The 230,686-nt window shown below is 60.1% G+C and carries 203 protein-coding genes, 1 tRNA gene, 1 other RNA gene and 1 pseudogene (1 of these 206 running past the window's edge); 92 read left to right on the forward strand and 114 right to left on the reverse strand.

All coding sequences use genetic code 11. The features are described from left to right. From fliN to A7317_RS20905, 30 genes are all read right to left on the reverse strand, one after another. A protein-coding gene (fliN, locus tag A7317_RS20760; protein WP_024076704.1) for a flagellar motor switch protein FliN crosses the window boundary here: on the reverse strand, positions 1-243 show its 5' portion. It extends 225 nt beyond the left edge of the window; the window shows 243 of its 468 coding nt (coding positions 1-243); the start codon lies at positions 241-243; the stop codon falls past the left edge of the window. Between the two features lie 56 nt (positions 244-299). Beyond that, positions 300-1,268 (reverse strand): flagellar motor switch protein FliM, encoded by a 969-nt coding sequence (gene fliM, locus A7317_RS20765; protein WP_024076705.1) that lies wholly within the window; start codon positions 1,266-1,268, stop codon positions 300-302. Between the two features lie 9 nt (positions 1,269-1,277). After that, positions 1,278-1,784: a flagellar basal body-associated protein FliL gene (fliL, locus tag A7317_RS20770; RefSeq protein ID WP_024076706.1), complete on the reverse strand. Its 507-nt coding sequence runs from the start codon at positions 1,782-1,784 to the stop codon at positions 1,278-1,280. A gap of 223 nt (positions 1,785-2,007) precedes the next feature. After that, complete coding sequence (locus A7317_RS20775) at positions 2,008-3,399, reverse strand: flagellar hook-length control protein FliK (RefSeq protein ID WP_069076744.1); 1,392 nt, start codon at positions 3,397-3,399, stop codon at positions 2,008-2,010. Between the two features lie 118 nt (positions 3,400-3,517). Beyond that, positions 3,518-3,862 carry an Hpt domain-containing protein gene (locus A7317_RS20780; protein WP_024076708.1) on the reverse strand — a complete coding sequence of 115 codons (345 nt, stop codon included), beginning with the start codon at positions 3,860-3,862 and terminating at the stop codon, positions 3,518-3,520. A gap of 30 nt (positions 3,863-3,892) precedes the next feature. Next, positions 3,893-5,611 carry an ATP-binding SpoIIE family protein phosphatase gene (locus A7317_RS20785; protein WP_069076745.1) on the reverse strand — a complete coding sequence of 573 codons (1,719 nt, stop codon included), beginning with the start codon at positions 5,609-5,611 and terminating at the stop codon, positions 3,893-3,895. Then, positions 5,608-5,913 carry an STAS domain-containing protein gene (locus tag A7317_RS20790; protein ID WP_024076710.1) on the reverse strand — a complete coding sequence of 102 codons (306 nt, stop codon included), beginning with the start codon at positions 5,911-5,913 and terminating at the stop codon, positions 5,608-5,610. The genes A7317_RS20785 and A7317_RS20790 overlap by 4 nt, the downstream gene beginning before the upstream one ends. A 108-nt stretch (positions 5,914-6,021) precedes the next feature. Continuing rightward, positions 6,022-6,471: a flagellar export protein FliJ gene (gene fliJ / locus A7317_RS20795; protein WP_024076711.1), complete on the reverse strand. Its 450-nt coding sequence runs from the start codon at positions 6,469-6,471 to the stop codon at positions 6,022-6,024. 3 nt (positions 6,472-6,474) lie between these two features. Then, positions 6,475-7,833, reverse strand: a complete 1,359-nt coding sequence (gene fliI, locus A7317_RS20800; protein WP_024076712.1) for a flagellar protein export ATPase FliI — start codon at positions 7,831-7,833, stop codon at positions 6,475-6,477. Then, positions 7,823-8,587, reverse strand: coding sequence for a flagellar assembly protein FliH (gene fliH / locus A7317_RS20805; RefSeq protein WP_024076713.1), 765 nt, complete (start codon positions 8,585-8,587; stop codon positions 7,823-7,825). The genes fliI and fliH overlap by 11 nt, the downstream gene beginning before the upstream one ends. A 10-nt stretch (positions 8,588-8,597) precedes the next feature. Beyond that, positions 8,598-9,617 carry a flagellar motor switch protein FliG gene (gene fliG, locus A7317_RS20810; protein WP_010563975.1) on the reverse strand — a complete coding sequence of 340 codons (1,020 nt, stop codon included), beginning with the start codon at positions 9,615-9,617 and terminating at the stop codon, positions 8,598-8,600. Then, on the reverse strand, positions 9,610-11,388 hold the full coding sequence (gene fliF, locus A7317_RS20815; RefSeq protein ID WP_024076714.1) for a flagellar basal-body MS-ring/collar protein FliF: 1,779 nt from the start codon (positions 11,386-11,388) through the stop codon (positions 9,610-9,612). Before fliF ends, fliG begins: the two co-directional genes overlap by 8 nt. A gap of 16 nt (positions 11,389-11,404) precedes the next feature. After that, positions 11,405-11,734, reverse strand: a complete 330-nt coding sequence (gene fliE / locus A7317_RS20820) for a flagellar hook-basal body complex protein FliE (RefSeq protein ID WP_024076715.1) — start codon at positions 11,732-11,734, stop codon at positions 11,405-11,407. A gap of 128 nt (positions 11,735-11,862) precedes the next feature. Next, positions 11,863-13,239, reverse strand: coding sequence for a sigma-54-dependent transcriptional regulator (locus A7317_RS20825; RefSeq protein WP_024076716.1), 1,377 nt, complete (start codon positions 13,237-13,239; stop codon positions 11,863-11,865). 6 nt (positions 13,240-13,245) lie between these two features. Further along, on the reverse strand, positions 13,246-14,457 hold the full coding sequence (locus A7317_RS20830; RefSeq protein ID WP_069077440.1) for a sensor histidine kinase: 1,212 nt from the start codon (positions 14,455-14,457) through the stop codon (positions 13,246-13,248). Between the two features lie 110 nt (positions 14,458-14,567). Further along, entirely contained in the window at positions 14,568-16,043 is a 1,476-nt protein-coding gene (locus tag A7317_RS20835; protein WP_024076718.1) for a sigma-54 dependent transcriptional regulator, read from the reverse strand. Between the two features lie 168 nt (positions 16,044-16,211). Beyond that, on the reverse strand, positions 16,212-16,508 hold the full coding sequence (gene fliT, locus A7317_RS20840) for a flagellar protein FliT (RefSeq protein WP_024076719.1): 297 nt from the start codon (positions 16,506-16,508) through the stop codon (positions 16,212-16,214). Between the two features lie 25 nt (positions 16,509-16,533). Continuing rightward, positions 16,534-16,938, reverse strand: coding sequence for a flagellar export chaperone FliS (gene fliS, locus A7317_RS20845; protein ID WP_024076720.1), 405 nt, complete (start codon positions 16,936-16,938; stop codon positions 16,534-16,536). Positions 16,939-17,077: 139 nt separating this feature from the next. Continuing rightward, positions 17,078-18,487 carry a flagellar filament capping protein FliD gene (gene fliD, locus A7317_RS20850; RefSeq protein ID WP_024076721.1) on the reverse strand — a complete coding sequence of 470 codons (1,410 nt, stop codon included), beginning with the start codon at positions 18,485-18,487 and terminating at the stop codon, positions 17,078-17,080. An 81-nt stretch (positions 18,488-18,568) separates the two neighbouring features. Further along, positions 18,569-18,919, reverse strand: coding sequence for a flagellar protein FlaG (locus tag A7317_RS20855; RefSeq protein WP_024076722.1), 351 nt, complete (start codon positions 18,917-18,919; stop codon positions 18,569-18,571). A 74-nt stretch (positions 18,920-18,993) separates the two neighbouring features. Beyond that, a complete protein-coding gene (locus A7317_RS20860) occupies positions 18,994-20,409 on the reverse strand; it encodes a flagellin (protein ID WP_024076723.1) in 1,416 nt (471 codons plus the stop codon). A 274-nt stretch (positions 20,410-20,683) separates the two neighbouring features. Then, the gene (locus tag A7317_RS20865) at positions 20,684-21,613 is read right to left on the reverse strand and encodes a ketoacyl-ACP synthase III (RefSeq protein WP_024076724.1); all 930 of its coding nucleotides are present in this window, start codon (positions 21,611-21,613) and stop codon (positions 20,684-20,686) included. Positions 21,614-21,890: 277 nt separating this feature from the next. Beyond that, on the reverse strand, positions 21,891-23,492 hold the full coding sequence (locus A7317_RS20870; protein WP_024076725.1) for a flagellar hook-associated protein 3: 1,602 nt from the start codon (positions 23,490-23,492) through the stop codon (positions 21,891-21,893). Between the two features lie 14 nt (positions 23,493-23,506). Next, on the reverse strand, positions 23,507-25,552 hold the full coding sequence (gene flgK, locus A7317_RS20875) for a flagellar hook-associated protein FlgK (RefSeq protein ID WP_024076726.1): 2,046 nt from the start codon (positions 25,550-25,552) through the stop codon (positions 23,507-23,509). Between the two features lie 13 nt (positions 25,553-25,565). Further along, positions 25,566-26,831, reverse strand: a complete 1,266-nt coding sequence (flgJ, locus tag A7317_RS20880) for a flagellar assembly peptidoglycan hydrolase FlgJ (RefSeq protein WP_069076746.1) — start codon at positions 26,829-26,831, stop codon at positions 25,566-25,568. 4 nt (positions 26,832-26,835) lie between these two features. Further along, entirely contained in the window at positions 26,836-27,924 is a 1,089-nt protein-coding gene (locus tag A7317_RS20885; RefSeq protein ID WP_162163609.1) for a flagellar basal body P-ring protein FlgI, read from the reverse strand. Between the two features lie 27 nt (positions 27,925-27,951). Continuing rightward, positions 27,952-28,647 carry a flagellar basal body L-ring protein FlgH gene (flgH, locus tag A7317_RS20890; protein ID WP_024076729.1) on the reverse strand — a complete coding sequence of 232 codons (696 nt, stop codon included), beginning with the start codon at positions 28,645-28,647 and terminating at the stop codon, positions 27,952-27,954. 53 nt (positions 28,648-28,700) lie between these two features. Beyond that, entirely contained in the window at positions 28,701-29,486 is a 786-nt protein-coding gene (flgG, locus tag A7317_RS20895) for a flagellar basal-body rod protein FlgG (protein WP_024076730.1), read from the reverse strand. Between the two features lie 66 nt (positions 29,487-29,552). After that, positions 29,553-30,293, reverse strand: coding sequence for a flagellar basal body rod protein FlgF (locus A7317_RS20900; RefSeq protein WP_024076731.1), 741 nt, complete (start codon positions 30,291-30,293; stop codon positions 29,553-29,555). Between the two features lie 228 nt (positions 30,294-30,521). Continuing rightward, positions 30,522-32,084 (reverse strand): sigma-54-dependent transcriptional regulator, encoded by a 1,563-nt coding sequence (locus A7317_RS20905; protein WP_069076747.1) that lies wholly within the window; start codon positions 32,082-32,084, stop codon positions 30,522-30,524. 257 nt (positions 32,085-32,341) lie between these two features. Here A7317_RS20905 and phhA point away from each other — a divergent pair, with 257 nt between their 5' ends. From phhA to A7317_RS20920, 3 genes are all read left to right on the forward strand, one after another. Beyond that, positions 32,342-33,133: a phenylalanine 4-monooxygenase gene (gene phhA, locus A7317_RS20910; RefSeq protein ID WP_024076733.1), complete on the forward strand. Its 792-nt coding sequence runs from the start codon at positions 32,342-32,344 to the stop codon at positions 33,131-33,133. 103 nt (positions 33,134-33,236) lie between these two features. After that, a complete protein-coding gene (locus A7317_RS20915) occupies positions 33,237-33,593 on the forward strand; it encodes a 4a-hydroxytetrahydrobiopterin dehydratase (protein ID WP_069076748.1) in 357 nt (118 codons plus the stop codon). Further along, a complete protein-coding gene (locus tag A7317_RS20920; RefSeq protein WP_024076735.1) occupies positions 33,593-34,786 on the forward strand; it encodes an amino acid aminotransferase in 1,194 nt (397 codons plus the stop codon). Before A7317_RS20915 ends, A7317_RS20920 begins: the two co-directional genes overlap by 1 nt. A gap of 136 nt (positions 34,787-34,922) precedes the next feature. On the opposite strand, the gene A7317_RS20925 is transcribed toward A7317_RS20920, so the two are convergent. Continuing rightward, a complete protein-coding gene (locus tag A7317_RS20925) occupies positions 34,923-35,732 on the reverse strand; it encodes a UDP-2,3-diacylglucosamine diphosphatase (RefSeq protein WP_024076736.1) in 810 nt (269 codons plus the stop codon). 137 nt (positions 35,733-35,869) lie between these two features. Here A7317_RS20925 and A7317_RS20930 point away from each other — a divergent pair, with 137 nt between their 5' ends. From A7317_RS20930 to A7317_RS20940, 3 genes are all read left to right on the forward strand, one after another. Next, on the forward strand, positions 35,870-36,637 hold the full coding sequence (locus tag A7317_RS20930; RefSeq protein WP_069076749.1) for an AraC family transcriptional regulator: 768 nt from the start codon (positions 35,870-35,872) through the stop codon (positions 36,635-36,637). Between the two features lie 82 nt (positions 36,638-36,719). Next, positions 36,720-37,604, forward strand: coding sequence for a DMT family transporter (locus A7317_RS20935; RefSeq protein ID WP_024076738.1), 885 nt, complete (start codon positions 36,720-36,722; stop codon positions 37,602-37,604). Positions 37,605-37,733: 129 nt separating this feature from the next. After that, positions 37,734-38,015 (forward strand): hypothetical protein, encoded by a 282-nt coding sequence (locus A7317_RS20940; RefSeq protein ID WP_069076750.1) that lies wholly within the window; start codon positions 37,734-37,736, stop codon positions 38,013-38,015. 41 nt (positions 38,016-38,056) lie between these two features. Here A7317_RS20940 and A7317_RS20945 read toward each other — a convergent pair whose 3' ends face one another. Next, positions 38,057-38,344 (reverse strand): SelT/SelW/SelH family protein, encoded by a 288-nt coding sequence (locus A7317_RS20945; RefSeq protein WP_024076741.1) that lies wholly within the window; start codon positions 38,342-38,344, stop codon positions 38,057-38,059. An 84-nt stretch (positions 38,345-38,428) separates the two neighbouring features. Here A7317_RS20945 and A7317_RS20950 point away from each other — a divergent pair, with 84 nt between their 5' ends. Together A7317_RS20950 and A7317_RS20955 are read left to right on the forward strand one after the other, a co-directional pair. Further along, entirely contained in the window at positions 38,429-40,618 is a 2,190-nt protein-coding gene (locus tag A7317_RS20950) for a patatin-like phospholipase family protein (RefSeq protein ID WP_069076751.1), read from the forward strand. Between the two features lie 265 nt (positions 40,619-40,883). Then, positions 40,884-41,687 carry an IclR family transcriptional regulator gene (locus A7317_RS20955; RefSeq protein ID WP_069076752.1) on the forward strand — a complete coding sequence of 268 codons (804 nt, stop codon included), beginning with the start codon at positions 40,884-40,886 and terminating at the stop codon, positions 41,685-41,687. On the opposite strand, the gene A7317_RS20960 is transcribed toward A7317_RS20955, so the two are convergent. Continuing rightward, positions 41,688-42,740: an NAD(P)-dependent alcohol dehydrogenase gene (locus A7317_RS20960; RefSeq protein ID WP_024076937.1), complete on the reverse strand. Its 1,053-nt coding sequence runs from the start codon at positions 42,738-42,740 to the stop codon at positions 41,688-41,690. Positions 42,741-42,922: 182 nt separating this feature from the next. On the opposite strand from A7317_RS20960, the gene A7317_RS20965 reads away from it, so the two are divergent. Then, a complete protein-coding gene (locus A7317_RS20965; protein WP_024076936.1) occupies positions 42,923-43,816 on the forward strand; it encodes an AraC family transcriptional regulator in 894 nt (297 codons plus the stop codon). 108 nt (positions 43,817-43,924) lie between these two features. On the opposite strand, the gene A7317_RS20970 is transcribed toward A7317_RS20965, so the two are convergent. Beyond that, a complete protein-coding gene (locus A7317_RS20970) occupies positions 43,925-45,589 on the reverse strand; it encodes an electron transfer flavoprotein-ubiquinone oxidoreductase (protein ID WP_024076935.1) in 1,665 nt (554 codons plus the stop codon). Positions 45,590-46,122: 533 nt separating this feature from the next. Between A7317_RS20970 and A7317_RS20975 the strand changes: the two genes are divergently transcribed. From A7317_RS20975 to A7317_RS21040, 15 genes are all read left to right on the forward strand, one after another. Then, positions 46,123-46,872 carry an electron transfer flavoprotein subunit beta/FixA family protein gene (locus A7317_RS20975; protein WP_024076934.1) on the forward strand — a complete coding sequence of 250 codons (750 nt, stop codon included), beginning with the start codon at positions 46,123-46,125 and terminating at the stop codon, positions 46,870-46,872. Positions 46,873-46,874: 2 nt separating this feature from the next. Then, positions 46,875-47,804, forward strand: a complete 930-nt coding sequence (locus A7317_RS20980) for an electron transfer flavoprotein subunit alpha/FixB family protein (protein ID WP_024076933.1) — start codon at positions 46,875-46,877, stop codon at positions 47,802-47,804. A 189-nt stretch (positions 47,805-47,993) separates the two neighbouring features. Continuing rightward, positions 47,994-48,809: a substrate-binding periplasmic protein gene (locus tag A7317_RS20985; protein WP_069076753.1), complete on the forward strand. Its 816-nt coding sequence runs from the start codon at positions 47,994-47,996 to the stop codon at positions 48,807-48,809. A gap of 9 nt (positions 48,810-48,818) precedes the next feature. After that, positions 48,819-49,181, forward strand: a complete 363-nt coding sequence (locus A7317_RS20990; protein WP_024076931.1) for a DUF4398 domain-containing protein — start codon at positions 48,819-48,821, stop codon at positions 49,179-49,181. Beyond that, a complete protein-coding gene (locus A7317_RS20995; RefSeq protein WP_024076930.1) occupies positions 49,178-49,993 on the forward strand; it encodes an OmpA family protein in 816 nt (271 codons plus the stop codon). Before A7317_RS20990 ends, A7317_RS20995 begins: the two co-directional genes overlap by 4 nt. Before the next feature lie 251 nt (positions 49,994-50,244). Continuing rightward, entirely contained in the window at positions 50,245-51,684 is a 1,440-nt protein-coding gene (locus tag A7317_RS21000) for a PLP-dependent aminotransferase family protein (protein WP_024076929.1), read from the forward strand. Between the two features lie 103 nt (positions 51,685-51,787). Further along, positions 51,788-52,279 carry a translation initiation factor 2 gene (locus A7317_RS21005; protein ID WP_069076754.1) on the forward strand — a complete coding sequence of 164 codons (492 nt, stop codon included), beginning with the start codon at positions 51,788-51,790 and terminating at the stop codon, positions 52,277-52,279. A 161-nt stretch (positions 52,280-52,440) separates the two neighbouring features. Beyond that, positions 52,441-52,695, forward strand: a complete 255-nt coding sequence (locus A7317_RS21010) for a YkgJ family cysteine cluster protein (RefSeq protein WP_024076927.1) — start codon at positions 52,441-52,443, stop codon at positions 52,693-52,695. 40 nt (positions 52,696-52,735) lie between these two features. Beyond that, the gene (locus tag A7317_RS21015) at positions 52,736-53,341 is read left to right on the forward strand and encodes an START domain-containing protein (RefSeq protein ID WP_024076926.1); all 606 of its coding nucleotides are present in this window, start codon (positions 52,736-52,738) and stop codon (positions 53,339-53,341) included. 103 nt (positions 53,342-53,444) lie between these two features. Continuing rightward, complete coding sequence (locus A7317_RS21020; RefSeq protein ID WP_041161285.1) at positions 53,445-53,681, forward strand: hypothetical protein; 237 nt, start codon at positions 53,445-53,447, stop codon at positions 53,679-53,681. Between the two features lie 230 nt (positions 53,682-53,911). Then, positions 53,912-54,253: a ribonuclease E inhibitor RraB gene (locus A7317_RS21025; protein ID WP_015885395.1), complete on the forward strand. Its 342-nt coding sequence runs from the start codon at positions 53,912-53,914 to the stop codon at positions 54,251-54,253. Between the two features lie 24 nt (positions 54,254-54,277). Further along, on the forward strand, positions 54,278-54,613 hold the full coding sequence (locus tag A7317_RS30720) for a hypothetical protein (protein WP_144113513.1): 336 nt from the start codon (positions 54,278-54,280) through the stop codon (positions 54,611-54,613). A gap of 70 nt (positions 54,614-54,683) precedes the next feature. Then, positions 54,684-56,093, forward strand: coding sequence for a circularly permuted type 2 ATP-grasp protein (locus A7317_RS21030; protein ID WP_024076924.1), 1,410 nt, complete (start codon positions 54,684-54,686; stop codon positions 56,091-56,093). Between the two features lie 4 nt (positions 56,094-56,097). Further along, complete coding sequence (locus tag A7317_RS21035) at positions 56,098-57,048, forward strand: alpha-E domain-containing protein (protein ID WP_010563770.1); 951 nt, start codon at positions 56,098-56,100, stop codon at positions 57,046-57,048. Continuing rightward, on the forward strand, positions 57,045-57,848 hold the full coding sequence (locus tag A7317_RS21040) for a transglutaminase family protein (protein ID WP_024076923.1): 804 nt from the start codon (positions 57,045-57,047) through the stop codon (positions 57,846-57,848). Before A7317_RS21035 ends, A7317_RS21040 begins: the two co-directional genes overlap by 4 nt. Positions 57,849-58,111: 263 nt before the next feature. Here A7317_RS21040 and A7317_RS21045 read toward each other — a convergent pair whose 3' ends face one another. After that, the gene (locus A7317_RS21045; protein WP_024076922.1) at positions 58,112-58,918 is read right to left on the reverse strand and encodes a c-type cytochrome; all 807 of its coding nucleotides are present in this window, start codon (positions 58,916-58,918) and stop codon (positions 58,112-58,114) included. A 637-nt stretch (positions 58,919-59,555) separates the two neighbouring features. Here A7317_RS21045 and A7317_RS21050 point away from each other — a divergent pair. The 3 genes from A7317_RS21050 (at position 59,556) to A7317_RS21060 (ending at position 63,856) form a co-directional block, all read left to right on the forward strand. After that, the gene (locus A7317_RS21050) at positions 59,556-60,761 is read left to right on the forward strand and encodes an acetyl-CoA C-acetyltransferase (protein ID WP_024076920.1); all 1,206 of its coding nucleotides are present in this window, start codon (positions 59,556-59,558) and stop codon (positions 60,759-60,761) included. 15 nt (positions 60,762-60,776) lie between these two features. After that, entirely contained in the window at positions 60,777-62,924 is a 2,148-nt protein-coding gene (locus A7317_RS21055) for a 3-hydroxyacyl-CoA dehydrogenase NAD-binding domain-containing protein (protein WP_024076919.1), read from the forward strand. 188 nt (positions 62,925-63,112) lie between these two features. Then, positions 63,113-63,856: an amidotransferase gene (locus tag A7317_RS21060; RefSeq protein ID WP_024076918.1), complete on the forward strand. Its 744-nt coding sequence runs from the start codon at positions 63,113-63,115 to the stop codon at positions 63,854-63,856. Here the strand turns inward: A7317_RS21060 and A7317_RS21065 are convergent. From A7317_RS21065 to A7317_RS21075, 3 genes are all read right to left on the reverse strand, one after another. Further along, positions 63,834-64,805 carry a magnesium and cobalt transport protein CorA gene (locus A7317_RS21065; RefSeq protein WP_041161284.1) on the reverse strand — a complete coding sequence of 324 codons (972 nt, stop codon included), beginning with the start codon at positions 64,803-64,805 and terminating at the stop codon, positions 63,834-63,836. The two genes, A7317_RS21060 and A7317_RS21065, sit on opposite strands and share 23 nt — an antisense overlap. 42 nt (positions 64,806-64,847) lie before the next feature. After that, complete coding sequence (locus A7317_RS21070; protein WP_024076916.1) at positions 64,848-65,594, reverse strand: lysophospholipid acyltransferase family protein; 747 nt, start codon at positions 65,592-65,594, stop codon at positions 64,848-64,850. A 213-nt stretch (positions 65,595-65,807) separates the two neighbouring features. Continuing rightward, positions 65,808-66,500 (reverse strand): crotonase/enoyl-CoA hydratase family protein, encoded by a 693-nt coding sequence (locus A7317_RS21075; protein ID WP_024076915.1) that lies wholly within the window; start codon positions 66,498-66,500, stop codon positions 65,808-65,810. A gap of 319 nt (positions 66,501-66,819) precedes the next feature. Here A7317_RS21075 and A7317_RS21080 point away from each other — a divergent pair. Beyond that, positions 66,820-66,909 (forward strand) — tRNA-Ser (locus A7317_RS21080). A gap of 149 nt (positions 66,910-67,058) precedes the next feature. Here the strand turns inward: A7317_RS21080 and A7317_RS21085 are convergent. The 6 genes from A7317_RS21085 to A7317_RS21110 all read right to left on the reverse strand — a co-directional run bounded on the left by A7317_RS21085 (position 67,059) and on the right by A7317_RS21110 (position 71,571). Beyond that, positions 67,059-68,099 carry a DMT family transporter gene (locus tag A7317_RS21085; RefSeq protein ID WP_024076913.1) on the reverse strand — a complete coding sequence of 347 codons (1,041 nt, stop codon included), beginning with the start codon at positions 68,097-68,099 and terminating at the stop codon, positions 67,059-67,061. Positions 68,100-68,176: 77 nt separating this feature from the next. Then, positions 68,177-68,512 carry a hypothetical protein gene (locus tag A7317_RS21090; protein ID WP_024076912.1) on the reverse strand — a complete coding sequence of 112 codons (336 nt, stop codon included), beginning with the start codon at positions 68,510-68,512 and terminating at the stop codon, positions 68,177-68,179. A 91-nt stretch (positions 68,513-68,603) separates the two neighbouring features. Continuing rightward, positions 68,604-68,957 (reverse strand): gamma-glutamylcyclotransferase family protein, encoded by a 354-nt coding sequence (locus A7317_RS21095; RefSeq protein ID WP_024076911.1) that lies wholly within the window; start codon positions 68,955-68,957, stop codon positions 68,604-68,606. A 17-nt stretch (positions 68,958-68,974) separates the two neighbouring features. Beyond that, positions 68,975-69,634 (reverse strand): M24 family metallopeptidase, encoded by a 660-nt coding sequence (locus tag A7317_RS21100; protein ID WP_069076755.1) that lies wholly within the window; start codon positions 69,632-69,634, stop codon positions 68,975-68,977. Between the two features lie 419 nt (positions 69,635-70,053). After that, positions 70,054-70,632 (reverse strand): DUF4337 domain-containing protein, encoded by a 579-nt coding sequence (locus tag A7317_RS21105; protein ID WP_024076909.1) that lies wholly within the window; start codon positions 70,630-70,632, stop codon positions 70,054-70,056. Between the two features lie 54 nt (positions 70,633-70,686). After that, positions 70,687-71,571, reverse strand: a complete 885-nt coding sequence (locus A7317_RS21110) for a LysR family transcriptional regulator (RefSeq protein ID WP_069076756.1) — start codon at positions 71,569-71,571, stop codon at positions 70,687-70,689. A 93-nt stretch (positions 71,572-71,664) separates the two neighbouring features. Between A7317_RS21110 and A7317_RS21115 the strand changes: the two genes are divergently transcribed. After that, the gene (locus A7317_RS21115; protein WP_069076757.1) at positions 71,665-72,660 is read left to right on the forward strand and encodes an NAD-dependent epimerase/dehydratase family protein; all 996 of its coding nucleotides are present in this window, start codon (positions 71,665-71,667) and stop codon (positions 72,658-72,660) included. Here A7317_RS21115 and A7317_RS21120 read toward each other — a convergent pair. After that, a complete protein-coding gene (locus A7317_RS21120; RefSeq protein WP_024076906.1) occupies positions 72,620-72,976 on the reverse strand; it encodes a DUF2784 domain-containing protein in 357 nt (118 codons plus the stop codon). The two genes, A7317_RS21115 and A7317_RS21120, sit on opposite strands and share 41 nt — an antisense overlap. 109 nt (positions 72,977-73,085) lie before the next feature. Here A7317_RS21120 and A7317_RS21125 point away from each other — a divergent pair, with 109 nt between their 5' ends. Next, positions 73,086-73,772, forward strand: a complete 687-nt coding sequence (locus A7317_RS21125) for an HAD-IA family hydrolase (protein WP_024076905.1) — start codon at positions 73,086-73,088, stop codon at positions 73,770-73,772. A 383-nt stretch (positions 73,773-74,155) separates the two neighbouring features. Here the strand turns inward: A7317_RS21125 and A7317_RS21130 are convergent, their stop codons facing one another. Then, positions 74,156-74,902 carry a 3-oxoacyl-ACP reductase family protein gene (locus A7317_RS21130; RefSeq protein WP_024076904.1) on the reverse strand — a complete coding sequence of 249 codons (747 nt, stop codon included), beginning with the start codon at positions 74,900-74,902 and terminating at the stop codon, positions 74,156-74,158. Between the two features lie 125 nt (positions 74,903-75,027). Here A7317_RS21130 and A7317_RS21135 point away from each other — a divergent pair, with 125 nt between their 5' ends. Beyond that, positions 75,028-75,951 carry a LysR family transcriptional regulator gene (locus tag A7317_RS21135; protein ID WP_069076758.1) on the forward strand — a complete coding sequence of 308 codons (924 nt, stop codon included), beginning with the start codon at positions 75,028-75,030 and terminating at the stop codon, positions 75,949-75,951. A 31-nt stretch (positions 75,952-75,982) separates the two neighbouring features. On the opposite strand, the gene A7317_RS21140 is transcribed toward A7317_RS21135, so the two are convergent. From A7317_RS21140 to A7317_RS21150, 3 genes are all read right to left on the reverse strand, one after another. Continuing rightward, positions 75,983-76,711, reverse strand: a complete 729-nt coding sequence (locus A7317_RS21140; RefSeq protein ID WP_024076902.1) for an aspartate/glutamate racemase family protein — start codon at positions 76,709-76,711, stop codon at positions 75,983-75,985. Between the two features lie 13 nt (positions 76,712-76,724). Next, the gene (locus tag A7317_RS21145) at positions 76,725-78,254 is read right to left on the reverse strand and encodes an NCS1 family nucleobase:cation symporter-1 (protein ID WP_024076901.1); all 1,530 of its coding nucleotides are present in this window, start codon (positions 78,252-78,254) and stop codon (positions 76,725-76,727) included. A gap of 470 nt (positions 78,255-78,724) precedes the next feature. Next, positions 78,725-79,459 (reverse strand): phosphoadenylyl-sulfate reductase, encoded by a 735-nt coding sequence (locus tag A7317_RS21150; RefSeq protein WP_024076900.1) that lies wholly within the window; start codon positions 79,457-79,459, stop codon positions 78,725-78,727. 152 nt (positions 79,460-79,611) lie between these two features. Here A7317_RS21150 and thrH point away from each other — a divergent pair, with 152 nt between their 5' ends. Next, positions 79,612-80,229 (forward strand): bifunctional phosphoserine phosphatase/homoserine phosphotransferase ThrH, encoded by a 618-nt coding sequence (gene thrH / locus A7317_RS21155; RefSeq protein WP_024076899.1) that lies wholly within the window; start codon positions 79,612-79,614, stop codon positions 80,227-80,229. A 50-nt stretch (positions 80,230-80,279) separates the two neighbouring features. On the opposite strand, the gene A7317_RS21160 is transcribed toward thrH, so the two are convergent. The 6 genes from A7317_RS21160 to A7317_RS21185 form a co-directional block, all read right to left on the reverse strand. Next, a complete protein-coding gene (locus A7317_RS21160) occupies positions 80,280-80,636 on the reverse strand; it encodes a helix-turn-helix domain-containing protein (RefSeq protein WP_069077441.1) in 357 nt (118 codons plus the stop codon). Then, positions 80,636-80,938 (reverse strand): type II toxin-antitoxin system HigB family toxin, encoded by a 303-nt coding sequence (locus A7317_RS21165; RefSeq protein ID WP_024076897.1) that lies wholly within the window; start codon positions 80,936-80,938, stop codon positions 80,636-80,638. The genes A7317_RS21160 and A7317_RS21165 overlap by 1 nt, the downstream gene beginning before the upstream one ends. Positions 80,939-81,167: 229 nt before the next feature. After that, on the reverse strand, positions 81,168-82,511 hold the full coding sequence (gene pabB, locus A7317_RS21170; RefSeq protein WP_024076896.1) for an aminodeoxychorismate synthase component I: 1,344 nt from the start codon (positions 82,509-82,511) through the stop codon (positions 81,168-81,170). Between the two features lie 100 nt (positions 82,512-82,611). Further along, positions 82,612-83,598, reverse strand: a complete 987-nt coding sequence (locus A7317_RS21175; protein ID WP_024076895.1) for an alpha-L-glutamate ligase-like protein — start codon at positions 83,596-83,598, stop codon at positions 82,612-82,614. Next, on the reverse strand, positions 83,598-85,130 hold the full coding sequence (locus tag A7317_RS21180; RefSeq protein ID WP_069076759.1) for an inactive transglutaminase family protein: 1,533 nt from the start codon (positions 85,128-85,130) through the stop codon (positions 83,598-83,600). Before A7317_RS21180 ends, A7317_RS21175 begins: the two co-directional genes overlap by 1 nt. Before the next feature lie 5 nt (positions 85,131-85,135). Then, on the reverse strand, positions 85,136-85,681 hold the full coding sequence (locus A7317_RS21185; RefSeq protein WP_024076893.1) for an ATP-dependent zinc protease: 546 nt from the start codon (positions 85,679-85,681) through the stop codon (positions 85,136-85,138). A gap of 272 nt (positions 85,682-85,953) precedes the next feature. On the opposite strand from A7317_RS21185, the gene A7317_RS21190 reads away from it, so the two are divergent. The 6 genes from A7317_RS21190 (at position 85,954) to prpD (ending at position 94,465) form a co-directional block, all read left to right on the forward strand. Next, positions 85,954-86,676 (forward strand): GntR family transcriptional regulator, encoded by a 723-nt coding sequence (locus A7317_RS21190; RefSeq protein ID WP_024076892.1) that lies wholly within the window; start codon positions 85,954-85,956, stop codon positions 86,674-86,676. Then, positions 86,673-87,566 (forward strand): methylisocitrate lyase, encoded by an 894-nt coding sequence (prpB, locus tag A7317_RS21195; RefSeq protein ID WP_024076891.1) that lies wholly within the window; start codon positions 86,673-86,675, stop codon positions 87,564-87,566. The genes A7317_RS21190 and prpB overlap by 4 nt, the downstream gene beginning before the upstream one ends. 52 nt (positions 87,567-87,618) lie before the next feature. Next, a complete protein-coding gene (gene prpC / locus A7317_RS21200) occupies positions 87,619-88,746 on the forward strand; it encodes a bifunctional 2-methylcitrate synthase/citrate synthase (RefSeq protein WP_024076890.1) in 1,128 nt (375 codons plus the stop codon). A gap of 169 nt (positions 88,747-88,915) precedes the next feature. Beyond that, positions 88,916-91,510 (forward strand): Fe/S-dependent 2-methylisocitrate dehydratase AcnD, encoded by a 2,595-nt coding sequence (gene acnD, locus A7317_RS21205; RefSeq protein WP_024076889.1) that lies wholly within the window; start codon positions 88,916-88,918, stop codon positions 91,508-91,510. An 11-nt stretch (positions 91,511-91,521) separates the two neighbouring features. Beyond that, positions 91,522-92,712, forward strand: coding sequence for a 2-methylaconitate cis-trans isomerase PrpF (prpF, locus tag A7317_RS21210; protein WP_069076760.1), 1,191 nt, complete (start codon positions 91,522-91,524; stop codon positions 92,710-92,712). 268 nt (positions 92,713-92,980) lie between these two features. After that, complete coding sequence (gene prpD / locus A7317_RS21215) at positions 92,981-94,465, forward strand: 2-methylcitrate dehydratase (RefSeq protein ID WP_024076887.1); 1,485 nt, start codon at positions 92,981-92,983, stop codon at positions 94,463-94,465. A 165-nt stretch (positions 94,466-94,630) separates the two neighbouring features. Here the strand turns inward: prpD and A7317_RS21220 are convergent, their stop codons facing one another. The 7 genes from A7317_RS21220 to A7317_RS21250 form a co-directional block, all read right to left on the reverse strand. Continuing rightward, complete coding sequence (locus A7317_RS21220; RefSeq protein ID WP_041161281.1) at positions 94,631-95,953, reverse strand: AAA-associated domain-containing protein; 1,323 nt, start codon at positions 95,951-95,953, stop codon at positions 94,631-94,633. A gap of 14 nt (positions 95,954-95,967) precedes the next feature. Then, complete coding sequence (locus tag A7317_RS21225) at positions 95,968-97,713, reverse strand: ABC transporter permease (protein WP_069076761.1); 1,746 nt, start codon at positions 97,711-97,713, stop codon at positions 95,968-95,970. A 226-nt stretch (positions 97,714-97,939) separates the two neighbouring features. After that, positions 97,940-98,668 carry an alanyl-tRNA editing protein gene (locus A7317_RS21230; protein ID WP_069076762.1) on the reverse strand — a complete coding sequence of 243 codons (729 nt, stop codon included), beginning with the start codon at positions 98,666-98,668 and terminating at the stop codon, positions 97,940-97,942. A gap of 2 nt (positions 98,669-98,670) precedes the next feature. Then, positions 98,671-99,663 (reverse strand): serine O-acetyltransferase, encoded by a 993-nt coding sequence (locus A7317_RS21235; protein ID WP_024076883.1) that lies wholly within the window; start codon positions 99,661-99,663, stop codon positions 98,671-98,673. A 37-nt stretch (positions 99,664-99,700) separates the two neighbouring features. Then, a complete protein-coding gene (locus A7317_RS21240; protein ID WP_024076882.1) occupies positions 99,701-100,615 on the reverse strand; it encodes a PLP-dependent cysteine synthase family protein in 915 nt (304 codons plus the stop codon). A 24-nt stretch (positions 100,616-100,639) separates the two neighbouring features. After that, a complete protein-coding gene (gene moeB / locus A7317_RS21245; RefSeq protein WP_024076881.1) occupies positions 100,640-102,502 on the reverse strand; it encodes a molybdopterin-synthase adenylyltransferase MoeB in 1,863 nt (620 codons plus the stop codon). Positions 102,503-102,537: 35 nt separating this feature from the next. Continuing rightward, complete coding sequence (locus A7317_RS21250; RefSeq protein ID WP_162163613.1) at positions 102,538-103,431, reverse strand: DMT family transporter; 894 nt, start codon at positions 103,429-103,431, stop codon at positions 102,538-102,540. Between the two features lie 160 nt (positions 103,432-103,591). On the opposite strand from A7317_RS21250, the gene A7317_RS21255 reads away from it, so the two are divergent. Next, positions 103,592-105,016: a PLP-dependent aminotransferase family protein gene (locus tag A7317_RS21255; protein WP_069076763.1), complete on the forward strand. Its 1,425-nt coding sequence runs from the start codon at positions 103,592-103,594 to the stop codon at positions 105,014-105,016. Between the two features lie 205 nt (positions 105,017-105,221). On the opposite strand, the gene ppsR is transcribed toward A7317_RS21255, so the two are convergent. After that, a complete protein-coding gene (gene ppsR / locus A7317_RS21260) occupies positions 105,222-106,040 on the reverse strand; it encodes a pyruvate, water dikinase regulatory protein (protein WP_024076878.1) in 819 nt (272 codons plus the stop codon). A 178-nt stretch (positions 106,041-106,218) separates the two neighbouring features. Between ppsR and ppsA the strand changes: the two genes are divergently transcribed. The 8 genes from ppsA to A7317_RS21300 all read left to right on the forward strand — a co-directional run bounded on the left by ppsA (position 106,219) and on the right by A7317_RS21300 (position 114,315). Then, entirely contained in the window at positions 106,219-108,594 is a 2,376-nt protein-coding gene (ppsA, locus tag A7317_RS21265) for a phosphoenolpyruvate synthase (protein ID WP_024076877.1), read from the forward strand. 105 nt (positions 108,595-108,699) lie between these two features. Beyond that, complete coding sequence (locus A7317_RS21270) at positions 108,700-109,689, forward strand: alpha/beta fold hydrolase (protein WP_024076876.1); 990 nt, start codon at positions 108,700-108,702, stop codon at positions 109,687-109,689. Positions 109,690-109,878: 189 nt separating this feature from the next. Beyond that, entirely contained in the window at positions 109,879-110,370 is a 492-nt protein-coding gene (gene rraA / locus A7317_RS21275) for a ribonuclease E activity regulator RraA (RefSeq protein ID WP_024076875.1), read from the forward strand. Between the two features lie 24 nt (positions 110,371-110,394). Further along, positions 110,395-111,390 carry a zinc transporter ZntB gene (locus A7317_RS21280; RefSeq protein ID WP_024076874.1) on the forward strand — a complete coding sequence of 332 codons (996 nt, stop codon included), beginning with the start codon at positions 110,395-110,397 and terminating at the stop codon, positions 111,388-111,390. Positions 111,391-111,476: 86 nt separating this feature from the next. Beyond that, entirely contained in the window at positions 111,477-111,722 is a 246-nt protein-coding gene (locus A7317_RS21285; RefSeq protein ID WP_005790375.1) for a hypothetical protein, read from the forward strand. A gap of 2 nt (positions 111,723-111,724) precedes the next feature. Beyond that, positions 111,725-112,549 carry a mechanosensitive ion channel family protein gene (locus A7317_RS21290; protein WP_003175519.1) on the forward strand — a complete coding sequence of 275 codons (825 nt, stop codon included), beginning with the start codon at positions 111,725-111,727 and terminating at the stop codon, positions 112,547-112,549. Between the two features lie 87 nt (positions 112,550-112,636). After that, on the forward strand, positions 112,637-113,227 hold the full coding sequence (gene sigX, locus A7317_RS21295) for an RNA polymerase sigma factor SigX (RefSeq protein WP_017845210.1): 591 nt from the start codon (positions 112,637-112,639) through the stop codon (positions 113,225-113,227). 107 nt (positions 113,228-113,334) lie between these two features. After that, a complete protein-coding gene (locus tag A7317_RS21300; protein ID WP_024076873.1) occupies positions 113,335-114,315 on the forward strand; it encodes an OmpA family protein in 981 nt (326 codons plus the stop codon). A 64-nt stretch (positions 114,316-114,379) separates the two neighbouring features. Here the strand turns inward: A7317_RS21300 and cobA are convergent, their stop codons facing one another. The 8 genes from cobA to A7317_RS21340 all read right to left on the reverse strand — a co-directional run bounded on the left by cobA (position 114,380) and on the right by A7317_RS21340 (position 125,812). Continuing rightward, a complete protein-coding gene (cobA, locus tag A7317_RS21305) occupies positions 114,380-115,123 on the reverse strand; it encodes a uroporphyrinogen-III C-methyltransferase (RefSeq protein ID WP_024076872.1) in 744 nt (247 codons plus the stop codon). A 10-nt stretch (positions 115,124-115,133) separates the two neighbouring features. Further along, positions 115,134-117,842 (reverse strand): nitrate reductase, encoded by a 2,709-nt coding sequence (locus A7317_RS21310; protein ID WP_024076871.1) that lies wholly within the window; start codon positions 117,840-117,842, stop codon positions 115,134-115,136. Continuing rightward, positions 117,842-118,159 carry a nitrite reductase small subunit NirD gene (nirD, locus tag A7317_RS21315; RefSeq protein ID WP_024076870.1) on the reverse strand — a complete coding sequence of 106 codons (318 nt, stop codon included), beginning with the start codon at positions 118,157-118,159 and terminating at the stop codon, positions 117,842-117,844. Before nirD ends, A7317_RS21310 begins: the two co-directional genes overlap by 1 nt. After that, a complete protein-coding gene (nirB, locus tag A7317_RS21320) occupies positions 118,156-120,609 on the reverse strand; it encodes a nitrite reductase large subunit NirB (RefSeq protein ID WP_024076869.1) in 2,454 nt (817 codons plus the stop codon). Before nirB ends, nirD begins: the two co-directional genes overlap by 4 nt. A 298-nt stretch (positions 120,610-120,907) precedes the next feature. Next, positions 120,908-122,575: a bifunctional protein-serine/threonine kinase/phosphatase gene (locus A7317_RS21325; protein ID WP_069077442.1), complete on the reverse strand. Its 1,668-nt coding sequence runs from the start codon at positions 122,573-122,575 to the stop codon at positions 120,908-120,910. Next, positions 122,575-123,786 carry a nitrate/nitrite transporter gene (locus tag A7317_RS21330; protein ID WP_041160996.1) on the reverse strand — a complete coding sequence of 404 codons (1,212 nt, stop codon included), beginning with the start codon at positions 123,784-123,786 and terminating at the stop codon, positions 122,575-122,577. Before A7317_RS21330 ends, A7317_RS21325 begins: the two co-directional genes overlap by 1 nt. Positions 123,787-123,996: 210 nt before the next feature. Continuing rightward, positions 123,997-124,572: an ANTAR domain-containing response regulator gene (locus A7317_RS21335; RefSeq protein WP_024076866.1), complete on the reverse strand. Its 576-nt coding sequence runs from the start codon at positions 124,570-124,572 to the stop codon at positions 123,997-123,999. A gap of 13 nt (positions 124,573-124,585) precedes the next feature. Further along, entirely contained in the window at positions 124,586-125,812 is a 1,227-nt protein-coding gene (locus A7317_RS21340; RefSeq protein WP_069076764.1) for a CmpA/NrtA family ABC transporter substrate-binding protein, read from the reverse strand. A 247-nt stretch (positions 125,813-126,059) separates the two neighbouring features. Here A7317_RS21340 and sctC point away from each other — a divergent pair, with 247 nt between their 5' ends. The 4 genes from sctC (at position 126,060) to A7317_RS21360 (ending at position 129,757) form a co-directional block, all read left to right on the forward strand. After that, positions 126,060-127,619, forward strand: a complete 1,560-nt coding sequence (gene sctC / locus A7317_RS21345) for a type III secretion system outer membrane ring subunit SctC (RefSeq protein WP_411736770.1) — start codon at positions 126,060-126,062, stop codon at positions 127,617-127,619. A gap of 167 nt (positions 127,620-127,786) precedes the next feature. Next, positions 127,787-128,191, forward strand: coding sequence for a winged helix-turn-helix domain-containing protein (locus A7317_RS21350; protein WP_024076863.1), 405 nt, complete (start codon positions 127,787-127,789; stop codon positions 128,189-128,191). Continuing rightward, entirely contained in the window at positions 128,184-128,645 is a 462-nt protein-coding gene (locus A7317_RS21355; protein ID WP_024076862.1) for a transglycosylase SLT domain-containing protein, read from the forward strand. Before A7317_RS21350 ends, A7317_RS21355 begins: the two co-directional genes overlap by 8 nt. Positions 128,646-128,731: 86 nt before the next feature. After that, a complete protein-coding gene (locus A7317_RS21360; protein ID WP_069076766.1) occupies positions 128,732-129,757 on the forward strand; it encodes a quinone-dependent dihydroorotate dehydrogenase in 1,026 nt (341 codons plus the stop codon). Between the two features lie 122 nt (positions 129,758-129,879). On the opposite strand, the gene rmf is transcribed toward A7317_RS21360, so the two are convergent. Then, a complete protein-coding gene (gene rmf, locus A7317_RS30200; protein ID WP_002553055.1) occupies positions 129,880-130,095 on the reverse strand; it encodes a ribosome modulation factor in 216 nt (71 codons plus the stop codon). A 530-nt stretch (positions 130,096-130,625) separates the two neighbouring features. Between rmf and rlmKL the strand changes: the two genes are divergently transcribed. Both rlmKL and A7317_RS21370 read left to right on the forward strand, forming a co-directional pair. Beyond that, the gene (rlmKL, locus tag A7317_RS21365; protein WP_024076860.1) at positions 130,626-132,896 is read left to right on the forward strand and encodes a bifunctional 23S rRNA (guanine(2069)-N(7))-methyltransferase RlmK/23S rRNA (guanine(2445)-N(2))-methyltransferase RlmL; all 2,271 of its coding nucleotides are present in this window, start codon (positions 130,626-130,628) and stop codon (positions 132,894-132,896) included. Positions 132,897-133,037: 141 nt separating this feature from the next. Then, a complete protein-coding gene (locus A7317_RS21370) occupies positions 133,038-135,422 on the forward strand; it encodes a diguanylate cyclase (RefSeq protein ID WP_069076767.1) in 2,385 nt (794 codons plus the stop codon). A 64-nt stretch (positions 135,423-135,486) separates the two neighbouring features. Here the strand turns inward: A7317_RS21370 and dacB are convergent, their stop codons facing one another. Continuing rightward, positions 135,487-136,947: a D-alanyl-D-alanine carboxypeptidase/D-alanyl-D-alanine-endopeptidase gene (gene dacB, locus A7317_RS21375; RefSeq protein WP_024076858.1), complete on the reverse strand. Its 1,461-nt coding sequence runs from the start codon at positions 136,945-136,947 to the stop codon at positions 135,487-135,489. Between the two features lie 236 nt (positions 136,948-137,183). Here dacB and A7317_RS21380 point away from each other — a divergent pair, with 236 nt between their 5' ends. Continuing rightward, the gene (locus tag A7317_RS21380) at positions 137,184-137,528 is read left to right on the forward strand and encodes a YggL family protein (protein WP_003193255.1); all 345 of its coding nucleotides are present in this window, start codon (positions 137,184-137,186) and stop codon (positions 137,526-137,528) included. 36 nt (positions 137,529-137,564) lie between these two features. On the opposite strand, the gene A7317_RS21385 is transcribed toward A7317_RS21380, so the two are convergent. Then, positions 137,565-138,755 (reverse strand): benzoate/H(+) symporter BenE family transporter, encoded by a 1,191-nt coding sequence (locus tag A7317_RS21385; protein WP_024076857.1) that lies wholly within the window; start codon positions 138,753-138,755, stop codon positions 137,565-137,567. 360 nt (positions 138,756-139,115) lie between these two features. Between A7317_RS21385 and A7317_RS21390 the strand changes: the two genes are divergently transcribed. Continuing rightward, on the forward strand, positions 139,116-139,880 hold the full coding sequence (locus A7317_RS21390; protein WP_024076856.1) for a GntR family transcriptional regulator: 765 nt from the start codon (positions 139,116-139,118) through the stop codon (positions 139,878-139,880). Between the two features lie 80 nt (positions 139,881-139,960). Here A7317_RS21390 and guaD read toward each other — a convergent pair whose 3' ends face one another. The 4 genes from guaD to xdhA all read right to left on the reverse strand — a co-directional run bounded on the left by guaD (position 139,961) and on the right by xdhA (position 146,073). Next, the gene (gene guaD, locus A7317_RS21395) at positions 139,961-141,265 is read right to left on the reverse strand and encodes a guanine deaminase (protein ID WP_069076768.1); all 1,305 of its coding nucleotides are present in this window, start codon (positions 141,263-141,265) and stop codon (positions 139,961-139,963) included. Between the two features lie 7 nt (positions 141,266-141,272). Then, on the reverse strand, positions 141,273-142,115 hold the full coding sequence (xdhC, locus tag A7317_RS21400) for a xanthine dehydrogenase accessory protein XdhC (RefSeq protein WP_069076769.1): 843 nt from the start codon (positions 142,113-142,115) through the stop codon (positions 141,273-141,275). Between the two features lie 117 nt (positions 142,116-142,232). Then, on the reverse strand, positions 142,233-144,632 hold the full coding sequence (xdhB, locus tag A7317_RS21405) for a xanthine dehydrogenase molybdopterin binding subunit (RefSeq protein WP_024076853.1): 2,400 nt from the start codon (positions 144,630-144,632) through the stop codon (positions 142,233-142,235). Further along, a complete protein-coding gene (gene xdhA, locus A7317_RS21410; RefSeq protein ID WP_069076770.1) occupies positions 144,625-146,073 on the reverse strand; it encodes a xanthine dehydrogenase small subunit in 1,449 nt (482 codons plus the stop codon). Before xdhA ends, xdhB begins: the two co-directional genes overlap by 8 nt. Before the next feature lie 281 nt (positions 146,074-146,354). Here xdhA and A7317_RS21415 point away from each other — a divergent pair, with 281 nt between their 5' ends. The 6 genes from A7317_RS21415 (at position 146,355) to ffs (ending at position 155,944) form a co-directional block, all read left to right on the forward strand. Next, the gene (locus A7317_RS21415; RefSeq protein WP_024076851.1) at positions 146,355-147,014 is read left to right on the forward strand and encodes a GntR family transcriptional regulator; all 660 of its coding nucleotides are present in this window, start codon (positions 146,355-146,357) and stop codon (positions 147,012-147,014) included. Between the two features lie 2 nt (positions 147,015-147,016). After that, positions 147,017-150,505: a chromosome segregation protein SMC gene (gene smc / locus A7317_RS21420; protein WP_069076771.1), complete on the forward strand. Its 3,489-nt coding sequence runs from the start codon at positions 147,017-147,019 to the stop codon at positions 150,503-150,505. 259 nt (positions 150,506-150,764) lie between these two features. Beyond that, the gene (gene zipA, locus A7317_RS21425) at positions 150,765-151,628 is read left to right on the forward strand and encodes a cell division protein ZipA (RefSeq protein ID WP_024076849.1); all 864 of its coding nucleotides are present in this window, start codon (positions 150,765-150,767) and stop codon (positions 151,626-151,628) included. An 86-nt stretch (positions 151,629-151,714) separates the two neighbouring features. Further along, entirely contained in the window at positions 151,715-154,081 is a 2,367-nt protein-coding gene (gene ligA / locus A7317_RS21430) for an NAD-dependent DNA ligase LigA (protein ID WP_069076772.1), read from the forward strand. Between the two features lie 363 nt (positions 154,082-154,444). Then, positions 154,445-155,611, forward strand: a complete 1,167-nt coding sequence (locus tag A7317_RS21435) for a zinc-binding metallopeptidase family protein (protein ID WP_024076847.1) — start codon at positions 154,445-154,447, stop codon at positions 155,609-155,611. 236 nt (positions 155,612-155,847) lie between these two features. Next, an RNA gene (ffs, locus tag A7317_RS21440) (signal recognition particle sRNA small type) lies at positions 155,848-155,944 on the forward strand. 105 nt (positions 155,945-156,049) lie between these two features. Here the strand turns inward: ffs and A7317_RS21445 are convergent. Then, a complete protein-coding gene (locus A7317_RS21445) occupies positions 156,050-156,616 on the reverse strand; it encodes a hypothetical protein (protein ID WP_024076846.1) in 567 nt (188 codons plus the stop codon). A 258-nt stretch (positions 156,617-156,874) separates the two neighbouring features. On the opposite strand from A7317_RS21445, the gene A7317_RS21450 reads away from it, so the two are divergent. Together A7317_RS21450 and A7317_RS21455 are read left to right on the forward strand one after the other, a co-directional pair. After that, positions 156,875-157,921: an N-acetylmuramidase family protein gene (locus A7317_RS21450; RefSeq protein ID WP_024076845.1), complete on the forward strand. Its 1,047-nt coding sequence runs from the start codon at positions 156,875-156,877 to the stop codon at positions 157,919-157,921. Between the two features lies 1 nt (position 157,922). Continuing rightward, positions 157,923-158,510 (forward strand): hypothetical protein, encoded by a 588-nt coding sequence (locus tag A7317_RS21455; protein ID WP_069076773.1) that lies wholly within the window; start codon positions 157,923-157,925, stop codon positions 158,508-158,510. Positions 158,511-158,568: 58 nt separating this feature from the next. Here the strand turns inward: A7317_RS21455 and A7317_RS21460 are convergent, their stop codons facing one another. Next, complete coding sequence (locus A7317_RS21460) at positions 158,569-159,471, reverse strand: DUF2167 domain-containing protein (protein ID WP_069076774.1); 903 nt, start codon at positions 159,469-159,471, stop codon at positions 158,569-158,571. Positions 159,472-159,532: 61 nt separating this feature from the next. Beyond that, positions 159,533-160,396: a LysR family transcriptional regulator gene (locus A7317_RS21465; RefSeq protein WP_069076775.1), complete on the reverse strand. Its 864-nt coding sequence runs from the start codon at positions 160,394-160,396 to the stop codon at positions 159,533-159,535. A 102-nt stretch (positions 160,397-160,498) separates the two neighbouring features. Here A7317_RS21465 and A7317_RS21470 point away from each other — a divergent pair, with 102 nt between their 5' ends. After that, positions 160,499-161,458, forward strand: a complete 960-nt coding sequence (locus A7317_RS21470) for a DMT family transporter (protein ID WP_069076776.1) — start codon at positions 160,499-160,501, stop codon at positions 161,456-161,458. On the opposite strand, the gene A7317_RS21475 is transcribed toward A7317_RS21470, so the two are convergent. Further along, positions 161,372-161,743, reverse strand: coding sequence for a VOC family protein (locus A7317_RS21475; protein ID WP_069076777.1), 372 nt, complete (start codon positions 161,741-161,743; stop codon positions 161,372-161,374). The genes A7317_RS21470 and A7317_RS21475 overlap by 87 nt on opposite strands. 255 nt (positions 161,744-161,998) lie before the next feature. On the opposite strand from A7317_RS21475, the gene dnaX reads away from it, so the two are divergent. The 5 genes from dnaX (at position 161,999) to A7317_RS21500 (ending at position 167,602) form a co-directional block, all read left to right on the forward strand. Next, on the forward strand, positions 161,999-164,053 hold the full coding sequence (gene dnaX / locus A7317_RS21480; protein ID WP_069076778.1) for a DNA polymerase III subunit gamma/tau: 2,055 nt from the start codon (positions 161,999-162,001) through the stop codon (positions 164,051-164,053). Between the two features lie 43 nt (positions 164,054-164,096). Continuing rightward, positions 164,097-164,435: a YbaB/EbfC family nucleoid-associated protein gene (locus A7317_RS21485; protein ID WP_017527493.1), complete on the forward strand. Its 339-nt coding sequence runs from the start codon at positions 164,097-164,099 to the stop codon at positions 164,433-164,435. Positions 164,436-164,567: 132 nt separating this feature from the next. Continuing rightward, positions 164,568-165,602, forward strand: coding sequence for an NADP-dependent oxidoreductase (locus A7317_RS21490; RefSeq protein WP_069076779.1), 1,035 nt, complete (start codon positions 164,568-164,570; stop codon positions 165,600-165,602). Positions 165,603-165,668: 66 nt separating this feature from the next. Then, positions 165,669-166,271, forward strand: a complete 603-nt coding sequence (gene recR / locus A7317_RS21495) for a recombination mediator RecR (protein ID WP_017845247.1) — start codon at positions 165,669-165,671, stop codon at positions 166,269-166,271. Positions 166,272-166,453: 182 nt separating this feature from the next. Next, entirely contained in the window at positions 166,454-167,602 is a 1,149-nt protein-coding gene (locus A7317_RS21500; protein ID WP_024076837.1) for an acyl-CoA dehydrogenase family protein, read from the forward strand. A gap of 43 nt (positions 167,603-167,645) precedes the next feature. Here the strand turns inward: A7317_RS21500 and A7317_RS21505 are convergent, their stop codons facing one another. Together A7317_RS21505 and fnr are read right to left on the reverse strand one after the other, a co-directional pair. Further along, complete coding sequence (locus A7317_RS21505; RefSeq protein WP_024076836.1) at positions 167,646-168,194, reverse strand: adenine phosphoribosyltransferase; 549 nt, start codon at positions 168,192-168,194, stop codon at positions 167,646-167,648. 95 nt (positions 168,195-168,289) lie between these two features. Continuing rightward, the gene (gene fnr, locus A7317_RS21510) at positions 168,290-169,024 is read right to left on the reverse strand and encodes a fumarate/nitrate reduction transcriptional regulator Fnr (RefSeq protein ID WP_016979302.1); all 735 of its coding nucleotides are present in this window, start codon (positions 169,022-169,024) and stop codon (positions 168,290-168,292) included. Between the two features lie 155 nt (positions 169,025-169,179). Between fnr and A7317_RS21515 the strand changes: the two genes are divergently transcribed. Beyond that, positions 169,180-169,677, forward strand: coding sequence for a hypothetical protein (locus A7317_RS21515; protein WP_024076835.1), 498 nt, complete (start codon positions 169,180-169,182; stop codon positions 169,675-169,677). A gap of 7 nt (positions 169,678-169,684) precedes the next feature. Here A7317_RS21515 and hemN read toward each other — a convergent pair whose 3' ends face one another. The 14 genes from hemN to ccoN (A7317_RS21585) form a co-directional block, all read right to left on the reverse strand. After that, entirely contained in the window at positions 169,685-171,067 is a 1,383-nt protein-coding gene (hemN, locus tag A7317_RS21520) for an oxygen-independent coproporphyrinogen III oxidase (RefSeq protein ID WP_069076780.1), read from the reverse strand. 103 nt (positions 171,068-171,170) lie between these two features. Next, on the reverse strand, positions 171,171-171,854 hold the full coding sequence (locus tag A7317_RS21525; protein ID WP_024076833.1) for a sulfite exporter TauE/SafE family protein: 684 nt from the start codon (positions 171,852-171,854) through the stop codon (positions 171,171-171,173). Beyond that, positions 171,847-172,065 carry a cbb3-type cytochrome oxidase assembly protein CcoS gene (ccoS, locus tag A7317_RS21530; RefSeq protein ID WP_024076832.1) on the reverse strand — a complete coding sequence of 73 codons (219 nt, stop codon included), beginning with the start codon at positions 172,063-172,065 and terminating at the stop codon, positions 171,847-171,849. Before ccoS ends, A7317_RS21525 begins: the two co-directional genes overlap by 8 nt. Positions 172,066-172,087: 22 nt before the next feature. Further along, the gene (locus A7317_RS21535) at positions 172,088-174,538 is read right to left on the reverse strand and encodes a heavy metal translocating P-type ATPase (RefSeq protein ID WP_069076781.1); all 2,451 of its coding nucleotides are present in this window, start codon (positions 174,536-174,538) and stop codon (positions 172,088-172,090) included. A gap of 114 nt (positions 174,539-174,652) precedes the next feature. After that, the gene (locus tag A7317_RS21540; RefSeq protein ID WP_024076830.1) at positions 174,653-175,192 is read right to left on the reverse strand and encodes a FixH family protein; all 540 of its coding nucleotides are present in this window, start codon (positions 175,190-175,192) and stop codon (positions 174,653-174,655) included. A gap of 32 nt (positions 175,193-175,224) precedes the next feature. Then, positions 175,225-176,640 (reverse strand): cytochrome c oxidase accessory protein CcoG, encoded by a 1,416-nt coding sequence (gene ccoG, locus A7317_RS21545; RefSeq protein ID WP_024076829.1) that lies wholly within the window; start codon positions 176,638-176,640, stop codon positions 175,225-175,227. 351 nt (positions 176,641-176,991) lie between these two features. Continuing rightward, positions 176,992-177,969, reverse strand: a complete 978-nt coding sequence (ccoP, locus tag A7317_RS21550) for a cytochrome-c oxidase, cbb3-type subunit III (protein ID WP_024076828.1) — start codon at positions 177,967-177,969, stop codon at positions 176,992-176,994. Then, the gene (locus A7317_RS21555) at positions 177,966-178,151 is read right to left on the reverse strand and encodes a CcoQ/FixQ family Cbb3-type cytochrome c oxidase assembly chaperone (protein ID WP_003193169.1); all 186 of its coding nucleotides are present in this window, start codon (positions 178,149-178,151) and stop codon (positions 177,966-177,968) included. Before A7317_RS21555 ends, ccoP (A7317_RS21550) begins: the two co-directional genes overlap by 4 nt. A gap of 6 nt (positions 178,152-178,157) precedes the next feature. After that, on the reverse strand, positions 178,158-178,766 hold the full coding sequence (ccoO, locus tag A7317_RS21560; protein ID WP_003193167.1) for a cytochrome-c oxidase, cbb3-type subunit II: 609 nt from the start codon (positions 178,764-178,766) through the stop codon (positions 178,158-178,160). Continuing rightward, a complete protein-coding gene (ccoN, locus tag A7317_RS21565; protein ID WP_024076827.1) occupies positions 178,766-180,208 on the reverse strand; it encodes a cytochrome-c oxidase, cbb3-type subunit I in 1,443 nt (480 codons plus the stop codon). Before ccoN (A7317_RS21565) ends, ccoO (A7317_RS21560) begins: the two co-directional genes overlap by 1 nt. Positions 180,209-180,680: 472 nt before the next feature. Beyond that, entirely contained in the window at positions 180,681-181,628 is a 948-nt protein-coding gene (gene ccoP / locus A7317_RS21570; protein ID WP_024076826.1) for a cytochrome-c oxidase, cbb3-type subunit III, read from the reverse strand. Then, on the reverse strand, positions 181,625-181,825 hold the full coding sequence (locus A7317_RS21575) for a cbb3-type cytochrome oxidase subunit 3 (protein WP_024076825.1): 201 nt from the start codon (positions 181,823-181,825) through the stop codon (positions 181,625-181,627). Before A7317_RS21575 ends, ccoP (A7317_RS21570) begins: the two co-directional genes overlap by 4 nt. Positions 181,826-181,828: 3 nt before the next feature. Further along, positions 181,829-182,437, reverse strand: a complete 609-nt coding sequence (gene ccoO, locus A7317_RS21580; RefSeq protein ID WP_017735321.1) for a cytochrome-c oxidase, cbb3-type subunit II — start codon at positions 182,435-182,437, stop codon at positions 181,829-181,831. Positions 182,438-182,447: 10 nt separating this feature from the next. Then, positions 182,448-183,872 carry a cytochrome-c oxidase, cbb3-type subunit I gene (gene ccoN, locus A7317_RS21585; protein WP_024076824.1) on the reverse strand — a complete coding sequence of 475 codons (1,425 nt, stop codon included), beginning with the start codon at positions 183,870-183,872 and terminating at the stop codon, positions 182,448-182,450. A gap of 79 nt (positions 183,873-183,951) precedes the next feature. On the opposite strand from ccoN (A7317_RS21585), the gene A7317_RS21590 reads away from it, so the two are divergent. After that, complete coding sequence (locus tag A7317_RS21590; protein ID WP_069076782.1) at positions 183,952-184,644, forward strand: alpha/beta family hydrolase; 693 nt, start codon at positions 183,952-183,954, stop codon at positions 184,642-184,644. 93 nt (positions 184,645-184,737) lie between these two features. On the opposite strand, the gene A7317_RS21595 is transcribed toward A7317_RS21590, so the two are convergent. Further along, positions 184,738-186,303: a methyl-accepting chemotaxis protein gene (locus tag A7317_RS21595; protein ID WP_069076783.1), complete on the reverse strand. Its 1,566-nt coding sequence runs from the start codon at positions 186,301-186,303 to the stop codon at positions 184,738-184,740. A gap of 103 nt (positions 186,304-186,406) precedes the next feature. Then, positions 186,407-187,198, reverse strand: a complete 792-nt coding sequence (locus A7317_RS21600) for a CPBP family intramembrane glutamic endopeptidase (RefSeq protein ID WP_069076784.1) — start codon at positions 187,196-187,198, stop codon at positions 186,407-186,409. Between the two features lie 419 nt (positions 187,199-187,617). Between A7317_RS21600 and A7317_RS21605 the strand changes: the two genes are divergently transcribed. After that, entirely contained in the window at positions 187,618-188,478 is an 861-nt protein-coding gene (locus A7317_RS21605; RefSeq protein ID WP_024076820.1) for a DMT family transporter, read from the forward strand. 58 nt (positions 188,479-188,536) lie between these two features. Here A7317_RS21605 and A7317_RS21610 read toward each other — a convergent pair whose 3' ends face one another. After that, complete coding sequence (locus tag A7317_RS21610; RefSeq protein ID WP_069076785.1) at positions 188,537-189,943, reverse strand: FAD/NAD(P)-binding protein; 1,407 nt, start codon at positions 189,941-189,943, stop codon at positions 188,537-188,539. A 695-nt stretch (positions 189,944-190,638) separates the two neighbouring features. On the opposite strand from A7317_RS21610, the gene A7317_RS21615 reads away from it, so the two are divergent. From A7317_RS21615 to cysC, 8 genes are all read left to right on the forward strand, one after another. Continuing rightward, complete coding sequence (locus tag A7317_RS21615; RefSeq protein WP_069076786.1) at positions 190,639-191,538, forward strand: glycosyltransferase family 2 protein; 900 nt, start codon at positions 190,639-190,641, stop codon at positions 191,536-191,538. Between the two features lie 213 nt (positions 191,539-191,751). Then, complete coding sequence (locus A7317_RS21620; RefSeq protein ID WP_069076787.1) at positions 191,752-193,383, forward strand: hypothetical protein; 1,632 nt, start codon at positions 191,752-191,754, stop codon at positions 193,381-193,383. A 64-nt stretch (positions 193,384-193,447) separates the two neighbouring features. Then, complete coding sequence (locus tag A7317_RS30910) at positions 193,448-195,097, forward strand: glycosyltransferase (protein WP_172831356.1); 1,650 nt, start codon at positions 193,448-193,450, stop codon at positions 195,095-195,097. Next, on the forward strand, positions 195,094-196,362 hold the full coding sequence (locus A7317_RS21630) for a glycosyl transferase (RefSeq protein WP_069076788.1): 1,269 nt from the start codon (positions 195,094-195,096) through the stop codon (positions 196,360-196,362). The genes A7317_RS30910 and A7317_RS21630 overlap by 4 nt, the downstream gene beginning before the upstream one ends. Before the next feature lie 28 nt (positions 196,363-196,390). Continuing rightward, the gene (locus tag A7317_RS21635; protein ID WP_069076789.1) at positions 196,391-197,890 is read left to right on the forward strand and encodes a hypothetical protein; all 1,500 of its coding nucleotides are present in this window, start codon (positions 196,391-196,393) and stop codon (positions 197,888-197,890) included. A gap of 237 nt (positions 197,891-198,127) precedes the next feature. Beyond that, positions 198,128-198,967 (forward strand): ABC transporter permease, encoded by an 840-nt coding sequence (locus tag A7317_RS21640; RefSeq protein WP_069076790.1) that lies wholly within the window; start codon positions 198,128-198,130, stop codon positions 198,965-198,967. Next, positions 198,957-200,321: an ABC transporter ATP-binding protein gene (locus A7317_RS21645; protein ID WP_069076791.1), complete on the forward strand. Its 1,365-nt coding sequence runs from the start codon at positions 198,957-198,959 to the stop codon at positions 200,319-200,321. Before A7317_RS21640 ends, A7317_RS21645 begins: the two co-directional genes overlap by 11 nt. Positions 200,322-200,356: 35 nt before the next feature. Beyond that, entirely contained in the window at positions 200,357-200,950 is a 594-nt protein-coding gene (cysC, locus tag A7317_RS21650) for an adenylyl-sulfate kinase (RefSeq protein ID WP_069076792.1), read from the forward strand. A gap of 17 nt (positions 200,951-200,967) precedes the next feature. Here the strand turns inward: cysC and A7317_RS21655 are convergent, their stop codons facing one another. The 4 genes from A7317_RS21655 to A7317_RS21665 form a co-directional block, all read right to left on the reverse strand. Then, on the reverse strand, positions 200,968-201,306 hold the full coding sequence (locus A7317_RS21655; RefSeq protein WP_069076793.1) for an EamA family transporter: 339 nt from the start codon (positions 201,304-201,306) through the stop codon (positions 200,968-200,970). Next, the gene (locus A7317_RS21660) at positions 201,303-202,301 is read right to left on the reverse strand and encodes a glycosyltransferase family 2 protein (RefSeq protein WP_069076794.1); all 999 of its coding nucleotides are present in this window, start codon (positions 202,299-202,301) and stop codon (positions 201,303-201,305) included. The genes A7317_RS21655 and A7317_RS21660 overlap by 4 nt, the downstream gene beginning before the upstream one ends. A gap of 649 nt (positions 202,302-202,950) precedes the next feature. Further along, positions 202,951-203,721: a PIG-L deacetylase family protein gene (locus A7317_RS30205; RefSeq protein WP_081329235.1), complete on the reverse strand. Its 771-nt coding sequence runs from the start codon at positions 203,719-203,721 to the stop codon at positions 202,951-202,953. 17 nt (positions 203,722-203,738) lie between these two features. Continuing rightward, positions 203,739-204,491, reverse strand: coding sequence for a hypothetical protein (locus A7317_RS21665; protein WP_069077444.1), 753 nt, complete (start codon positions 204,489-204,491; stop codon positions 203,739-203,741). A 460-nt stretch (positions 204,492-204,951) separates the two neighbouring features. On the opposite strand from A7317_RS21665, the gene A7317_RS21670 reads away from it, so the two are divergent. The 4 genes and pseudogenes from A7317_RS21670 to A7317_RS21690 all read left to right on the forward strand — a co-directional run bounded on the left by A7317_RS21670 (position 204,952) and on the right by A7317_RS21690 (position 209,309). Then, positions 204,952-206,388 carry an MBOAT family O-acyltransferase gene (locus tag A7317_RS21670; RefSeq protein ID WP_069076795.1) on the forward strand — a complete coding sequence of 479 codons (1,437 nt, stop codon included), beginning with the start codon at positions 204,952-204,954 and terminating at the stop codon, positions 206,386-206,388. A gap of 9 nt (positions 206,389-206,397) precedes the next feature. Beyond that, positions 206,398-207,570 carry an alginate O-acetyltransferase AlgX-related protein gene (locus A7317_RS21675; RefSeq protein ID WP_081329236.1) on the forward strand — a complete coding sequence of 391 codons (1,173 nt, stop codon included), beginning with the start codon at positions 206,398-206,400 and terminating at the stop codon, positions 207,568-207,570. 237 nt (positions 207,571-207,807) lie between these two features. Beyond that, positions 207,808-209,010: pseudogene (gene tnpC, locus A7317_RS30210) on the forward strand (IS66 family transposase). A gap of 110 nt (positions 209,011-209,120) precedes the next feature. Next, on the forward strand, positions 209,121-209,309 hold the full coding sequence (locus tag A7317_RS21690; protein WP_069077445.1) for a DUF6429 family protein: 189 nt from the start codon (positions 209,121-209,123) through the stop codon (positions 209,307-209,309). 162 nt (positions 209,310-209,471) lie between these two features. Here A7317_RS21690 and A7317_RS21695 read toward each other — a convergent pair whose 3' ends face one another. The 3 genes from A7317_RS21695 to A7317_RS21705 form a co-directional block, all read right to left on the reverse strand. After that, positions 209,472-210,218, reverse strand: a complete 747-nt coding sequence (locus A7317_RS21695; RefSeq protein ID WP_069076799.1) for a class I SAM-dependent methyltransferase — start codon at positions 210,216-210,218, stop codon at positions 209,472-209,474. Between the two features lie 172 nt (positions 210,219-210,390). After that, on the reverse strand, positions 210,391-211,275 hold the full coding sequence (locus A7317_RS21700; protein WP_069076800.1) for a DMT family transporter: 885 nt from the start codon (positions 211,273-211,275) through the stop codon (positions 210,391-210,393). 52 nt (positions 211,276-211,327) lie between these two features. Further along, entirely contained in the window at positions 211,328-212,953 is a 1,626-nt protein-coding gene (locus A7317_RS21705; protein WP_069076801.1) for a methyl-accepting chemotaxis protein, read from the reverse strand. Between the two features lie 402 nt (positions 212,954-213,355). Here A7317_RS21705 and aceK point away from each other — a divergent pair, with 402 nt between their 5' ends. The 5 genes from aceK to A7317_RS21730 all read left to right on the forward strand — a co-directional run bounded on the left by aceK (position 213,356) and on the right by A7317_RS21730 (position 221,503). Beyond that, positions 213,356-215,077, forward strand: coding sequence for a bifunctional isocitrate dehydrogenase kinase/phosphatase (gene aceK, locus A7317_RS21710; protein WP_024076817.1), 1,722 nt, complete (start codon positions 213,356-213,358; stop codon positions 215,075-215,077). A 70-nt stretch (positions 215,078-215,147) separates the two neighbouring features. Beyond that, on the forward strand, positions 215,148-219,059 hold the full coding sequence (gene hrpA / locus A7317_RS21715; protein ID WP_069076802.1) for an ATP-dependent RNA helicase HrpA: 3,912 nt from the start codon (positions 215,148-215,150) through the stop codon (positions 219,057-219,059). Between the two features lie 350 nt (positions 219,060-219,409). After that, on the forward strand, positions 219,410-220,531 hold the full coding sequence (locus A7317_RS21720) for a beta-ketoacyl-ACP synthase III (RefSeq protein ID WP_024076815.1): 1,122 nt from the start codon (positions 219,410-219,412) through the stop codon (positions 220,529-220,531). A gap of 127 nt (positions 220,532-220,658) precedes the next feature. Continuing rightward, positions 220,659-221,273 (forward strand): RNA polymerase sigma factor, encoded by a 615-nt coding sequence (locus A7317_RS21725; protein WP_069076803.1) that lies wholly within the window; start codon positions 220,659-220,661, stop codon positions 221,271-221,273. After that, complete coding sequence (locus tag A7317_RS21730; protein ID WP_024076813.1) at positions 221,267-221,503, forward strand: anti-sigma factor family protein; 237 nt, start codon at positions 221,267-221,269, stop codon at positions 221,501-221,503. The genes A7317_RS21725 and A7317_RS21730 overlap by 7 nt, the downstream gene beginning before the upstream one ends. 120 nt (positions 221,504-221,623) lie before the next feature. Here the strand turns inward: A7317_RS21730 and A7317_RS21735 are convergent, their stop codons facing one another. Next, positions 221,624-222,946 (reverse strand): putative porin, encoded by a 1,323-nt coding sequence (locus tag A7317_RS21735; RefSeq protein WP_024076812.1) that lies wholly within the window; start codon positions 222,944-222,946, stop codon positions 221,624-221,626. Positions 222,947-223,229: 283 nt separating this feature from the next. On the opposite strand from A7317_RS21735, the gene A7317_RS21740 reads away from it, so the two are divergent. Then, positions 223,230-224,354 (forward strand): GNAT family N-acetyltransferase, encoded by a 1,125-nt coding sequence (locus A7317_RS21740; protein WP_024076811.1) that lies wholly within the window; start codon positions 223,230-223,232, stop codon positions 224,352-224,354. Positions 224,355-224,366: 12 nt separating this feature from the next. Here the strand turns inward: A7317_RS21740 and aqpZ are convergent, their stop codons facing one another. The 5 genes from aqpZ to A7317_RS21765 form a co-directional block, all read right to left on the reverse strand. Further along, on the reverse strand, positions 224,367-225,068 hold the full coding sequence (aqpZ, locus tag A7317_RS21745) for an aquaporin Z (protein ID WP_024076810.1): 702 nt from the start codon (positions 225,066-225,068) through the stop codon (positions 224,367-224,369). 188 nt (positions 225,069-225,256) lie between these two features. Beyond that, positions 225,257-227,089, reverse strand: coding sequence for an ABC transporter ATP-binding protein (locus A7317_RS21750; protein WP_024076809.1), 1,833 nt, complete (start codon positions 227,087-227,089; stop codon positions 225,257-225,259). A gap of 83 nt (positions 227,090-227,172) precedes the next feature. Beyond that, the gene (locus tag A7317_RS21755; protein WP_003210708.1) at positions 227,173-227,736 is read right to left on the reverse strand and encodes a peptidylprolyl isomerase A; all 564 of its coding nucleotides are present in this window, start codon (positions 227,734-227,736) and stop codon (positions 227,173-227,175) included. A gap of 3 nt (positions 227,737-227,739) precedes the next feature. Continuing rightward, positions 227,740-228,543: an alpha/beta fold hydrolase gene (locus A7317_RS21760; protein ID WP_069076804.1), complete on the reverse strand. Its 804-nt coding sequence runs from the start codon at positions 228,541-228,543 to the stop codon at positions 227,740-227,742. Between the two features lie 14 nt (positions 228,544-228,557). Further along, a complete protein-coding gene (locus A7317_RS21765; RefSeq protein WP_024076807.1) occupies positions 228,558-229,481 on the reverse strand; it encodes a LysR family transcriptional regulator in 924 nt (307 codons plus the stop codon). A 49-nt stretch (positions 229,482-229,530) separates the two neighbouring features. Between A7317_RS21765 and A7317_RS21770 the strand changes: the two genes are divergently transcribed. Continuing rightward, complete coding sequence (locus tag A7317_RS21770; protein ID WP_024076806.1) at positions 229,531-229,845, forward strand: 3-phosphoglycerate kinase; 315 nt, start codon at positions 229,531-229,533, stop codon at positions 229,843-229,845. A gap of 151 nt (positions 229,846-229,996) precedes the next feature. Beyond that, complete coding sequence (locus A7317_RS21775) at positions 229,997-230,596, forward strand: FMN-dependent NADH-azoreductase (protein WP_069076805.1); 600 nt, start codon at positions 229,997-229,999, stop codon at positions 230,594-230,596. Positions 230,597-230,686 lie beyond the last annotated feature (90 nt).

Genomic DNA, 230,686 nt, shown 5'->3' on the forward strand with positions numbered 1-230,686 from the left:
CACCGGGATATCGAGAATCACATCCAGGTTCGGGCCATCGAGGGTCACCGGCTCGTTGTTCTTCGGCACGCTGCCGAACTCTTCCATCGGCAGGCGCTTGCCGGCCGGCGCGGTGGCGGCGTCAGCGGCCAGCAATGCGTCGATATCGTCCTGGCCGACATCACCGGTTTCTTCCAGGGCCGCGGCCCATTCGTCGGCCAGGGCCTGGTCTTCGGCGGAAGTGCTTTCGTGTTCGGTAGCCATTACATGTCCTCGGCGGAGCAAACATTCATAAATGGGGGTGCATCAATCGGGGTGGCTCAGCGACGGTTGATCGCCTCGACCACTTGCAGCGCCAGGTTGCCCTTGTGGGAACCGAGCTTGACCTTGAACGACGGCACGCCATTGGCGCGCATGATCATTTCTTCCGGCAATTCCACTGGAATCACATCGCCTGGCTGCATGTGCAAAATATCGCGCAAGCGCAACTGGCGACGGGCCACGGTGGCGCTCAGGGGAACGTCGACGTCGAGCAGGTCTTCGCGCAGGGCCTTGACCCAGCGTTCGTCCTGGTCGTCCAGGTCGGACTGGAAACCGGCGTCGAGCATTTCGCGCACCGGCTCGATCATCGAGTACGGCATGGTCACGTGCAGGTCGCCGCCGCCGCCATCGAGTTCGATGTGGAAGGTGGAAACCACAATGGCTTCGCTGGGGCCGACGATGTTGGCCATGGCTGGGTTCACTTCCGAGTTGATGTACTCGAAATTGACTTCCATGATCGCCTGCCAGGCTTCCTTCAAGTCGATGAAGGCTTGCTCCAGCACCATGCGCACCACCCGCAGTTCGGTCGGGGTGAATTCACGGCCTTCGATCTTGGCGTGACGGCCGTCGCCGCCGAAGAAGTTGTCCACCAGCTTGAACACCAGCTTGGCGTCGAGGATGAACAGCGCGGTGCCGCGCAACGGCTTGATCTTGACCAGGTTGAGGCTGGTGGGCACGTACAGCGAATGCACGTATTCACCGAACTTCATCACCTGCACGCCACCTACCGCCACGTCCGCCGAGCGGCGCAGCATGTTGAACATGCTGATCCGTGTGTAGCGGGCAAAACGTTCGTTGATCATCTCCAGGGTCGGCATGCGTCCACGGACGATGCGATCCTGGCTGGTCAGGTCATAACTTTTGACGCTGCCGGGCTCGGCAGCCGTTTCGGTCTGTACCAGACCATCGTCCACGCCATGCAACAGCGCATCGATTTCATCCTGGGACAGCAGGTCTTGCACGGCCATGTCGTGATCCTACTGCAATACGAAATTAGTAAAGAGCGCCTGCTCGATCACCACTTTGCCGAGCTCCTTCTGGGCCACTTCCTGCACGCTGGCGGTGACCTTCTGGCGCAGCATTTCCTGGCCCACCGGGGTGGCCAGAGCGTCGAAGCTCTGCCCGGAGAACAGCATGACCAGGTTGTTGCGGATCACGGGCATGTGCACCTTGAGGGCATCCAGGTCGGCCTGGTTGCGCGCCAGCAAGGTGATGCTCACCTGCAGGTAGCGTTGACGGCCGTTCTGGTTGAAGTTGGCGACAAAGGCCGGAAGCATCGGCTCGAAGATTGCCGGTTGCTTGACGTTACTGGCGGTTTCGGCGGCGGGTGCCGGTTTGCTTGCACTGCTGTGCATGATGTACCAGGTGCCGCCCACAGAGGCGCCAATGGCCAGGAGCAGGCCCAGGACAATCACCAGGATAAGCTTGAGCTTGCCCTTACCCTTGCCTGCGGGTGCTGTTGCTGCGTCGTCGCTCTTCGCCATGCCAATAATCCGTCACTATTCGGGGATTCATAGATCTTCGGAAAGGCAAGAGCAAGTGTTATGCCAGAGTTGTCTGGCTGGACGCAGACGAGGGAACACCACAAATCAAGTGTGGGAGGGGGCTTGCCCCCGATAGCGGTGTATCAGTCAACTGATGGATGAACTGACACACCCTCATCGGGGGTAAGCCCCCTCCCACATTTTGTCCTATGCCAGACTTACATCAGGCGTAGTAATCGACGGCGCTGGAGCCGACCACGGTCTGGGTCACCGGCGCGACGGCCGCGGCCACCTCGGCGTGATCCGTCAAGTCACCGCCGTCACCCCGGCCGCCGCTGCCGCTCACGCCGCGCGCCTGGTTCTGCTGCTGTTGTTCCTGGCCCTGGCCCTGCCAGCCACGGGACTGGTCGGACACGTTGACGTCCACCTGGCCCATGCCCTGCTGGGCAAACATCTCCCGCAGACGGCCGGACTGGCTTTCCAGCGCCTCACGCACCACGGCGTGACCACTCATGAACGTCACCTGGGCCTGCTGGTCCGCCGTCATGTTGACCTTGATATCCAGGCGCCCCAGCTCAGCCGGCTGCAACTGGATTTCCGCCGACTTGAGGTTGGCGCTGGACAGGTACATCACGCGGTTGACCACTTCTTCTGTCCAGCCGCTCTGATGCATGGCCAACGGTGCGTTGGCCACCGGCGGCAAGGCGTTGGCGGTTTTCGGCGTGGCGGCCTGGGTCAGTGCGGCCAGGCGGTTGGCAAAATCATCGACACGCGTATCGCTGCTGGCGTTCTTCAGGTCCTTGAGGCCGCCTTCGATGAGCCCGCTGAAGGCTTTGTCGCCCCCCTGGTCGGTGCTGTCCTTGGTGGCTTGCTGGTCGACCATATTGGCCATGCCAGCGGCAAAGCTCTGTGCAGCGGTCGGTTGATCCTGAGTCGTAGTCGGTGCGGTTTTCGCCGGTGTCTGGCTGCTGGCCGACACATGACCGCCCTGCTCCATCGCCAGGCGCACGGCCGGCATGGCGTCGAGGGGGTCGGCTTCGGGGTCGAAAGCCGGTGGCTGGGGCTGATCGGTGGCGGCGACGGGTGCGGCGACCACGGGCTGGGCCTTGTCATCCTTGGCAGCGGCAACAGGCGCCGGCGCCGGCGTTTCCACCGGCGCCAGTACCGGTACCGGCACCACAACCGGGGTGACCGTGGCAATCAAGGCCGGGTCGACCACCGGGTCGACTGGAGGCTGCTGCGCCAGTGTCGGATCAGTGGGCTTGTCGCCGTCACTGCTCGCGCTGTCACTGGACTTGGCCGGTACGCTGGCAGGCAAGGAATTGCCGCTATCGGCAACCGCTGGCGTGCTGGCGGCAGGTTTGTCGTTGTTGGCGGCAGGCTTATCGTTGTTCGCGACCGGTTTGGCGCTGTTGTCGGAAGGCTTGTCCCGCGTGGATTTTGGCGCGTTATCGTCGGCCTTGACCGTCGGTTTCGACGCCTGGCTGGCGAACACTTGAGCGAAGCCAGGGCCCTTGTCCCGTGGGTCCGCAGCCACTGCCGGTGGATTGGCGGCGGGCGCTTGAGCCTTGGCCGCAGGGGCAGCCTGTAGGAGCGAATTAGGGGCGACTGGCATAGGTAAAGGTCTCCACTGCATGGGGATCGGAGATGCAGTAAAAGACATACAGCAAGAGTCGGGCCAGGTTTGCAAAGGACGCCTTGATCGTTCCCCTCACCCAGGGCAACAACGCTCATCACATCTGAAAACGCTGGCGCTCCGACTCATACAGCGGCTTGACCAGCGCAAACTCATGATCGATCTGGTCGACCAAGGCCCCCAGGTCCGCCGCGGCCTCGACGGACTCGGCCTCCAGCCGCTGGCACAACTGCGCCAAGCGTACCGCCCCCAGGTTGCCGCTGCTGCCCTTGAAGCTGTGGGCAATGCGCCCCAATGCCTTGGCATCATCGCGGGCCTTGCGCAAAGCTTCGACGCGCTTTTGCGAATCGTCAAGAAAGGTATCGAGCAGCTTGGGATAGTCGCCTTCCATGATTTCCTGCAAACCCGACAACACGTCTGGGTCCAGATGAACCTCAACCACTTGTTCGCTCCTTGATCAAGAATCGGCGGATTATGCCAGAGCCTCCCAGGAAAACTCCACGCAGACACTGCGCCCGCCATCGGACCAGCCTATCGCGCTGCTCAACTGGCGCACCAGACTCAGGCCACGGCCAGACAGACGGTCGAAATCCAGCGGCCGCGCCAGCACCTGCTCCACATCGAACCCAGGGCCACTGTCTTCGACGCGCAGGGTCATCTTGCCCCCCGCGGCGGTGGGCGAAACTTGCACGTGCACACGCACGTAGCCGCTGTTGAGGTGCGCCAAGCGCTCATTGCGCTGGCGATAATACTGCGCAAACCCATGGGCATCGCGCTTGAGCCGCGAGTCCAGGCCCAGCACGCCGTGCTCCAGGGCGTTGGAATACAGCTCGGCCATCACCGTGTAAAGCGCCCCGCTCCGCTCCCGCAGGCCGTGGATCTCCAGCAACAGTTGCAGCAGATAGGGCAAGGGGTTGTAGCGCTTGAGGGTCTCGGCGCGAAATTCAAAACTCACCGACCAGTCCAGCGGGCACGATTGGCCGCTGTCGGCATATAACAGCCCCGTCGCACGCAACGGCGGATCCGCTTGCAGGGTAATTTCCACCAGGCTGACGTCGTCCCGCGCCTCTCCGCGAAACGCCGCCAACGCCTGCTCGATGTCTTCGAACAGCCGCTCGGGCTCGCGATTGGACGCGAACACCTGCTGCAATCGCTCGACACCGAACAACTGTTCATTGGCATCGGCGGTATCCAGCACGCCATCCGACAACAGAAACACGCGGTCGCCCAGGGCCATGGGCCAGACTTCAGTGCGATCATCAAACGCCTGCGCTGACAGCACCCCCAGCGGCAAATGCCGGGACAGCAGTGGCGTGCGCCGCCCAGTGGCGATGTCGTGCACATAGCCTTCGGGCATGCCGCCGTTCCACACCTCCACCGCCCGCCGCTGCGTGCTCAGGCACAACAGGGTGGCGCAGCAGAACATGTCCACCGGCAGGATGCGTTTGAGCTTGGCGTTCATCTCGCGCAGGATCTGCGCCAGGCCGTAGCCCTTGGCGGTCATGCCATAAAACACCTCGGCCAACGGCATGGCGCCCACCGCCGCCGGCAAGCCATGGCCGGTAAAGTCGCCGAGCAGCACATGCATATCACCCGACGGCGTATACGCCGCCAGCAGCAGGTCACCGTTGAACAGCGCGTAAGGCGATTGCAGGTAGCGAATATTCGGGGCGGCATTGATGCAGCCGGAATGGGCGACTTTATCGAACACCGCCTTGGCCACCCGCTGCTCGTGCAACAGGTACTCGTGGTGCCTGGCGATCAAGTCGCGCTGCTGCAACACCGTGGCTTGCAGGCGGCGCAGGCGGTCCATGGCGTTGATCTTGGCCGACAGGATCAACGGGTTGTAAGGCTTGGGCAGGAAGTCGTCGCCGCCCGCATCCAGGCACTGGGCCAGGGCTTCGCTCTGGCGCAGGGAAGTGAGGAAGATGATGGGCACCAGTGCTTCGCCGGCCAGCTGCTTGATCCGGCGCGCCGCTTCAAAGCCATCCATCACCGGCATCAGTGCATCCATCAACACCAACTGCGGGCGGTCGCGGTTAAACACCGCGACCGCTTCCTCACCATTGCTGGCCGTGAGGACTTGATGGCCCTGGCGCCGAATGATGGTCGACAGCAGCAGCAGGTCGGCGGCGCTGTCCTCGGCGATCAGGATAGTCAGCGCCTCGAGGACGGGGGCCAGGACGCTCAACTGATATCGAACAGTTTGTCGAAATTGGAAATGGCGAGGATCTTGCGCACATCGGAGTTGATGTTGATCACCTGGACTTCCGCGTCGTCGCCGCCGGCATGGTCCCTGAGCAGCAGGAGCATGCCCAGTGCCGAGCTGTCCATGTAGGTGGTGTCTTTCAGGTCGACCACATACAGCTCAGGCACCTTGTAGAAACGCTCATAGGCGTCACGAAACACCTGATGGCTGCCGAAATCGAACCGGCCCTTGATAGCGATCGTCAACTTCTTCCCATCCAGGGATACTTCTGACATGACTGACATACGACTGCTTCCTTGTCATTGGCATAGACACAAGGTGTAGCAGGTGAACCGGATGTGGGCAACATTGCCAATCAAATGTAGGAGGGGGCTTGCGCCCGATGGCGACCGTCAGAATGGTGATTGGCGGGGAAGACGCTGGGACAACTCATCGAGCAGCTTCTGCTCGCGCTTGTCTTCAATGGCCCGCGCTTCATCGATATAGCGCTGCACCAGCTTGCGCAACCCTTCTACCCGGGCATAGGCCGCTTGCCAGCTCTCGCGGGCCTTGTCGAGGTTGTTCTGGTGCCAGGCCAGGCTCTGGCGCTGCTGGCCGACGGCGGTTTCAAGCTGGTTGAGAAAGCCCTGGTAGCCCATCAGCCACTGCCCGGACACGCCCTTGGTGCCGCGCTCGATCCACTGCTGCTGGTACTCGCCGCGAAAGCGCTCCAAGTCGCCCAGTTTGCTTTCCGCCAGGCGCACCTGGCCCTGGAAGTAACCCAGGCGCTGCACGGCGGTTTTCTCGGCTTTTTCAGCCATCTCCACCACCGGGGCCAGACGTGACGAGCGACTACTGGCCATGGCTTAGCCGCCTGGCGCGGGGGCGAAGATGGATTGCAGGTGCGCTTCGCTTTCGCCCATGCTGATGTTGTCGTTGAGGCCCTGGCGCAGGTAGGTCACCAACTGCGGCTGCAGGGCGATCGCCAGGTCGGTCTCACGATCGCCGCCGGCCACGTAGGCGCCGACGCTGATCAAATCACGGCTCTGTTGATAGCGCGACCACAGTTGCTTGAACTGCTGGGCGCGCGCCATATGCTCCGGCGTGACCACCGACGGCATCACCCGGCTGATCGACGCTTCGATATCGATGGCCGGGTAGTGCCCCTCTTCCGCCAGGCGCCGCGACAGCACGATGTGGCCGTCAAGCACGCCCCGCGCCGAGTCGGCAATCGGGTCCTGCTGGTCATCGCCTTCGGACAATACGGTGTAGAACGCGGTGATTGAGCCCCCGCCCGCTTCGGCGTTACCGGCGCGCTCCACCAGCTTGGGCAGCTTGGCGAACACCGACGGCGGATACCCCTTGGTGGCCGGCGGCTCGCCGATGGCCAGGGCGATTTCCCGCTGGGCCTGGGCGAAACGTGTCAGCGAATCCATCAGCAACAGGACATTCTTGCCCTTGTCGCGAAAATACTCGGCGATGCGCGTGCAGTACATGGCGGCGCGCAAACGCATCAGCGGCGCATCGTCCGCAGGCGAGGCGACCACCACTGAGCGCTTGAGGCCCTCTTCACCGAGGCTGTGCTCGATGAACTCCTTCACTTCCCGGCCCCGCTCGCCGATCAACCCCACCACGATGATGTCGGCCTCGGTAAAGCGGGTCATCATGCCGAGCAACACCGATTTACCCACGCCGGTACCGGCGAACAGACCCAGGCGCTGGCCGCGACCGACCGTCAATAAACCGTTGATGCTGCGAATGCCCACGTCAAGCGGCTGGCTGATGGGGTTGCGGTTGAGCGGGTTGATGGTGGGGCCATCCATCGGCACCCAGTCCTCGGCTTTCATGCCGCCCTTGCCGTCCAGCGCGCGACCGGCACCGTCGAGCACGCGGCCGAGCATGCTCATGCCCATGGGCAGGCGACCGGTATCGGCCAGCGGCACCACGCGGGCGCCGGGGGCAATGCCCGCCAGGCTGCCGACGGGCATGAGGAAAATCTTGTTGCCGGAGAAGCCCATCACTTCAGCTTCGACCTGCACCGGGTGGTAGCTGTCGTCGTTGATCACCAGGCAGCGGCTACCCATGGCGGCCCGCAGGCCCTCGGCTTCGAGGGTCAGGCCGACCATGCGCAACAGGCGCCCTTCAAGGATCGGTTGGCCGGGCAACTCGGTGGCCTCGGCATAACCGCCGAGGCGCTTGGCGAAGCTGGTGCGATCAAGGCGCATCGGAGGCGTCCAGCTCAACACTCAGGTCAGGCTCGGCCGGGTGCAGGGCTTGTTCGTGGAGTTGATCGAAGAGCTTGGCCATGATCTGGCTGATGCGGGTTTCCACCGTGGCATCGATGCGGCTGTGCTCGGTCTCGACACGGCAACCACCGGGCAGCAACGCCGCATCTTCGACGATGCGCCAGGTTTCTTCGTGGCGCTCGCGCAGGGCTTTGACCTGCTCGAAATCCTGCGGGTTGATGTACAGCCGCACATTGCCGACGCCCAGGGGCAGCAGCTTGAGGGCTTCGCGCATCACACCCTCGATCTGGCTGGAGTCCAGCGCCAGCTCGCGCTGGATCACCTGGCGGGCGATGTGCTGCACCAGGCCGACCATGGCTTTTTCGATCTGCGAATCCTGCTCGGCGATGGGGTCGAACAGGCTGCCCATCAGGCGTTCCAGGCTGGTCAACTTGACGCTCAACGCGGCCTCGGCTTCCTGGCGCACCTTGAGGGTGGTGCTGCGAAAGCCGTCTTTTTCGCCGGCGGCAAAGCCTTCGTTGTAGGCTTCCTGGCGGATGCTTTCCAACTCTTCCAGGGTCAGCGGCTGGACTTCCTCCAGCGGCACTTCTTCCATTTCCGCCGGCAGTTCCTCGACCGGTTCAGGCTCGGGTTCCGGCACGTGCGGGTCGAAGCTGGGCAACGACCAGATGTCGAACCCGCCCACGTCCCGCGCGCGAATCAGATCGCTGGGCGTCTCATCTTTGCTCGACATGTGGGGCGCCTTAGATCATTTCTTCGCCGCCCTTCCCGCCGAGAACAATTTCTCCGGCTTCGGCCATACGGCGGGCAATCGTGAGGATTTCCTTCTGGGCGGTTTCCACGTCGCTGACGCGCACCGGGCCCTTGGCTTCCAGGTCGTCGCGCAACAGTTCGGAGGCGCGCTTGGACATGTTCTTGAAAATCTTCTCCTTGACGCCTTCGTCCGAGCCCTTGAGGGCCAGCACCAGCACGTCGGAGGAGACTTCACGCAGCAACGCCTGGATGCCACGGTCGTCGACATCGGAGAGGTTGTTGAACACAAACATGAGGTCTTCGATCTGGCCGGACAGGGTGTCGTCGATCTCGCGGATCGAGTCCATCAACTGGCCTTCGACCGAGCTATCGAGGAAGTTCATGATGTCGGCCGCGCGCTTGATACCACCCAGGGTAGTGCGCGAGGCATTGGAGTTGCCCGAGAACTGCTTCTCGAGAATCGTGTTGAGTTCTTTCAGCGCCGCTGGCTGCACGGTATTCAACGACGACACGCGCAGGATGATGTCCAGCCGGACCTTGTGGTCAAAATGGCCAAGCACTTCACCGGCCTGGTCCGGGTCGAGGTACGCCACCACGATCGCCTGGATCTGCGGGTGCTCGTAGCGGATCACGTCAGCCACGGCGCGCGGTTCCATCCACTTGAGGCTGTCGAGGCCGCTGGTGTTGCCGCCCAGCAGGATGCGGTCGATCAGGCCGTTGGCCTTGTCTTCGCCCAGGGCCGAGGTGAGCATCTTGCGGATGTAGCTGTCGGAGCCGACGCCCAGGCTGGTCTGGTCGCCGACGATCTCGACAAACTCGCTCATCACCTGTTCGACTTGCTCACGGTGCACATTGCGCATCTGCGCCATGGCCACGCCCACGCGCTGAACCTCTTTGGGCCCCATGTGACGCAACACTTGGGCGGCGTCGGTTTCACCCAGGGACAGCAGCAGGACTGCGGCTTTGTCGACCTTGGTGAGCTTGGCAACGGCGGCTCGATTATCACTCATCTGCGTTAATCCACTCTTTCACGACCTGGGCCACACGGCCCGGGTCTTCTGCCACCAGACTCTTGATTGCGTTCAACTGAGCGTCATAGCCTTCGCTCGGGCTAGGCAACAGGATGCTTTGCGGGCCGCCGAGGCTGACACGGTCGTTGGCCAGTTCACCGTCCAAGCCGCCCATGCCACCCAACTCGACGTCGCTGCCACCGAAGGCGGCCAGTTGTTTCTTGCCATGGCCGGTGATGTTGTTGAGCACCGGACGCAGCACACCGAACACCAGCACCAGGATGAACAGCACACCCAACACTTGCTTGACGATGTCCCAGAACCACGGCTGGGTGTAGAACGCCGGGTCGGCGATGACTTCGCCGCGCTCGGCAGAGAACGGCATGTTGATCACGCTGACGCTGTCACCCCGGCTGGCGTCGAAACCGACAGCGTCCTGCACCAGGCGAGTGAAGCGCGCCAATTCGTCGGCGCTCCACGGCGCGCGAGTCACAGCACCGTCAGCGGCGTTGACCTTGACCTGGTCATCCACGACCACCGACACCGACAGGCGATTGATCCGGCCCTGCTGTTGCTTGGTGTGGCTGATGGAGCGGTCGAGTTCGAAGTTCTTGGTGGACTGGTTACGCTTGTCCGCCGGGTAAGGCGCGAGCATTGGCTGGCCGGTGGCCGGGTCCATGATCTGTTGGCCATTGGCGTCCAGCAGTGGCTGGCCTGGAGCGATGGCGCCCGCGGTCGCCGCAGCGCCGCCCGTGGTTTGCGGCGCCGAGGCCGGCGACGGCGGTTGGTTGCTCAGGGCCCCCGGCACACCTTGCGGGCCATTGCTGGCGGTGCGTTGTTCGCTGGTGGACTGCTCGCTGCGCAGGGCCGGCTGGTCCGGGTTGAACTGCTCGGAGGTCGACTCGACGGCACTGAAGTCCACATCGGCCGACACTTCAGCCTTGTAGCGGTCGTTGCCCAGCACCGGCTGCAGAATATTGTGCACGCGCTGGGTGAGCATGCTCTCCATGCGGCGGCTGTAGTCAAACTGCTTGCCGGCCTGGGTCAGCGCGGAGTTTTCCGCCATGTCGGACAGCAGGTTGCCCTTCTGGTCCACCACGGTGATCTGCGACTTGCTCAATTCGGGAACGCTGGTGGCCACCAGGTTGATGATCGCCAGCACCTGGCCAGGCTCCAGGGAGCGGCCGGAGAACAGCTCGACCAACACCGAGGCACTGGGCTTGCGTTCGTCACGCACGAACACCGAGCTCTTCGGGATCGCCAGGTGCACGCGGGCACCCTTGACGTTATTCAGGCTGGAGATGGTACGCGCCAGCTCGCCTTCCAGGCCACGACGGTAGCGGGTGGCCTCCATGAACTGGCTGGTCCCCAGGCCCTGGTCCTTGTCGAGGATTTCAAAACCGATATTGCTGTCGGACGGGGTCACGCCGGCGGCGGCCAGCTTCATGCGCGCACGGGCCACGTCATCGGACTTGACCAGCAAGGCGCCGGAGTTGGGCTCGACGGTGTAGGCGATGTCGGCGGCGGCCAGGGTTTCCATGATCTGCTTGGAATCCATGCCGGCCAGGCTGCCATACAGCGGACGGTAATCAGGTTGCTGCGACCACAACACCACGGCAAAACCAATCGCCACGCTGGCTGCTAGGCCGACCATCAGGCCCACCTGACGCAACATGGTCATCTCGGAGAGGTTTTCCAGGAACGACAGGCCAAACAGCGGCGGTTTGCCGTCTGCCTTGGCGGGTACGTTGTCCACGACTGCTTCTGCCATGACTTAAATCTCGTCCTTAAACCGGCATCTGCATGATGTCTTGATAGGCTTGCACCAGCTTGTTACGGACCTGGGTCAACGCCTGGAACGAAACGCTGGCCTTTTGCGAGGCGACCATCACATCGGTGAGGTCCACGCCGCTCTTGCCGATCTCGAACGCGGTGGCCAACTGGTTGGAGGCTTGCTGGGTATCGCTGACTTTATTGATTGCCTTGCCGAGCATATCGGCGAAACTGCTTTGGCCCAATTCCGGCGCTGGCGCGACGGATTTCGGCTGAGCCATGGCATCCATTTGCATGGAGCGCATATCCAACATCAACCGATTGAACTCAATACCCTGGCTCATGACCTTCTCTCCGACAACCCGCAATTTTTTGACACTACGCAGCGATTACTGGGGAGGTAGCAACAAGGGTGCCAGCTCTGTAGCAACTCGTAAGAAAAGGCGACAAACCTTGTCAGTCTCGTTACGGATCAGGTGGCAAAAAGATACGCTTCCACGTCCATACCAGCATCGCGCATCTGCGCCAGCTTGTAGCGCAGGGTGCGCGGGCTGATGCCCAGGCGTTCGGCAGCCTCCTTGCGACGGCCGCGCTCGGCACGCAGGGTGTCGATGATCATCTGGAATTCGCGGCGCCGCAGGTCGTCACCCAGGGCACCGGCAGACTCGGCTTCGGCGACGACCGGAGCGGGCGCCAGGCTCGGCAGCGGCGCGGCGCCACTGCCCATGGCCAGGCAGAAATCCTGAGGCTGGATCAAGCCGCCCTGCTGCAAAATCAGCGCGCGCTGGATTGCGTTGTCCAATTCCCGCACGTTGCCGGGCCATGGGTAGCTGATCAAGCAGGCCTGGGCATCGGCCGACAGCCGCGCCTGGGCGTGCTTCATTTTTTTGACGTGGTTGTTCAGCAGCCGCTCGGCCAGCGGGAGGATGTCTGCCGGGCGTTCGCGCAACGGGCGCCAGGCCAGGGGGAACACCGAAAGCCGATAGAACAAGTCCTCACGAAAACGCCCTGCCGCCACTTCGCCCGCGAGGTCGCGGTTGGTCGTGGCGATCACACGGATATCCAGCTGGATCGGCTTGCGTGCGCCGACCCGCTCCACTTCACGCTCCTGCAACACCCGCAGCAACTTGGCTTGCAGGCCCAGGGGCATTTCGGAAATTTCGTCGAGCAGGAGGGTGCCGCCGTCGGCTTGCTCGAACTTGCCGGGCTGGGCCGCGATGGCGCCGGTGAACGAGCCTTTTTCATGGCCGAACAGCGTCGCTTCGAGCATGTTGTCGGGGATCGCGGCGCAGTTGATGGCGATAAACGGTTGCTTGGCGCGGCTGGATTGCTGGTGGATATAGCGCGCCAGTACCTCCTTGCCGGTGCCGGACTCGCCGGAAATCAACACCGTGGAGTCACTGCGCGCCACACGGGCCGCCAGCTCCAGCAATTGGGCACTGGCCGGCTCGAAGGCAATCGGACCTTCGCCGTCGGTGGCCGGGATCACACCCAGGGCATGCCGAGCGACCAGTTCGATCAGCGCCTTGGGTTCGAATGGTTTGACCAGGTAGTCCGCCGCCCCTTGGCGCATGGCGTCCACCGCCCGCTCCACCGCGCCATGGGCGGTCATCAGCAACACAGGCAACTGCGGCTGACGCGCACGCAGCAGGCCGAGCAACTGGTGGCCATCCATGCCAGGCATGTTCACGTCGCTGACCACCAGGCTGAAGGACTCCTGCTCGACGGCCTCCAAGGCGTCCTCGGCAGAACCGACCGCCCGGTAGTCATGGCCCGCCAACAGCAGCGTGTCAGCCAATGCCTCACGCAGGGCGCGATCGTCTTCCACCAATAAAACCTTGATAGCCATTGCTCTTTACTCCGCGCTTGCCGCGCTGACGAACAGCGGCAAGGTCATCAATGCACAGGTGCCGCGCCCCAGGTGGGAACGCAGCTGCAATTCTCCCTGATGAGCCCGCGCCACTGCCTTGACCACGGTCAGGCCGAGGCCCGTGCCGTTGGTCTTGGTGGTGAAAAAAGGTTCACCCAGGCGCCGCAGCACCGCCGGCTCGATGCCACTGCCGCTGTCGCTGATGCACAGGCGCAGGGTTTGCCCGCGCGTATACAAGTGCACCTTGAGCCGTGCGCCGGGGCCGCTGGCCTGGGTGGCGTTTTCGATCAGGTTGAGCAAGGCGCCCACCAGGGTGTCGCGGTTGCACAGCAACTCGCCGAGGTGGCTGTCGCACTGCCAGCGCACATTGGCTTCCTGGATATGGGTGGCTGCCGCCGCCTGCAACGACTGCATCAACCCCGACGGCGTGATGCGGTCGGTCAGCGGCAATTCGCCGCGGGCAAACACCAGCATGTCGCGCACCTGGTGCTCCAGTTCATGCAAGCGTTCCTTGAGGCGCCCGGCAAAACGCTGCTGGGTGGCGGCGGGCAATTGCTCATCAGTCAAATGGCTGGCGTAGATCAACGCGGCCGACAACGGCGTACGGATCTGATGCGCCAAAGAAGCGACCATCCGCCCCAGGGACGACAACCGCTCATGCCGCGCCAACTGGTCTTGCAGGTGACGGGTTTCAGTCAGGTCGTTGAGCAGCACCAGCTGGCCGGGCTCGGCGTCCAGGGAGCGGGTGGCAATGGACAGGCGGCGCCCGTCCTTGAGGGAGATTTCATGACCGTCGTCTTCGCGCGGCGCGAAGCAGCGGGTGATCACTTCACGCCACAACTCGCCCTCCAGCGGCAGGCCGAGCATGTCGCAGGCGGCCGGGTTGGCTTCGCGCACGCGACCCTGGTCGTCAATGACGATCACGCCGCCGGGCAACAGGTCGAGCAGGTTTTGCAGACGGTTGGCCAGGCGCTCTTTCTCGGCCAGCTCTTCCATGCGCTGGGCACTGACCACGGCCAGCTCACCCTTGAGCTCGGAGACCCGAGCCTCCAGCAGGCTGTAGGAATCAGTCAGTTGGCTGGACATCTGGTTGAACAGCGAAAACGCCTGCTCCAGGCCCTGGCGGCTCTGTTGCTCTACAGACGGGACAAGTCCCTGGAGATCAGGGACCGAAGTTAGTTGGGCGGCGTGGGGCATCATGCTCTCTCGCTTGGCTGACCGTCAGTTAAACGGAACGTTGCGAGGGCTGTAGCAATACCCGTGCCTAAAAAAAACCACCTATAAAACAGTGGCTTGAAAAACAGGCGTCAATCATCTGCCTGTTCATCACCTTCTCGACGACTCATACCGTACTTGCGCATCTTCTCCACCAGGGTGGTTCGGCGGATGCGCAGGCGCTCGGCGGCACGGGCGACGATGCCGTTGGCGTCGTCGAGGGCCTGCTGGATCAACCCTTGTTCCAGGTTGCCCAGGTAGTCCTTCAGGTCCAGGCCTTCCGGCGGCAACATGGCGGTAGCACCGAAGTCCGGGGTATGCCCGTTGATGGCGACCCGTTCTTCCAGGTCACTGCGCAGGCTGTCCACCAACTGCTCGTCTTCATCGTCGACGTAACGGAATTTTTTCGGCAGCTCGACCACGCCGATCACACCGTAGGGGTGCATGATCGCCATGCGCTCCACCAGGTTGGCCAGTTCGCGGACGTTGCCCGGCCAGCCGTGGCGGCACAGCGACATGATCGCGGCGGAGTTGAAGCGAATCGAGCCGCGCTTTTCGTGCTCCATGCGCGAGATCAGCTCGTTCATCAGCAACGGGATGTCTTCCACGCGCTCACGCAACGGGGCCATCTCGATCGGGAAGACGTTGAGGCGGTAGTACAAGTCTTCGCGGAAGCTGCCGACCTCGATCATGCTTTCGAGGTTCTTGTGGGTGGCCGCGATGATGCGCACGTCCACGCTCTGGGTCTTGTTGCTGCCAACGCGCTCGAAGGTGCGTTCTTGCAGCACGCGCAGCAGCTTGACCTGCATCGGCAGTGGCATGTCGCCGATTTCGTCAAGGAACAGGGTGCCGCCGTTGGCCAGTTCGAAACGCCCGGCACGGCTGGTGATAGCCCCGGTAAAGGCGCCCTTCTCATGGCCGAACAGTTCGCTTTCGAGCAGCTCTGCAGGAATTGCCCCGCAGTTGACCGGCACGAATGGCCCGTCGCGGCGCTTGGAGTGATAGTGCAGGTTGCGCGCGACCACTTCCTTGCCGGTGCCGGACTCGCCGAGGATCAGCACGCTGGCGTCGGTATCGGCCACTTGCTGCATCATCTGGCGCACGTGCTGGATCGCACGGCTGGTGCCGACGAGGCTGCGGAACAGGTTGGGCTCACGGTGGCGACCGCGTTCGCGGGCCTGGTCGTACATCTCGCGATAGACCTGGGCGCGGTGCAGGGAATCGAGCAATTTGCTATAGCTGGGCGGCATTTCCAGGGTGGAAAGTACACGGCGGCGCTGGTCTTCCGGCAGGTCGACAGAAGAAATATCGCCCATTAGCAACACCGGAAGGAACTCATCCCAGGTTGACAGTGTCTTTAACAAGCCCAGAACTGCACCAGGAGCGTTTACCGTCCCGATCAGCACACAAATGACTTCACGGCTCGATGACAATGAGCTGACCACCTGCTGCCAATCGTGGCTACCGCAGGGCAGATTTTCTTCGCCAAGAAAATTCAAAATCACCGCCAGGTCGCGGCGACGGACGCTATCGTCATCAATCAGCAGAATTTTGGTTTCACGCCACATGCAATAGCAACTTCCCTAGTAAACGCTCTGCCCCAGAGTGAGGGCAATCTAGACGCTTGTAAGACTTCTTACTTACTAGACGTCTGAAATCTGAAAACAGCACTAGTTAAGTCAAAAATGCTGGCACAGTCAAATATATGACGCGCCGTTCGGATTAACTGCGCCCGTTCAACCGAACAGATGGTAAACCTTTGACGCCTTTTTCGCTTGGTTGATCTGCGACATCTCTTCGAAAATCGCCTGGCGTTCGCCGGTCGTCACTTCCAGCAACTGCTGATAAACCGCGAGCAGGCTCTCCAGTTTCTCTCGCAACGCATCCTCGTCCACCGGCGCTTCGCTCAGCACCTCCTCGATCACACTGCGACAGCCCATATCCAGTTCGCCGATGGCGTCCCAGTTACGTTCGGCCAGCGCGTCGATCAAGGCGTCGCGGGTTTCATCAATGCGTTGCAGTGCTTGGCTCATGACGAGTTCCTCAAGGCCGATGGCCTTATTGTGCGGCACCCTGCGGTGCGGCAATGGCATCCCAGCCTTCTTTTACGGTAATCAGCAGACGAGCGACTTCGTCGATCATCTCGGCATCGTTGTGCAGGTTGGCCTGCATCAAGCGGTTGGTCATGTACACATACAGACCTTCCAGTTGCTGGACGTATTCCTTGTTGTCGCTTTTTTCCGCATCGAGGCCATCACGCAGGCCGATCAGGATGTCGGTGGCCTTACCCAGCATCAGGCCCTTCTGAGCGATATCGCCACGCGCCAGCGCCCCCTTGGCTTGCGCCATGCGGTCCAGGCCGCCTTCCATCAGCATCTGCACCAGGCGATGCGGGCTGGCTTCGGAGATCTGGGCATGGGAATTGACCTTCTGGTATTGGCGAAGGGCTCTCATGGGATTCATTTTCTACCTCGTGACAGGCAACAGCTGGAAGGATTGCAGTAACCATTATGTCGACCGGGTCGCAAAAAACTTTAACCCGGCGGCTCTACAAAGAACAAAGCCCAGGTCAACGGACCCGGGCTTTTTCAGGCGCAGTCAATCAACTGCTGCTGCTTTTTGAGCCACTGATTGCATTGAGCGTACCGAGAATACTGGTGCTCTGCTGACGCAACTGCGCTACCAGCGTATCCATGGCGGTGTACTTGCGGGTCAAGGCGTCCTGCATGGTGGTGAGACGGTCATCCAGATCGGTCTGCTGCTTGGTCAGGTCTTTCAGGCTGTCGGCCAACGAGGTGGTACGCGTGGCCAGAATCCCGGTGCTCGGCTTGGCATACGCGTCGGTAGCGGCCGTCAGGCGCGCCAGCAAGCCAGTCTTGCCGCTGAAGATACTGTTGATGTCAGCGGCATTGGTCAGCACCGCCTTATCCCACTGCTTGCTATCGATGCTCAGCGCGCCGGTATCCTGATCGGTTGTGACACCGAACTGCGCCAGGGACTTCAAGGTGCCGTTCCCCGAAAGCGCGTTGAACTCGTTGCGGATCGCCGACTGCAAGGTGCGCATGGTCGAGTCGCCGGTCAGGGTCGCGGCGATGGAGTTACCCGCGGCGTCCTTGGTGACCTTGGTCTCGGCGTTCATGGCCTTGAGCAGGGCGTTATAGCTGTCGACAAAGCCCTTGACCCCGGACTTCAGCGCGGTGGCGCTGGTAGTGACCGAGATGGTCATGGCGGTACGAAGCGGGTTGGTTGTATTCGGATCGTTGGCCGTGACCGTAGGCGACAGCGACAGCAACTTGATGCTTACCCCACTCACCGCATCCGTGATGCTGTTGGACTTGGACTCCGCCGCAATGCCATCGATGGTGTACTTGGCGTTCTGAGGCGCGCTGACTACCGTGTAGCCAGTATCAATCCCAGAGTTGCCCGACATCGTCAGGTCCGAACCGACCCCGCTATTGGTGGAGGTCAGGATCAGACGCGAACCGGTGGAGTCGGTGAGGATGTTGGCACTCAGGCCGGCGGTGCCGAACGTGGAGTTGATCGAATCACGCACCTGTTGCAGTGTCGCGCCTGCCGGCACACTCAAATCAAAGTTCTTGCCCGACTGCGTGATTGTCAGCGTTGTCGCCGTGGTGCCGGCGTTGACGACTGTCGACTGGCCACCGGCAAACGTTTTGGTCGATAGCTTCGAAGGCATGGCCAGCTGGTTGACGATCAGCGAGAAGCTGCCGTTCGCCGCACCTTGGTTGGCCGTCATGGTGGCGACCTTTTCATCCGAAGAGGTACCGGTCAAGCCACTGAAGCTGTTGTCGGTGCCCATGCTGGTCAGCGCACCACGGAAGGCGTCCAGGGCAGCCTGGATCTTGCCGATCGACGACAGCTGGGTAGTTGCCTTTTGCGATTGGGTATTGATCTGCGACTGTTTCGGCGCTCGCTCGGCATCTACCAGGGACTTTACAATTGCCTGGGTATCGAAGCCCGACCCCACGCCAGTAATCGTTGTACCCGCCATCATCTTTCTCCTTTTACGGTGGCTGCCGTTATCTTGACGAACAACACTTCAAGCCGTAACAGCAACAAGTTTCATGCCAGCTCAAGCCTTGTCGTCAAACAACACGTGACTGGCGCTGGACAGACTTTGCGCCAGCTTCAAGGCCGTTTCCGAGGGGATCTGGCGGATCACTTCACCGGTGTCGGTGGCAATGACCTTGACCACAACCCTATGGGTGGAAGCGTCAATGGAAAAATCCAGATTGCGCTGGGCCGCTTGTACGAATTCTTTAATATCGGTGACCGCTTTTTCCAGATCGTCCTTTTGGGACTTACCGGTGGCTGGCGCGGCCGGCTCAACCTTAGTCTTATCTTTGTCAGCAACCACAGGTGCCACAGTGCCTTGAGGGGCCTGTAGCGGATAAGACAAGTTCAGTTTTACATTCATGTCCATGCCCAATCTCCTCTGATTGGAAAAGACGAAAGGGCACGTAAACGCGCCCTCCCGTCATTTACCCAGCGCTGTAATTACTGAAGCAGCTTCAGTACAGCGGATGGCAGTTGGTTAGCCTGCGACAGGATCGCGGTGGAAGCCGACTGCAGGGTTTGCTGCTTGGTCAGTTCAGCGGCTTCGGAAGCGAAGTCGACGTCCTGAACAGTACTACGGGCAGACGTGGTGTTTTTCTGAATGTTGGTCAGGTTATCCACAGTGCTGGTCAGACGGTTCTGAACCGCACCCAGGCCCGAACGGGAGCTGGAGATGGTAGCGATAGCCTGGTCGATTACGGACACTGCGTTCTGGGCCTTGGTGGCGTCAGTCACGTCAGTCTGCGAAACCGTAACCTTGGCCGAAGCAGCCGAAGTAGCGGCGCCGAAGAGACCGGTCACACCAGCACCTTCCAGGGAGTAACCCTTGGAGGAGTTCATGTTCACAGCACCGGTAGCGATGATGCCGTCAGCCAGGGCAGTGGCAGTACCGTAGGCACCGGAACCGTCTTTGGTCGCAACAGTGATGGTACCGGCAGCGGTCGAAGCGCTGAAGGCCAGGTTTTCACCGGTGTCGGATTTAACCGACAGAGTGCCTTTGGATTCATCGTAGTTAACGCTGATACCCAGTTTGGCGGAGTTGGACTTCAGTTGCTCAGCCAAGCTGCCGGTATCGGTTACGCCGATGAACGTGGTGGCTTGGCCGCCAACGGTCATGGTGAACGAAGCCGGAGCAGCAGCAGCACCCGCGCCGACAACGAACTGAGCTTCAGTGCTGGCAGTAGCGCTCAGGCCACCGACGGCGCCATTCAGTTGGGCAGCGATGGTTTTAGCGGAAGCAGCGGCAGCTACGGTTACGTTGGTAGTCTGACCGTTACCAGTCACAGCGATTGCGCCACCAGCAACACCAGCACCAGGGGTGATGCCCAGGCTGTTGATCTGCTGCGAACCGATGTTGTTGGCAGCAACGTTGTCCAGGCTTACGTTGATGGTTTCGTTAGCGTTGGCGCCAACCTGGATAGCTTTGGTACCGTAAGAGCCGTCCAGCAGTTTCTGGCCACCGAAAGTAGTGGTTTGCGAGATACGGGTCAGTTCCGAAGTCAGAGCCTGGTATTCGTCGTTGTTCGACTTACGGTCGTCGGTGCTCAGGGAGCCAGTAGCCGAAGACAGAGCCAGGGTACGCATTTTTTGCAGAATGTCGGTCGAAGCCTGCATTGCGCCTTCAGCGGTTTGCGCGATGGAGATACCATCGTTAGCGTTCTTCACTGCTTGACCCAGGCCATTGATTTGGCTAGTCATGCGAGTAGCAATACCCAAGCCGGCAGCGTCGTCTTTAGCGCTGTTGATACGCAGGCCGGAAGACAGGCGCTGCATGGAAGTGGCCAGGGCGCCGCCAGCTTTGTTCAGGTTGCCCTGGGTAGTGATCGAAGCAATGTTGGTGTTTACTGTTAAAGCCATGACGAAATCCTCGTTGGATGGATACTGCGGCTTCCGGCCCTGGCAACCGCCGGGTGTGGCCTGAGAACCTACGTAATAGTTATCGTCGTGGTAGGCGGTTGCTTGAGCCTTTTTTTTATTTTTTTTACTGGCCTCGTGCCATCCCTTGTAATTCAAGGCTTTAGGCTGACTTTTCCCACCGGATTTTCTGGTTTTTTTGGCGCCAAATAAAAAACGCCGATGATCTTTCGATCATCGGCGTTTGCTTTTGCGGCGAACTCAGTCTACCGACGCGTCACGGACGATGCAGAATCGCCGAGCCCCACGACAGGCCCACGCCAAAACCGCTGATGGCCACGCGCTTCCAGGTAGCGTCCATCACGTGCTTCTCCAGCAGCAATGGAATACTCGACGACACGGTGTTACCGGTCTCGACCATATCCTTGATGAACTTGTCCACCGGGGCATCCTCGAAACGCCGCGCCACGGCATCGACAATCGCCGCACTGCCCTGGTGAATGCAGAACGCATCGATGTCGTCGGCCTTGAGCTGCGACTCATCGAGCAGCTCATGCAGGTGTGCCGGCACCTTGAGCAATGCGAAGTTGAACACCTGGCGGCCGTTCATGAAGAACACGCCATCACTGACCTTCAGGTGCGGCGCGCCGGAACCGTCGGTGCCGAACTTCGCCTTGCCCAGCAACCACGACGCGTCTTCGCCCATCCACGTGGCAGTGGCGGCATCGCCGAACAGCATGGTGGTGTTGCGATCTTCCGGGTCGACAATCTTGGAGTACGGATCGGCCGTGACCAGCAGGCCGTTTTTCAGGCCGGTGGCTTCCATGAAGCCTTTCATTGCGTAGATACCGTAGACGTAGCCCGAGCAGCCCAGGGAAATATCGAAGGCCGCCACGTGGGTCGGCAGGCCCAGCTTGTCCTGGACGATGGCGGCGGTGTGGGGCAAACCCTCTTCGTCGCCGTTCTGGGTGACGACGATCAGTGCGTCGATGGACTCGCGCTTCAAATCCGGGTTGTTGGCAAACAAAGCGTTGACCGCCTCGACACACAGGTCGGAGGTTTCCTGCGCAGCTTCCTTGCGCGGCAGAAACGCCGACCCGATCTTGCCAATGATGAACTCTTCATCCTTGGCGAATTTGGCACCCTGGGCGTAGTTATCGATCCCGTCTGCCGGCACGTAACTGGCGATGCTTTTTATGCCAATCATTGTGGCTTCCCAATACTAAATAGCTGGAGAACACCCCTCGGACGACGCCTGGAGTGCTGGACAATAAAGGGGATAACCCCATAAAAATCTCGCTGAAAGCCGCCCCGCAAGGACCCTGTGACGACTTATCCTTTTCACACGATACAGTGAAGATGCGCTTTATGACTCACAGGTCACTCAATTGTGTGTGCTTTGTGCAAAACCTTCAAACAATTAAACCCCAGAAACGAAAACGGCCCGCCCTGTTTCCAGAGCGGGCCGCTTGGCTAGACGCCGCTTACATCTTGTTGAACAGGCTCAACTGGGAGATTTTGACGAACGCCAATTGCGAGGCCTGCAACATGGTTTGCTGCAGCGTCAGATTGATCGCCGCCTCGCCCATATCGATGTTGGCCAGGTCACTCATGGTGCTGGTGTTGGCCAGGCCGATACTGGTGTTTTCGTCAGACTGGATGTCCAGGGCGTTGCCCCGCGCACCGATGGAACCCCGCACGTTGGTGATCTGCGACATTGAATTGGCCAGGTTGGCGATGGAAGCATCCAACACGTCCTTGAGCTTGACGGTCGCCGCCGGATTGCCGTCGGCGGGCAGCTCCAGCGCCTTGCGCAATTGGCCAAGGGTGTCCAGCGCATTCTGGGTTTTCTGGGTATTGGCCCCCACGGAAAACTGATCGCCCGCTTGCGGCGTCCCGCCGCTGATGTCAAAGGTCACCCCGGCCGCGGTCAAGGTTGTCCCGCCGCCGGTATCACCGGTGGCAATGGGCCTGCTATTGGCGGTGTAGGGCTGGGTATACATCTCATAGGCGGTGGCGCTGGTGAACTTGATCAGCGCCCCGCTGTTGGTCGGGAACGTGCTGGCATAGCCCGCCTGGCTGGACACGGTGGCATTGTTCAATTGTGCCGTGGACGCGTTGCTCGGCGTGCGCGAGATACTGAAGGTATCCGGCTTGGCTTCCAGGCTGAACGAACGATCCTTGACCAGCGCATCGGAGTTGGCGCCCGGAGCAACGTCGCCGAGGTTCATGGTGATGTCGAACTTCACCCCACGCAGCGCCACGCTGGTGCTGCCTTCCTTGGTGGCGTCGAAGGTACCGTTGCCGGCAATCTCCGAAGTCACGTCAGTGCCGTTCTTATCGGACACCTTGTATTGAGTACTGCTGGTAAAGGTCAGCTTGTACGGCTCGCCGTCGGCGAACTTACTGGCGTAGTCGGAGCTCGACGTCACCAGCCCGGCCGACAGCGCAACCTTGTTGTCATTGACCGTCGGCGGCACCGTCTGGGGCACAGGTGCAAGCCACGTGGCCTGGGTGCGACTGGAGTTGGCAGCGCCCTCCAGAACCGTCTTGCCGGTATCGCCAGCGTTGACCGTCAACGTATTCGACACTTGCAGGCTCAGCGGTGTTTCGTCGCCCTGATAGCTGTAGGTGCCATCATTGTTACGGCTGTAGGGCGGGGTCTGGGTCTTGGAACCGGAAAACAGGTAGTTGCCGGAAGAGTCCTTGCTGTTGAGCAAGCCCAGGACCTGATCCTCGATCGCCCCCACTTCACTGGCAACCGAGCGACGGTCGGCGTCGCTCAACGAACCACCGGCACGCAGGGCCAACTGAGTGGCGCGCTGCAAGGCATCGTTGATCGCGCCGAGCACGCTTTCTTCGTTGGTCAGGGAGTTTTTCAGGCTGGTGATATTGCCGTTGAACTGGCCCAGCATGTCTTTCTGCTGTTGCAGCAACAGCAAGCGCGCGGCGGCGACCGGATCATCCCCGGCGGTTTGCACACGCACACCGGAACTGGCCTGGTCTTGAGCCTTCACCACGCTGGAATAGTTGTCCGAATACTTGGCGGAACTGGTTTCGAAATATTGAGCAGTAGAAATACGCATCGTCCCAGACTCCCTTAAAGACTATTGATCAATGTACTGAAGGTTTCTTGCGCAGCCTTGATGATCTGCGACGACGCCGTGTAGTACTGCTGGAACTTGATCATGTCGCCCGCTTCCTCATCCAGGTTGACCTGGGACACCGAGTTGCGCGCGTCCTGGTTGGCCTTGAGCAATGCGCCGGTTGCCGTGGTGTCGGTAATGGCCGAAGCGGCCTTGGCACCCACGGTCGAGACCAGGCGGCTGTTGGCCGTCACCAGGCTCACACCACCGCCACTGCCATCGGCCAGGCCGACCGAGGCCTTGGTTTGCAGGTCCAGCAATGCCAGGGCATTGCGGTTATCCGAGCGGCCCGCGGCGTTGAACGAGAACGAGGTGCTGTCACCGTCGGCAGGCGAGCCGCCGACCGTAGTATCGAAACTGAAGCTCTGTGCCGGGGTGAGCAAGGTCCCGCTGGCATCGCGCATCGGTACGGCGACCGTAATCTTGTTGCCTTGGCCTGGAACGATGGTGCCGGTACCAATCGGGTTACCCTGGGCATCGTTGAGCGTGTACGGCTGAGTGCCGTCGGTGGCCGGCTTGCCGAATACCATCTTGACCGGCATCGAGTGTTCAATCCCGGTACGCAGCTGAGCGGTCGCCGCGCCGCCATCGATGTCGATCGGCACCGTCAGGCTCGGCGGGGTAAAGGTGCCAGTGCCCTGGTTGGTCTTGCTGCCCTCGCCCAGCAAAGGCCCGGCGAATGCGATTTTATTGGCGTCGGTCAGTTGGGTACCGATACCGGTGGCACCGTTGGCGGTCGGGCTGACCTTGAAGGTGTCACCCGCGGCCACCGGGCCTTTGCCGTCCAGGGCCAGGGTAAAACCATCAATCACCGGCGGCGGCGTGGTGGTGGTGTCAAACGCGCCCATGGCCTTGCCGTCGGAACGCGTCACCGTGTAGTTATTGCCACTGCTGAAGGTGACTTTATAGTCGTAGGTCGACAGCTTGCTGGTGTCGCTGATGCTGACATTCAGGTTACCGGAACCGGCGCTGTTTCCCGCCGCGCCTTGGCTGCGCTGCGAGATGGCGACAGCGCTGTTGACGTCCTTGAACAGGGACACGCCGAAGTCGCCGTTCAAATCCAGGCCTTGGCCGAGCTGGCTGTTGACGGTATCGGCGGTGGCAATGGCGATACGCCCCAAATCATTGATGGCCGGCATCAAGGCGTCACTGCGATAACGCAACAGGCCACCGATGCTACCGCCACTGAGCACATTGCCCAGGTCGATCGAGGTTCCGCCACCCGCATTGAGCTGGATGGTGTACTGGCTCGGGTCGTTTTGGCTCGGCACTGCCGAAATGGTGCTGGACTGGTCGCCCAACACCAGGGACTGCCCGGTGCCGGTACTGACGCTGAATATCCCGTTCTTTTCGCTGGCGGTGACCCCCACCAACTCATTGAGCGAACGTACCGCTTCGTTACGCGCATCCAGCAGGTTGGCCGGCGCCGTGGTGGTTGAGCCTTGGGCCTGGGTGATCTGCTTGTTGAGCGAGGCGATCGACGAGGTCAATTGGTTGACCTGATCGCTCATGGTGCCCAACTGGCCGTTGATCGATTCTTTCTGCTGGTTGAGCTGGCCGGAGATCGCGTTGAAACGGTTGCTCAGGGTCTGGGCGCTGGTCAACAGCACTTGTCGGGCAGAAACGTCGCTGGGGTTGGACGCGGCGGTCTGCACGGCGGAGAAGAACGCCCCCAGCACCGAGGACATGCCGGTGGTCTTGTCCGACAAGGTCTTGTCGATGGCGCTCGCCTGGCTCGAATAGGCCTTGGCATCGTTATTGAGTGCCGTGCTGTTCTGGTAAGCCGCGTCCAGGAATTCGTTATATACCCGGCGCACATCGGCCAGGGTGGTGCCGCTACCGATGTATACGCCGCCGTAGGGGTTCGACGCGTTCGCGTTCTGGGTGGTCTGCTGACGCGAATAGCCCGAGGTGTTGGCGTTGGCGATGTTGTTACTCAAGACCGACAACGATCCTTGAGCGGCGTTAAGCCCCGACATCCCGATATTGAGCAAACTCATGGTGGTTCAGACCTTATAAATGAGTGGTCGCGCCCGCGGCAGCGTAATTCTGGTAACTGTCCATCGTTTTGGCGATCTGCGAAATCTTGCTGGCATAGGCCGGGTCGGTTGCGTATCCGGCTTTTTGCAACTCGCGTACAAACTGTTCGGGGTTATCGGCCGATTTCACAACTTCTTTATAGCGATCATTGCTTTGCAGCAACGTCACCAGGTCATGGAAGCTGTCCTGGTAGGAGTCGTAGGAACGGAACTGCGCCGTCTCCTTGACCATCGCCCCATCACGAAACTCGCTGGTGATCGCGCGGGCCTGGCCGCCCTGCCAACTCTTGCCGGCCTTGATGCCGAACAGGTTGTGGCTGCTGCTGCCGTCCTCGGCGCGCATCACCGATTTGCCCCAGCCGGTTTCCAGGGCGGCCTGGGCCACCAAGTACTTTGGATCGACGCCGATACGTGCTGCCGCGGCCTTGGCCATCGGCAACATGGTGGCGACGAATTCATCCTGGGAACTGAAGGCTTTCTTCGCCGGCGCCAACGGTGGCTGGGCCACGGCGCGACCGTAGACCTGCATGCGTCCGCTCGGTACGGCAAACGTGCGCGCGGTGCTGTTGACCACGCTGTCGTCGGCGGCACTGTTACGCAGCGGTGCGTTTTTAGCATCGATCGCGACCGGCGCGGTCGGCACGATGCCAGCGAGCAGGCGGTCGGTCAGCTTGCTTGGCAGGGCAATACGACGCTGGTTCATCAGCGCCATATCGTGGGCGTGGGCGCTGGCGCCCTCGGGCACCGCCACGCGGTACGCCCACAGCGGACGCTGGCCATTGGAGCGACCCAGCGGGCCATCGGCCTTGGTGCCAGCGGCGATTTCCGTCGGCACATCGACCTTCTTCGCCGCGTCTGCCGCCGCCGGCCCCTGCAAGGTGGCCGCCTGGGCGTCCACCGGTTTGTTCTTCTGCATCTGGCGCATCAGCACGTCGGCCAGGCCGATACCGCCACCTTCGCGGGACATGGAGACCGCCAACTGCTGGTCGTACATTTCCTGGTATTGCTTGGCGGCCGGAGTGTTCAGCGGGTTGTCCTTGCCCAGGGCCTCGGTGGCCGAGCGCATGGACTTGAGCATCTCGCTCAAGAACAACGACTCGAACTCCTGCGCCACCTTGCGCATGTTGCCTTCGCTGTTCTTGTCAGCACCGACCTTGAGCTGGTTAAGCCGGTTCAGGTCGGAGTAAGAGCCCGAGTCCGCCGTGCTGGTCAGCCCGCTTTTGCGCATATCCATGGCCATGGCCTCAGATCACGATCAGGTCGGCTTGCAAGGCGCCGGCCTGTTTCAAAGCTTCGAGGATCGCCATCAAGTCGCCGGGCGCTGCGCCCACCTGGTTCACCGCGCGGACAATCTCATCCAGGGTCGTACCAGGGCCGAACTTGAACATCGGCTTGGCTTCTTGCTGAGCGTTGACACGGGAGCGCGGCACCACGGCGGTCTGGCCGTTGGACAGCGGCCCAGGCTGGCTGACGATCGGGTCTTCGGTGATGGTCACGGTCAGGCTGCCGTGGGTCACGGCCGCTGGCGAAACCTTGACGTTCTGGCCGATCACAATCGTACCGGTACGCGAGTTGATGATGACCTTGGCCACGGCCTGGCCGGGGTCGACCTCAAGGTTTTCCAGGATCGACAGGTAGTCGACGCGCTGGCTCGGATCGAGCGGCGCAGTGACACGAATCGAACCGCCATCGATCGCCTGGGCGACGCCAGGGCCAAGCATGTCGTTGATCTTGTCGACCACGCGCTTGGCGGTGGTGAAGTCGGAGCGGTTGAGGTTCAAGGTCAGGCTGTTGCCTTGGTTGAAACCACTGGGCACGGTGCGCTCAACCGTGGCGCCGCCGGGGATGCGACCGGCCGATGGCACGTTCACCGTAATCTTCGAACCATCACGCCCCTCGGCGTCGAAACCGCCAACCACCAGGTTGCCCTGGGCGATGGCGTAGACGTTGCCGTCGATACCCTTGAGGGGGGTCATCAGCAAGGTGCCGCCCCGCAGGCTTTTCGAGTTACCAATGGACGACACGGTAATGTCCACCACCTGGCCTGGCTTGGAGAACGCTGGCAAGTCGGCGCTGATCGACACCGCCGCGACGTTTTTCAACTGCACGTTGCCCGAACCCGCCGGCACCTTGATGCCGAACTGCGAGAGCATGTTGTTGAAGGTCTGCAAGGTGAATGGGGTCTGGGTGGTCTGGTCACCCGTACCATTGAGCCCCACCACCAGGCCGTAGCCGATCAACTGGTTGGAACGCACGCCGGAAATGCTGGCGATGTCTTTCAGGCGCTCGGCCTGGGCGACTGCGCTCAGGCATAACAACAGTGCCGCTGCCATCAGCTGTTTGACGTTCAAAGTGGCCACCTAGAAAGGGAACAGCGGGCTAAGGAAGAAACGGTCGAACCAGCCCGGCTGACTCGCATCAGCAAACGAACCCGTACCCGAGTAGGTAATGCGCGCATCGGCAATCCGTGTCGACGGCACGGTGTTGTCGGTGGAAATATCATCGGCGCGGACCATGCCGGCAATGCGCACCAGCTCGTCGCCGGTGTTGAGGGTCATCCACTTTTCACCGCGTACTGCGATGATGCCGTTGGGCAATACATCGGCCACGGTCACGGTGATCGAACCGGTCAGGCTGTTGCCCTGCCCCGCCGAACTCTTGCCGTTGGTGGCGCGGTCACCGCTGTAGCCTGCGCTCAGGCTCAAGTCACCGCTGCCCAGGGGGTTATTGGTGTTCGGTACAGCACCAAACAACGAAGTCAGGCCAATGCCGGTCTTGCTGGTCTTGCCCACCTGCGAGTTGGCATTCTTGCTGGCCGTGGTCTTCTCGTTGAGGGTGATGGTGATGATGTCACCGACCCGGAACGCCTTGCGGTCGCTGTACAGGTTCTGTTCGAAACCGGCCTGGTAGATCGAGCCATTGTTGGCCGCAGCCGGCAGCGGCGTGCGTGGCAACACCGGCGCGTAGTACGGGTCATTGGGTTTTGGCGTCGGGGCGACACAGCCCGCGAGCACGGCAATCCCACTCAATGCCAGAACGGAAACATAGCGATTCATGACCCTAACCTCACGGTGTTGCAGGCGCTCTCAGGAGCGCCCCATAGACTTGATTACAGATTCTGCGTAACGAACGAAAGCATCTGGTCAGCGGTGGAAATCACCTTGGAGTTCATCTCGTAGGCGCGCTGAGTGGTGATCATGTTGACCATCTCTTCAACCGTGCTGACGTTGGAGGTTTCCAGGGTGCTTTGCAGCGTGGTGCCGAAACCGTTCAGGCCAGGGGTGCCGATTTGCGGCGCGCCGCTGGAGGCGGTTTCCAGGAACAGGTTGTTACCAATGGCTTGCAGGCCGGCCGGGTTGATGAAGTCGGCGGTTTGCAGGTTGCCGATCACTTGCGACGCCGGGTTACCCGCCACCGTAATGGACACGGTGCCGTCGTTACCGACGGTGAACGTTTGGGCGTTGGCGGGCACGACAATCGCCGGTTCCAGGGCAAAACCGTTGGCGGTGACGACCTGGCCATTGGCGTCCAGGTGGAACGTGCCGTCTCGGGTGTAGGTGGTGGTGCCGTCCGGCTGCAGGATCTGGAAAAACCCTTTGCCGTTGATCGCCATGTCCAGCGGCTGGCCGGTTTGCTGCAAGTTACCGGCGCTGAAGTTCTTTTGGGTGCCGACGATCTGCACACCGGTACCCAGTTGCAGGCCCGACGGCAGTTCGCTGTCCTGGGTCGACTGGGCGCCAGGCTGCTTCTTGATCTGGTAGAGCAGGTCCTGGAACTCGGCGCGATCACGCTTGAAGCCCGTGGTCGACACGTTTGCCAGGTTGTTGGAAATGGTGGTCAGGTTGGTGTCCTGGGCGGACAGGCCTGTTTTGGCAACCCATAGAGCCGGAAGCATGCTGTTCTCCTTCGTGCGCCTGTTTGTTGGCGCTGTGCTGCAAAATTAGTGTGGGTGATGCCGCTATCAGCTCATCGCCAGAACGCGGGTCATGGCCTGGTCGTCTTCTTTGGCGCTGTTCATCATCTTGATGTGCAGCTCGAATTGCTTGGAAAGCGCCAGCACCGCAGTCATTTCTTCCACCGCGTTGACGTTGCTCGCTTGCAGGAAGCCCGAGGTCAGCTTGACGCTCGCATCGGCCTGGGCCGGCTGGCCATCCTTGGTGTGGATGGTGCCGTCGAGGCCTTTGGTCATGTTCTTGAGGTCCGGCTGGACCAGCTTGATGCGGTCCACTTCCGCCATCACCCGTGGGCCTTCGCCCATGGCGCGGATGCTGACGGTGCCGTCGGCGCCCACTTCGATTTTCTGCTGGGGCGGCACGGCAATCGGGCCACCGTTGCCCATGATCGGCATACCGTTGCCGGCCCGCAGCACGCCCAGCGCATCCACATTCATGCTGGCGCTGCGCACGTAGGCTTCGCCACCGTCAGGCGTTTGCACCGCCATCCAGCCGTCACCGCTGACCGCCACATCCAGGTCACGACCGGTTTCGATCATGGCGCCCGGCGAGAAGTCGGTGGCTGGCCGCTCGGTCATGGCAAAGGCCCGCGCCGGAAAGCTGTCACCGAACACCGGCATCGAACGGGCCTGCTCCAGGTCACGCTGGAAGCCGTTGGTGGAAATGTTCGCCAGATTGTTGGCATGGGCCTTCTGCGCCAGAGCATTCTGGCTGGCGCCGGTCATTGCCACATAAAGGTACTTGTCCACGCTCTATCCTCTTTCTGACGGACGCTTGCCGCCCACCGCTGTACTGATGAGGCTTAAGCAATTTGCGAACCAACTTTTGAAAAGCGGGAGAAGTGCAGGCGGGGCGGGGGTTTGGCGGCGGGCGTGAATAAATGACGTCCCGGCGGGAGTCGAAAAAACGGCGGACTTATGCCGCTTACGGCAACGCCACGGATTAAATGTGGGAGGGGTTGCCCCCTCCCACACGGGTTATTTGTCGACCTTGAGGATTTCGTAATCGCGCAATTTATTGGCGATGGTGGTGTGAGACACGCCCAAGCGCTTACCCAGCAGTCGACTGCTAGGGTGCTCGGCGTACAGGCTTTCCAGCACTGCCTTCTCGAAGCGTCCGACGATCGCCTCCAAACCACCCTCCAGCGAGAAATCGCCAAGCGGCTGACGCACGCCATAGTCCGGCAGCCGGATATGCTCGGCCTTGACCGTGCCGCCGTCGCACAACGACACCGCCTGGAACAACACGTTTTCCAACTGCCGCACGTTACCTGGCCAGTGGTAGTGGCTCAGGCGCTCCATCGCGGCGGGCGCCAGCTTGGGCAGCGGGCAGCCGATCTGGCGGCTGGCCTGGTCGAGAAAGTGCTCCACCAACGGCGCCAGGCCATCAAGGCATTCACGCAACGGTGGGATATGCAGGGACAGCACGTTGAGGCGATGGTAGAGATCCTGGCGGAATTCACCACGGGCGCACAGCTCGGACAAATCCACCTGGGTGGCGCAGATCACCCGCACATCCAGGTACACCTCTTCATCGCTGCCGACACGCCGAAAGCAGCCGTCCTGCAAAAAGCGCAGCAATTTCACCTGCAAGCGCGCGCTCATTTCCCCGACACCATCGAGAAACAGCGTACCGCCCGCTGTCAGTTCCAGCAGCCCGAGCTTGCCTTCGGCCCGCGCGCCTTCAAAAGCGCCTGGGCCATAGCCAAACAGCTCGGTCTCGGCCATCGATTCAGGCAGGCCGGCGCAGTTGAGCGCCATCAACGGCGACTGCCCGCGTGGGCTGGCCAGGTGACAGGCACGCGCCAGCAACTCTTTACCCGTGCCGGTTTCGCCTTCTATTAATAGCGGCGCATCCAGCGGTGCCATGCGCCGCGCTTCGCGGACCACGGCAGCCATGACCTTGGAGCTTTGGAAGATACTGTCGAAGCCACGCAACTCTTGCTTGCGCACGTTGTAGATGCGCTCACCGACGCGATCGGCGCGATGCAGGGTCAACACGGCGCCCGCCATCGCTTCGCTGTCATCGTGCTCGGAGGATTGCAGCGGCGCGATATCCGCCAGGAACACGTCACCCTTGACCTTGACCCGCAGGCCATTGATCCGCGACTTGCTGGCGCGCACCAGTTCCGGCAAATCGAAATCCTCGGCATAGCGCGACAGCGGAATCCCCGGCACCTCGTCCACCCGCACGCCAAGCAACTGCGCCGCGGCACGGTTGGCGGCAACGATGGAGCCGCCCATGTCGATGGACAACACCGGAAACTCCAGGGCACCAAGCAGCGCATTGAGCTCCATATGCCGGCGCTCGCTGGGCATCAGCCCTACCCTCTTTACGCCAAACACCCCGGCAATCGCCTCGAACTGCGGACGCAATGCCTGGAACTGCATGTTCACCAGGTTCGGGCAGTACAGGTAGATGGCATTGCCGTGCTCGCCACCGACCTCGCCCTTGGCGACGTTGACGCCGTACTCCACCAGCAGGTTGAGGATGTCCCGCAGGATGCCGATGCGGTTCTGGCAATGCACTTTGATACGCATGGAAAGGCTCGAAAGGTCGGTAGGCGCTGCGTCTTTTTGTCGCTGGGCGCAGATAGTCGTCAAGATTATGTGACAGTCGCCGCGCTTTTCACAGCGTGGTGACGCCAGAATACCCAGGGTCGTAACGAAAATTTTACGAAAAACGGTAATTTTTCCTACGAACACACCTGAGCGGCAGGTGGAATCGCGCCCCAGTCGGGGTATCAATAGGGTCATCGCAGGACATAACAAGAACGAATGCCTAGCAGGAGAGCCGTATGAAGCAGACGCACTACGTGGCCCGCGAGCCCGATGCGCAAGGTTTTATCCACTACCCGCCGGAAGAACACGCGGTGTGGAACACTCTGATCACCCGTCAATTGAAAGTGATCGAGGGTCGCGCCTGCCAGGAATACCTGGACGGCATCGACAAGCTCGGCCTGCCCCTGGACCGCATTCCACAGTTGAGCGAAATCAACCAGGTGCTGGCCGACACCACGGGCTGGCAAGTTGCCCGGGTACCGGCGCTGATCCCCTTCCAGACCTTTTTCGAATTGCTCGCCAACAAGCAGTTTCCCGTGGCGACCTTTATTCGCACCCGCGAAGAACTGGACTACCTGCAAGAGCCGGATATTTTCCATGAGATCTTTGGTCACTGCCCGCTGCTGACCAACCCCTGGTTCGCCGAATTCACCCACACCTACGGCAAGCTCGGCCTGGCAGCCACCAAGGAGCAACGGGTGTACCTCGCGCGCCTCTACTGGATGACCATCGAGTTCGGCCTGGTGGATACCCCTGAAGGTCGGCGCATCTACGGTGGTGGCATTCTGTCGTCGCCCAAAGAGACGGTGTACAGCCTGTCGTCCGAGCCTGAGCACCAAGCCTTCGACCCACTGGAGGCAATGCGCACGCCGTATCGTATCGATATCCTGCAACCGCTGTACTTTGTCCTGCCCAACCTCAAGCGCCTGTTCGAAGTCGCGCAGGAAGACATCATGGGCATGGTTGAGCGCGGTATGCAGTTAGGCTTGCACGCCCCGAAATTTCCGCCAAAACCCAAAGCAGCGTGAACCTCAGGTTTTGCGGCCAGGTGAGTCTGTTCCCTGGCCCCGCGTTGCTTTAGGGTAACGCCACTGACGACCGTTTCCAGACACTCGAATTCAGGACACCCCCATGACTACCTTGAACCAAGCCCACTGCGAAGCCTGCCGTGCCGATGCTCCACAAGTCAGCGATGAAGAACTGCCGGCGCTGCTCAAGCAGATTCCCGACTGGAATATCGAAGTACGCGATGGCGTGATGCAACTGGAAAAGGTCTTCCTGTTCAAGAACTTCAAGTTCGCCCTGGCCTTTACCAACGCCATGGGTGAAATCTCCGAAGCCGAAGGCCATCACCCAGGCCTGCTCACCGAATGGGGCAAAGTCACCGTGACCTGGTGGAGCCACTCCATCAAGGGCCTGCACCGCAACGACTTCATCATGGCCGCGCGTACCGACGAAGTGGCCAAGAACGCCGAGGGCCGCAAGTAATGCATTTCGATGCCATTGGTCGCGTGCCCGGCGACCCGATTCTCGGGCTGATGGACCTGTACGCCCAAGACTCCAACCCGAACAAGTTCGACCTCGGCGTGGGCGTGTACAAGGACGACCAGGGCCTGACGCCGATTCCCCATTCGGTGAAACGCGCGGAACAGCGCCTGGTCGACACCCAGACCACCAAGACCTATATCGGCGGCCACGGCAATGCGGCCTTTGGCACATTGATCAGTGAGCTGGTACTGGGCACCGACTCGGCGCTGCTGCGCGAAGGCCGTGCCGGCGCCACCCAGACCCCAGGCGGCACCGGCGCCCTGCGCCTGAGCGCCGACTTTATCGCCCACAGCCTGCCCGGCCGTGGCGTATGGCTGAGCAACCCGACCTGGCCGATCCACGAAACCATCTTCGCCAAGGCCGGGCTCAAGGTCAGCCATTACCCTTACGTGGGGGCGGACAACCGGCTGGATGTGGCGGCAATGCTCGCCACCCTGTCCACCGTGCCCGAGGGCGATGTGGTGTTGCTGCACGCCTGCTGCCATAACCCGACCGGCTTCGACCTGTCCCAGGCGGACTGGCGCCAGGTGCTGGAGATCGTGCGCGAGCGCCGGTTGCTGCCGTTGATCGATTTTGCCTACCAGGGCTTCGGCGACGGCCTGGAACAGGACGCCTGGGCGGTACGGCTAATGGCGACCGAGTTGCCAGAGGTGCTGGTCACCAGTTCCTGTTCGAAGAACTTCGGCCTGTACAGTGACCGTGTCGGCGCGTTGATTGTGTGTGCGGCGGATGCCGAGAAGCTGACCGACGTGCGCAGCCAGTTAGCGAACATCGCCCGTAACCTGTGGTCGACCCCACCGGATCATGGGGCGGCGGTGGTCGCGACCATCCTCGGCGATGCCGAGCTGAAGACGCTGTGGAGCGGCGAAGTCGAAGCCATGCGTTCACGCATCGCGCAGTTGCGTTGCGGACTGGTGGAGGCGTTGGCGCCTCACGGTTTGTCGGAGCGGTTCGCGCACATCGGCGCACAACGCGGGATGTTTTCCTACACCGGTTTGAGTGCCGAGCAGGTGAAGCAACTGCGCGAGAAGCACAGCGTGTATATGGTCAGTTCGGGGCGGGCTAACGTGGCGGGTATTGACGCGACACGCCTGACGCTCCTGGCCGAAGCCATTGCCGACGTCTCCAACTGAAGAAACACAAAACCAATTGTAGGAGCGAGCTTGCTCGCGAAGAACTCATAAGCACCGCGCCTATTCAGGCTGCACGCGTTATCGTTGACGTTTTTCGCGAGCAAGCTCGCTCCCACATCTGGACTGTGGTTGGCCTTCAGTTGGTGATCATCTCGGCCTTGAGCTGTGCCTCTTTGGCCTGCGCATCGGCCAACCGATACAACTCGATATGCCCATCCCAGTGTTCGATCAACGCCGTGCACGACTCCACCCAATCCCCGCAGTTGAGGTAATCGACCTCACCCACCTTGCGAATTTCCGCGTGATGGATATGCCCGCACACCACGCCGTGCAGTTCACGCTTGGTCACTTCATGGGCGATGGCTTCTTCAAAGTCGCTGATAAAGCTCACGGCGGTTTTCACCTTGTGCTTCAGGTACGCTGACAGCGACCAGTAGCCGTAGCCATACCGCGCGCGCCAATGATTGAGCCAACGGTTCAACGTCAGCGTGAACTCGTAGGCCGAGTCGCCGAGGAACGCCAGCCAACGGTGATAGCGGGTGATCACATCGAACTGGTCGCCATGGATCACCAGCAAGTGCCGGCCATCGGCGGTGACATGCACGGCCTCGTCCACCAGTTGGATGTTGCCCAGGATCAGCGTGGAATAGCGACGCAGGAACTCATCGTGGTTGCCGGTGACGTAGATCACCTCGGTGCCGCGCTTGGCCATGGTCAGCAAGCGGCGGATCACGTTGGTGTGGGCCTGGGGCCAATACATGCCGCCACGCAGCTTCCAGCCGTCGATGATATCGCCGACCAGGTAGACCTTGTCGGCATGGTACCCCTTGAGAAACTGCGACAGGTGTTCGGCCTGGCAATCCCGGGTGCCCAGGTGCACATCGGAAATCCACAGGGTACGCACGCGCTGCTTACGGCTGGGCGGGGTGAACTCGGCACTGGTCATGGGCATCCCTCGACGCTGTTTTTGCGAGCTTGCGCCCAGGCGGTGAATAGCCCATGACAGCTGTGCGTCAGTCTGATGACAGCGCCCACCGAGGGCGAAGCGTTGTAGACTGGCGCCCTGCTGCCCAGGAGACCGCGATGCAACCGTCCCTCACGCTCCGCCACTACCTCGAAGCGCCCATTGCCCACAGCCATGACCACGCGCAGCTGGTGTTCGGCCTGTCCGGCCATTTGGACCTGGAAGTCGATGGCCGTGGCAGCCAGGTGCATGAGAGCAGTGTGATGGTGCTGCCCTTCTCTGCGCATCACGCCTGCGGCAGCCGCGATGGCAGCCGCTGCCTGGTGCTCGACGTGCCCACCGAACACTGGGTGCTGCAATCGTTGGGCGAGCATGCCGATGCCAGCCGCCGCCTGCTCGATCAACCGGCCCGCCTGACCCTGGATACCCGGCAACACCAGTTGGTGCAATGGCTGGCGCACAGCCCGGTGAGTGACCCGCTGATCGCCCAGCAAGGCGCGGTGTTGCTACTCGCCAGCCTCAATCATCCGCAGGCGCCCCTCACGCCGGGCCGGCGCCTGCCCTACGCCGCGTTCAATGCCCATATCGAGCGGCACGCCGCCCATCCCCTGCAGGTCGCTGACCTGGCGCGCATCGCCGACCTCTCGGTGGCGCGCCTGCATGCGCGATTCATGGCCGAGTGCGGGCAGACGCCCATGGACTATATCCGCAGCCGTCGCCTGCACAGGGCACTGGGCCTGCTGCGCGACACCCCGCTGCCCATCGGCGAGATCGCCGCACGCGTCGGCTATGCCTCGCAGAGTGCGTTTGCCGCGGCAATGTTGCGTGAGTTCGGCGCCTCCCCCGGCGCCTTGCGGCGTTCGGTGCACACGCGAGTCCTGCGCTAAAAATCGCGAGCCGCACGACAGACACCCACACCGTCCACCCTCTAGACTGCGATCCTGTCACCCCGTTGGTTCAAGGATCGCAATGACTCCCCGTTCAGCCCTCGGCGCCCTGCATATCGGCGCACTGATGTTTGGCCTCACCGGCGTATTCGGCAAGCTGGCGGCCGCCTCGCCGGCCATCATCGTGTTCGGCCGCGCCGCGTTTGCGGTGTTGGCCCTGGCGGTCTTCGCGCGCTTCGCCAGCAACGCCCCCTGGAAGACGTTGCAAATGCGCGACTGGCGCCGGCTGCTGGTCAGTGGCGTGTTGCTGGCCGCACATTGGGTGACGTTCTTCATGGCGGTCAAGGTTGCTGGCGTCGCGGTGGCAACCCTGGGGTTTACCGCATTCCCGGCGTTCACCGTGATCCTCGAGGGCCTGATCTTCCGCGAGCGGATCCGCGCCAATGAAGTGCTGCTGGTCGCGCTGGTGACCGTCGGCCTGGTGCTGGTCACGCCAGACTTCAACCTCGCCAGCGAAGCCACGGGCGGCCTGCTGTGGGGGATTGTCTCGGGGCTGCTGTTTTCCTTGCTGTCGCTGAACAACCGCGCCAGCTCCGGACGGATTCCGGCGGTACAGGCGGCGCTGTGCCAGAACGTGGTGGTCGCCGTGTGCCTGTTGCCCGTGGCGGCACCAGGGCTGGCGGATGTGCGGGCCATGGACTGGCTGTGGATCGGGCTGCTTGGGGTGTTCTGTACCGGGTTGGCCCACAGCCTGTTTGTCGCCAGCCTCGCGGTGATCAAGGCGCGCACCGCCTCGGTGGTGTTCGCCATGGAACCGGTCTATGGCATCACGGTGGCGTGGCTGCTGTTCGCCGAAACCCCGACCTTGCGCATGCTGCTGGGCGGCGCGCTGATCATTGTCGCCATCGTCCTCTCCGGCCTGATGGGCAGTGCCAGCCAGGCCAAACAGCCGGCAGCGACGGCCTGATCTATACTTTGCCCATCCGCAACAGTCTGTCGTCGTTCAACGGATTAAAGACTCCTCGACGACAGCCATGCCCTTTGAAGTTGCTGCAAGCGAGTGGTCACGCCATTAACGCTATGCAGGAGCTGCATCATGGAAACACTCATCAGCTTGCTGGTTCAGATCATCAGCGGTGCCGTCGGCGGTAATCTGGCCGGCATGACCAAGCAGAGCCTGGGCACCGGGCTCAATACCCTTCTTGGCGGAGTCGGCGGCCTGATGCTGGGCCAGTTGGCCTCCGTACTGACGGGCACCTCCGGTGGCGAAGCACTGGATGTGGCGGCGGTCGGCAGCAATATTGTCGGCGGTGGCATCGGTGGCCTGGTGCTGACGTGGATCGTGGGCTTCATCAAGAACCAGATGGCTGCCAAGTAGGCACGCGGCAGTGGGTCACTATCCTGCCAGGACGGTGACCCTTACTGCGTACGATCGTTGTGCCCCAGGTCACGCTGCGGGTCGATCTGGTCGCGCACACGCTGCTTGAGTACCTTGGCCTCCGGGAAGCCGCCATCGGCCTTGCGCTCCCAGATCTGCACGCCGTCGCAGGTGATGCGAAACGCCCCTCCCGTGGCGGGCGCCAGCGACACTTTGCCCAGGTCATCGGCAAAGGTGCTCAGCAGCTCCTGGGCCAGCCATGCGGCGCGAAGCAGCCATTGGCACTGGGTGCAGTAGGTGATGACGATTTCGGGTTTGCTGACGGACATAACTTGACAGGTTCCTGGCGTAACGGGCTCGGAGGGTCGAGTGGCTATAATACCGGCCTTTATCGCCCAGCCTCGAGATTCATGATGCGCCGCCTGCTGTCCTGCCTGTTCCTGTGCCTTCTCCCCCTCCTCGCCCACGCCGCCGACGCGCCGCGCCCGAAAATCGGCCTGGTACTGTCCGGTGGCGCCGCGCGCGGCCTGGCCCATATCGGCGTGCTCAAGGCCCTGGAGGAACAGGGGATTCATATCGATGCGATTGCGGGTACCAGCATGGGGGCGGTGATCGGTGGGCTGTATGCGTCGGGTTACAAGATCGACGAACTGGAAAAACTGGCACTGGGCATCGACTGGCAGCAAGCCCTCTCCGACGCGCCGCCTCGCGAGGATGTGCCGTTCCGGCGCAAGCAGGATGACCGGGACTTCCTGGTCAAGCAGAAGCTCAGTTTCCGCGATGACGGCAGCCTGGGCCTGCCCCTCGGGGTGATCCAGGGACAGAACCTGGCGCTGCTGCTGGAAAGCATGTTTGCCCACACCAGTAACATCCGCAATTTCGACAAGCTCCCCATCCCGTTCCGCGCCGTAGCCACGGACATCACCACTGGCGAAAAAGTGGTGTTCCGCAAGGGCCACCTGCCCCAGGTGATCCGCGCCAGCATGTCGATCCCGGCCGTATTCGCCCCGGTCGAGTTGGATGGCCGGCTGCTGGTGGACGGCGGCATGACCGACAACATCCCCCTGGACGTGGCGCGGGAGATGGGTGTCGACATCGCCATCGTGGTCGACATCGGCACGCCGCTGCGCTCGCGCAAGCAACTGGCCACGGTGGTGGATGTGCTCAACCAGTCCATCACCCTGATGACCCGACGTAACTCCGAAGAACAACTCAAGGCCCTGCACCCCAAGGATGTGCTGATCCAACCACCACTGGCCGCCTACGGCGTGACGGACTTCGGCCGCGCCAAGGACATGATCGACGCCGGCTACCGCGCCACCCGCGCCCTCGACGTGCGCCTGGCCCACCTGCGCCCTGCCGAACCGATCGACCCGGAACTGGTCGCTGCGCGCACTCCGGGCGAACGCACGCCGGTGATCACCGCCATCACGGTGGAGAACGACTCGAAAGTCAGCGACGACGTGATCCGCTACTACATCCGCCAACCCCTGGGTGAGCCGCTGAACCTGGGCCGCCTGCAAACGGACATGGGCACCTTGTACGGCCTGGACTACTTCGAGCAGGTGCAATACCGCGTGGTCAAGAAAGGCCACGACAATACCCTGGTGATCAGCGCGCGCGGCAAACGCAGCGGCACCGATTACCTGCGCCTGGGCCTGAACCTATCGGACGACATGCGCGGCGACAGCGCTTTCAACCTCGGCGCCAGCTACCGTATGAACGGCATCAACCGCCTCGGCGCAGAATGGCTGACGCGGGTGCAGATCGGCGACCGGCAGGAACTGTACAGCGAGTTCTACCAGCCGATGGACACCGGTTCACGTTACTTCGTCGCCCCCTATCTGAGTGCCCAGGCGCAGAACGTCGAGCTGATCCTGGACAACGACCCCATCTCCGAATACCGCCTGGAACGCTATGGTTTCGGGTTGAATGTCGGGCGGCAGATCGGCAACAGCGGTGAGATCCGCTTCGGTGTCGGCGAGGCCTGGGGCAAGGCCGATGTGCGCATCGGCGACCGAGACCTGCCGAGCGTGAGCTTCAGCGAAGGCTTCTATGAGTTGAAGTACTCCTTCGACTCCCTCGACAACGTGTACTTCCCGCACAGCGGTGAAGACATCGGCCTGGCATTCCGGGAATTCGAGCCGGGGCTGGGCTCGGACCAGCGGTACCGGCAATGGGAATTCAAGCTGGACAAGGCCATGAGCAGCGGCCCCGACACCCTGGTGCTGGGCGGGCGCTACGGGCGGACCCTGGATAACTCGGATGTGGTGATTTCCAGCTTTCTGCTCGGCGGGGCGCGGCAATTGTCGGGCTTTCGCCAGGATGCGATTTCGGGGCAGAACATCAGCTTGATGCGGGCGGTGTACTACCGCCGCCTGACGCCGCGCTCATACCTGCCACTGGATTTCCCGCTATACCTGGGCGCCTCCCTGGAACGGGGCCGGGCGTGGAACAACGACAATGAATTCGACAGCGGCTATATCAATGCCGCGAGTATTTTCCTCGGGTTTGATACGCCATTGGGGCCACTGAACTTCAGCTATGGGTTCAATGATGATAGTCAGCAGGCGGTTTACTTGAACCTGGGGCAGACGTTCTGACGCATCAACCGCAGGAGCCGGCGTGTTGTGGCGAGGGTACACACTCACTCCTGTCTCTTATACACATCTCCGAGCCCACGAGACTACGCGTGTTTCCTGAATCAACGCGGCGCCTGTGAGTTCTTCGCGAGCAAGCTCGCTCCTACAAAAAAGCCTTAACTGAACGGCATTCGGGCAAGTCCCCTACCACACTTGGATCGACGCTGTGTTCGCGTTCAGCATTTGCCATAATGGCGCCGTTTTCGTACTTCCCAATAGGCCCGATATGCAGGAAACCGCCCACACCCCCGTCAAAGACGCCGCCCCCACCGGCACCCAGACCCTGCTGCGTGGCCTGGGCGTCGTGCAAGCGGTGGCCGCGGGTGCACGGGATCTCAAGGAGATCGCCAAGCGCATCGGCACCACCCGCAGCACCACGCACCGCCTGGCCAGTTGCCTGGTGGACGAGCGTTACCTGCGCGTGGTGCCGCAAGTGGGTTACCTGCTGGGGCCGAAGCTGATCGAGCTGGGGTTCCAGGCGCGCGAAGAGTTGCCGTTGGTCAGCCTGGCCGTGCCTTACCTGGACGAACTGTCGGCCCTCACCGGTGACACCATTCACTTGGCCATCCGTGAAGACGACGACGTGCTCTACCTGCACAAGAACCCTGGCCGCTACGGCCCGGAAATGCGCTCGCGGGTGGGCCATCGCATGCCGTTGGCGCGGACCGGGGTCGGCAAGGCGATGTTGCTGGATGACACCGCCGAGGAGTGGCAGCGCCTGTACCAGGCCAGTTTTCCGCAGGGCGGCAAGAGCCAGCAGTGGCCGCAGCACCCGGAGCAATCCTGGGCGCAGTTCGAGCAGCGCATGCGTGAATACGTGGCGGGAGGGTATGCGTTCGATCTGGAAGACAACGAACCGTCGATCCGTTGCGTGGCGGCACCGGTGCGCGATGCCAGCCGGCGTATTGTCGCCGGCATCAGCATCGCCAGTACCGTGCCCTACATGCCACTGGAGAAAATGGCCGAGCTGATCCCTGTGATCAAACAGGTCGCAGCCCGGCTGTCTGCGGAGTTGGGCGCGAAAGCCTGATCAGGCTTTCAGGGTCGCCATGTCGATGACAAAGCGGTACTTCACGTCACCGGCGATCATGCGGGTGTAGGCCTCGTTGATCTGGCGGATATCGAGCATTTCGATGTCGCAGGTAATGCCATGCTCGGCGCAGAAATCCAGGACTTCCTGGGTTTCGGCAATGCCACCGATCAGCGAGCCGGCCAGGACTTTACGACCCAGCACCAGCTTGGCGGCGTTGACGGGCGGATCTACCGGCTCGATCAAGCCGACCAGGATGTGCACGCCGTCAAAGCGCAGTACATCCAGGTAGGGGTTGAGGTCGTGTTGCACCGGAATGGTGTCCAGCAGGAAGTCGAAGTGCCCGGCGGCGGCTTTCATCTGTGCGGCGTCGGTGGACACGATCACATGGTCGGCGCCCTGGCGACGGCCTTCTTCGGCCTTGCTCGCGGAGCGGGTGAACAGGGTCACCTCCGCGCCCATGGCCTTGGCGAACTTGATGCCCATGTGGCCCAACCCCCCCATGCCGAGGATGCCGACTTTATCGCCGGCCTTCACGCCGTAGTGCTTGAGTGGTGAATAGGTGGTGATACCGGCACAGAGAATCGGTGCGGCGCTGGCCAGGTCGAGCTTGGCCGGGATCTTCACCACGAAATGTTCGCTGACCACGATGCTGTCGGAGTAGCCACCCATGGTGTTGCTGCCATCGACCCGATCCGGGGTGGCATAGGTCATGGTCGGGCCTTCGAGGCAGTATTGCTCCAGGTCCGCCTGGCACGCGTCGCAGTGGCGGCACGAATCGACCATGCAACCGACGCCGACCAGGTCGCCGACTTTATGCGCGGTGACGCTGGTGCCGACGGCGGTGACTTTGCCGACAATCTCATGGCCCGGCATCAGCGGGTAGACGGCAATGCCCCATTCGTTGCGGGCCTGGTGGATGTCGGAATGGCATACGCCACAGTAGAGAATCTCGATTGCCACGTCATCGGCGCGCGGGCTGCGGCGTTCAAATGACATGGGGGCGAGGGGAGTGGTGGCCGATTGGGCGGCATAACCGATGGCGGTATACATGGAGAAAACCTCGCAGAAGCAGTGACAGATGAGGCGGGCCATTCTCCGCGCCACCCCCAGGTGCGGCCATGGCGATTGCTCCGAGTCTCATGCCTATTCCTCCGGGAGTGCCCCGGGTTTGGATCTATGTGTCCCCAGACCTGCGATGATGTTCCCATCCCTTTTTCGCGAAGTTTTTTGCCATGTTGTTGACCCGCCATCTCGACGCCAATGCCACGCTGGTTTCCTTGATTGAGGGGCTGACGTCCTGCGACGGTTTTTCCCCGACCCACCTGCCTGGTGTGCAAGTGCTGCGCGCCAGTTGCGATGTGGCACGTGGCCCGCAGATCTATGAGCCGAGCCTGATGTTCGTGGCCCAAGGCAGCAAGGTCGCCTACCTGGGCCCGCGCACCCTGGAGTACGGCGCCGGGCATTACCTGATCCAGGCGATGCCGGTGCCGTTCGAGTGCGAGACCTTCGCCCTGGCGCCCGGTGCGCCGTTGCTGGGTGTGACGGTGGGGATTGACCGGGTGGTGCTGGGGGAGTTGGTGATGGCCATGGGCATGCAGGCCGGTCCGCCGCCGACGGCGCAGACCTTGGAGTCGATGAGTTCGGTGGTGCTCGACGATGCGATGCGCGGCTGCGTCGAACGGCTGTTGCAGTGCCTGCATGATCCGCTGGAGAGCCGGATCATGGGGCCGGCGCGGGTGCGGGAATTATTGTTCACCGCACTGCGCGGGCCACAGGCCGATGTGCTGCGCGCGTTGGTGGAACAGCAGGGGCAATTTTCGCGAATCGCCACCTCGTTGAATCACCTGCATGCCCATTTCGCCGAGCCACTGAATATCGAGACGCTGGCGGGGTATGCGCACATGAGCGCGTCGACGTTTCATGAGCATTTCAAACGTTGCACGCTGTTGTCGCCGGTGCAGTACCTCAAGCGCTTGCGCTTGCTCAAGGCCCAGCAATTATTGCTGGTGGAAGGCATGGGGGTGGCGCAGGCGGCGCATAGCGTGGGGTATCAAAGTACGTCGCAGTTCAGCCGCGAGTACAAACGCTACTTCGAGCGCAACCCCGGCGAAGAGCGGGCTGCATAGTCATGTCAGGCAACAGCACAATCCAACTGTGGGAAGGGGGCCACCCCTCCTACAGTTGATCGAGTTTGATTCCATAAAAAAGGCTCCCGTTTGGGAGCCTCGTTTGGCTTACATATTCGGGTAAGTCGGCCCGCCCGAGCCTTCCGGCGTGACCCAGGTGATGTTCTGCGAAGGATCCTTGATGTCACAGGTCTTGCAGTGCACGCAGTTCTGGGCGTTGATCTGGAAGCGCTTCTCGCCATCTTCCTTGGTCACGACTTCATACACGCCAGCCGGGCAGTAGCGTTGCGCCGGTTCATCGTAGAGCGGCAGGTTGGTGCCGAGCGGGATGCTGGGGTCTTTGAGCTTCAAGTGGCACGGCTGTTCTTCTTCGTGGTTGGTACCGGAGATGAACACCGAGCTCAGCTTGTCGAAGCTCAACTTGCCGTCGGGCTTGGGGTAGTCGATCTTCTGGCAGTCCTTGGCCAGCTTGAGGCACGCATAGTCGGGCTTGGTGTCGTGCAGGGTGAACGGCATCTTGCCACCCAGGATGTTCTGGTCGAACCAGTTGAAGCCGGCGCCGATGATCGGGCCGAACTTGTGCATCGCCGGGCCGAAGTTGCGGCTGGCGAACAGTTCTTCGTAGAGCCAGCTGGCCTTGAAGCTGTCGACGTAGTTGGTCAGTTCGTCGCCGCCTTCGGATTCGGCAAACAGGCGTTCGGCCACGGCGTCGGCAGCGAGCATGCCGGACTTCATCGCGGTGTGGCTGCCCTTGATCTTGGCCACGTTCATGGTACCCAGGTCGCAACCGATGAGAGCGCCGCCCTTGAACACCATTTTTGGCAACGAGTTGATGCCGCCTTTGGCCAGGGCGCGGGCGCCGTAGCTGATGCGCTTGCCGCCTTCGAGGTACTGGGCCAGCACCGGGTGGTGCTTGAGGCGCTGGAACTCATCGAACGGCGACAGGAAGGTGTTGCTGTAGGACAGATCGACGATCAGGCCCACAACGACCTGGTTGTTTTCCAGGTGATAGAGGAACGAGCCACCGGTGTTCTCGTTGCTCATGATGTCCAGCGGCCAACCGGCGGTGTGCACCACCAGGCCAGGCTGATGTTTGGCCGGGTCGATTTCCCAGATTTCCTTGAGGCCGATGCCGTAGTGCTGGGCGTCGGCGTCGCTGTCCAGCTTGAAGCGCTGGATCAGTTGCTTGCCGATATGGCCGCGGCAGCCTTCGGCGAACAGTGTGTATTTGCCGCGCAGTTCCATGCCTGGGGTGTAGACGCCTTCTTTGGGATGGCCTTCGCGGTCGACGCCGAGGTCGCCGGTGATGATGCCGCGCACCACACCGTTTTCGTCGAACAGCGCTTCCTGGGCGGCGAAGCCTGGGTAGACTTCCACGCCAAGGTTCTCGGCCTGCTGGGCCAGCCAACGGCACAGGTTGCCCAGGGAGATAATATAGTTGCCTTCGTTGTGCATGGTCTTGGGCACAAAGAAGTCAGGCACCTTGGTCGAGGTGTCGGCGCTGCGCAGTACATAGATGTCATCGCGCACCACCGGGGTGTTGAGCGGGGCGCCGAGTGCTTTCCAGTCCGGGAACAGTTCGTTCAGGGCGCGGGGTTCGAACACGGCGCCGGAGAGGATATGAGCGCCGACTTCGGAGCCTTTTTCGACCACGCAGACGCTGATTTCCTTACCGGCTTCGGCGGCCTTCTGCTTCAGTCGGCAGGCGGCGGACAGGCCCGCCGGGCCAGCGCCGACGATGACCACGTCGAATTCCATGTATTCGCGTTCCACAGGCTATCTCCTACTCAAGGCTCAACAGGCTTTTTTTCTAATGGGTGGAGGTTAGGTGTCATAACCGTCATCGCTGCTTTAAACAGCAGGGTATGACCCACCTTTCTCTCTAGGTGGCGCATTATATCTACACCACTCCCAGCGTCCAATACAAACGTTTGTTTGAATTGCTTGGAGGCTAGGTAAATCAAAGCAACGCGGCTTATGACTGACCATTTTGCCGTATTGACCAGAATAGGTGTTCCGGTCAATATACGGTCGGTTTTGCGCTTAGCGTAGGCAGACTGTAGGTTTCAAGAGCACGTCCAAAAGCAGGGCGAAGGCAAAACGGGTGACGCGCGTGCAAAAGATGGCGCGCAGTTTACACGCCGCGAGAAAGAATGACCTCCCAGTCACCACTGACGAACGGTCATCACTGGCCTGTCGCGGTGTCATTCGCCGACGTTTTTGGAGGTGCCCTTGTGTGCCGATGAGCATCAACCGCCAGGTTCGCCTAGGCGACTTTCTTTTCACCGGAGAGTAACGAGGAATCCATGAAGGTTCTTGTAGCTGTCAAACGCGTTGTCGATTACAACGTGAAAGTTCGCGTCAAGGCGGACAATTCCGGCGTCGACCTCGCTAACGTCAAGATGTCGATGAACCCTTTCTGCGAAATCGCTGTGGAAGAAGCTGTACGCCTGAAAGAGAAAGGCGTTGCGACTGAAATCGTCGTGGTTTCCATCGGCCCGACCACTGCTCAAGAGCAGCTGCGTACCGCCCTGGCACTGGGTGCCGACCGCGCCATCCTGGTTGAGTCCGCTGAAGAGCTGACCTCCCTGGCCGTGGCCAAGTTGCTCAAGGCCGTTGTCGATAAGGAACAGCCTCAACTGGTGATCCTTGGCAAACAGGCCATCGACAGCGACAACAACCAGACTGGCCAGATGCTGGCTGCGCTGACCGGTTACGGCCAGGGCACCTTCGCCTCCAAAGTCGAAGTGAGCGGCGACAGCGTGGCTGTCACCCGCGAAATCGACGGCGGCGCGCAGACAGTTTCGTTGAAACTGCCGGCCATCGTCACCACCGACCTGCGTTTGAACGAGCCGCGCTACGCGTCCCTGCCGAACATCATGAAAGCCAAGAAGAAGCCTCTCGAAGTGCTGACTCCGGATGCTTTGGGCGTTTCCACTGCCTCCACCAACAAGACCGTCAAAGTCGAAGCGCCGGCTGCACGCAGCGCGGGTATCAAGGTCAAGTCGGTGGCTGAACTGGTCGAGAAACTGAAAAACGAAGCGAAGGTAATCTAACAATGACTATCTTGGTAATCGCTGAACACGACAACAAGGTGCTGGCTCCGGCCACCCTGAACACCGTGGCTGCTGCCGCAAAAATCGGTGGCGACATTCACGTGCTGGTTGCAGGCCTTGGCGCTGGCGCCGTGGCTGAAGCCGCTGCGAAAATCGCTGGCGTGAGCAAAGTCTTGCTGGCTGACAACGCCGCCTACGCGCACCAGTTGCCTGAAAACGTTGCCCCTCTGGTCGCAGAGCTGGGTGCCGGCTACAGCCACATCCTGGCCGCCGCCACCTCCAACGGCAAAAACATCCTGCCGCGCGTTGCTGCGCAGTTGGACGTTGACCAGATCTCCGAGATCATCTCGGTTGAAAGCGCCGACACCTTCAAGCGCCCGATCTACGCCGGTAACGCCATCGCAACCGTACAGTCCAACGCTTCGGTCAAGGTCATCACCGTGCGCGCCACCGGCTTCGACCCAGTGGCTGCCGAAGGTGGTTCGGCTGCCGTTGAAGCCGTCGCCGCTGCCCACGACGCTGGCACTTCCAGCTTTGTTGGCGAAGAGCTGGCCAAGTCGGATCGCCCTGAGCTGACCGCTGCCAAGATCGTCGTATCGGGCGGGCGTGGCATGCAGAACGGTGACAACTTCAAGCACCTGTACGCCCTGGCCGACAAGCTGGGCGCGGCGGTCGGCGCTTCCCGTGCAGCCGTCGACGCAGGTTTCGTACCCAACGACATGCAGGTCGGCCAGACCGGCAAGATCGTTGCGCCACAGCTGTACATCGCCGTCGGTATCTCCGGCGCGATCCAGCACTTGGCCGGTATGAAAGACTCCAAAGTGATCGTTGCGATCAACAAGGACGAAGAAGCACCGATCTTCCAAGTGGCCGATTACGGCCTGGTGGCGGACTTGTTCGAAGCCGTACCTGAGTTGGAGAAGCTGGTCTAATCCAGCCGCTTCACTTATAAAGAGCCCGGTCTTTGGACCGGGCTTTTTTTTTGAATACCCCAAAATACTGTAGGAGCGAGCTTGCTCGCGAAAAACTCACAGGCACCGCGTTCATCCAGAATGTGCGCCATCGTTAACGTTTTTCGCGAGCAAGCTCGCTCCTACAATAATCCTACGGAGAACCTCGCCATGGAACTGCGCCCCTGGGCCGTACTGCTGGGCTTCACGCTGCTGCCAGGCCTGGCGCTTGCCGCCGGTAAATGCGAGCGCCTGGTGATCACCGGCAGCCCGGATGCGCCGCCTTTGCTCTGGCGCGATCCCCAGGACCCCACGCACCTGATCGGTGCCACCGCCGATGTGCTGCAACAGGTGGCCAAGGACCTCGGGCTGAAAATCGACCTGCTCTACGGCGGCAAGCGCTCCATGGCCCTGGATGAAGTGCGCAGCGGGCGCATGGACCTCCTCGCCGATGCCCCGTTGAACCTGGGTGAGCTGGACAACCTCGATTACATCCACCCGGCGCTGGTGCAGACCGATTACCTGGTCTGGACCCGCAAAGACTCAAAGCTGGCCTATACCACCGCGGCCGACCTGCACGGTCACCAGGGTGCAGTGTCGGAACGGGCACGATTGAGCCGCGACTTTGAAACCTTCGCCAGCCAGCAACTGAGCCTGCAACGCATGCCCACGTTGACCCCGGCGTTCCAGAAACTGCTGTTAGGGGAGGTGGACTATGTGTTGGCCGGACGCTACTCGGGCATGGCCATGGCCCAGACCTTGGGCATGAGCAATGACCTGGTCGCTCGCGACGTTCCCGTCGACCAGCCCGGTCTGTACCTGGCGATTTCCCACAACTCGGCCTGCAATGATCCGTGGCTGCGCGGACAGCTGGCTAAAAAGATGACAGAATTGTCCGGGTCTGGTGTGACGCAAGCTGCGCTACAGCGCAACCTCGAGCGCTGGAAAGCGCAATTGCAACAACCCGTCGGCACCCCAACACAGTAGGGATTTCCAGTGATTTTTCGACCTCTTTTAGCGGCCCTCGCCGTCGTTGCTCTGGCGGGATGTGCAGCCGATCCTGCGCCGAATGAACAAATACGCCTCACCCAGCAAGCGTTGGAACAAGCCAACGCCGTGGGTGCCAACACCGATGAATCGCCCGAACTGAAACTGGCCGAAGACAAATTCGCCCAGGCCAAGGCCGATATGGCCGACCAATCCTACAAGGACGCGCGCATGCAGGCCGAACAGGCCGAGCTGGATGCGCGCCTCGCCGAAGCACACGTGCTGACCCGCAAGAGCCAGGAACAACTCAACGTGCTCAATACCCGCATCACCCGCTTGCGCAAGCAATTGCAGTTGGGAGAAGCCCAATGAGCCCGATGATCCGTGGTTTGAGCTGTGTATTGCTGCTGGGCAGCGCGGCGCTGGGCGGCTGTGCCAGCCACCCGAATGGCGAACTGGCCCTGCAACAGGCGGGCAGCGATTTCCAGAAGGTCAAGGAAGACGCGAATGTGCTGCGCTTTGCGCCCAAAGACGTGATCCGCGCCGGTGAATCCCTCGCCCGTGCCGATCGCCTGTCCAGCTATTGGGGCAGCGGTGCCGACGTGGTGCATTACGCTTATCTTAGCCAACGCTATAGCGCGATCGCCCGCGAACACACCGAGCAGGCGCTCAACCAGGAGCGCGGCGCCAAGCTTGAACTGGAACGCCAGCGCTTGCAGCTGGCCCTGCGTGAAAGCAAGTTGATCAGCGTGCAGCAACAGGGCAAATGGCTCGAAGAACAGATCGCCAGCCTGGCCACCACCCAGACCGATCGGGGCCTGGTGATGACCCTGGGGGATGTGTTGTTCGACACCGGTGAAGCAGAGCTGAAAAACTCGGCCAACCGCACGGTGTTGAAGATCGTGCAGTTCCTGCAACTGAACCCCAAGCGCGTGGTGCGCATCGAGGGTTACACCGACAGCACGGGCGGCGAGCAGGAAAACCTCAAACTGTCCCGCGACCGCGCGCAATCGGTGGCGGACGTGCTGGTCGACCTGGGCATCGACGAAAAACGCATCCAGGTCGAAGGCTACGGCGATCAGTACCCGGTGGAAGCCAACGCTTCCGAGCGAGGCCGCGCGCAGAACCGTCGGGTGGAAATCGTGTTCTCCGACGCCAAAGGCCAGTTGGGCGCCGCTCGCTGAAGCGTTGCGCCGTTCAAAAATGTGGGAGGGGGCTTGCCCCGATGACGGCGTGTCAGTCAGCGAAACTGTTGACTGAACCCCCGTCATCGGGAGTAAGCCCCCTCCCATATTTGTTTGGGGTACACCCTCACAGTTTTTGCTGTCACTGCGGTCCGCGCTCGACTATTGTGGCAACTGTCCCCGTACACTTCTAAACTGTGCCGGTATGTTTCACACAAAAATAAAATACCCGTGAAATCGAGTGCTGCGTCATGACCAATCTGTTGCTTTACCAACGTATCGCCCAGCAACTGGCTGAGGATATCCGGCGCGGTGTCTATCAGCCGGGCGAGCGCGTGCCTTCGGTGCGCAAGATGAGCTCCCAGTTGAATGTCAGCCACGCCACGGTGTTGCAGGCCTACGCCAACCTGGAAGACCAGGGGTTGATCCGCGCGCGCCCGCAGTCCGGGTATTACGTGCACCAGACGCCCGCGCTCACGGCGCCGACGCCGGATATCGCGCGGGTCGAGCGCCCGGGGCTGGTCACCCGTAGCAGCATCATCCAGCAGGTGTTGGTGGAGTCACGTCGCGAAGGCGTCTTCCCGCTGGGCGCCGCCGTGCCGAGTGTCGATTACCTGCCAGTGCGCGCGCTGCACCAGCAGTTGGCCAAGGTCACGCGCTTCCAGAGCCCTCGCGCGTTCAGCTATATGTTCAGCCCTGGTTTCGAACCGTTGCGTCGCCAGGTGGCGATCCGCATGCGCGATGCCGGCGTGGTGGTCGACCCGTCCGAAGTGGTGATCACCCACGGTTGCGTCGACGCGTTGCAGATGTCGTTGCGCGTGTTGACCCGTCCAGGCGACCTGATCGCCGCCGAATCGCCGACCTATTACGGCTTGTTGCAACTGGCCGACCTGCTCGGCCTCAAGGTTATCGAGATCCCCAGCGACCCGGCCACTGGCATGAGCCTGGAAGCCCTGCAACTGGCAGCCAACCAATGGTCGATCAAGGCCCTGGTGCTGACCACGCGCCTGAGCAACCCCCTGGGCGGCACCATGCCTGAGGAACGACAGAAACAGTTGCTGCGCCTGGCCTCGGATTTCGATATCCAGATCGTCGAGGACGATATCTACGGCGAGCTGATGTTCGAATTGGGGCGCACCAAGGCCCTGAAAGCCTATGACCGTCTGGATCGGGTGATCTACTGCTCGAGTTTTTCCAAGACCTTGTCCCCCGGTGTGCGCATCGGTTGGATGATCGCCGGCAAATACCAGCAGGAAATCCAGCGCCTGCAGATGTTCAGCACCCATTCGGCATGCAGTGTCACCCAGATGGGCGTCGCCGCGTACCTGGAGAACGGTGGCTACGACCGGCACCTTCGCTACATCCGTCAGGAATACCGCAAGAACCTCAGCGCTTTCCAGCTGGCGGTCCAGCAGTATTTCCCCGAAGGCACGCAGATGACCCGGCCTAACGGCGGTTTTATCCTGTGGGTCAGTTTGCCCGGGCGGGTCAATACCCAGGAACTGCATGTACGTGCCCTGCAACAGGGCATCAGCATCGCCCCGGGGCTGATCTTCAGTAACACCGAACAGTTCAACCACTGTATTCGCTTGAACTGCGGCACGCCGTGGAACCGTGAGGCAGAGCGCGCACTGATGACCCTGGGGATGTTGGCCAGCCAGTTGTGCCAGGAAACCGCAGCCGGTTTTTAGGCGCCCAAATGGGGCGGTACCGATCGCCGGCTGATCACCGCGCTTGTCATGCCGCGCACAACAAGCGAGCATATGGCCCTCTGCCGTTAATGCTGTTGGCGATATGACCTCTATTTTTCGTGCCGTTTTGGTGATTAGCCTCTTAAGCCTTGGCAACGTCGGCACTGTACTGGCGGCGACCCCTGTGCCGGGAGCCGCACCCGCAGTCAGCACCGAGCAGAAGACCCCTGCGAAAAAGCCGGCACCTGCGAAAAAAACCGCGCAGACCAAGAAGAAAGCGGCCACGACGAAAAAACGTGCGCCGGTCTCGAGCAAGTCCAAGTCGGCTCGCGAAGTGGCTCAGACCCAATTGCCACCGGCACAGTTGGACTTGTCCTTACCCTCGGACATGGTCAGGCACTTGCAGCCCATTGGCACCATGGCCCAGCCGAGGAACGTGCCTCTGCTGCCGCCGATGTTTGGCGAAAAGCCATCCGATAACAGTGCGTTCCAGATCAACGGCCGCTTGCTCAGCAATGAGATGAGGCTGCAACTGCGCAACGAAGAGCGCCGCGAAGTCGAAGGCGCCGCGCTGGATTTCGAGTTCAAGCAGTAGACTTTCCGTCAAAGGTGACTTCGTCACTCGACCATCTGTCGCAGACTGGTCGGTCACTTTTGTTTTCTGCGAAAAACCCCTGTTAGACCATTTTAAAACGGCTGTTTAAGGGCGTAATCTAGCCCGGCCATCCCTATTGAGTCGTCGAGGACCTGCTGGTCATGAAATGCCGTGAAGGCTGTGGCGCCTGTTGCATCGCCCCCTCCATCAGTTCACCGCTGCCAGGAATGCCCCACGGCAAACCCGCGGGCGAACGCTGCCTGCACCTGTCGGTCGAACAGCTATGCCTGCTGTTCGGCCGACCGGAGCGGCCGGCGGTGTGCAGTGATTTCAAGGCGGATATCGAGGTCTGCGGCACCGACCAGGCCGATGCGATCCGGTTGATCGGCTGGTGGGAGCAGATGACGGCGGCTTGATGGGCTTTACTATCGGAACTTCAACAATAAGGAATACACAATGGGTTCGCTGAAACGAATGGCTGTGTTGTGCGGTTTTACGGTGTTGTTTGCTGCTACTGCTCAAGCTGAGGATTGGCAGGTCGCCAAGGACGAAGACGGCATCAAGGTGTCGCTGAGCGAAATTGCCGGCTCCAAGTACAAGGCGTATCGCGGTGTGACCGTAGTCAAGGCGCCGGTGGCCAAGATCGTGGCATTGCAGGAAGACGTGGCTGGCGCCTGCAAATGGATTCATGAGTGCAAATCGCAAAAACTGCTCAAGAAGGAAGGCGACAAGAGCTGGACCTATACCCAGTTCAAGGCACCGTTCCCGGTGACCGACCGCGATTCCATTCTGGAAATCACCACCTCCACGGCCGCCGACGGTAGCGTGACCCGCAAGCTGCTGGAAGTGCCCACCTACCAGCCGGAAGTGAAGGGCTACGTACGCGTCGCCCAGGTGGAAGGCTACTGGAAGCTGGTGCCCAAAAACGCCAATGAAACCGAAGTCACCTACCAGGTGCACACCGAGCCAGGCGGCAGCGTGCCTTCGTGGCTGGCCAACAAGTTCGTGGTCGACGCCCCGTTCAACACCTTGAAAGCCCTCAAGGAACGCGCTGAGCAGTAAGCGCAGTTGATCCGGTGCCTCCGACCTTGAGTGGAACGTTTGCCAGGCCCTCAAGGTCCAGATAGAGGTAAGCCCACACATGGGTTTTATCGAGGAGGCACCGATGCAAAAGTGGCAGATTACTTTCGTTGATGATCACGGCGTGCAGTCCGTGGAGCAGTTCACCTGCGAACAGAAGCCCAGCCTCGAAGACGCTGCGCACATGATTCGTAACAAGCTGGTGCCAGTGGCTGCCGAATTGAACCTCAATGACCTGGAAGGTCGTAAACCCGAGCCCACGGTCAAGATCCTCAAAGACCAGAACAGTATCCAGATCCTCGACATCTCTCCTGCTGTCTGAACATTTCCTGTATGCCTTTCAAGCGCCTCTGGTGGAGGTGATAGCTTCGCGCTACTCTGCAAGCGAGATCAGCGAATGAATCGCTAAGGTCTGGTCTTGTCAGCTACATGCTTGTTTTCCAGCGGTGATGTCATTGCCCCAGGTGATGTGATTGCCGTAGCCCCGCGCCAGTAGGGCGCGGGCTTGGGGAAGCACGGAAAGTCTATCCATCGGTCTGAGGAGGACGTTTCATGAGCACAGCCTATCAAGAAGACATCAGCACCAACGTTCTGCGCCGTATGAAAGAAGGCGGGTTCGATTTTTCACGGTTCCACCCCATCGAGTTCTACGCCATTTTCCCGGATGAGGAGCGGGCGCGCAGGGCTGCGGGTGAATTTCGTGGCGAATCGCTGAATGCCCAGGTCAGCGCGCGCGACGATGGTGCCTGGTACTTGGAACTGAGCAAGATCATGTTTGCAACCTACGACGGCATAGGAGACTTCGAGCAGGACTTTGAGGCGGTGGTCGAGCCCTTGGGCGGGATCATCGAGGGATGGGGGGTCAAGCAGGAGGTGCGTGGCTTACCCATGTAAATTTTCATCATGTAGTCAGGTTTTATGAGCAGCGAAGTGTATCGGCTGACCTTTTGGGTCGGCCGATTTTGTTTGGGCGCCAATAAAACTATTCGGAACTTGCGCGTGTTTTTTGGGCACCAAAAAAAAGCCACCCGAGCAAGGTGGCCTAAAGGGAAGAGCGGTTCGCTGACGTGGCAGGACGCATCCTGTTCAGCCGATGGGGACGATTATCCGCAGGCTTGGCCGGGCAGTGAAATCAACTCTGGCTATGCTGTTGATAGTCAAAGCCCGCCTTGTGATGAAGCAATGGGCATGACGCCGGGCGTTCTGCGCACCAGGAAGGTGCGACATGGCGCTTCTATTAATTCAACGGCTTGATTTATAAGTGTTTATGCCGCTGGCACGGGCCTTGCGATGGTTCTTGCGTCCGGGTGACAAGGAGTTCGGCATGATCCGCACTTATTACGACGAAATGTACGATGGGGCAGGGCAGGTCCGCCCTCACTACCGCGAGTTCGCCCGTTGGTTGGCTGAAACCCCTGCTGAACTGCTGGCGCAGCGCCGGCGCGAAGCCGATTTGCTGTTTCACCGCGCCGGGATCACGTTCACCCTCTATGGGGACGAGCAGGGGACCGAGCGCCTGATCCCCTTCGACACCATTCCCCGCAGTATTCCCGCCAGTGAATGGCGGATTGTCGAACGTGGCTGTATTCAACGGGTCAAGGCGCTGAACATGTTTCTCGCCGACCTGTATCACGATCAACGCATCATCAAGGCCGGGATTATTCCCGCCGAACAAGTGCTGGCCAACGAGCAATACCAATTGGCCATGCAGGGCCTGGACCTGCATCGCGATCTGTATTCCCACATCTCTGGGGTCGACCTCGTACGCGATGGTGACGGCACCTACTACGTGCTTGAAGACAACCTGCGTACACCGAGCGGTGTCAGCTACATGCTCGAAGACCGCAAGATGATGATGCGCCTGTTCCCTGAACTGTTCGCCGCCCAGCGCATTGCGCCAATCGATCACTACCCCAACTTGCTGCTCGACACCCTGAAAAGCTCCAGCCCCCTGGATAACCCCAGTGTGGTGGTACTGACGCCTGGGCGCTTCAACAGCGCATTCTTCGAACATGCTTTCTTAGCCCGGGAAATGGGGGTGGAGCTGGTGGAGGGCGCCGACCTGTTCGTGCGCGATGACCGCGTGTTCATGCGCACCACCGACGGGCCCAAGGCGGTAGACGTGATCTATCGACGCCTCGATGATGCATTTCTCGACCCGCTGGCTTTCAACCCGGACTCCATGCTCGGCGTGCCCGGCCTGCTGGCGGCCTATCGTTCCGGCAATGTGGTGCTGGCGAATGCTATCGGCACCGGGGTAGCGGATGACAAGTCGGTGTACCCCTTCGTCACCGAGATGATCCGTTTTTACCTGGATGAAGAACCGATCCTGAAGAACGTTCCGACCTTTCAATGCCGCAAGCCCGACGAACTGTCCCACGTGCTGGCCAACCTGCCGGACCTGGTGGTCAAGGAAACCCAAGGCTCCGGCGGTTACGGCATGCTTGTCGGCCCGGCGTCCACGGCGGCGGAAATCGAAGCCTTCCGCGCGCGCATCAAGGCCAAGCCCCACGCCTATATCGCGCAACCGACCCTGTGTTTATCCACCTGCCCGACGTTTGTCGAAAACGGCATTGCGCCGCGCCATATCGACCTGCGCCCCTTCGTGCTCTCCGGCAAGGAGACCCGCGTAGTGCCCGGTGGCCTGACCCGCGTGGCCCTGCGCGAAGGGTCGCTGGTGGTCAATTCGTCCCAGGGCGGCGGCACCAAAGACACCTGGGTGGTTGAGGACTGATGCCATGTTGAGTAGAACTGCCTCGGATTTGTACTGGATGTCGCGCTACCTGGAGCGCGCGGAAAACCTCGCGCGCATGCTCGATGTCAGCTATTCGTTGTCGCTGATGCCCCAGGACGGGCGCGGCGACGGCTTGCATGAGTTGGCCATGCCGTTGTTGATCACCGGCACCTTGGACGATTACCACGAACGCCACGGCGAATTACACGCCGAGCGCCTGTTGCACTTCTTTGCCCTGGACGCCGCCAACCCGGCGAGCATCTACAGCTGCCTGGGCGCCGCGCGGGCCAGTGCCCATGCGGTGCGTGGGCGCATTACCGCCGACATGTGGGAAAACATCAACGCCACCTGGCTGGATATTCGCGATATCGCCCAGCAGGGCTTGAGCCGTTACGGCATGAGCCGGTTTTGTGAATGGGTCAAGGAGCGTTCCCATCTGTTCCGGGGCGCGACCTACGGCACCATCATGCGCAACGACGCTTTTCGCTTTATCCGGTTGGGCACCTTTATCGAACGCGCCGACAACACCCTGCGCCTGCTGGATGCGCGCTATGAAATGGCCGGCGACCAGGCCGAAGCAGTCACCGATGGCACGGCCCACGCGTACTACCAGTGGAGTGCCTTGCTGCGCGCATTGTCGTCGTTCGAGGCCTATACCGAGATCTACCGGGACGCCCCCGGCGCGCGCCAAGTGGCGGAGTTGTTGCTGCTGCGCGCCGATGTGCCGCGTTCACTGCGGGCCTGCAGCGAAGAGATCGACCAGATCCTTGCCAGCCTGCCCGGCCTCAATGGTCGCCCGGCCCAGCGGTTGGCCGCGGAGATGGACGCGCGCCTGCGCTTTACCGCCATCGATGAAATCCTCGAGGAAGGCCTGCACGCCTGGCTGACCGACTTTATCCCCTTGGTTCGCCAGTTGGGCGACGCCATCTACAGTTCTTACCTGGAGGCGGCATGAGACTCTCCATCAGTCACGAAACCACTTACCACTATGACGACCAGGTTCGCGCGAGCATCCAGTACCTGCGCCTTACGCCCCACGATAGCGAGCGCCAGCACGTACTCAGCTGGCAATTGGAATTGCCACGCCCGGTGCGTGCCCAGGTCGACCCGTTCGGCAATATCCTGCATGTGCTGACCCTGGACGAACCCCACGATGCCATCATCATTGGCGCCCGTGGCCAGGTGGATATCGACGAACTGCGCGAGGCCGAGCACGAAAGCCAATCGGCCTTTCCGTTCCTGCGCAGTACCCGCCTGACCGAACCCGACGACGCCCTGCGCCGCTTTGCCGAACAGCACTGCCACCAGCGTCGCGACCGCACGGCGCTGATCGACCTGATGCATGCGCTCAACCAGTCGATGGTCTATACGCCGGGCGCCACCGAAGTTGACACCAGCGCCGCCCAGGCCTTCGCGGGCCGGGCGGGCGTGTGCCAGGATCACACCCACGCGTTCCTGGCCTGCGCACGCAGCCTGGGGATTCCGGCGCGGTATGTGTCGGGGTATCTGTACACCGAAGACAGCACCCACCTGGCCAGCCACGCCTGGGCCGAAGCCTGGCTGGATGACGCCTGGTACAGCTTTGACGTGACCAACCAATTGGCCCGCCCCGAACGGCATTTGAAACTGGCCGTGGGCCTGGACTACCTCGACGCCTGCCCAGTGCGCGGCATGCGCCGTGGCGGTGGGCATGAGCAGATGCATGCCAAGGTGAGCGTGGCGCCGACGCCGGTGATCTCAGTCCAGCAGCAGTAGTCCGCTTCCACCGGTCTACCTCCTGTGGCGAGCAGGTTTGCCGTGGCAAGCAGGCACGTTGTGGCAAGTGGGCACGTTGTGGCGAGCGGGCTTGCCCCGCGTTGGGCTGCGAAGCAGCCCCAATAAAGCAGAATGCGGTGTATCAGATATGGCCGGGGTGGCTGGTTTTAGGGCTGCTGCGCAGCCCAACGCGGGGCAAGCCCGCTCGCCACAACAAGCTTGCTTGTCACAGCACATCCGCTGCCACAGAGATTAGGGTGGATTCAGGGTTGTTGCTTGCGCCCGGCCATATGCTTCAAATACCCCACCAGCAACGCCAGCTCGTTATCCGGCAACACACTGACGGCGAACGCTGGCATCTTTGCCTGCGGCCAGCGCCTCAGGCTCTGCGGGTCGCGGATATAGCGCTTGAGGAAATCGCCGCTGAAATACTCGGTGGGGTTGTAGGGGATATTCAGGTCCGGCCCTACCTGCGCATCGCCGCCACCATTGAGGCGGTGACAGGCCAGGCAGTTTTTCTGGAACAGCGCAAAGCCCTGGTTCACCGGGTCATCGGCCGCCAGTTTCGGGTCGGGTAACAGCGCAGGGAAGCGCTCGGCCACGGTCTTCAATTGCTTGATCGCGGAAACCTGGAACGGCCACTGTTCCGGGCTGATAGGCCCGGCCTGCGGGTCGGTCCACACCAGGTAAAACGGCCCGGCGCTGGGTTTGCCGTCGGCCAGCGCGGGCCATGGGTGAGCGGGGTCTTCCACCGCGAGCCAGGCGCGGGCGCCGCTTTTTTGCAACAACGGCGCGGCCGTCAGTTCAGCGGCGAATCCATCAAGGGCAACGGCTTGCAGATGGTTTTCCGGCTTGAGGCCCGGTAGGAGCGCCGCCAGCGGCACTGCGCGATAGGTCATGTTGCGTTTGTAGGACACGTCATCAACGATCTGCACCGTCTGCGCCTCGGGAAGCTTGAGCAGCTCGGCGGTCTGCCAGGTCCTGCTGGCGTGGTCCAGTTCAATGGTCAGTTGCGCGGCCGAGGCGGGCAGGGCCAGGAGCAGCGCGAGGAAGGCTAGCGACGGTTTCAAGAGAGAGGTCCGGACGAAAGGGGGATGGAACCTACGATAGCGCAAATGCGCACGCAAAACGGCAGCTCCTGGCAGGACCGCTATAAGCAATGTCCCGACAGGTGCTGCCAAAAACTGCAATCCTGATGTACAGAATGGGGCATGTGATTCGTCAGCCAATAACCTTGGTGAGGTTGGGCAGGATCAGAATCAGTGTGGTGGCGAACAGAATAAGTCCCGCCTGACGTACTTTCGTGTGCTTGAACATGGCTGACTGCCTTTTGTTGTTATTCCTGAGCGTCAAATGCGTGCCGGTGTAGGTCAGTATCGCAACGTGACGTGTCGCTTTTCTTACAGTTGCTCCAGCAAAACCCGGCAGCAACGTCTTACTGATTGAACCTTAGAGCCCTCGTTCTGCATGGCTTAGATCCATTTCATATCAGCTAATCGCAATTACTGATTAAAACGCTATGAGGCCTATCGCCATCTTGGCGCCAATGCCTTGGCTAGACCGCTAAAACGATTAATCAGGCGAATCCTGTAGCTCCCTACCGTTCGTCCGAGCGTGGGGGTCAAAACCTATGAGCGCATCCGTCATTGAAACCGTGTCAATCGGGCCTAAGGTAAGGGCACTACTGCGCAATGGTTCGAGGACGTCATGACCCAAGCTTTGATCTTTGATGCGATACGCACGCCCCGTGGCAAAGGCAAGGCCGAGGGTGCCCTGTACAGTGTCAAGCCGGTGAACCTGGTGGCGGGGTTACTCAAGGCGCTGGCCCGGCGCAGTGACCTCGACACGCATCAGGTCGATGACATCGTCCTCGGTTGCGTCACCCCGGTGGGCGACCAGGGCGCCGACATCGCCAAGACCGCCGCGCTCGTGGCCGACTGGGACATCAGCGTCGCCGGCGTGCAAATCAACCGCTTCTGCGCCTCGGGCCTGGAGGCGGTGAACCTCGGCGCGATGAAAGTGCGTTCCGGCTTTGAAGACCTGGTGGTGGTCGGCGGCGTCGAGTCCATGTCCCGCGTGCCCATGGGCAGTGACGGCGGCGCCTGGGTGCTCGACCCGCACACCAATATGCACTGTCACTTCACGCCCCAAGGCATTGGCGCGGATTTGATCGCCACCCTGGAAGGTTTCAGCCGTGAGGATGTCGACGCCTTCGCCCTGCACTCCCAGCAGAAAGCGGCCAGGGCGCGCGCAGACGGTTCCTTCAACAAATCGCTGATCGCGGTGCAGGACCAGAACGGCATTGTGTTGCTGGACCATGACGAGTTTATCCGTGGCGACTCCACCCTCGAGGGGCTGGGCAAACTCAAGCCCAGTTTCGAAATGATCGGGCAGATGGGGTTTGATGCCACCGCACTGCGGGTCTACAGCCACGTGGAGCGCATCCACCATGTGCACACCCCGGGCAACAGCTCCGGCATTGTCGACGGCGCCGCCTTGATGTTGATCGGTTCCGAGGCCAAGGGCCGTGAACTGGGCCTGCGGCCGCGGGCGCGCATCGTGGCGACGGCGGTCACCAGCACCGACCCGACGATCATGCTGACCGGCCCTGCACCGGCCACGCGCAAGGCCTTGGCCAAGGCAGGTTTGCGGGTCGAGGACATCGACCTGTTTGAGGTCAATGAAGCCTTCGCTTCGGTGGTGCTCAAGTTCATCAAGGACATGCGCATCGACGCCGCCCGGGTCAATGTCAACGGCGGGTCTATCGCCATGGGCCACCCGCTGGGCGCCACCGGCTGCGCGATCCTCGGCACCCTGCTCGACGAGCTGGAGGTGCGCCAGCAGCGTTACGGCCTGGCCACTCTGTGTGTCGGCGGTGGCATGGGCATCGCCACCATTATCGAACGCCTCTGAGCCCAAGGAATTGTCATGACCCAAGCTATCCGATACGAAAAAGGCCAGGACCAGATCGCGGTGCTCACCCTCGATATGCCCGGCCAGAGCGCCAACACCATGAACGCCGTGTACCGTGAGGCCATGGCAGCCACCGTTGCGCGCCTGGAAGCGGAAAAGCACACGCTTGCCGGCGTGATCGTCACGTCGGCGAAGAAGACATTCTTCGCCGGTGGCGACCTCAATGAACTGATCAAGGTCGACAAGGCCCACGCCAAGGATTTCTACGACAGCGTGCTGGTGTTGAAGGCGCAACTGCGCCGTCTGGAAACCCTCGGCAAACCCGTGGTGGCCGCGATCAACGGCGCGGCCCTTGGCGGTGGCTGGGAGATCTGCCTGGCCTGCCATCATCGGGTCGCGCTGGATAACCCGTCGGTGCAACTGGGGCTGCCGGAAGTCACCCTGGGCCTGTTGCCGGGCGGCGGCGGGGTGGTGCGCATGGTGCGCATGCTGGGGTTGGAAAAGGCCCTGCCGTATTTGCTCGAAGGCAAGAAAGTGCGGCCGCAACAGGCGCTGCAAGCCGGCTTGATCGATGAACTGGCGGCGGATCTCGATGAGCTGCTGGCCAAGTCCCGCGCCTGGATTCTCGCCAACCCTGAGGCGAAACAGCCTTGGGACACCAAGACTTTCCAGATCCCTGGTGGTACGCCGTCGAACCCGAAAGTCGCGCAAATGCTCGCCATCGCACCGTCGATCCTGCGCAGCAAAACCAACGGCTGCTTCCCGGCTCCGGAGAACATTCTCAGTGCCGCCGTGGAGGGTGCCCAGGTGGATTTCGACACCGCGCACCTGATCGAAACCCGCTACTTCACCGAGCTGGTCACCGGGCAAGTGGCGAAGAACATGATCGGCACCTTCTGGTTCCAGCTCAATGAAATCAACGCCGGCCGTTCGCGGCCCCAAGGGTTTGCCACCTATGTGACACGCAAGGTCGGCGTGCTTGGCGCCGGCATGATGGGGGCGGGGATCGCCTACGTCAGCGCCAGCGCAGGCATTGACGTGGTGCTCAAGGACATCAGCCTGGCCGCCGCCGAAAAGGGCAAGGCGCACACGGCTGCGTTGTTGGACAAGAAGGTCAGCCGTGGGCAATTGACCGCCGGGCAGCGGGAAAGCATCTTGGCGCGCATTCATCCAACCCAGGATGACGCCGACCTGGGCGGTTGCGACCTGATCATTGAAGCGGTGTTCGAAGACCGCGACCTCAAGGCCAAGGTCAGCGCCGCTGCGCACCGCGTGGTCGGCAGCGACGCGGTGATCGCTTCCAACACCTCGACCTTGCCCATCAGCGGCCTGGCCACGGCCGTGCCCGACCCAGGCAAGTTTATCGGCCTGCACTTCTTCAGCCCGGTGGACAAGATGCCGTTGGTGGAGATCATCAAGGGCGCCCATACCTCGGAAGAAACCCTGGCCCGTGGTTTCGACTTCGTCCTGCAAATCAAGAAAACCCCGATTGTGGTCAACGACAGCCGCGGCTTCTTCACCTCGCGGGTGTTCGGCACCTTTACCAACGAAGGCATCGCCATGCTCGGCGAAGGCGTGGCCGCGCCGATGATCGAGACCGAAGCGCGCAAGGCGGGCATGCCGGTGGGGCCACTGGCGGTGTCCGACGAGGTATCCCTCAGCCTGATGAGCCATATCCGACAGCAAACCGCCAAAGACCTGCAAGCCGAAGGTAAAACCGTGCCGACCCATCCGGCGACGGTGGTGATTGATCTGCTGGTCAACGAGTACAAACGCGGGGGCAAGGCGGCGGGGGGCGGTTTCTACGAGTACCCGGCGGGCGGGCAGAAGCATTTGTGGCCTGAGTTGAAGGCGCGCTTTGAGCGAGCCGACCAGCAGATTCCAGCGCAGGATGTGCGCGACCGTTTGCTGTTTATCCAGGCCATCGAGACCGTGCGATGCGTGGAGGAGGGCGTGTTGATGTCCACCGCGGACGCCAACGTGGGGTCAATCTTCGGGATTGGCTTTGCGGCGTGGAGCGGGGGCGCGTTGCAGTTTATCAATCAGTACGGCTTGAACGACTTCATCGCGCGGTCGCGCTACCTGGCCGAGCAATATGGTGAACGCTTTACGCCGCCGGCGTTGCTGCTGGAGAAAGCGGCGCGGGGTGAAGTATTTCGGTGATCAACCTGTGGGAGGGGGCTACACCCCGATAGCGGAGCATCAGTCACAGAATACAGTGGCTGGATCACCGCTGCCGGGAGCCAGCCCCTCTCCCACAAAGAGCATCCTGCGGGGCTTGCCTTGGAGGGGTATTTCAAGGCAGGCTCTTGGGGTGTTCAATATTCCCATCGCCGTGTCAGGTATTTTTTATGTCGCTACGCGTCTGCATCCTGGAAACCGATATCCTGCGTCCAGGCTTGATCGATCAGTACCAAGGTTACGGGCAGATGTTCAAGCGCCTGTTCTCCAAGCAGCCGATTCCCGCCGAATTTGTCGTGTACAACGTGGTGCAGGGTGAATACCCCTCGGACGACGAAGTGTTCGACGCCTACCTGGTGACCGGTAGCAAAGCCGACTCCTTCGGTACCGACCCTTGGATCCAGACCCTCAAGACCTACCTGCTCGAACGCTACCAGCGCGGCGACAAGTTGCTGGGCATCTGCTTCGGTCACCAATTGCTGGCGCTGCTGTTGGGCGGCAAGACCGAGCGCGCCGGCCAGGGCTGGGGCATGGGCATCCACGACTACAAGCTCGACGCCAAGGCCCCTTGGATGAGCCCGGAGGTGCCTGAACTGACGCTATTGATCAGCCATCAGGATCAGGTCACCACCTTGCCGGAAAATGCCACGGTCATTGCCTCCAGCGATTTTTGCCCGTTCGCCGCGTATCACATCGGCGACCAGGTGCTGTGCTTCCAGGGACACCCGGAATTTGTCCACGACTATTCCCGCGAACTGCTGGAGATACTTCAGACAACCTTGGGCGAAAAGGTCTACACCAACGGCGTGGCCAGCCTCGAACGCGACCACCACGGCGTCACCGTGGCGGAATGGATGATGCGCTTTGTGGCACACAAGCCCGAGGCCAAGGTCAAAGCCAGCCCGAGCGCTTGAAGCTGGCCCACAGTCCGGTACAGCCTAAAGCGATGAACCCCAACACCCCGAAATAGCCGTAGTGCCACTGCAGCTCGGGCATGTTCTGGAAGTTCATCCCATAGATCCCCGCGACCGCCGTGGGGAACGCCAGGATCGCTGCCCACGCGGCGAACTTGCGTTGCACCACACTCTGGCGCGACGCTTCCAGCAACACCCCGATCTCGATGGTCTGGCTGGCAATGTCGCGCAGGGTGGTGAGGTCTTCCATCTGCCGCGTCACGTGGATCTGCACGTCACGGAAATACGGGCGCATGTTCTTGTCGATAAACGGGAAGCTCAACTTCTGCAATTCCTGGCTGATCTCCACCATCGGCGCCACATAGCGCTTGAGCCGCAACACATCACGACGCAGGCCGTGAAGGTTCTGGATATCGCGCTCACTCAGCGAGCTGCACAGCACGTTGCGCTCCAGCTCATCGATCTCGGCGTGGATCGCCTCGCTCACTGGCTGGTAGTTTTCGGTGACGAAATCCAGCAGGGCATAGAGGACAAAATCCTCCCCATGCTCCAGCAATAACGGCCGCGCCTCACAGCGTTGGCGCACAAAACCGTAGGACGCTGAATGGCCGTTGCGCGCCGTGATGATGTAGCCGTTGCCGGCGAAGATATGGGTCTCGATAAACACCAGCTTGCCGTTCTCGCGCACCGGTGAGTAAGTGACGATAAACAGCGCGTCGCCAAACGTTTCCAGCTTCGGGCGGCTGTGTTTTTCCAGGGCGTCTTCGATGGCCAGCTCATGCAGGTTGAACTGGCGTTGCAGGTTGGCCAGCTCCTGGGCGTTGGGTTCTTCCAGGCCGATCCACACAAAGTGACCGGGTTTGGCGGCCCAGGCCGCGCCTTCGTCAAGGGTTATATCAGTAACTTTCTTTCCGGCGCTGTACACAGCGGCCGCAACAACTCTACCCATGATGCTGATCACTTCTTATTAGGAGGACAGGTGTTGGGCAGCTTAGCTTGAAGCGAGTTCTATTGTTGCGGCACTTTGCAGTTCCAGGTCCATTGCCTTGATGCACTCATCCATCTGCGCATGACACGCCTGCATCAACGCCGGGATGTCATCCGAAGTCAGGCCGATGGTAGGAATCGGCGGCAATGAGCGTATGAGTACATCACCGCTGTTCCAGCGGTTCAGTCGCATATGGGTGACGTAATTGCTCACGCACACCTGCACGATTGGCACACCCGCGGCCACCGCCATATGAAACGCGCCCTTCTTGAACGGCATCAGGCCACTGCCCAGGTTACGCGTGCCTTCCGGGAATACCCAGATCGACGTGTCCTTGTGCTGCAAGGTATGGGTGGTGGTCAGCATCGCCCGGCGTGCCTTGTATGCATTGCCCCGGTCGATCAGCACATTGCCCGCCAGCCAGAACAACTGGCCGAACAACGGCACCCATTTCAGGCTTTTCTTGGCGATGCACACCGTGCGGTGCGGCACCACGGTGCCGAGCACAAACAAGTCATAGTTGGACTGGTGGTTGGCGATGATCACGCACGTACCGGGCTTGTTGCGCAACGAGTCCACGTCGGCCTTCACGTTCAGGCGCAAGATCCACATGGCCGGCAGTGCATACAGGCGGGCACACAGGCGGCTGTTGTCCGGGTTGAACGGCCGGCAGATTCCCACCAGCACGCCCAGCCCACCGGCGGCAATAAAGTGCAGGCCCATCAATAACATACGCAACAGAAAAAGCATCGATACGGCTCATCGAGACAAAAGTGGGCGCAGTGTACGGATGTGCACTGAATTCGGCAATTGCGCCTAAATAGGGAGGAGATAGGCGATGTTTAAGTACATGTTTCAACAAGTGCTGACAGAGCCTGTCTAGAGCGGTGAGGGATGATTCGGATATGCCTGTAAGAAAAAGCCCGACTCAAGGTCGGGCTTTGGTGCAGCAGGTGTAGGCGATTAGCTGAGGATATGGCCCTGATCCTGGATGATGGCATCGTCCAAGGCTTCCAGCAGCCCACTGCGCACTTTCAACTTGGTGTGCTTGTGCGCGTTCATATTGAGCTTCTTCAACTGCCGTGCGGCTTCCAGCGCCGCTGCGTGCAACTCCTCCGGCGCCACCACCTTATCGAGGAAGCCGGCCTGCAACGCGCCCTGCGGGTCAAACATCTCGGCATTGATCACCGAGCGATGAAACGCCGACTTACGCAGACGATCCCGCGCCAGTTCGATACCCGCATGGTGCATGGTCATGCCGATCGCCACCTCATTCAGGCCGATACTGAACGGGCCCTCGACACCAATCCGATAATCCACCGACAACAGCAGGAACGCGCCCTTGGCCACCGCATGGCCTGGGCAAGCGACGATCACCGGGAACGGGTGCGACAACAGACGACGTGCCAGCGTCGAGCCCGACGTCACCAGGCTGATAGCCTCTTTAGGGCCGGCCGTCATCACCTTCAAATCGTAGCCACCCGACAAAATCCCCGGTGTACCGGTGATGATCACCACCGCCCGGTCTTTCTCTGCCTGATCCAGCGCTTCGTTAAATGCGCTGACCACCGCTGGAGAAATGGCGTTCACCTTGCCGTTGCTCAAGGTCAGTGTGGCGATACCGTCTTCGAGGTGGTAGGAGATCAACTCACTCATGACGCGGTTCCTTGTAGGATTTGTTATAGACGTATGCAGCAGACGTTACCCACCACGCCCGCCCTGGTAAAGCACCATGACTGACTACCCAGTCAGACTTTTCCCGTATACCCGACGGCAGACGGCCTAGGGCAGGGCACAGCAGCCAGGGTAGACCCTCGCGATCAGTGCCTGAGATTGGCACAATCACCCTCCTGCGCCGCCCCCACGCCGACATACCCCCTAACCGCATGAAAATTCTGAAAAAAACCTTTGCCATCAGAAAGGCTTTCGACTACATTAGCGCGCCTCGACAGACTGAACTGGTTTGACGAGATACGGTGAAGTGTCCGAGTGGCTTAAGGAGCACGCCTGGAAAGTGTGTATACAAGAAATTGTATCGAGAGTTCGAATCTCTCCTTCACCGCCACATTCTACAAACACAAACCCCTGATTTTCCAAGAGAAAGTCGGGGGTTTGTGGTTTTTGGCGTCTGAAAAAAGTCATCTGGGACAGCGCTGGGACAGGTACGTGACTCATATTTAAAAGACCGCCGATCACACGCCCCCCAACCCCTCTTCAATGCCTATGCCGATGATGCACATCCGGAAAATGTGCATGGCTATGCTTCATCGCACCATGCATATGCACATGACTATGTGGCACCTTCGCATCCCACTCAAACCCATGCTCATGCTGGTGATGTTCATCGTGCACATGCCAATGCCCGTGCTCAGTCGCTTCATGTTGATGCTCATGGGCGTGCCGCTCCGTCAGGTGCAGCCACACCCCTACGGCCATCAGCGCGGACGCTATCCAGAAGGCCGCTGACACCGACTCCCCCAACGCCAGCAGCGCAATCGCGGCGCCCAGGAACGGCGCGGTCGAGAAATAGGCCCCCGTGCGCGCGCTGCCCAGCCCGCGCAGTGCCAGTACAAACAGGACCAGGCTGATGCCGTAGCCCAGGAAGCCGACCAACAGGATCGGCCCCAGTTGCGCGGCACTGGGTAGCTGCGCGCCGAGATAAAGCGCCAGGCTGCAATTGACCAGGCCCGCCATCAACCCCTTGGCGCCGGCGATAAACAGTGCGTCCGACGCCGACACCTTGCGCGTCAGGTTGTTATCGATCCCCCAGCACAGGCAGGCCACGGCTACTGCCAGCGGGCCGGTCCAGTCGTGGCTTGGGCCGCCGCCTTCGGGCCATGACAGCACGACGCCGCCCAGCACGATGGCGAGCATGCCGAGGACGATGCGTCGATCCGCGTTTTCCCGGAATACCAGCCAGGCGATGACGGCGGTCAGTACCGATTCTAGGTTGAGCATCAGGGAGGCCGTCGAGCCGGTGGTGCGGGTAAGGCCGAACATCAGGGCCACGGGGCCGAGGATGCCGCCGAATGCGATGGCACCGAGCAGCCAGGGCCATTCAGGTGCGGTCAGGCCGGTGGGTTTCCAGCCGCGATCACGGATGAGGCGTACGGCACTCAGGCCAATACCGCTGCCGAGGTAGAGCAGGCCGGCGAGCAAGATGGGCGAGAGGCCCAGGCCGAGGCTTTTGGCGAGCGGGGTGCTGGCGCCGAACAGCGCGGCGGCGGCGAGTGCGTAGACGATACTGAGGTTCATGGGCCATCCTCGGAAGGTTGGCCCATGATACGTCGCTCACTCGGGTTAAATCCCGGGCGAATACAGCAACGTGAGGTTTATTGCGCTTTTTTCAGCTTGATCACATCACCGGAAATGTTGGTGGTGTAACCGCTCAGCACCCAAGCCCAGAACCATTTTTCCTGTACTTGTGTGTTGATCAGCGCGTCGCCGCCTTTTGCCTTGATGGCAGCATCCTGTGCACGCACGAAACGGCTGTTCTGGCCGATCGGGATGACGCCGAACAGCATGATGCCGGTGGCGCTGGCTTCGCTGTGGCCCAGCACGGTGTATTGATTGCTGTCGTACTGCGGGGATTTGATGGCGGTGCCGGTGCAACCTGCGAGGGCGAAACCGAGAACAGCTGCTGCAACCACTTTACTGACGTACTTCACTGAGTAACTCCATGGGCTGAATCCCGAGATTCAATTCTCGGGGGCGACACTTTAATCGCTCCTGTAACAGATTGAAATAAAAGCGCCTGCGTCAGGCTTGCACATACACCCACGCGGTGAGGCCCGAGGCCAGCGCCACCGATACCCGCTTGTAGTCCGACACTTCGTACGCATCCGCCGCCGCCAGCTCCTGCTCGGTGATCTGGAACACCATCCCGTCGACGCTGGCGCCTTGCTCGAGGGTCGGCGCCACGATCGGATGATGGGTCTTGCCACTGGTGGCCAGGACGTGCGGGTCGGTGATTTCTACCCAGCGTTGCGAGTAGCCCAGCATGGCGTCGTGATGGCCGCTCAGTTCGCGGCCGAAGTTAGCCAGTTGTACGGCTTTGTCCTGCAAGGTGCCGTAGGAAAACAACAGCACGGGAAATTCGGTTGAGCGTTCCATTTCTGTTCCTTGAAGGGTCAGGCGAGCAGGTCTTCGTAGAAGGCGCCGTAGGGTTGGGTCGGGTGGGCGATCTGGATCTCGAGAATCCACAACCCGGCATTCGGACAGTGCTCGAAATCACCCAGGTCGCCGCCACGATGAATGGCGTGGGGAAAGTCGCTGACACGGTGGCCCTTGATGTCCAGGTTCAACCGCCAGCCCATGGCGCGCGCTTGTTCTTCGGCGTAGCGGTAGAGTTCGAGGCCGACCACCTGGTCGTTTTTCCAGCGCGATTGTACGCGGTCGAACAGCTCCTTGGCGGCGCTGGCGCAGGCGATCATGTCCGGGTCGGTGCCGGTGGCGAATGTCGCGCCGGCGTCACCTTCGTGGCCTTGCCACACGGCGCCCATGTCGATGAAGAATATATCGTTGTCGCCCAGCACCGGGTCGCCTTCGGAACGTTGCTTGAAGGTCTTGAGGGTGTTGGCGCCGAAGCGCACCAGCAGCGGGTGCCAGATGCGTTGCATGTTCAGGTCGGCGAGCACTTGCTTGCCCAGTTCACGCGCTTGGGACTCGAGCATACCGGGGCGGATGCGCTGTGAAAGGTGTTCGATGGCTTGCCAGGTCATGGCCTGGGCGTAGCGCATGGATTCGATGCTGTAGGCGGCGCCCACGGCTTCTTTGGGTTGTGCGGACACCGGTGTTTCCTCGAGTTGAATAGCATCAGGCGTTATGCGTTTAACTATATAGCGACTCGCAGGCAGAGCCAAAGCGCAAAGGGGCTGTGCGACGACGTTTTCTGTCGAAAACACCTGCTGGGGTTGATGAGTCAAGCGTCAACGAGGCCGTAATCTTCTCAAGCATAAAACGACCGAATTTGTGTGGCGGGCCTGTTGTAGTGAGCGGGCTTATTGTGGTGATCGGGCCTGTTGTGGCGAGCGGGCTTGCCCCGCGTTGGGCTGCGAAGCGGCCCCAAAACCTGGCGATTTAATATGCCTGGATAAACGCGGTGGCCTTATTGGGGCTGCTTCGCAGCCCAACGCGGGGCAAGCCCGCTCGCCACAACAGGCCCGCTCGCCACAGGGGGGCGACAGCACTCGCAAGGTTTTTATGCCCCTCAGACATGCAACCAGGCCAGGCTCCCCAGCAGCATCGCCACACCCGCTGCCGTATACGACAGCCGCTTCAACCACTCTTTCCTCGTCAACAACGTGATCGCCGCCAACGAGATCGCGATCTGGATCGCGGTCATCGCTTGGGCCCAGCGGTGATGCTGGTGCAGCGCCTGTTCGGATTTTTCATCCCAGGCTTTCGAGGTCGCTTCGAGTTTCTCGGCCTGCTTGCGCACTTCTTCCTTCTGGTTCCTGTAGCGCTCGATCTCATCCTTGTAGTGCGCGGCGTCCACACCAGGAATATGGGTGGCCAGTTCCGCCAGGTTTTGCCGGCTGGATTTGGCCTGGTAGTAGTTCCATTGGTTGGCGGCTTCGGTCTTGATGATGGCGGCGTTGTTCTTGTCCATCGCCGCTTCGCTTTCGGTGGAGCCGGCCTGGTAGCTGAGCATGGCACCCAAGGTGGCCATCAGGGCGGTCATCACGGCGATGCGGCTGGCGAAACTGTCGCCGCGTCCGTGGGCATGTTCAGTGGTGTGTTCGATGTGTTTTTCGTGGGGGCTGGGGACTTCGAAGGCTTCGGACATGGGGGCGTCTATGAAGGGAGTGAGGGAGTCTGATTCTTTACCAGTGAAGCTGTCTCAATCCTGTACGTAACGCTGCAAACCCTGCACGAGGGCATCGAATGTGACCCGGCAGCGCGGGCTGTTGCGCAGGTCTTCATGCATGGTCACCCAGGTGTCGAGTTTCAGCGCGAAGGCCTGCGGCAATACGCGCCGCAAGCGCGGGTCTCGTTTGGCCAATTGCACCTGGCATCCACCGATACCGGCGCCGGCGCGGATCAGGGCCAGTTGGGCCAGGTCGCTGTCGCTGCTGAAGGCAAAGTCGCTGCGTTCGAAGCCGGTGATGGCCACGCTGCGGATAAACGCGTTGGCCTGGTCGTAGCCGATCACCGAATGGTCGGTGAGGTCTTTCAACACCTGGGGTATGCCGTGTTGTTGCAGGTAATCGTCGCGGGCGTGCAGGCCGACTTCGATCAGGCCGATGCGCTGTGCCAGCAGTTGTTCCTGGCTCGGGCGCACCATGCGCACGGCGATGTCGGCTTCCAGTTGCAGTAGGTCGCTGAGGCGGTTGGTCAGTACCAGTTCGACCTTGAGATGCGGGTGCTGCCGGCGCAAGTGCGTGATGATCGACGGCAGCACTTCCACGCCGACCACTTCGCTGGCCGACACGCGCACCACGCCGCGCACTTCGTCGCCCTGAGATGACGCGGCGCGCTCAAGGGCGGCGGCGGTGCGCTCCATGGTTTCGGCATGGGCGCGCAAGGTGTGGGCTACCGCGGTGGGCAGTAAGCCCGTGGGGGAGCGGGTGAACAGCACCACGCCCAGGGCACTTTCCAGCGCAGCGATGTGCCGACCGACCGTGGGCTGTGTAATGCCAAGCAGCCGCGCGGCCCCTGACAGCGACCCCTCCTTGAGTACCCCGAGGAACGACCGGTAAAGCTCCCATCCAATGCTTGATACCATGCATAAATGTATAGCGACTGGATGGTCTTCGGCAATTTATCTATAGCAGGGCCGCGCACACAATGGCCTCACCAACCACTGTGGGAGAGGATGATGAGCAAGGTTCTGGTATTGGGTGCCACCGGTGGCATTGGCGGCGAAGTGGCGCGGCAGTTGAGCGCGGCGGGCTGGGAGGTGTGTGCGTTGACCCGGGATGTCGACAAGGCCCGTCGCCAGAATCCCGCCCTTACCTGGCTCAAGGGCGATGCCCTTGATCGCGCGGCGGTGATCGCGGCCGCCCGTGGTTGCGCGGTGATCGTCCACGGGGTCAACCCGCCGGGCTACCGCCATTGGGCCGAGCAGGTGCTGCCGATGATCGACAACAGCATCGCCGCCGCCATCGCCGAAGGTGCCACCATCGTACTGCCCGGTACGGTCTACAACTTCGGGCCGGATGCGTTTCCCGTGTTGCACGAAGACTCGCCCCAGCACCCGCAGACTCGCAAGGGCGCGATCCGGGTCCAGCTTGAGCAACGTTTACGGGAGGCGTCCCAGCAGGGCGCCCGGGTGTTGATCGTGCGCGCCGGTGACTTTTTCGGTACCCGGCTGGCCAATAACTGGTTTGCCCAAGGGTTGGTCAAACCCGGCAAACCCGTACGCCGCGTCAGCTATCCCGGTGCCCCTGGGGTGGCCCATCAATGGGCCTACCTGCCGGATGTGGCGCGTACCGTGTTGGAGTTGATCGAGCGCCGCGCGACCCTCGACGCCTTCGCCTGTTTTCATATGGCCGGGCATGTGGATACGGATGGCACGCAGATGACCCAGGCGATCCAGCGCGTGGTGTTGCGCCGGACAGGCCAGCAACCCCAGGTCGGCGCGTTCCCCTGGTGGCTGTTGACGTTGGCGATGCCCTTTGTCGTGACCATGCGCGAGATGCAGGAGATGCGCTACCTGTGGCACACCCCGTTGCGCCTGGATAACCAGCGCTTGCTGGCGACCCTCGGCCACGAGCCCCACACCCCGCTGGAGCAGGCAGTAGAGGCCACATTGGAGGGCTTGGGTTGCTTGCCTACGCCCGCCTGGTCAGGCGCACATACACCGCAAGGTTGACCAGCACCACCACGGCGCCCAACACCAGTTGAATGTTCGGCGTCAGGCCGGCGGGGTAGATCAGCGTCAGGATGTAATGCTCGATAAAGCCACCGCCATAGCCGTCTTGCCCGGCCAGGTGGCGAAACAGGTTTTCCCAGCGGGTCAGCGGACACGGCAGGTGGAACACCTCCACCGCAATGCCCCAGGCGACCGCAGGTCCATGCAGCCACAGCACCCCACGCCACTTGAGGGCGAGCAACCCGCCGAACAGCACGAACACAATGAAGGACAGATGGAACAGCACCAGGCTGTCGGCGGCCAGACGGTAGAGCATCACGGGCACTTCAAAAGGAGGGCCCCACAGTCTAAAGGGTTGCCTGCTGGCAAGGGGGGCCGTTATTGTGCTGAATCCTTTTAGTCCTTCCCCCCAAGGATCTGTAGTGATGAATGCACCGCGTACCGCCGCTCCGATCAAGGCCGTCATTTTCGATATGGACGGTTTGCTGCTGGATACAGAAGGCATCTACACCGAAGTGACGCAGATCATCGCCGAACGCTACGGCCGTACCTATGACTGGGGGATCAAGCAGCACATCATCGGGCGAGGCGCCCAGGACCTGGCCGACTATGTGGTCAAGGCGCTGGACTTGCCGATCACATCGGCGCAATTCCTCGAAATCCGTGAACCGCTGATGAGCGAGCGGTTCCCCAGGGCCCTGGGCATGCCCGGTGCCGAGGCGTTGGTGCGGCACTTGAAGGCGCACAATATTCCGATTGCCGTGGGCACCAGTTCGTCGCGCAATTCGTTTGGCCATAAAACCACCCTGCACCGCGAGTGGTTCAGCCTGTTCGGCACCATCGTCACCGCTGACGACCCGGAAGTCGGTGCCGCCAAACCTGCGCCGGACATCTTCCTCACCGCCGCCCGCCGCCTGGGTATCGCGCCACAGGACTGCCTGGTGTTCGAAGACTCACCGTTCGGCGTCACCGCTGCAAAAGCCGCGCGCATGACCGCCATCGCCGTGCCTGATGAAGCCATGGCCGACAGCAAGTACCACCACGCCGACCAGATCATCCGCAAACTCGCGGACTTTGACCTGGCGGCCTATGGCTTGCCGCCAATGTCCTGATTCACCACGATCAAACGGTGGGAGGGCCCACTGCCTCTGTGGCGAGCGGGCTATTGTGGCGAGCGGGCTTGTTGTGGTGAACGGGCTTGTTGTGGCGAGCGGGCTTGTTGTGGTGAGCGGGCTTGCCCCGCGTTGGGCTGCGAAGCAGCCCCAAAACCTGGCGATTCAATATGCCTGGATAAACGCGGTAGCCTTATTGGGGCCGCTTCGCAGCCCAACGCGGGGCAAGCCCGCTCACCACAACAAGCCCGCTCGCCACAAAAATCGGTCGCTTAGTGAAATATTTAATACTTAAGAATCAATAAGTTACTTTGTTGAGAAGAGGGAGCACGTCGAATCGTCGCTCCCCCTCCCTCATTTGGTTTTTGCAGGGCTTCAGAAAATCAGGCGCTGAACCCACCGTCGATAGTCAGGCTGGCACCGGTGATATACCCGGCTTCAGGCCCGGCCAGATACGCCACAAAGCTGGCAATCTCTTCCACATGCCCATAACGCCCGACTGCCATCAACCCGATCAGGCTCTCGGCAAATTCGCTGTTCGCCGGGTTCATATCGGTGTCCACCGGCCCCGGTTGCACATTATTGATGGTGATCCCACGTGGCCCCAGGTCTCGCGCCAACCCTTTGGTCAAGCCGACCAGCGCGGCCTTGCTCATCGCGTATGGCCCACCCCCGCCAAACGGCATGCGCTCGGCGTTGGTGCTGCCGATGTTGATCACCCGGCCACCTTCGCCCATATGCTTGGCGGCTTCCTGGGTCGCGATAAACACACTGCGCACGTTGATCGCCAACGTCTGGTCGAAGTCTTCCAGCTTGAAGTCTTCCAGCGGTGCGATGGCCAGTACGCCAGCGTTGTTCACCAGGATATCCAGGCGGCCAAACGCTTTGACGGTGGCATTCACGGCATTGCGAATCGCTGCCGCATCGGCACTGTCGGCATGGATCGCCAGGGCCTTGCCGCCTGTGCTGAGCACATCGTTTTGCAGTTCCTCAGCCTTTGCGGCCGAGCTGACGTAGGTAAACGCGACGGCTGCGCCCTGCGCCGCCAGGCGCTTGACGATGGCAGCGCCGATGCCACGGGAACCGCCTTGAATCAAGGCAACTTTGCCGCTGAGGTTGTGGGTGGTCATGTCGATCTCCAAAGGGTCCAAGGCGGTATGCCTTGTTGATGGGACCGAGTATCGACCTCGCCTGCCCATGCCGGTAGACGGTGATTGCTATAGTCTGTGTAAACCAAAATTTTGGAGTGGGCGATATGGAGAGCTTTGGCGGTATCGAATGCTTTGTGCGCAGCGCCGAAGGCGGCAGCTTTGCCGAAGCGGCCCGGCACTTGAGCCTGACCCCGGCAGCGGTAGGAAAAAGCGTCGCCAAACTGGAAGTGCGCCTCGGTGTGCGTCTGTTCCAGCGCAGCACCCGCCGCCTGGCCTTGACCGAAGCCGGCAAGCTGTTCCTCGAAGAGGTCAGCGGCAGCCTCACCACCATCCAGAACGCCGTGGCCAACCTGGCCAGCGCCGAAGGGCGGCCGGTGGGCACGCTCAAGGTCAGCATGGGCACGGTATTTGGCAACCGCTATGTGGTGCCGCTGCTGGGGGCGTTTATGCAGCGCTTTCCGGATATCCGCCCGGACTGGCATTTCGATAACCGCCAGGTCGACCTGATCGGCCAGGGCTTCGATGCCGCCATCGGCGGTGGTTTTGAACTGCCCCAGGGCGTGGTGGCGCGCAAGTTGGCCCCCGCCCATCGGGTGCTGGTGGCATCGCCGGATTACCTGGCGCAACGCCCAGCGGTTTTGCTGCCCGAAGACTTGTCGCGGTGCAGCGGCATTCTCATCCGCTCACCGCAAACCGGCCGCGTGCGCTCCTGGCAACTGACCAGCCTGGCCCGCGAACAGCGCCCGCTGCAGCTCAAGCCCGGCATGACCATGAGTGACTCCGAAGCCGCCTGCTGTGCCAGCGCCCAAGGCCTGGGTATCGCGCTGGTAAGCATGCCGATGGCGGTGCCGTTTCTGCACAGTGGCGAGGTGGTGCGGGTGTTGCCCGACTGGTACGTCGACGACGGCAACATCTCCATCTACTACGCCGAACACAAACTGCTGCCGGGCAAGACCCGGGCGTTTGTGGATTTCATCCTCGAGCAGTTTGTGGGGCAGGGCCTGGGCCTGCAGTTCAGCGCAATCTGAAACGGAGCAGCGCCCCTCCCACTTTTAATCTTCAGTGGCCGAACCGGGTCGGCCAGCCAATGACTTTCTTCGGCCGTGGTGTCGCGTAAGTCCTGATCTTCGATGTCGACAACCCCAACCGCACCAGGGATTCGGCAATGGTCACCGCTGCCGTTACCCCGTCCACCACCGGCACCCCGGTGCGTTGGCGAATCTGCTCATCCAGCCCGGCCATGCCGCCGCAGCCCAGGCAGATCACTTCGGCCTTGTCCTCGCGGATCGCCAGCTCTGCCTGGCGCACGATGGCTTCCATGGCGGCCAATGGGTCTTCTTCCAGCTCCAGCACCGCCATGCCACTGGCGCGCACCGAGGCGCAGCGCTGGTACAGCCCGGCCAGCTTCAGGCGGTCCTCGATCAGCGGCACCGTACGGTCCAGGGTGGTCACCACGGAGTAGGCATGGCCGAGGAACATCGCCGTGCTGGCCGCCGCTTCAGTGATGTCCACCACCGGCACGTCGAGCAACTCCTGCAAGCCTTCGCGGCCATGTTCGCCATAACCGGCCTGGATTACCGCATCGAAGGGCTGGTCATAGGCCATCACCCGGTCCATGACGGCGATGGCCGCCAGGTAGCTTTCAAAATTGCCCTCCACCGATTCAGCCCCGAAGTAGGGGGTGAGCCCGACAATCTCGGTGCCTGGCGACGCCACGGCCCGCGCTTGTTGGGCGATGGTTTCGGTAATGGATTCGGTGGTGTTGACGTTGACCACGAGGATGCGCATGGAAGGTCCTTGTTTAATGACTGACGTTATCGACTGCAATGCTTTCACCGCTGACATCGGCATAGAACGGCTGGCGCTTGGCGATCACCCGGTAGAGCAACCCTGCAATACCGGCGCCAAACAGCCAGGAAAACGGCGAGACGCTGGCAAAGCCCGGCAGCAGCGCCAGCAGGATGGCGATCACCGCCGCAGGAATGAACGCTGCTACCGCGCGCATATTCACGCCACGGCTGTAGTAATAAACGCCATTCGGGTCTTCGCTATACAGCTGCGGCACGTCCACCTGGCTTTTCCGAATCAGCCAGTAATCGACCATGATCACCCCGTACAACGGCCCCAGCAGCGCGCCCAGGCCGGAAAGGAAATACACGATCACCAACGGGCTGTTGTAGAGATTCCACGGCAGGATCAGTACCGCCACGGCGGCGCTGATCAAACCGGCGCGGCGGAAGTTCAGGTACTTGGGCGCCAGGTTGCTCAGCACAAAAGCCGGCGCGACGAAGTTGGCCATGATGTTCACCGCCACGGTGACGATCAGGAACGCCAGGCAGCCCAGCACCAGGAAGAAGGTATTGGGGATGGCTGCGATGATTTCGGTGGGGCTCTCGATCACCTGGCCGTTGAGCTGGAACTGCCCGCCGCAGAGCAGCACGGTAATCGCGGCGAACACCAGGATATTCACGGGCAGGCCCCAGAAGTTGCCGACCTGGATGGTCTTGCGGCACGGCGACGAGCGCGCGAAGTCGCAGAAGTTGAGGATCAACGTGCCGTAGATCGCCAGCCACAGCGCACCACCGGCAAAGATATTGCGCCACATCTCACCGCCGCTCAGCGGTTCGCGGATCGACCATGCAATGTGGCCGTCGGCCTGGAAGTACATCCAACCGGCCAGCGACGCGACGGTCAGCAAAATGACCGGCCCGGCGAAGCCTTCGTAGCGACGCACCGTTTCCATGCCGTAGGCCAGTATCACCAGTTGCACGAACCAGATGGTCACAAAGCACACCCAGCCCAGGCTCGACAAACCCAGGATCGAATTGTGGTCGTAGTCGCCGAACCCCGGATGAATCGCCGTCAGCAATACGCGGAAAACCACCGATGCGAGGTAGGTCTGGATACCAAACCAGGCAATCGCGATCACCGCCCGGATCAACGCCGGAATCTGCGCCCCGTGAATGCCGAAACTGATGCGGCTGATCACGGGAAACGGCACGCCGGTCTTTTGGCCCATATACCCCGACAAGTTCATGAAGAAGTACACCAGCGCCGCGCCTATCCCCAGGGATAACAAAATCTGCCAGCCACCCAGGCCCAACGCATATAAGCCGATGGCGAATGAATAGTTGGCAATGTTGTGCACGTCGTTGGTCCACAGCGCAAAGATGCTGTAGCGCCCCCAGCGTCGGCCTTCGACCTTGGTGGGTGCCAGGTCTTTGTTGTGCAGGCGCGGGCTGAGCACCAGCGGGCCGGGGCCGGCAGCCTCGGGGTTCAGGGCGGAGGAGGGCAGATCCAGTGCGATGTTGTTCGAGAGACTTGTACGCATTCCGGCAGGCTCCAGCACATCTGCAGGGAAGCTGCAGACTGCAAAGTGTATGTAGGTTTTGTATTTATTGTATACAAAGCGCATTTACACTTAAGCCACATGCGTGCCAGTTTTGGATCTATGAAAGCCCTGGCTAATTTCGTTTTTATAGGTGAGTTAAATAACTGGCTGAATTTGAAGAAATATAAATTGACCGATTGAACAGCTATTTATTTTTGCGTTGTCAGCGTGCGATTCGCCAGACCAACCGAGGGGAGGGGGGAGGTGTTACGTTATGGTGCGCATGAAGAGAAATTGCACACATAAATGGCACCAATGGTTACATGTATGTGTACATTTCTAGCACTCAACACAAACCAAATGTGGGAGGGGCGGTGCGACGATTCGACTTGCCCCCGATAGCGGAGTGTCAGTAACCATTGAGCTGACTGATTCACCGCAATCGGGGGCATTTTTTTACAGCATCAACTTCAAGCCTTGCTGATGATATTCCCAGCATGTAGCCCGCATTCCTTCTGCGTGGCTTCCTCCCACCACCAGCGGCCTTCACGCTCATGCTGGTTCGGCAGTACAGGGCGGGTGCACGGTTCACACCCGATGCTGATAAACCCGCGCTCATGCAGGCTGTTGTACGGCAGCTCCAGCATGCGGATGTACCCCCAGATCTCTTCACTGGTCATCTGCGCCAGCGGGTTGAACTTGTACAGGGTGCGTTCCGGGGTGGAGAAGGCGCTGTCGATTTCCAGCGCCGCCACTTGGCTGCGGGTGCCGGGGCTCTGGTCGCGGCGCTGGCCGGTGGCCCAGGCGCGGACGTCGGAGAGTTTGCGGCGTAGCGGTTCGATCTTGCGGACACCGCAGCATTCGCCATGGCCGTCCTTGTAGAAGCTGAACAGGCCTTTTTCTTTGACGAAGGGTTCCAGCTTGCTCTGGTCCGGCGAGATCAGTTCGATATCGATCTTGTAGAACTCGCGCACCTGCTCGATAAACCGGTAGGTCTCCGGGTGCAGGCGGCCGGTGTCGAGGCTGAACACCTTGACGTTCTTGTTCAGCTTCCAGGCCATGTCCACCAGCACCACATCCTCGGCACCGCTGAAGGAAATCCACAGGTCATCACCGAACTGGCTGAACGCCAGCTTGAGAATGTCCTGGGCAGACTTGTTGGCATAAGTCGCGGCGAGTTCAACGACATCGAAGGCTTGGTTCATCAGGACGGTTCCTACAGGTCAATGGCGCTGAGCGCTCTATAGGGGAGCGATGGTATCAAAATCCGTCCCGCGTTGCGGCGGCGGGCTTGAATCGCTAGAGTTCGGCAGTCCTTTTGCTCGCTCGACTTGAACAATATAACTAGGAGTGTCTTGTGGAAATTGCCTGTCTCGACCTGGAAGGGGTGCTAGTTCCGGAAATCTGGATCGCCTTCGCTGAAAAAACCGGTATTGAATCCCTGCGGGCGACCACCCGGGACATTCCCGACTACGACGTGCTGATGAAGCAACGCCTGCGCATCCTCGATGAACACGGGCTCAAGCTGGCCGATATCCAGGAAGTGATCGCCACGCTCAAGCCGCTGGAAGGCGCCATCGAGTTCGTCAACTGGCTGCGCGAGCGCTTCCAGGTAGTGATCCTGTCCGACACCTTCTACGAATTTTCCCAGCCGTTGATGCGCCAGTTGGGCTTTCCGACCTTGCTGTGCCACCGCCTGATCACCGACGACAGCGACCGTGTGATCAGCTACCAACTGCGCCAGAAAGACCCCAAGCGCCAGTCGGTACTGTCGTTCAAGAGCCTGTACTACCGCGTGATCGCGGCCGGCGATTCCTACAACGACACCAGCATGCTGGGTGAGGCCGACCGTGGGATTCTGTTCCATGCGCCAGAGAATGTGATCCGCGAATTCCCGCAATTCCCGGCGGTGCATACGTTTGAAGATTTGAAGAAAGAGTTCATCAAGGCTTCGAATCGGCTGTTGAGCCTTTAATTTTTTCGGCCGGGCTGATGGGACGGGTAAAGCCACTGCCTATGTTCCTGTCAGCCCTCTGCAAGCAATCGCTCATAAGGAATACTCAAGCCTTCATGCAGTCGCTTGATCATCGACAAGCTCAGCTTGCGCTTGTGATTCAGCACTTCGGATACACGTCCGCTCGTCCCGATGAAAGGCTCAAGATCCCGGGCGGTCATACCTAGCTGTTCCATGCGAAATTTAATCGCTTCCACCGGGTCTGACGGGGGGATGGGATAGTGCTGCGCCTCGTATTTTTCGATGAGTATTGCGAGGACTTCCAGCTCATCACCCTCTGGCGAGCCTGGTTGCGCTCCCCATATCTGCTCCACGCGCGCAAGCGCAGCGGTCAGGTCCTCTCGGGAATGTATCGGTTTGATGTTCATCATACGGTCTCCGCATTGATCTGATCGTATTGCGCATGAGTTCCTACGAACCGTATGAACCCAAGCTGTCGCTGGTAATCGATCGCCATGATCACTCGATATTTGTTGCCGCCCACGTTGAATACAACCCTGCCACCTTTGAGAATGCTCGCGGTCCTGAGCTCTGCCTTGAGTGCTTGTGGCGTCGGGTAAATTGCCTTTTCCATATGCCGATACAATTCAATAAGCGGCGCTTTTGCATCGATATAGGCGGGTTGGTTTTCCCAGAATATTCGTAAGGTCGATAGAGCGATTATCCGCATCGCTGCAACCTCCCAATTTGGGAGATGGTAGGTGCGATTGAGAGGAGATGCAATCTCGGAAATATTTCCTGAAGGGTAGGCAGTCGCTTCATGTGATCCTTCACAGACGGCGGGTGGACGGTTGACGCCGGACGCTATCCTCCGACGTTCAACTGCGTCTACTGCGGGTCTGATTCAGGTTTTTTCTACTGCCCGGCTCTGCGTCTGAGAGCCAGAAAGGAACTGCGCGCTACAGGCTTTCCAGTGTTTGTAACAACACCCGCACCTTGGTCAGCGACTCCTGATACTCCGCCTGCCACTGCGAATCCGCGACGATCCCGCCGCCGCCCCAGCAGCACACCTGACCATCCTTGACCAGCAAGCTGCGAATGGCGATGGAGCTGTCCATCTCGCCGCGCACATCCAGGTACACCAGCGAACCGCAATACAAGCCGCGCCGCGTCGGCTCCAGTTCGTCGATGATCTGCATCGCGCGGATCTTCGGTGCGCCGGTGATGGAGCCACCGGGGAAGCTGCCGGCGATCAGGTCCAAGGCATCTTTGTCGTCGGCCAATTCACCGATGACGCTGCTGACCAGATGGTGCACGTTGGGGTAGCTTTCCAGGCTGAACAGCTCCGGCACGCTCACCGAGCCGGTGCGGCAGGTGCGGCCGAGGTCGTTGCGCAGCAGGTCGACGATCATCAGGTTTTCGGCGCGGTCCTTGGGGCTGGCCAGCAGTTCGGCGGCATTCGCCGCGTCTGCTTCGGGGGTCAAGCCGCGAGGGCGCGTGCCTTTTATCGGGCGGGTTTCGACCTGGCGCTGGCTGATACGCACGAACCGCTCCGGCGACAGGCTCAGCACCGCGCCATCATCCGGCAGGCTCTGGAACCCGGAAAACGGCGTCGGGCAGGCTTCGCGCAGGGCGCAATAGGCCGCCCACGGATCGCCGAGGCACGGTGCGCGAAAGCGTTGGGCAAAGTTGACCTGGTAGCAGTCACCGGCCTGGATGTAATCCTGGATGCGTACGATCGCCTGGCGATATGCCTCGGCGGTCAGGTCAGGGGCCATGGGGCCCAGGAGCTTGAACGTGGCTGCTCCGTCGACAACGCCATGACTGAACACCGCGATCAAGCGTTGCCGCTCGCTGACTGCCAGCGCCGGGTGAAACACCAACTGGCTGGTCCGCGCCTGGTGATCACTGATCAGCGCCCAGGCATACAGGCCAAAACGCGCATCCGGCAGGTGCAAATCGTCTGCGGCCAGGTGCGGCATCTGTTCCAGGTGGCGGCCGAAGTCGTAGCTCAAGTAGCCGATCAGGCCGCCAGCAAACGGGAGTTCCAAGCCAGCGGGTATGCTCGCTTCACCCAGTTGGGTCAGGCTTTCCCGCAGGCGCTGCAGGAAGTCTGCGCCGCTTTCACCAGGCGATACCGTTAGTGTCACTTGCGGCCAGGCGCTGAGCAGGTCATAACGCCCGCGCTCGGCCACGGGCCTGCCGCTGTCCAGCAGGACTGCGCCTGGCGCATGGCGAATCGCCGCAAAATACTCGGCGGGGTTGGCCCGGTAGGGCAGCGGGTGTACGGAGCAGGTCGACATGCGGGGGTGGATCAGCTGTTGGCGTGGGGGAGGGGATTGTAGTCCCCCGTAGGATTTGCTCCTAGGGGGGATGTCGGGGATAGACAGATGTAAGGCCGCGTCAGCCTTCGACGGGCGGAATATGCCCGAACATTTCCTGTACGAACGCCACCCGCTCTTCCGGGGTTTCCGTCACACCGGCCGCTTTCAGCGCTTCCAGGCGCGCCTCCACGGCATGGGTGCGCAGGGTCAGGCCGCAGTCGTTGGCGATCTGGATATTCAGCCCCGGCCGTGCGTTCAGTTCGAGGATCAGCGGGCCTTTCTCCTGGTCCAGCACCATGTCCACGCCGATATAACCCAGCCCGCACAGCTCGTAGCAGCCGGCCGCGAGCTTCATGAAGCCGTCCCAGTTGGGCAGTTGCACACCGTCCACCGCGTTGGTGGTGTCGGGGTGCTTGGTGATGATGTTGTTCAGCCAGGTACCGCGCAGGGTCAGGCCGGTGGCGAGGTCGACACCCACGCCAATCGCGCCCTGGTGCAGGTTGGCCTTGCCGCCGGACTGACGCGTCGGCAAGCGCAACATGGCCATCACCGGGTAGCCCATCAAGACGATGATGCGGATATCCGGCACGCCTTCGTAGCTGATGCTCTTGAAAATCTGGTCGGGGACCACGCGGTACTCGATCAGCGCGCGGTCACGATGGCCACCCAAGGAGTACAGGCCGGTGAGGATGCTGGAAATCTGGTGCTCGATTTCCTCATGGCTGATGATCTTGCCGGACACTGTGCGGTAGCGCCCTTCAAAACGGTCGGCGACGACCAGGATGCCGTCGCCGCCGGCGCCCTGGGCCGGCTTGATCACGAAGTCGCTGCGCCCACCGATGATCGCGTCGAGCTTGTCGATTTCCTTCTCGGTGGAAATCACTCCGTACATTTCCGGCACATGGATGCCGGCCGCCATGGCCCGTTCCTTGGTGATGATCTTGTCATCCACGATCGGGTACAGGCTGCGCTTGTTGTACTTGAGCACGTAGTCGGCGTTACGCCGGTTGATGCCCATGATCCCTCGCGCTTCCAGGGCCTTCCAGGTCTTCCAGAAGCCGAACATTACGAATCAGCCTTGAGGAAGGCCTTGAACCGCACCAGTTCGGTCAGGCGGTAGCCGCGATAGCGACCCATGGCCAGCATGAAGCCCACCAGGATCAACAGGATCGCCGGGAAGGTGAATACGAAGTAAATCAGCTCCGGCACGCTCATGATGATGTGTGCCAGGGAGGCGGCGAACAGCGTGCCGATCGCGACTTTCATCGCATGGCTGGCGCCGCGTTCTTCCCAGGTGATCGACAGGCGTTCGATGGTCATGGTCAGGATCACCATCGGGAACAGCGCCACCGACAAGCCGCGCTCCAGGCCCAGTTTATGGCTGAACAGGCTGATGGCGGCGATCAGCACCACCACGAAGGTCAGCACCACCGACAACCTGGGCAGCATTTGCAGCTTCAAGTGTTCCAGGTACGACCTCAGGGACAAGCCCAATGCCGTGATAATCGTGAACAGCACAATCCCGAAGCCCAGCTGCGTCTCGCGGAACGCCAGCGCGATCAGCACCGGGGTGAACGTGCCCAGGGTCTGCAGGCCGATCAGGTTGCGCAGGATCAGGATCACCAGCACGCCGATCGGGATCATCACCATGATCATGAAGGTTTGCTGGGTTTGCAGCGGCAGGCCATACAGCGAGTATTCGAGGAAGTTGGCGTCGGTATTTTCGTCGGTCAGCTTGGCCAGGCGAATCGCGTTCATTTCGCTGTTGTTCAGGCTGAAGGTAACCACGGCTTTCTTGCCGCCATCGACGGTGATCAGGTTTTCATCGCCGGTCCACCACAGCAGGCGGTCGGCGGGCAGGCCCTGTTCGCCGGTCTCCGGGTTGAAGTACAGCCAGTCATTGCCATTGAAGCTGCGCAGCCACAGTTCCGGGGTTTGCGGCTGGTCGGCGACCAGGCGGATGGTGTGGACCTTTTCCACCGGGACGTGGGCGATGGACAGCAGCAGCTCGACGATCTTGGCCTTGTGCGGCGTCGACGGGTCGCCGCCCAGCAGCAGCTTGACGTTGTCGTCGTTGAGGTTGTTGGTGCGCTTGATCGCTTCGGTAATAAAGGTCTCGACGTCGGCCGAGTGCTGGCGGATCGGCGCCAGCAGGGCTTCGGCGGCGATTTTCTCCGGGCCTTCCACGGCAATGCTGTCGCGGAAGGTCGGGCCCTTGATCTTGACCTTCTCGCCGCTGTAGCGCTTGGTCAGCACCAGGCGGTAATACAGGGTCTGGTTGCCCTTGGCGCGGCGTGCCGACCAGGTGACCTTGCGGTTGCCATCGATGCGGTTGACGCTCACCCCGTAGTTGTTCGAGATGAAACTCTCATTGAGGCTGACGAAGTCGCGGCTCAGGGGCGGCACGAACATCTGGATCTTCACCGGGTCTTTCGGGTTGGCGACGAACTCGACCTTGGCGTCGATGTTCCACAAGTCGTCGGTGGCGTCCTCGGTAACAGGAATGCCCAGCACGAAGATCTGGTAGGCGGTGACCGAAATACCGAGCACCACCAAGAGGGTGATGAGGATTTTCATGTGCAGGGTGAGAGAGCGCATTCGGTTTACTCGGCGGTATGAGCGTCGGCGGCGCAGGCGGGTTTGCCTGCTGCGTATTTAAGACTGGGGTCGACCAGCGCATCAAAGCGTTTCAAGGCTTCGGAGCCGATCAGCAGTGGGTATTGGAAGGCGCTGCGGTCAGTCAAGTTCACTTCGATGCTGCGTAAAGCGCTGCCCATGCAGATATCCAGGGCAATCACCGGACGGGCGGTGTAGTTCTTGTCCTCATCGGGATCGTAGTCACCGGCGCGACGCTTGATCTTGCTGACGCGGGCCAGGGGGCGCTCGATGGGGTGGGAATGGGCGGCGTCGATCGCCAGGTAGAAGCGTACCCAGGATTCACCGTTGCGCTTGAAACGCTTGATATCGCGGGCGCTGAGCGAGGCGGTCTTGGCGCCGGTGTCGAGCTTGGCCGCGACTTCCAGGTCGATACCGGCGAGCTTGGCGTATTCGTTTAGGCCATACACGGTCTTTTCGGCGGCAACGCTTAGCCCCGGCATAAGTCCCGGTACGAACAATAGGCATATCAGAAGGAAGGGCTTGAGTCTCATAGATCCTGAGGCGGTGCAGTGCGATGTTCAATTCAAGGCGACTGGCATTGCTGCGCAAGCTCCCTCGTGCGCCGTTTCATCCAGTGATGTCAGGCAAAAGCGGCGGGCATTCTAACATGATGCTTTTCTGACGCCAGCGCTGGCAGGCGGCCATGCCCCAAGCGCGTGCGGGGCTGGTTATTAGACGATTGTCGACAATGTGCATTTATTCTTTGACTATCTGGGGCTGATTGGCTAGTTTTTGCCACATTGCTTTTAAAGGTGTCGACAATATGCTCGAGCAAGCGGAAGCCCCGGTGGTGCCCTCGGACGAATCCCAGACGATGTCGGAAAACGTCTTCCGCCGTATCCAGGCCGCCATCGTCAAGGGCGAGATCGCCCCCGGCAGCAAGATCTCCGAGCCAGAGCTGGCGCGCACCTACGGCATCAGCCGCGGCCCGCTGCGTGAGGCGATCCACCGCCTGGAAGGCCAGCGCCTGCTGGTGCGCGTACCCCATGTGGGCGCGCGAGTGGTGTCGTTGAGCCACGCCGAGCTGATCGAACTCTATGAGATCCGCGAGTCCCTCGAAGGCATGGCCTGCCGCCTGGCTGCCGAGCGCATGACCGATGCGGAAATCGAAGAGCTGCGCCAGGTGCTGCACACCCATGAACGCGACGAGGCGTTCCAGGCCGGCCTGGGCTACTACCAGCAGGAAGGCGACTTCGATTTTCACTACCGGATCATTCAAGGTGCCGGTAACCGCACCCTGACCCAAATGCTCTGCGGCGAGCTGTACCAGTTGGTGCGCATGTACCGCATCCAGTTCTCCGCCACCCCCAATCGTCCACGCCAGGCTTTTGCCGAGCATCACCGCATTCTTGACGCGATTGCCGATCGCGACGGTGAACTGGCCGAACTGTTGATGCGCCGCCATATCGGTGCATCCAAACGCAATATCGCCCGTCATTTTCCCGACGGCGCTCCCCAGACAGCCACTCAGCGAGGTGAGTCATGAGTTCCAATAACAACACCACTCCAGGCCAGCGTTTCCGTGACGCGGTTGCCAGCGAACAGCCCTTGCAAGTGGTCGGCGCAATCAACGCCAACCATGCGCTGCTGGCCAAGCGCGCGGGCTTCAAGGCGATCTACCTGTCGGGTGGCGGGGTGGCTGCCGGCTCCCTGGGCGTACCGGACCTGGGCATTACCGGCCTGGATGACGTGCTGACCGACGTGCGCCGCATCACCGACGTGTGCGACCTGCCCTTGCTGGTGGACGTGGACACTGGCTTCGGCTCCTCGGCGTTCAACGTGGCGCGTACCGTCAAGTCGATGATCAAGTTCGGCGCTGCCGCCATCCACATCGAGGACCAGGTCGGCGCCAAGCGTTGCGGGCATCGTCCGAACAAAGAAATCGTGTCCCAGCAGGAAATGGTCGACCGCATCAAGGCCGCCGTGGATGCGCGCACCGATGACAGCTTCGTGATCATGGCGCGTACCGATGCCCTGGCGGTCGAGGGCCTGGAGTCGGCGCTGGAGCGTGCCGCCGCCTGCATCGAGGCGGGCGCCGACATGGTGTTCCCGGAAGCCATCACTGAACTGGAGATGTACAAGCTGTTCGCGTCCCGGGTGAAAGCGCCGATCCTGGCTAACATTACCGAGTTCGGCGCAACGCCGCTGTACACCGTCGAACAGTTGAAATCTGCCGATGTTTCCATCGTGCTGTACCCGCTCTCGGCCTTCCGCGCCATGAACAAGGCCGCCGAGAACGTCTACACCGCGATCCGTCGCGACGGCACCCAACAGAACGTGATCGACACCATGCAAACCCGCATGGAGCTTTACGATCGCATCGACTACCACACCTTCGAGCAGAAGCTCGACGCGCTGTTCGCCGCGAAGAAATAACGAACGCGCCTCTCTATAAATACAAGATTAAATACAAGATTGGAGAACAGACATGGCTGAAGCAAAAGTACTGAGTGGCGCCGGCCTGCGTGGCCAGGTTGCCGGGCAGACGGCGTTGTCCACCGTGGGGCAGGCCGGTGCCGGCCTGACCTATCGCGGCTACGACGTGCGCGAACTGGCGGCCGATGCGCAGTTTGAAGAAGTGGCCTACCTGCTGCTCTACGGCGAACTGCCGACCAAGACCGAACTGGCCGCCTACAGCGCCAGGCTGAGCAAGCTGCGCGACCTGCCGCAAGCGCTCAAGGAAGTCCTGGAGCGCATCCCCGCCGACGCCCACCCGATGGACGTGATGCGCACCGGTTGCTCGTTCCTCGGCAATATCGAGCCCGAGCAAGACTTCAGCGTGCAACGCGACGTCACCGACCGCCTGCTCGCCGCCTTCCCGGCGATCATGTGCTACTGGTACCGCTTCAGCCACGACGGCAAGCGCATCGACTGCGTGACCGACGAGCCCAGCATCGGCGGCCACTTCCTGCACCTGCTGCATGGCAAAAAACCGAGCGAGCTGCACGTCAAGGTGATGAACGTGTCGCTGATCCTCTACGCCGAACACGAATTCAATGCCTCGACCTTTACCGCGCGGGTGTGTGCGTCGACCCTGTCCGACCTGTATTCCTGCGTCACCGCTGCGATTGGCTCGCTGCGCGGCCCGCTGCACGGCGGCGCCAACGAAGCGGCGATGGAAATGATCGAGCGTTTCGGCTCGGCAGAGGAAGCAGTCGAAGGCACCCTCGGCATGCTGGCGCGCAAGGACAAGATCATGGGCTTCGGCCACGCGATCTACAAAGACAGCGACCCGCGCAATGAAGTGATCAAGGGCTGGTCGAAAAAGCTCGCTGACGAAGTGGGCGACACGGTGTTGTTCCCAGTGTCCGAAGCCATCGACAAGACCATGTGGGAACAAAAGAAACTGTTCCCCAACGCCGACTTCTACCATGCCTCGGCGTACCACTTCATGGGCATCCCGACCAAGCTGTTCACGCCGATCTTCGTGTGCTCGCGCCTGACCGGCTGGGCCGCCCACGTGTTCGAACAGCGCGCCAACAACCGCATCATCCGTCCAAGCGCCGAGTACATCGGCGTTGAACAGCGCAAGTTCGTGCCAATCGAACGTCGCTGAATTGCAGGTGTAATCCTGCTCTCTGTAGGAGCGAGCTTGCTCGCGAAAAACGTCAAGGCATCGCGATCATTCAGTATGCCCGCATTATCGTTGACGACCTTCGCGAGCAAGCTCGCTCCTACAGGAGGCAGGTTCCCGCAGCAACCTATACCGTGACCGAGTCCTGACGATGAACACTGAATTCCGCAAACCGCTCCCCGGCAGCCGCCTGGATTATTTCGACGCCCGCGCGGCGGTCGATGCCATCCGCCCAGGCGCCTACGCCACCTTGCCCTACACCTCACGCGTGCTCGCGGAAAACCTGGTGCGCCGCTGCGACCCTGCCACCCTCAACGCGTCCCTGAGCCAACTGATCGAGCGCAAGCGCGACCTCGACTTCCCATGGTTCCCGGCACGCGTGGTATGCCACGACATCCTCGGCCAGACCGCCCTGGTCGACCTCGCCGGCCTGCGCGATGCCATCGCCCTGCAAGGCGGCGACCCGGCCCAGGTCAACCCGGTGGTGCCGACGCAACTGATCGTCGACCACTCCCTGGCCGTTGAAGCCGGTGGTTTCGACCCGGACGCGTTCGAGAAAAACCGCGCCATCGAAGACCGTCGCAACGAAGACCGTTTCCACTTTATCGAGTGGACCAAAAAAGCCTTCAAGAACGTCGACGTGATCCCGCCGGGCAACGGCATCATGCACCAGATCAACCTGGAGAAAATGTCCCCGGTGATCCAGGTGCGTGACGGTGTGGCCTTCCCCGATACCTGTGTCGGTACCGACAGTCACACCCCGCATGTGGATGCGCTGGGCGTGATCGCCATCGGCGTCGGCGGCCTCGAAGCCGAAAGCGTCATGCTTGGCCGCGCCTCGTGGATGCGCCTGCCGGAAAGCGTCGGCGTGGAGCTGACGGGCAAGCTGCAACCCGGCATCACCGCCACCGACATGGTGCTGGCGCTGACCGAGTTCCTGCGCCAACAGAAAGTGGTCGGTGCCTGGTTGGAGTTCTTCGGCGAAGGCGCATCGAAACTGACGTTGGGCGACCGCGCGACCATCTCCAACATGGCCCCGGAATACGGTGCGACAGCGGCGATGTTCTACATCGACCAGCAGACCATCGCCTACCTGAAACTCACCGGCCGCGAAGACGAACAGGTCACCCTGGTCGAGCAGTACGCGCGTCATACCGGCCTGTGGGCGGACGACCTCAAGAGCGCGAAATACGAGCGCGGCCTGACCTTCGACCTGTCCAGCGTCGTGCGCAACATGGCCGGCCCGAGCAACCCCCACGCCCGTGTCGCCACACGTGACCTGGCCGCCAAGGGCATTTCCGGCCAGTGGGATGAGGTGCCGGGGCAAATGCCTGACGGCGCGGTGATCATCGCCGCCATTACCAGTTGCACCAACACCAGCAACCCGCGCAACGTGATCGCCGCCGGCCTCCTGGCACGCAACGCCAACAAGCTGGGGCTGAAACGCAAGCCGTGGGTCAAGTCGTCCCTGGCACCGGGTTCGAAAACCGTGGCCATGTACCTCGAAGACGCGGGCCTGGGCCATGAGCTGGAAAAACTCGGCTTCGGCGTGGTGGCCTTTGCCTGCACCACCTGCAACGGCATGTCTGGCGCACTGGACCCGGTGATCCAGCAGGAAATCATCGACCGCGACCTGTACGCCACCGCCGTGCTTTCGGGCAACCGCAACTTCGACGGGCGTATCCACCCGTACGCCAAGCAAGCGTTCCTGGCTTCGCCGCCGCTGGTGGTGGCCTATGCGATTGCCGGCACCATCCGTTTCGATATCGAGAAGGACGTGCTGGGCCTCGATGCCAATGGCAAGGAAATCCGCCTGCAGGACATCTGGCCGACTGACGAAGAGATCGACGCAGTGGTCAAGGCCTCGGTCAAGCCGGAGCAGTTCCGCGCGGTGTACATCCCGATGTTCGCGATCCACGAAGACACCGGCCCGAAAGTCGCGCCGCTGTATGACTGGCGCCCGCAAAGCACCTATATCCGCCGTCCGCCGTACTGGGAAGGCGCACTGGCCGGGGCGCGGCCACTCAAGGGCATGCGCCCGCTGGCCGTGCTGCCGGACAACATCACCACGGACCACCTGTCGCCGTCCAACGCGATCATGCTCGACAGCGCCGCGGGCGAATACCTGGCGAAAATGGGCCTGCCGGAGGTCGACTTCAACTCCTACGCGACCCACCGTGGCGACCACCTGACCGCGCAGCGCGCCACGTTTGCCAACCCGAAACTGTTCAACGAGATGGTCGTCGAGAACGGCAAGGTCAAACAGGGTTCCCTGGCGCGCATCGAGCCGGAAGGCAAGGTCACGCGCATGTGGGAAGCCATCGAAACCTACATGGAGCGCAAGCAGCCGCTGATCATCATTGCCGGCGCCGACTACGGCCAGGGCTCGTCCCGCGACTGGGCGGCCAAGGGCGTACGCCTGGCTGGCGTGGAAGCGATTGCCGCCGAAGGCTTCGAGCGCATCCACCGCACCAACCTGGTGGGCATGGGCGTGTTGCCGCTGGAGTTCCTGCCGGGCACCGACCGCCACACCCTGCACATCGACGGCAGCGAAACCTATGACGTGGTCGGCGAGCGCACCCCGCGCGCGCAGTTGACCCTGGTGATCAATCGCAAGAATGGCGAACGTGTCGAAGTGCCGGTGACCTGCCGCCTGGACACCGCCGAAGAAGTGTCGATCTACGAGGCGGGCGGCGTGTTGCAACGTTTTGCCCAAGACTTCCTGGAATCGGCGGCGACCGTCTGAAGAGGATAACCATGGCACACGTAGCGCAAATCAAGATCCCCGCCACCTATATGCGTGGCGGTACCAGCAAGGGCGTGTTTTTCAGGCTCCAGGACCTGCCCGAATCGGCGCAGGTACCGGGTGCCGCCCGCGATGCCTTGCTGTTGCGGGTGATCGGCAGCCCCGACCCCTATGACAAGCAGATCGATGGCATGGGCGGCGCCACGTCGAGCACCAGCAAGACCGTGATTCTCGCCAAGAGCACCCGTGCCGATCACGACGTGGACTACCTGTTTGGCCAGGTCTCCATCGACAAGCCCTTTGTCGACTGGAGCGGCAACTGCGGCAACCTGTCGGCGGCGGTGGGCTCGTTCGCTATCAGCGCCGGGCTGGTCGACCCGGCGCGCATACCGCACAACGGCATTGCCGTGGTGCGGGTGTGGCAGGCCAATATCGGCAAGACCATCATTGCCCATGTGCCGATCACCGACGGCGCGGTGCAGGAGACCGGTGATTTCGAGCTCGATGGCGTGACCTTCCCGGCCGCCGAAGTGCAGCTGGAGTTCATGGACCCGGCGGCGGAAGAAGAGGGCGGCGGCGGTTCGATGTTTCCCACCGGCAACCTGGTCGACGAGCTGGAGGTGCCGGGTGTCGGCACCTTCAAGGCGACGCTGATCAACGCGGGCATCCCGACGATTTTCATCAACGCCGAAGACCTTGGCTACACCGGCACCGAGCTGCAGGGCGCGATCAACAGCGACCCCAAGGCCCTGGCGATGTTCGAGACGGTGCGCGCCTACGGCGCGTTGCGCATGGGCCTGATCAAGCACCTGGACGAAGCCGCCCAGCGCCAGCACACGCCGAAGGTGGCGTTCGTGGCCAAGCCTGCCGACTACGTGGCGTCCAGTGGCAAGGCGATCAAGGCCGGCGATGTGGATTTGCTGGTGCGCGCCCTGTCCATGGGCAAGCTGCACCACGCCATGATGGGCACCGCAGCGGTGGCGATTGGCACGGCTGCGGCGATTTCGGGGACCTTGGTCAACCTCGCTGCGGGCGGTGTTGAACGCAATGCCGTGCGCTTCGGGCATCCCTCCGGCACCTTGCGCGTGGGGGCTGAAGCCACCCAGGTGGACGGTGAGTGGGTGGTGAAGAAAGCCATCATGAGCCGCAGTGCGCGGGTGTTGATGGAAGGTTTCGTCCGCGTACCCGGCGACGCCTTCTAAAACCCTGCACAGATCCAATGTGGGAGGAGGCTTTTTGTAGGAGCGAGCTTGCTCGCGAAAAACTCACAGGCGCCGCGTTCATTCAGGAAGCACGCGTTATCGTTGACGTTTTTCGCGAGCAAGCTCGCTCCTACAAGAGGCGATGTGAACTGGCATTAGGGTAAGCCCTTCCCACAGAGGATCTCTATTCCAAAAGGCAGGCATCCAAGATCTGCTTCCCATAACCGTTAGCCCGAGGATTGACCCCACCCATTTTTGGAGATCTGCCATGAGCACCAACGTCGACCAGAACAACCGCCCCGATTACGACCAGGTTTTGCAGGACATTGCCGACTACGTCCTCAACTACCGCATCGACTCCCCGGCCGCCCTGGACACCGCGCGCAATTGCCTGATGGACACCCTCGGCTGCGGTCTGCTGGCCTTGCGTTTCCCGGAGTGCACCAAGCACCTGGGGCCCATCGTCGAAGGCACGGTGGTGCCGTTCGGCGCGCGGGTACCGGGCACGTCGTTCCGCCTGGATCCGGTCAAGGCCGCCTGGGACATCGGTTGCCTCGTGCGCTGGCTCGACTACAACGACACCTGGCTCGCCGCCGAATGGGGGCACCCCTCGGATAACCTCGGCGGCATCCTCGCCGTGGCCGATCATCTTTCGCAAAAGCGCGTGGCCAATGGTGAGGCACCGCTGACCCTGCGCGCGGTGCTGGACGCAATGATCATGGCCCACGAAATCCAGGGCGTGATTGCCTTGGAAAACTCCTTCAACCGCGTCGGCCTCGACCATGTGCTGCTGGTGAAAGTCGCCTCCACGGCGGTCACCGCCAAGCTGATGGGGGCCAACCGTGAACAACTGCTGGCAGCGCTGTCCCACGCCTTCGTCGACGGCCAGGCCTTGCGCACTTACCGCCATGCGCCCAACGCCGGTTCGCGTAAATCCTGGGCGGCGGGAGATGCGTCGAGTCGTGGTGTACGCCTGGCGGACATCGCCATGCGCGGTGAGATGGGCATTCCCGGGGTGCTGAGCGCGCCGCAGTGGGGGTTCTACGACGTTTTGTTCAGCCACACCAACAAGGACTTGGCGCTCAAGCCCGAAGACAAGCGCGTCTTCAGCCTGTCGCAGCCCTACGGCACTTATGTGATGGAAAACGTGCTGTTCAAGATCAGCTTCCCTGCCGAGTTCCATGCGCAAACCGCCTGCGAAGCGGCGGTGACCTTGCACCCGCAGGTCAAGGATCGCCTGCATCAGATCGAGCGCATCGTGATCACCACCCATGAGTCGGCGATTCGCATCATCTCCAAGGTCGGCCCACTGGCCAACGCCGCCGACCGCGACCATTGCCTGCAATACATGACCGCGGTGCCCCTGGCGTTCGGCAACCTGGTGGCCGAGCAGTACGAAGATGAGTTCCACGCAGCCCACCCGATCATCGACGAACTGCGCGACAAAATGGTCATCGTCGAAGACCCGCGCTACAGCCGCGAATACCTGGAGGCCGACAAGCGCTCCATTGCCAATGCGGTGCAGGTGTTCTTCACGGATGGCACCCACACCGAGCAGGTGGCGGTGGAGTACCCGATTGGCCATCGCCGTCGCCGCGCAGACGGCATTCCATTGCTGGAAGACAAGTTCAAGGCCAACCTGGCCACGCGGTTTACCGCGCAGCGCAGCGCGGAGATTTTTGCATTGTGCAAAGACCAGGCGCTGCTTGAAGCGACGCCGGTCAATCGGTTCGTGGACCTGTTTGTGATCTAAAAAACACAGGAGATCCCAGTCACACAGGAGATCAAATGTGAGAGGGGGCTTGCCCTCGATGGCGGTATGTCAGCCCCCGATGTATTGGCTGACACACTGCTATCGGGGGCAAGTCGAATCGTCGCACCGCCCCTCCCACATTTGGAATTGTGCTGGAGTTGAAAGTTACATACTGCCTTCGACATCATCCAGGCTGAACGTCTCGGTATGGTCGTCATAGGAGAAAATCTCCGCATACCGCCCCCAGGCCACCACGCTTTCCAGGGTTTTCTCCACGAACGCTTCCGTCATCGAGTCTTCCAACTCCTGTTCGAAGCGCACCCGTGGCGCCCGATGCCCGCTGCGCTCCAGCAGCACCTGGTGAATGCGCGCGGCCAACGGCACGTGTTGAATCAAATGCTCGGCGAACAGGGTTTTGCGTTCCTGGGTGCCGTAGTTGGCGAACAGCTTGCCAGCATCGGTAAGCGTGATGTCGGCGCCCTTGAGTTCGGCGAAACCCAAATGTTCAAGCATCTCCGCCACCGGGAACAGGTCGTCCACTTCCAGCAAGCGCCGTTCGGCGACGGTCGGCAAACCGGCATGACCGTTGTAGGGTTCGGCGGCCAGGGTTTCGATCAGGCCGGCCATCAGGTTGGTGGACACTTCCGGCAGCAGGCTACCCATTTTCAGCTCGGGTATGCCCCGGCTCGCATCGGCGCTGCGCCTGTCGGTCATCAGGGCGTAGATGTCGTCGACCATTTGGCGGAAGGTGGGGTCCAGCCGATTGCGCGGGTGCGCGAACGGCACTTTGATCTCGGCGACCACGCGGCCGGGGTTGGACGACAGCACCAGGATGCGGTCGCACATCAGCACCGCCTCTTCGATGTTGTGCGTCACGATCAGGATTGACTTGATCGGCAGTTGTTTGCCGCTCCACAAATCCAGCAGGTCGTTGCGCAGGGTTTCGGCGGTGAGCACATCCAGCGCCGAGAACGGTTCGTCCATCAGCAACAAGGTCGGGTTGACCACCAGGCCACGGGCGAAGCCCACGCGTTGGCGCATACCGCCAGACAACTCGCGTGGGTAGGCGTTTTCAAAACCGTCCAGGCCGATCAGGTCAATCGCCGCCAGCGCGCGCCTGCGGCTTTCCTTGCGTTCGACTTGCAAGGCTTGCAGGCCGGCCTCCACGTTTTCCAGCACGGTCAGCCAGGGGAACAGCGCAAACGTCTGGAACACCATGGCCACGCCTTCGGCCGGGCCGGTCAGCGGTACGCCGTGGTAGCGCACTTCACCCGATGACGGCTGGATCAGCCCGGCGATGATACGCAGCAGCGTGGATTTGCCGGAGCCGGAGCGGCCGAGCATGCCGACGATTTCGCCTTCGTGCAGGCTCAGGTCCACACCGCTGAGGACTTGCAGTTCATCCTTACCTTTGCCGAACACCCGGTTCACGTTTTTCAGCGAGTAGATTTCCGGGGTGTCGGCAGCATGTTCGGGGCGGGTAGTCATCACAGCGAATCCCATCAGTTCAAGCGGAGTTTGTTTTCAGCCATGGCGTACATCGGTCGCCAGACCGCGCGGTTGAAAGCCACCACAAAGATCGACATCACCACCACGCCCAGGGCGATCTTCGGGAAGTCGCCGGCCGCGGTGGTCTGTGCGATATAGGCGCCCAGGCCATGGGCGACCACGTTGTCCTGGCCCCAGGATACGTACTCGGAAACGATGCTGGCGTTCCATGCCCCGCCCGAGGCGGTAATGGCGCCGGTGACGTAGTACGGGAAGATGCCCGGCAACATTACCTTGCGCCACCACAGCCAGCCGCGAATGCGGAAGTTGGCGGCGGCTTCCTTATAGTCATTGGGAAAGGCACTGGCGCCGGCGATCACGTTGAACAGGATGTACCACTGGGTGCCGAGCACGATCAGTGGGCTCAGCCAGATGTCCGGGTTGAGGTGGAAGTGCAGGATCACAATGACAAAGACCGGAAACAGCAGGTTGGCCGGGAACGCCGCGAGGAACTGCGCCAGTGGCTGGATTTTTTCCGCCAGCTTTGGTCGTAGGCCGATCATCACCCCCAGCGGTACCCAGATGAGCGAGGCGATCAGGATCAGCCCCACGACGCGCAGCAGGGTAATCAGACCCAGTACCACTACATGCCCGACTTCGGCGAGGGTCACCTCGGTGCCGACATAGCGCACGATGTGGTACAGCGTGTAGGCCGTCAGCAGGGCGATCATTGAGCCCCATACCCAGTCGATCACCTTGGACCTCGTGGCACTGGCCGCGGGCATGGCCTTGAGCGTGCCGCGCGGCAAGGCGAAGCGTTTGTTGCCCAGGCGGCTGATCGTTCGGGTTATCGGGCGCAGGATACGTTGGACCACGCGTGTGCGCTGGATCAGGTTCAACACCCAGGATTGCGGGGCGACGCCTTGTGAGGCGGTGGTTTCCATCCGGAACTTGTCGGCCCAGGCCACCAGCGGGCGAAACAGGAACTGGTCGTAGATCAGGATTACCGCGATCATCGCCAGGATCACATAGCCTACGGCGTGCAGGTCTTTCTGGGCGATGGCCAGGGCCAGGTACGACCCCACGCCTGGCAGGGTGATGGTCTTGTCGCCGACCGTGATGGCCTCGGAGGCAACCACGAAGAACCAGCCGCCTGACATGCTCATCATCATGTTCCAGACCATCCCCGGCATGGCGAAAGGCACGTCGAGTTTCCAGAACTTCTGCCAGCCGGACAGCCGCAGGTTGGTGGACACTTCGACCAGGTCGTGAGGAAGCATGCGCAGGGACTGATAGAAACTGAACGTCATGTTCCAGGCCTGGCTGGTGAAGATCGCAAAGATCGCGGCGAACTCCGCGCCGAGCACGCGCCCGGGAAACAGCAGCAGGAAGAACGTCACCGTAAACGAGATATAGCCGAGCACCGGCACCGATTGCAGGATGTCCAGCACCGGCACCAGCAGCTTTTCGGCACGTCGGCTTTTGGCCGCGAGGGTGCCGTACAGCAGGGTGAACACCAGCGCCGCCGCCATTGCCGCGAGCATGCGCAGCGTGGTGCGCATGGCGTATTCCGGCAGGTTGGCCGGGTCGAGGGAAATGACTTCGCTTTGTAGGGTGGCGATGGGGGCCCAGGTTTCCCGGGCGGTGATGGAAAAAAACAGTAAAAAGCCGATGACCAACGGCAGGGCGACCAGGTCCCAGCGATTGGGGAGCAGACGTAGCGTGGACGCCGGGATGTAGTGACGGAACACTTTGTTCATAGGCAGTCAGTCCTGCAGCGTTCAGGTTCAGAGTGGGCGTAATGGGAGTGAGCGTAGCCGCTGCACGAATGACCTACCGAACAGCACGGGTGCTGTTCATGAGTCAGGGGCATCAAGAAGATGCTGGAGGAATTGTACGTTTCTGAATGTTACAAGCGCGTCAATTTTGCTGTCAGTTTCCTGTACGAACTGAGACTGGGGCGCGAGCACCCCAGCCGCTCAGCTGTTATTCAAACCGCAGGATCACGCGGCGGTTGTGTTTGCTCTTCTTCTCGATCTTTTCGCAGAACACCCGGCCGATTTCCTCGGTGTTGGCCACATGGGTGCCGCCGCACGGTTGGATATCGATCCCGCCAATTTCAATCACGCGTACCGAGCCCTGGATCACCGGCGGCGCGACCGCCTGGGTGCGGGTGATCTGCAGCAGGGTGGCGTACTCCGTGGCGGGCATCGAGAGGGTCTTGACCTCATGGGCCTGGGCGATCAGCGCGTTGAGGTCGCGGGTGATGCTGTCCTTGTCCAGCGTCATCTCTGGCAGGTCGAAATCCAGGCGGCCCTTGTCGGCACTGATGCTGCACCCGGTCACAGGGGCATCGATGAGCGAGCACAGCAGGTGCAGGCAGGTGTGCATCTTCATGTGCTGGTAGCGCCGTTCCCAATCGAGGTTGGCCTCCACCTGCACCCCGGCAACCAATGGCTCGGGGCAGTGTTCCACCTGGTGCCAGATGATCGAGCGCGCTTCGGCGTCGCGCACGGTACCGGTGATGTCGACGCGCGTGCCATCCGCCAGGGTGAAGTGGCCAGTGTCACCCGGTTGCCCGCCGCCGGTTGGGTAGAACAGCGTGTGCTCCAGGGCGATGCCGTGCTCGCTGACGGCAATCACCCGGGCGTTGAATGCATTCTGGTAGGGCGCGCTGTCAAACAGCGCCAGGGTTTCCATGGTGTGCACGGACATGTTCATCCTCCGACGATCAGTGGGCTGGCTTGCAGCAAGTGGCGCACCATTGCGCTCAAGCCAGGGGGGGAGAGCAAAGTGATTTCGAATTCCGGGCCGCAGACTTTGAGGTTCAATGGCAGGCGCGGCAGGTGGTCGGCCGTTTCGACGCGATGCAGGCGAAATTGCAGGTGATGGCGTTCCTTCACCGTGGGTTCGAGCATCAGCCCTTGCAGGGGGTGGAAGTCGGCGTCGAGTACGGTGACCTTGTGGCTGGTACTGATCTCACCGACCACGTGCAGGCGCTCATCGAGGGCGAAGGCACCGAGGTAGTTGCTGTGGTCCGATTCATCGTTTTTTTGCAACTGGATCTGGTTCACCACTTTGACCTTGGTACCGGCGGGCACGTCCTGGGTAATCACGCACGAGGGGCTGATAAACACGTTGTCGCCGATCGTCACATAACCCAGTACGCGGGCGCCGGAGCCGACTTCGACGTTGTTGCCCAGGCGCGGGTGGCGCTTGCCGTCCGGGTTGTTGGCGATGCCACGGGCGCCCAAGGTCACGCCGCAGAGGATGTAGCAGTCGTTGCCGATTTCGCAGGTTTCGCCGATCACCGTGCCGTAGCCGTGGTCCAGCACAAAGCGCCGGCCGATGCGCGCAGCCGGGTGAATCTCCGCGCCGGAAAGGATCTTGCCCTGGTTGCTGAGCTTGAGGGCAATGCGCGAAAACACGCCGTTGGTCCGGTCGGGGAAATTCCATACCAGGTGGGCAAGCCGATAAAACAGCACGGCCTTGAACGAGGCATAGGACTCCAGGATCAGTTCGCCCCGCCCGCGCGACGCCGGGTCGCGGTAGGCATAGGCGATCAGGTCCTCGGCTACCGCCTGTGCGGCGTTCTGGATCAGTGGCGCCAGGTGCGGTTCCAGCTGCTTCATCTGCGTGGGCGTTAGGGTTTTGATGAGGTGGGTGAGTAACTCATCGTGCAGCTGTTGCATGTCGATAAAGCCGCTCATGGAGGCACCCCCGCATTCTGGATGGTTGGAAAACCGGTTATTCGAAACTGGGCAGGTAGCTGTCGGCATTGTCGTAGACCATGGTCAACACCACCGTTTCGGGCGGTAGTTCGGGGGCGAGTTGGGCGATGGCCACCATATTGGCGGCTGAGGACAGGCCCAGGCTGATGGCGTCGGTGCGCATGATGCGTTTCATCATGTCGATGCATGCCTGGCGCGAGACCTTGAGCATGCCGTCGATCACGTCCAGGTTGAGGATGCTCGGGATCAACCCGATCGACAGGCCCTGGATATGGTGCGGCGCGTGCTGGTTTTTCAGCAGATCGCATTCCTCCGGCTCCACGCCCATCACGCGCAGGGCCGGCCAGGCGGCCTTGAGGGTTTCACCGATGCCGGTGATATGGCCGCCGGTACCGATGCCGCTGACAAAATAATCGACACGCCGGTCAGCGAAGGCACGCAGGATTTCCGGGGCGGTGGTGTCGCGGTGGGTCTGCGGGTTGGCGCCGTTGCGTTGCTGGTTGAGCATCACGTAGCTGGGGTTTTCCAGCTGCAGTTCCATGCACTTTTCACCGTGGGAATTGTTGCCCAGGCGACTGTCCGACAGCACCACCTTGGCGCCGTAGAGGCGTAGCAGTTTCTGTTTTTCGGGGCTGTAGTTATCCGGGATCACCAGCACTACTTTGTAGCCCAGCACGTTGCCCGCCATCACCAGGCCGATGCCGGTGTTGCCACCGCTGGGTTCGATGATGGTTTGCCCGGAGTCGCGGATCAGCACGCCCCGGCGTTCGGCGTCGAGGATCATGCCCAGGGCGATGCGCGCCTTGTGGCTGCCGCCGGGGTTGAGCGATTCCAGCTTGGCGTAGACCTCGATGCCGAGGTCTTCGGAAAACTGCGCCAGGCGCACGATCGGCGTATGGCCGATGGCGTCGAGTATGGAGTTATGCAACATCAGCTCATCATCCCAAATCGACGGTCAGTACAAGGGCATGTCGGGTTCGACGTCGCGAACCCAGTGCTTCATGCCGCCTTGCAGGACTTTGGTGTTGGCAAAGCCGGCCGCCAGCAGTGTGCTGGCCGCTTGTTCGGCGCGGGTGCCGGCGTAGCAGATCAGGTAATGGGTGTTGTTCCGGCTGAGGCGCCCGAGTTGGCCATCCAGCTCGGCCAGGGGGATATGCACCACCCCCGGTAATTTGCACACCTCGAGTTCGCTGGCATCGCGCACATCCAGCAGTACGTCGGCGCTGCTGTGGTGTTCGAGTACCTGCTTGAGTACGCGCGGCTTGATGTAGCGCTCTTCGGCCAGGGACGGTTGGCTGGGCACGGCATCTGCGCACACGGTCGGTGCCTGGGTTTCGCTGTGGCGCAGGTCGGAGCAGCACGGGCAGTCGGCGCGGCGCTTGAAACGGATTTCGCTGAACTTCATCGCCAGCGCGTCGAAGCGCATCAAGCGGCCAGACAAGGGCTCGCCCAGGCCGATCAAGAGCTTGATGGCTTCGGTGGCCTGGATCATCCCAACCACGCCCGGCAGTACGCCGATAACCCCGCCGGCGCTGCAGTTGGGCGCCAGTTCCGCCGGCGGAGCCTTGGGGAACAGGCAGCGGTAGCACGGGCCTCCTTTATAGTTGAGCACGCTGATCTGCCCGTCGAAACGGTAGATCGCCCCGTATACCAAGGGTTTGCCCAGTTGCACGCAGGCATCGTTGACCAGGTAGCGGGTGTCGAAGTTGTCGGTGCCATCGATGACCAGGTCGTAGGCACCCACCAGTTCCAGGGCGTTATCGGCATTCAGCGCGGTGTCGTGGGCGTTGATCTGGATATGGCGGTTGAGGTCCTGCAAGCGCTGCTTGGCAGATTCGACCTTGGGCATGCCGAGGGTGCTGTTGCCATGCACGATCTGGCGTTGCAGGTTGCTGCTTTCCACCACATCGAAATCCACCAGGCCCAGGGTGCCGACGCCGGCCGCCGCCAGGTACAGGCTGATGGGCGAGCCCAGGCCACCGGTGCCGATGATCAGCACCTTGGCTTTCTTCAGGTTCAACTGGCCTTCGCGCCCAACGCCGGGCAGGGTGATATGGCGCACGTAGCGCTGTACTTCCTCATTACTCAGGGTGTCGACATCCATGCCGCCGGACGTGGCGAGCAGGACTTCGATCCTGGCCTTTTCCGGCAGCCGGTCATCGGCGTCGATCAGCGCTTCCTCGGCGGTGAACAGGAAGTGCTCCTTGAGCTGGTTGTTCTTTTCGTGAAACAGGTGCGTGCGCAGCTGGGGGTGGCTGTCGCAGAGGCTTTCAATGACTTCGCGCAATGTCGATCCGGCGCCCTCGAGGGTCGATTCCGGCAGCTTGGCCACGCGAACCAGAATGTCGGGGAAAGAGACAGCGTTCATGGACAACTCCGTGTGCAGGTCGTTGAAGGGTTGAAGGGCGAAATGCTTGCCATCCCAGGCAAACAGCTTTGATCCCAGGGCCTGGCCTCGGCGAACATCCACCACCAGGTAGCTGACGGGGTAGATCGGCTCGCCCAGGAACAGCGCCTTGTCCTGGTCTTCGTCACTGAAGTAGGCGCCGACGTCCGGGTGGGAGTGGTAGATCACCACCACCGGGTTGTCGCTGCGAAACGCCTTGTTCATCAGCAGGGTGTCGGCTACCGAGAACGTGTAGCCGTTGGCCGCGCTGCGCGGATACATCTCGGGGTTCTTGCGGTGCAGCTCATTCTGGATATTGCTGCCCAGGTACACGCTGCCATCGGCGAAGACGAACCCACAGCATTCCTCGGGGTAGCTGCGGCTGGCGTGGGCGTAGATCTGTTCGAGGGCTTCTGGGCGAAGGACGGCCATGTTTCTCTCGCGTTTCTGTGTGAGGGCCGGGAGGGTCAATTTTTCTTGGCCATGAGTTTTTCAATGGGCAACTTGGTGATCGCAAAGCCGGCCAGCAGGATGGCCGAGTACAGCATCAGGTCGCGGGAAATCGTCACGCCTTCGTACCAGGCGCCGATGATCACCGCGAACACCGGGAAGATGATGAACACGAATGACAGGATGATCGGGCTCAGGCGCTTGAGCAGCATGAAATACACGATGAACCCACCCACCGAGGCGACCAGCCCCAGGTAGAACAGGGCGCTCCAGGAGCGCAGGGTGATGGCTTCGAAGGTCGGCGCTTCAAACCACAGCCCGGCGACGAACAGCATCAGCCCGGCAATCCCGATGGGCAGCGTGTTGTAGGTGATCACGCTGATGGCGCTGCCTTTCTGCTTGGTAATGACGTAGCACAGGGCATGCATGATCGCGGCGCTCAGAATCGCCAGCACCCCGAAGAACTCGGCGTGGTCCAGGTGCAGGCCCTGGCTCTTGATGATCATGTACAGGCTGCCGAAGCCGATACCGATGCCGACCACTTGGGAAAAATAGATGCGCTCGCGCAGGAACAGTGCGGAAAAAATCAGGATGAACACCGGCATGCAGCTGAACAGCAGGGCGGTGAGGCCGGACGACACATGCATCTCACCGTAGTTGAGCAGGTAATAGGGCACGCTGAAGTAGGACAGGGTCACGAACACGAAGAACCAGCGGCTTTCCCTGGGGAACAGGATCGGCTCACGGCGCACCATGGCGAAACACAGGAACAGCGGGAAGGCGATAAGGAAGCGCAGGCCGGCGGAGGTCAGCGGCGGCACGCTCTCCACCGCGATCTTGATGCCCAGCCAGGTAGTGCCCCAACTCAGGCACACGATGAGAAACATCACACTGGTCACCAGGCCGGCCAACCACTGTTTTTGAGTTTTTGTTTTTGCAGTGTTTTCGAGAACGGCGGACATTGGCATCGTTTATTGCTTCCCTGAGCCGGAATTGAACTCTATATTGAACTTGTAATGAGTTATTTTTTTGGCTGATTGAACCCGTAAAAGCACACTATTAGGGCGAAAGATGACTGTCAAAACAAATATTGACATGGTGTCAATTATGCGTGAGGGGTTATCCAACGGGCAGGGCGTCAAGTACAAGCGCCTGTCCGATGTCATGGAACGGGGTATCCTCGAAGGCTTGATTGAACCGGGACGAAAACTACCGCCCCACCGGGTGCTTTCCGACAATCTGGGCGTGACTATCGGCACTATCAGCCGGGCCTACGGCGAACTCGAACGCCTCGGCCTGGTGGTGGCGCGGGTCGGTGACGGCACGTTCGTGCGCAAGCGTGGGATGGAGCGACAGCGTGATGAAGGCTTTCGTAACTTCAGCGAAGAGCCGCGGCAGTACTTTGATATGAGCCGCAACATGCATATCCCGGGGCAGGAGACGTTATTCCTGGCCCAGAGCTTCCAAACCCTGTCGACCAATGCCAAGTTCCTCCAGGACATCAGCGCCTACACCCCTGACGCCGGCCTGCCGCGTTACCGTGAAGCCGGTGCGCAATGGCTGGTGCAGCGAGATTTCCATCCGATTCCCGAACAGGTCATCTGCGTCAACGGCGGCCAGCATGGGTTGTTGTGCGCGATGATGGCGCTGTTGCGTGCAGGCGATACGGTGGTCACCGAACAGCTGACCTACCCTGGCCTGATCACCGCCGCGCGCATGCTGGGTGTGCGTCTGATCGGCCTGGAGATGGATGAAGAGGGCGTGCTGCCGGGAGCGCTGGAGGAAGTCTGTCGTAATCACCGGGTTTCGGCGTTGTATTGCACGCCGACCATCCAGAATCCTACGACGGCGGTCTTGTCGGTCGCACGTCGCGAGGCTTTGGTCAAAGTGTGCCGCGAGCACAACCTGCTGATTCTTGAAGATGAAGCCCACGGCGTGCTGGTAGAAGATCGGCCGCCGCCTCTCAGCTATTTCGCGCCTGAGCGTACGATTTTGATCAGCAGCCTGAGCAAGGCGGTGTCGGCCGGTTTACGCGTGGGCTACGTGCACGCGCCACCGGCGCTGGTCAGCCGTATCTCGGCGGCCTTGCGCTCGACCTGCTGGATGGCCACTCCCGTGACCCTGGAACTGGCCACCCAATGGATCGAAAACGGCACGGCGGAATACCTGCTGCGCCAGCAGATCAACGAGATCAGCCGGCGCAAAGCGCTGGTGCGCGACCTGTTGGCCGGGCTGGAATACCGCACCCATCTCAATAGCCCGCATTTCTGGATTGAAGTCCCAGAGCCATGGCGCGCGTCGGAAATCGAGGCAGAGCTCAAGCAGAACAATTACCTGATCGCCACCGCCGAAGCGTTCGCCGTCGGGCAAACGGCTGTACCACAGTTTATTCGAGCGAGTATCTGCAATACGTCCGGCGATGATCAGTTGTTGCGGGCCGGGTTCGATGCGTTGGCGACGGCGTTGGGGCAGGGTGGTGGGCGGTTCCACCTGTAGCGAGGGGCTTCTTTGTGGCGAGCGGGCTTGTTGTGGCGAGCGGGCTTGCCCCGCGTTGGGCTGCGCAGCAGCCCCAAAACCATTCACAGAGAACTGACTGACACACCGCATTCATCTTGATTGGGGCTGCTGCGCAGCCCAACGCGGGGCAAGCCCGCTCGCCACGACAAGCCCGTTCACCACCGTTAAGCAGCGTCTCAAGGCATTATTTGAAGCGTCGCTCGACGCCTTTCTCCACCAGAATCTTCGCTGAGATCTCCTCCACCGAAAAATGCGTGGAATTGATATGCGCAATATTCTCGCGACGGAACAGATTTTCCACTTCACGCACTTCGAATTCGCACTGGGCATAGCTGGAGTAGCGGCTGTTGGGCTTGCGCTCGTTGCGAATGGCCGTGAGGCGGTCCGGGTCGATGGTCAGGCCGAAGAGCTTATGTGAATGCGCGCGCAGGGCGGCCGGCAACGTCAGGTGCTCCATGTCGTCCTCGGTCAACGGGTAGTTGGCCGCACGGATACCGAATTGCATCGCCATGTACAGACAGGTGGGCGTTTTGCCGCAGCGGGACACGCCGACCAGAATCAGATCGGCCTTGTCGTAGTAGTGGGTACGGGCGCCGTCATCGTTGTCGAGGGCGAAGTTCACCGCCTCGATACGCTCCATGTAATTGGAGTTATGCCCAATGGAATGGGACTTTCCGACCGAATAAGAGGAGTGTTCGCTCAACTCCTGTTCCAGCGGCGCCAGGAAGGTCGAGAAAATATCGATCATGAAACCATTGGAGGTTGCGAGGATCTCACGGATGTCTTGATTGACGATGGTGTCGAAAATGATCGGCCGAAAGCCGTCTTTTTCTGCCGCCAGATTGATTTGTTGTACCATGGCCCGCGCTTTATCCACGTTGTCGATATAGGGCCGCGTGAATTTGGCGAAGGTAATGTTTTCGAACTGCGCGAGCAGGCTCTGACCCAGGGTTTCGGCTGTAATGCCGGTGCCGTCGGAAATAAAGAAAGCAGATCGTTTCATTTGAGCCCTGGGCCTTAAGCTGATGGCGAATCTTGGATATGATAGGCGCGATTTTGCCGTCCCGCAGTGGGCCGCATTCTCACTTATTTTCCAGGTCCAGGCCACAAGCGCTGGCGAATGCTCCTACTGAGCAGCCGGCGTCCTGAGCTTTTCCAACACAGAAAGTGGAGAGATCACCTTGGTAGAGTACGTAGTTTCCCTCGATAAGCTCGGCGTCCATGATGTAGAGCACGTAGGGGGCAAGAACGCATCCCTCGGCGAGATGATCAGTAATCTTGCAGGCGCTGGTGTCTCGGTGCCCGGTGGTTTTGCCACCACTGCCCAGGCTTACCGCGATTTCCTCGAACTGAGCGGTCTCAACGCCCAGATCCACGCCGCGCTGGATGCCCTGGACGTCGATGACGTCAACGCCCTGGCCAAGACCGGCGCCCAGATCCGTCAATGGATCATGGAAGCCGAGTTCCCCGAGAAGCTCAACGAAGAAATCCGGACGGCCTTCGCCACCCTGTCGGCCGGCAACCCGGACATGGCCGTCGCCGTGCGTTCCTCGGCCACCGCCGAAGACTTGCCCGACGCCTCCTTCGCCGGCCAGCAGGAAACCTTCCTCAACATCCGCGGCGTGGAAAACGTGATCCGCGCGGCCAAGGAAGTGTTTGCCTCGCTGTTCAACGACCGTGCCATTTCCTACCGGGTCCACCAGGGTTTCGACCACAAGCTGGTGGCCCTGTCTGCCGGTGTGCAGCGCATGGTGCGTTCTGAAACCGGCACCGCCGGCGTGATGTTCACCCTCGATACCGAGTCGGGCTTCCGTGACGTGGTGTTTATCACCGGCGCCTACGGCCTGGGTGAAACCGTCGTACAAGGTGCGGTCAACCCCGATGAATTCTACGTACACAAGGGCACCCTCGAAGCGGGTCGCCCGGCCATCCTGCGCCGCAACCTGGGCAGCAAGGCCATCAAGATGATCTACGGCGACGAGGCCAAGGCCGGTCGCTCGGTGAAAACCGTTGATGTGGACAAGGCCGAGCGCGCGCGTTTCTGCCTGACCGACGCTGAAGTCAGCGAACTGGCCAAGCAGGCGATGATCATCGAGAAGCACTACCAGTGCCCGATGGACATCGAGTGGGCCAAGGACGGTGATGACGGCAAGCTGTATATCGTGCAGGCGCGTCCCGAGACCGTGAAGAGCCGCACTTCGGCCAATGTCATGGAGCGCTACCTGCTCAAGGAAACCGGCACCGTGCTGGTGGAAGGCCGAGCCATTGGCCAGCGCATTGGCGCCGGCAAGGTGCGGATCATCAAGGACGTGTCCGAAATGGACAAAGTCCAGCCCGGCGACGTGCTGGTCTCCGACATGACCGACCCGGACTGGGAGCCGGTGATGAAGCGCGCCAGCGCTATCGTCACCAACCGTGGCGGGCGTACCTGCCACGCGGCGATCATCGCCCGTGAACTGGGGATCCCGGCGGTCGTGGGCTGCGGCAATGCGACCCAGTTGCTCAAAGATGGCCAGGGCGTGACCGTTTCCTGCGCCGAAGGCGACACCGGCTTCATCTTCGAAGGCGAGTTGGGCTTCGACATCAAGCAAAACTCCATCGACGCCATGCCGGACCTGCCGTTCAAGATCATGATGAACGTCGGTAACCCGGACCGTGCCTTCGACTTCGCGCAGTTGCCGAACGCCGGCGTGGGTCTGGCCCGCCTGGAGTTCATCATCAACCGCATGATCGGCGTGCACCCCAAGGCCCTGCTGAACTACGACGGCCTGCCACAGGACATCAAGGACAGCGTCGACAAACGCATCGCCGGCTACAACGACCCGGTGGGCTTCTATGTCGAGAAGCTGGTGGAAGGCATCAGCACCCTGGCGGCTGCGTTCTACCCGAAAAAGGTCATCGTGCGCCTGTCGGACTTCAAGTCCAACGAATACGCCAACCTGATCGGCGGCAAGCTCTACGAGCCGGAAGAAGAAAACCCGATGCTGGGCTTCCGCGGTGCCTCGCGTTACATCAGCGAAGCGTTCCGTGATTGCTTCGAGCTTGAATGCCGCGCCCTCAAGCGCGTGCGCAACGAGATGGGCCTGACCAACGTTGAAATCATGGTGCCGTTCGTACGCACCCTGGGTGAAGCGAGCCAGGTTGTGGATTTGCTGGCCGAAAACGGCCTGTCCCGTGGTGAGAACGGCCTGCGCGTCATCATGATGTGCGAACTGCCGTCCAACGCCATCCTGGCCGAAGAGTTCCTCGAGTTCTTCGACGGCTTCTCCATCGGCTCCAACGACCTGACCCAGCTGACCTTGGGCCTGGACCGCGACTCCGGGATCATCGCGCACCTGTTCGACGAGCGTAACCCGGCGGTCAAGAAGCTGCTGGCCAACGCCATCCAGGCTTGTAACAAGGCTGGCAAGTACATCGGTATCTGCGGCCAAGGCCCTTCCGACCACCCTGACCTGGCCAAATGGTTGATGGAACAGGGCATCGAAAGCGTCTCGCTGAACCCCGATTCGGTGCTGGAAACCTGGTTCTTCCTGGCGGAAGGCCAAGCGTCCGCCTAAGGTCGACGCGTCAAAAGTGCCGGTCAATCGTCAGGTTGGCCGGCATTCTTATCTGTACAGGGCGGAACTCCTTCCGGACGCCGCCCTTTTTTGTGCAAGAGCATTATGCAAAGCAGCAGCAACCTGTTTCCCGTCGCCCTGATCAGCGCTGAACGTCGTGGCGACCTGAGTGAAGATGTGTATCGACTCAAACCCGGTAACAGTCCCGACGGCACCGTCGAGCTGGCCGTCACCCGGTTGGGCCTGGCCGATGTCCCGGAAAACCGGGGCATTCCGGTTATCTTGTTGCATGGCAGTTTTTCCAATCGACGCTTTTGGTATTCGCCCAAGGGCATTGGCCTGGGGGCCTATTTGGCGCGCCAGGGATTCGACGTGTGGATCCCGGAAATGCGCGGGCATGGGCTGTCCCGGCGCAACCAACAGTACGCCCGCAACCGCGTTGCCGACTATGCCCGCTACGATTTGCCGGCGATCGGCGCGTTTGTGCGCGAGCAAAGTGCGCAGGTTCCGCACTGGGTCGGCCATTCCCTCGGCGCCACTACCCTGGCAGCGGCCTTGGGGGGGAAGCACCTGGGAGCGCCGGCAGTGGCCTCGGTGGCCTTGTTTGGCTGCCAGGTGAGTCGCACCCACTGGCCATTGAAAATTCCACCGGTGGAGTGGACCGGCCGCTTGTTCTTGAAACGTTTTGGCCAGGTCTCTGGCGCTCGGCTCAAGCGTGGCCCGGAGGATGAACCGGCTGGTGTGATGATTGAGGCCATGCGCTGGAATGGCCTGTTTGGACGCTTTGGCGATGGCAAGCAGGACTGGTGGAAAGGCCTGGCCGATGTGGACGTACCGCTGCTGGCCGTCAGTGCCGCGGGCGACCGGCAGGACCCGGATTGGGCGTGCCGCAAGCTGTTCGAGCAAGTCGGCTCCGAGCACCGCCAATACCTGTGCCTGGGACGCCAGCAAGGTTTTACCGGGGACTTCGGGCATGTGGAAATGCTGGTCAGCAAACCCGCCCAGATCGAGGTGTGGCCGCTGGTGGAGCAATGGTTGAAAGATCCGCTGACACCCTCGCTGGGTGCCAGGCCTGAGGCTTTGGTCGTAGTTTGACGCAGCGCTCTGCCAAGGGCGTTTCGCTCGTGTGTGGTTGCGGCTAAGATATGACGCGTTAATCGCTTCTGGTCATATTCAGTCGCGCAGTGGTTATTGCGTTGCGACGAAGCGGATGGGATGTTGCGCACCGGCCCAGGCTGGCGCTTCTTTCGAAAGACTCTTCTTTGACAGAAAGGAATTTTTTCAATGAACCATTACGTGACCCCCGACTTGTGCGACGCCTACCCGGAACTGGTGCAGGTGGTCGAGCCGATGTTCAGCAACTTCGGCGGTCGAGACTCCTTTGGCGGCGAGATTGTCACCATTAAATGCTTCGAAGATAACTCTCTGGTCAAGGAACAGGCCGACCAGCCAGGTACCGGCAAGGTATTGGTGGTCGACGGTGGTGGTTCGCTGCGCCGTGCGCTGCTGGGCGACATGATCGCCGAAAAAGCCGCGAAAAACGGTTGGGAAGGCCTGGTGATCTATGGCTGCATCCGGGATGTCGACGTGATCGCCCAGACCGACCTGGGGGTGCAGGCCCTGGCCAGCCATCCGATGAAGACCGACAAGCGCGGTATTGGCGACTTGAACGTGGCGGTCACCTTTGCGGGTGTGACGTTTCGCCCGGGTGAATACATCTACGCCGACAATAATGGCGTGATCGTGTCGCCCAGCCCGCTGAAAATGCCTGAATAAACCGCAATAGCCAACGGGGTGAGGATGTTCGAGGAAGAAAACGCGCAATGGGGGCTGGTGCATGCCCTGGTGCTGGACGGTAAAGGCGGTGCGCGTTCGATTGCCCGGACTGAGCTCGACGATTTGCATATGCAGCCCCAGGAAAGCCTGTGGCTGCATTGGGACCGCAGCCATCCCCAGACCCAGACCTGGTTGCGCACCTCCAGCGGCTTGAGCGAATTCGCCTGTGACCTGCTGCTGGAAGAGAACACCCGGCCGCGCCTGTTGCCGCTGCCGGACGCCGAATTGCTGCTGTTCCTGCGTGGGGTCAACCTCAACCCGGGCGCGGAGCCTGAGGACATGGTCTCGGTGCGTATTTTTGCCGCAGCCAGCCGTGTGATCTCCCTGCGTTTGCGCCCGCTGCGTGCCACCGATGAATTGCTGGTGCAACTGGAGGAGGGCACCGGGCCCAAGACCGCATCCGAACTCATCCTTTATATGGCGCAGTACCTCACTCATAAAGTGCAGGATCTGGTCTCGGACCTGTCTGAAATCGTCGATATCGAGGAAGAAAAACTGGATGCCGACGAACGGTATACTCCGGAGCATGGCAGCGTTTTGCAGATCCGTCGGCGAGCGGCCGGGCTCAAGCGTTTCCTGTTCCCGCAGCGGGATATTTTTGCCCAGCTGACGCGGATCAAATTGCCGTGGTTTTGTGATGACGATGCCGACTACTGGAACGAATTGAACAACAGCCTGACCCGCTACCTGGAAGAGCTCGAATTGACCCGGGAGCGCGTGGGGCTTGTGCTTGAGACCGAAGACCGGCGCTTGAGCGTGCGCATGAACCGCACCATGTACCGCTTCGGGATCATCACCGGGATCTTCCTGCCGATGAGCTTTCTGACCGGCCTGCTGGGGATCAATGTGGGGGGGATTCCGTTCTCTTCCAGCCCCTACGGATTTGTGATTGCCTGCCTGCTGATGGTCTCGGTGGCGCTCGGACAATGGTGGCTATTTCGACGATTGCGCTGGGTTTGACCTGAATATGAGCTGAACGTAGGAAGGGTCCCATGTGACCTCAAGAATTTTACCCTCGTCTTTTAAAACACTTGCGAGAGGTCTTTATGCACGATCCGTTCGAACAGTCTTTGCGTGACATGCTCAATGCCTCGCCGTCCAACCGCGACGACGATGCTTGCCTGGGTCGCGTGTTGAAAACCGCCAACCGTCAGGTGGGTGCGGGGGACCTGTTCGGCCTGCTCGGTCGGTGGTTACCGGCGTTGATGATGGCCCTGAACAACGGTTCAGCCCATGTATCGCCGGTTTCCCGTCGTAAACCTCTTGCTCGCACTGCTGATAAGGCTGATTGAATATGGAACTTGATCTCTGGACCCAGAGCCTGGTCACCGCGATGACCGCATTGTGGACCAAGGTGGCGAATTTCATTCCCAACCTGTTTGGGGCGCTGGTCCTGGTGCTGCTGGGCTTTGTCGTGGCCAAGCTGCTCGACACCCTGCTGTCCAAATTGCTCGCGAAACTGGGCCTTGATCGCCTGATGGCAGGTACGGGGCTGACCAAGCTGCTCGGCCGCGCCGGTCTGCAAGTGCCGATTTCGACCTTGATCGGCAAGATCGTCTATTGGTTCGTATTGCTGATTTTTCTGGTTTCAGCGGCTCAATCCCTTGGACTTGAGCGAGTTTCAGCTACGCTCGACATGCTTGCGCTGTATTTACCGAAGGTTTTCGGTGGCGCGCTGGTCCTGCTTGTCGGCGTTTTGCTGGCGCAACTGGCCAATGGGCTGGTGCGCGGGGCTGCCGAAGGGGTAGGGCTGGACTATGCGGCAGGCCTGGGGCGAATTGCCCAGGGGCTGGTGATCATCATCAGTATTTCCGTCGCGATCAGCCAGTTGGAGGTCAAAACTGACCTGCTCAACCATGTGATTGTGATTGTTTTGATTACCGTTGGTCTGGCCGTTGCGCTGGCCATGGGGTTGGGAAGCCGGGAAATTGCCGGCCAGATTCTTGCGGGAATCTACGTGCGTGAGTTGTATCAGGTGGGGCAGCAAGTGCGTGTGGGCGAGGTCGAAGGGCAAATCGAGGAGATCGGCACGGTCAAGACAACGGTGCTGACCGATGACGGCGACCTGGTGTCGCTGTCCAATCGGATTCTCCTGGAGCAGCAGGTCAGTAGCCGCTAACGCGGCAAACCCTGCTAATGTACGCCGCCGCGAACCTGGGTGACCGGATTGCAGCGGACATTGACCTGACTGTCGGCACGACTTGTTTTGAATAAAGCCCAAACGCTGTCCACGCGCTATGACCCCCGTGAGCTCTCTGATGAGGAGTTGGTCGCGCGCGCGCACACGGAGCTGTTTCACGTAACTCGTGCGTACGAAGAATTGATGCGCAGATATCAACGCACTCTGTTCAACGTTTGTTCAAGGTATTTAGGGAACGATAGAGATGCGGATGATGTCTGTCAGGAAGTGATGCTCAAGGTGCTGTACGGCCTGAAGAACTTCGAGGGCAAATCGAAGTTCAAGACCTGGCTCTACAGCATCACGTACAACGAGTGCATCACGCAGTATCGGAAGGAACGGCGAAAGCGTCGCTTGATGGACGCCTTGAGTCTCGACCCCCTTGAGGAGGCGTCTGAAGAAAAGACGCCGGCACCCGAGGAGAAGGGTGGACTTGATCGCTGGTTGGTGCATGTGAACCCGATTGACCGGGAAATTCTGGTGCTACGATTTGTCGCAGAGCTGGAGTTTCAGGAAATCGCCGACATCATGCACATGGGTTTGAGTGCTACAAAAATGCGTTACAAACGTGCTCTTGATAAATTACGTGAGAAATTTGCGGGCGAGACTGAAACTTAGTGCGTGGCAAATATCTCTTACGTGTAGGCAAGTTCTGTTAGACTTGTCGCCGAGTTGTCCCCCGGTTTGTGGGACTGCTTTACAATCACCAGATGGGGATTTAACGGATGAAACTGAAAAACACCTTGGGCTTGGCCATTGGTACTCTTATTGCCGCTACTTCTTTCGGCGCGCTGGCACAAGGCCAAGGCGCAGTTGAAGGCCAGCTGTTCTACAAAAAGCAGTTCAACGATAGCGTCAAGCACATCGAAGACGGCTATAACCCTGGCGCTAGCATCGGTTACTTCATTACCGACGACGTGTCGGTTAACCTGAACTACGACACCACCAACCACACCCGTTCGAACGACGGTACTGGCAACCAGAAGATCAAAGGTGACACTGGCAGCGTGACTGCTCAGTACCACTTTGGTCAGGCCGGTGTTGACTCCCTGCGTCCATACGTAGAAGGTGGTTTCGGTCACCAGAGCCGTACCAACGTACAGGCTGACGGCCACAGCGGTCGCGACCAGTCGACCCTGGCTATCGCTGGCGCTGGTGTGAAGTACTACTTCACCAACAACCTGTTCGCTCGTGCTGGCGTTGAGTCTGACTACAACCTGGACAACGGCAAGTGGGACTACTCCGCACTGGTTGGCCTGGGCGTGAACTTCGGCGGTAACGCTGGCGCAGCTGCTCCAGCTCCTACCCCAGCACCAGCTCCAGAGCCAGTTCCAGAGCCAGAAGCTCCGGTTGCTCAGGTTGTTCGTGTTGAGCTGGACGTCAAGTTCGACTTCGACAAGGCCGTTGTTAAGCCTAACAGCTACGGCGACGTGAAAAACCTGGCCGACTTCATGGCTCAGTACCCAGCTACCAACGTAGAAGTTGCTGGTCACACTGACTCCGTAGGTCCAGACGCTTACAACCAGAAGCTGTCCCAGCGTCGTGCTGACGCTGTTAAGCAAGTCCTGGTTAAAGACGGCGTTGCTCCTAGCCGTATCACCGCAGTAGGTTACGGCGAATCCCGCCCAGTTGCTGACAACGCAACTGAAGCTGGTCGTGCCATCAACCGTCGCGTAGAAGCGTCGGTAGAAGCTACCGCTAAGTAAGTAATTACTGAGTGGTAGAAAAAAGCCCGGCTTAGGCCGGGCTTTTTTTCGCCTGGAATTTGCCTCAGGCGCTGGCGGCTTCTGTCAGCTGGGCGACCTGTGCCATGCCGGCCACCTGGCCAATCACCAGGATTGCCGGGCTCTTCAGGGCGAACGCCTGCGCATCCTCGTGCATGCGCCACAGCTCGCTGCGGCACTCGCGTTGCTGCGCCAGCGAGGCATTTTCGATCATCGCCACTGGCGTATCCGCCGCCATGCCGCCTTCAAGCAATTGCTCGCGAATCTCCTCCAGCTTCGCCACGCCCATGTAAACCACCAGCGTCGTACCACCCTCGGCCAAGGCTCGCCAGTTCAGGCGGCTGTCGTCCTGAGTATGTGCGGTGACCAGCGTTACGCCGCGACTGACCCCTCGCAACGTCAGGGGAATATCGCAATTCGTCGCCCCTGCCAGCCCTGCTGTGATTCCGTTGACCAACTCCACCTCGACCCCACGCTCGCGCAGCCAGGTGGCCTCTTCGCCACCCCGGCCGAAAATGCAGGGGTCGCCGCCCTTGAGGCGCACCACGCATTTGCCCTGGCGCGCATAGCGCAGCATCAGGCGGTGGATAAAATCCTGCGGCGTCGAGCGACAGCCGCCGCGTTTGCCGACGGTAATCACTCGCGCATCGCCGCAATGCTCCAGCACCGCCGGGTTGACCAGGTCATCGATCAGCACCACATCGGCGGCGTGCATCGCCCGTACCGCCTTGAGGGTCAGCAACTCCGGATCACCGGGGCCTGCGCCCACCAGCCAGACTTTTGCGCTCATTTTGTTGCCCTCACACACTGATTGCGATTGGCTGCGGGTTGCTGGCCAATAGACGTTTGATTTCCGGTACACAGGAACCACATTGCGTGCCGCAGCCCAGTTCCTGTTTGAGCCCCTCCAGGGCCAGGCCCCGGGCAATGCCGGCATACACCGCGTTTTCGCTGACGTTCTTGCAGTTGCACAGGATCTTGCTGCTCGCCGCCGCGCCGCCGGGTGCTGCGCTTAAGGGCGCCAACAGCCAGCGCCGCAACTGATCGTCGGTGCGACCTTCCAGCCACAGGCTTTGCAGCCAGTGGCGGGCCAGGGTTTCACCCGCCAGGCGCACCGCCGTAATACGGCCTTTCTCGATCTTTACCCGCTTGCCGATGGAGCGACGTGGGTCGTCGTAGGCCATCACCGGCCCGTCATGCAGGCCCAGCAGTTGGTCGATACGGGTCAACAGTTGCAGGTCGGGTGCCTCGGTATGTGCCGCGCGTACCAGCAACGCTGGCCGTTCACGGCCGGCCAGGCTCAGGCTGACGTAGGCAAAGCCCTCGCACAGTGGGCGCAAGGCTTCGAAGTGTTGCTGAACATCGCCTTCGATCAGTGCAAACAACTGCCACGGCAGTTGCACGGCTTCCAGGCGTACGCCGCTGTGCTTGAGTTCCGGCTGTTTGGATAACGGATCGAATGCTGGCTGGGTGAGGCCATTGACGCCGCCCTTGAGAAAACGATCGCCCCAGTGCATGGGCAGGAAGGCTTGGCCGGGACGCACACTGTCATCGCTGCTGACCGCGACGATCAGGTGGCCACGACGGCTTTTCAGGTTGACCAGGTCACCGTCCTTGAAACGATGCCGGCGCAGTTCGTCCGGGTGCAGGCTGAGCCGCGCCTCACTGACGTGACCGAACAATTGCGCGGCGGTGCCGGTGCGGCTCATGCCATGCCATTGGTCGCGCAGGCGTCCGGTGATCAGGGTCAGGGGGAAGCGTGCGTCACGCTGCTCCTTGGCTGCTCGATAAGGATCGGCGATAAAGTGTGCGCGGCCATTGTCGGTCGGGAAGAGCCCATCGGTGTACAGGCGCGGTGTTCCAGCCTGGGCGCCCAGGGGAAATGGCCACTGCTGCGGGCCGATCTGGTCGAGCAGGGCATGGCTGATACCCGACAGGTCCAAGTCACGGTCGCGGGTCAGCAGCTTGTACTCGTCAAAGAGCTGCGCCGGTTGCTCGAAGGCGAACAGGCTGTTCAAGCCAGGGCGCAGACGACGCTCCAGACGCTGTGCGAAATCCACGGTAATCGCCCAGTCCGCACGTGCTTCACCCGGTGGGGCAATGGCCTGGCGCACATGGGAAATACGCCGTTCGGAATTGGTCACCGTGCCTTCTTTTTCGCCCCAACTGGCGGCGGGTAACAGCAGGTCGGCATAGGCGGCGGTTTCGGTGGTACGAAACGCCTCCTGCAACACTACAAACGGGCAGGCTGCCAGGGCCGCGTGCACGTTGTTCTGGTCTGGCAGCGATTGCGCAGGGTTGGTACAGGCAATCCACAGGGCCTTGATCTTGCCCGCCTGCACCTGTTCAAACAGTTCGATGGCAGTGAGGCCAGGGGTAGCCGGTAATTGCTCCACGCCCCAATACGCGGCCACTTCAGCCCGATGCTCTGGGTTGGCGGCCTCCCGATGCCCGGGCAGCAGGTTGGACAAGCTGCCCGTCTCGCGGCCGCCCATGGCGTTTGGCTGGCCGGTCAACGAGAACGGCCCGCAACCTGGGCGGCCGAGGGTTCCGGTCGCCAGGTGCAGATTGATCAGCGCGCTGTTTTTCGCACTGCCGGCGGTGGACTGGTTGAGCCCCATGCACCACAGCGATAAAAAGCTGCTGGAGGTGCCTACCCATTCGGCACACAGGCGTAATTGCTCGACGCTGATACCGCACAACTGCGTGACCATCTGTGGCGTGTAGTCGTGCACCAGGCGTTTGAGTGCGGCCAGGCCGTCGGTGTGGGCCTGGATAAAATCACGGTCGATCCAGTCTTCCCACAGCAGCAGGTGCAAAATCCCGTGGAAGAGCGCCACGTCTGTGCCCGGCAGGATCGCCAGGTGCAGGTCAGCCAAATCACAGGTATCTGTGCGGCGCGGGTCGATCACCACGACTTTCATCTGCGGCCGCCGTGCCTTGGCCTCTTCCAGGCGTCGGAACAGTACCGGGTGGGCGTAGGCCATATTGCTGCCGACGATCATCACGCAGTCGCTGCATTCGAGATCTTCATAGCTGCATGGCGGCGCATCGGCGCCCAGGCTGCGCTTGTAGCCGACCACCGCCGAGGACATGCACAGCCGCGAGTTGCTATCGATATTGTTGGTGCCGACCAGGGCCCGGGCCAGCTTGTTGAAGCTGTAGTAATCCTCGGTCAGCAACTGCCCGGAGATGTAGAAGGCCACGCTGTCGGGCCCGTGTTCGGCGATGGTCTCGGCGAATACGTTGGCCGCATGTTCCAGGGCGGTGTCCCAACTGGCGCGGGTGCGGGCCAGGCCCTTGCCCAGGCGCAACTCCGGGTACAAGGCGCGGGCGCTGAGGTCGCCGGTCAAATGCAGGCTGGCGCCTTTACTGCACAGCTTGCCGAAGTTGGCCGGGTGGCTGGGGTCGCCTTGCACGCCGAGGATCTGTTCGCCGTCATGCTCGATCAGCACGCCGCACCCCACCCCGCAGTAACAGCAGGTGGACGCGGTGGTCTGGCGGTTCATCAACCGGCGTCCCGCAGGGCCAGCATCACCCGGCCGTTTTCCACACGGGCGGGATGATGATGGGCGCAGCCGATATCCGGCGCCAGGGCTTCGCCGGACGCCAGGTCAATCTGCCAGTTGTGCAGCGGGCAGGCCACGCGTTTGCCGTAGATCAGGCCTTGGGACAGCGGGCCGCCCTTGTGCGGGCAGCGGTCGTCGAGGGCAAAGACTTCGTCGTCGCTGGTACGAAAAATCGCGATGTCGCCTTTGGGCCCATTGATGATGCGCGAGCCCAGGGTGTTGATCTCGTCGAGGGCACAGATATCCAACCAGTTCATGCCGGCACCTCCAGTTGTTTGACGGGGATGACCTCGAACTCCTTTTTCAGCAGCGGCTGTTCCAGGCGTTCTTTCCACGGGTCCTGTTCGAACGACAGGGAGAATTGCAGGCGCTCATTGAGGGCCTTGCGCCGGGCCGGGTCTTCCAGTACGGCTTTCTTGATGTGGTCCATGCCCACCCGTTGCAGGTAGTGCACGGTGCGTTCCAGGTAAAAGGCCTCTTCGCGGTACAGCTGCAGGAACGCGCCGTTGTATTCGCGCACTTCCTCGGCGGTCTTGAGCTTGACGAAGAACTCGGCGACTTCGGTCTTGATCCCGCCGTTGCCACCGATATACATCTCCCAGCCGGAGTCCACACCGATAATGCCGACGTCCTTGATACCGGCTTCCGAGCAATTGCGTGGGCAACCGGACACCGCCAGCTTCACCTTATGCGGCGACCACATGTTGAACAGGTCATGCTCCAGTTCGATTCCCAGCTGTGTGGAGTTCTGCGTGCCGAAGCGGCAGAACTCGCTGCCGACGCAGGTCTTCACGGTGCGGATGGATTTGCCGTAGGCGTGGCCGGACGGCATGTCGAGGTCCTTCCACACGCCGGGCAAGTCCTGCTTCTTGATGCCCAGCAGGTCGATGCGCTGGCCGCCGGTGACCTTGACCATCGGCACGTTGTACTTGTCGGCCACGTCGGCGATGCGCCGCAGTTCCGAAGGATTGGTCACACCGCCCCACATCCGTGGGACGACGGAGTAGGTGCCGTCTTTCTGAATATTGGCGTGGGCCCGTTCGTTGATCAGGCGCGATTGCGGATCGTCCTTGGCTTCACCCGGCCAGGTGGAAATCAGGTAGTAGTTCAGCGCCGGGCGGCAGGTGGCGCAGCCGTTCGGGGTGCGCCAGTTCAGGTAGCCCATGGTGCCGGCGATGGTCAGCAAGTGCTGTTCGCGGATGGCCTGGCGGATTTGCCCGTGGTTGAGGTCGCTGCAACCGCAGATGGCTTTTTCGCTCTTGGGTTTGACATCGGCGGCACCGCCCACGGTGTTGATCAGGATCTGTTCCACCAACCCGGCGCAGGAACCGCAGGAGCTGGCGGCCTTGGTGTGTTTTTTCACCTCGTCGACGCTGAACAGCCCGTGTTCCTGGATAGCCTTGACGATGGTGCCCTTGCACACGCCATTGCAGCCGCAGACTTCGGCGTTGTCGGCCATGCTCATGGCTTTGTCCTGGCCTTGATGGCCGACGTCACCCAGGGCGTTTTCGCCGAACATCAGGTGGTCGCGGATCTCGCCAATTGCGTGGTTCTCACGGATTTGTCGGAAATACCAACCGCCGTCGGCGGTGTCGCCGTACAGGCAGGCGCCGACGAGGATGTCGTCCTTGATCACCAGCTTCTTGTAAACGCCGCCAATCGGATCGGAGAGGGTGATGGTCTCGGTGCCTTCGCCGCCCATGAAGTCGCCAGCGGAGAACAGGTCGATGCCGGTGACCTTCAGCTTGGTCGAAGTCACCGAGCCCTTGTAGGTGGCAAAGCCCAGTTGGGCCAGATGGTTGGCACACACCTTGGCCTGCTCGAACAGTGGCGCTACCAGGCCATAGGCAATCCCGCGATGGCTGGCGCATTCGCCGATCGCGTAGATGCGTGGGTCGTAGGTTTGCATCGTGTCGTTGACCAGAATCCCACGGTTGCAGGGGATGCCGGATTTTTCCGCGAGTTCGGTATTGGGCCGGATGCCGGCGGCCATCACCACCAGGTCGGCGGGGATGATGTCGCCATTCTTGAATTGCACCGAGCCGACCCGGCCATTGCCGGCGTCGTGCAGGGCCTGGGTCTGTTCGCACAGGCGAAATACCAGGCCACGGCTTTCCAATTCGGTTTGCAGCAGTTGGCCGCTGGTCTTGTCCAACTGGCGTTCCAGCAGCCATTCGCCGAGGTGCACCACGGTCACGTGCATGCCGCGCAGCATCAGGCCGTTGGCGGCTTCCAGGCCGAGCAGGCCGCCGCCGATCACCACGGCGTGCTTGTGGGTCTTGGCGGTCTCGATCATCGCCTGGGTGTCGGCGATGTCGCGGTAGCCGATCACACCCTGCAGGGTGTTGCCCGGAATGGGCAGGATAAACGGTGTGGAACCGGTGGCGATCAGCAGGCGATCGTACTCGGCCTCGGTCCCGTCTTCGGCAATGACCTTGCGTTTGACCCGGTCGATTTGCACCACTTTGCGGTTGAGCAGCAGCTTGACGTGGTTGTCCAGGTACCAGTCGAGGTCGTTGAGTACGATCTCTTCGAAGGTTTGCTCACCGGCCAGCACCGGCGACAGCAGGATGCGGTTGTAGTTGGTGTGGGGCTCGGCGCCGAACACGGTGATGTCGTACAGTTCGTTGCTAAGCTTGAGCAGTTCTTCCAGGGTGCGGACCCCGGCCATGCCGTTGCCGATCATCACTAATTTGAGTTTTTTCATATCGTTCTCCGCATGGGTTCGACCCATCACGCGCAAACAAAAAAAGGCGTCCCCGCTAGTTACCTAGCGAGGACGCCTTTGTCCTGGTCCCGTTCTCTCGGGAAGCTCGACCCTTCGACGTTGAAGGTGCGGCTATATGTTGGGTGTTGGGAAAGCTAATGCAGTGGTTGTGCCAAGTTGCATGACCCTCGCATTTATTGGCCCAATCGCTCTTCATTCCCTGTTTTTTCGCACCATTTGAACGCGCGCTGCCCACATCTGGCGCATGGCCAGGCTGTAGGCGCGAGCACGCTCGTTCCTACAGGTACAGCGTGTAGAGCAGCGCCAGGTTGATCAGCAGTGAGACCAGCGCCAGGGTCCGCCAGACCTTCAGGGGTTCGCGCTCCAGCAGCGGGCGTGGTCGCACGCTGAGTTCGTGGCGGTCGGCCTGTTCCAGCACCAGCAACCATTCTTCGGCGGTTTCGTAGCGCTGGGTGGGATCGGCGGCCACGGCCCGTTCCAGGCTGTGGGGCAGCCAGTCCGGCAAATCGGGACGATAGCGACTGGCGCTGACCGGCAAGTTGAACCTTGGCCGTTGGAAGGCTTCGATTTCGCCGTAGGGATAATGCCCGGTCAGCAGGTAATACAGGCTGACGCCAACACTGTACAAATCTTGTTGCGCCGTAGGACGTTCGCCATTAAATGCCTCGGGTGCAATAAAGCTCGGGGTACCGGGCAGCAGGTGGGCGCGGTCTTCGGACAGGCCCGGACAGTAGGCCAGGCCGAAATCCAGCACACGCAACTCGGCGTCGTCGCCCAGCAGCAGGTTTTCCGGCTTGATGTCGCGGTGCAGGATTTGTCGGCGGTGCAGCAGGCCCACCGCGCGCAACAAACGTTCGGCGATGGACTGCCATTGCGCCAAGGGTAATGGGCCTTGGTGCTGGAACAGTTCGGCGAGGGTTTGCCCTGGGTATTCACGCATCACGTAGTACAAATGCTGACGCCCGCTGGCGGGGTGGACTTCAGGAAACGCGCGCCCGGCCACTCGGCGTAGAAACCACTCCTCCGAGAGCAGGGCTTGGCCGGCGTCGCTGTCGTCGTCGCGGCTCAGGGGCAGGGTCTTGAGCAGCCAGGGTTGCTGCTGGGCATCGCGGACCCGGTACAGTAAGGACTGACGGCTCTGCGCCAGCACGCATTCCACCTGCCAGCCTTCAAAGTGTTGGCCAACCTTGAGCGGCGGCGGCAGTGGCCATTGCTGCAACTGCACCAGGGCGTCGCCGAGGGTGGCTGCGCCCCGTTGGTCGATGCGCACCAGCAGGGCGCTGGCATTGTCCTGGCTACCCGCCAGGTGTGCGGCGTTGACCAGGGTGGTTACCGCGAGGTCGAGGTCGGTCTGCTCGCGCAGGATCGCACGGATGCTGTGGTCGCCCAGGGTGGCCCATACGCCATCGCTGAGCAGCAGGAAACATTCGCCCTCACGCAGTTCGCCATCGAGGAAGTCCAGCACCAGGTGTTGATCCAGGCCGAGGGCGCGCTTGAGCACGTGCTGCATGCCCGGTTGTTCCCACACGTGGTCCGCGCTGATGCGCAGCAGTTCATCGTCCAGCCAGCGATATACCCGGCAATCGCCGACATGCGCCAGCGTAAAGCGCTGGCCGCGAAACACCAGGGCGCTGAGGGTGGTCAGCAGCGGCTGGCCGCCGCCATTGGCTTGCAGCCAGCGATTCTGTGCGAGCAATAAACGTTCGAGTGCCTGGGCCACGCCCCAGGTTTGCGGCGTGGCGTAGTAGTCCAGGGCCAGGGCCTGCAAGGTCGAGCGCGCGGCCAGGCCACCGTCGGCGCACTGGCTGACACCGTCGGCCAGCGCGCACAGGTAGCCCTTGCTCGCGGCCAGTTCCGCCACGGGGGTGACCACGCGCAGGGCATCCTGGTTTTCGGCGCGGGGGCCGATGGCGCTGGCCTGGGCGACGCTCAGTTGCAGGCTCATCAGACGCGTGCGGCGGTCACGGCGGCCGAACCCCAGGTGGTTCTCCAACGCCGCTTGACGCCGTGCAGGCCGAACCAGGCCAACACGCCCAGGCTGGCGAACAACCACAAGGCCAGTTGATAGCTGCCTGTGCTCTGCTTGATGGCGCCCATGCCCGCCGCCAGCGCGAAGCCGCCGATACCGCCGGCCATGCCGATCAGGCCGGTCATCACGCCAATTTCACGCCGGAAGCGCTGGGGCACCAGTTGGAACACTGCGCCATTGCCGGCGCCCAGGCCGAGCATGGTGCAGACGAACAAGGCCAGTGCCGCGTAGGAGCTGGGCAGGTTGAAACCCACTGCCGCGATGCAGATTGCCGCCACGCTGTACATGCCCAGCAGGGTGCGAATCCCGCCGAAACGGTCTGCCAGCGCGCCGCCCAGCGGGCGCATCAGGCTGCCGCCAAACACGCAGGCAGCGGTGTAGTAACCGGCGGTCACCGGGCTCAGGCCGTACTGGTCGTTGAAGTAGCCGGGCAGGGCGCTGGCCAGGCCGATAAAGCCACCGAAGGTCACGCTGTAGAAGAACATGAACCACCAACTGTCGCGGTCACCCAGGGCCTTGAAGTAGTCACTCATGGACTTGGCTTTCGGGCGTTCAGGCGCATTGCGCGCGAGCCAGGCGAAGACGATCAGGGTCAGGATCAACGGGATCAGGGCGAAGCCGAACACATTGCTCCAACCAAACGCGGCGGCCAGTACCGGTGCCAGCAGGGCTGCAAACACGGTACCGGAGTTGCCGGCTCCCGCGATGCCCATCGCTTTGCCCTGGTGTTCGGCCGGATACCACTGGGAGGCCAGGGGCAGGGCGACGGCAAAGGACGCACCGGCCATACCGAGGAACAGCCCCAGCAGCAACGCTTGTTCGTAGCTGTGGATTCCCACTTTCCAGGCGATGAACAACGCCGCGATCACAATCACCTGGCCGATCAGCCCGGCGGTCTTGGGCGACAGCTTGTCGGCCAGCATGCCCATCAGGAAGCGCAGCACCGCGCCCGCCAGGATCGGCGTCGCGACTACCAGGCCGCGCTGTTGGGTGGTCAGGTGCAGGTCGGCGGCAATCTGCACCGCCAGGGGGCCCAGCAGGTACCAGACCATGAAGCTCAGGTCGAAATACAGGAACGCGGCAAACAGGGTCGGGGTGTGCCCGGATTTCCAGAAGCTTGATTTCATCACGCACCTCAACGGTTGGGAGTCTTGTAAGAAGGCCTGGTGATGGAACAGCCGGCTAAGGCCGCCCCACCGGCCCCATGCACTGGGGCCAAAACGAAAAAACGCCGCCACCGGGTTCGCGAGGGCAAACCGGATGTGCGACGTCTTTGTCGTGGAGGGGCAACCGCCGTTGGTTACCTGTGAAGATTCTTTAGCAAGAGCTGAGCCAGGTCAGCCGAGCAGCTCGCTCATGGCGATGATCTGCTCCGCCACCTGGATCAGTTTCTGCTGGCGGCTCATGGCCTGGCGGCGCATCAGTGTGTAGGCCTCTTCCTCGTTGCAGGCCTTCATTTTCATCAGCAGGCCCTTGGCCAGTTCGATGCGCTTGCGCTCGGCCAACTGCTGGTCGCGGGCGTGCAACTGGGCGCGCAGGGCCTGGTCGCTTTCGAAGCGTGCCATGGCCACGTCGAGGATGGGCTGCAGGCGCTGGGCCTGGATGCCTTCAACGATGTACGCACTGACGCCGGATTTGATCGCCTGGCGCATCACACTGGGGTCGTGCTCGTCGGTAAACATGACGATGGGCCGGGGTTGGTCGCGGCTGACCAGCACCACTTGCTCCATGACATCGCGGCCGGGTGACTCGGTATCGATCAGGATCACATCCGGACGCACCGTTTCGACGCGCGCGGGCAGGTCGATGGTCAGGCCGGACTCGTCGATCACCTCGAAACCGGCCTCTATCAGTGCCGCCTTGAGGCGCCCGACCTTGCGCGGGGTGTCGTTGATCAACAGGATTCGCAACATATCAGTCCTCCTGTCAGCGCAGGGCTTGGCGGCTGGCGTGGTCGGCCATGGCATGCAGGCGGAAGCTGCGGGCATAGGCGACGGGGTCGGCGCCGTCCCAGATCTTGCCGTCGATCAATTGGCTGCTGCGCATGTCCTGGTCCCTGGCAGGCAACCCAAGTGCCTCGGCGGCCTGGCGATAGAGCGCCAGTTGCTGGACCTGCCGCGCCACGCCGAGGTAGTCCGGGTCTTCGCGCAACAGGCCCCAGCGACGAAATTGGGTCATGAACCACATGCCGTCGGACAGATACGGCAGGTTCACTGCTCCATCGGCAAAGAACCGCAGCGCATGGGGGTCTTGCCACTGGTTACCGAGGCCATCGTCATAGTGACCCAGCAGGCGCGGCTCGATGCAGTCGAGCGGGGCGTCGAGGTACTCGCGGGCGCTGAGCAACTGAGCGGTGGAGCGACGGTTCTCGGTGCTTTGCTCGATAAAACGACTGGCTTCAAGGATCGCCATGACCAGCACGCGGGCGGTATTGGGGTATTGGTCGACAAAGGCTTGGGTGCAGCCGAGGACTTTTTCCGGATGATTGGGCCAGATTGCCTGGCTGGTCGCCAGGGTGAAGCCTTGGTTTTGCTTGACTGCGCTGGCGCTCCAGGGTTCGCCGACACAGAAGCCGTCGATACGCCCGGCCTGCAGGTGCGCGACCATTTGTGGTGGCGGTACCACCACGCTCTCCACATCCTGCAACGGGTGAATGCCTTGGCTCGCCAGCCAGTAATACAGCCACATCGCATGGGTACCGGTGGGAAAGGTCTGGGCGAAGGTCAACGGTGTTCGGCTTTGGTGCACGTGGCGATCCAGCGCCTCAGGAGTGACCACGCCTTGCTGTTGCAGGCCGTGGGACAGGTTGATGCTCTGGCCATTCTGGTTCAGCCCCATCAGCACCGCCATGTCGGTCGGGGCGGTGCCGCCAATGCCCAGGTGCACGGCATAGATCAGGCCATACAGGCCGTGGGCAGCGTCCAGTTCGCCGCTGACCAGTTTGTCGCGCAGGCTGGCCCATGACGACTGACGCTTGAGGTTCAGCGTCAAACCATAGGGTTGGGCGAACCCCTGGGTCGCCGCAACCACCAGCGAGGCGCAGTCGGTCAAGGCCATGAAGCCCAGGTCGAGGCTGCTCTTTTCCGGGGCGTCACTGCCGCTGACCCAGGCCAGTGGGTCTTTTGTCGGGCTGCTGCCTACCGAATCGTTCATCAGTGCCTACCTTCTCGTTCAAAAAAAACGTCGTCCCTTCAGATGGCGGTGTAGGCCATTGCAGGTAACGACGTCTTTGTCCGTAAGCCCGCTCCGTCGTTGGCGCGTGCTCTGATGCAGAGTGCAAAGCAAGGCACATGCCACGGGGCGACAGGCGCCGTTCGCCGTCAACTTTTCATCAAGATTGAAACCCGGCCGGCTTTCAGTATGGCTGACTCTTTACGCCAGACCGCCCAGGAATCCCACGGTGTACGCTGACTTATCCGCAACCACGACCGTTCATTGGCCTTGCCGCTGGCTGCTATGCGCTGTACTGATGCTGGGCTGCGCGTCTGCGTGGGGGGAGACCTACCAGGCACAGGATGAAAGCCTGCACACGTTTTTTACCGCGTTGTCCGTGCCCTTCGGCCTGCCTATCGTCGTCAGCCGGGAGGCCGCCCGCCGACGCATCAGCGGCACCTACGACTTCGGCAACGCGCGGCAGGTCCTGGAGGCGGTTGCCCGGCAATACGGCCTGATCTGGCACAGCGATGGCCAGGTGCTGCACCTCTACGACGCCGGCGAGGCGAAAAGTTCGGCAGTGGCGCTGCGGCATATTTCCGTTGAAAAGTTGACTGGGCTCATGCGCCGTTCGGGCCTGGATGATTCGCGTCACCCCCTGCGACAGAGCGGGGAGCGGATGTTCTATGTGACCGGGCCGTCGAACTATGTGGACCAGGTGTTGCGGCTCGCGCAAACGCTGGACCGGCCGCAGGCTGATTTGCGCGTGGGCCCCCACACATTCGGTGTGGTGCAGGTGTTCAACACCCACGTGGCTGACCGTCGGTACGCCATGGGCGATGACCACGTGAATGTGCCGGGGGTGGCGTCGATGATCGAGACCCTGTTGGCCAACGAGCGCAGGCGTAACCCGCAACCAGCGAATGACATGCTGGCTGACAAGAGCCTTTCGGTATTTGCGTACCCGGATACCAACAGCCTGTTGATCAAGGGCACCCCTGCCCAGGTGCGTTTTATCGAACGACTCGTCGCGGAACTGGATATGCCCAAGCGGGCCATCGAGGTGTCGTTGTGGCTGGTGGACGTGGACAGCGAGGAACTCAGGAAGATGGAGATGGGCTGGCCTGACGAGGCCAACCCTTCAGCCGCGGCGACGCGAGTGCTGGAGCCTTCGGAAGATAATCGCTTCATGGCGTTGGTCACTGCGCTGGAGCGTCGACGGCGGGCCAGGGTGGTGACACTGCCCGTGATATTGGCCCAGGAAAATGTTCCCGCCGTATTCCAGGACAACCAGACTTTTTACCTGCCACGACCTGGAGAAGACGGTGGCGACTGGCAGCCCGTTCGGTACGGCACCCAGGTCAGCGTGTTGCCGCGCTTCACCCATGGCAATGAAATCGAGATGCAGATCAACGCTGTCGATGGTCAGCAACTGGGCAAGGGCCGGAACCGTAAACAATCGCCTGTGGTGGGGAATGTGGGCATCAGCACGGTGATTCGGGTACCTCAGGGCCGGCGCCTGTGGATAGGGGGCTTTCAGCGTGATGCCGAGTCCTTGGCGCGGGGCAAGGTGGCAAGCCGTGGAGGCGAGGTGCGCCTATTCGTGATCCAGGCTCGGGCGGTAGGTCATGAGCCGAGAACACTCAACGGCGCCGTGGGGCCGCCCCTCCTGACCCAGGCTCAATACGAGCGCGTGCAACGTGCGTTCGTTCGGCCTGTCGCAAAGCCCTTCAATGATCGTCAGCCCACAGGCGGATCGATCGAAGGGGAGCGGCATGAGGTTTATCTCGACAGTGATGCTCAGTGAGGGGTGATGAAGAAACGTCTTACGCATGGTCTCCCACAAAGCCTCGGATGTATGGGGTTTTTCCTAGCGTGGTTCGACCGCCAGATTTCTATAGTCATGTCTCTCGTGGTTTGGCCGGCACTGGCAATGAGGACCGTCAATGTCAGTAGTCGGATGCAGAGGTATGTATGACCGTCTTGAGTGAGCGAATGACGACGGCAACCCTGTTTTTTGCGCGCTGGACCCTTCACGGTGATGGCCGGTTGACCGGTGACGGCGTGGATATTCAATTGCCACCCAAGGAATGGCACGTGCTGCGGCTGCTGCTGGTTTCCGGCGGCGAACTGATGACCAAGGATCGGCTTCTGGAGCTGGCATGGCCCCATGGGGAAGTTGCGGAGGAGTCGTTGACCCGTTGCATCTATTCTTTGCGTAAGCACCTCAGGGCGGACAAGGGTTTCATCAAGACGATCTATGGCAGGGGCTATCGTTTCACCTGTGCCGTGAGTATCGAGGAGCATGAGCCGCGCCGGGCCGGGCAGGGGCGCGCGGGCCGCATATGTTCGGCCTGCGGCCAGGTGAGTCATGGGTAAACCCTGGTACACCGGCCTGTTGCTGGCGGTGCTGGCGTGGAGCAATGAGGCACTGGCTTACTGCTGGGAAGAGGTGGCAGCCCGCTATGACATCGAAGCTGAATTGCTGCAGGCCATTGCAGCGGTGGAGTCGGGGTACCGCGCGCATGCGATGAATTACAGCAACAGCAATGGCACCCGCGATATCGGTTTGATGCAGATCAACAGTATTCATTTGCCGCGCCTGCTCAAGCAAGGCATTACCGAAGAGCGCCTGTTGAGTGAACCTTGCCTTTCGGTGGAGGTGGGTGCGTCCATTCTTGCGCAGTTCATCGAGCGCTTTGGCTACAACTGGACGGCCGTGGGTTCCTACAATGTGGGGGCGGGGATGGGGCCCGAGCGGGAAGCGTTGCGCATGCGCTATGCCGAAAAGATCTGGGCGCGCTATGAGGAGCTGGTGGCGTTGCGCAACTGACGATTGGGCGGCACGCCTCGCATGCAGCCCATCACCCCGGCTATAATCGCCGCCACCTTTCGCCGCCATCCGAGTCTAGCCCGCCCATGTATACCCTGGCCCGCCAGCTGTTGTTCAAACTCTCTCCGGAAACCTCCCACGATCTGTCCCTGGACCTGATCGGTGCGGGTGGCCGCCTGGGGCTCAATGGCCTGGTATGCAAGGCACCCGCAAAAATGCCGGTGTCGGTGATGGGGCTCGACTTTCCCAACCCGGTGGGGCTGGCTGCCGGCCTGGACAAGAACGGCGCGGCAATCGACGGTTTTGCGCAGTTGGGTTTCGGTTTTGTTGAAATCGGTACGGTGACCCCACGCCCACAACCGGGCAACCCCAAGCCACGGATTTTCCGCTTGCCGGAAGCCGAGGCGATCATCAACCGCATGGGGTTCAACAACCTGGGGGTTGATCATCTGTTGGCGCGGGTTCAGGCGGCGAAGTACAAGGGCATCCTTGGGATCAATATCGGCAAGAATTTCGACACGCCGGTCGAGCGTGCTGTGGATGACTATCTGATCTGCCTGGACAAGGTCTACGCCCACGCCAGTTATGTCACGGTCAACGTCAGCTCGCCCAACACCCCGGGCTTGCGCAGCCTGCAGTTCGGCGACTCCCTCAAGCAATTGCTCGAAGCCTTGCGCCAGCGCCAGGAAGACCTGGCGGTACGCCACGGCAAGCGTGTGCCCCTGGCGATCAAGATCGCCCCGGACATGAGTGATGAAGAGACCGTGCTGGTGGCCCAGGCCCTGGTGGAGTCGGGGATGGACGCGGTGATTGCCACCAATACCACCCTCAGCCGCGTGGGTGTCGAAGGCCTGGCCCATGGTGACGAGGCGGGCGGCCTGTCAGGCGCGCCGGTTCGGGATAAGAGCACGCACATCGTCAAGGTACTGGCAGCCGAGCTGGCGGGGCGTTTGCCGATCATCGCGGTGGGCGGTATCACCGAAGGCAAGCACGCAGCCGAAAAAATCGCCGCGGGCGCGAGCCTGGTGCAGTTGTATTCCGGCTTTATCTACAAGGGCCCGGCGTTGATTCGTCAGTCGGTGGATGCCATTGCAGCCTTGCCCAAGGCCTGAGAGGCGCGCAATAAAAAGGGCTCCTTAAGAGGAGCCCCTGGGCCGAAGCCCGCCGCCTGGATAAGGCGTGCGTGGTTAAGTCGTTACATATTCGTGGTGGTGTCGGAATTAAATGCCCTTGATTAGCCGACGGCGTGAAGTTCGTTGAGTCTGTGGATGCCCGCAGTGCCTGTCATACCGTCCCAGTTGTCGCCGCGTCCTTCTCGCCAGCCGTTGATCCAGGCTTGGCGTACCGACGGTAGAGTAAATGGGCAAAGCTCACGGGATTTGCCATGAACGCCATATTGATATCCGCGTAAAAATGCTCTTTCCAACGGATCACGCTTAAGTCTTCTCATAGGGTGTTTCCCTCACTTGTTGACTGTCTAGATATCCTTCGGCCTCGTCCGAGGCGGGCAGAGTTTTTCTGCCGTTGGTGGGCTCGCTGCCGGCGTGGCGAGCCAAAGTGTCGACACCGTTACGGCGCCAACCTGTGTTGAGTTCTAACCAATAGGTCACATGGATTCAATGATCGTTTTGTCATAAGCACGTAACGATAACGATGCTATAGCCATAAGCTGGGCTGGCTTTTCGCCCCATTTATGGGGTAAAGCCAGCTATGATGTGCCCTGCGAAGAGGATTGGTTCAGTCCCTTAGTGAGAAAGACCGCCTGTTGCAGTCGGTTATTATTCGACGAAGGGTCGGAATATTTCTTTTTGTTTCATCAGATGATCTATCTGCCCCGTCAATCAAGGCCAAAAGGCCCGGCAGGCGGGGTGGGACGGCACATTCGTGCCACGCGGGCACTCTTCAAGAAAAGTGCCTGATTGAAAACCGAACCGGCGATGCGTTGCCCGTTCATTTATTGCTGAAAAGCCTGGATTGCCCATGTCGGACCGTTTTGAACTCTTCCTCACTTGCCCCAAGGGCCTCGAAGGCCTGCTGATCGAGGAAGCCGTCGGGCTTGGCCTTGAGGAAGCCCGCGAGCACACCTCGGCCGTGCGCGGCATGGCCGACATGGAAACCGCCTACCGCCTGTGCCTCTGGTCGCGCCTGGCCAACCGTGTATTGCTGGTGCTCAAGCGCTTCCCGATGAAGGACGCCGAAGACCTCTACCACGGCGTGCTGGATATCGAGTGGCAAGACCATATGGTCGCCGACGGCACCCTGGCCGTGGAATTCAGCGGGCATGGTTCAGGCATCGATAACACCCACTTCGGTGCGCTGAAGGTCAAGGATGCGATCGTCGACAAGTTGCGCACCCCAACCGGCGAACGTCCGTCCATCGACAAGATCAACCCGGACCTGCGCATCCACCTGCGGCTGGACCGTGGCGAAGCGATCCTGTCCCTGGACCTCTCCGGCCACAGCCTGCACCAGCGCGGTTACCGCCTGCAGCAGGGTGCTGCACCATTGAAGGAAAACCTGGCGGCCGCGATCCTGATCCGCGCCGGCTGGCCGCGCATTGCGGCTGAAGGCGGCGCGCTGACTGACCCGATGTGCGGTGTCGGTACCTTTCTGGTGGAAGGCGCGATGATCGCTGCCGACATGGCTCCCAACCTGAATCGCGAGCAGTGGGGCTTCACCGCCTGGCTCGGTCACGTGCCGGCGCTGTGGAAAAAGCTTCACACCGAAGCCAGCGAACGTGCCGCCATCGGCATGAACAAGCCACCGCTGTGGATTCGTGGCTATGAGGCGGACCCGCGCCTGATCCAGCCCGCGCGTAACAACGTCGAGCGTGCCGGTCTCAGCCACTGGATCAAGATCTATCAGGGCGAAGTCGGCACCTTCGAGCCGCGCCCGGACCAGAACCAGAAAGGCCTGGTGATCTGCAACCCACCCTACGGCGAACGCCTGGGTGACGAAGCCAGCCTGTTGTACCTCTACCAGAATCTCGGCGAGCGCCTGCGCCAGGCGTGCATGGGTTGGGAAGCCGCGGTGTTCACCGGTGCTCCGGACCTGGGCAAGCGCATGGGTATCCGCAGCCACAAGCAATATGCGTTCTGGAACGGCGCCTTGCCGTGCAAACTGTTGCTGATCAAGGTCAACCCGGACCAGTTCGTCACCGGCGAACGCCGTACCCCGGAACAGCGCCAGGCCGAACGTGAGCAAGCGGCTTATGACCAGGCCCCGACTGAGCCGCAAGAGCGCCAGTACAACAAGAACGGCAACCCGATCAAACCTGCGCCCGCGCCGGCCCCTGTGGTTGAGCAGGCGCGCTTGAGCGAAGGCGGGCAGATGTTTGCCAACCGCCTGCAAAAGAACCTCAAGCAACTGGGCAAGTGGGCCAAGCGTGAAGGTGTGGACTGCTACCGTGTGTACGATGCCGACATGCCGGAATACTCCATGGCCATCGACCTGTACCACGATTGGGTGCATGTGCAGGAATACGTTGCGCCGAAGTCCATCGACCCGGAGAAAGCTTCGGCGCGCATGTTCGATGCCCTGGCGGCCATTCCCCAGGCGTTGAACATCGACAAGAGCCGCGTGGTGGTCAAGCGTCGCGAGCGCCAGAGCGGCACCAAGCAGTACGAACGCCAGAGCGCCCAGGGCAAGTTCACCGAAGTCAGCGAAGGCGGCGTGAAGTTGCTGGTCAACCTGACCGACTACCTCGACACCGGGCTGTTCCTCGACCATCGCCCGATGCGCATGCGCATCCAGAAAGAGGCGGCCGGCAAGCGCTTCCTCAACCTGTATTGCTACACCGCCACGGCGAGTGTGCATGCGGCCAAGGGCGGTGCGCGCAGCACCACCAGCGTCGACCTCTCCAAGACCTACCTGGACTGGGCACGTCGCAACCTTTCGCTCAACGGTTTTTCCGATAAGAACCGCCTGGAGCAGGGTGATGTGATGGCGTGGCTGGAAGCCAGCCGCGATGAGTTCGACCTGATCTTCATCGACCCACCGACCTTCTCCAACTCCAAGCGCATGGAAGGTATCTTCGACGTGCAGCGTGACCACGTGCAGTTGCTCGACCTGGCCATGGCCCGCCTGGCACCGGGCGGCGTGCTGTATTTCTCGAACAACTTCCGCAAGTTCCAACTGGAGGACAACCTCAGCGCACGCTATGCGGTGGAGGAAATCAGCGACAAGACCATCGACCCGGATTTTGCTCGCAATGCCAAGATCCACCGGGCCTGGAAAATCACCGCGCGTTGATTGTCCGGCTCATGAGCCGCAAGCCTGGATTTTTCCGGGCTTGCGGCTTTTTTTGCGCTGGTCAAACCCTGGACCGATGGCTATAACTAAAACCTAGCCAAAGTGACACCCCCCCGCACGCTGGCGTTGTGAGTGTTGCCTATGTCGTTGCAAGCCGTTCGCCCGAAAATCCTAGGCTTTATCAGTGAGCAGGCGTCGGCTTGGCTGGTGGCGTTGGTGGTATTACTGGCGGGTTGTACGTTGACAACCATCGTCGCCTGGGCGGCGTCCGATCTCGACCAACAACAGGAGCGCCAGCGTTTCCAGTTGCTGGTCAACGAGCGATTCAGCCGCTTGCAAGAGCGTTTCGAGGACCAGGAGCAGCGCCTGGGAAGCCTGCGGCGTTTCTTCGTCAACTCCGATGAAGTGTCCCGCGAAGAATTCGAGGGTTTCGCCCAGCCCTTGCTGCAGCGCGCCCGCGCCTATGCGTGGGCACCACGGGTGTCGCGTGATCAGCGCAAGCTGTTTGAGCAGCAGGTGTCTCGCCAGCGCGGTACGCCCTTCAACATTCGCGAGCTGAATGCAAACGGCGAACTGGCACCCGCCGCCGAGCGTGATGAATACGTACCGGTGCTGTACAGCCAGACCCTGAGCCTGCTCGTCTCGCCCCTGGGCTTTGACCTGCTGGCCCAACCCCTGCGCCGCTCGGCCCTTGAGCGTGCGCAAAAGAGCGGCAAGCTGGCGGTGTCGCAACCCATGCAATTGGTGGGTGTGGAACCCGCCTACGCCACCGGGGTGTTGTTGGTGGCGCCGGTCACGGCCCATGGAGCGACTGAGCCCCACGGCTTTGTAATGGCTGTGATCAGCATGCGCCAACTGGTGGCCGAGGGCCTGCCCAGACCCGACCGCGATAACCTGGCGATGCAGATTGTCGACACATCCGACCTGCAACAGCGGCTGTTGTACGAGTCCGGTAGCGCACGGGTCGACAGCGACCTCAGCGCCGTGCGCCGCCTGACCCTGGGCGACCATGTCTACGCGCTTAGCTTGCGCCCCAGCGAGATGTTCGAGCAGGCCAATTACTCATCATTGGCGTTGATCCTGGCCATGGGCGGGCTGCTTAGCCTGTTACTCAGCGCCTTGCTCTACGTCCTTGTCAGCCAGCGCCAACGTGCGTTGAAACTGGTGCAACAACGCACCATGCAGTTACGCGCCCGTGAACAGGAATTGCGCGGCGCCCATGGCCAGTTGCGCAGCGTATTGAATGCCGCCACCCAGGTGGCGATCATTGCCACCGATCTGCGTGGGGTGATCAATACATTTAACGCCGGCGCCGAGCAGATGCTTGGCTTCAAGGCCGAGCAGGTGTTGGGGCGCTCGACGCTTGAAAGCCTGCATGTGCCCGCAGAACTGGAAGCGCGGGCCACCAGTTTGAGCGTGGCGCTGGGCAAACGGATCCCGCCGAGCCAGGCGATGCTGGTGGAAAGCCCGGACAGCCAGCATGAGGCCAGTGAATGGACCTTGGTTCGCGAGAACGGCAGCCAGCTGACGGTCAACATGCTCGGCACGGTGTTGCTGGATGACCACGGTTTATGGGTGGGATACCTGGCGATCTACCTGGATGTGACTGAGCAAAAGCGCGCTTACGAGGCATTGGCGGCGCGGGATCGCTTGCTGAAAAAACTCAGCGCCCATGTGCCTGGCGGGATTTTCCAGTTCACCCTGGAGCCCCAGGATAACTGGCGCTTTATCTACGCCAGCGATGGCATGCGCGATATTTATGAAATCGAGACCGGGATGTTGCAGCAGGATGCGAAGAAAGTCTTCGAGCGCATTCATCCCCTGGATGTGGAGCGGGTACGCGCGTCGATTCGTTTGTCGGCGCTGCAATTGAGCCATTGGCGCGAAGAGTACCGTGTGCAATTGCCACAACGAGGCCTGCGCTGGATTCGAGGCGAAGCCACACCGGAAGAACTGCCGGCAGGCGGTACGTTGTGGCACGGTTATGTGTCGGATATCACCGACCTCAAGCGCGTGGAAGAAGAGCTGCGTACGTTGTCCATCACCGACTCCCTGACCGGCATCCATAACCGTCGGTATTTCCAGGATCGCCTCAAGACCGAGATGCTCCGCCTCAACCGCACGGCCGGAGCGCTGTCGGTGATCATGCTGGATATCGATCACTTCAAGCGAATCAACGACCTGCATGGGCACGGGGTCGGCGACGGCGTGTTGCAGGAGCTGTGCAAACGCATCGGCCAGCGTCTGCGCCGCACGGATGTGTTCTGCCGCCTGGGTGGCGAGGAGTTCATGGTGCTGTGCCCCAACACTGATGGCGAGCAGGCCTACCGCCTGGCGATGGAGTTATGGCAGTCGTTGCGCAGTGCGCCAATGGAACCGGTGGGCATCGTGACTGCCAGCTTCGGGGTGGCGAGCTGGCGGGTGGATGAAGGCGTTGACGGTTTGCTGTTGCGTGCTGACTCGGCGGTGTATGTGGCCAAGCAGGCGGGCAGGGACCGAGTGGCCGCGGAGGAAGTACAGGCTTGAGGACCGACGCCGGAGCACCCGTGGGAGGGCACGAGCCTCTCCCACAAGAGGACGGCGGTGTGGCCTAGAGAACGGGCGCTGCCGCCGCCAGTTTCGGCTGGCGATACAGGTCCAGCAGCACCTGGTCCAGTACCGACGACGCACCCCATGGCTTCGTATCGTTGAGGATCGCCACCACGGCCCAGGTATTGCCATTGTTATCGCGGCTGAACCCGGCGATCGCGCGCACGGTGTTCAGGGTTCCGGTCTTGACATGGGCTTCGCCGCGCATCGCCGTGGTCTTCAGGCGTTTGCGCATGGTGCCGTCGGTGCCGGCAATCGGCAGCGAGCTGATGTATTCCGCCGCGTAAGGGCTTCTCCAGGCCGCTTGCAGCATCTCAGCCATCTCACGGGCGCTGACCCGTTCGGCACGGGACAGGCCGGAACCGTTCTCCATCACCAGGTGCGGCGAGGTGATGCCTTTCTTTGCCAGCCACTGGCGTACCACTCGCTGGGCAGCCTTGGCGTCGTCGCCGTCCGCGTCGTTGCGGAACTGCGCGCCCAGGCTCAGGAACAACTGCTGGGCCATGGTGTTGTTACTGTATTTGTTGATGTCGCGGATGATTTCCGCCAGGTCTGGTGAAAACGCACGGGCCAGCACCTTGGCATCCTTGGGCACCGGCGCCTGGATATCGCGGCCCTGGATCGTGCCGCCCAGCTCCTGCCAGATTGCCCGAACGGCACCCGCGGTGTAGGTCGCGTGGTCCAGCAACGACAAATAGGTTTGTGAGCTGCAACCTTCAGCCAGCTGGCCGCTGACGGTGACGGTGACACTGCCGTCCGCGGCGGTGACCGGGTTGTAGCGCACATCGCCGGTGCATTGCTTGGCGTTGGAGACCTTGACCTGGTTATCGATACGAATGCTGGCGATCGGCGGCTCGACCGATACGAGCACCCGCCCCGAATCGTTGCGCGTCACGAAGCGCAGGGCCTTGAGGTTGACCAGCAGAGCGTCGGGCTTGACCAGGAAGGGCTTGTTTTCGTCGTTGCCGTCGTCATTGAACTCCGGCAGTTGCGGCTGGGTAAAGAAGCTGCGGTCCAGCACCAGGTCGCCGGTGACTTGTTGCACGCCATTGGCGCGCAGGTCACGCATCAACAGCCAGAGCTTTTCCATGTTCAGCTTGGGGTCGCCGCCGCCCTTGAGGTAGAGGTTGCCGTGCAAGACGCCGCCACTGAGGGTGCCGTCGGTGTAGAACTCGGTCTTCCACTGGTGGTTGGGCCCGAGCATTTCCAGGGCCGCATAGGTGGTGACCAGCTTCATGGTCGAGGCCGGGTTCACCGAGACGTCGGCATTGAATACGGTGGGGGTACCGGGGCCGTTCAGGGGAATCATCACCAGTGACAGCGCGGTGTTTTGCAGCTTGGCTTTCTGAAGGGCCTGCGCGACGCTGGGCGGCAGGGTGTTGTTGATCGGCGCGGCGGTAATGGAAAAACTCAGTGGCAGGAGAAAACCGGCAAGCAGTAATGGACGCAAAGATTTGATCATAAGGAATAAGACCCTGCTGCTGACGAGGGGGAAAAGGCGAGGGGTATGTAAGAAAATCCCTCATTGGTCATGAAAGTGTCGGCATTATGCCCCAAGGTGGAGCCCGTTGTAGCTGAACGATAGCTGCTAATCGGCGTTTTTTTTGCGTGTAGCTGGCCGCCTGTACCAGAGAGTCGGGCAATCGCCACCTTAAACTGCTAAAGTGCCGCCCGTTATTACTTATGAGGATTGTTCCAATGGCGACTAACCGTTCCCAGCGTCTGCGCAAAAAACTGTGCGTTGATGAATTTCAAGAGCTGGGTTTCGAACTGAACCTGGACTTCAACGAAGGCCTGAGTGAAGAAGCTATCGACGCTTTCCTCGAAGCATTCATCAAAGAAGCCATGGAAGCCAACGGCCTGGGTTATGTTGGCGGCGACGACTACGGTCTGGTTTGCCTGCAGAAGCGTGGCTCGGTCTCCGAAGAGCAGCGTGCTGCTGTTGAAGCCTGGCTGAAAACCCGCTCCGAGCTGACCAAGGCTGAAGTCAGCCCGCTGCTGGACGTGTGGTATCCGGAAAAGCCGATCAACGCGGCTAAGTGATACTGAAAAAACGGCGACCCGAGGGTCGCCGTTTTTTTATGCCTTGCGCCCGTTCAGAATCAGCAGCGTCAACACCCCCGCTACAATCCCCCAGAACGCTGAACCGATGGAAAACAACGTCAGCCCTGACGCCGTGACCATAAAGGTGATCAGCGCCGCTTCCCGTTCCTTTGGCTCATTCATGGCAATGCTCAGGCCATTGATGATCGAGCCAAACAAGGCCAGCGCTGCAATCGATAGCACCAGTTCCTTGGGTAACGCTGCGAACAACGCTGCCAGTGTGGCGCCAAATACGCCGGCAATTGCGTAGAACACACCACACCAGACCGCCGCTGTGTAGCGCTTGTTGCGGTCTTCGTGGGCGTGTGGCCCGGTGCAGATGGCTGCGCTGATCGCTGCCAGGTTGATCCCGTGGGAGCCGAACGGCGCCAGCACCAGCGAGGCCAGGCCGGTAACGGTGATCAACGGCGAGGCCGGCACGTTATAGCCGTCGGCGCGCAGCACGGCGACGCCGGGCATATTCTGCGAAGTCATTGCCACCACGAACAGCGGAATGCCAATGCTGATGGTCGCTGCCAGCGAGAAGTGCGGAGTGGTCCACACCGGGGTCGCCACTTCCAGGTGGAAGCCGCTGAAGTCCAGCAGGCCCATCAAGCCAGACAGCAGGGTACCGATCACCAGCGCGGCCAGCACCGCATAGCGCGGCGACAGGCGCTTGATGATCAGGTAGGTGAAAAACATCCCCAGCACCAGGCCGGTACGATGTTGCGCGGCGACAAATATTTCGCTGCCGATCTTGAACAGAATGCCCGCCAGCAAGGCCGCCGCCAGTGAAGCCGGAATACGCTTGACCAGTTTTTCGAAGCTGCCGGTCAGCCCGCACAGGGTCACCAGCACTGCACAGGTGATATAGGCACCGATCGCTTCGCCATAACTGACGCCGCCCAGGCTGGTGATCAATAGCGCTGCGCCCGGTGTCGACCAGGCAATGGTGATCGGTGTGCGATAACGCAGGGACAGGCCGATGCTGCACACCGCCATGCCGATGGAGATCGCCCAGATCCATGAAGAAATCTGCGCCGTGGTCAGGCCGGCGGCTTGTCCAGCCTGGAACATCAGCACCAGGGAGCTGGTGTAGCCGGTCATCATGGCGATAAAGCCGGCGACGACGGCGGACGCGGAAGTGTCGGCCAGCGGGCGCAAGGGCGCTTGGGTGGCGTCGGTCATGGATAGGTGTTCCTTTTACCTGACCCCCTCCTTGTAGGAACGAGCGTGCTCGCGAAAAGCGTCAACGATAACGCGGGCGCCCTGGATGTTCGCGACGCGCTCGGATTCTTCGCGAGCACGCTCGCTTCTACAGTGGGGTGTCGTTCGTGGGAAATCTTGGATTCAAGCCTAAACTCAAACGTAACTACTCATTGCAATACAGCCGGCGCCGCAAACAGCCGTACAGTGTGTTGGCGCAGTGGGTTGTGTACAATGTGCCGTGTTTTTAGCTGATACTTGCCAGCGACCCATTGTTGCCGTATTACCTTAAAGTCGCCGTATTACCGTTAATTCGCCGCCGTTCTCCCGACCCGAGTGCCCATGAACGAACAGTTGCAACCTCTCAAGAAACAACCGCGAGCCGGCAAGGCCGGTCGCAGCGGAACCCAGGACGATATCGTCTACGCGCATATCTTCGAGGCGATCCTCGAACAACGCCTGGCACCCGGTACCAAATTGAGTGAAGAGGCACTGGGCGAAATCTTCGGCGTCAGCCGTACCATCATTCGCCGCGCCCTGTCGCGCCTGGCCCATGAAGGCGTGGTGTTGCTGCGGCCCAATCGCGGCGCGGTGGTGGCCAGCCCAAGCGTCGAGGAAGCACGCCAAGTGTTCCTCGCCCGGCGCCTGGTAGAGCGAGCGATCACCGAGTTGGCCGTGCAGCACGCCACCGCCGAGCAACTGGCCGAACTACGCCAGATGGTCAACGACGAGCGCGACAGCTTCTCCCGTGGCGATCGCGGTGCCGGTATCCGCCTCTCTGGCGAGTTCCACCTCAAGCTGGCCGAGGCGGCGAAGAACGCGCCGCTGATCAGCTTCCAGCGCAGCCTGGTGTCCCAGACCTCGTTGATCATTGCGCAGTACGAAAGCGGCAATCGCTCGCACTGTTCCTACGATGAACACACCCAGTTGATCGATGCGATCGAGGCCCGCGACGCGGCGCTGGCAGTTGACTTGATGATGCACCACATGGACCACATCGACAGCAAGCTCAACCTCGACGAGGAAAGTGCGTCGGATGATTTGCATGCGGTGTTCTCGCATTTGTTGCAGACCAAGAAGCCGGGGCGTTCGCCTGTAAAGTTGTAAACCCGATTAAAGAATGTGGGAGGGGGCAAGTCGAATCGTCGCACCGCCCCTCCCACATTTGTTTTGTGTTGTGGCGCAGATCAGCGTTGGTGCACCCGTTGGCCGGCCGCATAGGTCTGCAACAGCGTCCGATCATCCCCCAGCGTCATCAACACGAACAACGTCTCGGCTATGTTGTTGGCCTGCTTCAAGCGATAGCTCAGCAGTGGCGTGGCGTTGTAATCCAGCACCAGAAAGTCTGCATCGGTGCCTGGCTGCAACGTGCCGATCTTGTCTTCCAGGCGCAGCGCCCGCGCACCCCCGAGGGTGGCCAGGTACAACGACTTGAATGGGCTCAACCGCGCGCCCTGCAGTTGCATGACCTTATAGGCTTCGTTCAAGGTTTGCAGCAGTGAGAAGCTGGTGCCGCCGCCCACATCCGTGCCCAGGCCAACGTTGAGCTTGTGTTTCTCGGCCATCGGCAGGTTGAACAGGCCGCTGCCGAGGAACAGGTTCGACGTCGGGCAGAACGCCACCGCCGACCCCGTCTCCGCCAGCCGCGCGCATTCGTCATCACACAGGTGCACACCGTGGGCGAACACCGAGCGCTCACCCAGCAGTTTGTAATGGTCGTACACATCCAGGTAGCCGTTGCGCTCTGGAAATAACGCCTTCACCCACTCGACTTCCTGCTTGTTCTCACTGATGTGCGTCTGCATGTACAGGTCCGGGTACTCGCCCAGCAGTTGCCCGGCCAACGCCAATTGTTCCGGCGTGCTGGTGGGGGCGAAGCGCGGCGTGACCGCATAGTGCAGGCGGCCCTTGCCGTGCCAGCGTTCGATCAACGTCTTGCTTTCCTGGTAGCCGGATTCGGCGGTGTCGGTGAGGTAATCCGGGGCGTTGCGGTCCATCATCACTTTGCCGGCGATCATACGCAGGTCGAGTTTTGCGGCCGCTTCAAAGAACGCGTTCACCGACTGCGGATGCACGCTGCCGAACACCAGGGCGGTGGTGGTGCCATTGCGCAGCAATTCCTTGATGAAAATGTCGGCCACTTCTTCGGCGTGGGCCTTGTCGGCGAACTGGCGTTCGCACGGGAAGGTGTAAGTGTTGAGCCAGTCCAGTAACTGCTCGCCATAGGCGCCGACCATGCCGGTTTGCGGCAGGTGGATATGGGTATCGATCAGGCCTGGGGTAATCAGCGCATCCTGGTAGTGGGTGATGTCGATATCGGCGGGCAGCTTCGGCAGCAGGTCACTGGCGTGGCCCAGGGCACTGATTTTGCCGTTTTCGATCACCAGCAGGCCGTCTTCGAAATACTCATAGGAGGCTTCGATGCCCACTTCAGCGGGGTCGGCGATGCTGTGCAGGAGGGCGGCACGGTAGGCTTTGCGAGTCAAAGGCATGGTCGTCTCAATTGATAGCTTGGCTGCGGCGTGACACCGGCAGCAGTTTGGCAATAGGTTCGGCGCTCGCGGTGTGCTGGCCGAAATGGGCGTTATAGGTGGCGATGATTTCGCCGGCGATGGAGATGGCGATCTCTACCGGCAATTTGCCCTTTACCTCGGTGAGGCCCATGGGGCAGCGCATGCGTTGCAACTGCGCGGCGTCAAAGCCGCGATCACGCAGGCGGTGTTCGAACTTGACGCGTTTGGTCTTCGAGCCGATCAGGCCGAAGTAGGCAAAGTCATTACGCTTGAGCAGGGCGGCGGTCAGTTCCAGGTCCAGCGCGTGATTGTGGGTCATGACGATGCAATAACTACCCGCGGGCAGGTCGGCAATTTCGTCCACCGGCTCTTCGCTGACGATTTTACGCACGCCCTGGGGGATATGTTCCGGGAATTCCTGCTCGCGCGAATCGATCCAGCGCACCCGGCACGGCAGGCTCGCCAGCAACGGCACCAACGCGCGGCCGACGTGACCGGCGCCGAACACCGCGATCTGCGCCTGCACCTGGCCCATGGGTTCGAACAGCAATACGGTTACGCCACCGCAGCACTGGCCCAGGCTCGCGCCGAGGCTGAAGCGCTCCAGGTGGGTGTTCTGCTGGCCGCGCGCGAGCATGTCACGGGCGATCTGCATCGCCTTGTATTCCAGGTGTCCGCCACCGATGGTGTCGAAGGTTTGCGTGGCGCTGATCACCATCTTCGAACCGGCATTGCGCGGCGTGGAGCCGAGCTCTTCGATGATGGTCACCAGTACGCAGGGTTCGCCTTGGTTCTGCAGGTCGGCGAGGGCGCTGATCCAGTTGTTCATAGTCACCTCTTGTGGTGTCTGTCAGGCCGTCATCGGGGGCAAGCCCCCTCCCACATTTTGATCTGTGAAGGCCTTCAAATGTGGGAGGGGGCTCGCCCCCGATGGCAGCGCCTCGGTCTAGAGCGAAGCCATCTCGGTTTCGGTTTCAACAGGCACCGCCGCCTGCAACTTGCGCATCTGCTCGCACCCCCACAACACCCGCTCCGGTGTCGCCGGTGCATCGATCTTCGGCTGATGGCGATAGTCACCCAGGCTCGCCACCGCATCTTTGATCGCACACCACGAGGCAATGCCGAGCATGAACGGTGGCTCGCCCACGGCCTTGGAATGAAACACCGTGTCTTCCGGGTTCTTGCGGTTCTCCACCAGCTTCACGCGCAGGTCCAGCGGCATGTCGGCCACCGCCGGGATCTTGTAGCTGGCCGGGCCGTTGGTCATCAGCTTGCCCTTGTTGTTCCACACCAGCTCTTCCATGGTCAGCCAGCCCATGCCCTGGATGAAGCCGCCTTCCACTTGGCCGATGTCGATCGCCGGGTTCAACGAGGCGCCCACGTCGTGGAGGATGTCGGTGCGCAGCATCTTGTATTCGCCGGTCAGGGTGTCGACGATCACCTCGCAACAGGCCGCGCCAAAGGCGTAGTAGTAGAACGGCCGCCCCCGCGCCTGGCTGCGGTCGTAGAAGATTTTCGGGGTCTTGTAGAAGCCAGTGCTCGACAGCGACACCTGGGCGAAGTACGCCTGCTGGATCAGCGCTTCAAAGGTCAGGATGTGATCGCGCACGCGCACATGGCCGTTGTGGAATGCCACGTCGGCCTCACTCACGTCGTACTTGCGCGCGGCGAATTCCACCAGGCGTTGCTTGATGGTTTCGGCGGCGTTCTGCGCGGCCTTGCCGTTCAGGTCGGCACCGCTGGAGGCGGCGGTCGGCGAGGTGTTGGGCACCTTGTCGGTATTGGTGGCGGTGATCTGCACGCGGTCGATTTCCACCTGGAACACTTCGGCCACCACCTGTGCGACCTTGGTGTTCAACCCCTGGCCCATTTCGGTACCACCGTGGTTCAGGTGGATGCTGCCGTCGGTGTAGATATGGATCAACGCACCGGCCTGGTTCAGGAAACTGGCGGTAAAGGAAATACCGAATTTCACCGGGGTCAGCGCCAGGCCTTTTTTCAGGATCGGGCTGTGGGCGTTGTACAGGCGGATCGCTTCACGGCGCTCGGCGTATTGGCTGCTGGCTTCAAGCTCAGCGGTCATTTCCTCGAGCATGTTGTGCTCGACGGTCTGGTAGTAGTGAGTGACGTTGCGCTCGGTCTTGCCGTAGTAGTTGGCCTTGCGCACGGCCAGCGGATCCTGGCCTAAGTGGCGGGCGATGGCGTCCATCACTTCCTCGATGGCGACCATGCCTTGGGGGCCGCCAAAGCCCCGGTAGGCGGTGTTGGACGCGGTGTTGGTCTTGCAGCGGTGGCCGTTGACCGTGGCGTCGCCCAGGTAATACGCGTTGTCGGCGTGGAACATTGCGCGGTCGACAATCGAGTTCGACAGGTCCGGCGAGCAACCGCAGTTACCCGCCAGTTCCAGGTTGATACCCTGCAGGCGACCGCTGTCGTCGAAGCCCACGTCGTATTCGATATAGAAGGGGTGGCGCTTGCCGGTCATCAGCATGTCTTCGACACGGGGCAGGCGCATCTTGGTCGGCTGCCCGGTCAGGCGCGCGACCACCGCGCACAGGCACGCCGGGCTGGCTGCCTGGGTTTCCTTGCCGCCGAAACCACCGCCCATGCGACGCATATCGACGACGATCTTGTTCATCGACACGTCAAGTACTTCGGCCACCAGCTTCTGTATTTCGGTGGGGTTCTGGGTGGAGCAGTAGACGATCATGCCGCCGTCTTCGGTGGGCATCACTGACGAGATCTGGGTTTCCAGGTAGAAGTGTTCCTGGCCGCCGATATGCAGGGTGCCCTGGAGGCGGTTTTTTGCGGTCGCCAGTGCGCCGGCCGAATCACCGCGTTGGTGGGTGTGGCTGTCGAGCACGAAATGCTTATTGCGAAAGGCCTCGACCACATCCAATACGGGTTCGAGGTCTTCGTATTCGATCACGGCCGCCATCGCGGCCTTGCGTGCGGTTTCCAGATCGCGGGCAGCCACGGCCAATACCACTTGGCCGACAAACTGCACGGTGTCGATGGCCAGCAGCGGGTCGCCGGGCATCAGCGGGCCGATGTCTTTCAGGCCTGGCACGTCTTCATGTGTGATGACGATACGCACACCGTCGAAGGCGTAGCAGGGCGCGGTGTCGATGCTGAGGATCTTCGCGTGGGCGCGGTCGGACATGCGCGCATACAGGTGCAACTGGTTGGGGAATTCCAGGCGGTCATCGATGTACTGCGCTTCACCGCTGACGTGCTTGGCGGCGCTGTCATGCTTGACGCTGCGGCCGACCCCGGAGGTCAGGTCCTGGGCAAACAGCTCGGCCAGTTCGGCCTGGGTTTTTACCACGGCGTGATGGTTAGACATAAGCGGTCACCCGAGTCTCGATGTGCGGCGTTTGCAGCTCGATAAAGTATTTGCGCAGCAGGTTCTGCGCGCTGAGCAGGCGGTATTCCTTGCTGGCGCGGAAGTCCGACAACGGGGTGAAATCCTCGGCCAGGGCAGTGCAGGCTTTCTCGACGGTGGCGGCATTCCAGGTGGCGCCGATCAGCACGCTCTCGCAATGTTTCGCGCGTTTCGGGGTGGCGGCCATGCCCCCGAAGGCAACACGCGCATCGCTGATCACACCGTTGTCGATCTTGAGGTTGAAAGCCGCGCATACGGCGGAAATATCGTCGTCCAGGCGCTTGGACACTTTGTACGCCCGGAATAGCGCGTGGCCCTTGGGCACGATGATTTTCTCGATGAACTCGCTGTCCTGGCGTGCGGTGACGCGGTAGTCGATGAAGTAATCTTCCAGCGCCAACGTACGACGGGTGTTGCCCTTGCACAGCACGATCTGCGCGCCGAGGGCGATCAGCAGTGGTGGCGAATCGCCAATCGGCGAGGCGTTGCCGATATTGCCGCCCAGGGTGCCTTGGTTGCGGATTTGCAGGGACGCGAAACGGTGCAGCAGCTCACCGAAGTCCGGGTAGGCCTGGTGCAGCGCGGTGTAGCAGTCGGAAAGAGGGGCGGCGGCGCCTATTTCCAGGCGATCGTCGAAGGATTCAATGCGCTTCATTTCGTCGATGTTGCCGACGTAGATCATCACCGGCAGCGTGCGGTGGAACTGGGTGACTTCCAGCGCCAGGTCAGTGCCGCCAGCCAGCAGCCGGGCTTGCGGGTAGGCATCGTAGAGGTCGGCGAGGTCGGCGACGGTCAGGGGGACCAGGCAGCGTTTGTCGCCGCTGTTGAGTTCACCGGTTTGCGTCGGCGCGATGGCCTTGAGGCGTGCGATGGTTTCGACTTGCTGGCTGTCGAACTGGTCCTGGGGTTTGTTACAGCAGGCCTGCTCGGCGGCGGCCAGGATCGGGCGGTAGCCGGTGCAACGGCACAAGTTGCCGGCCAGGGCTTCATGGGCTTTCTGGCTATCTGGCGCGTCGCTGTTCTTTTGCAGGGCAAACAGTGACATCACAAAACCGGGGGTGCAAAAGCCGCATTGCGACCCGTGGCACTCGACCATTGCCTGTTGCACGCTGTGCAGTTGATCCTGGTGCTTCAGGTCTTCGACGCTGATCAATTGTTTGCCATGCAACGATGAGACAAACGTCAGGCAGGCATTGAGGCTGCGGTAGCGAATCCGCTCAGCGCCTGGCTCGTCGCTGTGCAGCTCGCCGACCACCACGGTGCATGCACCGCAATCGCCGCTGGCGCAGCCTTCCTTGGTGCCGGATTTGCCCAGGTGCTCACGCAAATAGTTGAGCACGGTCAGGTTGGGGTCCAGGGCGTGCTCGCTACGGAGCTCCTGGTTAAGTAGAAACTGGATCACGGAAGGCCTCGCAGACTCATTATTGTTGTTAACCGCTTTGCGCCGAATCTAGTCATGTCTGACTTTTCGGTCAATGATTTTCTGACTGTGAGGTCAAGAAATTGCGATCACAACACTTTCAATTATGGTCCAGTCTTCTGGAACCGCTGTTTTTGGGGGGCTTCTGGGTTTCAGCGCTGCTTATTCCGTGCCAAATTCAGCAAGGTGGGCCTAGCGCCATCAGCCAGGCATTTGCGCTACACTGCCGCGCTTGTATCGATAGAAGATTTTGAAGGGAAAACATGACGTTCAAGGCGCCGGACAGTCTCGCCGAGCAAATTGCTCACCACCTCGCCGAACGTATCATTCGCGGCGATCTCAAGCCTGGGGAGCGGATCCAGGAACAGAAAGTCACGCTGGCGCTCAATGTCAGCCGTGGTTCCGTGCGTGAAGCCTTATTGATCCTCGAACGTCGCCACCTGATCGCGATCCTGCCGCGCCGTGGCGCCCACGTCACCGAGCTCACCGCACACAAGGTGCAGAGCCTGTGCACGTTGATGAGTGAGCTGTATATCCTGCTCGGCAATGCGGTGGCCCAGGGCTGGCAGACCCAGGCTGACATGGCGCCGTTCCTGCAGATCCAGCAGCGCCTGGTCGGCAGTTTCGAGCGCCAGGACATCCGCGCCTTTGTCGAAGAATGCTTCAGCGTGATGCGCGCCGCGTACCCCTTCGCCAACAACCCGTATTTGCAGGAAACCGTCGAAAACCTGCAGCCGGCGATGAACCGTGCCTATTACCTGGCCCTCGATCAGCGCAAGGCCTCCATGAGCGAGTACCTGGCGTTGTTCGAGCAATTGCTCGCCGCCGTGCTTGCCCGCGACCTGCCGCAGATTCGCCAGGTGTTGTCGGCCTATGGCCAGCGTAGTTGCTCGCTGGTCATCGCTGCGTTGGCGGACGCCTAAGCGTGCGGCTCAAGTGCATCAAACTGGCGGGGTTCAAATCCTTCGTCGACCCGACCACGGTGAACTTCCCCAGTAACATGGCGGCAGTGGTGGGGCCCAATGGCTGCGGCAAGTCGAACATCATCGACGCCGTACGCTGGGTGATGGGCGAGAGCTCGGCAAAAAACCTGCGCGGCGAGTCGATGACCGACGTCATCTTCAACGGCTCCACCAGCCGCAAACCCGTCAGCCAGGCCAGCATCGAACTGGTGTTCGATAACTCCGACGGCACCCTGGTCGGCGAATATGCGGCCTACGCGGAAATCTCCATCCGCCGTAAAGTGACCCGCGACAGCCAGAACAGCTACTTCCTCAACGGCACCAAGTGCCGGCGCCGGGATATCACCGATATCTTCCTCGGTACCGGCCTGGGCCCGCGCAGCTACTCGATCATTGAGCAAGGCATGATCTCCAAGCTGATCGAAGCCAAGCCGGAAGACCTGCGCAACTTTATCGAAGAAGCGGCCGGCATCTCCAAGTACAAGGAGCGCCGCCGCGAAACTGAAAACCGTATCCGCCGCACCCACGAAAACCTCGCCCGCCTCACCGACCTGCGTGAAGAGCTGGAACGCCAGCTGGAACGCCTGCACCGCCAGGCCCAGGCCGCCGAAAAGTACCAGGAATACAAGGGCGAGGAGCGCCAGCTCAAGGCGCAACTGTCGGCCCTGCGCTGGCAGGCGCTGAATGACCAGGTGGGCCAGCGTGAAGCGATCATCGGCACCCAGGAAATCAGCTTCGAAGCCCTGGTAGCCGAGCAACGCAATGCCGACGCCAGCATCGAGCGCCTGCGCGACGGTCACCATGACCTGTCCGAGCGCTTCAATCTGGTGCAGGGCCGTTTCTACTCGGTGGGGGGAGACATCGCCCGGGTCGAGCAGAGCATCCAGCACGGCCAGCAGCGCTTGCGTCAGTTGCAGGAGGATTTGAAGGAAGCCGAGCGCGCGCGCCTGGAGACCGAATCTCACTTGGGCCATGACCGCACCTTGCTGCTGACCCTCGGCGAAGAGCTGGACCTGCTCACTCCCGAGCAGGAGATCACCAGCGCGGCGGCCGAAGAAGCCGCTGCCGCCCTGGAAGAGTCCGAAACCACCATGCACGGCTGGCAGGAGCAGTGGGACACCTTCAACCTGAAATCCGCCGAGCCTCGGCGCCAGGCCGAAGTGCAACAGTCACGCATCCAGCAGCTGGAAACCAGCATGGAGCGTCTGGCCGAACGCCAGCGTCGCTTGCAGGAAGAACGCGTGTTGCTCGCTGCCGACCCGGAAGACGCGGCGATCATGGAGCTCAGCGAGCAACTGGCTGAAAGCGAGATGACCCTCGAAGAGCTGGAGGCCAGCGAAGAACAGCAAGTCGAGCGCCTGGAGCAATTGCGCCAGCAACTGCAACAGGCGACCCAGGCCCAGCAGCAGGCCCAGGGCGATCTGCAGCGGCTCAACGGTCGTTTGGCCTCCCTGGAAGCCCTGCAGCAAGCCGCTCTGGACCCTGGCACCGGTACCGCCGAATGGCTGCGCGACCAGCATCTGGCCGAGCGTCCGCGCCTGGCCGAAGGCTTGAAAGTCGAAGCCGGTTGGGAGTTGGCGGTGGAAACCGTATTGGGTGCCGACCTGCAAGCGGTACTGGTGGACGATTTTGGGGGCTTCGACCTGGCCGGTTTTGCCCAGGGCGATTTGCGCCTGCTCAGCCCGGCCGCCGACGGCACCCGCGTGCCGGGCAGTTTGCTGGACAAGGTCGAGGCGGCGATTGACTTGTCGCCGTGGCTGGGCCAGGTCAAACCGGTTGAATCACTTGAGCAGGCGCTGGCCCAGCGCGGTCAGTTGGCTGCCGGCGAAAGCCTGATCAGCCGTGATGGCTACTGGGTCGGCCGCCACTTCCTGCGGGTACGCCGCGCCAGTGAAGCAGAAAGCGGGGTTTTGGCCCGTGGCCAGGAAATCGTCAATTTGATCGCCGAGCGTGAAGAGCGCGAAGCGACCCTGGAAAGCCTGGAAACCGAGCTGCAAACCCTGCGCGCCACCCAGCGCCAGCAAGAGACCGGCCGCGAACATCTGCGTCGCCTGTTGCAGGATGAGGCGCGCCAGCAAGGCGAATTGAAAGCCCAGCTTTCCGCGAGCAAAGCCAAGGTCGAGCAACTGACCCTGCGCCGTACCCGTCTCGATGAAGAAGTAGCCGAGATGGGCGAGCAACGCGCGCTCGAGCACGAACAAATCGGCGAAGCACGCCTGCAATTGCAGGAAGCCCTCGACAGCATGGCCCAGGACACCGAGCAACGCGAACTGCTGCTGGCCCAGCGGGACAGCCTGCGTGAACGCCTTGACCGTGTGCGCCAGGAAGCTCGCCAGCACAAGGACCACGCTCACCAGTTGGCGGTGCGCCTCGGCTCGCTGCGTGCGCAGCACGACTCCACGCGCCAGGCCCTTGAGCGCCTGGAGATGCAGTCCGAACGCCTGACCGAGAAGCGCGAGCAACTGAGCCTCAACCTGGAGGAAGGCGAAGCGCCCCTGGAAGAGCTGCGGCTCAAGCTTGAAGAGCTGCTCGACAAGCGCATGACCGTCGACGAAGAACTCAAGACCGCGCAAATCGCCCTCGAAGATGCCGACCGCGAACTGCGTGACGCAGAAAAGCGCCGGACCCAGGCCGAGCAGCAATCCCAACTGATCCGCGGCCAGCTCGAACAACAGCGCATGGAATGGCAAGCCCTGACCGTGCGCCGCAAAACCCTCCAGGACCAGTTGCTCGAGGATGGCTACGACCTGCACGGCGTGCTTGACACCTTGACCGCCGAGGCCAACGAAAAAGACGCCGAAGAAGAACTCGAACGCATAGCCGCGCGGATTCAGCGCCTGGGGGCAATCAACCTAGCCGCCATCGATGAGTACCAGCAGCAGTCCGAGCGCAAACGCTACCTGGACGCCCAGGACGCCGACCTGGTCGAAGCCCTGGATACCCTGGAAAACGTGATCCGCAAGATCGACAAGGAAACCCGCAACCGCTTCAAGGATACCTTTGATCAGATTAATGGCGGTTTACAGGCGTTATTCCCAAAAGTTTTCGGTGGTGGCAGCGCTTACTTGGAACTGACGGGCGAAGATCTACTCGATACAGGGGTAACGATCATGGCGCGGCCTCCGGGCAAGAAGAACAGCACCATCCATTTGTTGTCCGGCGGCGAAAAAGCCCTGACCGCATTGGCCCTGGTGTTTGCCATCTTCAAGTTGAACCCGGCGCCGTTCTGCATGCTCGACGAAGTTGACGCACCGCTGGATGACGCTAACGTGGGACGGTACGCACGCCTGGTCAAGGAGATGTCCCAGACTGTGCAGTTCATCTATATCACCCACAACAAGATCGCCATGGAAATGGCTGATCAGTTGATGGGGGTGACGATGCACGAGCCGGGCTGTTCGCGATTGGTCGCGGTGGATGTCGAAGAAGCGATGGCGATGGTGGAATCCTGAGCCACGCCAGGAGAGAAGATTTTCAGCGCGATGTAAGACGGTTTACCGCCCTGGCGAAAGTGGCAAATGGACATATTTGTTCAAGGCATTTTGACAGACGGTGTAAAGTTATCTTTGGTCGTGCTAGTTTAATGTCAATTTTTCGTATGCGTGGGCAAAACGTCAGTCAGAACATAGAGTTGGCGCCACGTTTTAAAGCGGTTTGCACGGTGCTAAACCCCTTATTTTTCAGCATTTTTTATTAGAGGCACGGGATTACATGGAAATCGGTCTGCGCGAGTGGCTGATCGTCATCGGCATTATTGTCATTGCCGGTATTCTTTTTGATGGCTGGCGCCGCATGCGCGGTGGCAAGGGCAAGCTCAAATTCCGTCTGGACCGTAACCTGTCCAACTTGCCCGACGACGACGGCAGCGCCGAGCTGCTGGGGCCGCCCCGTGTGTTGGATACCCATAAGGAACCGCAGCTGGATGAGCATGACCTGCCGTCCATGAGTGCGCCTGTGCGTGAAGCCCGCGAGCCGTCTTCCAAACGTGGCAAGCGCGGCAGTGCTGCAGTTGCCGAGCCGCACCAGGGCGACCTGAACCTTGACGTCGACGAAGGCCCGAGTTTCAGCAGCCGCGATGACGACTTCCCTGATGAGAATGCGACCAAGAGCCCGCCGCGCCAATCGGTCAGCGATCAGCCGGCTGCCGAAGAAGTGCTGGTGATCAGCGTGATTTGCCGCGACGCCGCGGGCTTCAAAGGCCCGGCGCTGTTGCAGAACATCCTCGAAAGCGGCCTGCGTTTTGGCGAAATGGACATCTTCCACCGCCACGAAAGCATGGCCGGTAATGGCGAAGTGCTGTTCTCCATGGCCAATGCGGTCAAGCCGGGCACCTTCGACCTGGACGATATTGACCTGTTCAGCACGCCGGCCGTCAGCTTCTTCCTTGGCTTGCCAGGCCCGCGTCATCCGAAACAAGCGTTCGACGTGATGGTGGCGGCAGCGCGCAAGCTGTCCCAGGAACTGAATGGCGAATTGAAGGACGATCAGCGCAGCGTCCTCACCGCCCAGACCATCGAACACTACCGTCAGCGCATCGTCGAATTCGAGCGTCGCGCCCTGACACAGAAACGCTGAGGATTGGCCTCAAGCGTTGTCGATAGAATAAGCGCACCAACATTTGAGCAGCTTCGGCTGCTCTTTTGCTTTATGAGAGAACACCCATGACCGCCGCCCACACCCGCATCCTTGAACTGCGCGCTGAACTGGATCAGCACAATTACCGTTACCACGTGCTCGACGAGCCGAGCATTCCGGACGCCGAGTACGACCGATTGTTCAATGAGCTCAAGGCCCTGGAAGCCGAGCACCCGGAACTGGTGACGCGTGATTCGCCGACGCAGCGGGTCGGCAGTGCGGCGTTGTCGGCCTTTACCCAGGTGCGTCATGAGATCCCGATGCTCAGCCTGGGCAACGCGTTCGATGAAACCACCATGCTCGAGTTCGATCGCCGCGTCACCGAGGGGCTCGACCTGCCGGTGGGCGATCTGTTTGGCGGTGGCGCTGCGGTGGAGTACAGCTGTGAACCAAAGCTGGATGGCCTGGCGGTCAGCCTGCTGTACCAGGACGGCGAACTGGTGCGCGGCGCCACCCGCGGCGACGGCACTACGGGCGAAGACATCAGTGTCAATGTGCGCACCGTGCGCAATATCCCGTTGAAACTGCACGGCACCGGCTGGCCGGCCACCCTGGAAGTGCGCGGCGAAGTGTTCATGTCCAAGGCCGGTTTTGAGCGACTGAACGCCTCGCAACTGGAAGTCGGCGGCAAGACCTTCGCCAATCCGCGTAACGCCGCCGCCGGCAGCCTGCGCCAGCTGGACTCGAAGATCACCGCCAGCCGCCCGCTGGAGTTCTGCTGCTACGGCATTGGCCAGGTCACCGCAGACATCAGTGACACCCACATCGGCAATTTGAAACAGTTGCAGAAGTGGGGCCTGCCGATCAGCCATGAGCTGAAGTTGGCCAAGGGCATCCAGGCATGCCTGGACTACTACCGCGATATCGGCGAGCGACGTAACAGCCTGCCCTATGAAATCGACGGCGTGGTGTTCAAGGTCAACAGCATTGCCTCCCAGCGCGAACTGGGTTTCCGTGCCCGTGAGCCGCGTTGGGCGATCGCGCACAAATTCCCGGCCATGGAAGAACTGACCGAGCTGCTCGACGTGGAATTCCAGGTTGGCCGCACCGGTGCCGTCACGCCGGTGGCACGACTGAAACCGGTCAAGGTCGCGGGTGTGACCGTGTCCAATGCCACCTTGCACAACATGGACGAAGTGGCGCGCCTGGGCCTCATGATCGGCGACACCGTGATCATCCGCCGTGCCGGAGACGTGATCCCGCAGGTGGTGTCGGTGGTCACCGAGCGCCGTCCGGAAAATGCCCGCGCCGTGCAGATCCCCGAGAGTTGCCCGGTGTGCGGCTCCCACGTCGAGCGCACGCAACTGGTCAAGCGCAGCAAGGGCAAGGAAACCGTCAGCGAAGGCGCGGTGTACCGCTGTGTCGGCCGCCTGGCCTGTGGCGCGCAGCTCAAGCAGGCGATCATCCATTTCGTCTCGCGCCGGGCGATGGACATCGATGGCCTGGGTGACAAGACCATCGAGCAGTTGGTGGATGAAAAACTCATTGGTTCGCCGGCTGACCTCTACACGCTCAAGTACGAACAGATCATCGACCTGGAAGGCTTCGCCGATATCTCCAGCAAGAAGCTGATCGCCGCCATCGAGAACAGCAAGAGCCCGACCCTGGCGCGCTTCATCTACGCCTTAGGCATTCCCGACGTGGGCGAGGAGACCGCCAAGGTGCTGGCGCGTTCCCTGGGGGCCTTGGAGCGCGTGCAGCGCGCGTTGCCGGAGGTGCTGACGTACCTGCCGGACGTGGGCCTGGAAGTCGCGCACGAGATCCGCAGCTTCTTTGATGACCGCCACAACCAGGACGTGATCGGCGCACTGTTGGCGCCGGACAAATGCGGCCTGCAATTGCAAGACGAAGGCGCCCTGGCCGCCGAATTCGCCGCCAGCACCACCCTCGGCGGTTTGCTCGACAAACTCAATGTGCCCAGCGTCGGTCCCGGCGCCGCGCAGAAACTGGCGGACAAGTTCGGCTCCCTCGAAGGCGTGATCAAGGCTGACTGGCTCGATATGCGCCAGGCGCTGCCCGAGAAGCAGGCCAAGGCTGTGCGCGAGTTCTTCGATAACCCCGACCATGCCAACCATGCCCTGGCCATCGAGCGGCAGCTCGAGGAGTTCGGCATGCACTGGCAGAGCGAGAAGAAAGTGATCGAAGGCTTCCCGGAAGCAGGGCATACCTGGGTGCTGACCGGCTCCCTGGAGCGGATGAGCCGCGATGTCGCCAAGGACAAGCTCGAAAGCCTCGGCGCCAAGGTGGCCGGTTCGGTGTCGGCGAAAACCCACTGCGTGGTGGCCGGGCCGGGTGCTGGTTCGAAGTTGGCCAAGGCCAGCGAACTGGGCCTGAAGGTGCTGGACGAAGACGCTTTCGTGGCCTTCCTCGCCGGGCATCACATCACCGTCTGATAGCGTGCGCTTCTGGTGGCGAGCCGGCTTGCTGTGGTGAGCGGGCTTACTGTGGCGAGCGGGCTTGCTGTGGCGAGCGGGCTTGCTGTGGTGAGCGGGCTTGCCCCGCGTTGGGCTGCGCAGCAGCCCCCCATAAGAGCGCTGCAGTGTGTCAGCCAGCTCCGGAGCTGTGTTTTGGGGCCGCTTCGCGCCCCAACGCGGGGCAAGCCCGCTCGCCACAGCAAGCCCGCTCGCCACAGGTTACTGTTTGCTCGTTCCATCTCTTAACCGACAGGCATTAGGACTCGCCCCGCGTCGGGCAGCAAAGTGGAACGATCCCGAGCGAGAAATGATCTAGTCTCTGTCACCCAGGGAGAGATCGCCATGTTCCGCTATTTCGAGCAACTCAGTTCGCGCATCGCCGCACCGTTCATGGCCGAATCCTCGCGCAACAGCAAGGTCTGGCAATGCCGGTGCGGTCAGCCGCTGTTCTTTCGCAACAGCCAATGCCTGGCCTGCTCGGCGGTGCTGGGCTATCAACCCCAACAAAGCCGATTGTCCTCCCTGCAGCCGGGGCCTGTCGTGGACACCTGGCTGCAAGACGACAACCTCGATGCAGGCGCCTTTCGCCGCTGCGCCAACCTCGACACGCCCGCCGCCTGCAACTGGCTGATTCCCGCCCACAGCACCGCACCGCTGTGCGTGGCCTGCAGCCTGAACCGCACCATTCCCGACCTGTCGATCACCGAGAACCACGAGCGCTGGCGCAAGGTGGAAACCGCCAAGCGCCGACTGGTGGCACAACTGATCAGTCTGGGCCTGCGCGTCGTGCCCAAGAGCATCGACGAAGACAACGGCCTGGCCTTCGACTTCGTCGGCATCGACCTGGAAGGCAATGCGCCGACCACCGGGCATGCCAACGGCCTGGTTACCCTCGACATCAAGGAGGCCGACGACGCCCACCGCGAAAAAGTCCGGGTGCAGATGCGCGAACCCTATCGCACGCTGCTCGGGCATTTTCGCCACGAGGTCGGTCACTATTACTGGGACCGCCTGATCGCCAACAGCCATTGGCAGACACCTTTTCGCGACCTGTTCGGCGACGAAAGCGCCAGTTACGCCGATGCCCTCGACCAGTACTACCAGAATGGCCCGCGCCCGGATTGGCAACATACCTGCGTCAGTGCCTACGCCACCATGCACCCGTGGGAAGACTGGGCCGAAACCTGGGCCCACTACCTGCACATGATGGACGCGGTCGACACCGCCCTGGGGTTTGGCATGAGTGCGCGGGAACTGGACCTGGATTACCAGCCATTTCCCCTGAGCACCCTCTACGACCCCGAGCACCCTGGCGGTGCGGCGTTCCTGTCTTTCGTCAACGCCTGGATCGAACTGGCCGGCATGCTCAACGAACTGTCCCGTGCCATGGGGCAGCCGGATTTCTATCCCTTCGTACTGCCACCGGCGGTGATCGCCAAGCTGCACTTCATTCACCTGGTCATCCAGGAAGAGGGCGGCCGGGCGGACGAGGTGTTGCAGACACCATGATGAATTAATGTGGGAGGGCGCTTGCTCCCGAAAGCAGTGTGTCAGTCACTGATTTATTGGCTGGCAGACCGCTATCGGGAGCAAGCCCCCTCCCACAGGGGATGGCGGGGATGCTGACGGCCATGGCAAGTACTTGAACCCCTTCATATTTTAATCCGGCACCAACGGTTGTAACTTCCGATGAGATCGGTACAATGGCGCGGCTTGCCGAGAGGCCAGCGTCGTTATGGTGACCCCATCGGTCCCCCCGCAACGATTACCCGTGAACCTGGTCAGATCCGGAAGGAAGCAGCCACAGCGGGAACATTGTGTGCCGGGGTGTGGCTGGTGGGGTTGCCTCCATAACGCTCTTCCTGAATCTTCAAAAATCCTTATTTCTAAAACGCTTTGCTGGCCATTACTGTCTGCGAATCGATTTCTGCTGTGCGCTCCACAGGCTTACGGGCGGTACAGGGGGAATGCCTTTATCACCGGCACTATTTCGTCGCCCAGGGTCTTGGCGCTTTCCCATCGCTCGTCCCTGGTCTGGGACTTGGCCGGGACGTTCCTGGCGAAGTGAAAGATGACGATCGCGCCCGTGCCGGCGTCGCGGTAGTACTTGAAGAAGCTGAATTCAGAGAAATGCCCGTCTTTGCGCAGCGCCGAGGGATAAAACAGCATCAGGTAGAGGATCCCGGTTCGGTTATCTGTTGCCAGGACCGCTGGCATGTCCGGGTTTTCCTGTTGGTGCAACTGCACCGTGCGCTTTCCCAGGTCCAGCGGCTCGAAGCGGTCATCGGGAGGCACAACCGTAAAGTCCACCATTTCAGTCCAGGCGTCGACGCTTTGGTTTTCCGGAAAGTATTCCCACAAGCCGTTTTTCTGGAATTTCAGGACAAATGTCTTACCCGCGAACACCACCGACTTTGTTTCGGCAATGGAGGGGCGTGAGAGGTCTGGAGCGGGCGTCGAGGCACAGCCTGACAGCAGGGCCATGATCGACAAGATCAGCAGAGGGGCTTTCATTTCAATCCTTGAAGGTTTTCAGATACTGGCGTTATGCGCCGGTGACAGTAGCGTAATGAATAGGCAAGCGCCCCGATTATGAAGCACCAGCGTTTTAAGGGTTTATTCGTGAGGGCTCTTTCACAGCTTTTAATGCTCACTCTGGACAACCTCAAACCACCTTGTTAGTTTCCGCCAGCCACTTGTTTCAGAGTATGACAAGTGTTTGTAATTGATATTGAAGTGCCATCACTTCTTTAACTAACAAGGATGTCTGTCATGAAAAGCCTGCAAGGGTTGCCTCGTCTTATCAGTGCTTCAGTAGGCGCTCCCGGCAAAGCCCGAAACTTGCCCGCCGATGTGCAGTGCATCCAGTATTTATTCAATTTGATCATTCCCAAGATGGGTTTTCCGCTGGCCGAGAATGGCAAGTGTGATGGCCAGTTGGTGCAGTGCATCAGCCAGTATCAGTTTCGCCATCTCAAATACGCCCACCCCGATGGCGTGATCGACCCCACCGGTCGCACGTTCAACAGCCTGATCGAAGAGGCGGTGAAGGTGCCCGTCAAAGCCTTCCCGACGATGCGTATCCCCAGCTTTCTCAATGTGTTTGGCAACAACAATGGCGATGCGGTGCAGGCCACGGTCAACGTGTACCTGGACCGCGTGCGCGCGACGATCGAGGCCGAGCGGCGTAACCGCCAATTGATGCTCCAGGCCACGTGCGACGGGGGCATGACCCTCAGCGAAACGGACTTCCAGAACGCCGCCACACAGTTGGGTAGCGGTATTTCGGTAAATATCATCAAGGCCTTCGCCACTGTGGAATCAGGTGGGCGTTCGGGGTTCGGCCCGGCCAAGTTGCCGGTGATCGCGTTTGAAGGGCACTTGTTTCGCAAGTACACCAAGCACATCTACGACCAGGCGCACCCGCTGCTGTCCTACCCCTACAAGAAAAAAGCCGGGCCGCAGTGGCAGGCCAATAACAAGGATCAGGCCAAGGCTTGGGAAACCATGGCCACCGCGTTTGCCCTGGATCAGGAAGCGGCACTCATGTCGGCTTCGTGGGGCATGTTCCAGATCATGGGCTTCAACTTTGCCTCGTGCGGTTACAAGACGGTGTTTGAGTTTTCGGCAGCATTAAAGGTGAATGCCGGCAACCAACTAAAAGCGTTCCTCGGTTTTTGCAGCAAGAGCCCGGCATTGATGAAGGCCATGAAAGCCAAGGATTTTACCGGCATGGCGCGTAACTATAACGGCGAGGACTACGGCAACTACGACGTCCTTATGCAAAAAGCCTACGAAAAACTTGAAGGGAAAAAATAGGATGATCCGTTTTCTAGCGATAGGTGTGTTGTCGTTGTGCGCCGTGGGCCCTGCCTTGGCCGGTTCGGCTGCGTTGCATTCGGGCAAGTACGAAGGGCTGATGCTGGCAGTGACGCCGGAGCATCAGGTCGAAGGGTTCTATTCGGAAGCAATAGGCGAGGGCGTTACCCGCAGTTGCGCGTTTTACCTGCAAGGCAAACCTGAGGCGCTCACCACTTGGCTCGATGAGGCTCATCCCGGCAGCCTGGCGCCTTCGCCCGATGGCGTGACCCTGACGGTGGAAGAGGGCCGCCAGCACCCTGGGTGCATGAACGTGCTGATGCCGGAGATTGCCACCGGCCTGGACCTGACCCAGACCGCCAGTAAAAAATGGATCGGCCTGGTAACGGTATCCGCCGACAAGGCTTACCTGCTGAAGACCCCAGGCGCCAAGACCGCCAAGCGTCCGTATATCGTCAAGCGCGATGTGGTCGGTGTGCTGGCCTTCAAGGACGGCTGGGCCCAGGTCGAGTTCATCAATGCCGACGACCGCTCGTTCAGCGGCTGGATCAGCCAGGATCAATACACTCGTCTAGCGGCGCCTCACTAAGACATCCCCAAAACGCCGCAGTGTGCCAGGCATACTGCGGCGTTTTTGCGTCCGGGGTTCAGGCTTTGTTGCGGTTGAACAGCTTGCGAATCACTGCGAGCAGCGCCACTACGCCGATTACCAGGAACTTCTTCGCGGCCAGCAGGAAGATACCGATCTTGGCAAAGAGCCCGGCCTTGGCGGCAATCCCGCCGGCAACCAACGCGGCGAGGCCGTAAGTGGCGAGCTTGTCGGTGTTCGGGTTGAAGTCGGTATAGAGGTTGCCGTCGGTGAAGTTGGTAAAGGCCAGCACCTTGGGCAATTCTTGCTGGATGGTGGCCAGGTCGGCCATGGCGGCGACGGCGTTGAGTTCCAGCACGCCTTCACGGCCCAGCACGCGAATGCTGTAGTTGAGGGTCGTCTGGTCGGCGTCGTCGGCCTTCAGTTCGCGGGCCCAGTACATCTTGTGGGTGGTGGTGTCGTAGTGCGGCGGCTCCGCCCAGCCCAGCAGGTGCAGGCCCGCGTAGCCTTGTTTCTGGCGTTCCTGGTTCTCTGCTTCATCTTCTTCCTGCATTTGCTTGAGCAGGTCGGCGTAGTCGATTTTTGCCGCATCTTCGTCGGAGATGTGCCCGTCGGCCTTGTAGCTGACAATCACGCCCCAGCCGCGTTGCGACAATGGGCTGACGGCTTTGGGCACGATCATGCCAAGGGTCTTGAAGCCCGGCGGGTTGCCCCAGCCATCGGTCAGCAAGCGCTCGGTATCGGCGGGGTCGAGGTAGTAGAACTCGTCGGTGAGCTTGAGGGTGGCGATGCCGCTGGGCAGGGTGACCGTGCCGGTCTTTTGCTTGAGTGAGGCCAGAAAGTGCTCGGCTGTTTCGGCGGGGGCACTGGCTTCAACGGGGGCAGGCGAGGTATCAGCAACGGCAGGTGCGGCAGGCAGGCTCAGCGCGGCCGCCGCCAACAACAGGCGGAAGTAATTCATGGTAGTCCCTTACATTTTGAATTAATTTTGCGAAAGGATAACCGAAACAACATGTTGCGAGTTAGCCGAAAGTTTCCCGCAACAGCCCGGCGAATGCGTCCCGTGCCAGGTGGCGTTGGGTGTCCTTGTGCCAGAACAGCAGGTTATCCACGGCCGCCAGTTCTTCAAATCGATACGACGCCAGTTGATTGGCCTGCTCATAGCGCGCCAGGATGCCTTCCGGCGCCAGCGCTACGCCAATGCCGGCACTCACACAGCCGATAATCGTGCCCCAACTGGCATAGCTGGCGATGGCCGGCTTGAAGTCGTAGGGCTTGACCCAGTTCTCCAGCGCCGCGCGGTAGGGGCAGCCGGGTGGCCAGACCAGCAGGGTGCGGCCGGCCAGGTCGGCCGCACTGTTGATCGGTGCGCTGGACACACTGGCGATCAGCACCAGCTGTTCGCTGTAGACCACGCTGTGTTCGAGCTTGGTGCGTTGGTTGCCGGCGGCCACCAGCGCCACGTCGAGGCGATGGTGTTGCAGATCGTCCAGCAGTTGCCCCCAGGCACCGGTCACCAGCTCCAGGCTGACGTCGGGGTAGCGTCGATGGTATTCCGCCAGCAACGGCGGCAGGCGGCCGCTGGCGCTGGACTCCACCGCGCCGATGCGCAAGGTGCCACGGGGAATGGCGTTGGCGTCTACGGCGCGTTTGGATTCATCCACCAGCGCGAGGATGCGCTCGCAGTAGTCCAGGAAAATTTCCCCGGCGGCACTGATGGCCAGCCCACGCCCGGCACGGATGAATAACGGTGTGCCCAGCTCGCTTTCCAGCTGCTTGATGCGCGTGGTGATGTTCGACGGCACGCAATGCAATTGCAGTGCGGCCTGGGCCACGCTGCCGGTTTGCGCCACGGCTCTCACCATCTTCAGTTGGGCCAGTTCCATTGCTCAGTTCCACTGATTTCAGAAGTCAGAAACGGTTAATTGTCCTGCGATGTGCCCAGGCCAAGACTGACGGCATTCCTTCCCTGTTTCTGGATGCCGTTGATGAATGCCCCGTCACCCGTAAAGCTTACGCTAGTCATCGCCAGCGTGATTCTCTGTTGGGCCTATTCGCCGATTGGCGTGCACATCGGCCTGCACAGCTACAGTCCGGGCCAGCTGGCGTTGCTGCGATTTCTGATCGCTTCGGTATTGATGGGCGCGGTGGCGCTGGTGCTGGGGATTGGTCGGCCACGTCTGCGGGACATGCCGTGGTTGCTCGTGCTGGGTTTTTTCGGGGTGTTCCTGCACCACACTAGCCTCAATTATGGGCAGCAATGGGGGACAGCGGCGGCGTCCAGCGTACTCGCGCAATCAGCGCCGTTGTTCAGTGTGCTGATCGCGGCGTTCTGTTTGAAGGAGCGAGTCAGCCTTTGGCGGTGGGGCTGTGTGCTGTTGGGGTTGCTGGGCGTGCTGGTGGTGATCTGGGGCGACCAGGGCCTCGGCGAGATGGACCCGCGCGGCCTGTTGATCCTGCTGGCGGCGGCCTCATGGAGTGTGTACTTCGTCATCCAGAAGCACTGTGCGCATCGCTACAGCCTACTGACCCTGGCGTGCTACATGGTGTGGTCGGGCACCCTGATGCTCTGCGTGAACCTGCCTGGCCTGCCCACCGCCGTGGCGCGAGCGCCGTTGGTGGAGAACCTGGCAGTGTTGGTGCTGGGGGTTTTCCCCAGTGCGTTGGCCTACCTGGCGTGGGGGTTCGTGTTAAAGCACGTCGACGTCAGCCGCGCGTCGGTGGCGATGTACCTGATCCCGCCAGTGGCCATGGGGATGGCGGCCACGCTGCTGGGCGAGCACGTAGCCTTGCAGGTGGTGCTCGGCGGGGTGATCGTGCTGGCGAGTGTGGCGGCCATCAGCCTGGAAGGGCGTTGGCGGTCAGGCGCTCAGGCTGAACGCACGCAAGCGGTGGCCGTCGAGGTCCTGGGCGACGAAGGTGTAGCCAAAGTCCAGCGTGGTCGGTGACTGAAGGATCGTGGCGCCCCGTTCTACCCATTGTTCGTGCAGGGCATCGACGGCGGCGGTATCGGCCAGCGAAAAACAGACTTCACCGCCGCCGCCCGTGGCCTGGGCCGCAGGTTCCACGGTATGGCGTGACCACAGGCCGAGCTTCACGCCATGGTCGAGAATGAACAGGGCAAAGGTCGGGTTCAATTCGACCGGTGGCTTGTCCAGCAGGCGGCTGTAGAAATTGGCGCTGGTGGCCGGGCTGTCGACATACAGCAGGAAGTAATGGGCGAGGGTGTTCATGCAGGCTCCTTGAGTACGGGCGGTTATGTGAGCCCAGTCTATAAGGCCGCCCTGTCAGTTCTTGTCAGGAGTGCGCAGGCTGGTCGCAGCAATCATCCATAAAGCGCCCAGGACTACGCGTAGACACTCTCCGGTTCAGGCCATTAAAACGCCAGTCAGGCGAGCTTGGTCAGATTAGGCGAGCGTGCCGGATGCAATTTCCCCCTTGCTCCGCTAGCATTACCGGCTTCCGCTTCCCAGTTGCGACGGTTTTCGATGAGTTATCAGGTTCTTGCACGTAAATGGCGTCCGCGCTCGTTCCGCGAAATGGTCGGCCAGACCCATGTGCTCAAGGCTCTGATCAATGCCTTGGACAGCCAACGGCTGCATCACGCCTACCTGTTTACCGGTACCCGGGGTGTCGGCAAGACCACCATTGCCCGAATTATTGCCAAATGCCTGAACTGTGAGACGGGGATCACATCGACGCCCTGTGGTACCTGTTCGGTGTGCCGCGAGATCGACGAAGGGCGTTTTGTCGACCTGATCGAGATCGACGCCGCCAGCCGCACCAAGGTCGAAGACACGCGGGAACTGCTGGATAACGTGCAGTACGCGCCGAGTCGCGGCCGCTTCAAGGTCTACCTGATCGACGAAGTACACATGCTGTCCAGCCACTCGTTCAACGCATTGTTGAAGACCCTGGAAGAGCCGCCGCCCTACGTCAAATTCATTCTGGCCACCACCGACCCGCAGAAGCTTCCTGCAACTATTTTGTCGCGGTGCCTGCAGTTTTCCCTGAAAAACATGACCCCTGAGCGCGTGGTCGAGCACTTGACCCATGTGCTGGGTGTCGAGAACGTACCGTTCGAAGACGACGCCCTGTGGCTGCTTGGCCGCGCTGCCGATGGCTCGATGCGCGATGCCATGAGCCTCACTGACCAGGCCATTGCCTTTGGTGAAGGCAAGGTCATGGCCGCCGATGTGCGTGCCATGCTCGGCACCCTGGATCACGGCCAGGTGTTCGATGTGCTGCACGCATTGATCGAGGGCGACGCCAAGAAGTTGCTCGAAGCCGTGCGCCACTTGTCGGAGCAAGGCCCGGACTGGAACGGCGTGCTTTCGGAAATCCTCAACGTGCTGCACCGCGTCGCCATTGCCCAGGCGCTGCCTGAAGGTGTCGACAATGGCCATGGCGACCGCGACCGCGTGCTGGCCCTGGCCCAGGCGTTGCCGGCCGAAGATGTGCAGTTCTACTACCAGATGGGCCTGATCGGCCGTCGGGACCTGCCGTTGGCGCCGGATCCGCGCGGTGGTTTCGAAATGGTCCTGTTACGAATGCTGGCCTTCCGGCCTGCCGACTCCACGGACGCCCCGAGACAGCCGCTAAAGCCAGTGGGGATCAGCCAAGCCACAGTTGATTCCGCCAAACCAGTGGCTGGCGCGGCGGTTGTCGCGCCAGTGGTTGCTGCGCCTGCGCCGGTTGCCCCGGCGCCAGAGCCTGTAGCTGTTGCGCCGGAAGTCGCGCCGGAGCCGCTGATCGAGCCCGAGCCGGCCCCAGTGGTTGACCTGCCCTGGAATGACCCGCTGGAGGCTGACGCTGAAGTCGAGTTGCAGCCCGCCGTGGAGCCGGTGCTGGAAACCGCTGGCGAGCAGCCCGAGCTGACGCCGATGCCTACGCCGACCCCGGACAGCGTGGTGCCGGACGCGCCGGAATGGGTCAGCGCGCCGGTGCCTGAGCCCACTGTGGCCCAGGTGGATGCCGCAGTCCCAGGTATCGACCTCGACGACGAACCGCCGCTGGACGAAGACTACATCGAACCGGACATCGATTCGGCCTACAGCTACCTGGACGAACTGGCCAGCGAACATGCGGCCGAGCCGGCCCCCGAGCCCGAGGCCGAACCCGCCGCAGCACCCGCTACCGGCCTGGCCCTGCAATGGCTGGAGCTGTTCCCGAAACTGCCGATTTCCGGCATGACCGGCAGCATCGCCGCCAACTGCACCCTGATCGCGATCGAGGGCGACCACTGGCTGTTGCATCTGGACCCGGCTCACAGCGCCTTGTTCAACGCGACCCAGCAGCGCCGACTCAACGATGCCCTTAACCAGTACCATGAGCGCACGCTGACCATTGCCATCGAGTTGATCAAGCCCGAGCAGGAAACCCCGGCCCAGGCCGCGACTCGCCGGCGCCTGAACCGCCAGCGCGAAGCCGAAGAGTCGATCCACGCTGATCCGCTCATCCAGCAAATGATGGAACAGTTCGGTGCGGTCGTCCGTCACGATACTATTGAACCTGTCGAAGCCCCGGTGCCCCAGGCGTCATGACACCGGGCTACTTATTGATCCACGTACTTTTGAGGTGATTCCCATGATGAAAGGTGGCATGGCCGGCCTGATGAAGCAGGCGCAGCAGATGCAGGAAAAGATGGCCAAGATGCAGGAAGAACTGGCCAACGCCGAAGTCACCGGTAAAGCCGGTGGCGATATGGTCAGCGTGGTGATGACTGGCCGTCACGACATCAAGCGCGTGAGCATCGACCCGAGCCTGCTCGAAGGCGTCAGCGATGACGACCGTGAAGTGCTCGAAGATCTGTTCGCCGCCGCCGTCAACGACGCCGTGCGCAAGATCGAAGCCAACAGCCAGGACAAAATGTCCGGCGTGACCGCTGGCATGCAACTGCCGCCGGGTATGAAGCTGCCGTTCTGATCGGCCAGCCTTGGCTAGACTGAAATGCCAGGCATTGCGCCTGGCATTTTTGTTTGTGCCGATCCGATCGAACCCTGGCCCGGCACTCATGGTCTGCACCCTATACCGATGGATTCGATAAGGAGCCCCCTGATGCCTCAAGAACTGACTCTTAACCAGCGCATTGTCCTGGTTTCGCGCCCTCACGGCGCCCCCACGCCAGAGAACTTCCGCCTTGAGCGGGTAACCCTGCCGGAACTGGCGGACGGCCAGGTACTGCTGAAGACGCTGTACCTGTCCCTCGACCCATACATGCGCGGGCGCATGAGCGACGCCCCGTCCTACGCGGCGCCGGTGGAAATCGACGAAGTGATGACCGGTGGCGCTGTCAGCCGTGTCGAGCAGTCGCGCCATCCGAAATTCGAAGTGGGCGAGCTGGTGGTCGGGGCTACCGGCTGGCAGAGCCACAGCATTTCCGACGGTCGCAACCTGATCCCGGTGCCCAAGGGCTTGGCCAGTCCATCCATGGCCCTGGGCGTGTTAGGCATGCCGGGGATGACCGCCTACATGGGCTTGATGGATATCGGCCAGCCCAAGGCCGGGGAAACCCTGGTGGTGGCGGCAGCGTCCGGCGCCGTGGGCTCGGTGGTGGGGCAAGTGGCCAAGCTCAAGGGCTTGCGAGTGGTCGGTATCGCGGGCGGCCCCGACAAGTGCCGCTACGTTGTGGACGAGCTGGGCTTTGATGCCTGTATCGACCACAAGAGCGAGCACTTCGTCGATGAGCTGGCCCAGGCCTGCTTCAAGGGCGTGGATATCTACTTTGAGAACGTCGGTGGCAAGGTTTTCGATGCCGTCATGCCGCTGCTCAACCCCAAGGCACGGATTCCCCTGTGCGGCCTGATTGCTGGCTATAACGCCCATGAAGCGCCCAGCGGGCCTGATCGTTTGCCGGCGCTGCAACGTACCTTGCTGACCAAGCGCGTGCGTATCCAGGGTTTTATCGTGTTTGATGACTACGGTGATCGCCAGCCGGAGTTCCTCAGCGCCATGGCGCCGTGGGTGCGCGACGGCAAGATCAAGTTCCGCGAAGACGTGGTCGACGGCTTGGAGCAGGCACCCGCGGCCTTTATCGGTTTGCTCGAAGGGCGCAACTTCGGCAAGTTGGTGGTGCGTGTCGCGCAGGATTGAGCATTTGACGCTAATCCGAGGCGCGGGTATAAACCGCGTCTCGTTGTTTTGTCGGACCATTCCCCCATGAGCTTCAGCCCCCTGATTCGCCAACTGATCGACGCCTTGCGCACCTTGCCCGGTGTGGGTCAGAAAACCGCCCAGCGTATGGCGCTGCAACTGCTGGAGCGGGATCGCAGCGGCGGCACCCGGCTGGCCCAGGCCCTGAGCCAGGCCATGGAAGGGGTTGGCCACTGCCGGCAGTGCCGCACCCTCACCGAAGAAGAGCTCTGCCCGCAATGCGCCGACCCACGCCGCGATGACACGCTGCTGTGTGTGGTGGAGGGGCCGATGGACGTGTATGCGGTGGAGCAGACCGGTTATCGCGGGCGCTACTTCGTGCTCAAGGGCCACCTGTCGCCCCTGGACGGCCTGGGGCCGGAAGCGATCGGTATTCCACAGCTGGTGGCGCGTATAGAAGCGCAGGGCACGTTTACCGAAGTGATCCTGGCCACCAACCCGACCGTGGAAGGTGAAGCCACCGCGCATTACATCGCCCAACTGCTGAGCAACAAAGGCCTGGTCACTTCGCGCATCGCCCATGGCGTGCCGTTGGGGGGCGAGTTGGAGTTGGTGGACGGCGGCACGTTGGCGCATTCGTTTGCCGGTCGAAAACCGATCGCGCTCTAACGATCACCGCAGGCTCAAATGTGGGAGGGGGCTTGCCCCCGATAGCAGGGGATCAGCCAATGAATCTGTTGACTGACACACTGCCATCGGGAGCAAGCCCCCTCCCACTTTGGATTTGCACACGGCTTGATAACCAAGCAAGCGCTTGGTAATTTCGCTCCACCTTACCGTGGAGCTTGCCGATGCCTGCCTTCCAGGACTACTTCGACCCCAGCCACCAATTGGTTCGTGACAGCGTGCGCCGTTTCGTCGAGCGCGAAATGCTGCCGGACATCGAGCAGTGGGAGGAGGCGGAAAGCTTTCCCCGGGAGTTGTACCGCAAGGCAGGCGCGGCGGGGATCCTCGGCATCGGTTATCCCGAAGCCCTGGGCGGTAGCCATGAAGGTGATCTGTTCGCCAAGGTCGCCGCCAGCGAGGAGTTGATGCGCTGTGGTTCCGGTGGTGTGGTGGCGGGCTTGGGCTCGCTGGATATCGGTTTGCCGCCGGTGGTCAAATGGGCGCGGCCCGAGTTGCGCGAGCGTGTGGCACCGCAGGTGTTGTCGGGCGAGAAGATCATCGCCCTGGCCGTCACCGAGCCCGGTGGCGGTTCCGATGTGGCCAACCTGCAAACCCGCGCCATTCGCGACGGCGATCATTACCGGGTCAGCGGCAGCAAGACCTTTATCACCAGCGGTATTCGTGCCGACTTCTACACCGTGGCGGTGCGTACCGGTGGGCCTGGCTTTGGCGGCATCAGCCTGTTGCTGATTGAAAAGGGCACTGCCGGTTTTACCGTGGGCCAGCCACTCAAGAAGATGGGCTGGTGGGCGTCCGACACCGCTGAATTGTTCTTCGATGATTGCCGGGTGCCTGTCGCTAACCTGATCGGCGCCGAGAACCTGGGATTTGCCTGCATCATGGGCAACTTCCAGAGCGAACGCCTGGCCTTGGCCCTCATGGCCAATATGACTGCACAGCTTGCGCTGGAGGAAAGCCTCAAATGGGCCGCCCAGCGTGAAGCGTTCGGCAAACCCATTGGCAAGTTCCAGGTGCTCAAGCATCGCCTGGCAGAAATGGCCACCGCCGTGGAAGTCTCAAGGGAGTTCACCTACCGCCAGGCCGCGAAAATGGCCGCTGGCGTCAGTGTGATCAAGGAAATTTCCATGGCTAAAAACCTGGCCACCGACACCGCTGACCGCGTCACTTATGACGCCGTGCAGATACTCGGCGGCCAGGGGTATATGCGTGGCAGCCTGGTGGAGCGGCTGTATCGCGACAACCGCATCCTGTCCATCGGCGGGGGCACCCGCGAAGTGATGAATGAAATCATCAGCAAGCAGATGGGGTTGTGAGGTGTGTTGTCCTTAATGGCTTCATCGGGAGTCCTGGTCACCGTTACCGTTCAGTCAGGGCAAACTGCGTCAGGCAAAAGGTCGGAATCCCCATGTCTTCCAAGCGCTGCGAGCCACCCAGCTCCGGCAGGTCGATGATCGCCGCCGCTTCAAAAAGCCTCGCGCCCATGCGCCGTACCAGGTTCGCCGCGGCGATCAGGGTGCCGCCGGTGGCGATCAGGTCATCGAACATCAGCACCGAGTCACCTTCGCACAGGCTGTCGGCGTGCACTTCGAGGAAGGCTTCACCGTATTCGGTCTGGTAACCCTCGGTCAGCACATCGGCCGGCAGCTTGCCTTGCTTGCGGAACAGGATCAGCGGTTTGTTCAATTGGTAGGCGAGGATCGAGCCGATCAGGAAGCCTCGGGCGTCCATCGCGCCGATATGGGTGAAGTCGGCTTCGACGTAGCGGTGGGCAAAGCTATCGGCCACCAGGCGCAGGGCGCGGGGCGATTGGAACAGTGGCGTGATATCGCGAAAGATCACCCCAGGCTTGGGGAAGTCGATGACAGGGCGAATCAGGGATTTGATGTCGAACGAATCGAAGATCATCGTCGAAGAGTCCTGGGGCAGGGAAGCGGACTCGAAGTATACCCGCGGCCTCGCGGGTTGGCGCGGCCCCAGGTGTCTGGATCAACCTTTGAACATCAACCTTCCAGCGAACCGCCGGCCAATGCACACAGCTGGATCGGGTCGAGGATATGCACTTCCTTGCCTTCGGCGGCGATCAGCTCGTTCTGTTGGAAACGGGTGAACACCCGCGACACGGTTTCCACGGCCAGGCCAAGGTAGTTACCAATTTCGTTGCGCGACATGCTCAGGCGGAACTGGTTGGCCGAGAAACCACGGGCACGGAACCGCGCCGACAAGTTGACCAGGAACGTCGCAATGCGCTCGTCGGCGGTTTTTTTCGACAACAGCAGCATCATTTGCTGGTCATCACGAATTTCGCGACTCATCACGCGCATCAGCTGACGGCGCAGTTGCGGCAGTTGCAGGGCCAATTCGTCCAGGCGTTCGAAAGGAATTTCGCACACCGATGTGGTCTCCAGGGCCTGGGCCGACACAGGGTGAATCTCGGTGTCCATGCCCGACAGCCCGACCAGCTCGCTTGGCAGGTGGAAGCCGGTGATCTGTTCTTCGCCGCTGTCGCTCAGGCTGAATGTCTTCAACGCGCCCGACCGTACTGCATAGACGGAATCGAACTTGTCGCCCTGGCGAAACAGAAACTCGCCTTTTTTCAGCGGGCGACCGCGTTTAACGATATCGTCCAGCGCATCCATGTCTTCCAGATTCAACGAAAGTGGCAGGCAGAGGGGCGCCAGGCTGCAATCCTTGCAGTGAGCCTGGCTGTGAGCGCGCAGTTTGACTGGCTCGGACATTTCTTAAATCCTTGTGGGAGAACACACATAAGACGTAAGGGTACCGCACTGGGAGGCGTTGAGGCCAGCGTGTACAAAAAACCAGCATCGGCATAAAGCTTTATGTGTCCAGGTCGATACAAAGGGACGAATGCTTGAGCTCGGAGGCTCGAATCATGATCTCCATTAGTGCGAATATCCCGGTCAATACGGCCTTGATGGATTCGCCGCCGTCGAAAGACCTGGTGGCGGAGACCAAGGCTGCCGCCGCCGCCAAGGCACTCAAGGACGCAACGGCCACGCCGCTGCGGCAAACCAAGGAACCTGAAGGCGTGAAGGTGACCATTTCCGGTGCCGCCTTGCTTGCTGCCAGTGCCGCGAAGAAGTCCAACAGTGATATCGAGGAGAGCGGCCTGCCGGATAACATTCAGCAGGCCCTCAAGATGATCCGCAAGATCAAGGAGCAGATCGCCGAGAAACAGCAGGAACTGCAAGCGGTGATGGCGGACAAGAGCCTTAGCCCGGAAGAGGCGCGGATCAAGATCAGCAATCTGCAAGGGGCGCTGAGCACCCTGCAAGCTAGCCTGGTGACCGCGCAAACGTCCCTGGCCAAGTCGATGAAAGGCTTGAGTGGCCCAGATGCACTCAAGGCCGGTTCCCTGGCAATGGCGTAGGACGGTCTCAGATCACCCGTGAAAATCGATGCCGGTTCTGGTGGTCCAGATAGGCATCGAACACCATGCACACCGAGCGCACCAGCAGGCGTCCGGCCGGCAGCACCCGAATACCCTGGGCGTCGAGCTCGATCAGGCCGTCTTCTGCCATCGCCTCCAGTTGCGGCCAGACTTCGTCGAAGTACCCGCGAAAATCAATGTTGAATGCCTGTTCGATCTGTTCGAAGTCCAGGCTGAAATTGCAGATCAATTGCTGAATCACTTCCCGCCGTAATCGATCGTCCGTGGTACACAACAAGCCACGGCTGGTGGCCAATTGTGCGCCGGCCAGTGCGTTCTGATAGCCGCTGAGGTCGCTGGTGTTCTGGCAATACAGGTCGCCAATCTGGCTGATTGCCGATACCCCGAGCCCGATCAAGTCGCAATGGCCATGGGTGGTATAGCCCTGGAAGTTGCGTTGCAGCGTGCCTTCTTCCTGGGCGATGGCCAGTTCGTCGTCCGGCAGGGCGAAGTGGTCCATGCCGATGTAGCGGTAGCCGGCCTCGGTCAGTTGTTCAATAGTGGTTTGCAGCATCAGTAGCTTTTGCGCCGGTGCGGGCAGGTCGTCGCTGTTGATCCGCCGCTGGGGCATGAAACGCTCCGGCAGGTGTGCGTAGTTGAACACCGACAAGCGGTCCGGTTGCAGCTTGATCACTTCTTCCACGGTGCGTGCGAAGTTGATGGGGGTTTGCTTGGGCAGGCCGTAGATCAGGTCGATATTGATCGAGCGAAACTGCAGGGTGCGCGCCGCGTCGATCACCGCGCGGGTTTCTTCCAGGCTTTGCAGGCGATTGACCGCCCGCTGCACGTCCGGGTCGAGGTCTTGCACGCCGATGCTGACACGGTTGAAGCCCAGTTCGCGCAACAGGCCCATGGTCGCCCAATCGGCCTCACGCGGGTCGATCTCGATGCCGTAGTCGCCGGAATCATCGTCGAGCAGATTGAAGTGTTTGCGCAGGCAGGCCATCACCTGGCGCAGTTCGTCATGGCTGAGAAACGTTGGGGTGCCGCCGCCGAAGTGCAGTTGTTCCACCGATTGCTTGGGGTCGAGATGGCAGGCGACCAATTGGATTTCCTGCTCCAGGCGCTGCAGGTAAGCCTGGGCGCGGCCCCGGTCCTTGGTGATCACCTTGTTACAGGCGCAGTAGTAGCAAATGTTCGCGCAGAATGGCACATGCACATACAGCGATAACGGTCGGACGGCCTTACGGCTGTCGCGCAGGGCGTGGAGCAGGTCGAAGGTACCGACCTGACTGTCGAATTGTACGGCGGTGGGGTAGGACGTGTAGCGCGGCCCCGCCAAGTCGTAGCGGTGAATCAGATTGCTGTCCCAACGAATGGCGTCGAGCATGCGGGCGTTCCCCCGGATAGGCTAGTGGGCCGAGTCTAGGGGCGTGGCTGAAAAGGCATCTTGATTTGCGTCAACGGGGAGCGGCGCTATGCCACATGGCCTTTTAGTGGCCCATTAGCCAGTGCTGATGGGGCCCTGGCAAGGTCCAGATACCGAACAGCATCACCAGCACGCCCCCCGCCACACGCACGCTACGTTTGCGCAATAACGCCGTGACGCGTTCGGCGGCCAGCCCCGTCGCCAGCAGCACTGGCCAGGTGCCGAGGCCGAACGCCAGCATCAGCAGCGCACTGTCCAGCGCATTGCCCTGGCTGGCAGCCCACAGCAGGGTGCTGTAGACCAGGCCGCACGGCAACCAGCCCCACAGCGCGCCCAGCAGCAGGGCGCGGGGCAGGCTGGACACTGGCAGCAAACGGTTCGCGACCGGCTGGATGTAGCGCCACAGGCCGCGCCCAAGGCTTTCGATACGGGTCAGCCCGCTCCACCAGCCGGCCAGGTATAGGCCCATGCAGATCAGCAGCAACCCGGCGAGCACGCGCATGAACATCGCCGCCGGGCTGTTGGCCACGGCCCAACCGGCCAGGCCGATCAACAGGCCCGCCGTGGCATAGCTGAGGATGCGGCCGAGGTTATACGCCAGCAGCAGGCGAAACCTGCGGCTGCGTTGTTCCTTGGGGATCGCCAGGGTCAGCGCGCCCATCAGCCCGCCGCACATGCCCAGGCAATGGCCGCCGCCCAAGAGCCCGAGGATCAAGGCGGAGACCAGCAGCGGCAGGAGTTCAAGCATGGGGAGGGTCTTTGGGTTGGGCCGGCTGTTCGGGGCCGTTGGCCTTGTCAACGGCGGCCAGGTGGTTCGGGTCCTGGTCGTCGAACAGCACGCTGTGGGCCGGGCCGTCGAGGTCGTCGTACTGACCACTGTCCACGGCCCAGAAGAAGATGTAGATGGCGACGCCCACTAACAGCAGCGCCGCTGGAATCATCACGTATAGAGCTGGCATCTGCACTCCATGCCCGCGCGGCTCAAGCCGGCAGCGGGCGATTTACCAAGGGGGCGCTTTTGGCCTGCGCACTCGGCAGGCGAGTCAGGCGCAGGGCGTTGAGCACCACGGTCAACGAACTGAGGGACATGCCGATCGCCGCCCAGATCGGCGTGATCCAGCCGAGGGCGGCAAACGGCAGCATCAGGCCATTGTACAGCCCGGCCCAAAGCAGGTTTTCAATGATGACCCGACGGGTGCGTCGCGCCAAGGTGAAGGCTTGCACCAAGGCATCCAGGCGGTTGGACAGCAATACCGCGTCCGCGCTGGTTTTCGCCAGGTCCGTGGCCGAACCCATGGCCACGCTGATATCGGCGGCGGCGAGTACGGGGACATCATTGACACCGTCACCCAGCATCAACACCTTACGGCCTTGCTGATGCAACTGTTGCAGCACCTGCAGCTTGTCGTCAGGGCGCAGGCCGCCGTGGGCTTCGTCGATGCCCAGTTCGGCGGCCACGCTGGCGACCATCGGTGAACTGTCCCCCGACAGCAGCAGCGTGCGCCAGCCCCGTGCCTTGCACGCAGCCAGCAGGGCCGGCGCGTCGCTGCGCAGGCGGTCATCCAGTACGAACCAGGCGAGGGCGCCGTCGCGGTCGCCCAGCAGCAGCCATTGTCCGGCTTCGTCCGGTGAGGCGGGGATCGGACAACCGCTCAGTGCGCACACGAACCCCGGCTGGCCGATCCGCAGCAGGCGTTCGCCGACGCGACCTTCCAGGCCCAGGCCGGGGGTACTGAGCACTTCGTCAGCGGCCAGGGGGGCACGGCCGAAGGCCCGTGCGATCGGATGTTCAGAGCGATTTTCGAGGGCAGCGGCGAGGCCCAGGCACTGGTCGCTGTCCAGGGCGCCCAGCGGCCGGATCGCGCGCAGCGCCAGGCGCCCTTCGGTGAGGGTGCCGGTCTTGTCGAAAATCACCGTGTCAATCTGGTTCAAGCCTTCCAGCACATGGCCTCGGGTGAGCAACAAGCCGAGTTTGTGCAGGGTGCCGGTGGCGGCAGTCAGGGCGGTTGGCGTGGCCAGCGAGAGGGCGCACGGGCAGGTCGCCACCAGCATCGCCAATACGATCCAGAACGCCCGCGACGAATCCAGCTCCCACCAGAGCAGGCCGATCAGCACGGCAGCGAGCAGTGAGCAGAGCAGGAACCATTGTGCGGCGCGGTCGGCTATCTGCGCCAGGCGCGGTTTGTCGGCCTGGGCCCGTTCCAGCAGGCGCACGATGGCCGACAAGCGCGTGTCATGCCCCAGGGCGCGGACCTCGACCGTCAGTGCGCCTTCGACGTTGAGGGTGCCCGCCGTCACAGCGTCGCCGACCTGGCGCGGCTGCGGCAGGTACTCGCCGGTCAGCAGGGATTCGTCGATGCTGGACTGGCCGTCGAGGATCACCCCATCTGCCGGCAATACCGCGCCGGGGTGCACCAACACGCGGTCGCCCAACGCCAGTTCGCTGAGCAGGATACGTTCGCTCTGCCCATCACTTTTCATGCGCAGGCATGAGGCGGGCAGCAGGTTGACCAATTGCGCGGTCGCCGCCGCCGTGCGTTCCCGGGCACGCCGCTCCAGGTAACGCCCGGCCAGCAGGAACAGGGCGAACATGCCCACCGCGTCGAAATACAATTCGCCGACCCCGGTGATCGAGGTCCAGATGCCGGCCAGGTACGCGCCGCCAATCGCCAGGGACACCGACACATCCATGGTCAGGTGGCGGGTGCGCAAGTCGCGCATGGCGCCCTTGAAAAACGGTGCGCAGCTGTAGAACACGATGGGGGTCGTGAGAAACATCGCGACCCAGCGCAGGATCACGTGCAACTCCGGGCTCAGGTCGATATTGAATTCCGGCCAGGTGGCCATGGTTGCCATCATCGCCTGGAACCACAGCAGTCCGGCGACCCCCAGTTGGCGCAGGGCCCGCCGGTTTTCGCCGGCCAGTTGTTCGGCGGCGCGGTCCGCCTGGTAAGGGTGGGCGGCGTAGCCGATATGGCGCAACTCACTGAGCAGTTGGCTCAACGGCAATTGCCCGTCGGCCCAACGTACATGCAGGCGATGGTTGGACAGGTTGAGACGCGCCTCGGCCACGGCGGGCAGGCTGCGCAGGTGTTTTTCGATCAGCCAGCCACACGCGGCGCAACTGATGCCTTCCATCAACAGGGTGGCTTCGGCAAGGTCGCCTTCGTGGCGTACGAAGGGTTTTTGCACGTCGGCGCGGTCGTACAGTGCCAGTTCGTCCACCAGTTGCACCGGCAGGGCCTCGGGGTTGGCCGAGGCTTCGCTGCGGTGCTGGTAATAGCTTTCCAGCCCGCCGGCCACGATTGCCTCGGCCACCGCCTGGCAACCCGGGCAGCACAGCTCGCGGCGCTCGCCGAGGATCTCGGCGGTGAACCGGCTGCCGGGTGGCACGGGCAGGGCGCAGTGGTAGCAGGGAGTGGGGCTGGTCATGGCGTGAGATCTTGGGTGGCAGGGAGGGCCTCATCGCGGGCAGGCCCGCGCCCACAGGGGCGCTCGTTCCTGAGGTGTGAGCGGGCTTGCTCGCGATGCGCGAAGCGCAGGCGTTTACTTCTTCAGGTCTTCAGCACCTTGCAACGGCTCATCACCCAACAGCAAGTCCTTGTCGTGGCTGACCTGTTCTTCTTCGAACAGGCGCCAGGTCCGGTCACCTTCCACACCGAGCAGTTCCACGAAACGGCGGCCTTCGACCTTGTCGGTGACCTGGCCGATATAGCGTCCGGGTTCGCTGGCGCTGCGGGTCAGGTTGATCTTGCGATCCTTCTCCGGCTGGGTCGGGGAGATCAGGTTCAGTTCCAGGGTCGACGGGCCGCTGTTGCCGGTCAGATATACCTCGACTTCGCCGGTCAGTTCGTCCAGGTGCACCTTGGCGCGCAGTTGCAGGGTCTGGGCCAGTAGTTCGCGGTCCAGGGAGCGGTTGATGCCTTTGCCGGCCTCGTAGTAGTTGTCGTTGACCAGGTTGTCCGGGTTCTTGACTGCGATGGTCACCATGGACAAGGTCAAGGTCACCGAGCAGGCCAGGATCCCAATGATGATCCAGGGCCAGAGGTGCTTGTACCAAGGGCTTGTGGCAGTAGCTGCGGGCATTGTTCTGCTCTCTGGTTAACGAAGTAGTGTGGTTAACGAACCTGAGGGCCGATGAACCGGCTCTTGGCTTCAATATGCACGTTGGCGTCATCGGCATCCTTGAGGATGAAGGTCACCTCATTGGTGCTCGACGGTAACTGCTCCGGTGCGCTCGACAGTTCGACCGGCATGCTGACGATATCGCCGGCGGCCACCTTGATTTCGCGTCGGCCTTGCAGCTTGAGGTCCGGCAGACCGGCGGCGTCGAGCACGTAGGTGTGGTCGCGCTGGTCCTTGTTCATGATCTTCAGGCTGTAGACGTTTTCGATCCGGCCTTCGGCGTTTTCGCGGTAGAGCACGCGGTCCTTGCTGACGTCGAAACCTACCAGCGAACGCATGAAGAATGCCGTGGCCAACAGGCTCATCATCGCCAGCAGCACCAGCGCATAGCCGATCAGGCGCGGGCGCAGTTTGTGGGTCTTCTGCCCGGACAGGTTGTGCTCGGTGGTGTAGCTGATCAGGCCGCGCGGGTAGTCCATCTTGTCCATGATGTTGTCGCAGGCGTCGATGCACGCAGCACAGCCGATGCATTCGATTTGCAGGCCATCGCGGATGTCGATACCGGTGGGGCAGACTTGCACGCACATCGTGCAGTCGATGCAATCGCCCAGGCCCTGGGCCTTGTAGTCGGCACCCTTTTTACGTGGGCCACGCACTTCGCCACGGCGTGGGTCGTAGGAGACGATCAGGGTGTCTTTGTCGAACATCACGCTCTGGAACCGCGCGTACGGGCACATATAGATGCACACCTGTTCGCGCAGCCAGCCGGCGTTGCCATAGGTGGCGAGGGTGAAGAAACCCACCCAGAAATACGACCAGCCATCGGCCTGGCCGGTGAAGAAGTCGAACACCAGTTCGCGAATCGGCGAGAAGTAACCGACGAAGGTCATACCGGTGACAAAGCCGATCAGCAGCCACAGGGTGTGCTTGCTGAATTTGCGCAGGAACTTGTTGGCCCCCATCGGCGCCTTGTCCAGCTTGATGCGCTGGTTACGGTCGCCTTCGGTGACCTTTTCGCACCACATGAAGATCCATGTCCACACGCTTTGCGGGCAGGTATACCCGCACCATATGCGCCCGGCGTACACCGTGATAAAGAACAGGCCGAACGCCGCAACGATGAGAATGCCCGAGAGCAGGATGAAATCCTGGGGCCAGAAGGTCGCACCAAAAATGAAGAATTTACGCTCCGGAAGGTTCCACCACACGGCTTGGTGCCCCCCCCAATTCAGCCACACGGTGCCGAAGTAGAGGAGGAACAAACCGGCGCCACCGAGCATACGCAAGTTGCGAAACAGGCCGGTGAAGGCACGGGTGTAGATTTTCTCTCGCGATGCGTAGAGATCGACAGGTTGATTCGAGTTTTTGGCAGGCGGGGTAACGTCATGTACCGGTATTTGGTTGCTCATCATTGCATCCCACGGCGGTGGAGATTTGCCTCGGCCAGTACGTGCCAACCGGGGTCAAATGAAGGGTGTTGCAGTGGCGTAATGATACGCCCCCGATGGTACTCCAAGGGTGCGACCTTTGGTCGCGTTGGGGGAAATCAATTGATGGTGTACGTGACCTGGATCAATTGACTTGGGAAGTATGGACGGTTTTTGCGGGGCCAGCCTTCAAAACACCGACGATCCAATGTGGGAGGGGGCTTGCTCCCAATAGCGGAGTGTCAGTCAATAAAGGTCTGACTGATCCACCGCTATCGGGGGCAAGCCCCCTCCCACATTGGTTTTTTCTGTGTTTCTAAATAACGGTCGGTATTACTGCCCTTCAGCCTTTTTATCCCCATGGGACAAGCTGTAAACATACGCCGCGAGCAAGTGCACCTTGTCGTTGCCCTGCAGTTGCTCCTGCGCAGGCATCTGGCCCTGACGGCCCCAACGGATGGTCTGCTGCAGTTGGGCGAAGCTCGAACCGTAGATGAATGCACCCGGGTGGGTCAGGTCGGGTGCGCCCATGGCTGGGGTGCCTTTACCGGCCGGGCCGTGGCAGGCCACGCAGTTGGCGGCGAAGAGTTTCTCGCCGTTGGCCGCGTCGGCTTTCACGCCTTCCGGCAGCTTGCGGCCGTCGAGGTTGGTGATGACGAACGCGGCCACATCGCTGACGCCTTGTTCCTTGAGGATATCCAGCCAGGCCGGCATGACGGCATGGCGACCTTTCATGATGGTTTCCTTGATGGTCGCCGGTTCGCCACCCCAGCGCCAATCGGCGTCGGTCAGGTTGGGGAAACCGTAGGCGCCCTTGGCGTCGGAACCGTGGCACACGGAGCAGTTGGAGGCGAACAGGCGGCCGCCCATCTTCAAGGCTTGCGGGTCCTTGGCCACTTCTTCAATCGGCATCGAGGCGAATTTGGCAAAGATCGGCCCGAACTTGGCGTCCGACTTGGCCATTTCCTTTTCCCATTCATGCACGCCGGTCCAGCCGGTCTGGCCGTTGGCGAACGGGGTTTGCTTGTCGTTGTCGAGGTAGTTGTAGCCCGGCAGCAGGCCTTTCCAATTGCCCAGGCCGGGGTACAGCACCAGGTAGCCAAGGGCGAAGACGATGGTGCCGACGAACAGCATGAACCACCACTTCGGCAGCGGGTTGTCGTACTCCTCGATGCCGTCGAACGAGTGGCCAACGGTTTCGTCCGTTTGCTCGGCGCGCTGGCCCTTGCGGGTCGACAGCAGCAGCCAGGTCAGGGCGAAGATGGTACCCAGACTGAGGACTGTGACGTACAGACTCCAGAACGTAGTCATTCTTTGTTACTCCTAGAAGCTTGCTCGACGTGCTTGATGGCTTCGGGATCATCCGCAAAAGGCAGCATGGTCGCGTCGTCAAACTCCGACTTGCGCCGCGGGCTGAACACCCACAACGCCAGGCCGATAAAGGCCACCATCACCACCACGGTGCCCAGGCCACGAATCATCCCGATATCCATGAAGAATCACCGTTTGCTTTTGATGATGGTGCCAAGGCCTTGCAGGTAGGCCACCAATGCGTCCATTTCGGTCTTGCCCTTCACGGCTGCGGCTGCACCGGCGATGTCTTCGTCGGTGTAGGGCACGCCCAGGGTGCGCAAGACTTCCATCTTCTTCGCGGTGTCCTTGCCGTCGAGCTTGTTTTCCACGAGGAACGGGTACGCCGGCATTTTCGACTCAGGCACCACGTTGCGCGGGTTGTACAAGTGCGCACGCTGCCAGTCGTCGGAGTAACGCCCGCCGACACGGGCCAGGTCCGGGCCGGTACGCTTGGAACCCCACAGGAACGGGTGGTCCCAGACACTTTCACCGGCGACCGAGTAGTGGCCGTAGCGTTCGGTTTCGGCGCGGAACGGTCGGATCATCTGCGAGTGGCAGCCGACACAACCGTTGGCGATGTAGACGTCGCGGCCTTCCAGTTCAAGGGCGGTGCGGGGCTTCATGCCTTCGACCGGCTTGTTGGTCACGTCCTGGAAAAACAGCGGAACGATCTGGGTCAGGCCGCCGATACTCACGGCGATGACCATGAAGAAGGCCAGCAGGCCGATATTCTTCTCGACTACTTCATGCTTCATCAGTGGGCTCCCACAACGACGATCTTGGCGGCGGCTTCGGCTTCTGCAGGGTCGGAAGCACGCACGGTGCGCCAGACGTTGTAGGCCATGAACAGCATGCCGGTGGCAAAGAACGCGCCGCCCAGGGCACGGACGATGTAGCCCGGGTGGCTGGCTTGCAGCGCTTCGACGAAGGAGTAGGTGAGGGTGCCGTCATCGTTGATCGCACGCCACATCAGGCCCTGGGTGATGCCGTTGACCCACATCGAGGCGATGTAGAGCACGGTGCCGATGGTGGCCAGCCAGAAGTGCGTGTTGATCAGCCCGACGCTGTGCATCTGCGCACGGCCGAAGATTTTCGGGATCATGTGGTACAGCGCGCCGATGGAGATCATCGCCACCCAACCCAGGGCGCCGGCGTGTACGTGGCCGATGGTCCAGTCGGTGTAGTGGGAGAGCGAGTTGACGGTCTTGATGGCCATCATCGGCCCTTCGAAGGTCGACATGCCGTAGAACGCCAGCGAAACCACCAGGAAGCGTAGGATCGGGTCGGTGCGCAGCTTATGCCAGGCGCCCGACAGGGTCATCATGCCGTTGATCATGCCGCCCCAGCTCGGTGCCAGCAGGATGATCGACATCGCCATGCCCAGGGACTGCGCCCAATCCGGCAACGCGGTGTAGTGCAAGTGGTGCGGGCCGGCCCAGATGTACAGGGTGATCAGCGCCCAGAAGTGCACGATGGACAGGCGATACGAGTAAATAGGACGTTCGGCCTGTTTCGGCACGAAGTAGTACATCATCCCCAGGAAACCGGTGGTGAGGAAGAAACCCACGGCGTTGTGGCCGTACCACCACTGGATCATCGCATCCGTCGCCCCGGCGTAGGCCGAGTAGGACTTGAACAGGCTGACCGGCAGCGACGCGTGGTTGACGATGTGCAGCATCGCCGTCACCAGGATGAAGGCACCGTAGAACCAGTTACCCACATAGATGTGCTTGGTCTTGCGCTTGGTGATGGTGCCGAAGAACACCACCGCGTAGGTCACCCACACGATCGCGAGCAAAATGGCGATGGGCCATTCCAGCTCGGCGTATTCCTTGGTGGTGGTGTAGCCCAGCGGCAACGTGATGCCGGCCCCGACGATCACCGCTTGCCATCCCCAGAAGGTGAACGCGGCGAGGCCATCGGAAATCAGTCGCGTCTGGCAGGTTCGCTGCACGACATAGTAGGAGGTGGCAAACAGGGCACATCCGCCGAAGGCGAAAATCACCAGGTTGGTGTGCAGCGGGCGCAGGCGGCCAAAGGTCGTCCAGGGCAAGCCGAAGTTCAATTCCGGCCAGACCAGTTGCGAGGCGATGAACACCCCGAGCCCCATGCCAAGGATCCCCCAGACCACCGTCATGATGGCGAACTGGCGGACTACCTTATAGTTATAAGCAGTCGGACTGATTGCTGTGCTCATTCTAAGGTTCCACGGTTTAGGTTTTTTTATAGGTAAAAATCGGTCGCAAGTATGGAGAAACCGAGGTGCCATTGCAACGCAAGGGTGACCTGTGTCAATGCGTTCCACGCCAGATTCTGCGCCCTTTCCATGTTTGATGTAAGGACAAAATCCGAAATGGAAAGCTGATCAAATGGACAGGAATTTTATCAGGTCGTGGAGACTTGTTACTGGGTGTGTATGAACACGCTGCCCGGCTGACGAGTGGTCAGTGGCACGACAGCCGGTCGCTGCCAGCCTTTGCGCCTGTCGCCCTGTAGAAATGTTCAACCCAACGAGTGCAAGTCAGCCGTCGACCGGTCAATACCGATCCACTGTGGGGACAAGCGTAGACCCGAATGGCAGGAGGGGAAAGTTGTGCTTTGGAAGGGTGCGACACTTGGTCGCGTAACGGGGTAGAGCTGCCGCCCCAGGGCGGGGCGGCAGTTAACGGTTATTGAGCTTGGCTTTCTGGCTTGGCGCCATCAGCGTTATGGGACAGGCTGTAAACGTAGGCGGCGAGCAGGTGCACCTTGTCATTACCTTGCAGCACTTCCTGGGCCGGCATCTGGCCTTGGCGGCCGTGGCGAATAGTTTGCTGCAACTGCGCCAGGCTGGTGCCGTAGATATAGCCACTTGGCAGGGTCAGGTTGGGCGCGCCCATGGCTTCCATGCCCTGGCCTTGCGGACCGTGGCAGGCAACACAGGTGGTGCTGAACGTGGCTTGGCCGGCGGCCAGGTCGGCAGCGCTGTCGGCCGGCAGTGGCAGCTTGGCCAGTTCATGGCGTACATAGGCGGCGACGTTTTTCACCCCCTCGTCACCCAGCATGTCACCCCAGGCCGGCATCGCCGCATGGCGACCGTTCATGATGGTGGTCTTGATTGCTTCGGCCGAACCGCCCCAGCGCCAGATGTTGTCCGCCAGGTTCGGGAAGCCAAACGCGCCCTTGGCATCCGAGCCGTGGCACACCGCGCAGTTGGACGCGAACAGGCGTCCGCCCATTTTCAGCGCTTGTGGATCTTTTGCGACGGCTTCCACCGGCATGGCCGAGAATTTGGCGAAGATCGGCCCGAACTTGGTGTCGGCCTTAGCCATTTCCTTGTCCCACTCCTTGGCCGATGTCCAGCCGCCTTCATAGCCTGGCAGCACGCCTTTCCAGTTGCCCAGGCCCGGGTAGAGGATCAGGTAGCCGACGGCAAACACCAAGGTGCCGGCGAACAGCATGAACCACCACTGGGGCAGCGGGTTGTCGTATTCCTCAATGCCGTCGAAGGCGTGGCCCATGGTCTGGTCGACACTGCCCTTGGTCTCGCCCTTGCGGGTGCCAAACAACAGCCAGGTCAGGCCGATCAGGCTGCCGAGGGTCAGTACGCAGATCCATGTACTCCAAAAGGTAGTCATGGCCGGTTGCTCCTTGTTACAGGCTCTTCTTGAGCGTCGGATGGAGAGGGTTCGTCGGCAAACGGCAGCAGGCGCGCCTGCTCGAATTCCTCATTGCGCCGGTTGTTGAACACCCACAGCGACAAGCCGATAAACGCGATAGCGACGACCAGCGTGCCGAGGCCGCGGATGGTGCCCGCATCGAATTCAAATCCCATGGCTCACCTCTTGCTCTTGATGGCAGTGCCGAGCACTTGCAGGTACGAAACCAGTGCATCCATCTCGGTCTTGCCCTTGAGGCTGGCCACGGCGCCACTGATGTCGTCGTCGGTGTAGGGCACGCCGAGGGTGCGCATCACTTTCAACTTGGTCTCGGTGTGGCTGCTGTCGACAGCGGCGGTCACCAGCCATGGGTAGGCCGGCATTTTCGACTCGGGCACGACGTTGCGCGGGTTGTACAAATGCGCGCGGTGCCAGTCGTCCGAGTAGCGCGCGCCGACGCGGGCCAGGTCCGGCCCGGTGCGCTTGGAGCCCCACAGGAACGGGTGGTCCCACACGCTTTCACCGGCGACCGAGTAGTGGCCGTAGCGTTCGGTCTCGGCGCGGAATGGGCGGATCATTTGCGAGTGGCACTGTACGCAGCCTTCGCGGATGTAGATGTCGCGACCTTCCAGTTGCAGCGCGGTATAGGGCTTCATGCCTTCCACCGGTTTGTTGGTGACGTCCTGGAAGAACAGCGGGACGATCTGGGTCAGGCCGCCGATACTCACGGCCAGTACCATGAGCAGCATCAGCAGGCCGACGTTCTTTTCAATCGTTTCGTGTTTCATCATCGACTCCTCAGGCCATCTGCGCCGCAGCGGCGACTTCGGCAGGTTGTGCCGAACGCACGGTGCGCCAAGTGTTGTAAGCCATCAGGAACATGCCGCTGAGGAAGATGGCGCCGCCGACCAACCGCACGATGAAGCCTGGGTGGCTGGCCACCAGGGTTTCGACGAAGGAGTAGGTCAAGGTGCCGTCTTCGTTGACCGCACGCCACATCAGGCCCTGGGCGATGCCGTTGACCCACATCGAGGCGATGTAGAGCACGGTGCCGATGGTGGCCAGCCAGAAGTGCGCGTTGATCAGGCCGAGGCTGTACATCTGCTCGCGACCGAAGATTTTCGGGATCATGTGGTACAGCGCGCCGATGGAGATCATCGCTACCCAGCCGAGGGCGCCGGCGTGTACGTGGCCAATGGTCCAGTCGGTGTAGTGGGAGAGGGCGTTGACCGTCTTGATCGCCATCATCGGACCTTCGAAGGTCGACATGCCGTAGAACGCCAGCGAAACCACGAGGAAGCGCAGGATCGGGTCGCTGCGCAGCTTATGCCAGGCGCCCGACAGGGTCATCATGCCGTTGATCATGCCGCCCCAGCTTGGCGCCAGCAGGACCAGCGACATCACCATGCCCAACGACTGTGCCCAGTCCGGCAGCGCGGTGTAGTGCAGGTGGTGAGGACCGGCCCAGATGTACAGGGTGATCAGTGCCCAGAAGTGCACGATCGACAGGCGATAGGAATACACCGGACGCTCGGCTTGCTTGGGTACGAAGTAATACATCATCCCCAGGAAGCCAGCGGTCAGGAAGAAGCCTACCGCGTTATGCCCATACCACCACTGCACCATGGCATCCGTCGCACCGCCGTACAGCGAGTAGGACTTGGTCAGGCTGACCGGGATTTCCAGGTTGTTGACGATATGCAGGATCGCGACGGTGATGATGAACGCACCGAAGAACCAGTTGCCGACGTAGATGTGCTTGGTGTTGCGCTTGGCCACGGTGCCGAAGAACACAATGGCGTAGGCCACCCAGACAATGGTGATCAGGATGTCGATCGGCCATTCCAGCTCAGCGTATTCCTTGGAGCTGGTGTAGCCCAGCGGCAAGGAGATCGCGGCGAGCAGGATCACCAGTTGCCAGCCCCAGAAGCAGAACGCGGCGATTTTCGGCGCGAACAGCTGGGTCTGGCAGGTGCGCTGCACGGAGTAGAAGGAACTGGCGAACAACGCGCAGCCACCGAAGGCAAAGATCACCGCGTTGGTGTGCAACGGGCGCAAGCGGCCGAAGCTGGTCCAGGGTAAGTCGAAGTTGAGCGCAGGCCATACCAATTGGGCGGCGAGAAAAACCCCGAGCCCCATGCCGACGATGCCCCACACCACCGTCATAATGGCGAATTGGCGGACCACCTTGTAGTTATAGGCGGTACTTAATGTAGTGTTCATGGTTCCCCATCCACGGTTCAACCCAAGCGAATGCGGCACTTGGGCTGGAGTTATAGGCAGACTGAATAGCGAGGCAAGCATGAGCAAAGAGCACAAGGCCAGTATTGACGGGGATCAATGGGCGCAGTGTGTGCGGGAACACGGCTGGTTGTGGGACGCCGCGGCAGAGGGAGATCGGCGTGAGCCTGTCACCCTGATTCTGGCCCACGGCGCCGGCGCACCGATGGACTCGACGTTCATGACCGACATGGCTGCACGCCTTGCCCTGCATGGGGTGAACGTGTTGCGCTTCGAGTTTCCCTATATGGCCCAGCGGCGCGTAGAGGGCGGCAAACGCCCGCCGAACCCGGCCGCCAAACTGTTGCAGGCATGGCGTGAGGTGCATGCCGAGGTGCGACGCCATGTCGCTGGAACACTGGCCATCGGTGGCAAGTCCATGGGCGGGCGCATGGCCAGTCTGGTGGCCGATGAACTGGGCGTCGATGGGTTGGTATGCCTGGGGTATCCGTTCTATGCGGTGGGCAAGCCGGAGAAGCCCCGGGTCGAGCATCTGGCCGGGCTGCAGACGCCGACGTTGATCGTGCAGGGCGAGCGCGATGCCTTGGGTAATCGAGTGGCGGTAGAAGGCTATGATTTGTCGCCGAGCATCGAGGTAATGTGGCTGGTGGCGGGGGACCATGACTTGAAGCCGTTGAAGGCTTCGGGGTTCAGTCATGAGCAGCATCTGGAGGCTGCGGCGGTGCAGGTTGCCCGGTTTCTCGGAGCCCTCTAGGGCCCTATCGGGGGCAAGCCCCCTCCCACACTCGACTGCGTTCCAAGGGGTGTACGCGGTAAATGTGGGAGGGGGCTTGCCCCCGATAGCGGTCTAGCGGTTAAACCGCTCGACCAGCGAGTACTGGGTATTGGCGGTATGCGTCAATTCCTCACTCAACTGCGCCGAGTTCAACGCCTGTTCCGAAGTCTGGTCCGCCAACAGCGCAATGGTGCTGATGTTGCGGCTGATCTCTTCGGCTACCGAGCTTTGCTCTTCGGTGGCGGCCGCAATCTGGGTGGTCATGTCGGTGATGTTGGCCACTGCTTCGCTGATGCCGACCAACGCCTGATCCGCTTCCATCACCCGCGCCACCCCTTCTTCGGCCTGGCGATGCCCGGCGTCCATGGTTTGCACGGCGGCGGCAGCGGTTTGTTGCAGCTTGGCGATCAAGGCATGGATCTGCCCGGTCGACTCGGCGGTGCGCTGGGCCAGTTGACGGACCTCGTCGGCCACGACTGCGAAGCCACGGCCCATCTCCCCGGCACGCGCGGCTTCGATCGCCGCGTTCAGCGCCAGCAAGTTGGTCTGATCGGCGATGCCTTTGATCACATCGACGACACCGCCGATTTCATCGCTGTCCTTGGCCAGTTGGGTAACGGTCACCCCGGTTTCGCCCACGGCCAGCGACAGACGCTGAATGGCCTCGCGGGTTTCCCCGGCGATATCGCGGCCACGACCGGTCAGGCGATTGGCTTCCTGGGTCGCATCCGCCGTGCGCTGCACATGGTTGGCAACTTCCTGGGTGGTCGCCGCCATCTGGTTGACCGCGGTGGCCACCTGTTCGGTTTCCACGCGCTGGCGTTCCAGGCCGCTGGAGCTGTTATGCGCCAGGGTGTTGGACTGCGCCGCCTGGTCGTTGAGGTGTTCAGCCGTGTCCTGCAGACGCGTGAGGCAGGTTTTCAGGCGGGCTTCCTGGCTGAGGATCGACATTTCCAGTCGCGCCTGGGCGCCACGGCTGTCGGTGTACATCTGCGCGATCAGCGGGTCTGAGGTGGTCTGCTCGGCCAGGCGCAGCAGGCGCTTGAGGCCACGCTGTTGCCAACTCAGGCCCAGCAGGCCCAAGGGCACCGACAGCCCCGCCGCCAGGGCAAAGCCCCAGTGGGAATTCAGCGACGCACCGATCATGAAGCTCAACTGGCTGATCAGGATAAACGGCAGCCAGTCCTGCAACACCGGCAGCCATTTGTCCCGCTGGGGAACGGCAGACTTGCCCTGGTTGATGCGTTGATAGAGCGCTTCGGCCCGGCGGATCTGCTCGGCGGTGGGCTTGATGCGCACCGACTCGTAGCCGACCACCTGGTTGCCGTCGAAAACCGGCGTCACATAGGCGTTAACCCAGTAGTGATCACCGGTCTTGCAGCGATTCTTGACAATGCCCATCCATGGCAAGCCTTGTTTGAGCGTTGACCACATGTGCCCGAATACGGCCGCCGGAACGTCCGGGTGACGAACCAGGTTGTGCGGGGCACGCACCAGTTCATCGCGGGAGAACCCACTGATTTCGACGAAAGCGTCGTTGCAGTAGGTGATCACGCCCTTGGCATCTGTGGTGGAGATCAACCGTTGCTGAGCGGGGAAGGTACGTTCGCGCTGGGTAACGGGTTGGTTATTACGCATGATTGTTCAATCCGCAAGGCTTTCAGGGAGTATCGGCAGGAGCGGGCGCTTATTTAACTTATTTTTGCAACAATCCGCAGGAACGCCTTGCCTCCGGTAGACATCAGCCAGCCAGCATCGGATAAGTAAACAACCCGAAGTGAAGCAGGTTCAGCCCAAAGTGCGTGGCAATCGCCGCACCCAGCCCACCAAAGCGATAAGCCAGGCCGTAACCCACACCGGCAATGCTTGCCAGCAACACCCATTGCCAGCCCGCGCCCAGGTGCACCAGCCCGAACAGCAGCGAGGCCAGCAGCAGTGCCAGGTTCTCGCCGTAGGGCAGGTGCTTGAAGCGCTGTTGCAGGCCGCCCTGAATGTAGCCGCGAAACAACGCCTCTTCCACCAAGGTCACCAACAACAGGTTATTCAATACCCACAACCACGCCTGCACCGGCCATTTCGGCGCCCAACTGATGACGCCCAGCAAGGCTGCGCCGCCGAGGGCGGCAATCGCGGTCAGGGCCAAGGCCAGGGCCGTGACGCAGATCGACAGGCGCAAGGAGCGTCGCGCCACCACCCACGGGCAGGCCAGTAACAGCCAGAAGCCGATCAGCGGTTTGTCCTGGTTCAGGTACATCGAGAAGGGCACCGCGTCGGGGGTAAAGCGTTGCGGCTCGATGGCGCGCCCGTTGTAGAAGCCCGGTAGCCAGTGCATCGCCAGGCTCAGGGCCAGCACAATGAACAAACCATGGCCGATGTAGCGTGCCCAAGGCGTGCGCTGCTGGCGCACGGCATAACCGGCAATCAGCAGCAGGGCGACGGACACCAGCGCCAGCACGCCCAGTTGCCCATAGGCCAAGGCCAGCACATAGCCGATGGAAAGAAGCGCCAGGTACAGCCAGGGCAATGCGAGCATGGGGAGTCCTTGGAAAAAACTGGACGGCATTATAGCGATCGTCCCCTGCGGGCCACATGAAAACTGTGCCACGCAAGGGCGTTGGTGAAGTGATTGCAAAACGTATCAACGGCTGGTTATAGTCAGGCCTTCTTCATCCCTCCATACAAGATCAGCCCATGCCAGCTCTCCAGCGCATAGCGGTAGTCGATTCAGCGGTCAACGCTGTGGTCGTACCGTGCGGGAACAAGCAGCCTGCGCAGATCAGTCACTACCCCCCACCTGTCAGTCGCACGCCGGTGTACGCAGTCGTATCACCGCCGGGTGTTGGCATTTCGGGCTGATCAGCGACTCGCTGTCCCCGTCTGCACGCCTGAAAAAACTCCAGAACTTCAGCCTTTGCTGAGTCGGCTTTTTTTGCCTGATTACAGGTGGTAACCATGTCTGTTCTTTCGAAACAATCCGTGGCCGCGGCGGCCTCGACGAGCCTGTTTGTCCTGCTGTGGAGCAGCGGGGCGATCTTCTCCAAGCTGGGCCTGGCCCATGCGTCGCCCTTCGCCTTCTTATTGATCCGTTTTGCCATCGCCCTGCTCGGTCTGGTGATCCTCGTACCGATGCTCAAGCTGCAACTGCCGCGCCCCGGCAAACCGCTGTGGTATGCAGCGGCGACCGGCCTGGTGTTGTTGGGGGCCTACCAGATTTTCTATCTGCTGGCCCTGGACCTCAACGTCACCCCCGGCGTGATGGCGACCCTCATGGGCGTGCAGCCGATCCTGACCGTGGCGCTGACGGAGCGCCAGCGTTCCGGGCGCCGCCTGTTCGGCCTTGGCCTCGGGTTGGCGGGGTTGATCATGGTGGTGTACCAGGGTATCGGGCTGGCGGGGATGTCCCTGGCCGGGATGCTCTTCGGCCTGCTGGCCCTGGCGAGCATGACCTTCGGCTCAATCATGCAAAAACGCATTACCGACAACCCTTTGGGCACGCTGCCGCTGCAGTACCTGGCCGGGCTGCTGTTGTGCGCGGTATTCGTGCCGTTCCAGCCGTTCCACTTCGAACAGAATGCCGGCTTTTACCTGCCGGTATTGTGGATGGGGCTGGTGGTGTCGGTGCTGGCGACGTTGCTGCTGTACCGCCTGATCGCGCGGGGCAACCTGGTCAATGTCACCAGCCTGTTCTACCTGGTGCCGGCGGTGACGGCGGTGATGGATTACCTGATCTTCGGCAATCGGCTGGCGTTGTTGAGCCTGCTGGGGATGGGGTTGATCATCGTTGGGTTGGTGTTTGTGTTCCGTAAAGGCTAGGTGATGGCACTGCCCTCCTTCGTGGCTGCCAACGGAGGAGGGCGGGCTGCGCAAAGGGTTATTGCTGAGAGAGAGCGGTTGCAAGGGTGTCCGCCATACGTTTCACATATTCGCGTAGTTCAGGCACGGCTGTCGCCTCCCAGTCACGGGCTTGGAGGAGAGGGCCAACATAATACAACCATCGTGATTCCACTCCATTGTGATCCACCAGTGCTCCGGAGGGCGCGATCTCCATGCCTATTCCGAGTGCATCGGGTTTCAACTGGCCCCTAGTTCGCAGCGACGCAAGCAATGGGTCGTCCAGTTGTCGAATATCGAATGCTGGAGTCGTGCAATTGATCACGGCCTTAACCTCAATAGTGTCCTCGTTCTTTGCGCCACGGCGCCGCAGATGAACGGTGACACTTTCTGATCCGGACTCGTAGCCTGTCACGCGTCCGGCGAAGAGCTTGAGCTTGCCACGTTGAATCTCAGCCAGCATGCGGGCGCCTGACTGCGGGGCGCAGCGGTGACGATGGGTGTCCCAGTATGGGCGAACGTGACGAAGGAAGCGCTGACGTTCAACAATGGGCAGTGCGTGCCACAACTGTGCTGTTGCTGATCGTAGCCCGCCAATCACGTCTCTCCAGTCATCTCCCTTGCAGGTCTGCAGCTTTATCGCATTGCGAACTGCCCTGACATAATGACGAGTTGTGCAGTTCGTGAGCATTTGCTGGGTAAGTTGCCCATCATAGTGGGGGTGTGAGTTCAATATTCGATGGGGTTGAGGAGCGAGGCCGCGACGAGAAATCACATAAATCATCCCCTGATGCCCGCGGTCGCGTAGGTCAAGTACTACGTCCAGCATGGTCAGTCCGCTGCCAATAAGCAGTACGGCAGCATTGGCGTCAATACTAGCTAAGGCGTCGGGTTGCCATGGATCGTGCAGATACCGAGGGTCTTCGTAAAATAATCTGTGTGCCGCTGCACTTGATGGTTGTTGACGAGCGCAACTGCCGGTGCTCAGGACGATATGGTCAGCGTAAAGAGAGTCACCGTTTTTCATCAGCAGGTGAGCCCTATGGCGTTCGGTGTCATATGAAACTTCCACGACCTCGCCTGTGACATTGCGTAGCTCGCTTCCTGGAGCTGCATTCTTCGACGCATCGTTCAATAAGGTTTCAAGGTAGTCGCCATAGAGTTGCCTCTGAACAAAAGACCCTGGGGTGACCTCGGGAGCATAGCGCTTGGCGAACTCATAAAAGCCGTCGCTCTCATCGTTGGTCAGGGCATTCATCCTGCCTGCCGGTACGTTCAGTACGTGTGATGAGGTACGCGTACCATAAGCGACGCCACGAGCCATGGCGCCGGGCGGGCTGATCAGCAAGATTCTAACGGGGGCGGCCAATGAGCTGCGCAATAAATGAACAGCTAACGTGGAGCCGCAGAAACCTGCGCCAATGATTGCGATGGTTTTGATCTTCATCCTTGCTCCTGCTTGGATAGGGCGTTTCATTCCATTTTGACAATCAGTCGCAGTCAAATTTGGTGGCGTGTGCGTTGAGTAAGGCGCAAATCAAGAAGCCGGAAAACGGGCCTCATATTGGAGTGGATTTGGATGTTACTCCAATGCCTGATTGGGTGCTTTCAGGATTGTTGATGTGAGTCGCTTGGTCCCAAGGACTGATGGCAATTAAGTATTACTGCTATTCGTGCATCGAATAAGTAATACAGGTTTAAGTAATGTTTTCCTCTATAAAAATAATGAACTTTCTTATAAGGCGAAATTCAGGGGTGCAGTATTTGTTGCTTTGCGTTATGTCAATCTCATGACTGTGTCAAAAAAATCGCTTGCTAGTGGCTTGTCGCCGCCGAGATTCAAGATTTTTCCCTGCAGTTATTAGGAAATTTCAGCTTTCTTTGTAGGCTTTAGCGTCAGTGCGGCCGCGCGCTTGGCTTCAAGGCATGCGCTCTCTGTTACGAAACTGATCATTGGTCACTGAGTTGGATTGTACCCACGGAAAATAGCTGTAATACTTATTGCTTTATAAGGGCGTATATCCCCTGTTCCCTACAGGGTGTTCAGTTCTTCGCGATGGGATATTAGTGTCTATTCTTACAGTGTGTAGTCCTTCTCGCCTGCAATCGCGTGATCCTCGCGGAGCAAGAGTTGTGGTGTTGATGTGCACCTACAACGGCGAGTCATTTCTGGCTGAGCAGCTCGACTCGTTTGAGCGGCAGACTCATTCCAATTGGTCCCTGGTGGTGTCTGATGATGGGTCCATGGACGGCACTCTTGCGGTTTTGGAGGGGTATCGTAATCGTTGGGAGCAGGACCGACTGCTGATGCTGGAGGGACCAAAAAAAGGGTTCGCCGCCAATTTTCTCTCGCTGACGTCTCGAGCAGATATTGATGCCGACTTTTTTGCATGGTCGGACCAGGACGATATTTGGAATGATGACAAGTTAGAAGTGGCTCTGGCTTGGCTGCAGACAGTACCCGCTCATAGGCCTGCGCTTTATTGTGGTCGCACCCAATTAATTGGTGAAACTGGCGTTCATCTTGGGTACTCGCCCCATTTTAGACTCTCGCCAGGTTTTAGTAATGCGTTGGTTCAAAGCATCGCAGGGGGCAATACGATGGTCTTCAACCGGGCTGCCCGCACGCTGCTGTGCGAAGCCGGCCCTGAGCTGCAGGTACCTGCTCACGACTGGTGGTTATATCAACTGATCTCCGGTGTGGGGGGGGTTATTCACTACGATCCCGAACCCAAAATGAAATATCGGCAACATGCGGAGAACGTGGTTGGCAGTAATTCCGGCTGGCTTGCCAGGCTGATTCGCTTGCGGATGGTGTTTCAGGGACGTTTTCACGAATGGAATGAACAAAATATACAGGCGCTGGATGCCATGCATCATCGGCTGTCCCCCGATAGCCAGGTGACGCTTACTCACTTCAAGTGGGCGCGCGAGCAAAAAGTTCTTCGCAGGATTTCGGGAATCTGGCTGGCAGGGCTGTACCGGCAAACTCTGCTGGGGAATTTAGGTCTCGTGCTTGCTACCGTCATGAAAAAGATCTGAATCTGTGTGTGTTCAGGGGCATTGGGTTTGTTGGGGCGCGGAGGGGATCATTCATACCTTCACCAGCGCACCACCGCATTTCGCTTCGCGGGCACAGTGCGTCCCTCAGGCATAATTATGAATATTCAGGATCTACAGCAGCTCATTTAAGTCAGTAAAAGGGCCTTTTGGTCTGACTTTTGTCAAAATATCAACAAAATAGAGTTTTTGATAATGTATCCAGTTGACGCGAATGAAAATGTGGTAATCGTGCTGGGTATGCATCGTAGTGGCACCAGCGCCATTGCCGCAGGCCTTGAGCAGTTGGGGCTGGTGATGGGGAGTTCCTTATTTAAAGGCGACGAATGGAATCCCAAGGGCTATTTCGAAGAGCGCGAGATTGTCCAATTCAACGATAGATTGCTTGCCTTGTACGACTGCCGATGGGACTCGCCGTTGCCTCCACTGCTTGAGCGCGATCATCGGTGGGACGCCTGTATTGACGAAGCGATGAGTTTGGTTCGAGTCCTGTTTGACGAAGTACCTGCGTGGGGATTCAAGGATCCGAGAATGTGCCAGCTGGCACCTTTTTGGGGGCAGGTTTTCTCACAATTGGGTATCAAGCCACGGTTGATGATAGTGGTGCGTGATCCAGCTGAGGTTGTGCATTCGCTGGCCCGGCGCGATGGTATTTCCTCGGATCGTGCAGCGTGGCTATGGATGACGCATCTTCTCGGAGCTATGGAATATCTTGATGTTGCCGATGACATCAGATTTTTCGCGTTTGACCATATGCTTAGCCAGCCAGCCACATTTTTATCCGATGTTGCGGGTTGGCTGAATTTAAAACCTGCGTCCGAAACGATTGCTCACTTCGCGCGGGACTTCATCGCTCCAGCACTCTCGCATGGTGCGGGCACCAGGCAAGCGGCTCTTCCGTCGCTTGTGTTGCAAGCCTATGAAAGCGTACGGAGTGCGATCGAGAGAGGACTCACGCCGCGCGCTTTACGCGAGAGTTTCGAGTGGCAGGGCATAATCAGCGAATATCGGCGTGATATCATTCCGACACTGACTTCAGTTCAAAGATTTTTCCAGAATGATCGCCAACTTTCGGTCATGGAGTTGCGTATCAGCGCGTTGAGCAAGGGGTTGGCGTCTGCCGAGAAATTGGCACTCGATCGTCTGGAGGAGATGCAAAAACTCGACACTCAACTTATAGAGACCAGCGATGCTCTGGCTCGCGCCGAGCAAATTGTGCTGCGTCAGCAGGAAGAGCTAAAGCTTAGGGGGGATGCGCGTTCTCGTCCTAACGAATTCGAGTCCCTGGCAGTTGAGCGTTTGAAGCAAGTGCAAAAGCTTGATGGCCAATTGAGTCAGATGAGTGCTGAGCTCGCGCACGCTGAGCAAATCGTATTGGAGCAGCAGGGCGTTCTCATGTCTCAAAACGAGGAGTACGCTCGATTCCGGGAAACTGAGTTGGCTCGATTTCGTGAGATTGAGTTGTTAGCGATTGAGCGTCTGGAGCACATGCAAAAATTGGATGCTCAACTAATTGAGACGAGTGCCGCGCTCGCGCTCGCCGAGCGGGTCGTGAGTGAGCAACAGGATGCATTCAAACGAAAGGATGAGCTGCTGGCACTTTTTGAGGAAACTCAGTTGCTTGCAATTGAGCGCCTGGCACAGATGCAAAAGCTTGATGCTCAGCTCCTTCTGACCAGCGACGCTTTGGCTTATGCCGAAAAGATCGTGATGGAACAGCAGGAAGCGTTAGCGCACGCAAATTTTCAGGCGTCAAGTTCTGATGAGGCCCCAGTGCCTGCCTCGGAGTCTCTGCAAGATGCGCCAAAGCTGGATTTGAAGGTCTAACCGGTGACTTTGGCGAATGTCAAAGAATTTTTGTGATGGTAACTCGATATTGGAACAGATACACATGGATGTAGTGGGTTCTGACGTGCCGCGTCTCAATCAAGCAGAAGTACGGTCAACGACCTTGATCTGCCAAATAGATCATTTCGTTCGTCATCCCCATGGTCTGTTCGGCTTCGGATGGGCGCTGGATCATGAACATAAGATCGTTCAGTCGCACCTGAATATGCTCTTCGCTGATGGGCGGGTCGAGCGTGTTGCCGTGTCGCTGGGCAGGGTGCGCGAAGATGTTGCGTCGGCGTTTCCGGATAATGACCAAGCGGGAAATTCGGGCTTCATGGTTATCGCTGGCTGGGGAGGTGAGCCTCCGGAAAAAGTCGAGTTGGTTTTCGAGATGCAGGATGCAGTGACAGGTCGCCACGAACTCGCTCTGTCTGCGCTCGACACAGCATCCGGAGCAGAAGTGGCAGAGAGCATATATCTCGCCAAGCGCGCCTGGGCTTACTTACGCCGGGGAAACATCAGGACGCTGATCAAAAAGTTCCTCCGGTATCGTGGGCGAAATCCAACGTTAATGAGCCAGGACGAAGTCGCTCTCGCAGCACGTCTGAAGAATCGGCCTTGCCGCTTGTTGATTGATCATTCAATGGGTGGAGGGGCCAATCTCTTTCGCGAGCGTGTGGCGTCTGCCTGGAGTGCAGCCGACGATACCGTGATATTGCTTAGCTTCCGCGTGTCGTCCATGCAGACGTTTGTCGAAGTACGCGACCACAACGGGTCCTATTCGTGCAAGCTGTCGAACTTGAACAGCTTGGTTGAACTGTTGGTGCGTGCAGATCTAAGAGAGGTCTTTTTCAACTGTGCGGTCTCTTTCCCCCAGCCGCAAAATCTTAGAGAGTTTATGCTGGTCTTGAAGCAGCGAACCAAGGCTAGCCTGGTCGTGGCGATACATGAGTATTTTCTTGTCTGCCCGTCGCACTTCCTACTGGACGATAAGGGGCAGTACTGCGGCATACCTTCGATAACACGCTGTCATTCTTGTTTGAATAACCATCCCGATGGATTTGTGTCCCTCGCTGGTGAGCGGTCAATTGTACGTTGGCGCGAAATGTGGGGGGAGTTGCTGAGGTGCGCGGATGAAGTTCGTTGCTTTTCAACGTCGTCTCTTGCCCTGCTTGAGCGGGCTTATCCCGGCATGGGAGCCAGGGCTAAACTGTGTCCTCACTATGTGAAGCCGCTTCGCGAAGTCAGCCTTCCGAAAAAGCCGCAAAAATATCTGACGATTGGGGTGATAGGTTCCATTTCCCATCATAAAGGAGCGGGCGTCCTGGAAAGTCTGGCTGAGGCAATTTGTCAGACGGACGCGCCAGTTCGAATCGTGGTTATTGGAAATCTGGATGCACCTTGTCCTGCGCCGGTGGTGAAGGAAACGGGGCCTTACGCACAGGATGATTTACCCAAAATTGTTGAAAAATATGGGATCAGTATTGCGTTTTTGCCATCAATTTGCCCTGAAACATTTTCCTTTGTCGCCCACGAAATCCTATCGATGAAGTTGCCATTGATCTGTCTGGACTTGGGCGCTCAAGCTGATTTAGTGCGGAGTCTGGATACCGGTTACATCGCAAAGCGACAGGATGGCCCGGGTTTGCTTGAAGATATCCTGGCTTTTGATCGCTTTCTTCACCCTTTAAGTCTTAAGGTTATTTCTTGAAAAAAATACATGTCTATACCAGCGCGGCCTGTAATTACATTCCAAAAGTCCGGGCTTTGGTCGAATCGATTAAAAAATACCATCCTGACTGGGTCGTGCACTTGGCGTTGTCGGATGAAGTACCCGCCGGTCTGGACCTTTCTGCAGAGCCGTTTGATGAAATTCATCCTATCAGCAGCCTCGACATACCGGATGTGAACGGCTGGGCGTTTTGTCACACCATCGTTGAGTTATCGACGGCCATCAAGCCGTTCCTCCTGGCTCGTCTGCTTGATCGTAAAGATTGCTCCGGTGTCATCTACCTTGACCCGGACACCGTATTGTTTTCACCTTTGAATGATGTACTGGAGGCCCTCCAGCATTCAAATATTGCGCTGACGCCTCACCAGGTCACCCCAGAGCCGACATTAGCCGCCATCATGGATAACGAGATCTCCAGCCTGAAGCACGGCATTTACAACCTGGGTTTCCTCGCCGTTGCGCCTACGGAAACAGGCAAGCAGTTTGCTCAGTGGTGGTCGGACCGTCTCTATTATTTCTGTCGCGCTGAAATTCACAATGGATTGTTCACCGATCAACGTTGGATCGATCTGGTACCAGCATTTTTCGAGGGCGTGTGCATCCTTCGAACGTCGCGTCTAAACGTAGCTCCATGGAACATTACTACTCGGCAGATTACTGGTGAGTTGCCAGATAGCGTGATGGTGGACGGCCAGCCTCTTGGCTTCTATCACTTCACTGGTTTTGACAGCGGTGCGCATCGGACCATGGCTTGGAAAAACGCTGCGAACCAACCGACTGCACACGCGCTGATCAAATGGTACGCGGATACGATTGCTGATTTGGGCAAGGACCCTTTAAGCCAAGTACCTTGGGCATTTTCACGTTTTGCCGACGGCACTGTCATTCCCAAGGCCGCACGACTCATTTATCGCGAGCGATTGGATCTGCAACAAGCCTTTCCTGATCCTTTTGCAACTGAAGGTGGTGGTTACCTGGCCTGGTGGGAATCCCAGGGGCGCGTGGAGTTTCCGGCCCTTTTTGATTCTGAATCTTCGGCAGCGGAAATACTTCGGGTGACGTCTGCTTTGACGCCAGGTTATCAGGCGGGTGGCGTTCCGATGGTCTTCAGTTCTAGCCGTGTTCGCGCACATTTGGGACAGGTACTGGACGACCCACGTCACGGTGTATTGTTGGCCAAGCGCGCATGGGAAGTTCTTCGTACGGAAGGTGTTCCCGGTGTTATGAAGCGCATCTCCCGATGATTTTTATCGCTGAACAGGACTTGTTGAAATGTCAGTAATGGATGTTAAACAACAGCGACCGGGTATACTTCAAAGCAAGACTTTGCATGCGTTGCTTGCTATTAATTCGAGCAGTGTCAGCCGGCTCATTATTTTGCTCACCTTCGTACTTGCATGTGCAGCGATTGCGATGCATGCGCCTGGGCAGATGTCGATGGACACGAGCATACAGCTCTACGAGGCCCATATAGGCCGATCTGTGAGTTGGGGCCCCCCCTTCATGTCGGCGCTGCTCAGGTGGCTAGGTGGGGGAGAGCTATCTGCTGCGATGTTCGTAATGATCAATTCAATACTTTTGTATGGAGCCTTTGCAGTTGTTGTATTAACGATGTTGCAGATGCGCGCCGCTCAGGGACTTCGTGATGTTCCAACGTGGCGAGTGCTCGCTGCGTTCCTCCTGATAATGAATCCCATCGTTTTCATTTATTCAGGCATTGTATGGAAAGACGTAATCTTCGCATCGTTATTAACAGCTTCTAGCGCATGCGCTATTGCCGCAACGGTGGGCTCACCTTTGCGTCGGTATTGGTGTATTGGCTTGTCGATAATTTTTCTAAGCGCCGGATATCAGACTCGCCAGCAAGGGGTGTTCATGGCGCCCGTCCTGTTGCTATCGCTGATTGTTGCTCTTTATTCCTTCAAATCGACTAAAAAAATCCTAGGTGCTTCGCTGATCATTGTTTTGTTCGCAAGTGCTGTCTTGGGAATTCAGCATCAGGCCAACTCGACCGTGACGGGAGCTGGGGATCGCGCCAGTTCTGTGGGGTTTCGCAGCATCATTCAGTTTGACCTTGCGGGTATCATCAGCAATTCAAAGTTACCCCCTAACCAACTTGCTAACCCTGTGACTCAAGAGCAGCTTGCTGCCATCAAGTCTGTTTACGATCCAAGTAGAATTGACTTTCTTGATCTGAACCCAGTTGTTCGTGCTTGGTTCGCCGCCATACCAAGCGAAACGCTTCGGCATGAGTGGTGGGAGATGGTGAAGCAGAACCCGAGTGCTTATATGGAGCACCGTTTTACAACCTATGCGACATTGCTGGGGCTGCGAGGGCTTAATGGCACGCTGCCCGTCTTTGTTGGTGTGGAAGGTAATCCAGAGTATCTGGCTGCATCGGGAGTCAGGCAGGGAACTACCCCAAGGGCTCAAAGAATATATGATATGGCCGTGTCTTTTTTCAGTTGGCCAATTTACCGTCATGTTTTTTGGATGGCGGCGCTTATAGTGATTGTTGCCATCGGTGCACGCAGAATCTCCCCAGGGCCTGTTAAAACCATAGGTGGAGTTATTGCTCTGGCGACACTCCTGATGTATGGCTCTTTCCTACCGACCAGCATCGCTTCGGATTTTCGATATTTATTTGCAACGATACCATTAGTGATGGTGTTGGGCTTGATTCTTCTGTTCGGTGTCGAAAAGAAGAGTGACACGGAGTGTGGTGAAAAAGAGTGGCAGGTTTCACCCGTCTGTGCTGCTGAATCAGCATAAGATGAAGAGTAAGCCGGGTTTCTAAGGATCACATTACATCATGGCAGTTCTCCTAGTGGTTCCTTCTTTTCGGTGGCGCCACTGGGTGTTTTAGAGGGCTTTTGGTGAATTTAGAGATGGTGATGCCTCGACTGCTTATCTATTTTATATTTGGAAGCGGTATAGGTCGGACTTGAGGAGAACGGATATCAATATTTATATTCAACTGGGTACGCTGGAAAATACAGAGGGCAGGCGATGAATCCGCATGCCCCTCAACCGATATCCATGTGGGCTCTGTTACGTAGTTTGTGGTTGAATCGCCAGTTGATTGGTCGAATGACGAGGCGCGAAGTAGTTGGTCGCTATAAGGGATCGTTTCTTGGTCTGGGTTGGTCCTTTCTCAACCCGTTACTGATGCTTGCGGTATATACCTTTGTTTTTTCTGTAGTATTCCGTTCTCGCTGGGGAATAGCTGAGAACGGGGTAGAAGAAAGTAAGGCCATGTTCGCCGTTGTGCTATTCATCGGTATGATCGTATATGGCCTGTTTGCGGAGATTCTTAATCGAGCTCCCAGCCTGATTGTAGGGAACGTCAACTATGTAAAAAAAGTAGTTTTCCCTCTCGAAATTTTGCCTGTCGTGGCTGCAGGTGCGGCGCTATTTCACGCGCTGGTCAGCCTGACCGTTTGGCTATTGGCATACACCCTGCTCATCGGTGTTCCTCATTGGCATGTGTTGTTTCTTCCTTTGGTGCTTTTTCCGTTATTACTCCTTGCGCTGGGGTTGGCGTGGTTTCTCGCATCCCTAGGTGTTTTTCTGCGAGATGTAGGGCAAACCGTGACTATTATCACCACCATGATGATGTTTTTAGCACCGGTCTTTTTTCCCGTTAAAAATTTGCCGCTAGAGTTTCAACCACTTATCATGGCTAATCCTTTGACGTTTATAATCGAACAAGCTCGCGATATATTGATTTGGGGTGTAATGCCCGATTTTGTCGGATTGTTTTATTATTCTCTTATTGCATTGGTCGTATTTTGGGGAGGGTTTTTCTGGTTCCAGAAGATGCGAAAAGGGTTTTCCGATGTGCTCTGATTTTGCAATAAGGGTAAGCGCCGTCAGTAAATGTTTCCATGTTTACGACACGCCGCGCGATCGCTTCTTTCAGATGTTTAATGGTCGGCGTAAACAATATTTCAGAGAATTTTGGGCACTACGCGAAATATCTTTTGCTGTAAGGAAAGGCGAGACCGTTGGTATTGTCGGGCGCAATGGCAGTGGAAAATCTACTTTGTTGCAGATTATTTGCGGGACGCTAACGCCCTCCTCGGGAGATGTTTATACGTCTGGACGGGTGGCCGCACTGCTTGAGTTGGGATCAGGGTTTAATCCGGATTTCAGTGGGCGTGAAAACGTATATATGAATGCAGCGGTACTTGGACTGTCTCGAGAAGAAACAGATTCCCGGTTTTCCGATATCGAGGCGTTCGCAGAAATAGGTAGCTTTATTGATCAACCCGTCAAAAATTATTCCAGCGGTATGATGGTACGTCTGGCTTTTGCTGTAGCGATTCATGTGGATCCGCAAATTCTTATTATCGACGAAGCGTTGTCGGTGGGGGATGAGCTATTCCAGCGTAAGTGTTTTGCACGCATTGAAGCGATTAAAGCCAATGGTGCAACAATTCTTTTTGTATCTCACTCAGGGAGCGCAATTGTAGAGCTGTGTGATCGTGCCATTCTTTTGGACGGTGGCGATAAGCTCACGGAAGGCGCCCCCAAAAATGTCATCGGAAAATATCAAAAATTACTTTATGCTCCTGCCGAGAAGGCTAAGGATATCCGCGCAGCGGTTAGTGCGGAGGGTGATGTAACTTTGTCGACACTGAATTCAATTGTAGAGTCGGTTCAGCATACTTCCTCGAAGAATGCTATTGATGAAATTTTCGAGTTCTACGATCCACATTTGAAAACCCAAAGTGAACTATCCTATGAACCCCAAGGCGCAACCATTCAATTCCCCCAGATTGTCAATCTTGCCGGCGAATCTGTTAATTGTTTGATACGCGGGCGGACATACCGTTACACCTATAAAGTCAACTTCACGCTTGCTGCCATGAGTGTCCGCTTTGGTATGATGATTAAAACTCTGACTGGCGTCGAATTGGGCGGGGCCGCTACCGCCATGAGCCCTTTAGATACGATCAGTTATGTGGCCCCCGGCACTATAATTCAGGTTGAGTTTGCCTTTGAGTGCAATCTAAATCCAGGTACATACTTTTTGAATGCAGGAGTACTGGGGGCAGTTGGCGAGGAAGAAACATACCTTCATCGGCTGTTGGATGCATGCTTATTCCGCGTACTACCGATGACTGAACAGTTGGCAACAGGAGTTGTAGATTTTAAGTGTGTGCCCGATGTTTTAATATTCAGCGGTGAAAACATTTAACACTCGAATAACCAACCTTCAATGGACTCTGTGTAATGAATAATAATCTGGTATTTCAAATTTCTAGCGTAAGTGCTAACGCCAGGGCCTCTATGAAAGGGCAAAAACCATTTGTGTTGTGGTTGACCGGGCTTAGCGGCGCGGGGAAAACCACTGTTGCTAATGCGATTGAAGTTGCTCTGGTTGAGCGAGGTCGACACACCTACCTGATTGACGGCGACAATGTTCGCATGGGCTTGTGTCGAGACTTGGGTTTCAGTGACGCTGATCGTGAGGAAAATATTAGGCGCGTTGCAGAAGTGTCGCGTTTGTTCGTTGATGCAGGTCTTATTGTGATCACCTCGTTTATCTCGCCATTCGAGCGAGACCGAGCGCTTGCTCGCGACGTCATCGGCGCTGAGACATTCATAGAGGTCTTTATTGATGCGCCGCTTTCTGAATGCGAGCGCCGAGATCCTAAGGGGTTGTATGTCAAAGCTCGTAAGGGATTGATCAAAAAATTTACGGGTATAGACTCCATCTACGAAGCCCCGCAGGCACCAGATATTCATCTCAATACATTGGAGGACGATGTATTGACAGTGGTTTCGAACGTTATGGACTATCTGGACGAGCGCACGTTGGTATAGGTATTACGATAACCGCTTCAGGCCTTCACGGTAACCATAATACCAAGCATGATAATGGCAACGCCAATGAAGTATTGTGGTTGAAAGCGCTCTCCAAAGACAAAGTGACTTCCTAAGGGGACCAGTACAAAGGCAAGGGCCATCAATGGGTATGCTTTACCTAGCTCGATTTTTTGCAGTACCCATATCCAGGCTATCGTAGTGATTCCGTATAATGCAAAAGCTGAAAATAAAGTGATCAGTGTTTTGGTATCAAACCAACTGTCACTTTCATGCAAAGAAACAGCGCTCAGCTTAAATAGAATTTGCCCGGTGGCAATACCAAGAACACAAGCAAACGCTATCAGATAGGTCATGAGCGGGGGGCCTTTTTAGTCAGTATGTGTTTCTTGCGTAATACATGGAAAGCTTGACGCGGTGAAGAAGCAATATCATGGCCAAGAAATGCCAGTAAAAGTTGGATGCCGATAATGACCGGTAGTGCTGACAGCATGACAGTGCCTGCTGGGGTTGGCATATTTGCATGCAGAGAGTCAATCCAGTGGCTAATCCCAAAAGTTGATCCTGCCGTCAATAATATTAGCCCGAGCGGTAGCTCTATCGACGCTAAAGACATGCCTCGAAGATAGTAATTATAGAAGATGCGTTTTCCAAAGTTTCGGATGTGTTTAATTAAAAATTCGCCAATTACCTTGGACACTTTAAGGTTGCTGACTTCGTCTTCATACTTGGCATCCATAGGGATATCAATCACAACAGCATTCAATGTGTTAAGACGAAAAAGCATGTCGGTTTCAAAGAAATAGCGTTGGCTTATTTTGTTAAGAGGAAGGTGCTTGGCTATTTCACTGTGTATGGCTGTATAACCATTGGTTGGATCGAACAACTCCCAGTATCCAGAAGAAAGCTTTGTCATGAACGAAAGTACAGCGTTTCCGAAAAGCCGAATTTTTGGCATTTCGGATATTTTTTCTAAATTGAAAAAGCGATTACCTTTAGTGTAATCAGCATTCCCTGCGATGATGGGCGATACAAAGTCGCTGATGAGGCTCGGGTCCATCTGCCCATCGCCATCAATTTTGACGATGATATCCATTCCATCCGCGATGGCGGCCCTGTACCCCGTCATTACCGCTCCGCCAACGCCCAGATTGACCGGATTGCGCAACACGATTACGCGTTCGTCGACGCAATGTTCAACGACGAAGTCAGCTGAGCCCTCTGGGCAGCAGTCGTCAACGACGTAGATTTTAAAAACTTCCGGCCCGATCTGCCGAATAACTTCTAATATGTGGTTCCTCACCTTATAGCAGGGGATCAGAACCGCTATTTTCGTCGCTTGATCAGACACGTGAGTGCTCCATCTCTCATGCAAAAAATTTGAGTGAGACTAGCATATTCATTTGTAATGAAGAACAGTTGAGTGGCATTAATTCATTAGCGCCTCGTCGATAATGCCTTTCGACCGAAGAGGATAATATTGGTTCGTTTTAAATTGACGGCGTGTAGATATTCTTGGCTTGTGAGCTTGATCACCTGGAAATGATGCTTCTTGCCAGAGTTTCCTGTGGTTGATGGTGGTAGATTTTTGGACGACTGATCAGTAGAGGTCTTAGTCTAGGCGCTGGAGGGGCGTGGCCTTTGTTAGGGGGCGGATTGGCTGTCGTGTACTGACGGGATGGTGAGTCCGGGGTGAGCCTTGCAGGTTTTTTGGGGCATTGCCATTATTTGGTAGTTGATCACCATCGTCTTTGTCATTGAGGATCGCAGTGAAATCATTGGATTAAATAAGCAAAAAACTGATGGTTTGCGACGATATTAATTCTAAATTAGTGAATAAGCAGTTGCGCAGTTTTCGGGCCTTTATTTGGACTGTTGATTCAAGGTTGATGTATCAACAGTCTAAATAAACAGAATTTTTGAAAGATGGAAAGCTCAAGGTCCTGCTCTCTCTAGAAGAGTTTTTTTCTTGGGAGGGAGCACGGTTTTTGTGAGTGAGACTAACCCAGGCGTGATAATTTTTTATGTAACTGCTCTATAGCACTACACATTGTTGGCCAATCGAGAAAGCCGCGTTTTTCGTAATAAAGAGGTTGTTGATGTGGAGGCTGTGTTAGTCGATGCCGATTCACACCTTGCAGCGATTGGACGCCATAATAAAAATAATGGCCACCTACAAATGGGAATAAACCTAACCAGCTACGCCATTGTGATGGATAAGAAAGACAAAGTCTTATGTAGAAAAAACGAGCTCGCCAGGTGATCGACTGCTGCTCAATGGGGCCATTTTCTGGAAGTGGTGATAGCACACGGAAAAGCGGACCTGAACAATTCCGAGCGTTGTAGAGCGGGTATTGCCAGACGGTCGCTGAATGTGTTCGGACTGCTAATAACTCAACTACAATGGCGTGGAGCAGATCGTGGTCAGGGTGACCGCCTTCCCAGGCTGGCACAAAACAGGCATGAAGAGTTGGATGGTCATTAAGGAAGCAATCAAGCCAGTCTACAAATACGTCAATATGGCGATGCAGCTGACCGTCTATAATTGACAATTGTCGGCCGATAAAAACAATATCGTCCGTGGCAACTCCCAACTTCTGTAGAACGGTTCGTGACTCATGGTCTCGACGATCAGGGTCAGCAGTGGCGGAGCCATCGGTTACGTAAATACAGCGAACCCATCGGCCAGCCGCTAACGCTTGCTCAATCTGGTGGAATAAGCCGAACTCGTCATCTTGATGAGGCATAAAAAATATAGAAGCTAACTTCATGCGGGGGGCTCTCGAAATTAAGGTATATCAATGGTGTCGAGATTGAGTCGTGTGATTTTTTTCAAAAAAGCATCGTTCTTTTCTACATCTTCGGTAAGATATTTGTAACCAAAACTTCTCGGCTCGAAAAAGAAGCCGGGTATCTTAATAAAAAAATAACCGGGTCGATAAGCCGATAACGTTATTACCAGCCCCAAATTAGACGAGTACAATCCATCTGTGCCGAGAAGGTTGAAAAATAATGGCTTTTTTCTTGTGAACCATCCACCTGTTGGTCTTATCGCTTTCCATAAACCATCGTCTTTGATTTCGTCTCTAAAGAAACGCCAAAAAAACGGCACACCTATATACAGGTGAAGATTTCCTTTCAGTGTCCACCCCAAACCTTTTTCGCGTATTTTCCTTATGTTTTTATTGGGGTAGCCGCACACGACAGCTATATCGTCTTCGGCAAATGATTTATACAAACGCTTTCCAAGAATAATCGAAGAACCCTTTTGAGTCCCGTCGGACATGGTGTCCGTAGAAAGGAAAACTGCGGAGTCTCCATGGCTTAATTTTAAGCCACAGTACGCGGCCACCATAGTGCCATTTTTAATAGAGCAACAGATTCTTGATTCATTCAGCAGGTATTTTTGAAACACGAGAGTCGCGTTTTTCTCGGAGCTCCCGAAACATCTTCGGAATAAACGAGTCCATTGTTCGATGAATTCACTGCTATAGTCGCTGCGCTTGGCTATATGAATGCCATCATCCAATAAGTTGCTCATTATTAAGTTTCGCTCCCTGTGAAAGCTGTAGATTTTATTGCGCATACCTGATCAAGCTAGAAGCTTTTTTTTGCGCGTCAGCATCCTGGCCAATTAGGCGGGTGGTCGGCCGGGAAATTGTAAATGGTTGGGCAGAAACCTACAAATAGTTTGATCAAATTCAGTTTTCTTCTTTCCCAATGCTCAGAGTTGATCGGTGGGCTATTTGCATTCTGCTAAACCTACCAACCGTTTTAATTCTACCCTCTTGGCGAAGAGCAGGCAGCGCTCCACGGGAAAATTCGTCCTCGGTGTCCGTCATTTTAGGGCCTGGCTGAGAGGGGGGAAGCGCGCTTGGGCAGAGGATGGTCACTATCTTGACGATGGGGCGAGAAATCTAGGGCTGGGTTGTCGTATTTTGTTGAGTTGTCGCAGTTTTGTGGTAGATTTCCGCAAAAAATTTACTATGGACGAATAAGAAATGGTTTTCAGCTCGGTCGTGTTTATTTTTTACTTCTTACCTGTTTTTCTTTTGTTTTACTATTTGACGGGGGTCAGAAACGCATTTTTACTTACTGCCAGCGCAGTATTTTATGTTTGGGGGGAAGGGCTGTATTTATTGCTGTTGATGGCTATGTTGATAATTAATTTTAGTGCGGGAAAGATAATAGATTCAGCAGTCGGACCACTTCGTAGGTGGGCGCTGGGTGTGTTTGTTATTGTCAATCTTTTAGTGTTAGGCGTTTTTAAGTATAGCCAATTTTTGGTTGATATCATCTTCGGGGTTTTAGGTGTTGAGTCTCCCCACCTTGGCATGCATCTGCCACTTGGTATTTCATTTTTTATTTTTCAGTTAGTGTCCTACCTTGTCGAGGTATATAGACGAACGATCCGCCCTGAAAATAGTATCGTGCGGCTGTCTACTTATGTGATGATGTTTCCGCATTTAGTCGCGGGCCCGATTGTTCGATATACCGACATTGAGACTGAATTGCATCATCGAACAGTGGGTGTAGAAAAGTTCGGCCTGGGTGTTCAGTATTTCATTGTGGGGCTATGTCAAAAGGTAATGATCGCAAATTCGGTCGCGCCGGCAGCTGATCATTTGTTTAGTCTTGATCCATCGGGAGTGACGTCTACAGTTGCCTGGATTGGTACAGTTGCCTATACAATACAGATATATTTTGATTTTTGTGGCTACTCTAATATGGCGATCGGTCTCGCCTTTATGTTGGGGTTCAGATTTCCTAAAAATTTCGACTATCCATACTCCTCAACGTCGATCACAGAGTTTTGGCGGCGTTGGCATATGTCTCTTTCTTTTTGGTTCAGAGATTATGTTTATATACCACTGGGTGGCAGTCGGGGGGGAGAGGTTTCGACAATTCGAAACCTGCTGATTGTATTTTTTGTGACGGGGCTCTGGCACGGTGCAGCATGGACATTTATTTTTTGGGGGATGTTTCATGGTGTGTTCGTTGTATTGGAGAGAGTATTTTTGAAAAGAGTACTCGAGGCCGTCCCTGTTATTTTGGCGCGCTTCTACACGTTACTGGTGGTCATGGTTGGCTGGGTGTATTTCAGGGCCGATAGTTTTGATGACGCATGGGTCATTATCAAGGCGCTAGCGGGTTTCGACAGTCCCCAGCATGAATGGCAACCCATGATGGTCTGGATGACGCCTGAAACAATAGTTGCGCTGGCCGCAGGAATTGCTCTGTCATTCCCTATTATTCCGTGGGTCTGCGCACAGCTAAATCTAACGAGAATCAATGGGTCTACGGAACCCGGCATGCATGGTCGAGATGCCGCGGATGTTCATGCTCTGCCTGTTTTTTTGTTGGTGGGTGGGCTGGTTTGTTGTGTGGTGCTACTTGCAAGCAGCTCTCTTAACCCATTTCTATATTTCCGATTCTGAGGCGCATAAATGAGCCATGCATCCGAAAGTAGTGAGCTGTCTATAAAGACCCGACGTACTTATCATTGGTGGTCTTTGGTTGTTGGAGTACTGGTGGTCGTTTTCGTCATCCACTTGTTTACTTTGTTCAATGTTGCTGAGCCAGGTATGTCTGAGAACCGGGTACTCGCAAGTGCACCCGGGGTTCCGAAAAGTCTCGCTGACTGGGCGATATTGCCGGCAAAGTTGGACGCCTTCGCAATCGACCAGTTTCCACTGCGTGCACATATGATTGCGGCGTTGAATTTTATTCGTTACAAACTCGGATATTCGGGTTCGAAAAGGATTATTGTCGGCCAGAACGGCTGGCTATTTTATGATGATGGTAGTCACTTGGTACTTATGTCAGGTGATTTAATTCTGGATAAACCAAATATTGATGCTTGGGTAAGTGGGTTTCGTCAACGCGTGGATTACCTGAACAAAAGAGGCGCGAAATTTTATTTCATGGTAGCTCCTGTGAAGGAGGATATCTATCCCGAAAATCGACCTAGTTGGATGCCTGGGCATAGAGTTAATACTGAAGTTGATGAAATCATCAGTGCTTCAAAAAAAGCAGGGTTCGATCAAATCGTAGATCCTCGTGAAGCCATTTTCCAAGAGCGACACAATCAAAAGCTCTATGATGAGTACGACACGCATTGGACGGGATTGGGCGCTTATATTGCTTACAAACAGTTAATGACCAGATTGTCTAAAGACTTTGCCGGCATGCAGCCGTTGCCGTTGACTGCGTTTACACCGGTTGGGCTCTCAAAGGCAGGGATTCCCAGAGATTTGTCATTGATGCTTGGGATAGCGGATTTCGTCCCGCATGATCGGGTCTCGTTTGCGGGGATGGTGACCCATCCTCCTGAAAAAACGACCTTCCTGAGTGACAACCATAGCTGGGTTGGGCCGCAGGTTCTTCATACCGACGCTAAAACCGGAAAGACGCTACTCCTTCTGAGGGACTCATTCTCAACTGAGTTGCTGCCACTTCTGAAAGAGCACTTTGATACGATTGTCATGGCGCATGTGCAGGACGGTTTCTTTCGTACTGACCTCATTGAGAAGTTCAAACCAGACGCTGTTGCAATTGTCATTATTGAAACGGGAACCCGGCACACTATGAGTGTCATGCCCACTTTAGAAGACCATTGACAACATCTGTCACAGCAATTTCGCACATTGGTTTGGCGCAGGCAGGACATATTACGGGGGCCAAGCCAATGTGTCTTGCAGATTTCTAAGCGCTCCATTAACCCGACATTCAAAGTGGCCACCTAATCCCCGATGCTGTGCTTCCGATTCCCTCATGAGCCGGTCCGCCATGATGCGACCCGACGTAAAAAGTAAAAAAGTCTATCTCTACGCTAAGCTCGTCGACTTTCGAAATCCATTGATGGCCTGGTCGAAGTGGATATCAAAGGAGAAAATTCGCTGTTGCGTCAGCGCCTGTTCGGACGCAGGTCTGAGCAAGTGGCTGACCCGGAAACGCTGCAGCTAGCCTTGTTCAATGAAGCGGAAAGCGTCGTAGAACCCATCGATTAAGCCGCCGAAGAGGGAGCTGTTGCGCCGACCACTGCGGATTGGTAAGCGCAAACTGCTGCCGGCCGATCTCCCTTGCATCAAGTCATCCATGAACTGTCCGGGAATGAACTGACCTATGCGTGCGGCTGCCGCAAACACGCTATCGGCGAGCAGGTCAGCGAGCAGCTTGAAACCCTGCCGATGTAGATCCGAGTGATCAAACATTTTCGTAAGGTCTACATTGCCGTGCCTGTGAAACGGCACCGGCCACGGCGGACAAGCCGGCTCAACTGATTCAGAAAAGCATGGCCTGCCCAAGCGTGCTAGCGATGCTGCAGACCATCAAATACGTGGACGGTTTGCCGCTTCCCCGTTTCGAAATGCTACGGGGCTACCATGGAATCGATATCCCGAGTCAGACCTTGGCCCGCTGGGTTATCCAGTGCGGCGAACACTTACAGCCAGCGCTGAATTTAATGCGCGACCAGTTGCTGGAAAGCCGCATCATCCATTGCGATGAAACTCGGGTACAGGTGTTGAAAGAGCCTGATCGAGAGACAAGTAGTGTGCGCAAACCGGCGGCCCGCTCTACAAACCAGTGATCCTTTTCTACTACCCCATCAGTGGGGCGCAGGAAGTGCCGACGCGCCTGCTTGATGGCTATCGCTGCTACGTGATGGCCGATGATTACGCTGGTTACAAAGCGCTGGGCACGCAGGCAGGGGTTGAGCGTTTAGGTTGCTGGGTGCATGCACGGCGAAAATTTGTCGAAGCGCAAAAAGTGCAACCCAAAGGCGAGGGGGGCCGGCCGACATCACACAGGACCTGATCAACAGGCAAAGCCATCAACTACCTGGCGAGCAACTGGAACAAACTTGAGCAGTACATCGAGGAGTACATCTGCCAATCGACAACAACCTGACGAAAGAGCTATCAGGCCCTTTGGGATCCTAAGAAAGAACTGGTTGTTCAGTGACACGCCCAAAGGTACGACGGCTAGTGCCCAACTTTACAGTGGGGCCCTATACGTGGTTACACCACACCCTTGAGTGCCTGCCGGCGGCTCTTTAAGCTTTACTGTCCTGGAAATGCTCACCAGTATCGTATAGTTAATATTCTATCCATCTTGATGGCTGGTGGGGTTTACGATGAGGTTAAAGAATACAGGCGGAGCAACGATCATGGAATACGATGATAAACGGATTGAGGAAGCCGTGTTGCCCCTGTTGGTAACCTTCAGTTTTGATAACGGCAATGCGTGGAAAAAGCTCGACTTCGAGACCGTGAGCCGATTGCATGAATACGGTTTCATCAGTAGTCCTGTGAACAAGAACAAATCAATCCGGTTCACGGCTGAAGGGCTAGAGTGAGGTCGGCAGATAGCCAACCGCTTGTTTGGGGTAAAAAACTCAAGTGGAGCATGTATCCGATTCGGATATATGACTTAATACCGGAGCCATACGGTAGAGGGGGGGTATGGATTGAATGTTTTTAACTTACTACCTGTGCTCAGACATTATTCATACTGACTCTTATTTTGAACAGTAAAACGTATCTCTCCAGCCTTCGCTGTAGTCCACCATTGCACTTTCAATTTCAGGGTTCTCTAAAATGAATGTGTTCCAGTCGAACGTCTCTGTCGCATATCCAAAGTGTTTAGCAATAAAGCGTATGGCGCTTCTTGACGGGCGTCCGACGAGGGTTTTTCCGTTTCGCGTCAGTGAGTCGGAGTAAGCCATTTGCTGGTCTTCCACCGGGTCAAGCAGGAGCTGGACGCCATGAGGGTTGGCAAATACAACGCGAGGATCGCTGTTTTCAATGTCCGGTAACTCATCGACTACCGGTGTCACTTCGGTGTCGATTACCACAAGTTTTGCGCCGGTACGTTCGATCAAGTCAAATAATTCAGCATGTCGAATAGTGTGGTAATAAAACCCGAGGCAAAAAACGATATCAAATTCTTTGTTGCTGAGGTGGTCGAATACATCGCCGCACAAAAAATTAAAACGTGAGGGTTCGATACCATACTCGTTAAACGTATCAATGGCGTTGTTAATCAACTCTTGCCGGGGTTCGATACCCGTAACATGGGCCGCACCTGCTTGTAGGGCAGCAAATGACCAACGCCCGTCGTGACTTGCTATATCAAGAACGCGCTTGCCTTTTATTAACTCGATATTCCGCTCCATTATTGCGCAAAACCGCGAATTCAGGCGGTCTGGAAACGGGCTGGTTTGGCTGGTTTTATAAAATCTTGGGAAATTATCAAAAAAGCCCATGTGGTTCCCCTCTACGCAACTTGGCGCGACTCGACATTGAGTCGAATACGCTCAGGATAATACACGACGTGCCTCCTAGCGGAAGACTGCGGTAAGATTTATCCCTTTCCTTGCAGGTTTCCGTCGCTGCTGTTTTTTACAATTATGGATAAAAGCATCCAGGCTGGCTTATTTATAGTTTTTTTGGCCGCAACACCAACCACAACGCCCCCGCAATCAACACTCCGCCATACAGATGCGCCATTGATAACGGCTCGTCGAGCAGCAACGCGCCCCACAGCACGCCGAACGGCGGGATCAGGAAAGTGGTGGTCATCGATCTCACGGGGCCAATCGCAGTGAGCAAGCGGAAGTACAACACATAGGCAAACGCCGTACACACCAGCCCCAGGCCCAGCAGCGACAACCACACCTGCCACCCACCCCAACTCGCGGGCGGATGGCTGATGGCGCTGTAGATAAACAACGGCAGCAGGAACAACGTGGCGCCGAGCATGCTGCCCAGGGCGGAAAGACGACTGTCCAATCCTCCCCGCTGGTCCAGCCAGCGGCGCGCCAGGAACCCGGCAAAGCCATAACACGTAGTCGCCAGCAAACAGGCCAGCGCGCCCATCAATAATTCCAGGTCAAACGCCACCGGGCCCGCGCGGGTCAGCACGCCTACACCGAAAAGCCCCAGGCACACCCCGGCGATTTTCGACGGGGTCAGCCGCTCGCTGAAGAACAGCCCGCCGATCAACACCCCCATCAACGGCGTGGTGGCATTGAAGATCGCCGAGTAACCCGCTGGCAGCACCTGGGCGGCCACCGAATACATCGTCGCGGGAATCCCGGAGTTGATCACCCCCAGCAGCAGGACGGTCTTGAACTTGCCCTGGAAGTCCCAGCGCACGCGCATCATCGCCAGGATCACCAACAACCCTGCGGCGGCAATCGACACGCGGAAAAACGCGGTCGGCACCGTGCCAATCTCTGGCGCGATGATGCGCATGAACAGGAAACTCGCGCCCCAGATGGCGGCGAGCCCCAGCAAGTACAAGGTGTCGACAGGTCTCACGTAACGCTCCTACCTCAATAAGCCGGCGAGTGTTACATGACCTTTCTATTGATTACAGAACAAACCGCGTCACCAACCCATTCAGGTCCACCGCCAGGCGCGACAGTTCCTGGCTGGCGGCCGAGGTCTGGGTGGCGCCAGCGGCGGTCTGGGTCGACAGGTCCCGGATATTCACCAGGCTGCGGTCCACTTCGCGGGCCACCAACGCTTGTTGCTCGGCGGCGCTGGCGATCACCAGGTTGCGCTGGCTGATCTGCGAGATGGCAGCGGTGATTTTTTCCAGGGCGCTGCCGGCGTTGTTGGCCCGTTGCAAGGTTTGGCCGGCGTGCTCGGCGCTGCTGTTCAAGGCACTGACGGTGTCCTGGGTGCCTTGCTGAATGCCGGCGATCATCTGCTCGATTTCTTCGGTGGAATCCTGGGTACGCTGGGCCAGTGAGCGCACTTCATCGGCGACCACCGCAAAGCCACGCCCGGCCTCACCCGCGCGGGCGGCTTCAATGGCGGCGTTGAGCGCCAGCAGGTTGGTTTGACCGGCAATGCCGCGGATCACTTCCAGCACCTTGCTGATGTCCTGGGCCTGCATCGCCAGGCCCTCGGCTTTGTTCGAAGCGCCGAGCACTTCGTCCACCAGGTTCTGGATCGAGCTGATGGTTTCGCTGATCTGGTAGTGGCCGTGCTTGCTGTCTTCGTCGGACGCCTGGGACGCTTCGGCGCTGGATACCGCATTGCCCGCCACTTCATCCACCGCCGCGCTCATCTCGGTCACGGCGGTCGCGGCCTGTTCGATCTCGTCGTTCTGCGCTTGCAGGCCACGTGTGCTCTGTTCCATCACCGAACTCATTTCTTCAGCCGCCGATGCCAGTTGCTGCGCCGATTCGCTGATGCCACGGATGGTGGTTTGCAGTTGCGCCTGCATGGTTGCCAGTGCTGTCAGCAGTTGTGCCGGTTCGTCATGGCCCTGCACCACGACGGGCTGGCTCAAGTCTCCGGCGGCAATGCTGCGCGCAACGCTCAGGGCCTGGCCCAGTGGCGCGGTGATGCTGCGGGTCAACAGCCAGGCCAGCAGCAAGGTGGCGACCAGCGCAACGCTGATGATCAGGCCGACAATCCACTGCGCGCGCGTATACACCTGTGCCGCTGCATCGGTTGCGGCTTCCACGCCGTTCTGGTTGAAGGTGATCATGTCCTCCAGGCTCTTGGTGAGGATTCCACCCTGTGGCGCCAGGCGGTTGTTGAGCAGGTCGATAGCGTCCTGCTGCTGGTCCTTATCCACCAGGGCGATCATCTGCCCGACGATGGTGAGGTAAGTGTTCACGTTGGCTTTGACCTGCTTGAGCAGTTCGCGCTCCTGGTCACTGCTGAGCAGGGTTTCGTGATGGTCCAGCAGGGTTTGCAATTCCGTACGCTGGCGGCTGATCAGGCCTTTGCTGTTGTCACGCACGCGCGACTCGTCGGTGGTTGCCAGGCGCAACGCTTCCAGACGGATGCTGGCCACGTAGGCCGCGCTGTCATGGATATTCTCGATGCTCGGCATCCACGACCCCTCGATCACCAGGGCGCTTTCACGCAGCTTGGCCATCTGACCCAGACCAAACAGGCCGACAATCACCAGCAGGCTGGCCAACACCCCAAAACTCAGACTGGCGCGCAGCCCGATCCTCATGTTCCTCAATGACATCTCAGTGCTCCTCGGGCGATTAAAACCAGTTCCCGGATCGGTCTTCTGACCTTGTTAGGGTGGGAGAGGGCGCGGTATATATCAAAGTGCCATCACTGCGGTAATCAGGGTTTCCCTTAGGCTGTATCGAAATGCTTACACATGCTGAAAACCAGTCGCCGTGCGGGTTTGCCTCGGCTGCTGCGGCCAGGCCACGTGGTTACAGGCTTTCAGATGAAACGTTTAACGTACGAAACGCGACTTTAGGGGGTGTTTATTGACCGTATGGTCGAATTAAAAAAACTGAAAATAAATGTACGATCTGCGCGAAGTTGTACAAGCCGTCGGAAAAAAACATCCTTCTCCTGTCACTCTTCACTGGCTAAGCTCAGGGCTTCCAGATGCCCGTTCGAGGTTTCCCGCATGTCGCAATCCACGCCCGCCCTCGCTATTGCGCGGATGATCCTTGAAGGCTTCGACGATTACCGCGAGCACTTTCGCCAGATCACCGACGGCGCCCGCGAACGTTTCGAAAAAGCCCAGTGGCAACTGGGGCAGGCAGCCTCGGCGGCGCGTATCAACCTGTATGAAGAGAAGGTCAGTGAAGTGACCGAGCGCCTGCGGGCTGCCTTCGACGAGGCCACGCTGCTGGATATCGACGTTTGGCCGCTGGTGAAAAGCGCCTATATAGGCCTGATTGACCTGCGCTTTGACGATGAGCTGTCCGAGACTTGGTACAACTCGATTTTCTGCGGCCTGTTCAGCCATGACCTGATCAGCGACGGCTGCATGTTCATCCACACGACCCGGCCGAGCCTGCGTCGGGCGCGAGCGGCGCAGACCCGCATCTACACGCCGGCCGGCAAAATCACCGATATGCTCGCGCAGATCTTCGCCGACTACCGCTTCAGCGAACCCTATGCCGATTTGCCGGCCGACCTGCGCCGCCTCGAAGCACAACTGCGCGAGAACCTGCCGGATTGGGTCTGCAAGGACCCGGAGCTCAAGGTCGAGCTGTTTTCCTCGGTGCTCTACCGCAACAAGGGCGCCTACCTCGTAGGACGCATCTACACCCATGAAGAACAGTGGCCCCTGGTCATCCCGCTGCTGCACCGCGAAGGGCGCGGCATCCAGATCGACGCGCTGATCACCGATGAAGCCGATGTGTCGATCATCTTCTCGTTCACCCGTTCTTACTTCATGGTCGACGTACCGGTACCGGCGGAATTCATCGGCTTTCTCAAGCGCATCCTGCCGGGCAAGCACATCGCCGAGCTGTACACCTCCATCGGGTTCTACAAGCACGGCAAGTCGGAGTTCTACCGCGCGCTGATCAACCACCTGGCGACCACCGATGACCAGTTCATCATGGCCCCCGGCGTGCGCGGCATGGTCATGAGCGTGTTCACGCTGCCGGGCTTCAACACCGTGTTCAAGATCATCAAGGACCGCTTCTCGCCGTCGAAAAACGTCAACCGCGCCACGGTGATCGAGAAATACCGCCTGGTCAAAAGCGTCGACCGCGTCGGGCGCATGGCCGATACCCAGGAGTTCGCCGACTTTCGCTTCCCCTTGAGCAAGTTCGAGCCCGAGTGCCTGGCCGAATTGCTTGACGTGGCCGCCGGCACCGTCGAAGTGGAGGGCGACACCGTGCTGATCCGCCATTGCTGGACCGAACGGCGCATGACCCCGCTCAACCTCTACCTCGACAACGCCAACGACGCTCAAGTGCGCGAAGCCCTGGAAGACTACGGCCTGGCCATCAAGCAATTGGCGGCGGCGAATATCTTTCCCGGTGACATGTTGCTGAAGAACTTCGGCGTCACCCGCCACGGCCGTGTGGTGTTCTACGACTATGACGAAATCTGCTTCCTGACCGAGGCCAATTTCCGCCACATCCCCGCACCCCGCACCCCCGAGGATGAAATGGCCTCCGAGCCCTGGTACTCCATCGGCCCGCTGGATGTGTTCCCCGAAGAATTCCCGCCGTTCCTGTTTGCCGACGCTGGCCAGCGCAAGCTGTTCAATGAACTGCACGGCGAGCTGTATAACGCCGACTACTGGAAAAGCCTGCAAGACGCGATTCGGGCCGGCAAGGTCATCGATGTGTTCCCTTACCGGCGCAAGGACCGCGATAACGAATGAGGGGCGCGCGCGGCGGCGGTTTTCTGCGACAATCCGCCCCCTGCATAAATAGACGACCCAAACGCACCTGATGACTGACCAAGCGCCTGCTATCGACCAACTGCTGAAAAACCTCGACCACGCCATGCTCGCCGACCGCCACCGCTTGCGGCGGCAGTTGCTCGAGCTGCGCAAGAAGCCCGATGAGGAGAAGCTGGCGCAGTGGGTCACGCGCATGCAGGCGTCCTGTGCCCAGGTCACGGCGCGGCGTGCCAGCCTGCCGGTGATTCGCTACGACGACAGCCTGCCGATTGCCGCCAAGCGCGATGAGATCAAGGAAGCATTGCTCAAGCATCAGGTGCTGATCATTGCGGGCGAAACTGGCTCGGGTAAAACCACCCAACTGCCGAAAATCTGCCTGGAAATCGGCCGCGGCCAACACGGCCTGATCGGTCATACCCAGCCGCGCCGGATTGCCGCGCGCAGTGTCGCCAGTCGCGTCGCCGAAGAGTTGGCCACGCCGCTGGGCGCGCTGGTCGGCTATCAGGTGCGCTTTGAAGACCAAAGCGACTCCAACACCCTGATCAAGCTGATGACCGATGGCATCCTGCTGGCCGAAACCCAGAACGATCGCTACCTCGAACGCTACGACACGATCATCGTCGACGAAGCCCACGAACGCAGCCTGAACATCGACTTCCTGCTCGGCTACCTGAAGACCCTGCTGCCGCGTCGTCCGGACCTGAAGGTGATCATCACCTCGGCAACCATCGACCTGGAGCGTTTCTCCAAGCACTTCGACGATGCGCCGATTGTCGAGGTTTCGGGCCGCACCTTTCCGGTGGACACCTGGTACCGTCCACTGACCCTGGAACAGGACGAAGAGGGCAACCGTGTCGAAGATGACTTGACCGTCGACCAGGCCATCCTCGCCACCCTCGATGAAATCGCCGCCTATGAGCGCAGCGAGCGGCGCAGCCCCGGCGATGTGCTGGTGTTTTTGCCCGGCGAGCGCGAGATTCGTGACGCCGCCGACATGCTGCGCAAGGCGCAGCTCAAGCACACTGAAATTCTGCCGCTGTACGCGCGCCTGTCGCCGGCCGAACAGCAGCGTATCTTCCAGTCCCATCCCGGACGACGTGTGGTGCTGGCGACCAACGTCGCCGAAACCTCGCTGACCGTGCCGGGCATCCGCTATGTGATCGACAGCGGCACCGCACGCATCAGCCGCTACAGCTACCGCGCCAAGGTGCAGCGCCTGCCGATCGAGGCGATTTCCCAGGCCAGCGCCAACCAGCGTAAAGGCCGTTGCGGGCGGGTTGAACCGGGGATCTGCATTCGCTTGTACAGCGAAGAAGACTTTATCGGGCGCCCGGAATTTACCGACCCGGAAATCCTGCGCACCAACCTGGCTGCCGTGATCCTGCAGATGCTGCACCTGCGCCTGGGTGAAATCACCGACTTCCCGTTTATCGAGCCGCCGGATGGCAAGGCGATCAGCGACGGTTTCAACCTGTTGCAGGAGCTCTCGGCCGTCGACCGCAACAGTCAGCTGACGCCGCTGGGGCGCCAATTGGCGCGCCTGCCGGTGGACCCGCGCATGGGCCGCATGCTGCTGGAAGCCGCCAAGCTCGGCAGCTTGCAGGAAGTACTCATCGTGGCCAGCGCCATGTCGATCCAGGACCCACGCGAGCGCCCACCGGAACGCCAGCAGGCCGCCGACCAGGCCCACGCACAATGGAAGGACCCGGATTCGGACTTCGCCGGGTTGGTCAACCTCTGGCGCGGCTTTGAAGAACAACGCCAGGAACTGACCGCCAGCCCGCTGCGCAACTGGTGCCGCAAGAACTTCCTCAACTATTTGCGCCTGCGCGAGTGGCGAGACTCCCATCGTCAGTTGAGCTTGATCTGTCGCGACATGCAGTTGACGGTCAATAAGGAACCGGCGGACTTCCCCAAACTGCACAAGGCGGTGCTGTCTGGCCTGCTCAGCCAGATCGGCCAGAAGACCGAAGACGGCGATTACCTCGGCGCGCGTCAGCGGCGCTTCTGGATTCATCCGTCGTCGGGCATCGGCAAGAAGCGCCCGCAATGGTTGATGACCGCCGAACTGGTGGAAACCACCAAGCTGTATGCGCGCATGGTGGCCAAGATCGATGCCGACTGGATCGAGCCATTGGCCGGGCACCTGATCAAGAAAAACCACTTCGAGCCCCATTGGGAGAAGAAGCGCGGCCAAGTCGTGGCGTTCGAGCAGATCACCTTGTTCGGGCTGATTGTGGTCGGTCGGCGGCCGGTGCATTACGGGCCCATCGACCCGGTGGTGTCCCGCGAGCTGTTTATCCGCGAGGGCCTGGTGCGCGGCGAGATTCAGTCCCGCGCCAAGTGCCTGGCGGCCAACCAGCAACTGCTGGAGCAGCTCGACGAACTGGAAGTCAAGGCGCGCCGTCGCGACATCCTGGCGGACGAAGAAACCCTCTACGCCTTCTACGATGCGCGCTTGCCGGCGGAGATCCACCAGACCGCCACCTTCGACAGCTGGTACAAGGTCAACAGCCAGAAAGACCCGCAATTGCTGATCATGCGCGAAGAAGACGTGCTGGCCCGCGAAGCCAGCGAAGTCACTGCCGCACATTACCCCGACACCCTGCACCTGGGCGACCTGGAACTGGCCCTGAGTTACCACTTCGAGCCCAACCATCCGCGCGACGGCGTGACCCTGCGGGTACCGGCGCCGCTGCTGCCGGCCTTGCCGCCGGAGCGTCTCGAATGGCTGGTGCCGGGGGTGATCGAAGCCAAGTGCATCGCGCTGGTGCGTAACCTGCCCAAGGCACTGCGCAAAAACTTCGTGCCGGTGCCGGATTTCGTCAAGGCCGCGCTGCAACGCATCGAATTTGGCCAGGGCTCGCTGCCCCAGGCATTGGGCCGCGAACTGCTGCGCATGACCGGCGCGCGGGTCAGTGATGAAGCCTGGGCCGAGGCCGCGCAGCAAGTCGACAGCCACTTGAGGATGAACCTGGAAGTGGTCGACGGCCAGGGCAAGTTCCTCGGCGAAGGCCGCGACCTGGCCGAGCTGACCGCGCGCTTTGCCGAAGCCAGCCAGGCCGCATTGGCCGTGCCGCAGACCGCGAAAAGCCAGCAACCGGTGCAAGCCAAGGCGTTCGCGGCGGTGGCCGAGAAGACCCAGCAGAAGATCGCCGGGCTGTCGATGACGGTGTACCCGGCGCTGGTGGAGGAGGGTGGCACGGTCAAGGAGGGGCGTTTCTCAACGGCCGCGGAGGCTGAATTCCAGCACCGCCGCGCGTTGCAACGCTTGCTGATGCAGCAACTGGCTGAACCGGCGAAATTCCTGCGCGGCAAGTTGCCCGGCCTGACCGAATTGGGCCTGATGTACCGCGAACTGGGGCGTATCGATGCCTTGGTGGAAGACATCCTGCTGGCCAGCCTCGACAGTTGCGTGCTGGACGGCGAAGCCAGCCTGCCGCGCGACGGTGCCGGCCTGGCGGCCTTGGCCGAACGTAAGCGTGGCAGCTGGACCGAGCACGCCGAACGCCTGGCGCGCTTGACCCTGGAGGTGCTGAAGCTCTGGCACGGCCTGCAAAAGCGCTTCAAAGGCAAGATCGACCTGGCCCAGGCGGTGGCCTTGAACGATATCAAGCAACAGTTGAGCAATCTGGTCTATCCCGGTTTTGTGCGGGAAACCCCGGCGCAATGGTTCAAGGAGCTGCCGCGTTTCCTCAAGGCCATCGAGCTGCGCCTGGAGAAGCTGCCGAGCCAGGTGCAAAAGGACCGGGTGTGGAGCACCGAGCTGGGCGGCCTTTGGGCGCAGTACCAGAACCGCCTGAACAAACATGCCCAGGAAGGCAAGCGCGACCCTCAGTTGGAACTCTATCGCTGGTGGTTGGAGGAGTATCGCGTGTCGTTGTTTGCCCAGCAGTTGGGCACCAAGGTACCGATTTCCGACAAGCGCCTGAGCAAGCAGTGGAGCCAGGTAGAACCCTGAAGCCTCTCCCTGCCTCCAGGACTGGGCAGGTCCAAATGTGGGAGGGGGCTTGCCCCCGATAGCGGTGTATCAGTCACAGAATCTTTGCCTGACACACCGCTATCGGGGCAAGCCCCCTCCCACATTAGAAATCGGTGCGCTTTGAACAGTGGCATATGGCGCCAAATCCCTGGGTTTGTGGCAAACTTCGCGGTTATAAATGCCGGGATCGTCGTGATGGGCTGGTGCGCAGCCGCGGCGCGATGGAATAAAGCGTTGCCAGTTTGGTGCCCGCGGTGGGGAATCGGACTACTTACAGTTTGGTACGACGGTACCAATATCTTCTGCCTGACAGATTTAGAGGAACGACCGTGCATAACGTCGTCATCAGCGGCACTGGCTTGTACACCCCGGCCAACAGCATCTCCAACGAAGAGCTGGTGCAGTCTTTCAATACCTACGTGCAGCAGTTCAACAGCGACAACGCCGCTGCCATCGAGCGCGGCGAGGTGCAGGCGCTGACCGAGTCCAGCGCAGCCTTTATCGAGAAGGCCTCCGGTATCAAAAGCCGCTTTGTCATGGACAAGGACGGCATTCTCGACCCGCAACGCATGGCCCCGCGCCTGCCCGAGCGCAGCAACGATGAATGGTCGGTCCTGTGCCAGATGGCTATTGGTGCCGCCGAGCAAGCCCTGCAGCGCGCCGGCAAGACCGCCGCCGATATCGACGGCGTGATCGTTGCCTGTTCCAACCTGCAGCGTGCGTACCCCGCCATCGCCATTGAAGTCCAGGAAGCCCTGGGCATCGAGGGGTTTGGTTTCGATATGAACGTGGCGTGTTCCTCGGCCACCTTCGGCATCCAGAATGCCGCCAACAGCATCCAGCTGGGCCAGGCCCGGGCGATCCTGATGGTCAACCCCGAAGTTTGCACCGGCCACTTGAACTTCCGTGACCGCGACAGCCATTTCATCTTCGGTGACGCCGCCACGGCCGTGATCCTGGAGCGCGCCGACCTGGCAACTTCCGAGCACCAGTTCGAGGTGGTGAGCACCAAGCTGTTGACCAAGTTCTCCAATAACATCCGCAACAACTTCGGCTTCCTCAACCGTGCGGCGGAAGAGGGCATCGGAGCGCCCGACAAGCTGTTCGTGCAGGAAGGCCGCAAAGTCTTCCGCGATGTCTGCCCGATGGTCGCCGAGCTGATCGGTGTGCACCTGGAAGAGAACCAGCTGAATGTGGCCGATGTGAAGCGCTTCTGGCTGCACCAGGCCAACCTGAGCATGAACCACCTGATCGTGAAGAAACTGCTGGGCCGCGAAGCCACGGTGGAAGAAGCACCGGTGATCCTCGACACTTACGCCAATACCAGTTCGGCAGGTTCGGTGATTGCGTTCCACACCTACCAGGACGACTTGCCCAAGGGCGCCGTGGCGGTGCTCAGCTCGTTCGGCGCCGGGTACTCCATTGGTAGCGTGATCCTGCGCAAACGCTGATCTACCGGTCGGTCACGATCCAATGTGGGAGCTGGCTTGCCTGCGATTGCATCACTGCGGTGCCAGCATCGCAGGCAAGCCAGCTCACACGGGAATCGGGTTTTCCACGGTGGAATCGAGGTAGACGATGGCGGCAGCGGACGATGCGCACCTGCTTGAACGCTTGCTCAAGGGCGAGCAGCGGGCCTACAAGGAATTGGTCACCCAATACCAGAGCGCCATGCGCGCGGTGGCCTATGCCATCGTCGGTCAGCGCCATGCCGATGAAATCGTGCAGGACGCCTGGCTGGCGGTCGTGCGCAACCTGCCCAAGTTCGAAGGACGCTCCAGTCTCAAGACCTGGCTGCTGACCATCACTGCCAACGCCGCCAAGAGCCGTTACAAACAGAATCGCCGGGAAGTGCTGCTCGACGATTTGCCCTCGCCCCATGGGACGATCGGTGATGAGCGTTTCTCGCCCGAAGATGGCCACTGGGCCGTCGCCCCCTATGCCTGGCACCAGGACACGCCGGAAGCCCTGCTGACCGAGGAAGAGCTGCGCAAGTGCCTGGAGCATACGTTGCTGAGTCTGTCTGAGTTGCAAGGCAGCGTGTTGGTGTTGCGCGAACGCCAGGGCCTGGAACTGGAAGAGATCTGTAATCTTCTGACGCTGTCGCTCTCCAACGTTCGTGTGCTGCTGCATCGAGCGCGGCTTAAAGTCTTCGCCACGGTGGAGCATTTTGAGGAAACGGGCGAATGTTGACCTGTAAAGAGCAAGTGGCACGTTCCAGTGACTATCTCGATGGGCAATTGACCTTTCGCGAGCGCCTGCTGGTGCGTCATCACTTGATGTTTTGCCCGAACTGTCGGCGGTTTATCCGCCAGATGCGCCTGATGCAGGCGACGTTGCGGATCTTGCCGCAGCCGCCGGTCGACGATGCGGATGCCTTGGCACAGCGGCTGGCTGCCGAGCGGCTCAAGGATCAGGAGTAGCGGGGAAGCAAAAGCAGGCTCGCATGGGTGAGTCGAACGGATGATGGGGACCGATTCACCCACGCAAGGCTGTTACAGCCACCTCGGGCCGTCCTGGCCCAAGGCTTGTCACACGGGTATTCAGAACTTGGCTTCAGCATCCAACTGCAGGGTGTTGGTGTTGGCGTCGCGCTGAGTGCGGCTGGCGTAGTCAGCCTTGGTCAGGAAGTACGTGGCGCCGACGGCGAAGTTTTTGTCGATGTCGTAGCTGACCTTCATCTTGTGGCCGCGCGAACCGGTGGTGCCGTTGCCGAAGTCCGAATCGGTGAAGGCGCCTACAACAGCGTTACGTTGCGTATCGCGGTAGTTGTAGTCCAGGTTGAAGCCGAACACCTTGGACTTGGCACCCAGCAACCACGCAGTGTCCTGGTCGTTGGAGGCGTCGTTGTTCTTCACGTACTGGCCGTAGAACGCCAGTGGCACGGCCAGGCCGCCGATGTCTGCCTGGGCAAACCCTTCGTACAGGCGGAATTGTTCGTTTGGCGAGTTGCCGTTGACCGCCAGTGCGCAAGGTGTGCTGGTGGTGGTACAGGCGCTGTTTTCGTCGTTCTGGTAGGCGTAGATGCTGCCGCCCAGGGTCATTTTCAGGTTGTCGGTCACCGAGAAGCGTGTACCCAACTGGCCGGAAGTCAGGCGCAGGTCGTGGCGAAATTGCACGCCGTCGCCGTCGACGTTGTCCTTGAGGTTGTAGTTACCGATGCTGCCGAACAGCTCGGCGCTGCTACCCAGTGGGTATTTGTAGGTCAATGCCAGGCCTTCCGGGTTGATATCGCTATCCCAGATCACGTCGCCCATGTTCACCCAAGGCTGGAGCATTTTGCCGCCGATCACGTGCAGGTTCTTGATCTGCTCGGGGTGGTAGTCGATGTAGCCAAGGTCCAGCCAGATCGACTTCTTGTCGAAGTAGTTATCCTGGTCCTGGTTGGTGGACCGCGCGTCGTCGCTGCTGCCCGTGGCGATACGGATGCCGGTGTCGACCTGGGAGTTGATCTCGGTGTAGGCGCCCAGGCGGGCACGAATGCGCTGACGGTCCTTGTCACGGCCACCGTTGTTGGATTCGCCCTGGATCTTCACGGTCTCCTGGCGGAAACGTACGTCACCCTTGAACTGCGTCTTCGCGGCCCATGCCAGCTTCTGATCGAAGACGCTGAGGTCGTTGGTTTTTTTCGCGGTGGCCGCGATCTGTTCGTTGGTCTCTTGTTGAGCTTGCTGAGCGATCTGCTTTTCTTTCTGATCCTTGGCCAGTTCAGCTTGCAGTTCGGTGTACTGCGCTGCGGTGATCTGGCCGTTGGCCTTGAGCATGTCGAGCAATTTAGCGTCGACTGCGGCGCTGGCAGGAACGCTCAGGGCCAGTAACAGGCCACCGCACAGGACCGCCGCAGTTTTAGTGGAAGCAAGACGCATATCAATCTCCGAAAGTGAGGAGGGATGGCAAACCATCCAGGACACAACCGACCGAGGACGGACGGAAAAAATAGCCGCCCGGTAGAACCAGGCGCTCTAAAAACAGGCGTCAGTATCGCGATGGTTTATGACGGCGCAGTGGCGAAGTAATGTCATCTACATGACAAATTATTTAAGAAGGAACTATTGGCATGCGGCCTTGTCCGGCGATTTGAGGGTGTACTGGGTCCGGCGATAAGCGATACTCGCCAGGCTTTCACGCCCTGAAGTAGTGAGGATGCCGATGCCGTTGCAACGCCTGCCAAGCCTGTCCGAAACCGCCCCTCAGACCTGGGATGCCCTGGTGCCGCACGCCCAACCGTTCGTGCGTCATGCGTTCCTGAGTGCGCTGGAGGACAGCGGTAGCGTCGGCCCCCATTCCGGCTGGCAACCGGAGCATCTGTTGCACTGGGAGGGCGATCGGCTGGTCGCGGCGTTACCCGGCTATCGCAAATGGCACTCCTACGGCGAGTACGTGTTCGATCACGGCTGGGCGGATGCCTGTGAGCGTGCCGGTATCGACTATTACCCCAAGCTGCTGACGGCCGTACCCTTCAGTCCGGTCAGCGGACCGCGCGTGTTGGCGGCCAATGCCGCCGACGCTTTTGAACTGCTCCAAAGCCTGCCGGGCTACCTGGAAATCGAGGGGCTCTCCGGCGCCCATATCAATTTCACCGATGCGTTGGCCGATGACGCCCTGGCCCAGCAGCCGGGCTGGATGCAGCGCCTGGGTTGTCAGTTTCACTGGCAGAACCGTGGCTATCGCGACTTTCAGGACTTTCTCGATGCCCTGAGTTCACGCAAGCGCAAACAGATGCGCAAGGAGCGCGAACAGGTGGCGGGGCAGGGCATTGAATTTGAGTGGCTACAAGGCCATGAACTGAGCGAAGCGCAATGGGATTTTGTCTATGCCTGCTACGCCAACACCTACGCCGTCAGACGCCAATCGCCCTACCTGACCCGCGCGTTTTTCAGCCTGCTCGCCGAGCGCATGCCCGAAGCTATCCGCGTGGTGCTGGCCAAGCAAGGCGCCCGCCCGGTGGCCATGGCGTTCAGCCTGGTCGGTGGCGACAGTTTCTACGGCCGCTACTGGGGCTGCCTGGCGGAGTTTGACCGCCTGCATTTCGAAACCTGTTTCTACCAGGGCATGGACTATGCCATCGCCCACGGCCTGCAACGTTTCGACGCCGGCGCCCAGGGCGAGCACAAGTTGATTCGCGGGTTTGAGCCGGTGATTACCCGGTCATGGCATTACTTGCGTCATCCGGGGTTGAAAAAAGCCGTTGAGGATTTCCTGGCGCGCGAGCGGGTGGGGATCCTGGCGTATGCCGAAGAGGCGAGGGCAGCCCTGCCTTACCGGCAGGGCTGAACCCGCGCGGCCTCAGGCCGGCTCCTCCTTGCCCAGCCATCGATAGGTAAAACCGCCGACCACCGCGCCGAGAATCGGCGCGAGCCAGAACATCCACAACTGCTGGATCGCCCACCCGCCCACGATCAGCGCCGGGCCCGTACTGCGGGCCGGGTTGACCGAGGTGTTGGTCACGGGGATGGAGATCAGGTGGATCAAGGTCAGGGCCAGGCCGATGGCGATCGGTGCGAGGCCCTTCGGGGCACGAGGGTCGGTGGCGCCAAGGATGATCAGCACGAACATCGTCGTCATCACTAACTCACAGACAAACCCCGCAGCCAATGAGTAGCCCCCCGGCGAATGTTCGGCATAGCCGTTGGAGGCCAGGCCCGACGCCAGTTCAAACCCTGGCTTGCCGCTGGCGATGAAGTACAGCAGCGCTGCGGCGACCGTGCCGCCAATTACCTGGGCCACGATGTAGGCCGGTAATTCCCTGGCCGGAAACCGCCCGCCCACCACCAGCCCCACCGATACCGCCGGGTTCAGGTGACAACCGCTGATGTGTCCGATGGCGACGGCCATGGTCAGCACCGTGAGCCCGAACGCCAGGGCTACACCCAACAACCCGATGCCGACGGCGGGAAACGCCGCGGCCAACACCGCACTCCCGCAACCGCCCAACACCAGCCAAAACGTGCCCAACCCTTCTGTGACTGAACGCTTGAACAAAGACATGCAACCCGTCCTTGATAGATCGCTCTACCGAATCAGTAAATCAGTGATGCTCCCTGCGGATTTACTTCAGCGCCCGCCTGGGCACTGCACTGAGTACAGCACGGTTCCGGCACAAATCCAGGGTACTCATGGGGGAGGGAGCAAGCTCCCTCCCTCTCACATTTTGAGTTGCGTAGGCCCGGCAGTTTTCAATCGATACCGACAAACCCGCCAGTCTGGTGTTGCCACAACCGCGCATACAGCCCGCCATGGGCCAGCAGCTCGGCATGGCTGCCGCTCTCGGCGATCTGGCCCTTCTCCAGCACCACCAGGCGATCCATGCGTGCGATGGTCGACAATCGGTGCGCAATCGCAATCACCGTCTTGCCTTGCATCAGGGTCTCCAGGCTTTCCTGGATGGCGGCTTCCACTTCCGAGTCCAGCGCCGACGTGGCTTCGTCCATGATCAGGATCGGCGCGTCCTTGAGCAGTACGCGGGCGATGGCAATCCGTTGCCGCTGGCCGCCGGAGAGTTTGACCCCGCGCTCACCCACGTGTGCATCCAGCCCGGTACGTCCTTCGGCATCCGACAGCAGCGGGATGAACTCATCGGCGCGCGCCTTGTGCACGGCGGCCCAGAGTTCTTCATCGGTCGCATCCGGTTTGCCATACAGCAGGTTGTCGCGGATCGAGCGGTGCAGCAGCGAGGTGTCCTGGGTGATCATGCCGATCTGTTCGCGCAGGGATTCCTGGGCAACCTCGGCGATGTCCTGGCCGTCGATCAGGATGCGCCCGCCCTGCAGGTCGTAGAGGCGCAGCAGCAGGTTGACCAGGGTCGATTTGCCCGCGCCGGACGGGCCGATCAGGCCGATTTTTTCCCCGGCCTTGATGGTCAGGTTCAGGCCGCCAATGATCCCGCTCTTCTTGCCATAGTGAAAATCCACCTGCTCGAAGCGCACTTCCCCATGGGGGACGCTCAGGCGCGGGGCGTTTTCGCGGTCGATTACCGCCAGTGGCTGGGCGATGGTTTTCAAGCCGTCCTGCACCATGCCGATGTTTTCGAAGATGCCGTTGACCACCCACATGATCCAGCCGGACATGTTGACGATACGAATCACTAGGCCGGTCGCCAGGGCAATCGCGCCTACGGAAATCAGCGAGTGGGTCCACAACCACAGGGCCAGGCCAGTGGTGGTGACGATCAGCAGGCCGTTCATGGTGGTGATCACCACGTCCATGCTGGTCACCACGCGGCTGGCCAGTTGGGTTTTTTCGGTCTGCTCGATGAGCGCTTCCTTGGCGTATTGCTGCTCGTAATGGGTGTGAGCAAACAGCTTCAAGGTGGTGATGTTGGTGTAGCCGTCGACAATCCGGCCCATCAATTTGGAGCGCGCCTCGGAGGAAATCACCGAGCGCTCTTTCACCCTGGGCACGAAGTAGCGCAGCGCCAGGCTGTAGCAGACGATCCAGGTCACCAGCGGGATCATCAGGCGCCAGTCGGCTTCGGCAAACAACACCAGCGAGCTGATCGCATATATCGCCACGTGCCAGATCGCATCCACCGCCGCGACAGCGGAGTCGCGCAGGGAGTTGCCGGTCTGCATGATGCGCTGGGCAATACGCCCGGCGAAGTCGTTCTGGAAGAAATTCAGGCTCTGCTTGAGCACGTAGCTGTGGTTCTGCCAGCGGATCAGGCTGGTCATGCCGGGGCTGATGGTCTGGTGCACCAGCAGGTCATGCAGGGCGCCGAAGATCGGGCGCAGCAGCAGGGCCACCACAGCCATCCAGATCAGTTCGGTGCTATGCAACTGGAAGAAGTTCGCCGGGGGCGTCCCCTGGGCCAGGTCGATAATGCGGCTCAGGTAGCTGAACAGCGCGACCTCGATCAGCGCACCGATCAGGCCCACCACCAGCAGCGCGGCAAAACTCGGCCACACCTGGCGCAGGTAATAGAGATAGAAGGGCAGGACTTTATCGGGAGGGGCCGCGCTGGGGGCTTCGCGGAAGATGTCGATCAGTTGTTCAAAACGACGATAGAGCATTAGGGTTGACGCCCGCCTGGCGGGCTCTCCTGTTCAAATGCGTGCGGTGCCTGGTGGGCGCCGCACGGAACTACCTGCAGACCTCAGTCGATGCGCTTGGCCGACTTGATCAGGACAGGATCGATAGGCACGTTCTGCATGCCTTGCTTGGTGGTGGTCTGCGAGTTGACGATGATGTCGACCACGTCCATGCCCTTGACTACCTTGGCGAACACGGCATAACCGGCGTCGCGACCTGGATCGAGGAAGGCATTGTCGGCGACGTTGATGAAGAATTGGCTGGTGGCCGAGTTCGGATCGTTGGTGCGCGCCATGGACAAGGTGCCACGTACGTTGTGCAAGCCATTGCTGGCTTCGTTCTTGATCGGCGCTTCGGTCGGTTTTTGCGACATCTGCTGGGTGAACCCGCCGCCCTGGACCATGAAGCCCGGGATCACGCGGTGGAAAATCGTGTTGGTGTAGAAGCCCTTGTCGACGTAGGCCAGGAAGTTTTTGGTACTGATCGGCGCCTTGACCGGGTCCAGTTCGATTTCAATGTCGCCATTGGTGGTGGTGATCAGTACGTGCGGCGCCTTGGCAGGCTCGGCCGCCATCAGGTTGGCAGCGAACAATACGGAACCGGCGAAGAAGGCGATTTTTTTCAGCATGGGTCAGTGATCCTGGGTAGTGGTTTCGACTGTCTTTAGAAAATCGAGCAACGTAGCGTTAAAGACTTCGGGTTGGTCCAAGGGCGTGGCATGGCGGGAATCCTCGATCACCACCAGCCGCGCATCGGGCAGCAGTTTTACATAGATTTCTTTCTGCGCCACGGGGGTGTAGTCGTGGTCGGCGCTGATGACCAGGGTTGGACAGGTAATCCTCGAAAGTCGTTCCTGTACGCCCCAGCCCACAATCGCGTCGAAGCTGGCGAGATAAGCACGTTTGTCGTTTTTTGCCCAGCGTTCGGCCATCTTGCGGCGCAGGTCGGCCTGGTGCGGTTTGGGGAACAGCCGGTCGCCGAGAGCCTTGCCGATCGTGGCCAGGCTGAGCACGCGCGCGAGGGTCCAGCGCTTGGCCCACTGCCAGTAATCATCGGCACTGCGAACCTTGACCTCGGGCGCGCTGTTGACGATGCACAGGCTCTTGACCAGGCCGGGCTCGTCCACCGCCAGCTGGAAGGCGATCATCCCCCCCATGGACAAGCCCACCACATGGGCGGGCGGCAGGTCCAGGTGTTCGATCAGGGCGAGCAGGTCGAAGGTAAAGCCCTGGATACTGTAGCGCTCTCGAGGTTTGTCGGAGCGCCCATGGCCGCGTACATCCACCACGATCAAGCGGTAATGCCTGGCCAGCACCGGGATCTGCAGCTCCCAATCCTGGCTGCTGGAGCCCAGGCCATGGATGAGGATCAGCGGCGTGCCGTGACCGTATTCCTCGTAATGCAGGTTGCAGCCTTCGTGGTCGAACCAGGCCATGCTTGAACTCCGTTTCAGGCTTGCTGCGGGGCGGCGAAAGGGGCGTCCAAGGGGGCCGTGTCGAACGTGCGCAGCAGCTCCACCAGGATCTGCGTGGCTGGGCCCAAGGGTTTGTCCTTGTTTGAATACAGGTAGAACGTCGGATGGCGGCTGCCGCCCTGTTCCAAGGGTAGCTGCTTGAGCACGCCTTCGGCGAGTTCGCGTTCGATCATGTGCCGGGGCAGCCAGGCAAAGCCCAGGCCGCTGCCGACAAAGGCGGCGGCGGTGGCCAGGCTGCCGACGGTCCAGCGCTGCTCGGCGCCAAGCCAGCCCACATCGCGCGGCTGCTGGCGACCTGAATCGCGGATCACCACCTGCATCTGGCTTTCCAGGTCCTGGAAGCTCAACTCGCGGTTCATGCGGTGCAAGGCATGCTCGGGATGGGCCACGGCGATGAACTCCACATCGCTCATTTCCGTGCCCAGGTAGCCGGGAATGCTGAAACTGCTGATCGCCAGGTCGGCCACGCCTTCCATCAACAGCTCTTCGACGCCCGACAGCACCTCTTCACGCAAGCGCACGCGACAACCGCGGCTTTGCGGCATAAAGGCCGTCAAGGCACGCACCAGGCGCGCATTCGGGTAGGCGGCATCGACCACCAGGCGCACTTCGGCCTCCCAGCCCTGTTCCATATGGTGGGCCAGGTCTTCCAGTTGACTGGCGTTTTTCACCAGTTGCCGGGAGCGGCGCAACAGCACTTCACCGGCCTCGGTCAGCACCGCCTTGCGCCCGTCGATGCGCAACATCGGAACGCCGAGTTGGTCTTGCATGCGGGCCACGGTGTAGCTCACCGAGGACTGCGAACGGTGCAGCGCTTCAGCCGCCTGGGCGAAGCCGCCATGGTCGACCACGGCTTGCAGCGTGCGCCATTGATCAAGGGTAACGCGGGGCGCTTTCAAGATGAGCTCCTCTTGTCCTAAGCTGGCGGTCCTTATTGGAGACTGCCGAATGAGAAAATTCTGTTGTGTGTTGCTGGCGCTGTTGCCGATGAGTGCCTTTGCCTACCCCATCGACGTGACTAAAAAAATCGACGGCGTGAGCATCGATTACACCGCCTCCGATGTGGACGGCGACATCAGCTCGATTCAATTGAATAACTACGGCACGAAGGACGCCGTGTGTTCGGTCACGTTTACCAACGGTCCGGAATCACCCCGTCGACGCACGGTCACGGTACCGGCGGGTAAAAGCACCAACACCACCGTCAAGTTCAACCGCGCGATCATCAAAATGCGGATCGCCCTGGCCTGCGCCCCGAAATAAAGCAGCAGCGGAGCGTCCCGACAGGAATACTCCGCTTATAAACAAATTTCTAGATGGTTTATAGCAGTTTTTTGCGCTTTTTTATCGAATTGGCTCTGTCTACTCTTCACTCCATCGCCTTACAGCAAATGCAGATGGAGCCTACGAAGCCATGTCCAATGTTCTGATCATCGAAAGCAGCGCCCGCCAACAGGATTCGATTTCCCGGCAACTGACCCAACAGTTCATCAGCCAATGGCAGGCCACCCATCCGGCAGATCAGATCACGGTGCGTGACGTCGCCCTTGACCCGGTCCCGCACCTGGACGCCAACCTGCTCGGCGGTTGGATGAAACCTGCCGACCAGCGCAACCCCAGCGAACAGGCCTCCCTCGACCGTTCCAACGAATTGACCGATGAATTGCTCGCCGCCGACGTGCTGGTGATGGCGGCACCGATGTACAACTTTGCCATCCCCAGCACCCTCAAAGCATGGCTGGACCACGTGTTGCGTGCGGGTGTGACCTTCAAGTACACCGCCACGGGGCCCCAAGGCCTGCTCACCGGTAAACGCGCCGTCGTGTTGACCGCTCGCGGCGGTATCCATGCCGGCGCCAGCTCCGATCACCAGGAACCCTACCTGCGCCAGGTCATGGCTTTTATCGGGATCCATGACGTCACCTTCATTCATGCCGAAGGCGTGAACCTGAGCAGTGACTTCCAGGAAAAGGGCATCAACCACGCCAAGGCGCTGCTGGCGCAGGTGGCTTGATCCTTTAATCGCCAGATAATCGCGCGGTGTTTATATCGCTCCACGCAAACCCTTCAAGTACGCGTAAGAACCTCCCTTTGCACTTGTTGC

This window comes from Pseudomonas fluorescens (assembly GCF_001708445.1).
GTDB lineage: Bacteria > Pseudomonadota > Gammaproteobacteria > Pseudomonadales > Pseudomonadaceae > Aquipseudomonas > Aquipseudomonas gorinensis.

Excerpts from the sequence above, each read along its gene's own strand:
- fliM (WP_024076705.1), bottom strand. The coding sequence starts at position 1,268 with ATGGCCGTGCAAGACCTGCTGTCCCAGGATGAAATCGATGCGCTGTTG.
- fliL (WP_024076706.1), bottom strand. The coding sequence starts at position 1,784 with ATGGCGAAGAGCGACGACGCAGCAACAGCACCCGCAGGCAAGGGTAAG.
- A7317_RS20775 (WP_069076744.1), bottom strand. The coding sequence starts at position 3,399 with ATGCCAGTCGCCCCTAATTCGCTCCTACAGGCTGCCCCTGCGGCCAAG.
- A7317_RS20790 (WP_024076710.1), bottom strand. The coding sequence starts at position 5,913 with ATGTCAGTCATGTCAGAAGTATCCCTGGATGGGAAGAAGTTGACGATC.
- fliJ (WP_024076711.1), bottom strand. The coding sequence starts at position 6,471 with ATGGCCAGTAGTCGCTCGTCACGTCTGGCCCCGGTGGTGGAGATGGCT.
- fliI (WP_024076712.1), bottom strand. The coding sequence starts at position 7,833 with ATGCGCCTTGATCGCACCAGCTTCGCCAAGCGCCTCGGCGGTTATGCC.
- fliH (WP_024076713.1), bottom strand. The coding sequence starts at position 8,587 with ATGTCGAGCAAAGATGAGACGCCCAGCGATCTGATTCGCGCGCGGGAC.
- fliG (WP_010563975.1), bottom strand. The coding sequence starts at position 9,617 with ATGAGTGATAATCGAGCCGCCGTTGCCAAGCTCACCAAGGTCGACAAA.
- fliF (WP_024076714.1), bottom strand. The coding sequence starts at position 11,388 with ATGGCAGAAGCAGTCGTGGACAACGTACCCGCCAAGGCAGACGGCAAA.
- fliE (WP_024076715.1), bottom strand. The coding sequence starts at position 11,734 with ATGAGCCAGGGTATTGAGTTCAATCGGTTGATGTTGGATATGCGCTCC.
- A7317_RS20825 (WP_024076716.1), bottom strand. The coding sequence starts at position 13,239 with ATGGCTATCAAGGTTTTATTGGTGGAAGACGATCGCGCCCTGCGTGAG.
- A7317_RS20830 (WP_069077440.1), bottom strand. The coding sequence starts at position 14,457 with ATGCCCCACGCCGCCCAACTAACTTCGGTCCCTGATCTCCAGGGACTT.
- A7317_RS20835 (WP_024076718.1), bottom strand. The coding sequence starts at position 16,043 with ATGTGGCGTGAAACCAAAATTCTGCTGATTGATGACGATAGCGTCCGT.
- fliT (WP_024076719.1), bottom strand. The coding sequence starts at position 16,508 with ATGAGCCAAGCACTGCAACGCATTGATGAAACCCGCGACGCCTTGATC.
- fliS (WP_024076720.1), bottom strand. The coding sequence starts at position 16,938 with ATGAATCCCATGAGAGCCCTTCGCCAATACCAGAAGGTCAATTCCCAT.
- fliD (WP_024076721.1), bottom strand. The coding sequence starts at position 18,487 with ATGGCGGGTACAACGATTACTGGCGTGGGGTCGGGCTTCGATACCCAG.
- A7317_RS20855 (WP_024076722.1), bottom strand. The coding sequence starts at position 18,919 with ATGGACATGAATGTAAAACTGAACTTGTCTTATCCGCTACAGGCCCCT.
- A7317_RS20860 (WP_024076723.1), bottom strand. The coding sequence starts at position 20,409 with ATGGCTTTAACAGTAAACACCAACATTGCTTCGATCACTACCCAGGGC.
- A7317_RS20865 (WP_024076724.1), bottom strand. The coding sequence starts at position 21,613 with ATGATTGGCATAAAAAGCATCGCCAGTTACGTGCCGGCAGACGGGATC.
- A7317_RS20870 (WP_024076725.1), bottom strand. The coding sequence starts at position 23,492 with ATGCGTATTTCTACTGCTCAATATTTCGAAACCAGTTCCGCCAAGTAT.
- flgK (WP_024076726.1), bottom strand. The coding sequence starts at position 25,552 with ATGAGTTTGCTCAATATCGGGATGTCGGGGCTTAACGCCGCTCAAGGA.
- flgJ (WP_069076746.1), bottom strand. The coding sequence starts at position 26,831 with ATGGCCATGGATATGCGCAAAAGCGGGCTGACCAGCACGGCGGACTCG.
- A7317_RS20885 (WP_162163609.1), bottom strand. The coding sequence starts at position 27,924 with ATGGCAGCGGCACTGTTGTTATGCCTGAGCGCAGTCGCCCAGGCCGAG.
- flgH (WP_024076729.1), bottom strand. The coding sequence starts at position 28,647 with ATGAATCGCTATGTTTCCGTTCTGGCATTGAGTGGGATTGCCGTGCTC.
- flgG (WP_024076730.1), bottom strand. The coding sequence starts at position 29,486 with ATGCTTCCGGCTCTATGGGTTGCCAAAACAGGCCTGTCCGCCCAGGAC.
- A7317_RS20905 (WP_069076747.1), bottom strand. The coding sequence starts at position 32,084 with ATGCGTATCAAAGTGCATTGCCAGAACCGCATCGGCATCCTGCGGGAC.
- phhA (WP_024076733.1), top strand. The coding sequence starts at position 32,342 with ATGAAGCAGACGCACTACGTGGCCCGCGAGCCCGATGCGCAAGGTTTT.
- A7317_RS20915 (WP_069076748.1), top strand. The coding sequence starts at position 33,237 with ATGACTACCTTGAACCAAGCCCACTGCGAAGCCTGCCGTGCCGATGCT.
- A7317_RS20920 (WP_024076735.1), top strand. The coding sequence starts at position 33,593 with ATGCATTTCGATGCCATTGGTCGCGTGCCCGGCGACCCGATTCTCGGG.
- A7317_RS20925 (WP_024076736.1), bottom strand. The coding sequence starts at position 35,732 with ATGACCAGTGCCGAGTTCACCCCGCCCAGCCGTAAGCAGCGCGTGCGT.
- A7317_RS20930 (WP_069076749.1), top strand. The coding sequence starts at position 35,870 with ATGCAACCGTCCCTCACGCTCCGCCACTACCTCGAAGCGCCCATTGCC.
- A7317_RS20935 (WP_024076738.1), top strand. The coding sequence starts at position 36,720 with ATGACTCCCCGTTCAGCCCTCGGCGCCCTGCATATCGGCGCACTGATG.
- A7317_RS20940 (WP_069076750.1), top strand. The coding sequence starts at position 37,734 with ATGGAAACACTCATCAGCTTGCTGGTTCAGATCATCAGCGGTGCCGTC.
- A7317_RS20945 (WP_024076741.1), bottom strand. The coding sequence starts at position 38,344 with ATGTCCGTCAGCAAACCCGAAATCGTCATCACCTACTGCACCCAGTGC.
- A7317_RS20950 (WP_069076751.1), top strand. The coding sequence starts at position 38,429 with ATGCGCCGCCTGCTGTCCTGCCTGTTCCTGTGCCTTCTCCCCCTCCTC.
- A7317_RS20955 (WP_069076752.1), top strand. The coding sequence starts at position 40,884 with ATGCAGGAAACCGCCCACACCCCCGTCAAAGACGCCGCCCCCACCGGC.
- A7317_RS20960 (WP_024076937.1), bottom strand. The coding sequence starts at position 42,740 with ATGTATACCGCCATCGGTTATGCCGCCCAATCGGCCACCACTCCCCTC.
- A7317_RS20965 (WP_024076936.1), top strand. The coding sequence starts at position 42,923 with ATGTTGTTGACCCGCCATCTCGACGCCAATGCCACGCTGGTTTCCTTG.
- A7317_RS20975 (WP_024076934.1), top strand. The coding sequence starts at position 46,123 with ATGAAGGTTCTTGTAGCTGTCAAACGCGTTGTCGATTACAACGTGAAA.
- A7317_RS20980 (WP_024076933.1), top strand. The coding sequence starts at position 46,875 with ATGACTATCTTGGTAATCGCTGAACACGACAACAAGGTGCTGGCTCCG.
- A7317_RS20985 (WP_069076753.1), top strand. The coding sequence starts at position 47,994 with ATGGAACTGCGCCCCTGGGCCGTACTGCTGGGCTTCACGCTGCTGCCA.
- A7317_RS20995 (WP_024076930.1), top strand. The coding sequence starts at position 49,178 with ATGAGCCCGATGATCCGTGGTTTGAGCTGTGTATTGCTGCTGGGCAGC.
- A7317_RS21000 (WP_024076929.1), top strand. The coding sequence starts at position 50,245 with ATGACCAATCTGTTGCTTTACCAACGTATCGCCCAGCAACTGGCTGAG.
- A7317_RS21005 (WP_069076754.1), top strand. The coding sequence starts at position 51,788 with ATGACCTCTATTTTTCGTGCCGTTTTGGTGATTAGCCTCTTAAGCCTT.
- A7317_RS21010 (WP_024076927.1), top strand. The coding sequence starts at position 52,441 with ATGAAATGCCGTGAAGGCTGTGGCGCCTGTTGCATCGCCCCCTCCATC.
- A7317_RS21015 (WP_024076926.1), top strand. The coding sequence starts at position 52,736 with ATGGGTTCGCTGAAACGAATGGCTGTGTTGTGCGGTTTTACGGTGTTG.
- A7317_RS21020 (WP_041161285.1), top strand. The coding sequence starts at position 53,445 with ATGCAAAAGTGGCAGATTACTTTCGTTGATGATCACGGCGTGCAGTCC.
- A7317_RS21025 (WP_015885395.1), top strand. The coding sequence starts at position 53,912 with ATGAGCACAGCCTATCAAGAAGACATCAGCACCAACGTTCTGCGCCGT.
- A7317_RS30720 (WP_144113513.1), top strand. The coding sequence starts at position 54,278 with ATGAGCAGCGAAGTGTATCGGCTGACCTTTTGGGTCGGCCGATTTTGT.
- A7317_RS21030 (WP_024076924.1), top strand. The coding sequence starts at position 54,684 with ATGATCCGCACTTATTACGACGAAATGTACGATGGGGCAGGGCAGGTC.
- A7317_RS21035 (WP_010563770.1), top strand. The coding sequence starts at position 56,098 with ATGTTGAGTAGAACTGCCTCGGATTTGTACTGGATGTCGCGCTACCTG.
- A7317_RS21040 (WP_024076923.1), top strand. The coding sequence starts at position 57,045 with ATGAGACTCTCCATCAGTCACGAAACCACTTACCACTATGACGACCAG.
- A7317_RS21050 (WP_024076920.1), top strand. The coding sequence starts at position 59,556 with ATGACCCAAGCTTTGATCTTTGATGCGATACGCACGCCCCGTGGCAAA.
- A7317_RS21055 (WP_024076919.1), top strand. The coding sequence starts at position 60,777 with ATGACCCAAGCTATCCGATACGAAAAAGGCCAGGACCAGATCGCGGTG.
- A7317_RS21060 (WP_024076918.1), top strand. The coding sequence starts at position 63,113 with ATGTCGCTACGCGTCTGCATCCTGGAAACCGATATCCTGCGTCCAGGC.
- A7317_RS21065 (WP_041161284.1), bottom strand. The coding sequence starts at position 64,805 with ATGGGTAGAGTTGTTGCGGCCGCTGTGTACAGCGCCGGAAAGAAAGTT.
- A7317_RS21070 (WP_024076916.1), bottom strand. The coding sequence starts at position 65,594 with ATGCTTTTTCTGTTGCGTATGTTATTGATGGGCCTGCACTTTATTGCC.
- A7317_RS21075 (WP_024076915.1), bottom strand. The coding sequence starts at position 66,500 with ATGAGTGAGTTGATCTCCTACCACCTCGAAGACGGTATCGCCACACTG.
- A7317_RS21085 (WP_024076913.1), bottom strand. The coding sequence starts at position 68,099 with ATGAACCTCAGTATCGTCTACGCACTCGCCGCCGCCGCGCTGTTCGGC.
- A7317_RS21095 (WP_024076911.1), bottom strand. The coding sequence starts at position 68,957 with ATGGAACGCTCAACCGAATTTCCCGTGCTGTTGTTTTCCTACGGCACC.
- A7317_RS21105 (WP_024076909.1), bottom strand. The coding sequence starts at position 70,632 with ATGTCCGAAGCCTTCGAAGTCCCCAGCCCCCACGAAAAACACATCGAA.
- A7317_RS21110 (WP_069076756.1), bottom strand. The coding sequence starts at position 71,571 with ATGGTATCAAGCATTGGATGGGAGCTTTACCGGTCGTTCCTCGGGGTA.
- A7317_RS21115 (WP_069076757.1), top strand. The coding sequence starts at position 71,665 with ATGAGCAAGGTTCTGGTATTGGGTGCCACCGGTGGCATTGGCGGCGAA.
- A7317_RS21120 (WP_024076906.1), bottom strand. The coding sequence starts at position 72,976 with ATGCTCTACCGTCTGGCCGCCGACAGCCTGGTGCTGTTCCATCTGTCC.
- A7317_RS21125 (WP_024076905.1), top strand. The coding sequence starts at position 73,086 with ATGAATGCACCGCGTACCGCCGCTCCGATCAAGGCCGTCATTTTCGAT.
- A7317_RS21130 (WP_024076904.1), bottom strand. The coding sequence starts at position 74,902 with ATGACCACCCACAACCTCAGCGGCAAAGTTGCCTTGATTCAAGGCGGT.
- A7317_RS21135 (WP_069076758.1), top strand. The coding sequence starts at position 75,028 with ATGGAGAGCTTTGGCGGTATCGAATGCTTTGTGCGCAGCGCCGAAGGC.
- A7317_RS21140 (WP_024076902.1), bottom strand. The coding sequence starts at position 76,711 with ATGCGCATCCTCGTGGTCAACGTCAACACCACCGAATCCATTACCGAA.
- A7317_RS21145 (WP_024076901.1), bottom strand. The coding sequence starts at position 78,254 with ATGCGTACAAGTCTCTCGAACAACATCGCACTGGATCTGCCCTCCTCC.
- A7317_RS21150 (WP_024076900.1), bottom strand. The coding sequence starts at position 79,459 with ATGAACCAAGCCTTCGATGTCGTTGAACTCGCCGCGACTTATGCCAAC.
- A7317_RS21160 (WP_069077441.1), bottom strand. The coding sequence starts at position 80,636 with ATGAACATCAAACCGATACATTCCCGAGAGGACCTGACCGCTGCGCTT.
- A7317_RS21165 (WP_024076897.1), bottom strand. The coding sequence starts at position 80,938 with ATGCGGATAATCGCTCTATCGACCTTACGAATATTCTGGGAAAACCAA.
- pabB (WP_024076896.1), bottom strand. The coding sequence starts at position 82,511 with ATGTCGACCTGCTCCGTACACCCGCTGCCCTACCGGGCCAACCCCGCC.
- A7317_RS21175 (WP_024076895.1), bottom strand. The coding sequence starts at position 83,598 with ATGTTCGGCTTCTGGAAGACCTGGAAGGCCCTGGAAGCGCGAGGGATC.
- A7317_RS21180 (WP_069076759.1), bottom strand. The coding sequence starts at position 85,130 with ATGCGCTCTCTCACCCTGCACATGAAAATCCTCATCACCCTCTTGGTG.
- A7317_RS21185 (WP_024076893.1), bottom strand. The coding sequence starts at position 85,681 with ATGAGACTCAAGCCCTTCCTTCTGATATGCCTATTGTTCGTACCGGGA.
- A7317_RS21190 (WP_024076892.1), top strand. The coding sequence starts at position 85,954 with ATGCTCGAGCAAGCGGAAGCCCCGGTGGTGCCCTCGGACGAATCCCAG.
- prpB (WP_024076891.1), top strand. The coding sequence starts at position 86,673 with ATGAGTTCCAATAACAACACCACTCCAGGCCAGCGTTTCCGTGACGCG.
- prpC (WP_024076890.1), top strand. The coding sequence starts at position 87,619 with ATGGCTGAAGCAAAAGTACTGAGTGGCGCCGGCCTGCGTGGCCAGGTT.
- acnD (WP_024076889.1), top strand. The coding sequence starts at position 88,916 with ATGAACACTGAATTCCGCAAACCGCTCCCCGGCAGCCGCCTGGATTAT.
- prpF (WP_069076760.1), top strand. The coding sequence starts at position 91,522 with ATGGCACACGTAGCGCAAATCAAGATCCCCGCCACCTATATGCGTGGC.
- prpD (WP_024076887.1), top strand. The coding sequence starts at position 92,981 with ATGAGCACCAACGTCGACCAGAACAACCGCCCCGATTACGACCAGGTT.
- A7317_RS21220 (WP_041161281.1), bottom strand. The coding sequence starts at position 95,953 with ATGACTACCCGCCCCGAACATGCTGCCGACACCCCGGAAATCTACTCG.
- A7317_RS21225 (WP_069076761.1), bottom strand. The coding sequence starts at position 97,713 with ATGAACAAAGTGTTCCGTCACTACATCCCGGCGTCCACGCTACGTCTG.
- A7317_RS21230 (WP_069076762.1), bottom strand. The coding sequence starts at position 98,668 with ATGTCCGTGCACACCATGGAAACCCTGGCGCTGTTTGACAGCGCGCCC.
- A7317_RS21235 (WP_024076883.1), bottom strand. The coding sequence starts at position 99,663 with ATGAGCGGCTTTATCGACATGCAACAGCTGCACGATGAGTTACTCACC.
- A7317_RS21240 (WP_024076882.1), bottom strand. The coding sequence starts at position 100,615 with ATGTTGCATAACTCCATACTCGACGCCATCGGCCATACGCCGATCGTG.
- moeB (WP_024076881.1), bottom strand. The coding sequence starts at position 102,502 with ATGGCCGTCCTTCGCCCAGAAGCCCTCGAACAGATCTACGCCCACGCC.
- A7317_RS21255 (WP_069076763.1), top strand. The coding sequence starts at position 103,592 with ATGACTGTCAAAACAAATATTGACATGGTGTCAATTATGCGTGAGGGG.
- ppsR (WP_024076878.1), bottom strand. The coding sequence starts at position 106,040 with ATGAAACGATCTGCTTTCTTTATTTCCGACGGCACCGGCATTACAGCC.
- A7317_RS21270 (WP_024076876.1), top strand. The coding sequence starts at position 108,700 with ATGCAAAGCAGCAGCAACCTGTTTCCCGTCGCCCTGATCAGCGCTGAA.
- rraA (WP_024076875.1), top strand. The coding sequence starts at position 109,879 with ATGAACCATTACGTGACCCCCGACTTGTGCGACGCCTACCCGGAACTG.
- A7317_RS21280 (WP_024076874.1), top strand. The coding sequence starts at position 110,395 with ATGTTCGAGGAAGAAAACGCGCAATGGGGGCTGGTGCATGCCCTGGTG.
- A7317_RS21285 (WP_005790375.1), top strand. The coding sequence starts at position 111,477 with ATGCACGATCCGTTCGAACAGTCTTTGCGTGACATGCTCAATGCCTCG.
- A7317_RS21290 (WP_003175519.1), top strand. The coding sequence starts at position 111,725 with ATGGAACTTGATCTCTGGACCCAGAGCCTGGTCACCGCGATGACCGCA.
- A7317_RS21300 (WP_024076873.1), top strand. The coding sequence starts at position 113,335 with ATGAAACTGAAAAACACCTTGGGCTTGGCCATTGGTACTCTTATTGCC.
- cobA (WP_024076872.1), bottom strand. The coding sequence starts at position 115,123 with ATGAGCGCAAAAGTCTGGCTGGTGGGCGCAGGCCCCGGTGATCCGGAG.
- A7317_RS21310 (WP_024076871.1), bottom strand. The coding sequence starts at position 117,842 with ATGAACCGCCAGACCACCGCGTCCACCTGCTGTTACTGCGGGGTGGGG.
- nirD (WP_024076870.1), bottom strand. The coding sequence starts at position 118,159 with ATGAACTGGTTGGATATCTGTGCCCTCGACGAGATCAACACCCTGGGC.
- nirB (WP_024076869.1), bottom strand. The coding sequence starts at position 120,609 with ATGAAAAAACTCAAATTAGTGATGATCGGCAACGGCATGGCCGGGGTC.
- A7317_RS21325 (WP_069077442.1), bottom strand. The coding sequence starts at position 122,575 with ATGAGCCTGCAACTGAGCGTCGCCCAGGCCAGCGCCATCGGCCCCCGC.
- A7317_RS21330 (WP_041160996.1), bottom strand. The coding sequence starts at position 123,786 with ATGAAATCAAGCTTCTGGAAATCCGGGCACACCCCGACCCTGTTTGCC.
- A7317_RS21335 (WP_024076866.1), bottom strand. The coding sequence starts at position 124,572 with ATGTTGCGAATCCTGTTGATCAACGACACCCCGCGCAAGGTCGGGCGC.
- A7317_RS21340 (WP_069076764.1), bottom strand. The coding sequence starts at position 125,812 with ATGAACGATTCGGTAGGCAGCAGCCCGACAAAAGACCCACTGGCCTGG.
- A7317_RS21350 (WP_024076863.1), top strand. The coding sequence starts at position 127,787 with ATGACCGTCTTGAGTGAGCGAATGACGACGGCAACCCTGTTTTTTGCG.
- A7317_RS21355 (WP_024076862.1), top strand. The coding sequence starts at position 128,184 with ATGGGTAAACCCTGGTACACCGGCCTGTTGCTGGCGGTGCTGGCGTGG.
- A7317_RS21360 (WP_069076766.1), top strand. The coding sequence starts at position 128,732 with ATGTATACCCTGGCCCGCCAGCTGTTGTTCAAACTCTCTCCGGAAACC.
- rmf (WP_002553055.1), bottom strand. The coding sequence starts at position 130,095 with ATGAGAAGACTTAAGCGTGATCCGTTGGAAAGAGCATTTTTACGCGGA.
- rlmKL (WP_024076860.1), top strand. The coding sequence starts at position 130,626 with ATGTCGGACCGTTTTGAACTCTTCCTCACTTGCCCCAAGGGCCTCGAA.
- A7317_RS21370 (WP_069076767.1), top strand. The coding sequence starts at position 133,038 with ATGTCGTTGCAAGCCGTTCGCCCGAAAATCCTAGGCTTTATCAGTGAG.
- dacB (WP_024076858.1), bottom strand. The coding sequence starts at position 136,947 with ATGATCAAATCTTTGCGTCCATTACTGCTTGCCGGTTTTCTCCTGCCA.
- A7317_RS21380 (WP_003193255.1), top strand. The coding sequence starts at position 137,184 with ATGGCGACTAACCGTTCCCAGCGTCTGCGCAAAAAACTGTGCGTTGAT.
- A7317_RS21385 (WP_024076857.1), bottom strand. The coding sequence starts at position 138,755 with ATGACCGACGCCACCCAAGCGCCCTTGCGCCCGCTGGCCGACACTTCC.
- A7317_RS21390 (WP_024076856.1), top strand. The coding sequence starts at position 139,116 with ATGAACGAACAGTTGCAACCTCTCAAGAAACAACCGCGAGCCGGCAAG.
- guaD (WP_069076768.1), bottom strand. The coding sequence starts at position 141,265 with ATGCCTTTGACTCGCAAAGCCTACCGTGCCGCCCTCCTGCACAGCATC.
- xdhC (WP_069076769.1), bottom strand. The coding sequence starts at position 142,115 with ATGAACAACTGGATCAGCGCCCTCGCCGACCTGCAGAACCAAGGCGAA.
- xdhB (WP_024076853.1), bottom strand. The coding sequence starts at position 144,632 with ATGTCTAACCATCACGCCGTGGTAAAAACCCAGGCCGAACTGGCCGAG.
- A7317_RS21415 (WP_024076851.1), top strand. The coding sequence starts at position 146,355 with ATGACGTTCAAGGCGCCGGACAGTCTCGCCGAGCAAATTGCTCACCAC.
- zipA (WP_024076849.1), top strand. The coding sequence starts at position 150,765 with ATGGAAATCGGTCTGCGCGAGTGGCTGATCGTCATCGGCATTATTGTC.
- ligA (WP_069076772.1), top strand. The coding sequence starts at position 151,715 with ATGACCGCCGCCCACACCCGCATCCTTGAACTGCGCGCTGAACTGGAT.
- A7317_RS21435 (WP_024076847.1), top strand. The coding sequence starts at position 154,445 with ATGTTCCGCTATTTCGAGCAACTCAGTTCGCGCATCGCCGCACCGTTC.
- A7317_RS21445 (WP_024076846.1), bottom strand. The coding sequence starts at position 156,616 with ATGAAAGCCCCTCTGCTGATCTTGTCGATCATGGCCCTGCTGTCAGGC.
- A7317_RS21450 (WP_024076845.1), top strand. The coding sequence starts at position 156,875 with ATGAAAAGCCTGCAAGGGTTGCCTCGTCTTATCAGTGCTTCAGTAGGC.
- A7317_RS21455 (WP_069076773.1), top strand. The coding sequence starts at position 157,923 with ATGATCCGTTTTCTAGCGATAGGTGTGTTGTCGTTGTGCGCCGTGGGC.
- A7317_RS21460 (WP_069076774.1), bottom strand. The coding sequence starts at position 159,471 with ATGAATTACTTCCGCCTGTTGTTGGCGGCGGCCGCGCTGAGCCTGCCT.
- A7317_RS21465 (WP_069076775.1), bottom strand. The coding sequence starts at position 160,396 with ATGGAACTGGCCCAACTGAAGATGGTGAGAGCCGTGGCGCAAACCGGC.
- A7317_RS21470 (WP_069076776.1), top strand. The coding sequence starts at position 160,499 with ATGAATGCCCCGTCACCCGTAAAGCTTACGCTAGTCATCGCCAGCGTG.
- A7317_RS21475 (WP_069076777.1), bottom strand. The coding sequence starts at position 161,743 with ATGAACACCCTCGCCCATTACTTCCTGCTGTATGTCGACAGCCCGGCC.
- dnaX (WP_069076778.1), top strand. The coding sequence starts at position 161,999 with ATGAGTTATCAGGTTCTTGCACGTAAATGGCGTCCGCGCTCGTTCCGC.
- A7317_RS21485 (WP_017527493.1), top strand. The coding sequence starts at position 164,097 with ATGATGAAAGGTGGCATGGCCGGCCTGATGAAGCAGGCGCAGCAGATG.
- A7317_RS21490 (WP_069076779.1), top strand. The coding sequence starts at position 164,568 with ATGCCTCAAGAACTGACTCTTAACCAGCGCATTGTCCTGGTTTCGCGC.
- recR (WP_017845247.1), top strand. The coding sequence starts at position 165,669 with ATGAGCTTCAGCCCCCTGATTCGCCAACTGATCGACGCCTTGCGCACC.
- A7317_RS21500 (WP_024076837.1), top strand. The coding sequence starts at position 166,454 with ATGCCTGCCTTCCAGGACTACTTCGACCCCAGCCACCAATTGGTTCGT.
- A7317_RS21505 (WP_024076836.1), bottom strand. The coding sequence starts at position 168,194 with ATGATCTTCGATTCGTTCGACATCAAATCCCTGATTCGCCCTGTCATC.
- fnr (WP_016979302.1), bottom strand. The coding sequence starts at position 169,024 with ATGTCCGAGCCAGTCAAACTGCGCGCTCACAGCCAGGCTCACTGCAAG.
- A7317_RS21515 (WP_024076835.1), top strand. The coding sequence starts at position 169,180 with ATGATCTCCATTAGTGCGAATATCCCGGTCAATACGGCCTTGATGGAT.
- hemN (WP_069076780.1), bottom strand. The coding sequence starts at position 171,067 with ATGCTCGACGCCATTCGTTGGGACAGCAATCTGATTCACCGCTACGAC.
- A7317_RS21525 (WP_024076833.1), bottom strand. The coding sequence starts at position 171,854 with ATGCTTGAACTCCTGCCGCTGCTGGTCTCCGCCTTGATCCTCGGGCTC.
- ccoS (WP_024076832.1), bottom strand. The coding sequence starts at position 172,065 with ATGCCAGCTCTATACGTGATGATTCCAGCGGCGCTGCTGTTAGTGGGC.
- A7317_RS21535 (WP_069076781.1), bottom strand. The coding sequence starts at position 174,538 with ATGACCAGCCCCACTCCCTGCTACCACTGCGCCCTGCCCGTGCCACCC.
- A7317_RS21540 (WP_024076830.1), bottom strand. The coding sequence starts at position 175,192 with ATGCCCGCAGCTACTGCCACAAGCCCTTGGTACAAGCACCTCTGGCCC.
- ccoG (WP_024076829.1), bottom strand. The coding sequence starts at position 176,640 with ATGAGCAACCAAATACCGGTACATGACGTTACCCCGCCTGCCAAAAAC.
- ccoP (WP_024076828.1), bottom strand. The coding sequence starts at position 177,969 with ATGACTACGTTCTGGAGTCTGTACGTCACAGTCCTCAGTCTGGGTACC.
- A7317_RS21555 (WP_003193169.1), bottom strand. The coding sequence starts at position 178,151 with ATGGATATCGGGATGATTCGTGGCCTGGGCACCGTGGTGGTGATGGTG.
- ccoO (WP_003193167.1), bottom strand. The coding sequence starts at position 178,766 with ATGAAGCATGAAGTAGTCGAGAAGAATATCGGCCTGCTGGCCTTCTTC.
- ccoN (WP_024076827.1), bottom strand. The coding sequence starts at position 180,208 with ATGAGCACAGCAATCAGTCCGACTGCTTATAACTATAAGGTAGTCCGC.
- ccoP (WP_024076826.1), bottom strand. The coding sequence starts at position 181,628 with ATGACTACCTTTTGGAGTACATGGATCTGCGTACTGACCCTCGGCAGC.
- A7317_RS21575 (WP_024076825.1), bottom strand. The coding sequence starts at position 181,825 with ATGGGATTTGAATTCGATGCGGGCACCATCCGCGGCCTCGGCACGCTG.
- ccoO (WP_017735321.1), bottom strand. The coding sequence starts at position 182,437 with ATGAAACACGAAACGATTGAAAAGAACGTCGGCCTGCTGATGCTGCTC.
- ccoN (WP_024076824.1), bottom strand. The coding sequence starts at position 183,872 with ATGAACACTACATTAAGTACCGCCTATAACTACAAGGTGGTCCGCCAA.
- A7317_RS21590 (WP_069076782.1), top strand. The coding sequence starts at position 183,952 with ATGAGCAAAGAGCACAAGGCCAGTATTGACGGGGATCAATGGGCGCAG.
- A7317_RS21595 (WP_069076783.1), bottom strand. The coding sequence starts at position 186,303 with ATGCGTAATAACCAACCCGTTACCCAGCGCGAACGTACCTTCCCCGCT.
- A7317_RS21600 (WP_069076784.1), bottom strand. The coding sequence starts at position 187,198 with ATGCTCGCATTGCCCTGGCTGTACCTGGCGCTTCTTTCCATCGGCTAT.
- A7317_RS21605 (WP_024076820.1), top strand. The coding sequence starts at position 187,618 with ATGTCTGTTCTTTCGAAACAATCCGTGGCCGCGGCGGCCTCGACGAGC.
- A7317_RS21610 (WP_069076785.1), bottom strand. The coding sequence starts at position 189,943 with ATGAAGATCAAAACCATCGCAATCATTGGCGCAGGTTTCTGCGGCTCC.
- A7317_RS21615 (WP_069076786.1), top strand. The coding sequence starts at position 190,639 with ATGTGCACCTACAACGGCGAGTCATTTCTGGCTGAGCAGCTCGACTCG.
- A7317_RS21620 (WP_069076787.1), top strand. The coding sequence starts at position 191,752 with ATGTATCCAGTTGACGCGAATGAAAATGTGGTAATCGTGCTGGGTATG.
- A7317_RS30910 (WP_172831356.1), top strand. The coding sequence starts at position 193,448 with ATGGATGTAGTGGGTTCTGACGTGCCGCGTCTCAATCAAGCAGAAGTA.
- A7317_RS21635 (WP_069076789.1), top strand. The coding sequence starts at position 196,391 with ATGTCAGTAATGGATGTTAAACAACAGCGACCGGGTATACTTCAAAGC.
- A7317_RS21640 (WP_069076790.1), top strand. The coding sequence starts at position 198,128 with ATGAATCCGCATGCCCCTCAACCGATATCCATGTGGGCTCTGTTACGT.
- A7317_RS21645 (WP_069076791.1), top strand. The coding sequence starts at position 198,957 with ATGTGCTCTGATTTTGCAATAAGGGTAAGCGCCGTCAGTAAATGTTTC.
- cysC (WP_069076792.1), top strand. The coding sequence starts at position 200,357 with ATGAATAATAATCTGGTATTTCAAATTTCTAGCGTAAGTGCTAACGCC.
- A7317_RS21655 (WP_069076793.1), bottom strand. The coding sequence starts at position 201,306 with ATGACCTATCTGATAGCGTTTGCTTGTGTTCTTGGTATTGCCACCGGG.
- A7317_RS30205 (WP_081329235.1), bottom strand. The coding sequence starts at position 203,721 with ATGAAGTTAGCTTCTATATTTTTTATGCCTCATCAAGATGACGAGTTC.
- A7317_RS21665 (WP_069077444.1), bottom strand. The coding sequence starts at position 204,491 with ATGAGCAACTTATTGGATGATGGCATTCATATAGCCAAGCGCAGCGAC.
- A7317_RS21670 (WP_069076795.1), top strand. The coding sequence starts at position 204,952 with ATGGTTTTCAGCTCGGTCGTGTTTATTTTTTACTTCTTACCTGTTTTT.
- A7317_RS21675 (WP_081329236.1), top strand. The coding sequence starts at position 206,398 with ATGAGCCATGCATCCGAAAGTAGTGAGCTGTCTATAAAGACCCGACGT.
- A7317_RS21690 (WP_069077445.1), top strand. The coding sequence starts at position 209,121 with ATGGAATACGATGATAAACGGATTGAGGAAGCCGTGTTGCCCCTGTTG.
- A7317_RS21695 (WP_069076799.1), bottom strand. The coding sequence starts at position 210,218 with ATGGGCTTTTTTGATAATTTCCCAAGATTTTATAAAACCAGCCAAACC.
- A7317_RS21705 (WP_069076801.1), bottom strand. The coding sequence starts at position 212,953 with ATGTCATTGAGGAACATGAGGATCGGGCTGCGCGCCAGTCTGAGTTTT.
- aceK (WP_024076817.1), top strand. The coding sequence starts at position 213,356 with ATGTCGCAATCCACGCCCGCCCTCGCTATTGCGCGGATGATCCTTGAA.
- hrpA (WP_069076802.1), top strand. The coding sequence starts at position 215,148 with ATGACTGACCAAGCGCCTGCTATCGACCAACTGCTGAAAAACCTCGAC.
- A7317_RS21725 (WP_069076803.1), top strand. The coding sequence starts at position 220,659 with ATGGCGGCAGCGGACGATGCGCACCTGCTTGAACGCTTGCTCAAGGGC.
- A7317_RS21730 (WP_024076813.1), top strand. The coding sequence starts at position 221,267 with ATGTTGACCTGTAAAGAGCAAGTGGCACGTTCCAGTGACTATCTCGAT.
- A7317_RS21735 (WP_024076812.1), bottom strand. The coding sequence starts at position 222,946 with ATGCGTCTTGCTTCCACTAAAACTGCGGCGGTCCTGTGCGGTGGCCTG.
- A7317_RS21740 (WP_024076811.1), top strand. The coding sequence starts at position 223,230 with ATGCCGTTGCAACGCCTGCCAAGCCTGTCCGAAACCGCCCCTCAGACC.
- aqpZ (WP_024076810.1), bottom strand. The coding sequence starts at position 225,068 with ATGTCTTTGTTCAAGCGTTCAGTCACAGAAGGGTTGGGCACGTTTTGG.
- A7317_RS21750 (WP_024076809.1), bottom strand. The coding sequence starts at position 227,089 with ATGCTCTATCGTCGTTTTGAACAACTGATCGACATCTTCCGCGAAGCC.
- A7317_RS21755 (WP_003210708.1), bottom strand. The coding sequence starts at position 227,736 with ATGCTGAAAAAAATCGCCTTCTTCGCCGGTTCCGTATTGTTCGCTGCC.
- A7317_RS21760 (WP_069076804.1), bottom strand. The coding sequence starts at position 228,543 with ATGGCCTGGTTCGACCACGAAGGCTGCAACCTGCATTACGAGGAATAC.
- A7317_RS21770 (WP_024076806.1), top strand. The coding sequence starts at position 229,531 with ATGAGAAAATTCTGTTGTGTGTTGCTGGCGCTGTTGCCGATGAGTGCC.
- A7317_RS21775 (WP_069076805.1), top strand. The coding sequence starts at position 229,997 with ATGTCCAATGTTCTGATCATCGAAAGCAGCGCCCGCCAACAGGATTCG.